Origin of the sequence: Ramlibacter pallidus (genome assembly GCF_015070875.1) — a bacterium.
Classification (GTDB): domain Bacteria; phylum Pseudomonadota; class Gammaproteobacteria; order Burkholderiales; family Burkholderiaceae_C; genus Ramlibacter; species Ramlibacter pallidus.
In genome coordinates this window covers 108180-331705 of sequence record NZ_JADDIV010000004.1, presented here as the reverse complement: position 1 = coordinate 331705, position 223526 = coordinate 108180, and the positions used below count along the sequence as shown (strand labels likewise).

At 69.8% G+C, this 223526-nt stretch carries 224 protein-coding genes and 1 tRNA gene (2 of these 225 cut by a window edge); 98 read left to right on the top strand and 127 right to left on the bottom strand.

The window, feature by feature from the left end:
• The 9 genes from IM787_RS14810 to IM787_RS14770 form a co-directional block, all read left to right on the top strand.
• On the top strand, window positions 1-617 hold the 3' portion of the coding sequence (locus tag IM787_RS14810) for a Bug family tripartite tricarboxylate transporter substrate binding protein (RefSeq protein WP_193677449.1). Its footprint begins 373 nt before the window's first position; the window shows 617 of its 990 coding nt (coding positions 374-990); the start codon falls outside the window, past its left edge; it ends in the stop codon at window positions 615-617.
• A gap of 47 nt (window positions 618-664) precedes the next feature.
• A complete protein-coding gene (locus tag IM787_RS14805; protein ID WP_193677448.1) occupies window positions 665-1162 on the top strand; it encodes a MarR family winged helix-turn-helix transcriptional regulator in 498 nt (165 codons plus the stop codon).
• Between the two features lie 92 nt (window positions 1163-1254).
• On the top strand, window positions 1255-1572 hold the full coding sequence (locus IM787_RS14800; protein WP_193677447.1) for a winged helix-turn-helix transcriptional regulator: 318 nt from the start codon (window positions 1255-1257) through the stop codon (window positions 1570-1572).
• Window positions 1569-2738 (top strand): fumarylacetoacetate hydrolase family protein, encoded by a 1170-nt coding sequence (locus IM787_RS14795; protein ID WP_193677446.1) that lies wholly within the window; start codon window positions 1569-1571, stop codon window positions 2736-2738. The genes IM787_RS14800 and IM787_RS14795 overlap by 4 nt, the downstream gene beginning before the upstream one ends.
• Window positions 2739-2755: 17 nt before the next feature.
• Window positions 2756-3106 carry an FKBP-type peptidyl-prolyl cis-trans isomerase gene (locus IM787_RS14790; RefSeq protein WP_193677445.1) on the top strand — a complete coding sequence of 117 codons (351 nt, stop codon included), beginning with the start codon at window positions 2756-2758 and terminating at the stop codon, window positions 3104-3106.
• Between the two features lie 128 nt (window positions 3107-3234).
• Window positions 3235-3795, top strand: coding sequence for a nucleotide exchange factor GrpE (grpE, locus tag IM787_RS14785; protein ID WP_193677444.1), 561 nt, complete (start codon window positions 3235-3237; stop codon window positions 3793-3795).
• Between the two features lie 101 nt (window positions 3796-3896).
• The gene (gene dnaK / locus IM787_RS14780; protein WP_193677443.1) at window positions 3897-5831 is read left to right on the top strand and encodes a molecular chaperone DnaK; all 1935 of its coding nucleotides are present in this window, start codon (window positions 3897-3899) and stop codon (window positions 5829-5831) included.
• Between the two features lie 97 nt (window positions 5832-5928).
• Window positions 5929-7077, top strand: coding sequence for a molecular chaperone DnaJ (gene dnaJ / locus IM787_RS14775; protein WP_193677442.1), 1149 nt, complete (start codon window positions 5929-5931; stop codon window positions 7075-7077).
• Window positions 7078-7205: 128 nt separating this feature from the next.
• On the top strand, window positions 7206-7754 hold the full coding sequence (locus IM787_RS14770; RefSeq protein ID WP_193677441.1) for a hypothetical protein: 549 nt from the start codon (window positions 7206-7208) through the stop codon (window positions 7752-7754).
• On the opposite strand, the gene IM787_RS14765 is transcribed toward IM787_RS14770, so the two are convergent.
• Complete coding sequence (locus tag IM787_RS14765) at window positions 7751-8866, bottom strand: PA0069 family radical SAM protein (RefSeq protein WP_227494386.1); 1116 nt, start codon at window positions 8864-8866, stop codon at window positions 7751-7753. The genes IM787_RS14770 and IM787_RS14765 overlap by 4 nt on opposite strands.
• Before the next feature lie 101 nt (window positions 8867-8967).
• On the opposite strand from IM787_RS14765, the gene IM787_RS14760 reads away from it, so the two are divergent.
• The 3 genes from IM787_RS14760 to IM787_RS14750 are packed head-to-tail and all read left to right on the top strand — an operon-like array spanning window position 8968 to window position 11997.
• Complete coding sequence (locus tag IM787_RS14760; RefSeq protein ID WP_193677440.1) at window positions 8968-9549, top strand: GbsR/MarR family transcriptional regulator; 582 nt, start codon at window positions 8968-8970, stop codon at window positions 9547-9549.
• A gap of 4 nt (window positions 9550-9553) precedes the next feature.
• Entirely contained in the window at window positions 9554-10969 is a 1416-nt protein-coding gene (locus IM787_RS14755; protein WP_193677439.1) for a cytochrome ubiquinol oxidase subunit I, read from the top strand.
• Window positions 10969-11997: a cytochrome d ubiquinol oxidase subunit II gene (locus tag IM787_RS14750; protein ID WP_193677438.1), complete on the top strand. Its 1029-nt coding sequence runs from the start codon at window positions 10969-10971 to the stop codon at window positions 11995-11997. Before IM787_RS14755 ends, IM787_RS14750 begins: the two co-directional genes overlap by 1 nt.
• Window positions 11998-12009: 12 nt before the next feature.
• Here IM787_RS14750 and IM787_RS14745 read toward each other — a convergent pair whose 3' ends face one another.
• From IM787_RS14745 to IM787_RS14730, 4 genes are read right to left on the bottom strand one after another with little or no spacing between them, the layout of a single operon-like run.
• A complete protein-coding gene (locus IM787_RS14745; protein WP_193677437.1) occupies window positions 12010-12981 on the bottom strand; it encodes an NAD(P)H-dependent flavin oxidoreductase in 972 nt (323 codons plus the stop codon).
• Window positions 12982-13004: 23 nt separating this feature from the next.
• Window positions 13005-14795, bottom strand: a complete 1791-nt coding sequence (locus IM787_RS14740) for an acyl-CoA dehydrogenase (protein WP_193677436.1) — start codon at window positions 14793-14795, stop codon at window positions 13005-13007.
• A 59-nt stretch (window positions 14796-14854) separates the two neighbouring features.
• Entirely contained in the window at window positions 14855-15787 is a 933-nt protein-coding gene (locus IM787_RS14735; protein ID WP_193677435.1) for an electron transfer flavoprotein subunit alpha/FixB family protein, read from the bottom strand.
• Window positions 15788-15789: 2 nt separating this feature from the next.
• The gene (locus IM787_RS14730; protein WP_193677434.1) at window positions 15790-16539 is read right to left on the bottom strand and encodes an electron transfer flavoprotein subunit beta/FixA family protein; all 750 of its coding nucleotides are present in this window, start codon (window positions 16537-16539) and stop codon (window positions 15790-15792) included.
• Between the two features lie 293 nt (window positions 16540-16832).
• Between IM787_RS14730 and IM787_RS14725 the strand changes: the two genes are divergently transcribed.
• The 3 genes from IM787_RS14725 (at window position 16833) to IM787_RS14715 (ending at window position 19721) form a co-directional block, all read left to right on the top strand.
• Window positions 16833-17849: a TRAP transporter substrate-binding protein gene (locus tag IM787_RS14725; RefSeq protein WP_193677433.1), complete on the top strand. Its 1017-nt coding sequence runs from the start codon at window positions 16833-16835 to the stop codon at window positions 17847-17849.
• A gap of 88 nt (window positions 17850-17937) precedes the next feature.
• Complete coding sequence (locus IM787_RS14720) at window positions 17938-18432, top strand: TRAP transporter small permease (RefSeq protein ID WP_227494385.1); 495 nt, start codon at window positions 17938-17940, stop codon at window positions 18430-18432.
• A complete protein-coding gene (locus IM787_RS14715) occupies window positions 18429-19721 on the top strand; it encodes a TRAP transporter large permease (protein WP_193677432.1) in 1293 nt (430 codons plus the stop codon). The genes IM787_RS14720 and IM787_RS14715 overlap by 4 nt, the downstream gene beginning before the upstream one ends.
• Here the strand turns inward: IM787_RS14715 and IM787_RS14710 are convergent.
• From IM787_RS14710 to IM787_RS14700, 3 genes are read right to left on the bottom strand one after another with little or no spacing between them, the layout of a single operon-like run.
• Window positions 19690-20970: a mechanosensitive ion channel family protein gene (locus tag IM787_RS14710; protein WP_193677431.1), complete on the bottom strand. Its 1281-nt coding sequence runs from the start codon at window positions 20968-20970 to the stop codon at window positions 19690-19692. The genes IM787_RS14715 and IM787_RS14710 overlap by 32 nt on opposite strands.
• Window positions 20967-21767: an enoyl-CoA hydratase gene (locus IM787_RS14705; protein ID WP_193677872.1), complete on the bottom strand. Its 801-nt coding sequence runs from the start codon at window positions 21765-21767 to the stop codon at window positions 20967-20969. Before IM787_RS14705 ends, IM787_RS14710 begins: the two co-directional genes overlap by 4 nt.
• Window positions 21764-22717: a histone deacetylase family protein gene (locus IM787_RS14700; protein WP_193677430.1), complete on the bottom strand. Its 954-nt coding sequence runs from the start codon at window positions 22715-22717 to the stop codon at window positions 21764-21766. Before IM787_RS14700 ends, IM787_RS14705 begins: the two co-directional genes overlap by 4 nt.
• A gap of 44 nt (window positions 22718-22761) precedes the next feature.
• On the opposite strand from IM787_RS14700, the gene IM787_RS14695 reads away from it, so the two are divergent.
• The 6 genes from IM787_RS14695 to IM787_RS14670 all read left to right on the top strand — a co-directional run bounded on the left by IM787_RS14695 (window position 22762) and on the right by IM787_RS14670 (window position 29028).
• The gene (locus IM787_RS14695; protein ID WP_193677429.1) at window positions 22762-23682 is read left to right on the top strand and encodes an AAA family ATPase; all 921 of its coding nucleotides are present in this window, start codon (window positions 22762-22764) and stop codon (window positions 23680-23682) included.
• Complete coding sequence (locus IM787_RS14690) at window positions 23679-24662, top strand: DUF58 domain-containing protein (protein WP_193677428.1); 984 nt, start codon at window positions 23679-23681, stop codon at window positions 24660-24662. Before IM787_RS14695 ends, IM787_RS14690 begins: the two co-directional genes overlap by 4 nt.
• Entirely contained in the window at window positions 24656-26662 is a 2007-nt protein-coding gene (locus IM787_RS14685) for a transglutaminase TgpA family protein (RefSeq protein ID WP_354004418.1), read from the top strand. The genes IM787_RS14690 and IM787_RS14685 overlap by 7 nt, the downstream gene beginning before the upstream one ends.
• The gene (gene mltB, locus IM787_RS14680) at window positions 26662-27900 is read left to right on the top strand and encodes a lytic murein transglycosylase B (protein WP_193677427.1); all 1239 of its coding nucleotides are present in this window, start codon (window positions 26662-26664) and stop codon (window positions 27898-27900) included. Before IM787_RS14685 ends, mltB begins: the two co-directional genes overlap by 1 nt.
• Window positions 27897-28538, top strand: coding sequence for an HD domain-containing protein (locus tag IM787_RS14675; protein WP_193677426.1), 642 nt, complete (start codon window positions 27897-27899; stop codon window positions 28536-28538). The genes mltB and IM787_RS14675 overlap by 4 nt, the downstream gene beginning before the upstream one ends.
• 115 nt (window positions 28539-28653) lie before the next feature.
• Window positions 28654-29028 carry a SpoIIAA family protein gene (locus IM787_RS14670; protein ID WP_193677425.1) on the top strand — a complete coding sequence of 125 codons (375 nt, stop codon included), beginning with the start codon at window positions 28654-28656 and terminating at the stop codon, window positions 29026-29028.
• A 7-nt stretch (window positions 29029-29035) separates the two neighbouring features.
• Here IM787_RS14670 and IM787_RS14665 read toward each other — a convergent pair whose 3' ends face one another.
• The 16 genes from IM787_RS14665 to IM787_RS14590 all read right to left on the bottom strand — a co-directional run bounded on the left by IM787_RS14665 (window position 29036) and on the right by IM787_RS14590 (window position 49187).
• A complete protein-coding gene (locus tag IM787_RS14665; protein WP_193677424.1) occupies window positions 29036-30295 on the bottom strand; it encodes a glycosyltransferase family 9 protein in 1260 nt (419 codons plus the stop codon).
• Window positions 30295-31248 (bottom strand): alpha-E domain-containing protein, encoded by a 954-nt coding sequence (locus IM787_RS14660; protein WP_193677423.1) that lies wholly within the window; start codon window positions 31246-31248, stop codon window positions 30295-30297. Before IM787_RS14660 ends, IM787_RS14665 begins: the two co-directional genes overlap by 1 nt.
• A gap of 17 nt (window positions 31249-31265) precedes the next feature.
• Window positions 31266-32765: a circularly permuted type 2 ATP-grasp protein gene (locus IM787_RS14655; RefSeq protein WP_193677422.1), complete on the bottom strand. Its 1500-nt coding sequence runs from the start codon at window positions 32763-32765 to the stop codon at window positions 31266-31268.
• A 64-nt stretch (window positions 32766-32829) separates the two neighbouring features.
• Window positions 32830-35250, bottom strand: a complete 2421-nt coding sequence (locus tag IM787_RS14650; RefSeq protein ID WP_354004417.1) for a DNA internalization-related competence protein ComEC/Rec2 — start codon at window positions 35248-35250, stop codon at window positions 32830-32832.
• A 56-nt stretch (window positions 35251-35306) separates the two neighbouring features.
• Complete coding sequence (locus IM787_RS14645) at window positions 35307-36356, bottom strand: protein-glutamate methylesterase/protein-glutamine glutaminase (RefSeq protein WP_193677421.1); 1050 nt, start codon at window positions 36354-36356, stop codon at window positions 35307-35309.
• On the bottom strand, window positions 36353-36955 hold the full coding sequence (gene cheD, locus IM787_RS14640; protein ID WP_193677420.1) for a chemoreceptor glutamine deamidase CheD: 603 nt from the start codon (window positions 36953-36955) through the stop codon (window positions 36353-36355). Before cheD ends, IM787_RS14645 begins: the two co-directional genes overlap by 4 nt.
• 10 nt (window positions 36956-36965) lie before the next feature.
• Entirely contained in the window at window positions 36966-37808 is an 843-nt protein-coding gene (locus tag IM787_RS14635) for a CheR family methyltransferase (protein ID WP_193677419.1), read from the bottom strand.
• 20 nt (window positions 37809-37828) lie between these two features.
• Complete coding sequence (locus IM787_RS21725; RefSeq protein WP_193677418.1) at window positions 37829-39532, bottom strand: methyl-accepting chemotaxis protein; 1704 nt, start codon at window positions 39530-39532, stop codon at window positions 37829-37831.
• Window positions 39533-39572: 40 nt separating this feature from the next.
• The gene (locus IM787_RS14625; RefSeq protein ID WP_193677417.1) at window positions 39573-40964 is read right to left on the bottom strand and encodes a methyl-accepting chemotaxis protein; all 1392 of its coding nucleotides are present in this window, start codon (window positions 40962-40964) and stop codon (window positions 39573-39575) included.
• A gap of 9 nt (window positions 40965-40973) precedes the next feature.
• A complete protein-coding gene (locus tag IM787_RS14620; protein ID WP_193677416.1) occupies window positions 40974-41480 on the bottom strand; it encodes a chemotaxis protein CheW in 507 nt (168 codons plus the stop codon).
• Window positions 41481-41566: 86 nt separating this feature from the next.
• The gene (locus IM787_RS21720; protein ID WP_193677415.1) at window positions 41567-43222 is read right to left on the bottom strand and encodes a methyl-accepting chemotaxis protein; all 1656 of its coding nucleotides are present in this window, start codon (window positions 43220-43222) and stop codon (window positions 41567-41569) included.
• Window positions 43223-43311: 89 nt separating this feature from the next.
• The gene (locus IM787_RS14610; RefSeq protein ID WP_354004416.1) at window positions 43312-45492 is read right to left on the bottom strand and encodes a chemotaxis protein CheA; all 2181 of its coding nucleotides are present in this window, start codon (window positions 45490-45492) and stop codon (window positions 43312-43314) included.
• A 17-nt stretch (window positions 45493-45509) separates the two neighbouring features.
• Window positions 45510-45872 carry a response regulator gene (locus IM787_RS14605; protein WP_193677414.1) on the bottom strand — a complete coding sequence of 121 codons (363 nt, stop codon included), beginning with the start codon at window positions 45870-45872 and terminating at the stop codon, window positions 45510-45512.
• Window positions 45869-46729, bottom strand: a complete 861-nt coding sequence (locus IM787_RS14600; RefSeq protein WP_193677413.1) for a response regulator — start codon at window positions 46727-46729, stop codon at window positions 45869-45871. Before IM787_RS14600 ends, IM787_RS14605 begins: the two co-directional genes overlap by 4 nt.
• Window positions 46726-47577 carry a serine/threonine-protein kinase gene (locus tag IM787_RS14595; RefSeq protein WP_193677412.1) on the bottom strand — a complete coding sequence of 284 codons (852 nt, stop codon included), beginning with the start codon at window positions 47575-47577 and terminating at the stop codon, window positions 46726-46728. The genes IM787_RS14600 and IM787_RS14595 overlap by 4 nt, the downstream gene beginning before the upstream one ends.
• Window positions 47577-49187: a protein kinase domain-containing protein gene (locus tag IM787_RS14590; protein ID WP_193677411.1), complete on the bottom strand. Its 1611-nt coding sequence runs from the start codon at window positions 49185-49187 to the stop codon at window positions 47577-47579. The genes IM787_RS14595 and IM787_RS14590 overlap by 1 nt, the downstream gene beginning before the upstream one ends.
• A 227-nt stretch (window positions 49188-49414) precedes the next feature.
• On the opposite strand from IM787_RS14590, the gene IM787_RS14585 reads away from it, so the two are divergent.
• Entirely contained in the window at window positions 49415-52912 is a 3498-nt protein-coding gene (locus IM787_RS14585) for a transglutaminase family protein (RefSeq protein WP_193677410.1), read from the top strand.
• A 12-nt stretch (window positions 52913-52924) separates the two neighbouring features.
• Here the strand turns inward: IM787_RS14585 and IM787_RS14580 are convergent, their stop codons facing one another.
• On the bottom strand, window positions 52925-53818 hold the full coding sequence (locus IM787_RS14580; protein ID WP_193677409.1) for a helix-turn-helix transcriptional regulator: 894 nt from the start codon (window positions 53816-53818) through the stop codon (window positions 52925-52927).
• A 200-nt stretch (window positions 53819-54018) separates the two neighbouring features.
• On the opposite strand from IM787_RS14580, the gene IM787_RS14575 reads away from it, so the two are divergent.
• From IM787_RS14575 to IM787_RS21715, 8 genes are all read left to right on the top strand, one after another.
• Complete coding sequence (locus tag IM787_RS14575; protein ID WP_193677408.1) at window positions 54019-56073, top strand: right-handed parallel beta-helix repeat-containing protein; 2055 nt, start codon at window positions 54019-54021, stop codon at window positions 56071-56073.
• Between the two features lie 23 nt (window positions 56074-56096).
• Complete coding sequence (locus IM787_RS14570; protein ID WP_193677407.1) at window positions 56097-56390, top strand: antibiotic biosynthesis monooxygenase; 294 nt, start codon at window positions 56097-56099, stop codon at window positions 56388-56390.
• 51 nt (window positions 56391-56441) lie between these two features.
• Window positions 56442-59063 carry a circularly permuted type 2 ATP-grasp protein gene (locus IM787_RS14565; RefSeq protein ID WP_193677406.1) on the top strand — a complete coding sequence of 874 codons (2622 nt, stop codon included), beginning with the start codon at window positions 56442-56444 and terminating at the stop codon, window positions 59061-59063.
• 4 nt (window positions 59064-59067) lie between these two features.
• On the top strand, window positions 59068-59979 hold the full coding sequence (locus IM787_RS14560) for a transglutaminase family protein (protein WP_193677405.1): 912 nt from the start codon (window positions 59068-59070) through the stop codon (window positions 59977-59979).
• A 24-nt stretch (window positions 59980-60003) separates the two neighbouring features.
• Complete coding sequence (locus IM787_RS14555; RefSeq protein ID WP_193677404.1) at window positions 60004-60456, top strand: RidA family protein; 453 nt, start codon at window positions 60004-60006, stop codon at window positions 60454-60456.
• Between the two features lie 181 nt (window positions 60457-60637).
• Window positions 60638-61876 carry a porin gene (locus tag IM787_RS14550; protein WP_193677403.1) on the top strand — a complete coding sequence of 413 codons (1239 nt, stop codon included), beginning with the start codon at window positions 60638-60640 and terminating at the stop codon, window positions 61874-61876.
• 11 nt (window positions 61877-61887) lie between these two features.
• Window positions 61888-62286: a hypothetical protein gene (locus IM787_RS14545; RefSeq protein WP_193677402.1), complete on the top strand. Its 399-nt coding sequence runs from the start codon at window positions 61888-61890 to the stop codon at window positions 62284-62286.
• 43 nt (window positions 62287-62329) lie between these two features.
• On the top strand, window positions 62330-63928 hold the full coding sequence (locus IM787_RS21715) for a methyl-accepting chemotaxis protein (RefSeq protein ID WP_354004415.1): 1599 nt from the start codon (window positions 62330-62332) through the stop codon (window positions 63926-63928).
• Between the two features lie 44 nt (window positions 63929-63972).
• Here the strand turns inward: IM787_RS21715 and IM787_RS14535 are convergent, their stop codons facing one another.
• The 8 genes from IM787_RS14535 to IM787_RS14500 all read right to left on the bottom strand — a co-directional run bounded on the left by IM787_RS14535 (window position 63973) and on the right by IM787_RS14500 (window position 72072).
• The gene (locus IM787_RS14535; RefSeq protein ID WP_193677401.1) at window positions 63973-64389 is read right to left on the bottom strand and encodes a GreA/GreB family elongation factor; all 417 of its coding nucleotides are present in this window, start codon (window positions 64387-64389) and stop codon (window positions 63973-63975) included.
• A gap of 304 nt (window positions 64390-64693) precedes the next feature.
• The gene (locus tag IM787_RS14530) at window positions 64694-64894 is read right to left on the bottom strand and encodes a hypothetical protein (RefSeq protein ID WP_193677400.1); all 201 of its coding nucleotides are present in this window, start codon (window positions 64892-64894) and stop codon (window positions 64694-64696) included.
• Window positions 64894-67227, bottom strand: coding sequence for a DNA topoisomerase IV subunit A (gene parC, locus IM787_RS14525; protein ID WP_193677399.1), 2334 nt, complete (start codon window positions 67225-67227; stop codon window positions 64894-64896). Before parC ends, IM787_RS14530 begins: the two co-directional genes overlap by 1 nt.
• Window positions 67228-67257: 30 nt before the next feature.
• The gene (locus IM787_RS14520) at window positions 67258-68394 is read right to left on the bottom strand and encodes a GGDEF domain-containing protein (protein ID WP_193677398.1); all 1137 of its coding nucleotides are present in this window, start codon (window positions 68392-68394) and stop codon (window positions 67258-67260) included.
• Window positions 68395-68442: 48 nt separating this feature from the next.
• Window positions 68443-69321, bottom strand: a complete 879-nt coding sequence (locus tag IM787_RS14515) for a lytic transglycosylase domain-containing protein (RefSeq protein ID WP_193677397.1) — start codon at window positions 69319-69321, stop codon at window positions 68443-68445.
• Entirely contained in the window at window positions 69318-69839 is a 522-nt protein-coding gene (locus tag IM787_RS14510) for a GNAT family N-acetyltransferase (protein WP_193677396.1), read from the bottom strand. The genes IM787_RS14515 and IM787_RS14510 overlap by 4 nt, the downstream gene beginning before the upstream one ends.
• Entirely contained in the window at window positions 69836-70108 is a 273-nt protein-coding gene (locus IM787_RS14505) for a hypothetical protein (RefSeq protein WP_193677395.1), read from the bottom strand. The genes IM787_RS14510 and IM787_RS14505 overlap by 4 nt, the downstream gene beginning before the upstream one ends.
• Entirely contained in the window at window positions 70108-72072 is a 1965-nt protein-coding gene (locus tag IM787_RS14500) for a DNA topoisomerase IV subunit B (protein ID WP_193677394.1), read from the bottom strand. Before IM787_RS14500 ends, IM787_RS14505 begins: the two co-directional genes overlap by 1 nt.
• A gap of 158 nt (window positions 72073-72230) precedes the next feature.
• On the opposite strand from IM787_RS14500, the gene IM787_RS14495 reads away from it, so the two are divergent.
• From IM787_RS14495 to IM787_RS14470, 7 genes are read left to right on the top strand one after another with little or no spacing between them, the layout of a single operon-like run.
• Window positions 72231-73451, top strand: coding sequence for an MFS transporter (locus tag IM787_RS14495; protein WP_193677393.1), 1221 nt, complete (start codon window positions 72231-72233; stop codon window positions 73449-73451).
• Between the two features lies 1 nt (window position 73452).
• The gene (locus IM787_RS21670; RefSeq protein WP_255528552.1) at window positions 73453-73584 is read left to right on the top strand and encodes a hypothetical protein; all 132 of its coding nucleotides are present in this window, start codon (window positions 73453-73455) and stop codon (window positions 73582-73584) included.
• A 40-nt stretch (window positions 73585-73624) separates the two neighbouring features.
• Complete coding sequence (locus tag IM787_RS14490; protein ID WP_193677392.1) at window positions 73625-74437, top strand: SDR family oxidoreductase; 813 nt, start codon at window positions 73625-73627, stop codon at window positions 74435-74437.
• A gap of 1 nt (window position 74438) precedes the next feature.
• The gene (locus IM787_RS14485) at window positions 74439-75011 is read left to right on the top strand and encodes a class I SAM-dependent methyltransferase (protein ID WP_193677391.1); all 573 of its coding nucleotides are present in this window, start codon (window positions 74439-74441) and stop codon (window positions 75009-75011) included.
• Window positions 75008-75895, top strand: a complete 888-nt coding sequence (dapA, locus tag IM787_RS14480) for a 4-hydroxy-tetrahydrodipicolinate synthase (protein WP_193677390.1) — start codon at window positions 75008-75010, stop codon at window positions 75893-75895. The genes IM787_RS14485 and dapA overlap by 4 nt, the downstream gene beginning before the upstream one ends.
• A gap of 32 nt (window positions 75896-75927) precedes the next feature.
• Complete coding sequence (gene bamC / locus IM787_RS14475) at window positions 75928-77004, top strand: NlpB/DapX family lipoprotein (protein WP_193677389.1); 1077 nt, start codon at window positions 75928-75930, stop codon at window positions 77002-77004.
• A 1-nt stretch (window position 77005) separates the two neighbouring features.
• On the top strand, window positions 77006-77782 hold the full coding sequence (locus IM787_RS14470) for an MBL fold metallo-hydrolase (RefSeq protein WP_193677388.1): 777 nt from the start codon (window positions 77006-77008) through the stop codon (window positions 77780-77782).
• Here IM787_RS14470 and IM787_RS14465 read toward each other — a convergent pair.
• The 4 genes from IM787_RS14465 to IM787_RS14450 all read right to left on the bottom strand — a co-directional run bounded on the left by IM787_RS14465 (window position 77772) and on the right by IM787_RS14450 (window position 81420).
• Window positions 77772-79217, bottom strand: a complete 1446-nt coding sequence (locus tag IM787_RS14465; RefSeq protein ID WP_193677387.1) for a two-partner secretion domain-containing protein — start codon at window positions 79215-79217, stop codon at window positions 77772-77774. The two genes, IM787_RS14470 and IM787_RS14465, sit on opposite strands and share 11 nt — an antisense overlap.
• A 144-nt stretch (window positions 79218-79361) precedes the next feature.
• Entirely contained in the window at window positions 79362-79613 is a 252-nt protein-coding gene (locus tag IM787_RS14460) for a hypothetical protein (RefSeq protein ID WP_193677386.1), read from the bottom strand.
• A 167-nt stretch (window positions 79614-79780) separates the two neighbouring features.
• The gene (locus IM787_RS14455) at window positions 79781-80293 is read right to left on the bottom strand and encodes a hypothetical protein (protein ID WP_193677385.1); all 513 of its coding nucleotides are present in this window, start codon (window positions 80291-80293) and stop codon (window positions 79781-79783) included.
• Complete coding sequence (locus IM787_RS14450) at window positions 80290-81420, bottom strand: cupin domain-containing protein (protein WP_193677384.1); 1131 nt, start codon at window positions 81418-81420, stop codon at window positions 80290-80292. Before IM787_RS14450 ends, IM787_RS14455 begins: the two co-directional genes overlap by 4 nt.
• Before the next feature lie 22 nt (window positions 81421-81442).
• Between IM787_RS14450 and IM787_RS14445 the strand changes: the two genes are divergently transcribed.
• Window positions 81443-81937 (top strand): FKBP-type peptidyl-prolyl cis-trans isomerase, encoded by a 495-nt coding sequence (locus tag IM787_RS14445; protein WP_193677383.1) that lies wholly within the window; start codon window positions 81443-81445, stop codon window positions 81935-81937.
• A gap of 53 nt (window positions 81938-81990) precedes the next feature.
• Here IM787_RS14445 and IM787_RS14440 read toward each other — a convergent pair whose 3' ends face one another.
• The 3 genes from IM787_RS14440 to coaBC all read right to left on the bottom strand — a co-directional run bounded on the left by IM787_RS14440 (window position 81991) and on the right by coaBC (window position 84336).
• Window positions 81991-82494: a glycine zipper 2TM domain-containing protein gene (locus IM787_RS14440; RefSeq protein WP_193677382.1), complete on the bottom strand. Its 504-nt coding sequence runs from the start codon at window positions 82492-82494 to the stop codon at window positions 81991-81993.
• 163 nt (window positions 82495-82657) lie between these two features.
• Window positions 82658-83104 carry a dUTP diphosphatase gene (gene dut / locus IM787_RS14435; protein WP_193677381.1) on the bottom strand — a complete coding sequence of 149 codons (447 nt, stop codon included), beginning with the start codon at window positions 83102-83104 and terminating at the stop codon, window positions 82658-82660.
• Between the two features lie 17 nt (window positions 83105-83121).
• A complete protein-coding gene (gene coaBC, locus IM787_RS14430; RefSeq protein WP_193677380.1) occupies window positions 83122-84336 on the bottom strand; it encodes a bifunctional phosphopantothenoylcysteine decarboxylase/phosphopantothenate--cysteine ligase CoaBC in 1215 nt (404 codons plus the stop codon).
• 152 nt (window positions 84337-84488) lie between these two features.
• Here coaBC and pyrG point away from each other — a divergent pair, with 152 nt between their 5' ends.
• Genes pyrG through IM787_RS14400 form a run of 6 tightly spaced genes read left to right on the top strand, consistent with a single transcriptional unit; the run spans window position 84489 to window position 89619 of the window.
• Window positions 84489-86171, top strand: a complete 1683-nt coding sequence (gene pyrG, locus IM787_RS14425) for a CTP synthase (protein ID WP_193677379.1) — start codon at window positions 84489-84491, stop codon at window positions 86169-86171.
• On the top strand, window positions 86172-87029 hold the full coding sequence (kdsA, locus tag IM787_RS14420; RefSeq protein WP_193677378.1) for a 3-deoxy-8-phosphooctulonate synthase: 858 nt from the start codon (window positions 86172-86174) through the stop codon (window positions 87027-87029).
• Between the two features lie 14 nt (window positions 87030-87043).
• A complete protein-coding gene (locus tag IM787_RS14415) occupies window positions 87044-87349 on the top strand; it encodes a DUF1330 domain-containing protein (RefSeq protein WP_193677377.1) in 306 nt (101 codons plus the stop codon).
• A gap of 33 nt (window positions 87350-87382) precedes the next feature.
• Window positions 87383-88672: a phosphopyruvate hydratase gene (gene eno, locus IM787_RS14410; protein WP_193677376.1), complete on the top strand. Its 1290-nt coding sequence runs from the start codon at window positions 87383-87385 to the stop codon at window positions 88670-88672.
• A 3-nt stretch (window positions 88673-88675) separates the two neighbouring features.
• Window positions 88676-88951 (top strand): septum formation initiator family protein, encoded by a 276-nt coding sequence (locus tag IM787_RS14405; RefSeq protein WP_227494384.1) that lies wholly within the window; start codon window positions 88676-88678, stop codon window positions 88949-88951.
• An 8-nt stretch (window positions 88952-88959) separates the two neighbouring features.
• A complete protein-coding gene (locus IM787_RS14400) occupies window positions 88960-89619 on the top strand; it encodes an AAA family ATPase (protein ID WP_193677375.1) in 660 nt (219 codons plus the stop codon).
• Window positions 89620-89634: 15 nt separating this feature from the next.
• On the opposite strand, the gene IM787_RS14395 is transcribed toward IM787_RS14400, so the two are convergent.
• Both IM787_RS14395 and IM787_RS14390 read right to left on the bottom strand, forming a co-directional pair.
• Window positions 89635-90792, bottom strand: coding sequence for an ABC transporter substrate-binding protein (locus tag IM787_RS14395; protein WP_193677374.1), 1158 nt, complete (start codon window positions 90790-90792; stop codon window positions 89635-89637).
• A 177-nt stretch (window positions 90793-90969) separates the two neighbouring features.
• On the bottom strand, window positions 90970-91905 hold the full coding sequence (locus tag IM787_RS14390) for a MerR family transcriptional regulator (protein WP_227494383.1): 936 nt from the start codon (window positions 91903-91905) through the stop codon (window positions 90970-90972).
• A gap of 33 nt (window positions 91906-91938) precedes the next feature.
• On the opposite strand from IM787_RS14390, the gene IM787_RS14385 reads away from it, so the two are divergent.
• Entirely contained in the window at window positions 91939-92811 is an 873-nt protein-coding gene (locus IM787_RS14385; RefSeq protein WP_354004414.1) for a DUF4399 domain-containing protein, read from the top strand.
• Here the strand turns inward: IM787_RS14385 and hslO are convergent.
• Together hslO and IM787_RS14375 are read right to left on the bottom strand one after the other, a co-directional pair.
• On the bottom strand, window positions 92765-93730 hold the full coding sequence (hslO, locus tag IM787_RS14380) for an Hsp33 family molecular chaperone HslO (protein WP_193677372.1): 966 nt from the start codon (window positions 93728-93730) through the stop codon (window positions 92765-92767). The genes IM787_RS14385 and hslO overlap by 47 nt on opposite strands.
• Complete coding sequence (locus IM787_RS14375; RefSeq protein ID WP_193677371.1) at window positions 93730-94251, bottom strand: gamma carbonic anhydrase family protein; 522 nt, start codon at window positions 94249-94251, stop codon at window positions 93730-93732. The genes hslO and IM787_RS14375 overlap by 1 nt, the downstream gene beginning before the upstream one ends.
• A gap of 34 nt (window positions 94252-94285) precedes the next feature.
• On the opposite strand from IM787_RS14375, the gene IM787_RS14370 reads away from it, so the two are divergent.
• Window positions 94286-95077 carry a ferritin-like domain-containing protein gene (locus IM787_RS14370; protein WP_193677370.1) on the top strand — a complete coding sequence of 264 codons (792 nt, stop codon included), beginning with the start codon at window positions 94286-94288 and terminating at the stop codon, window positions 95075-95077.
• Window positions 95078-95086: 9 nt separating this feature from the next.
• On the opposite strand, the gene IM787_RS14365 is transcribed toward IM787_RS14370, so the two are convergent.
• Window positions 95087-95803, bottom strand: coding sequence for a trypsin-like serine peptidase (locus IM787_RS14365; RefSeq protein ID WP_193677865.1), 717 nt, complete (start codon window positions 95801-95803; stop codon window positions 95087-95089).
• A gap of 30 nt (window positions 95804-95833) precedes the next feature.
• Entirely contained in the window at window positions 95834-96229 is a 396-nt protein-coding gene (locus tag IM787_RS14360; RefSeq protein ID WP_193677369.1) for a hypothetical protein, read from the bottom strand.
• Between the two features lie 310 nt (window positions 96230-96539).
• On the opposite strand from IM787_RS14360, the gene IM787_RS14355 reads away from it, so the two are divergent.
• Entirely contained in the window at window positions 96540-96755 is a 216-nt protein-coding gene (locus IM787_RS14355) for a cold-shock protein (RefSeq protein ID WP_227494382.1), read from the top strand.
• An 83-nt stretch (window positions 96756-96838) separates the two neighbouring features.
• Complete coding sequence (locus IM787_RS14350) at window positions 96839-96985, top strand: hypothetical protein (protein WP_193677368.1); 147 nt, start codon at window positions 96839-96841, stop codon at window positions 96983-96985.
• Between the two features lie 12 nt (window positions 96986-96997).
• Here IM787_RS14350 and IM787_RS14345 read toward each other — a convergent pair whose 3' ends face one another.
• From IM787_RS14345 to IM787_RS14325, 5 genes are all read right to left on the bottom strand, one after another.
• Window positions 96998-97897: a transglutaminase-like domain-containing protein gene (locus IM787_RS14345; RefSeq protein ID WP_227494381.1), complete on the bottom strand. Its 900-nt coding sequence runs from the start codon at window positions 97895-97897 to the stop codon at window positions 96998-97000.
• Between the two features lie 13 nt (window positions 97898-97910).
• Window positions 97911-98177, bottom strand: a complete 267-nt coding sequence (gene infA, locus IM787_RS14340; protein WP_193677367.1) for a translation initiation factor IF-1 — start codon at window positions 98175-98177, stop codon at window positions 97911-97913.
• A gap of 152 nt (window positions 98178-98329) precedes the next feature.
• The gene (locus IM787_RS14335; protein WP_193677366.1) at window positions 98330-98590 is read right to left on the bottom strand and encodes a hypothetical protein; all 261 of its coding nucleotides are present in this window, start codon (window positions 98588-98590) and stop codon (window positions 98330-98332) included.
• A gap of 167 nt (window positions 98591-98757) precedes the next feature.
• Complete coding sequence (xerD, locus tag IM787_RS14330) at window positions 98758-99639, bottom strand: site-specific tyrosine recombinase XerD (protein ID WP_193677365.1); 882 nt, start codon at window positions 99637-99639, stop codon at window positions 98758-98760.
• Complete coding sequence (locus tag IM787_RS14325; RefSeq protein ID WP_193677364.1) at window positions 99636-100607, bottom strand: tripartite tricarboxylate transporter substrate binding protein BugE; 972 nt, start codon at window positions 100605-100607, stop codon at window positions 99636-99638. The genes xerD and IM787_RS14325 overlap by 4 nt, the downstream gene beginning before the upstream one ends.
• 130 nt (window positions 100608-100737) lie before the next feature.
• Here IM787_RS14325 and IM787_RS14320 point away from each other — a divergent pair, with 130 nt between their 5' ends.
• Window positions 100738-101655, top strand: a complete 918-nt coding sequence (locus tag IM787_RS14320) for an AEC family transporter (RefSeq protein WP_354004413.1) — start codon at window positions 100738-100740, stop codon at window positions 101653-101655.
• Here IM787_RS14320 and queG read toward each other — a convergent pair.
• A complete protein-coding gene (gene queG / locus IM787_RS14315; RefSeq protein WP_354004434.1) occupies window positions 101626-102684 on the bottom strand; it encodes a tRNA epoxyqueuosine(34) reductase QueG in 1059 nt (352 codons plus the stop codon). The two genes, IM787_RS14320 and queG, sit on opposite strands and share 30 nt — an antisense overlap.
• 18 nt (window positions 102685-102702) lie before the next feature.
• Between queG and tsaE the strand changes: the two genes are divergently transcribed.
• The 3 genes from tsaE to IM787_RS14300 all read left to right on the top strand — a co-directional run bounded on the left by tsaE (window position 102703) and on the right by IM787_RS14300 (window position 105377).
• Window positions 102703-103200, top strand: a complete 498-nt coding sequence (gene tsaE / locus IM787_RS14310) for a tRNA (adenosine(37)-N6)-threonylcarbamoyltransferase complex ATPase subunit type 1 TsaE (RefSeq protein ID WP_435531167.1) — start codon at window positions 102703-102705, stop codon at window positions 103198-103200.
• The gene (locus tag IM787_RS14305) at window positions 103191-104501 is read left to right on the top strand and encodes an N-acetylmuramoyl-L-alanine amidase (protein WP_193677360.1); all 1311 of its coding nucleotides are present in this window, start codon (window positions 103191-103193) and stop codon (window positions 104499-104501) included. The genes tsaE and IM787_RS14305 overlap by 10 nt, the downstream gene beginning before the upstream one ends.
• A gap of 672 nt (window positions 104502-105173) precedes the next feature.
• On the top strand, window positions 105174-105377 hold the full coding sequence (locus IM787_RS14300; RefSeq protein WP_193677359.1) for a YMGG-like glycine zipper-containing protein: 204 nt from the start codon (window positions 105174-105176) through the stop codon (window positions 105375-105377).
• A gap of 38 nt (window positions 105378-105415) precedes the next feature.
• Here IM787_RS14300 and IM787_RS14295 read toward each other — a convergent pair whose 3' ends face one another.
• From IM787_RS14295 to IM787_RS14280, 4 genes are all read right to left on the bottom strand, one after another.
• A complete protein-coding gene (locus tag IM787_RS14295; RefSeq protein WP_193677358.1) occupies window positions 105416-105904 on the bottom strand; it encodes an aromatic-ring-hydroxylating dioxygenase subunit beta in 489 nt (162 codons plus the stop codon).
• The gene (locus IM787_RS14290) at window positions 105901-107226 is read right to left on the bottom strand and encodes an aromatic ring-hydroxylating dioxygenase subunit alpha (RefSeq protein ID WP_193677357.1); all 1326 of its coding nucleotides are present in this window, start codon (window positions 107224-107226) and stop codon (window positions 105901-105903) included. Before IM787_RS14290 ends, IM787_RS14295 begins: the two co-directional genes overlap by 4 nt.
• 81 nt (window positions 107227-107307) lie before the next feature.
• Window positions 107308-107493: a hypothetical protein gene (locus IM787_RS14285; protein ID WP_193677356.1), complete on the bottom strand. Its 186-nt coding sequence runs from the start codon at window positions 107491-107493 to the stop codon at window positions 107308-107310.
• Between the two features lie 72 nt (window positions 107494-107565).
• Window positions 107566-108219, bottom strand: a complete 654-nt coding sequence (locus IM787_RS14280; RefSeq protein ID WP_193677355.1) for a VTT domain-containing protein — start codon at window positions 108217-108219, stop codon at window positions 107566-107568.
• A gap of 43 nt (window positions 108220-108262) precedes the next feature.
• Between IM787_RS14280 and mutL the strand changes: the two genes are divergently transcribed.
• On the top strand, window positions 108263-110068 hold the full coding sequence (gene mutL, locus IM787_RS14275) for a DNA mismatch repair endonuclease MutL (protein ID WP_193677354.1): 1806 nt from the start codon (window positions 108263-108265) through the stop codon (window positions 110066-110068).
• A 79-nt stretch (window positions 110069-110147) separates the two neighbouring features.
• A complete protein-coding gene (locus IM787_RS14270; protein WP_193677353.1) occupies window positions 110148-110999 on the top strand; it encodes an alpha/beta hydrolase in 852 nt (283 codons plus the stop codon).
• Here the strand turns inward: IM787_RS14270 and aroD are convergent.
• The 3 genes from aroD to IM787_RS14255 all read right to left on the bottom strand — a co-directional run bounded on the left by aroD (window position 110986) and on the right by IM787_RS14255 (window position 112554).
• Window positions 110986-111762 (bottom strand): type I 3-dehydroquinate dehydratase, encoded by a 777-nt coding sequence (aroD, locus tag IM787_RS14265; protein WP_193677352.1) that lies wholly within the window; start codon window positions 111760-111762, stop codon window positions 110986-110988. The genes IM787_RS14270 and aroD overlap by 14 nt on opposite strands.
• 42 nt (window positions 111763-111804) lie before the next feature.
• Entirely contained in the window at window positions 111805-112044 is a 240-nt protein-coding gene (locus IM787_RS14260; RefSeq protein WP_193677351.1) for a hypothetical protein, read from the bottom strand.
• Window positions 112045-112149: 105 nt separating this feature from the next.
• Window positions 112150-112554 (bottom strand): response regulator, encoded by a 405-nt coding sequence (locus IM787_RS14255; protein ID WP_193677350.1) that lies wholly within the window; start codon window positions 112552-112554, stop codon window positions 112150-112152.
• Between the two features lie 109 nt (window positions 112555-112663).
• Between IM787_RS14255 and miaA the strand changes: the two genes are divergently transcribed.
• Together miaA and IM787_RS14245 are read left to right on the top strand one after the other, a co-directional pair.
• A complete protein-coding gene (gene miaA / locus IM787_RS14250; RefSeq protein ID WP_193677349.1) occupies window positions 112664-113602 on the top strand; it encodes a tRNA (adenosine(37)-N6)-dimethylallyltransferase MiaA in 939 nt (312 codons plus the stop codon).
• Entirely contained in the window at window positions 113602-114243 is a 642-nt protein-coding gene (locus tag IM787_RS14245; RefSeq protein WP_193677348.1) for an ABC transporter ATP-binding protein, read from the top strand. Before miaA ends, IM787_RS14245 begins: the two co-directional genes overlap by 1 nt.
• On the opposite strand, the gene IM787_RS14240 is transcribed toward IM787_RS14245, so the two are convergent.
• The 3 genes from IM787_RS14240 to IM787_RS14230 are packed head-to-tail and all read right to left on the bottom strand — an operon-like array spanning window position 114240 to window position 115520.
• Window positions 114240-114821, bottom strand: coding sequence for a thioredoxin domain-containing protein (locus IM787_RS14240; protein WP_193677347.1), 582 nt, complete (start codon window positions 114819-114821; stop codon window positions 114240-114242). The two genes, IM787_RS14245 and IM787_RS14240, sit on opposite strands and share 4 nt — an antisense overlap.
• Entirely contained in the window at window positions 114818-115213 is a 396-nt protein-coding gene (locus tag IM787_RS14235) for a response regulator (RefSeq protein ID WP_193677346.1), read from the bottom strand. The genes IM787_RS14240 and IM787_RS14235 overlap by 4 nt, the downstream gene beginning before the upstream one ends.
• Window positions 115214-115262: 49 nt before the next feature.
• The gene (locus tag IM787_RS14230) at window positions 115263-115520 is read right to left on the bottom strand and encodes a hypothetical protein (protein ID WP_193677345.1); all 258 of its coding nucleotides are present in this window, start codon (window positions 115518-115520) and stop codon (window positions 115263-115265) included.
• A gap of 234 nt (window positions 115521-115754) precedes the next feature.
• Between IM787_RS14230 and IM787_RS14225 the strand changes: the two genes are divergently transcribed.
• Genes IM787_RS14225 through IM787_RS14215 form a run of 3 tightly spaced genes read left to right on the top strand, consistent with a single transcriptional unit; the run spans window position 115755 to window position 119829 of the window.
• Window positions 115755-116228 (top strand): hemerythrin domain-containing protein, encoded by a 474-nt coding sequence (locus IM787_RS14225; RefSeq protein WP_193677344.1) that lies wholly within the window; start codon window positions 115755-115757, stop codon window positions 116226-116228.
• Window positions 116229-116263: 35 nt separating this feature from the next.
• Window positions 116264-118780 (top strand): FtsX-like permease family protein, encoded by a 2517-nt coding sequence (locus IM787_RS14220; RefSeq protein WP_193677343.1) that lies wholly within the window; start codon window positions 116264-116266, stop codon window positions 118778-118780.
• The gene (locus IM787_RS14215; RefSeq protein WP_193677342.1) at window positions 118780-119829 is read left to right on the top strand and encodes a lipocalin-like domain-containing protein; all 1050 of its coding nucleotides are present in this window, start codon (window positions 118780-118782) and stop codon (window positions 119827-119829) included. Before IM787_RS14220 ends, IM787_RS14215 begins: the two co-directional genes overlap by 1 nt.
• 10 nt (window positions 119830-119839) lie before the next feature.
• Here the strand turns inward: IM787_RS14215 and IM787_RS14210 are convergent, their stop codons facing one another.
• The gene (locus tag IM787_RS14210; RefSeq protein WP_227494379.1) at window positions 119840-120610 is read right to left on the bottom strand and encodes a glutathione S-transferase C-terminal domain-containing protein; all 771 of its coding nucleotides are present in this window, start codon (window positions 120608-120610) and stop codon (window positions 119840-119842) included.
• 128 nt (window positions 120611-120738) lie between these two features.
• On the opposite strand from IM787_RS14210, the gene IM787_RS14205 reads away from it, so the two are divergent.
• On the top strand, window positions 120739-121179 hold the full coding sequence (locus IM787_RS14205; RefSeq protein WP_193677340.1) for a hemerythrin domain-containing protein: 441 nt from the start codon (window positions 120739-120741) through the stop codon (window positions 121177-121179).
• Window positions 121180-121192: 13 nt separating this feature from the next.
• Here IM787_RS14205 and IM787_RS14200 read toward each other — a convergent pair whose 3' ends face one another.
• Together IM787_RS14200 and IM787_RS14195 are read right to left on the bottom strand one after the other, a co-directional pair.
• Complete coding sequence (locus tag IM787_RS14200) at window positions 121193-122416, bottom strand: CoA transferase (protein ID WP_193677339.1); 1224 nt, start codon at window positions 122414-122416, stop codon at window positions 121193-121195.
• Window positions 122413-124098, bottom strand: coding sequence for an acyl-CoA dehydrogenase family protein (locus IM787_RS14195; RefSeq protein ID WP_193677338.1), 1686 nt, complete (start codon window positions 124096-124098; stop codon window positions 122413-122415). Before IM787_RS14195 ends, IM787_RS14200 begins: the two co-directional genes overlap by 4 nt.
• Before the next feature lie 105 nt (window positions 124099-124203).
• Between IM787_RS14195 and IM787_RS14190 the strand changes: the two genes are divergently transcribed.
• The 6 genes from IM787_RS14190 to IM787_RS14165 all read left to right on the top strand — a co-directional run bounded on the left by IM787_RS14190 (window position 124204) and on the right by IM787_RS14165 (window position 128216).
• Window positions 124204-126231: a hybrid sensor histidine kinase/response regulator gene (locus tag IM787_RS14190; RefSeq protein ID WP_193677337.1), complete on the top strand. Its 2028-nt coding sequence runs from the start codon at window positions 124204-124206 to the stop codon at window positions 126229-126231.
• Window positions 126224-126715 (top strand): TspO/MBR family protein, encoded by a 492-nt coding sequence (locus IM787_RS14185; protein WP_193677336.1) that lies wholly within the window; start codon window positions 126224-126226, stop codon window positions 126713-126715. Before IM787_RS14190 ends, IM787_RS14185 begins: the two co-directional genes overlap by 8 nt.
• Before the next feature lie 84 nt (window positions 126716-126799).
• Window positions 126800-127063 carry a hypothetical protein gene (locus IM787_RS14180; protein WP_193677335.1) on the top strand — a complete coding sequence of 88 codons (264 nt, stop codon included), beginning with the start codon at window positions 126800-126802 and terminating at the stop codon, window positions 127061-127063.
• 27 nt (window positions 127064-127090) lie between these two features.
• Window positions 127091-127510: a VOC family protein gene (locus IM787_RS14175; RefSeq protein ID WP_193677334.1), complete on the top strand. Its 420-nt coding sequence runs from the start codon at window positions 127091-127093 to the stop codon at window positions 127508-127510.
• Window positions 127507-127740, top strand: a complete 234-nt coding sequence (locus tag IM787_RS14170; protein WP_193677333.1) for a DUF1653 domain-containing protein — start codon at window positions 127507-127509, stop codon at window positions 127738-127740. Before IM787_RS14175 ends, IM787_RS14170 begins: the two co-directional genes overlap by 4 nt.
• 101 nt (window positions 127741-127841) lie before the next feature.
• Window positions 127842-128216 (top strand): cupin domain-containing protein, encoded by a 375-nt coding sequence (locus IM787_RS14165; RefSeq protein ID WP_193677332.1) that lies wholly within the window; start codon window positions 127842-127844, stop codon window positions 128214-128216.
• Between the two features lie 71 nt (window positions 128217-128287).
• Here the strand turns inward: IM787_RS14165 and map are convergent, their stop codons facing one another.
• From map to IM787_RS14075, 18 genes are all read right to left on the bottom strand, one after another.
• Window positions 128288-129028 (bottom strand): type I methionyl aminopeptidase, encoded by a 741-nt coding sequence (gene map, locus IM787_RS14160; RefSeq protein ID WP_193677331.1) that lies wholly within the window; start codon window positions 129026-129028, stop codon window positions 128288-128290.
• A 19-nt stretch (window positions 129029-129047) separates the two neighbouring features.
• Entirely contained in the window at window positions 129048-129404 is a 357-nt protein-coding gene (locus IM787_RS14155; protein ID WP_193677330.1) for a Rid family hydrolase, read from the bottom strand.
• Between the two features lie 14 nt (window positions 129405-129418).
• Window positions 129419-129808, bottom strand: a complete 390-nt coding sequence (locus tag IM787_RS14150; protein WP_193677329.1) for a hypothetical protein — start codon at window positions 129806-129808, stop codon at window positions 129419-129421.
• 179 nt (window positions 129809-129987) lie between these two features.
• The gene (locus tag IM787_RS14145) at window positions 129988-130368 is read right to left on the bottom strand and encodes a hypothetical protein (protein ID WP_193677328.1); all 381 of its coding nucleotides are present in this window, start codon (window positions 130366-130368) and stop codon (window positions 129988-129990) included.
• A gap of 216 nt (window positions 130369-130584) precedes the next feature.
• Complete coding sequence (locus tag IM787_RS14140) at window positions 130585-130845, bottom strand: hypothetical protein (RefSeq protein ID WP_193677327.1); 261 nt, start codon at window positions 130843-130845, stop codon at window positions 130585-130587.
• A gap of 5 nt (window positions 130846-130850) precedes the next feature.
• Window positions 130851-131450 carry a YdcF family protein gene (locus IM787_RS14135; RefSeq protein WP_193677326.1) on the bottom strand — a complete coding sequence of 200 codons (600 nt, stop codon included), beginning with the start codon at window positions 131448-131450 and terminating at the stop codon, window positions 130851-130853.
• A 166-nt stretch (window positions 131451-131616) separates the two neighbouring features.
• Window positions 131617-132087, bottom strand: a complete 471-nt coding sequence (locus tag IM787_RS14130) for a hypothetical protein (protein WP_193677325.1) — start codon at window positions 132085-132087, stop codon at window positions 131617-131619.
• A 102-nt stretch (window positions 132088-132189) separates the two neighbouring features.
• Complete coding sequence (locus IM787_RS14125; RefSeq protein WP_193677324.1) at window positions 132190-132780, bottom strand: hypothetical protein; 591 nt, start codon at window positions 132778-132780, stop codon at window positions 132190-132192.
• Window positions 132781-132913: 133 nt separating this feature from the next.
• Window positions 132914-133324: a hypothetical protein gene (locus IM787_RS14120; protein ID WP_193677323.1), complete on the bottom strand. Its 411-nt coding sequence runs from the start codon at window positions 133322-133324 to the stop codon at window positions 132914-132916.
• A 123-nt stretch (window positions 133325-133447) separates the two neighbouring features.
• Window positions 133448-134413: a hypothetical protein gene (locus tag IM787_RS14115; RefSeq protein WP_193677322.1), complete on the bottom strand. Its 966-nt coding sequence runs from the start codon at window positions 134411-134413 to the stop codon at window positions 133448-133450.
• Window positions 134414-134419: 6 nt separating this feature from the next.
• Entirely contained in the window at window positions 134420-135073 is a 654-nt protein-coding gene (locus IM787_RS14110) for a hypothetical protein (protein WP_193677321.1), read from the bottom strand.
• A 141-nt stretch (window positions 135074-135214) separates the two neighbouring features.
• Window positions 135215-135493 carry a hypothetical protein gene (locus IM787_RS14105; RefSeq protein WP_193677320.1) on the bottom strand — a complete coding sequence of 93 codons (279 nt, stop codon included), beginning with the start codon at window positions 135491-135493 and terminating at the stop codon, window positions 135215-135217.
• Window positions 135494-136484: 991 nt separating this feature from the next.
• On the bottom strand, window positions 136485-137153 hold the full coding sequence (locus tag IM787_RS14100; protein WP_193677319.1) for a hypothetical protein: 669 nt from the start codon (window positions 137151-137153) through the stop codon (window positions 136485-136487).
• Window positions 137154-137287: 134 nt separating this feature from the next.
• Window positions 137288-137611: a hypothetical protein gene (locus tag IM787_RS14095; protein WP_193677318.1), complete on the bottom strand. Its 324-nt coding sequence runs from the start codon at window positions 137609-137611 to the stop codon at window positions 137288-137290.
• A 2829-nt stretch (window positions 137612-140440) separates the two neighbouring features.
• Window positions 140441-140824 carry a hypothetical protein gene (locus IM787_RS14090; RefSeq protein WP_193677317.1) on the bottom strand — a complete coding sequence of 128 codons (384 nt, stop codon included), beginning with the start codon at window positions 140822-140824 and terminating at the stop codon, window positions 140441-140443.
• A 48-nt stretch (window positions 140825-140872) separates the two neighbouring features.
• Window positions 140873-141145: a hypothetical protein gene (locus tag IM787_RS14085; protein ID WP_193677316.1), complete on the bottom strand. Its 273-nt coding sequence runs from the start codon at window positions 141143-141145 to the stop codon at window positions 140873-140875.
• A gap of 113 nt (window positions 141146-141258) precedes the next feature.
• Window positions 141259-141639 (bottom strand): hypothetical protein, encoded by a 381-nt coding sequence (locus IM787_RS14080; RefSeq protein WP_193677315.1) that lies wholly within the window; start codon window positions 141637-141639, stop codon window positions 141259-141261.
• Between the two features lie 130 nt (window positions 141640-141769).
• Window positions 141770-142114, bottom strand: coding sequence for a hypothetical protein (locus IM787_RS14075; RefSeq protein ID WP_193677314.1), 345 nt, complete (start codon window positions 142112-142114; stop codon window positions 141770-141772).
• A 1180-nt stretch (window positions 142115-143294) separates the two neighbouring features.
• Between IM787_RS14075 and IM787_RS14070 the strand changes: the two genes are divergently transcribed.
• From IM787_RS14070 to IM787_RS14060, 3 genes are all read left to right on the top strand, one after another.
• Complete coding sequence (locus IM787_RS14070) at window positions 143295-144302, top strand: integron integrase (protein ID WP_193677313.1); 1008 nt, start codon at window positions 143295-143297, stop codon at window positions 144300-144302.
• A 100-nt stretch (window positions 144303-144402) separates the two neighbouring features.
• Complete coding sequence (locus tag IM787_RS14065; protein ID WP_193677312.1) at window positions 144403-144603, top strand: hypothetical protein; 201 nt, start codon at window positions 144403-144405, stop codon at window positions 144601-144603.
• A 170-nt stretch (window positions 144604-144773) separates the two neighbouring features.
• Entirely contained in the window at window positions 144774-145082 is a 309-nt protein-coding gene (locus IM787_RS14060) for a GNAT family N-acetyltransferase (protein WP_193677311.1), read from the top strand.
• 97 nt (window positions 145083-145179) lie between these two features.
• Here IM787_RS14060 and IM787_RS14055 read toward each other — a convergent pair whose 3' ends face one another.
• The 3 genes from IM787_RS14055 to IM787_RS14045 all read right to left on the bottom strand — a co-directional run bounded on the left by IM787_RS14055 (window position 145180) and on the right by IM787_RS14045 (window position 147278).
• Window positions 145180-146619: an NAD-dependent succinate-semialdehyde dehydrogenase gene (locus tag IM787_RS14055; protein ID WP_193677310.1), complete on the bottom strand. Its 1440-nt coding sequence runs from the start codon at window positions 146617-146619 to the stop codon at window positions 145180-145182.
• Between the two features lie 72 nt (window positions 146620-146691).
• The gene (locus IM787_RS14050) at window positions 146692-146994 is read right to left on the bottom strand and encodes a hypothetical protein (protein ID WP_193677309.1); all 303 of its coding nucleotides are present in this window, start codon (window positions 146992-146994) and stop codon (window positions 146692-146694) included.
• A gap of 101 nt (window positions 146995-147095) precedes the next feature.
• A complete protein-coding gene (locus tag IM787_RS14045) occupies window positions 147096-147278 on the bottom strand; it encodes a hypothetical protein (RefSeq protein WP_193677308.1) in 183 nt (60 codons plus the stop codon).
• A 103-nt stretch (window positions 147279-147381) separates the two neighbouring features.
• On the opposite strand from IM787_RS14045, the gene IM787_RS14040 reads away from it, so the two are divergent.
• Entirely contained in the window at window positions 147382-147573 is a 192-nt protein-coding gene (locus tag IM787_RS14040) for a hypothetical protein (protein ID WP_193677307.1), read from the top strand.
• On the opposite strand, the gene pbpC is transcribed toward IM787_RS14040, so the two are convergent.
• Together pbpC and IM787_RS14030 are read right to left on the bottom strand one after the other, a co-directional pair.
• On the bottom strand, window positions 147570-149696 hold the full coding sequence (gene pbpC, locus IM787_RS14035; RefSeq protein ID WP_435531160.1) for a penicillin-binding protein 1C: 2127 nt from the start codon (window positions 149694-149696) through the stop codon (window positions 147570-147572). The two genes, IM787_RS14040 and pbpC, sit on opposite strands and share 4 nt — an antisense overlap.
• The gene (locus IM787_RS14030) at window positions 149693-155659 is read right to left on the bottom strand and encodes an alpha-2-macroglobulin family protein (RefSeq protein WP_193677306.1); all 5967 of its coding nucleotides are present in this window, start codon (window positions 155657-155659) and stop codon (window positions 149693-149695) included. Before IM787_RS14030 ends, pbpC begins: the two co-directional genes overlap by 4 nt.
• A gap of 128 nt (window positions 155660-155787) precedes the next feature.
• Here IM787_RS14030 and IM787_RS14025 point away from each other — a divergent pair, with 128 nt between their 5' ends.
• From IM787_RS14025 to IM787_RS14015, 3 genes are all read left to right on the top strand, one after another.
• Window positions 155788-156159, top strand: coding sequence for a DUF305 domain-containing protein (locus IM787_RS14025; RefSeq protein ID WP_227494378.1), 372 nt, complete (start codon window positions 155788-155790; stop codon window positions 156157-156159).
• Window positions 156160-156219: 60 nt separating this feature from the next.
• Window positions 156220-157242, top strand: coding sequence for an LLM class flavin-dependent oxidoreductase (locus IM787_RS14020; RefSeq protein WP_193677305.1), 1023 nt, complete (start codon window positions 156220-156222; stop codon window positions 157240-157242).
• An 85-nt stretch (window positions 157243-157327) separates the two neighbouring features.
• Entirely contained in the window at window positions 157328-158116 is a 789-nt protein-coding gene (locus IM787_RS14015; protein ID WP_227494377.1) for a helix-turn-helix transcriptional regulator, read from the top strand.
• Window positions 158117-158172: 56 nt separating this feature from the next.
• On the opposite strand, the gene IM787_RS14010 is transcribed toward IM787_RS14015, so the two are convergent.
• Window positions 158173-159873: a tannase/feruloyl esterase family alpha/beta hydrolase gene (locus IM787_RS14010; protein ID WP_193677304.1), complete on the bottom strand. Its 1701-nt coding sequence runs from the start codon at window positions 159871-159873 to the stop codon at window positions 158173-158175.
• 179 nt (window positions 159874-160052) lie between these two features.
• Here IM787_RS14010 and IM787_RS14005 point away from each other — a divergent pair, with 179 nt between their 5' ends.
• Genes IM787_RS14005 through IM787_RS13990 form a run of 4 tightly spaced genes read left to right on the top strand, consistent with a single transcriptional unit; the run spans window position 160053 to window position 164540 of the window.
• A complete protein-coding gene (locus IM787_RS14005; protein WP_193677303.1) occupies window positions 160053-161750 on the top strand; it encodes an AMP-binding protein in 1698 nt (565 codons plus the stop codon).
• Window positions 161747-162565 carry an enoyl-CoA hydratase/isomerase family protein gene (locus IM787_RS14000; RefSeq protein ID WP_193677302.1) on the top strand — a complete coding sequence of 273 codons (819 nt, stop codon included), beginning with the start codon at window positions 161747-161749 and terminating at the stop codon, window positions 162563-162565. Before IM787_RS14005 ends, IM787_RS14000 begins: the two co-directional genes overlap by 4 nt.
• 13 nt (window positions 162566-162578) lie before the next feature.
• Complete coding sequence (locus IM787_RS13995) at window positions 162579-163496, top strand: SDR family NAD(P)-dependent oxidoreductase (RefSeq protein WP_193677301.1); 918 nt, start codon at window positions 162579-162581, stop codon at window positions 163494-163496.
• 42 nt (window positions 163497-163538) lie between these two features.
• Window positions 163539-164540: a Bug family tripartite tricarboxylate transporter substrate binding protein gene (locus tag IM787_RS13990; protein ID WP_193677300.1), complete on the top strand. Its 1002-nt coding sequence runs from the start codon at window positions 163539-163541 to the stop codon at window positions 164538-164540.
• Window positions 164541-164574: 34 nt separating this feature from the next.
• Here the strand turns inward: IM787_RS13990 and IM787_RS13985 are convergent, their stop codons facing one another.
• The 4 genes from IM787_RS13985 to IM787_RS13970 all read right to left on the bottom strand — a co-directional run bounded on the left by IM787_RS13985 (window position 164575) and on the right by IM787_RS13970 (window position 168213).
• On the bottom strand, window positions 164575-165306 hold the full coding sequence (locus IM787_RS13985) for an ABC transporter substrate-binding protein (protein WP_193677299.1): 732 nt from the start codon (window positions 165304-165306) through the stop codon (window positions 164575-164577).
• A 28-nt stretch (window positions 165307-165334) separates the two neighbouring features.
• Complete coding sequence (locus IM787_RS13980) at window positions 165335-165889, bottom strand: class I SAM-dependent methyltransferase (RefSeq protein ID WP_193677298.1); 555 nt, start codon at window positions 165887-165889, stop codon at window positions 165335-165337.
• A gap of 14 nt (window positions 165890-165903) precedes the next feature.
• A complete protein-coding gene (locus IM787_RS13975; RefSeq protein ID WP_435531159.1) occupies window positions 165904-167301 on the bottom strand; it encodes an APC family permease in 1398 nt (465 codons plus the stop codon).
• A 156-nt stretch (window positions 167302-167457) separates the two neighbouring features.
• Window positions 167458-168213: a metallophosphoesterase family protein gene (locus IM787_RS13970; RefSeq protein WP_193677296.1), complete on the bottom strand. Its 756-nt coding sequence runs from the start codon at window positions 168211-168213 to the stop codon at window positions 167458-167460.
• 155 nt (window positions 168214-168368) lie between these two features.
• On the opposite strand from IM787_RS13970, the gene IM787_RS13965 reads away from it, so the two are divergent.
• On the top strand, window positions 168369-169286 hold the full coding sequence (locus IM787_RS13965) for a nucleotidyltransferase (protein ID WP_193677295.1): 918 nt from the start codon (window positions 168369-168371) through the stop codon (window positions 169284-169286).
• Between the two features lie 143 nt (window positions 169287-169429).
• Here IM787_RS13965 and IM787_RS13960 read toward each other — a convergent pair whose 3' ends face one another.
• Window positions 169430-170398 (bottom strand): Bug family tripartite tricarboxylate transporter substrate binding protein, encoded by a 969-nt coding sequence (locus tag IM787_RS13960; RefSeq protein WP_193677294.1) that lies wholly within the window; start codon window positions 170396-170398, stop codon window positions 169430-169432.
• A 160-nt stretch (window positions 170399-170558) separates the two neighbouring features.
• On the opposite strand from IM787_RS13960, the gene IM787_RS13955 reads away from it, so the two are divergent.
• The 4 genes from IM787_RS13955 (at window position 170559) to IM787_RS13940 (ending at window position 175422) form a co-directional block, all read left to right on the top strand.
• On the top strand, window positions 170559-171041 hold the full coding sequence (locus IM787_RS13955; protein ID WP_193677293.1) for a DUF456 domain-containing protein: 483 nt from the start codon (window positions 170559-170561) through the stop codon (window positions 171039-171041).
• 48 nt (window positions 171042-171089) lie between these two features.
• A complete protein-coding gene (garD, locus tag IM787_RS13950; protein ID WP_193677292.1) occupies window positions 171090-172643 on the top strand; it encodes a galactarate dehydratase in 1554 nt (517 codons plus the stop codon).
• Between the two features lie 76 nt (window positions 172644-172719).
• Window positions 172720-173691, top strand: a complete 972-nt coding sequence (locus tag IM787_RS13945) for a Bug family tripartite tricarboxylate transporter substrate binding protein (RefSeq protein WP_193677291.1) — start codon at window positions 172720-172722, stop codon at window positions 173689-173691.
• Window positions 173692-173727: 36 nt separating this feature from the next.
• Complete coding sequence (locus IM787_RS13940; protein ID WP_193677290.1) at window positions 173728-175422, top strand: sensor histidine kinase; 1695 nt, start codon at window positions 173728-173730, stop codon at window positions 175420-175422.
• 9 nt (window positions 175423-175431) lie between these two features.
• Here IM787_RS13940 and IM787_RS13935 read toward each other — a convergent pair whose 3' ends face one another.
• Genes IM787_RS13935 through IM787_RS13925 form a run of 3 tightly spaced genes read right to left on the bottom strand, consistent with a single transcriptional unit; the run spans window position 175432 to window position 178292 of the window.
• A complete protein-coding gene (locus IM787_RS13935) occupies window positions 175432-176406 on the bottom strand; it encodes a Bug family tripartite tricarboxylate transporter substrate binding protein (protein ID WP_193677289.1) in 975 nt (324 codons plus the stop codon).
• 22 nt (window positions 176407-176428) lie between these two features.
• Entirely contained in the window at window positions 176429-177646 is a 1218-nt protein-coding gene (locus IM787_RS13930; RefSeq protein WP_193677288.1) for a CaiB/BaiF CoA transferase family protein, read from the bottom strand.
• A 34-nt stretch (window positions 177647-177680) separates the two neighbouring features.
• Complete coding sequence (locus IM787_RS13925) at window positions 177681-178292, bottom strand: hypothetical protein (RefSeq protein ID WP_193677287.1); 612 nt, start codon at window positions 178290-178292, stop codon at window positions 177681-177683.
• Window positions 178293-178364: 72 nt separating this feature from the next.
• Between IM787_RS13925 and IM787_RS13920 the strand changes: the two genes are divergently transcribed.
• On the top strand, window positions 178365-180134 hold the full coding sequence (locus tag IM787_RS13920; protein ID WP_193677286.1) for an ABC transporter transmembrane domain-containing protein: 1770 nt from the start codon (window positions 178365-178367) through the stop codon (window positions 180132-180134).
• A gap of 6 nt (window positions 180135-180140) precedes the next feature.
• On the opposite strand, the gene IM787_RS13915 is transcribed toward IM787_RS13920, so the two are convergent.
• The 25 genes from IM787_RS13915 to IM787_RS13795 form a co-directional block, all read right to left on the bottom strand.
• A complete protein-coding gene (locus tag IM787_RS13915) occupies window positions 180141-180590 on the bottom strand; it encodes a DUF1178 family protein (RefSeq protein WP_193677285.1) in 450 nt (149 codons plus the stop codon).
• Window positions 180587-181177 (bottom strand): NUDIX domain-containing protein, encoded by a 591-nt coding sequence (locus IM787_RS13910; RefSeq protein WP_193677284.1) that lies wholly within the window; start codon window positions 181175-181177, stop codon window positions 180587-180589. Before IM787_RS13910 ends, IM787_RS13915 begins: the two co-directional genes overlap by 4 nt.
• 1 nt (window position 181178) lies before the next feature.
• Window positions 181179-181481 carry a DUF2818 family protein gene (locus tag IM787_RS13905; protein ID WP_193677283.1) on the bottom strand — a complete coding sequence of 101 codons (303 nt, stop codon included), beginning with the start codon at window positions 181479-181481 and terminating at the stop codon, window positions 181179-181181.
• A gap of 2 nt (window positions 181482-181483) precedes the next feature.
• Window positions 181484-182971, bottom strand: coding sequence for an NADH-quinone oxidoreductase subunit NuoN (gene nuoN / locus IM787_RS13900; RefSeq protein WP_193677282.1), 1488 nt, complete (start codon window positions 182969-182971; stop codon window positions 181484-181486).
• Window positions 182972-182993: 22 nt separating this feature from the next.
• Entirely contained in the window at window positions 182994-184472 is a 1479-nt protein-coding gene (locus IM787_RS13895; protein ID WP_193677281.1) for an NADH-quinone oxidoreductase subunit M, read from the bottom strand.
• 13 nt (window positions 184473-184485) lie between these two features.
• Complete coding sequence (nuoL, locus tag IM787_RS13890) at window positions 184486-186588, bottom strand: NADH-quinone oxidoreductase subunit L (RefSeq protein ID WP_193677280.1); 2103 nt, start codon at window positions 186586-186588, stop codon at window positions 184486-184488.
• Window positions 186589-186610: 22 nt separating this feature from the next.
• Entirely contained in the window at window positions 186611-186919 is a 309-nt protein-coding gene (nuoK, locus tag IM787_RS13885; protein WP_193677279.1) for an NADH-quinone oxidoreductase subunit NuoK, read from the bottom strand.
• A complete protein-coding gene (locus tag IM787_RS13880; protein ID WP_193677278.1) occupies window positions 186916-187581 on the bottom strand; it encodes an NADH-quinone oxidoreductase subunit J in 666 nt (221 codons plus the stop codon). Before IM787_RS13880 ends, nuoK begins: the two co-directional genes overlap by 4 nt.
• A gap of 21 nt (window positions 187582-187602) precedes the next feature.
• Complete coding sequence (nuoI, locus tag IM787_RS13875) at window positions 187603-188127, bottom strand: NADH-quinone oxidoreductase subunit NuoI (RefSeq protein WP_193677277.1); 525 nt, start codon at window positions 188125-188127, stop codon at window positions 187603-187605.
• A gap of 3 nt (window positions 188128-188130) precedes the next feature.
• Entirely contained in the window at window positions 188131-189213 is a 1083-nt protein-coding gene (nuoH, locus tag IM787_RS13870; protein ID WP_193677276.1) for an NADH-quinone oxidoreductase subunit NuoH, read from the bottom strand.
• Window positions 189210-191348, bottom strand: coding sequence for an NADH-quinone oxidoreductase subunit NuoG (nuoG, locus tag IM787_RS13865; protein ID WP_193677275.1), 2139 nt, complete (start codon window positions 191346-191348; stop codon window positions 189210-189212). The genes nuoH and nuoG overlap by 4 nt, the downstream gene beginning before the upstream one ends.
• Window positions 191345-192712, bottom strand: coding sequence for an NADH-quinone oxidoreductase subunit NuoF (gene nuoF, locus IM787_RS13860; RefSeq protein WP_193677274.1), 1368 nt, complete (start codon window positions 192710-192712; stop codon window positions 191345-191347). Before nuoF ends, nuoG begins: the two co-directional genes overlap by 4 nt.
• On the bottom strand, window positions 192709-193194 hold the full coding sequence (gene nuoE / locus IM787_RS13855) for an NADH-quinone oxidoreductase subunit NuoE (protein ID WP_193677273.1): 486 nt from the start codon (window positions 193192-193194) through the stop codon (window positions 192709-192711). Before nuoE ends, nuoF begins: the two co-directional genes overlap by 4 nt.
• Window positions 193191-194444 (bottom strand): NADH-quinone oxidoreductase subunit D, encoded by a 1254-nt coding sequence (locus IM787_RS13850; protein ID WP_193677272.1) that lies wholly within the window; start codon window positions 194442-194444, stop codon window positions 193191-193193. The genes nuoE and IM787_RS13850 overlap by 4 nt, the downstream gene beginning before the upstream one ends.
• 2 nt (window positions 194445-194446) lie before the next feature.
• Window positions 194447-195067 carry an NADH-quinone oxidoreductase subunit C gene (locus tag IM787_RS13845; protein WP_193677859.1) on the bottom strand — a complete coding sequence of 207 codons (621 nt, stop codon included), beginning with the start codon at window positions 195065-195067 and terminating at the stop codon, window positions 194447-194449.
• Window positions 195068-195069: 2 nt separating this feature from the next.
• Window positions 195070-195549, bottom strand: coding sequence for a NuoB/complex I 20 kDa subunit family protein (locus tag IM787_RS13840; protein ID WP_169420697.1), 480 nt, complete (start codon window positions 195547-195549; stop codon window positions 195070-195072).
• Window positions 195550-195582: 33 nt separating this feature from the next.
• Entirely contained in the window at window positions 195583-195954 is a 372-nt protein-coding gene (locus IM787_RS13835; RefSeq protein ID WP_193677271.1) for an NADH-quinone oxidoreductase subunit A, read from the bottom strand.
• Window positions 195955-196015: 61 nt separating this feature from the next.
• Window positions 196016-196100 (bottom strand) — tRNA-Leu (locus tag IM787_RS13830).
• A 131-nt stretch (window positions 196101-196231) separates the two neighbouring features.
• On the bottom strand, window positions 196232-196654 hold the full coding sequence (secG, locus tag IM787_RS13825) for a preprotein translocase subunit SecG (RefSeq protein ID WP_193677270.1): 423 nt from the start codon (window positions 196652-196654) through the stop codon (window positions 196232-196234).
• Window positions 196655-196697: 43 nt separating this feature from the next.
• Window positions 196698-197447, bottom strand: a complete 750-nt coding sequence (gene tpiA / locus IM787_RS13820; RefSeq protein ID WP_193677269.1) for a triose-phosphate isomerase — start codon at window positions 197445-197447, stop codon at window positions 196698-196700.
• Window positions 197448-197451: 4 nt separating this feature from the next.
• Window positions 197452-198441 (bottom strand): NAD(P)H-quinone oxidoreductase, encoded by a 990-nt coding sequence (locus IM787_RS13815; protein WP_193677268.1) that lies wholly within the window; start codon window positions 198439-198441, stop codon window positions 197452-197454.
• Between the two features lie 11 nt (window positions 198442-198452).
• Window positions 198453-200807 (bottom strand): polyribonucleotide nucleotidyltransferase, encoded by a 2355-nt coding sequence (pnp, locus tag IM787_RS13810; RefSeq protein ID WP_193677267.1) that lies wholly within the window; start codon window positions 200805-200807, stop codon window positions 198453-198455.
• 186 nt (window positions 200808-200993) lie between these two features.
• The gene (gene rpsO, locus IM787_RS13805) at window positions 200994-201257 is read right to left on the bottom strand and encodes a 30S ribosomal protein S15 (protein ID WP_193677266.1); all 264 of its coding nucleotides are present in this window, start codon (window positions 201255-201257) and stop codon (window positions 200994-200996) included.
• Between the two features lie 121 nt (window positions 201258-201378).
• A complete protein-coding gene (locus tag IM787_RS13800) occupies window positions 201379-202533 on the bottom strand; it encodes a pyridoxal phosphate-dependent aminotransferase (RefSeq protein ID WP_193677265.1) in 1155 nt (384 codons plus the stop codon).
• A gap of 6 nt (window positions 202534-202539) precedes the next feature.
• The gene (locus IM787_RS13795) at window positions 202540-203814 is read right to left on the bottom strand and encodes a branched-chain amino acid ABC transporter substrate-binding protein (RefSeq protein ID WP_193677264.1); all 1275 of its coding nucleotides are present in this window, start codon (window positions 203812-203814) and stop codon (window positions 202540-202542) included.
• A 139-nt stretch (window positions 203815-203953) separates the two neighbouring features.
• On the opposite strand from IM787_RS13795, the gene IM787_RS13790 reads away from it, so the two are divergent.
• The gene (locus tag IM787_RS13790) at window positions 203954-204328 is read left to right on the top strand and encodes an Hsp20/alpha crystallin family protein (protein WP_193677263.1); all 375 of its coding nucleotides are present in this window, start codon (window positions 203954-203956) and stop codon (window positions 204326-204328) included.
• A 31-nt stretch (window positions 204329-204359) separates the two neighbouring features.
• On the opposite strand, the gene IM787_RS13785 is transcribed toward IM787_RS13790, so the two are convergent.
• Together IM787_RS13785 and IM787_RS13780 are read right to left on the bottom strand one after the other, a co-directional pair.
• Window positions 204360-204755: a tautomerase family protein gene (locus tag IM787_RS13785; protein ID WP_193677262.1), complete on the bottom strand. Its 396-nt coding sequence runs from the start codon at window positions 204753-204755 to the stop codon at window positions 204360-204362.
• Between the two features lie 2 nt (window positions 204756-204757).
• Window positions 204758-204907: a hypothetical protein gene (locus IM787_RS13780; protein ID WP_193677261.1), complete on the bottom strand. Its 150-nt coding sequence runs from the start codon at window positions 204905-204907 to the stop codon at window positions 204758-204760.
• Between the two features lie 124 nt (window positions 204908-205031).
• Between IM787_RS13780 and IM787_RS13775 the strand changes: the two genes are divergently transcribed.
• Window positions 205032-205937: a LysR family transcriptional regulator gene (locus IM787_RS13775; RefSeq protein ID WP_193677260.1), complete on the top strand. Its 906-nt coding sequence runs from the start codon at window positions 205032-205034 to the stop codon at window positions 205935-205937.
• Here IM787_RS13775 and IM787_RS13770 read toward each other — a convergent pair.
• Together IM787_RS13770 and tsaD are read right to left on the bottom strand one after the other, a co-directional pair.
• Window positions 205934-206578 carry a class I SAM-dependent methyltransferase gene (locus IM787_RS13770; RefSeq protein WP_227494376.1) on the bottom strand — a complete coding sequence of 215 codons (645 nt, stop codon included), beginning with the start codon at window positions 206576-206578 and terminating at the stop codon, window positions 205934-205936. The two genes, IM787_RS13775 and IM787_RS13770, sit on opposite strands and share 4 nt — an antisense overlap.
• A 97-nt stretch (window positions 206579-206675) precedes the next feature.
• Complete coding sequence (tsaD, locus tag IM787_RS13765; RefSeq protein WP_193677259.1) at window positions 206676-207713, bottom strand: tRNA (adenosine(37)-N6)-threonylcarbamoyltransferase complex transferase subunit TsaD; 1038 nt, start codon at window positions 207711-207713, stop codon at window positions 206676-206678.
• Window positions 207714-207778: 65 nt separating this feature from the next.
• On the opposite strand from tsaD, the gene IM787_RS13760 reads away from it, so the two are divergent.
• The 4 genes from IM787_RS13760 (at window position 207779) to IM787_RS13745 (ending at window position 212189) form a co-directional block, all read left to right on the top strand.
• Entirely contained in the window at window positions 207779-208996 is a 1218-nt protein-coding gene (locus IM787_RS13760) for a nitrate regulatory protein (RefSeq protein ID WP_193677258.1), read from the top strand.
• 177 nt (window positions 208997-209173) lie between these two features.
• The gene (locus IM787_RS13755) at window positions 209174-210466 is read left to right on the top strand and encodes a CmpA/NrtA family ABC transporter substrate-binding protein (protein WP_193677257.1); all 1293 of its coding nucleotides are present in this window, start codon (window positions 209174-209176) and stop codon (window positions 210464-210466) included.
• A gap of 8 nt (window positions 210467-210474) precedes the next feature.
• Window positions 210475-211338, top strand: a complete 864-nt coding sequence (gene ntrB, locus IM787_RS13750; protein ID WP_193677256.1) for a nitrate ABC transporter permease — start codon at window positions 210475-210477, stop codon at window positions 211336-211338.
• A gap of 8 nt (window positions 211339-211346) precedes the next feature.
• Window positions 211347-212189: an ABC transporter ATP-binding protein gene (locus tag IM787_RS13745; protein WP_193677255.1), complete on the top strand. Its 843-nt coding sequence runs from the start codon at window positions 211347-211349 to the stop codon at window positions 212187-212189.
• An 11-nt stretch (window positions 212190-212200) separates the two neighbouring features.
• On the opposite strand, the gene IM787_RS13740 is transcribed toward IM787_RS13745, so the two are convergent.
• The gene (locus IM787_RS13740) at window positions 212201-213469 is read right to left on the bottom strand and encodes a type IV pili methyl-accepting chemotaxis transducer N-terminal domain-containing protein (protein WP_193677254.1); all 1269 of its coding nucleotides are present in this window, start codon (window positions 213467-213469) and stop codon (window positions 212201-212203) included.
• 200 nt (window positions 213470-213669) lie between these two features.
• On the opposite strand from IM787_RS13740, the gene IM787_RS13735 reads away from it, so the two are divergent.
• The 9 genes from IM787_RS13735 to flhC all read left to right on the top strand — a co-directional run.
• A complete protein-coding gene (locus IM787_RS13735) occupies window positions 213670-214902 on the top strand; it encodes an MFS transporter (RefSeq protein WP_193677253.1) in 1233 nt (410 codons plus the stop codon).
• 26 nt (window positions 214903-214928) lie between these two features.
• Complete coding sequence (gene nirB, locus IM787_RS13730) at window positions 214929-217376, top strand: nitrite reductase large subunit NirB (RefSeq protein WP_193677252.1); 2448 nt, start codon at window positions 214929-214931, stop codon at window positions 217374-217376.
• Window positions 217377-217378: 2 nt separating this feature from the next.
• Window positions 217379-217801 carry a nitrite reductase small subunit NirD gene (gene nirD, locus IM787_RS13725; protein ID WP_193677857.1) on the top strand — a complete coding sequence of 141 codons (423 nt, stop codon included), beginning with the start codon at window positions 217379-217381 and terminating at the stop codon, window positions 217799-217801.
• Between the two features lie 13 nt (window positions 217802-217814).
• Window positions 217815-220613 carry a nitrate reductase gene (locus tag IM787_RS13720; protein WP_193677251.1) on the top strand — a complete coding sequence of 933 codons (2799 nt, stop codon included), beginning with the start codon at window positions 217815-217817 and terminating at the stop codon, window positions 220611-220613.
• 48 nt (window positions 220614-220661) lie between these two features.
• On the top strand, window positions 220662-221567 hold the full coding sequence (gene ybiB / locus IM787_RS13715; RefSeq protein WP_193677250.1) for a DNA-binding protein YbiB: 906 nt from the start codon (window positions 220662-220664) through the stop codon (window positions 221565-221567).
• A complete protein-coding gene (gene cobA, locus IM787_RS13710; protein ID WP_193677249.1) occupies window positions 221564-222325 on the top strand; it encodes a uroporphyrinogen-III C-methyltransferase in 762 nt (253 codons plus the stop codon). The genes ybiB and cobA overlap by 4 nt, the downstream gene beginning before the upstream one ends.
• Before the next feature lie 113 nt (window positions 222326-222438).
• Window positions 222439-222909, top strand: a complete 471-nt coding sequence (locus tag IM787_RS13705) for a cache domain-containing protein (RefSeq protein WP_193677248.1) — start codon at window positions 222439-222441, stop codon at window positions 222907-222909.
• 11 nt (window positions 222910-222920) lie between these two features.
• The gene (locus IM787_RS13700; protein WP_193677247.1) at window positions 222921-223229 is read left to right on the top strand and encodes a flagellar protein FliT; all 309 of its coding nucleotides are present in this window, start codon (window positions 222921-222923) and stop codon (window positions 223227-223229) included.
• An 86-nt stretch (window positions 223230-223315) separates the two neighbouring features.
• On the top strand, window positions 223316-223526 hold the 5' portion of the coding sequence (flhC, locus tag IM787_RS13695; protein WP_193677246.1) for a flagellar transcriptional regulator FlhC. Its footprint extends 323 nt past the window's final position; the window shows 211 of its 534 coding nt (coding positions 1-211); it begins with the start codon at window positions 223316-223318; its stop codon lies beyond the right edge, outside the window.

Below are 223526 nucleotides of genomic sequence, written 5' to 3'. Positions count from 1 at the left end.
CGGTGATGACGCACGCCCTGACCGTCGGCCCGATGGTTCCGGCCAGCGTGAAGACCGTGCGCGAGTACCTGGCCTGGGCCAAGGCCAACCCGGACAAGGCCAGCTACGGCTCGCCCGCGGCGGGCTCCACGCCGCACTTCATCGGCGCGCTGCTCGGACTGAACCACAACGTGGAACTCAAGCACGTGCCCTACCGCGGCTCCGCGCCCGCGGTGGCCGACCTGATCGGGGGCAACCTCGCCTCCACCTCCACGCCCACCGGCGACGCACTGGCCAACCACCGCGCCGGCAAGGTGCGCATCCTCGCGACCTCCGGCGCGCAGCGCACGCCGTTCACGCCCGACGTGCCCACCTATGCGGAACAGGGCTTCCCGGAGCTGACCACCGAGGAATGGTTCGGCTTCTACGCGCCGGCCGGCACGCCCGCCAACGTGATCGCCAATGCGAACGCCGCGATCGGGCAAGCACTGAAGGAGAAGTCGGTGGTCGATGCGCTGGCGCTCATGGGACTGGTCGCGCAGGGCTCGACGCCCGCGGCGATGGAAAAGAGCCAGCGCGACGAGTTCACCCGCTGGGGGCCGTTGGTCAAGCGCATCGGCTTCACCGCCGAATCCTGACGCCACCCGCGACCGCGACCACCGACCACCCCTCCGCGCCACGACCGATGCCGCAACTGCGCATGCCCCGCCAGGCGCCCGCCCGCAGCGCCGCCACGCCGGCCGTGGCGCCGGACGCGATCGACACCAGCTTCCTGGAATCGCTCCTGGGCTACAACGCGCGGCGCGCGGCGCTGGCGGTCATCGAGGTGTTCCTGGAACGGATGGCGCCATTCGCATTGAAGCCGGTGGATTTCTCCGTGATGTCGCTGGTCACCCACAACCCCGGCATCACCTCGCGCCAGCTGTGCACCGCCCTCGGCATCCTGCCGCCCAACCTGGTGGGCATGGTCAACGCGCTGGAGAGGCGCGACCTGATCGTGCGCAAGCCGCACCCGCGCGACGGGCGGGCGATGGGACTGCACCTCACGCCGGCCGGCGAGAAGCTGATGCGCCATGCGGAGAAGACGGCCGCGGCGCTCGAGGCCGAAGTGTCGCGCGGCCTCAGCGCCGGCGAGCTGAAGACGCTGATCGCGCTGCTGAAAAAGGTTTACCAGCCCGCCTGAGCGCGGCCGTTGCGGCCGCGTCACGCCTGCTATTGTTTGTGTAGCAGGAAGCCCGTACACTCCGTTCCCCGCCCGCGAGGAGTGCCGCGCGAATGAGTTCCAAGGAGAATGCCGCCACCCACCAGCTGCTCGCGCTGCTGGAGGCGCGGTATGCCATGCGCGTGCTCTGGGCGCTGCGGGACGGCCACCCCCAGACCTTCCGGCTGCTGCAGGACAGCGTGGGCGGCATCACGCCGAACACGCTGAACACCCGCATCAAGGAACTGCGCGAGGCGGGCCTGATGCAGCACAACGGCGACGGCTACAACGTCACCCCGGCGGGCGCGGACCTCCTCAAGCGCTTGGCCGACCTCCAACCTTTCGCCGCCCGCTGGGTCGCCAGCCAGGCGAAGAAGAAGCAACAGACATGATCCAGAACTTCCTGAAGTCGACCCTGCCGGCCGACGCGCAACAAGCCACCCTCGTGGGCCGTGTGTGGATCGAGGGCCAGGGCCCGGTGCTGGTGCGGGCCGACCACGAAGCGGTGTACGACCTCTCGGGCCTCGCCCCGACCTGCAGCGCGCTGCTGGAGCGTCCCAATGCCGCCGCCGCCGTCCGGGCGCATGCGGCGCCGCGCATTGCTTCCGTGCAGGAGGTGATCGCGAACAGCCCCGAGGACGTCCGCGCCGACGGCACGCCGTGGCTGCTCGCGCCCTGCGACCTGCAGGCGGTGAAGGCCTCGGGCGTGACCTTCGTGGCGTCGATGCTGGAGCGCGTGATCGAGGAACAGGCCCGCGGCAACCCCGCGCTGGCCGAGTCCGTGCGCAAGGAAGTCGTAGCGGTGATCGGCGACGACCTCTCCAAGGTGAAGCCCGGCTCGCCCGAGGCGGCGCGGCTGAAGGAAGTGCTGCTGGCCAAGAACATGTGGTCGCAGTACCTCGAAGTCGGCATCGGGCCGGACGCGGAGATCTTCACCAAGTCGCAGCCGATGAGCGCCGTGGGCACCGGCGCCGAGATCGGCATCCACCCGAAGAGCGAGTGGAACAACCCGGAACCGGAGATCGTGCTGGTGGTCAACAGCCGGGGCGAGACGGTCGGCGCGACGCTGGGCAACGACGTCAACCTGCGCGACTTCGAGGGCCGCAGCGCCCTGCTGCTCGGCAAGGCCAAGGACAATAACGCCAGCTGCGCGATCGGTCCCTTCATCCGGCTGTTCGACGACGGCTTCGGCATCGCCGACGTCCGCCGGGTCGAGCTGGCGATGAAGGTGACCGGCCCGGAAGGCTTCGTCATGGACGGTTCCAGCAAGCTGTCGCTCATCAGCCGCGACCCGCTGGACCTCGTGACGCACGCGATCGGGCCGAACCACCAGTACCCGGACGGCCTGGTGCTCTTCCTCGGCACCATGTTCGCCCCGACGCAGGACCGCTTCGGCCCGGGCCAGGGCTTCACGCATTCGGTCGGGGACATCGTGGCCATCTCCACCCCGCGCCTCGGTACACTGGCCAACCGCGTCAACACCAGCGACCGGATCGCCCCGTGGCGCTATGGCGTGTCCGCGCTGATGCGCGACCTCTCACGCCGCGGCCTGCTCTGAAACCGAGAAAGAACAACATGATCACCACCCCCAGCGGCCTGCAGTACGAAGACGAACTCGTGGGCAGCGGCCCCGAGGCCAAGCCGGGCCAGGACGTGCAGGTGCACTACACCGGCTGGCTGTACAACAACGGCGTGCAGGGCGCCAAGTTCGACTCCAGCCGCGACCGCAACGACCCCTTCGGCTTCTCGCTGGGCGCCGGCATGGTGATCCGCGGCTGGGACGAAGGCGTGGCCGGCATGAAGGTGGGCGGCAAGCGCACCCTGGTCATCCCGCCCCAGCTTGGCTACGGCGCCCGCGGCGCCGGCGGCGTGATCCCGCCCAACGCCACGCTCAAGTTCGACGTCGAGCTGCTGTCCACCCGCTGACCGGCAGCCTTCCGGCCGAGGGGCGGCACACGGCCGCCAACCTCGGCTTTTTCCCTCTGGAATGCCTTGAAATAGGGCCCCCTGCCCCAAGCTCCTCCGCGTCCCGAGCAAGAACAACCCGTAGACCCATGTCCGAGAACGCCCAGAACCAGAGCGACCCGACCCTGGACGCCGCCGCCGCGGAGCAGCCGGCGCCCGAATCGGCCACCAGCCAGCCCCCCGGCAGCGCCGCCGACTGGCAGGCCCAGGTCGCCACGCTCAGCGCCAAGAACGCCGAGCTGGTCGACCAGTACCTTCGCGCGCAGGCCGAGATGCAGAACGTGCGCCGCCGCTCCGAGGAAGAAGTGACGAAGGCCCGCAAGTACGCGCTGGACAGCTTCGCCGAAAGCCTGCTGCCGGTGTGCGACAGCCTGGAGGCCGGGTTGCACCACCCGGACCAGACCGTGGAGCAGATCCGCGCCGGCGCCGAGGCCACGCTGCGCCAGCTGAAGCAGGCGCTGGAGCGCAACCGCATCGTCGAGATCAACCCGGCCGCCGGCACGAAGTTCGATCCGCACCAGCACCAGGCCATCTCCGTGGTGCCCGCCGAACAGGACCCCAACACCGTCGTCACCGTGCTGCAAAAGGGCTACGTGATCGCCGACCGCGTGCTGCGTCCCGCCCTGGTGACCGTGACCGCGCCCAAGTAGCGCGCAGTTCCTGTCCCGGCCTTGAATCCGTAACAGTTATCCACAAGTACCCCACACACTGATTCACACCCCCCGAGGGCGAGCAGACAAGGAGAGAAGAAATGGGAAAGATCATCGGCATCGACCTGGGCACGACCAATTCGTGCGTTGCCATCATGGAGGGCAACAACGTCAAGGTCATCGAGAACTCCGAAGGCGCGCGCACCACGCCGTCGATCGTGGCCTACCAGGAAGACGGTGAAGTGCTGGTCGGCGCCTCGGCCAAGCGCCAGGCCGTCACCAACCCCAAGAACACGCTCTATGCGGTGAAGCGCCTGATCGGCCGCAAGTTCACCGAGAAGGAAGTGCAGAAGGACATCGACCTGATGCCCTACAGCATCGTGGCGGCCGACAACGGCGACGCCTGGGTGGAATCGCGCGGCAAGAAGCTGGCGCCGCCGCAGGTCTCCGCCGAAGTGCTGCGCAAGATGAAGAAGACGGCCGAGGACTACCTCGGCGAGGAAGTGACGGAAGCCGTGATCACGGTGCCCGCGTACTTCAACGACTCGCAGCGCCAGGCCACCAAGGACGCCGGCCGCATCGCGGGCCTGGACGTCAAGCGCATCATCAACGAGCCCACCGCCGCGGCCCTGGCCTTCGGCCTGGACAAGCACGGCAAGGGCGACCGCAAGATCGCCGTGTACGACCTGGGCGGCGGCACGTTCGACATCTCGATCATCGAGATCGCGGACGTCGACGGCGAGAAGCAGTTCGAAGTGCTCTCCACGAACGGCGACACGTTCCTGGGCGGCGAGGACTTCGACCAGCGCATCATCGACTACATCATCGCCGAGTTCAAGAAGGAGCAGGGTGTCGACCTGTCGAAGGACGTGCTCGCGCTGCAGCGCCTGAAGGAAGCGGCCGAGAAGGCCAAGATCGAGCTGTCCAACAGCACGCAGACCGACATCAACCTGCCGTACATCACGGCCGATGCGTCCGGTCCGAAGCACCTGAACATCAAGCTCACGCGCGCCAAGCTGGAGTCGCTGGTCGACGAGCTGATCGCGCGCACGATCGAGCCGTGCAAGGTGGCGATCAAGGACTCCGGCGTGTCCGTCAACGACATCCAGGACGTGATCCTGGTGGGCGGCATGTCGCGCATGCCCAAGGTGCAGGAGAAGGTCAAGGAGTTCTTCGGCAAGGAGCCGCGCAAGGACGTGAACCCCGACGAGGCCGTGGCCGTCGGCGCCGCCATCCAGGGCCAGGTGCTCTCGGGCGAGCGCAAGGACGTGCTGCTGCTGGACGTCACCCCGCTGTCGCTGGGCATCGAGACCCTGGGCGGCGTGATGACGAAGATGATCAAGAAGAACACGACGATCCCGACCAAGTTCGCGCAGACCTTCTCGACCGCCGACGACAACCAGCCGGCCGTGACGATCAAGGTCTACCAGGGCGAGCGCGACATCGCCACCGGCAACAAGCTGCTGGGCGAGTTCAACCTGGAAGGCATCCCGCCGGCACCGCGCGGCCTGCCCCAGATCGAGGTGAGCTTCGACATCGACGCGAACGGCATCCTGCACGTCGGCGCCAAGGACAAGGGCACCGGCAAGGAGAACAAGATCACCATCAAGGCGAACTCGGGCCTGTCGGAAGCCGAGATCGAGAAGATGGTGAAGGACGCCGAGGTCAACGCCGCCGAGGACAAGAAGAAGCTCGAGCTGGTGACGGCCCGCAACCAGGGCGAGGCGATGGTGCACAGCGTGCGCAAGAGCCTGGCGGAGTACGGCGACAAGATCGACGCGTCCGAGAAGGCGAAGATCGAGGCCGCGGCCAAGGAACTGGAAGAAGTGCTCAAGTCGGAAGACAAGGAGCAGATCGAGGCCAAGACCAACGCGCTGATGACGGCCAGCCAGAAGCTGGGCGAGCAGATGTACGCCGCGCAGCAGGCGGCGGGCGGCGCGGGTGCGGCCCCGGAAGGCGACGCGGGCGCGGGCTCCAAGCCGGCCAACGACGACAACGTGGTGGACGCCGAGGTCAAGGAAGTCAAGAAAGGTTGAACGCGCACGCCTGCGGCGCCGGTTTGACTCGCCGCGTTCGACACTGACGCACTCGCGCAGGTCAACGCGGCGTTCTTTCTGAAGTACCCAACGAACAATGGCCACGAAACGCGATTACTACGAAGTCCTCGGGGTTCCCAAGAACGCCTCGGACGAAGAGATCAAGAAGGCGTATCGCAAGCTGGCGATGAAGTTCCACCCTGACCGCAACCAGGGGGAGGACGCCGCCAAGGATGCGGAGGCGCGCTTCAAGGAGGCCAAGGAAGCTTACGAGATGCTCTCGGACGCCGAGAAGCGGGCCGCGTACGACCAGTACGGGCACGCCGGCGTCGACCCGAACATGCGCGGCGGCCCCGGGGCGGAAGGCTTCGGCGGATTCGCCGAGGCCTTCGGCGACATCTTCGGGGACATCTTCGGCCAGCAGCGCGGCGCCGGCGGCGCCCGTGGCGGCCGACAGGTCTACCGCGGCAGCGACCTGTCGTACGCGATGGAAGTGACGCTGGAGGAAGCCGCCAAGGGCAAGGACGCGCAGATCCGCATCCCGTCGTGGGACGAGTGCGACACCTGCCACGGCTCCGGTGCCAAGCCGGGCACGCAGGCCAAGACCTGCAGCACCTGCCACGGCCAGGGCGTCGTGCAGATGCGCCAGGGCTTCTTCAGCGTGCAGCAGACCTGCCCGCACTGCCGCGGCTCCGGCAAGATCATTCCCGAGCCGTGCCAGACCTGCCACGGCCAGGGCAAGGTCAAGCGCCAGAAGACGCTGGAAGTGCGCATCCCCCCGGGCATCGACGACGGCATGCGCATCCGCAGCGCCGGCAACGGCGAGCCCGGCACCAACGGCGGGCCGCCGGGCGACCTGTACATCGAGATCCGGCTGAAGAAGCACGCGATCTTCGAGCGCGACGGCGACGACCTGCACTGCGTGGTGCCGGTGAGCATCGCGCGGGCCGCCCTCGGCGGCGAGATCGAGGTGCCCACGCTCGACGGCAAGGCGGCCATCGACATCCCGGAAGGCACCCAGGCCGGCAAGCAGTTCCGCCTGCGCGGCAAGGGCATCAAGGGCGTGCGGTCCAGCGTGCCCGGCGACCTCTACTGCCACGTCGCGGTCGAGACCCCGGTGAAGTTGACCGAGCACCAGCGCAAGCTGCTGAAGGAACTGGACGAATCCCTGAAGAAGGGCGGCGCCAAGCATTCGCCCAACGAGGAGTCGTGGGCGGACAAGCTGAAGGGCTTCTTCTCGGCGTGACCCCACTGCCGTCCTTCCCGCGCACGCGGGGATGACGGTGGCGCGTTCTGTGGCGAAGCAGGCACACAGCCACAGGCGCCGATGCCGCCGCAAGTGCCATTTGTCACGCCCCCGGCGACAATCCGCCCATGGCCCTTCGCCTTTTCCGCACCACCGGCTACTCCACCCTGCTCATGCCGGGCGAGGCCCGCATCGCGCCGCACCCGGCGCGGCTGGTGCTGTTCGCGAGCCTGTGGCTGGGCGTCGTGGGCAACGTGGCCGTGTGGCGCGCCCTCGCCGGCGCCCTCGACTGGCGCACGGCGGTCGCGGTCGCCGCGCTGGTGGGCGGGGCCTGCGGCGTCACCTTCAGCATCCTGGGCTGGCGCCGCACGCTCAAGCCCGCGATCACGATCGCGCTGATCGCCGGGGCGCTGGTCGCCGCCGGCCTGTGGAACCAGCGCCTGCCGATCGAGACCCTGTGGCAGGGCCCGCCGCGCACGCTGCTGCCGCCGTGGACCAGCTTCATGCGCTGGGAAGTGCTGCTGATGGTGCTGCTGCTCGCCGTCGTGCCCATCGTGTGGCTGTGGAACCATGCGGTGCGGCGGCTGCCCGGCCAGGCGCAGATGCAATCCAACATCCTGGGCGCGGTCTTCGGCGCGGTCGTCTTCGCCGTCGGCCTCTTCCTGCTGCGCGCCTAGAACAGCGTGCCCTGCCCCGCCGGTGCCGGCGGGCGGAACAGGTGCGTGGGGAACTCCACCTTCTTGCGGTTGAAGCCGTGCCGCGCGGCCGCCTTGCGAAAGCGCTGGCCGACCAGCTCCGCCCAGGTCCCCGAACCCTTCATGCGGGTGGCGAAGTCGCTGTCGTAGTCCTTGCCCCCGCGCATCTCCTGGATGCGGTGCATCACGCGGTCCGCGCGCTGCGGGTAGTGCGTCTGCAGCCAGGTGCGGAACAGCGGCGCGACCTCCCAGGGCAGGCGCAGCACGTGATAGAAGGCTTCGCGCGCGCCCGCCTCCCAGGCGGCTTCCAGCACCTGCTCCATATCGTCGTTGAGGAAGGGGATCTGCGGCGCCAGGCTCACCCCGCACGGGATGCCCTGGTCCGCAAGCGTCTTCAGGATGCGCAGGCGCCGGTGCGGCGCGGCGGCGCGCGGCTCCAGCTTGCGGGCCAGGTCGGCGTCCAGCGTGGTGATCGTCACGTAGACTGCGGCCAGCCCCTTGGCGGCCATCGGCGCGATCAGGTCGATGTCGCGCTCGACACCGCTGGATTTGGTGACGAGCGCGAACGGGTGGTCGCATTCCTGCAGCACCTCGATCACCTGCCGGGTCAGCCGCAGTTCGCGTTCGACCGGCTGGTAGCAGTCGGTGGCCGTCCCGATGGCGATCAGCTCCGGCCGGTAAGACTTGCGCGCCAGTTCCAGCCGCAGCAGGTCGACCGCGTTGCGCTTGGCGATGATCTTCGTCTCGAAGTCCAGGCCGGGCGAAAGGTTGAGGTAGCTGTGCGTGGGCCGCGCGTAGCAATAGATGCAGCCGTGCTCGCAGCCGCGATAGGGATTGATGGACTTGCCGAAATGGATGTCCGGCGAGTCGTTGCTCGTGATCAGGCTGCGGGCGTTCTCCCAGATCACCTCGGTGCGGGGCGGGCCCGCGGCGTCCTCGCCCTCTTCCGCGTCCCAGCCGTCGTCGAAGCCTTCCCGCGCATCCGGCGCGAAGCGGTGCGGGAAACGGGTCGCGGTGCCGCGGCCCTTGAGCGCCTGGAGGGGAACGCGGACCTCGGCCACCCGCGTGTCGGTGCTGCGGTCGATACTGTTCATGCGTACAGTATGCCTTCGGGCGCATGGGAATACCCGCTCGTTTCAGTCTGAATTTTCAGTAATTCCTGAAAGTCCAAGACTTCGCGCATAAAGTTCGACGCATGTCATTGCAGGACCACCTCCCTCCCCTCAGCCGCCAGTTCGTCTCGCACTTCGGGGAGATGGGCAGCCGCTGGGGCATCAACCGCACCGTGGGCCAGATCTACGCGCTGCTGTTCGTCTCGCCGCGAGCGCTGAACGCCGACGAGATCGCGGAGACGCTGGAGTTCTCGCGCTCCAACGTCAGCATGGGACTGAAGGAACTGCAGTCGTGGCGGCTGGTGCGCATGAAGCACCTCAGCGGCGACCGGCGCGAGTACTTCGAATCGCCCGCGGACGTGTGGGAGATCTTCCGGCACCTGGCCGAGGAGCGCCGCCGGCGCGAGATCGAACCGACGCTTTCGATGCTGCGCATGGCCTTGCTGGAACAGCCTTCGACGGACGAGGAGCGCCACGCGCAGGAGCGCATGCGGCAGATGTACGATCTGATCGACCGGCTCATGACGTGGTTCGACGACGTCCAGAAGCTCGCGCCCGAGACCGCGATGCAGCTCATGGGCATGGGCAGCGCGGTGACGCGCGTGCTGGAACTCAAGGACCGCGTCACCGGACGCGCCGCCGCCCGCGCCGGCAAGGAGGCCTGAAGCGATGGAAGCCCTCGACACCCTCCTGCTCTCGCGCATCCAGTTCGGCACGAACATCGCGTTCCACATCCTCTTCCCCACGATCAACATTGCGCTGTGCTGGTTCCTGGTGTACTTCCGGCTGCGCCATGACGCCGCGCGGGGCACGCCCGCCGCGCGGGCCTGGGAAGAGGCGTACTACCTGTGGACCAAGGTGTTCGCCCTGAGCTTCGCGCTGGGCGTGGTGTCGGGCATCACCATGAGCTTCCAGTTCGGCACCAACTGGCCCGGCTACATGGAGCGCGTGGGCAACATCGCGGGACCGCTGCTCGGCTACGAGGTGCTCACCGCCTTCTTCCTTGAAGCGACCTTCCTGGGGATCATGCTGTTCGGCCGCGGGCGCGTGTCCGATCGCGTGCACCTGGTCGCCACGCTGATGGTGGCGGCGGGCACCACGCTGTCCGCCTTCTGGATCCTGAGCCTCAACTCGTGGATGCAGACACCCGCCGGCTTCACCGTGATCGACGGCCGCTACCACGCGCAGGACTGGTTCGCGATCGTCTTCAATCCCTCCTTCCCCTATCGCCTCGCGCACAAGCTGCTGGCTTCCACCCTCACGGCGGCCTTCCTGGTCGCGGGGCTGTCGGCCTACCAGCTGCTCCGCGGCACGGGCAATGCAGGCACGGGCCTGGCCTTGCGCACCGGCGTGATCGCCGCCGCCATCGCGGCGCCGCTCCAGATCTTCGCGGGCGACCTGCACGGGCTCAACACGCTGCAGCACCAGCCGGCGAAGATCGCCGCGATCGAAGGCATCTGGCACACCGAGCGGGGCGCGGCCCTGACGCTGTTCGGCATCCCGAACGAACGCGAACGCCGCACCGACTACGCGGTGCAGTTGCCGCGCATGGCCAGCCTGGTCCTGGCCCACGACCTGGATGCGGAACTGCAGGGACTGGACGCCTTCCCCGGCGCCCATCCACCGGTCGCACCGGTCTTCTGGGGCTTCCGCGTGATGGTGGGCATGGGGGTGCTGATGCTGGCGCTCTCCTGGGCGCTGGCCTGGCGGCTCTGGCGCCGGCGGGCACGGCCGGCAGCGGAAGGGCCTCCCTTCACGCGCCTGCAGCTTCGCCTGCTGGCGGCCATGACGTTCTCGGGCTGGATCGCGACGCTGGCCGGCTGGATCGTCACCGAGGTCGGCCGCCAACCTTTCATGATCTATGGCCAGCTGCGCACCGCCGACCTCGTGGCGCAGCACGCGCCCGGCACGGTGCTCGCCACCTTGCTGGTGTATCTCGCCGTCTACGCGTTCCTGCTCGTTTCCTACGTGCTCGTGCTGATGTACATGGCGCGGCACCCGGCGATGCCAACCCCGGAGGCGCCGCAAGGCGCGACCGCGGCGACGCCGATCGGCGGCCCCGGCTGGACCGGAAAGGAAGCCTGATGGACTGGCCCACCCTGCTGCCCCTGGTCTTCATGGCCGTCATGGGCCTCGCGCTGCTTGCGTACGTCGTGCTGGACGGCTACGACCTCGGCGTCGGCGTGCTGCTGCCGTTCGCCACCGAATCCGAGAAGGACCTGATGGTCGCCAGCATCGGCCCGTTCTGGGACGCCAACGAAACCTGGCTGGTGCTCGGCGTCGGCGTGCTGCTGGTGGCTTTCCCGCTCGCGCACGGCGTGGTGCTGTCGGCGCTGTACCTGCCGGTCGCGGTGATGCTGGTGGGCCTGATCCTGCGCGGCGTCTCCTTCGACTTCCGCGTCAAGGCGCGGGCGGCGCGCAAGGGCATGTGGAACGCGTTCTTCGCCGCCGGCTCCTTCATGGCCGCGGCGGCCCAGGGCTGGATGCTGGGACGCTACCTAACGGCCTTCGTGCACGGGACCTGGACCGACCTCTTCGCGCTGGGCATCGCGATCACGCTGCCGACCGCCTATGCCATGCTCGGCGCAGGGTGGCTGATCATGAAGACCGACGGCAGCCTGCAGGAAAAGGCCGTGCGCTGGGCCCGGACCCTGCTCTGGCCGATGGGCGCCGCGCTGGTCGCGATCTCGCTCGCCACGCCGCTGGTGAGCCCCACCGTCTTCGCCAAGTGGTTCGCCATGCCGCAGTTCCTCGGACTGCTTCCCATCCCGGTGGCGTGCATCGCGGCCTGGCTCGCGGCCTTCCACGTCACGCGCAGACCGAAGGTGGTGCAGGCGGGCTACGGCTGGGTGGTGTTCGGCAGCACCGTGCTGGTCTTCGTGCTGGCCTTCCTCGGCCTGGCCTACAGCATCTATCCCTACATCGTGATCGACAAGCTCACCGTGTGGCAGGCGGCGAGCGCGCACGAGTCGCTGGTGGTGATCTTCGCCGGCGTGGCGGTCACGCTGCCGGCGATCGTGGCGTACACGGTGTTCATGTACCGCGTGTTCTGGGGCAAGGCCTCGCCCCTGAGCTACACGGCACCGGCGGGGCCGCTCACGGAGGAAAGCTGAAGGGCCGCGCGCTCAGGCGGTGGCGAGCACGGGCAGGCCCAGCCGCTCCCGCGCCTGCGCGTACTCGCGCTTGAGCTGCGCCACGAAATCGGCCGTCGACCGCACGGCGGTGACGGCGCCGATGCCCTGCCCGCAGCCCCAGATGTCCTTCCAGGCCTTCTTCGCGTCGCCGCCGAAACTCATCTTGCTGGGGTCGCTCTCCGGCAGGTTGTCCGGGTCGAGGCCGGCCGCGCGGATGCTGGGCTTGAGGTAGTTGCCGTGCACGCCGGTGAACAGGCTGGAGTACACGATGTCGTCGGAGTTGCCGTCGACGATCGCCTGCTTGTACGCATCGCTCGCACGCGCTTCCTCGGTGGCGATGAACGCGGAACCGATGTAGCCGAAGTCGGCGCCCATCGCCTGCGCGGCGAGCACCGCGCCGCCGGTGGCGATGGCGCCGGACAACGCGACCGGCCCGTCGAACCACTGGCGGATCTCCTGCACCAGCGCGAACGGGCTCTTCACGCCTGCGTGGCCGCCGGCCCCGGCCGCCACCGCGATCAGGCCGTCGGCGCCCTTCTCGATGGCCTTGCGCGCGAACATGTTGTTGATGATGTCGTGCAGCACGACGCCGCCGTACGAATGGATCGCCTCGTTGACGTCGGGCCGCGCACCCAGCGACGTGATGATGATCGGCACCTTGCGCTTCACCACCGCTTCCATGTCGTGCTCGAGACGGTCGTTGCTCTTGTGCACGATCTGGTTGATGGCGTAGGGCGCGGCCGGGCGGTCCGGGTTCGCGCGGTTGTACGCGGCCAGCGTCTCCTCGATCTCGTGCAGCCACTCGTCGAGTTGCGAAGCCGGCCGGGCGTTGAGCGCCGGCATGGAGCCGACGATGCCCGCCTTGCATTGCGCGATCACCAGCTTGGGCGTGCTGACGATGAACATCGGCGAGGCAATCACCGGGAGCGCGAGGTTCTGCAGGACGGGCGGCAGTCGGGACATGGAAGCCTTTCGGGGATCGGGGTTCAGAACGCTTCGAGCGGCAGCGCGGTGACGCTGTCCGCGCCCTCCACGATGCTGTCGCGCAGGCCCGGCGCCTTGGCCAGGATGTGGTCGGCGTAGAAGCGCGCGGTGGCGATCTTCGCGCGCAGGAAGTCGGCGTCCTGTCCCTTGGGCAACAGGTCCTCGGCCGCCAGCAGCGCGCGGGCCATCTGCCAGCCGGCCACCAGGTTGCCCGCGAGCATCAGGTAAGGCACGGAGCCGGCGAACACCGCGTTCGGCGAAGCCTTGCCCTGCTGCACGACGAAGGCGACGGCGTCGAGGAAGGCCTGGCGGGCGGCGGCCAGGCGTTTCGCCACCGCCTTCGCGTCGGCGCTGCCACGTCGTGAGAGCTCGGCTTCCGTCTTCTCGATCTGCGCAGCGATGGCCTGCGCGGTCCGGCCGCCGTCACGCGCCGTCTTGCGGCCGACCAGGTCGTTGGCCTGGATGGCGGTGGTGCCTTCGTAGATGGTCAGGATCTTGGCGTCGCGGTAGTACTGGGCCGCACCCGTCTCCTCGATGAAGCCCATGCCGCCGTGCACCTGCACGCCGAGCGACGTCACCTCCAGGCTCATCTCGGTGCTGTAGCCCTTCACCAGCGGCACCAGGAACTCGTAGAAGGCCTGGTTCTGCTTGCGCACGGCCGCATCCGGGTGGTGGTGCGCGGCGTCGTAGGCCGCGGCGGCCACGCTGGCCATCGCGCGGCAGCCTTCGGTATACGCGCGCATCGTCATCAGCATGCGGCGCACGTCGGGGTGGTGGATGATCGGGGCCGGTCCGGCCACGGAGCCGTCGACGGGCCGCGACTGCACGCGGTCGCGCGCGTATTCCACGGCCTTCTGGTAGGCGCGTTCGGCCACCGCGATCCCCTGCACGCCGACCGCGTAGCGCGCGGCGTTCATCATGATGAACATGTACTCGAGGCCGCGGTTCTCCTCGCCGACGATGTAGCCCACGGCACCCTCATGGTCGCCGTACTGCAGGACCGCGGTCGGAGAAGCCTTGATGCCCAGCTTGTGCTCGATGCTGACGCAGTGCACGTCGTTGCGCGCGCCCTGCGAACCGTCCGGGTTCACCATGAACTTGGGCACCACGAACAGGCTGATGCCCTTGACGCCTTCCGGCGCGCCGGGGATGCGCGCGAGCACCAGGTGGACGATGTTGTCCGCCATGTCGTGCTCGCCGAAGGTGATGAAGATCTTGGTGCCGAAGACCTTGTAGGTGCCGTCAGGCTGCGGCTCGGCGCGGCTGCGCACCAGCGCGAGGTCGCTGCCGGCCTGCGGCTCGGTCAGGTTCATGGTGCCGGTCCACTCGCCGGTCACCAGCTTCTCCAGGTACACCGACTTGAGCTGGTCCGAGCCCGCGGTGAGCAGCGCCTCGATGGCGCCGTCGGTCAGCAGCGGGCACAACGCGAAGCTCAGGTTCGCGGAGTTCAGCATCTCGCCGCAGGCGGCGCCGATGGTCTTGGGCAGGCCCTGGCCGCCGAAGTCGACCGGGTGCTGCAGGCCCTGCCAGCCGCCCTCGGCGTACTGCTTGTACGCTTCCTTGAAGCCGGGCGTGGTGCGGACCTGGCCATCCTTCCAGCTCGAGGGATTGCGGTCGCCTTCCACGTTCAGCGGCGCGACGACGCCCTCGTTGAACTTCGCGCATTCCTCCAGCACCGCCTGCGCGGTCTCGAGGCCGGCTTCCTCGAAGCCGGGCATCTTCGCGATCTCCTCGATGCGCGCCAGATGCTCGATGGCGAACAGCATGTCCTTGACGGGGGCCTTGTAGCTCATGGGGGTCTCCGGTGTATAGCCCCCTCCCCCGGAGGGGGAGGGAGTCTTCTTCCTGGGCGTCAAAGCGCCTTGATCAGCTCCGGCACGGCGGTGAACAGGTCCGCCTCCAGCCCGTAGTCCGCCACGCTGAAGATCGGCGCCTCCGGGTCCTTGTTGATCGCGACGATCACCTTCGAATCCTTCATGCCGGCCAGGTGCTGGATCGCGCCGGAGATGCCGGCGGCGATGTACAGCTGGGGCGCGACGATCTTGCCGGTCTGGCCGACCTGCCAGTCGTTCGGCGCGTAGCCCGCGTCGACGGCGGCGCGCGAAGCGCCCAGCGCGGCACCGAGCTTGTCGGCCAGCGGCGTCAGCACTTCGTTGAACTTCTCGCTGGAACCGAGGGCGCGGCCGCCGGAGACGATGATCTTGGCGGCGGTGAGCTCGGGCCGGTCGCTCTTGGCGATCTCCTGGCCCAGGAAGCGGCTCTTGCCGGCGTCGCCGGCGGCACTGGCCTGTTCCACGGAGGCGCTGCCCCCGGTGGCCGCGGCCGGGTCGAAGGCCGTCGTGCGCACGGTGATCACCTTCACGCTGTCGGCGCTCTGCACCGTGGCGATGGCATTGCCGGCGTAGATCGGGCGCTCGAAGGTGTCCGGGCTGTCGACCTTGCTGATGTCGCTGATCTGCGCGACGTCCAGCTTGGCGGCGACGCGCGGGGCGATGTTCTTGCCGCCGGCGGTGGCGGCGAACAGGATGTGGCTGTAGTTGCCGGCGATCGCCAGCACCTGCGCCGCGACGTTCTCGGCCAGGCCGTGCTCGAACTGCGCGCCGTCGGCGTGGATCACCTTGGCCACGCCGGCGATCTGCGCGGCGGCCTTGGCGGCTTCGCCGGCGTTCGCGCCGGCCACCAGCACGTGGACGTCGCCACCGCAGGCGGCTGCGGCCGTCACCGTGTTGAGGGTCGCGGGCCGGATGGAGGCGTTGTCGTGTTCTGCGATTACGAGGGCGGTCATGTTCAGATCACCTTGGCTTCGGTCTTCAACTTCTGGACGAGGGTGGCCACGTCGGGCACCTTCACGCCGGCGCCGCGCTTGGGCGGCTCCGTGACCTTCAGGGTCTTCAGGCGCGGCTTGACGTCCACGCCCAGGTCCTCGGGCTTGACGGTGTCCAGCTGCTTCTTCTTGGCCTTCATGATGTTCGGCAGCGTCACGTAGCGCGGCTCGTTCAGTCGCAGGTCGGTGGTGATGACCGCGGGCAGCGTCACTTCCAGCGTCTCCAGGCCGCCGTCGACCTCGCGCGTGACCTTCGCCTTGCCGTCGGCCACTTCCACCTTGGAGGCGAACGTGGCCTGCGGCAGGTCGGCCAGCGCCGCCAGCATCTGGCCGGTCTGGTTGCAGTCGTCGTCGATCGCCTGCTTGCCCAGGATCACCAGGCCCGGCTGCTCCTTGTCGACCAGCGCCTTGAGGATCTTGGCGACGGCGAGGGGCTGCAGTTCCTCATCGGTCTGCACCAGGATGGCGCGGTCGGCGCCGATCGCCATGGCCGTGCGCAGCGTCTCCTGGCATTGCGCGACGCCGCAGGACACCGCGATCACCTCGGTCGCCACGCCCTTTTCCTTCAGGCGCACCGCCTCTTCCACCGCGATCTCGTCGAACGGGTTCATGCTCATCTTGACGTTCGCGATGTCCACTCCGCTCTGGTCCGACTTGACGCGGACCTTCACGTTGTAGTCCACCACCCGCTTGACCGGGACCAGGACCTTCATGCTGGGCACTCCTAGAGTTTGGAATTGACGTGTACGTAAACCGGAAATTCTATGCGGCGGGACCTCTCCACCCGGCGCGGCGGGAGGTCCGGCACAAAAAAGAACGATCGTTCGATTTTGGATTATAGGTGGGCGCGCGGCCTCCATGACGCGGCCGTACAAGGGAACTGTCACGACGCCGACATTCGAGGCGTCCGCGGGGGCGGATCGCGCGCGCCGATGCGGGTAAATCGGGACCGTCGCGCATGAGTCAGCGCCTTACAGTGCCTGCACCGAAAACAGGAGCCCGTTGGATGAAACGCTACCTTGTCTCCATCGCCGCGGCGGCCGCCGCGGTGGCCGCCGCCCCCGCCTCGGCGCAGACCGTGCTCACGACGTCCAGCTGGGTCCCGCCCGGCCACGCCATCACCCTCGCGCAGAAGGAGTGGTGCGAGCTGGTCGAGAAGAACAGCAACAACAAGATCCGCTGCAACCACCTGCCGCGCGCCGTGGCGGCGCCCCCCGGCAGCTTCGACGCGGTGAAGAACGGCCTGGCCGACGTGTCCTTCACGGTGCACGGCTACACCCCCGGCCGCTTCGTCCACACGCAGATGGCCGAGTTCCCCTTCCTCGGCGACTCCGCCGAAGCGGTCTCCGTGGCGTTCAACCGGATCGCCTTCCGGAACCCCGAGATCCTCAAGGAACACGAAGGCGTCAAGGTGCTGGCCTTCTTCACCCACGGCCCCGGCATCGTGTTCAACACCAAGCGCCCGGTCACCAAGCTGGAGGACCTGCAGGGCCTGAAGTGGCGCGTCGGCGGCGGCATGGTCAACGAGATCTCCAAGGTGCTGGGCATGAACGTCACGCTCAAGCCGGCGCCCGAGTCGTACGAGCTGCTGTCCGGCGGCGTCATGGACGGCACGCTGTTCCCGGCCGAATCCGTCGAGGCCTTCAAGCTCGACAAGCTGATCAAGCACGCCACGACCTTCCCCGGCGGCCTGTACAACACCAGCTTCGTCTTCATGATGAACCCGGCCAAGTACGACAAGATGAGCCCCGAGGAGAAGAAGGCCGTCGACGACGCTTCCGGCGAGGTCGCCGCCCGCATGATGGGCCGCTCCTGGGACAAGTTCGACCGCCGCGCCTACGCGATCATGCAGGCCAACAACGTGCAGGTCGTGAAGGCCGACGCGAAATTCGTGGCCGACATCAAGTCCAAGACCTCGCAGCTGGAAGCCAAGTGGGTGAAGGATGCCGAGGCCAAGGGCCTGAAGAACCCGGCCAAGCTGCTGGCGGACTTCCGCGGCGAGATCGCCAAGGCCTCGAAGTAGGCCTTCTCCTCTGGTACAAAGGCGGCAACCGGGGAGGTCCCCGGGTGCCGCCTTTTGCCGTGCACCCCAGAACAACGGACCCTGAAACTTGAACAAGCTGCTGGAGCTCCTCTGCGGGCTGCTCTCGGGCATGGCGCTCTTCGCGATCATGGCCCTGACCTTCTTCGACGTGCTCGGGCGCAAGTTCCTGTCGAACTCCATTCCCGGCTCGCTGGAGCTGACCGAGCTGCTGATGGTGGTGGTCATCTTCGCGGCGCTGCCGCTGGTGTCGCGCCGCGGCGAGCACGTGGAGTTCGACTCCCTCGATCCCTACCTGCCGATGGCGCTGCGCCGCCTGCAGCAGGTGGTGGTGCAGCTGGTCTGCGCCGCGGCCCTGCTCGGCCTCGGATGGCTGCTGTGGAAGACCGGCGGCGACTTCGCGCAGACCGGCGAGACGACCGCGCAGCTGAAGATCGCCAAGGCGCCCTTCATCTACGGCATGGGGCTCCTGTGCGCCGTCACCGGCGCCGTGCACCTGGCGTTGGCGTTCCAGAAGCCGCATGACCGGTTCGAGCCGGAGAACGGCGAAGGGGCCGCGCTGTGACGGAAGCGCTCCTCGGCTTCGGCGCCATCTTCCTGCTCGCGCTCATGCGCGTGCCGCTCGCGTTCGCCATGGGCATCGTCGGCTTCGCGGGCCTGTGGATCACGCGCGGCACGATGGCCGCGCTGGCCAGCACCGCGCAGGTCGTCCACGAAACGGGGTTCGCGTACACGCTGTCCGTCATCCCCCTGTTCATCCTGATGGGCAACTTCGTGGCGCGCGCGGGGCTCGCGCACGAGCTGTTCCAGGCGGCGTATGCCTTCATCGGCCACGTGCGCGGCGGCCTCGCCCACGCCACCATCGCGGCCTGCGCGGGCTTCGGCGCGATCTGCGGCTCGTCGATCGCCACCGCGGCCACCATGAGCAAGGTCGCCTACCCGTCCATGCGGAAGCTGGGCTACAGCGACTCGCTGTCCACCGGCGTGATGGCGGCCGGCGGCACGCTGGGCATCATGATCCCGCCGTCGACCATCATGGTGATCTACGGCATCGTCACGCAGACCAACATCGGCCACCTCTTCGCCGCCGGCGTCATCCCCGGCCTGCTGACGGCCGCCATGTTGATGCTGACGGTGATGGTCATGACTTCGCGCGACCCGGAACACGCTCCGCCCGGCGAGCGCTTCTCCTGGCCCGAGCGCTGGCGCGCGCTGCGCGGGATCTGGGGCGTGGTGGTGCTCGTCATCGTGGTGCTGGGCGGCATCTACGGCGGCTTCTTCACCGCCACCGAGGGCGCGGGCTTCGGCGCCTTCGGCGCCTTCCTGTTCGCGCTGCTGCGCCGCCGCCTCACGTGGCGCGTGCTGTTCGAGGTGCTGGTGGAATCCGCGCGCACCACGGCGATGCTGTTCACGCTGCTGATCGCCGCGACGCTGTTCGCGAACTTCGTGAACTTCACGACGCTGCCGATGGACCTGAAGGACGGCATCGAGCAACTCGGGCTGTCGCCCACGCTGGTCATCGTGGCGATGATGGCGATCTACGTGCTGCTCGGCACCGTGATGGAGGAGCTCACCATGGTGCTGCTCACCATCCCGCTGTTCTTCCCGATCGTGACCGGGCTCGGCTTCGACCCGGTCTGGTTCGGCGTGCTGATCGTGATGATCGTGCAGATCGGCCTGATCTCGCCGCCGGTGGGCATGAACCTGTTCGTGCTGAACGCGCTGCTGCCCAACGTGGGCCTGGGCCAGATCTTCCGTGGCTGCTGGCCGCTGGTGCTGACGATGGTGCTGGTGCTGGGCCTGCTGATCGCCTTCCCGCAGCTCAGCCTCTGGCTGCCGTCCCTGATGCGCTGAGCGCGCCGGCGCCAGGAGCCTGGCGCAAGTGCACCACCCGCTGCGGATAGGGGATGTCGATCCCCGCGGCCCGCAAGCGGCGCAGGATCTCCAGGTGGACGTCGGAGCGCGCGGGCGCCTGGGCGCCGAGCTCGTTCACCCAGAACAGCAGCTGGAACTCCAGCGCATCGGGCCCGAAGCGCATCAGCCGCGCCACCGGCGCCGGCTCGCGCAGCACCTTCTCCACCGCGAGCGCCGCCTCCACCACTTCCCGCTGCACGATGGATGCGTCGCTCTCGTAGCCCACGCCGATGTCGACCGTGATCAGCAGCCGCGGGTCGTCCAGCGACAGGTTCTCGATGCGCTGGGTGATCAGCATCTCGTTGGGCACGATCGATTCGCGGCCGCTCGCGTTGCGGATCAGCGTGTAGCGGGTCTTGATGTCCGCCACCACGCCCTCGAAGTTGTCCACGCGCACGGTGTCGCCGATGCGCAGGCTGCGCTCGAACAGGATCACGAAGCCGCTCACGTAGTTGGCCGCCAGCTTCTGCAGGCCGAAGCCGATGCCGACGCCGAGCGCGCCGCCCAGCACGGAGAAGGCCGTCAGGTCGACGCCCACGGCGGACAGCGCGAACAGCAGGCCCACCAGCAGCAGCACCGCCCGCGTCATGTTCGCCGCGACCTTGCGCAGCGACAGGTCGTTGATGTTCTCGCGCAGCAGCTTGCGCTCGATCGTGGCCGAGATCCACAGCGTCAGCACCAGCACGGCGCCGCAGGACAGCACGCCCTCGATGATGTCCAGCAGGCTCAGCTTGGACTTGCCGAAGGCGAACTGGATGCTTTCCAGCTCCGCCAGCACGGGCGGCAGCAGCCCGAGGATCCACAAGACCACGGCCAGCCACGCGAACCAGGAGAACACGCGCTCCACCACCCGCGCGAAGCCCGAGGTGGGAAACACCAGCGTGAACACGCGTGCCAGCAGGCGGATGCCCGCCAGCGACAGCAGCACCGGCACCGCGATGCGCAGCAGCGGCACGCGGTGGTAGTCGTCCAGCACGACCCGCGCCGTATAGGCCAGGCCCAGCGCGAGCAAGGGGAACAGCACGCCATCGACGAGCGCGCGGCCGAACCAGATGGATTCGCCCTGGAAGCGGCGGCCGACGAGCCAGCAGACCGCATAGGCCAGCAGGAGGCAGGTGGCCAGGGTGCCCAGGTCCCACGCCAGGTTGCCCTGCGCGAGGTTGCCGAGCAGGCGCTCGAGGGGTGTCATTCCTGCGACGGGTTCCAGTTCGGTTTCCTTTTTTCGGTGAACGCCGCGACGCCTTCGAGGGCGCAGCCGTCCATCATGTTGGCGGCCATGGTCTGCGCGGCCAGCTGGTAGGCCGCCTCCACGCCCATCTCGCGCTGGCGGTAGAACAGTTCCTTGCCCATCGCCAGCGCCAGCCGCGGCTTGGCCAGGATGCTGTCGACGAGGCGGGCGATCTCGGCGTCCACCGCCTCCGGCGGGACCGCGTGGTTCACGAGGCCGCGGTCGCGCGCCTGCGTGGCGGAAATGAACTCGCCCGTGACCAGCATTTCCATCGCCTGCTTCGGCGCGATGTTGCGCAGCAGCGGCACGCTGGGCGTGGAACAGAACAGGCCGAGGTTCACGCCGCTGACGGCGAAGCTTGCTTCGGTCGAAGCAACGGCCAGGTCGCACTGCGCCACCAGCTGGCACCCGGCCGCGGTGGCGAGGCCTTCGACCCGCGCGATGACCGGCACCGGCAGCTTCTGGATCGCCAGCATCATGCGGCTGCACCGCGCGAACAGCCCCTGGTAGTACGGCAGCTCCGGCCGGGCGATCATTTCCTTCAGGTGGTGGCCGGCGCAGAACGCCTTGCCCTCGGCCGCCAGGACCACGGCGCGCGCGGCTTCGTCGCCCCCGACCCGGTCGAGTGCCGCCTGCAGCGCGTCCAGCATTTCCTCGGACAGGGCGTTGAAGCTCCCGGGCCGGTTCAGCGTCAGCGTCACCACGCCGCGGGCGTCGCGGCTTTCCAGCACGGGCACGCCGGCAGCCGCCACGCTCAGACGTCCGCCAGCGCCCGCACGTGCGCTTCCACGCTGCGCCCCAGGGCGTCGAGGTTGTAGCCCCCTTCCAGGCAGGACACGATGCGGCCCTTGGCGTGGCGCTGCGCCACGTCGCGCAGCTGGCGCGTGATCCATGCGTAGTCCGCCTCCACCAGCCCCAGCTGGCCAAGGTCGTCCTCGCGGTGGGCGTCGAAGCCCGCGCTGATGAAGATCATCTCGGGCCGGAAGTCCTCCAGCCGCGGCAGCCAGTGCTTCTCGATCAGCGGCCGGATGGCGTCGCCCTTGGTGTACGCGGGCACCGGCAGGTTCACCATGTTGTCGGCGTGCGCGCCGAAACCGCTGTACGGGTAGAAGGGGTGCTGGAACAGGCCCACCATCAGCACGCGGTCGTCGCCCGCCAGGATGTCCTCGGTGCCGTTGCCGTGGTGCACGTCGAAGTCGACGATCGCCACGCGCTTGAGGCCGTGGCGCTCCAGCGCGTAGCGCGCGGCGACCGCCACGTTGTTGAAGATGCAGAAGCCCATCGCGCGGCTGCGGCAGGCGTGGTGGCCGGGCGGGCGCGTGGCGCAGAACGCGTTCTCGAGTTCGCCGGCGATCACCGCGTCGGTCGCCGCGATCGCGGCACCGGCGGCGCGCATCACCGCGTTCCAGGTGTGCCGGTTCATCGCGGTGTCCGGGTCGATGAAGACGAGGCCGTCGCCGCCCGCGTTCTCCTCGTCGGTCACTTCCTCGGCCAGGCCGCGCACCGCCGCGACGTGCATGCGGTCGTGCGCCAGTTCCAGGATCTCGGGGCTGGCGAGCGGGGCTTCGCGTCGCTCCACCACATCGAGCATGCGCGACGCGAGCAGCCGGTCCTCGATGGCATCGAGCCGCTCGGGGCATTCGGGGTGGCCCCGGCCCATGTCGTGCCGCCTGCAGTCCGGGTGCGTGAAATAGCCGGTTTTGTGCATTGCCTGCCTCGGCTTCGCTGAAATTTCGGATAACGTCGCGCTTCATGGAAGCACGACAAAAACTCAAAACGCTCCTCGACCAGCTTAACACGGTGATCGTCGGCAAGCCCAGCCAGGTGCGCGACTGCGTGGCCTGCCTGCTGGCGGGGGGACACCTGCTGATCGAGGACGTCCCGGGGGTGGGGAAGACCACGCTGGCGCACGCCCTGGCGCGCGCCTTCGGCCTGCAGTTCTCGCGGGTGCAGTTCACCGCGGACCTGATGCCCAGCGACCTGTCGGGCGTCTCGGTGTACGACCGCGGCAGGGAAGGCTTCGTCTTCCACCCCGGCCCGGTCTTCGCCCAGGTGCTGCTGGCCGACGAGATCAACCGCGCCAGCCCCAAGACGCAGAGCGCGCTGCTCGAAGCGATGGAGGAGAAGCAGGTCACGGTGGAAGGGGAGACGCGCGCCCTGCCCTCGCCCTTCTTCGTGATCGCGACGCAGAACCCGCACGACCAGCTGGGCACCTTCGCGCTGCCCGAATCGCAGCTGGACCGCTTCCTGATGCGCATCTCCCTCGGCTACCCGGACCGGGCCGCCGAGCGCGCGCTGTTCTCGGGCGCCGACCGCCGCGACATGGTGGAGCACCTGGGCAACACGCTCTCGCCCATCGAGCTGCAGGCGCTGCAGCAGCAGGTGCAGGCGATCCACGCGGCCGACCCGCTGCTCGATTACGTGCAGGACCTGATGGCGGCCACGCGCTCGGGCCGCTGGTTCCTGCAGGGGCTCAGCCCGCGCGCCGGCATCGCGGTGATCCGCGCGGCCAAGGCGCAGGCCCTGCTCTCCGGCCGCGACTACGTCGCCCCGGACGACGTGCAGGCGATCTTTCCCCAGAGCGTGGCGCACCGCCTGGTTCCCGTCGGGGACGCGGGCCGCGGCCCGGTCGAACAGGTCCGCGCGATGCTGGAGGCCGTGCCCCTGCCATGAGCACCGTCCCGCTCGCGCTGAACCCTGCCGCGCTCGCGCGCCAGAAGTTCCGCCAGTGGTGGCAGGCGCGGCTGCCGTTGACGGACACCCTGACGCTGACGCAGCGCAACGTCTACATCCTGCCCACCCGGCCGGGATTCATGCTGGGCGCCACGCTGCTGGTGCTGCTGATCGGCTCCATCAACTACCAGCTGAACCTGGGCTACCTGCTCACCTTCCTGCTGGCGGGCAGCGCGCTCGCGGGCATGCACGTGTGCCACGCCACGCTGCGCGGGTTGTCCCTGGCCCTGATGCAGCCGCCGCCGCAGTTCGCCGGCTCCAGCGCCACGCTGGCCGTCACCCTCGCCAATGCGCGCCGGACGATCCGGCACGGGATCGGACTCGCGGTGCTGGACGCGGGCGGCGGAGACCACTGGACGTGGACGGACGTCCCGGCGCAGGGGAGTTGCACCGTGCACGTGGCCTTCATGCCGGAACGGCGCGGCCTGCACCCGGTGCCGCCCCTCACCGCCGAAACGCGCTTCCCGCTGGGAACGTTCCGGGTCTGGACCGTCTGGCGGCCGGCGGCGCAGGTGCTGGTCTATCCGCGGCCGGAGTCCCATCCGCCGCCGCTGCCCGCCGGGGAACCGCGCGCCGGCGGCGCGGCCCGCGCGTCCGCGCAGAACTCCGGCGAGTTCGAAGGCGTGCGGGCGTACCGCCGCGGCGATCCGCTGAAGCTGGTGGTCTGGAAGAAGGCCGCCAAGACCGACGAACTGGTGAGCCGCGACACCCTGCAGTCGCAGCGCCACGAACTGTGGCTGGACTTCGCGCAGGTCGGCCTGGCCGACCGCGAAGCGCGCCTGGAGCGTCTTGCGGCCTGGGTGCTGCAGGCCGACAAGCTGGGACAGGATTACGGCCTGCGCCTGCCCGGCCAGCAGGTCGCGCCGGCGAGCGGCGAGGCGCACAAGCGCCGCTGCCTGGAGGCGCTCGCGCTGTGCTGACGCTGCCACGCCTCGCGTCGCTGCCGCGGGACAGCCGCGACACGCTGTTCCTGCTCCTCGTGATCGGCTGGGTCGTCCTGCCCCAGGTCACGAACCTCCCCTGGTGGTGCTCGCTGCTGGTCGCCGTCGTGCTCGCGTGGCGCGGCACCCTGGCGGTGCAGGCACGGCCGCTGCCCAGCCGCTGGTGGATCGCGGGATTGCTGGCGGTGACCTTGTCCGGCACGTGGATGACGCACGGCACGCTGCTCGGCCGCGATGCCGGCGTGACGCTGATCGTGGCGCTGATGGCGCTCAAGACGCTCGAACTGCGCGCCCGGCGCGATGCGTTCGTCGTCTTCTTCCTGGGCTTCTTCACGATGCTCACGAACTTCTTCTTCTCGCAATCGCTCGCCGTGGCCGCCGCCATGCTGCTCGGCCTGCTGGGCTTGCTGACCGCGCTCGTGAACGCGCACATGCCGGTCGGGAGGCCGCCGCTGCTGCAGGCGGCGAAGACCGCCGCGTGGATGGCGCTGCTGGGCGCACCGGTGATGGCCGTGCTGTTCGTCCTGTTCCCGCGCTTTGCGCCGCTGTGGGGCATCCCGGGCGACGCGATGAGCGGGCGCAGCGGCCTGTCCTCGCAGATGCAGGTGGGCAACATCGCGAACCTGGCGCTCGACGACAGCATTGCCTTCCGCGTCCGCTTCGAGGGTCCCCCGCCGGCGCAGGCGGACCTCTATTTCCGCGGCCCCGTGTTCAGCGATTTCGACGGGCGGGAGTGGCGGCCGCTGCTGCCGCGGCTGGCGAATCGCTTCCCGCCGCTGCGCCTGGCCGACCCGCAGCTCGTGGGCTTCGGTACGCCGGTGCGCTACGAGGTGACCCTCGAGCCGCACAACCGGCCCTGGCTGCTCACCCTGGACGCAGCCACCGAAGCCCCCCAGGTCTCGGGGATGCGCGCGGCGATGACCAGCGAACTCACCTGGGTCGGCTCCGCGCCCGTGGTCGACCTGCTGCGGTACACCGCGGCCAGCCACGTGAACTTCCGCCACGGGCCGCAGGGCCGCATCGCCGTGCTGCCCGAGTACAGCGCGCTGCCCCCGGGCTTCAATCCGCGCACGACCGAGCTTGCGCGGACGCTGCGGCGCGAGAACCCGGGCAGCGCGCCGCTGGTGCTTGTGCAGGCCGCGCTGCGGCACCTGCGCACGGGCGGCTACACGTACACGCTGGAGCCCGGGGTGTACGGCGAACACACGGCCGACGAATTCTGGTTCGACCGCAAGGAAGGCTTCTGCGAGCACATCGCCTCGGCCTTCGTCGTGCTGATGCGCGAGCTGGACATCCCCGCCCGCATCGTGACGGGCTACCAGGGAGGCGCGGTCAACCCCGTCGACGGATACTGGGCCGTGCGCCAGAGCGACGCCCACGCGTGGACGGAAGTCTGGCTGGAGAACCGTGGGTGGGTCCGGGTCGATCCGACCGCCGTCGTCGCCCCGGGGCGCACGGGAACGCTGCAGCGTCTGACGCCGCCGCGCGGCGTGGTGGCGTCGGCCATCGACAGCGTCAACCCCGACGTGTCGGCCTTCCTGCGCGCCAGCTGGGAGGCGATGAACAACCGCTGGAACCAGACGATCCTGAACTACACCCAGAGTCGCCAGCTGGACCTGCTGCGCAACCTCGGCTTCGACACCCCAAGCTGGATGGACCTCGCGCGCGTGCTGATCGCGGTGGTGGTGCTGGTCGCGCTGGGCGGGGCGGCGTGGAGCTGGTGGGACCGCCTGCAGCACGACCCCTGGCTGAGGCTGCTGGCACGGGTGCGAAAGCAGCTGAGACAGGCAGGCGTAGAAGTGGGCCCGGCCACGCCGCCCCGTGAAATTGCCCGCCTTGTCACCACACGTTTCGGCCCGGATGCGAGAGGATTGGCGGATTGGCTCCTGAAGCTGGAAGCCCAGCGGTACGCGCGCGTGCCCGGAGCCTCGCTCGCCGCGCTGCGGCGCGAATTCCAACAGCTGTCCTGGCCGCATTGATGTCTCCCCTGCACCTCCTCCTGTCGCTCGCGCTGGCCTTGCCGCTGCACGCCTCGGCGCAACCGGCCGAAGCGGGCGCCGCCGCCGAACCGGCCGCTCCCGCCGCGGTGCCGGCCGCGCCTGCCACCGCAACGCCCGCTCCCGACCCGGTTGCGCCTGCCGCCGCTGCTCCTGCTCCCGTTGCTGCGCCCGCCGCACCGGCGGCCCAACCGGCCAGCCCGGCGAGGCCCCGCGCCGCGAACCGCGCCCCTTCGCAGCGCCGGGGCACACCCTATGCGCAGCGCGAGGACGCGATGCTCTTCGCCGACGAGATCGCGGCCAGACGCGGCCTGGACGGCGCCTGGGTGCGCCGCATGGTCGGCGAGGCGCAGAACCTGCCGGTCGTCACGCGCCTGATGCAGCCGGCGCCGGCGGGCCAGCCGAAGAACTGGCGCGTGTACCGCAGCCGCTTCATCGACCCGATCCGCATCGCCGCCGGCGTGCGCTTCTGGCAGCAGAACCGGCGCACGCTGGAACGCGCCGAGCAGGAGTACGGCGTGCCGGCGGAGATGATCGTCGGCATCATCGGCGTGGAGACCATCTACGGGCAGCAGATGGGCGATTTCCGCGTGATCGACGCGCTCGCCACGCTCTCCTTCGACTTCCCGGCCAGCCACCCGCGCGCGGCCGAACGCACGCAGTATTTCCGTGGCGAGCTCGAGCAGTTCCTTGCCTGGCACCGGGCCAACCGCAGCGACCCCCTGCGTCCCCGCGGCAGCTACGCGGGCGCCTGGGGCATGCCGCAGTTCATGCCCACCAGCCTGGCGCGCTGGGGAGTGGACTACGACGGCGACAAGAGCATCGACCTGGCCGGCAGCACGGAGGACGTGATCGGCTCGGTGGCCAACTACTTCAAGGGCTATGGCTGGAAGCCGGGCATGCCGACCCACTACCCGGTGCGCTTCGACGCCGCGAAGCTGGACCTCGAAGGCCTGCTGGTGCCGGACATCCTGCCGACCTTCAGCGTGGCCAGCTTCCAGGCGCGGGGCGCCGTGCTCGAAGGCCCCGCGCTGGAGCACAAGGGGCCGCTGGCGCTGATCGAGCTGCAGAACGGGGGCGACCCGCCGAGCTACGTGGCCGGCACCGAGAATTTCTACGTGATCACCCGCTACAACTGGTCGAGCTACTACGCGATGTCCGTCATCGAGCTGGGCCGCGAAGTGCGCGAGGCGCTCGGCCGCGAAACCGCCAGCCGATGAACGTGACGCTGCAGTCCTGGCGCCGGCTGTGGGGCGAGCTCGGTGCGCAGCAGGCCGACGGCGGGCTCCTGAACCAGCTGGTGGCCGCGTACAGCGAGCAGCACCGCCGCTACCACACGCTGCAGCACCTGCGCGAATGCCTGGCGCACTTCGAGGCCGCGTCCATGCTGGCGCGGCGGCCCGCGGAGATCGAGCTGGCCCTGTGGTTCCACGATGCCGTGTACGACCCGCAACGCGGCGACAACGAGCAGCGCAGCGCCGACTGGGCGCACCGCAGCATCATCGCGGCTGGCTGCGGCGAAGCGCCGGCGCAGCGGGTGGCGGCCATGGTCCGGGCGACGCAGGGGCACGCAGCGTCCGCCGACCCCGACACGCAGCTGCTGCTCGACGTGGACCTGGCGGTCCTCGGTGCCGCACCGGCGCGGTTCTCGGAGTTCGAGGCGCAGGTGCGCGCCGAATACGCGCACGTGCCGGACGACGCCTTCCGCGCCGGCCGGGCACGCGTGCTCCAGGGCTTCCTGGAGCGCTCCAGGATCTACGGCACCGTGGCGTTCCACGACGCACTGGAGGGCCGGGCCCGCGCCAACCTCGGACAGGCGCTCTCGCGGCTGCAAGCCGGCTCCGACGCAGCCCGTTGATCCGTGGTGTTCCTCACGCGGGCGGCGTTACAGGCGTAAGCCGCCGCACGCAACCCGCGCTTGCGTGACATCCGCCGCGCGCGCGCGCGCGGGACTCTGGCACATTGAAGGTGCCATGAACGAGAGTGACCTCGGCTTCGATCTCGCGATCGACCCCGGACCGCACTTCATCCGCGTGACGGTGACCGGACAGCCGTCGCTCGGCCAGCTGCTGTCGCTGATCCACCTGCTCGGGGTGGAAAGCGAGACCTGGAAGGTGGACCGCGTCCTGGTCGACCTGCGCAGCGTCACCACCCCCTTCAGCCGCCAGGAGCAGTTCCGCATCGGCGAGGAGGCCGCGGCCAGCCTGTCCCACATGGAGAAGATCGCCTCGGTGGTGCCGCCGGAGCGCGTGACCCGCGTGAGCGAGAAGGCGGCGCGGCGCAATGGCGCCAACGTCAGCGTATTCGACGACGAACAGGCCGCCATGGCCTGGCTGCGCGAGGCGTGAGCCGGGGCTAGCGGGCGCAGTGCTCGCGCAGCGCCTGCGCCACGCGCGTGGCCTGCTCCTCCCGGCCGGCGACGAACCCGCGCCGGAACAGGCGGGCCGACGGATACCAGGGGGAATCCTCCCGCTCGAGCAGCCACCGCCAGTCCGCGTTCGGGGGCAACAGGATCCACACGGGCTTGCCCAGCGCTCCCGCGAGGTGGGCTACCGCGGTGTCCACGGTCACCACCAGGTCGAGTTGCTCGACGAAGCCGGCGGTGTCGCCGAAGTCCTGCCACTCGGCGCCGAAGTCCACCAGTTCGCCGGCGGCCGCCACGGTGTCGGTCCAGGTTCCCGCGCCCTCCTTCTGCAGACTGAAGCACTGCACGCCGCCGATCCGCGCCAGGGGCAGCAGCAGCGACAGCGGCATGGCCCGGTTGCGGTTGTTGGCCTGGCCCGCGGCGCCCGACCAGGCGATGCCGACCTTCAGGCGATCCTTCCAGCCGGCCAGCCGAGCGGTCCAGCGGGCGCGCGCCTCGTCCGGCGCGCGGAGGTAGGGCACGTGGGCGGGGATGCGCTCCAGCGCGATGCCGAACCGCGCGGGCAGGTCCATCAGCGCGGCATGCCACTGCACCTGCAGGCTGCTGCCCGGCCGCCAGCAGGCCACCCCGGGAAAGCTCGATTCCACGAGTGAGACGAGCTCGGGCCGCACCACGGCGACCACCCGGGCCCCCAGCGCCTGCAGCATGGGCACGTAGCGCAGGAACTGCAGCACGTCGCCCCGGCCCTGCTCGCCGTAGACGGCGATGGCCTGCCCGTGCAGGGGGACGCCCGGACCCGGCCACTCATGCGTGGGCCGGTAGAAAGCCGGGCGGGACAGGCCGCCCTCCCCCCAGCGGCGGCCGAACCACTCCCAGCCTTCGGCCAGGCGGCCCGCACCCAGCAGGGTGAAGGCGAGGTCCAGCTGCGCGGCCGGATACGCGGGCTGCAGCTGCAGGGCGCGGCGCAGGTGCCGTTCCGCCGCGTCCAGCCGGTTCAGGTTCATCAGCGCCGTCCCTGCGATGCGTTGCGCGTAGGGATGCTCCGGCGCGAGGGCCAGCGCCTCGTTCGCGTGCGCCAGGCTGCCGTCGAAATCCTCCAGCCGCCACAGCAGGCCGGCCAGGTTGACGTGCGCCTCCAGCATGCGCGGCTGCGCGGCCAGGGCCTGGCGGTACAGCGCCGCCGCGGTGTCCAGCGCTTCGCGGTGTTCCGCGTCGAAGCCGGCCCGCAGCAGCTGCGCCGCCGCCGTCATCAGGCCGGGATGAGGAAGTCGCGGCTGATGCGCCCGCCGATCTCGTTCACGCGGTCCAGGAACTGCGTCAGGAAGGCGTGCAGGCCGTTGGCCAGGATCTCGTCGATGTGGCCGTACTGCAGCTCCGCGCGCAGGCGGCCGGCGCGGCGCTGCGTCTCGGCCGACTGGTCGTTCGCCACCATCGCCAGGTTGGCGACCACCTCGTTCATGCTGGCATGCAGCGACCGCGGCATGTCGGGCCGCAGGATCAGCAGGTCGGCCACGCGCTCCGGCTTGATGACGTCGCGGTAGACCTTGCGGTAGATCTCGAAGCCGGAGACGCTGCGCAGGATCGCGCTCCAGTGGTAGAAGTCGTACTCCTGGTCCTTCTCGCTGGCCGCGCCGAAGAAGTCGCTCTGCACGGCGTGGAACTTCACGTCGACGAGGCGCGCGGTGTTGTCGGCGCGCTCGAGGAAGGTGCCCAGCCGCATGAAGTGCAGGGCCTCGTCCATCAGCATGGTGCCGACGGTCACGCCGCGCGACAGGTGGGAGCGGAACTTCACCCACTCGAAGAACTGGCCCGGGTCGCGCTCGAAGTCGCCGCCGCGCAGCATGCGGTTCAGTTCCAGCCAGGTCTGGTTCTGCGTCTCCCAGGCCTCGGTGGTGAGCGAGCCGCGCACGGCCCGCGCGTTCTCGCGCGCCGCGCGCAGGCAGGACAGGATGGACGAGGGATTGCTCTCGTCGCGCACCATGAACTGCATCACGCGCTGCGGCTCGACGTCGCCGTGCTTGGCGTTGTAGGCGGGCAGCAGCTCGCTGATGGACAGCATGCCCTGCCAGCCGACCTTGGACACCGCGGCCGACTGCGGCAGCAGCGAGGTCTGGTAGTTGACGTCCAGCATGCGCGCGGTGTTCTCGGCGCGCTCGGTGTAGCGGGACATCCAGAACAGGTGGTCGGCGGTCCTCGAAAGCATGTTCTTGTTCTCCGGGCTCAGACTTCGAGGATCCAGGTGTCCTTCGTGCCGCCACCTTGCGACGAGTTGACCACGAGGGAGCCTTCCTTCAGCGCCACGCGCGTCAGGCCGCCCGGCACCATCTGCACCTCCTTGCCGGAGAGCACGAAGGGACGCAGGTCGATGTGGCGCGGCGCGATGCCCTTCTCCACGAACGTGGGGCAGCTGGAAAGCGACAGCGTCGGCTGCGCGATGTAGCCCTCGGGCTTGGCCACCAGCACGCGGCGGAAGTCCTCGATCTCGGCCTGCGTCGCCGCCGGCCCCACCAGCATGCCGTAGCCGCCGGCGCCATGGACCTCCTTGACGACCAGGTCCTTCAGGTTCGCCAGGACGTACTTCAGGTCGTCCTCCTTGCGGCACATGAAGGTCGGCACGTTCGACAGGATGGGTTTCTCGCCGAGGTAGAACTCGATCATCTTCGGCACGTACGGATAGATCGACTTGTCGTCGGCCACCCCGGTGCCGATCGCATTGCAGACCGTGACGTTGCCGGCGCGGTAGGCGTTCAGCAGCCCGGCGCAGCCGAGCGTGGAGTTCGGGCGGAAGGCCAGCGGGTCCAGGAAGTCGTCGTCGACCCGGCGGTAGATGACGTCGACCCGCCGCGGGCCGCGCGTGGTGCGCATGTAGACGAAGCTGTCGCGCACGAACAGGTCCTGCCCCTCGACCAGCTCCACGCCCATCTGCTGGGCCAGGAAGGCGTGCTCGAAATAGGCGCTGTTGTACATGCCGGGCGTGAGGACCACGACCGTCGGGTCGTCGGTGGTCGACGGCGCCGACGCGCGCAGCGTCTCCAGCAGCAGGTCCGGGTAGTGCATGACCGGCGCCACCTGGTAGCTGCTGAACAGCTCGGGGAACAGCCGCATCATCATCTTGCGGTCTTCCAGCATGTAGCTGACGCCGCTGGGCACGCGCAGGTTGTCCTCCAGCACGTAGTACTCGGCGGCGCCGCCGCCCGGGTTGGGCGCCCGCACGATGTCGATGCCGGCGATGTTGGAGTAGATGTTGTTGGGGACGTTGACGCCCACCATCTCGGCGCGGAACTGCGCGTTGCCCGTGATCTGCTGCAGCGGCACGATGCCGGCCTTGACGATCTCCTGCTCGTGGTAGACGTCGTGGATGAACCGGTTGAGGGCCGTGACGCGCTGCACCAGTCCCTTTTCCATCTGGCGCCACTCGGCCGCCGGGATGATGCGCGGGATCAGGTCGAAGGGGATCAGGCGCTCGGTGCCCGCGCCGTCCTCGTCCTTGGCGCCGTACACGGCGAAGGTGATGCCGACCCGGCGGAAGATCATCTCCGCCTCGTCGCGCCGCGACCGCATCATCTCGTGCGGCTGCCGGGCGAGCCAGTCGGCGTAGGTGCGGTAATGGTCGCGCACCCCCTGTACCTGCGACTGCGACATGCCGCCCATGGATTGTCCCTGGAACTGCACGGGCCCATCCCCGGGCAACTGGGCGAACATCTCGTCGAATTTCTGCATGGTCGGTGGGCGGGTCTCCGGGTCACAGGATAGCAACTTCCCGGCCGCGCGAGGGCCGTTCGCGTCAGGGCGGGTCGCCCGGTCCGGCCGGCAGGGTGTGCCGCCAGTAGCGGGGCTGGCGCGCGCGTTCGCATTGCAGCCGGCGCGGCGCGCGCGAGTCCCAGGCGGCCGCACCGCAACGGGGCGAGGCGGCCACGGCGATGCCGCGTTCGCGATAGCGCTGCACCACCTCGGCCGCCGGATGCCCGAAACGGTTGCGGTACCCCGCCTGCACCACGGCCAGCGTGGGCCGCACCGCATCGAGCAACGCCCCGGTCGACGAAGTCCTGCTGCCATGGTGCGGGACCAGCAGCAGGTCGGCCGACAGGTCGGCGCCGGCCGCCGCCAGCCAGGCTTCCTGTGCTTTCTCGATGTCGCCGGCCAGCAGCACGTGCGCGCGCCCGTTGCCCACGCGCAGCACGCAGCTGGCGGCGTTCGGCTTGCGCGCCGGAGCGGCGTCCGCGGGCGGATGCAGGACTTCGAACCGCACGCCGTCCCACGTCCACCGCTGGCCCGCGGCGCAACGCTCGCCCGGTCGCGAGAGCGACAGGGGATGGCCGGCGTCCAGGGAACTGAGCAGCCCGGCCCGCGGCTGCATCCGCAGCACCGCGGCCGCGCCCCCGGTGTGGTCGCTGTCGCCGTGGCTCAGGACCAGCAGGCGCACCGGGTCGCCGCCGGCGCGCAGCAGCGGCACGAGGACGCGCTGGCCTGCATCGGTATCGCGGCTGTAGCCGGGGCCGGCGTCGTACACCAGCGTGTGCGATGCGGTGCGCACCAGGACCGCGTTGCCCTGCCCCACGTCCGCGGCCAGCAGCGCGAACTCGCCGGGCGGCGGCCGCGGGGCTTGCCAGAGCAGCACCGGCAGCAGCAGCGGCAGGCCGAACAGCCGCAGCGTGGCCGGCAGCCGCATGGCCAGCAGCAGGCCGCCCGCCAGTCCCGCGGCGGCGGCCCACAGCGGCGGAGCGGGGGCGGACCAGGTGGCCTGCGGCACCTCCGCCAGCGCCTGCAGCCATGCGGCCAGCAGTGCGATCGCCGCGGCCGCCGCATCCCAGGCCGGGGGAAACGGCACGCCGGCCAGGCCCAGGGGCGTCACCACCAGCGTGACCCAGGGAATGGCCAGCAAGTTGGCGGGCAGTCCGACCAGCGACACCTGGCCGAACAGCAGCAGCGACAGCGGCGTGAGGGCCACCGTCACGATCCACTGTTCCCGCACCAGCGCACGCAGCGCTGCCACGGCCCGCCCGCCGGCGTGCACGCCGGGTTCGGGCGCCGCCGGCCGGCCGCTTGCGAACAGCACGCCGACGGCGACGAAACTGAGCCAGAAGCCGGCTTGCGTCAGGGCCCACGGGTCGGCCACCACCACGGTGGCACAGGCCAGCAACCAGACCCACGGCCAGGGCCAATCCCGCGCGCCCAGGCGCAAGACCCCGACGGCCGCCAGCATCCACACGGTGCGCTGCGCGGGCACGCCCCACCCGCTGAACAGGGCATAGCCCGCGGCGCAGCCGATGCCGGCCACGAGGGCGGCGTGCTGCGCTGGCCAGGCCAGGCACAGGCGCGTGCTGCGCCGCCACAGCAAGCCGGCGACGGCCGCCGCGGCCCAGGCGAACATGGTGACGTGCAGCCCCGAGATGCTCATGAGGTGGGCCACGCCGGTCGCGCGGAACACGTCCCAGTCCGCGCGGTCGATCGCGCGCTGGTCGCCGACCACCAGCGCCGCGAGCACGCCCGCGAGCCGTGGGTCGGCCACGCGGGCGAAGATCGCATCGCGCACCTGGGCGCGGGCGCGCTCCACCGGGTGGCGCCAGGTGGAGGCCAGCCGCTGCGGGGGCGGGTCGCGCGGGCCGGCCCGCACGTAGCCCGTGGCCTGCAAGCCCTGCTCCCACAGCCACAGCTCGTAGTCGAAGCCGTGCGGGTTGACGTGCCCGTGCGGGGCTTTCAGGCGCACGGTCCACTGCCAGCGCTCCCCGGGCGAGACCGCGGGCACCGGTGCCTCCCGCGGGCCCGGATCGGCGCCGCCGTACCAACCGAGCAGGACGCGCCGCGGCAGCCGCAGTTCCTCGACGCCGTCGCGGGCCGCGTCGACGTCGAAGCGGAAGCGCACCCCGGCCTCGTTGCGCTGCGGCAGGCCGGACACCACGCCCGTCAGCACCAGGTCGCGGCCTTCGAGCTGCGGGTCCAGGCCCTGCGCGACGTACGCCGCGGCGCGCCAGCCGGTCGTGCCGGCCGACAGCAACGCGCAGGCGCAGGCGACGGCGATGGCGCGCAGCTGCGGGCGCCCGAGGCGCAGCGCCGCCCACAACAGCGCGGCACCCGCCGCCGCCGCGGCCGCATAGGCTGCCGCGGCCCACAGCTGCGGCTGCTGCAGCTGCGCTGCGGCACCGAGCACGAGGCCCAGCAGGAGGGGAGCGGCAAGGAAGGACGGTCGCGGGGTGGTGCGGGGCACCCCGCTTCAACGCGCGGGCGGCGCTTCGGCCCTCCTGCGATCGGAGGAGGACCGGTTCAGGTCCCCGCCAGGGCCTCGAGCCGGCCGGCAATGTCGGTGAGCGAGGCGATCTCGCGCACCCCGCCGCTGGCGATCGCCTGGCGCGGCATGCCGAACACCACGCAGCTCGCCTCGTCCTGCGCGATGGTGTAGGCGCCCTGCTGGCTCATCTCCAGCATCGCGTCGGCGCCGTCGCCCCCCATGCCGGTGAGCATGACGCCGATCGCCTGCGGACCCGCGGCGCGCGCGATCGAGCGGAACAGCGTGTCCACCGAGGGGCGGTGGCGGTTCACCGGCGGGTCCTCGGTCACGCGCAGGTAGTAGCCCGCGCCGCGGCGCATCAGCAGCAGGTGGCGGCCCCCCGGCGCGATGTAGGCCACGCCGGCGCGCACCACCTCGTTGTCGTCGGCCTGCTTGACGTGGATGCGGCACAGCGTGTCCAGCCGGCGGGCGAAGGTTTCGGTGAAGCCGGGCGGCATGTGCTGCGCGATCAGGATCGGCGGCATCCGCTCCGGCAGTTCCGTCAGCACCTCGCGCAGCGCCTCGACGCCGCCGGTGGAGGCGCCGATGCCGATCACCCGGTGCAGTGCCGCCGGTGCCGCGGGCTGACCCATGGGCGGCAGGGTGGCCTTCAGCGGCGCCGGCCCCGTGGTCACGTGCGGCCGGCGCCGTGCCACGCGCGCCCCCGCCGCTGCGCGGATCTTGTCCGCGATCTCCTGCGCGCCGCTCTCCAGCTGGTCGAAGCTGGCCGGCTTGGGGAAGAAGTCGACCGCGCCGAGCTCCAGCGCGCGCATCGTGGTCTCCGCGCCCTGGCGCGTGAGCGACGAGATCATGATCACCGGCAGCGGCCGCACCGCCATCAGGTTGCGCAGGAAGTCGAGCCCGTTCATGCGCGGCATCTCGACGTCGAGGGTGATCACGTCGGGCGCGTTGCGGCGGATGCGCTCGATGGCCAGCAGCGGGTCGGGCGAGGCGGCCAGCAGCTCCATGTCCGGCTGCGCGGCGATCACGCGCCCGAGGAAGGCGCGCATCACCGCGGAGTCGTCGACGACGAGGACGCGGATCATCCCGGCGCCCGGAAGATCTCGACGTCGCCGCCGCCCTTGCCCGCCAGGCGCGAGAGGTACTCGCGCTCGCGCTTCTGCACCGGGTCGCTGGGCGTGAGGCTCAGGCGCTTGACCTGCACCTTGCCGCTGTCGACGAAGAAGTGCACCTTGCGCGGGCACACGTCCATCAGGTCCTTGGCCACCACACGGATGCCTTCCACGCGCAGGAACTCCAGCACGAACTCGGAGTTCTTGGCGCCGACGTCGAGCCGGTCGAAACCGGCCAGCAGCTGCGCGCCGCCGAACACCTTGGCGACCATGCGCCGGCGGTCGGCGCCCATGCGCAGCATGTCGTTGATCAGCACTTCCATCGCGTAGACCCCGAAGCGCGCCGACTCGGCCCAGGGCGAGCCCGGGCTGGCCGTGTCGCCGGGCAGCATGAAGTGGTTCATGCCGCCGATGCGCTCCAGCGGGTCCCACAGGCAGGTGGAGACGCAGGAGCCCAGCACGGTCGTGATCGCGCCCTGGCGGGCCGCGTGGTACTGCCCGGGGAGGATCTTGATCGCATCGACCTGGAATTCCCGGTCGAAGTACTGCAGGGGAGCCGGGGTTCCGGTCAAGCGGGCACTCCTATCCCCCGACCCGTTCGTAGGCCGTGCGGCCGCAGGAGCGGAAGCCCGGGTGCGCGGCGGGGAAGCTCTCCGAGTGGCCCACCATCAGCAGGCCGCCGGGCACCAGCAGGCCGGCCAGGCGGTCCAGCAGCTTCTTCTGGAAATCGCGGTCGAAGTAGATGACGACGTTGCGGCAGAAGATGACGTCGAAGCGTTCCTGCGCCGGCCACACCGGCGACTGCAGGTTCAGCTGGCCGAAGCGCACCAGGGAGCGCAGCTCCGGCCGCACGCTGACCAGCCCGTCGTTGGCGCCCGCGCCCCGCAGGAAGTGCTTGCGCAGGCGCTCGATGGGCAGCGACGCGGCGCGTTCCATGCGGTAGACCCCGGCCCGCGCCGTGTTCAGCACGTCGGTGTCGATGTCGGTGCCCAGCACTTCGCCGGGGCAGTTCGCCTCGCGCAGCACCATGGCGATGGACCAGGCCTCCTCGCCGGTGGAACACGCGCTGCTCCAGCACCGCAGCGGCGGGCCGCGCCGGGCGGCGCGCTGCTGCGCATGCGCCAGCAGCAGCTCGAAGTGGTGCGGCTCGCGGAAGAAGGCCGTGAGGTTGGTGGTGAGCGCATTGACGAAGGCTTCGCGCTCGTCGCAGTCGTCCCGCACCACCAGCTCCAGGTACTCGGAGAAACTCGTGACGTTGCGCGCCCGCAGCCGCCGCAGCAGGCGGTTGTAGACCATGTTGCGCTTCTGCAGGCTCAGCTTGATGCCGGCGTACTGCGCGATCAGCTCGCGCACGGTCGCGAAGTCCCGGTCGTTCAGCAGCGCGGAGGCGCCGGGAAAGTCGAGGGCGTCGGGCAAGGCACTCATGCGGTGGCCTGCAGGGGCGTTCAGAACTCTTTCCATTCACCGCCCGCGGGTGCGGCGGCCGGCGCGGCGCGCAATGCCGGCGCGGCGGCCGGCGGCAGCTTGGCCGTCGGCTTGACGTGGATCGGCGCGATCTCCCGCCGCGGTTCCGGGCGCGGCGCAGGCTGGTACACGTCCGTGAACGCGCTCGCCTCCCCGATGTTGAAGCGCGAGACCATCCGCAGCAGCGAGGCGGCCTGGCCCTTCATCGATTCCGTGGCCGCGGCGGCCTCTTCCACCAGCGATGCGTTCTGCTGCACCACCTGGTCCATCTGCGTGACGGCGGTGTTCACCTGCTGGATGCCGGCGTCCTGCTCCTCGCTGGCCGCGGCGATCTCGGCGACCAGGTCGCTCACCTTCTTCACCGAGGCGACGATCTCGTCCATCGTGCGGCCGGCCGCATCGACCAGCTTCGCGCCCGTGTCGACCTTGTCGACCGACTCGCCGATCAGGCCCTTGATCTCCTTGGCGGCCGCGGCGCTGCGCTGCGCCAGGTTGCGCACCTCGGCGGCCACCACGGCGAAGCCGCGGCCCTGCTCGCCGGCGCGCGCCGCTTCCACGGCGGCATTGAGCGCCAGGATGTTGGTCTGGAAGGCGATGCCGTCGATCACGCCGATGATGTCGGAGATCTTGCGCGAGGATTCGGAAATGCCGGTCATGGTGGTCACCACCTGCCCGACGACCTGGCCGCCCTTGCGGGCGATGTCGGAGGCGCTCACCGACAGCTGGCTGGCCTGGCGCGCGTTCTGCGCGTTCAGCGACACGGTGGACGTGAGCTCCTCCATGGAGCTGGCGGTCTCCTCCAGCGTGCTGGCCTGTTCCTCGGTGCGCTGCGACAGGTCCTGGTTGCCCTGCGCGATCTGCGCGCTGGTGTCGGCCACCATGCGGGCGCCGCCGGACACCTCGCCGACCAGCTGGCGCAGGTTCTGCACCATCTCGTCCAGAGCGCGCAGCAGGTCGGCCGTCTCGTCGCGGCCGCGGACCGTGACCTCGGTCGTCAGGTCGCCCTTGGCGATGCGGGCGGCCACGCCAATGGCCTGGCGCAGCGGCGACACGATGGCGCGGCTCATGAGGAGCGCCGCCACCGCCGCGGCGAACACGGCCGCGAGCAGGATGCCGGACAGCAGCACGAGCGCCTGGCGCGACGTGGATGCGGCCTGCTCGTAGCTTTCCTGCGCGAGCTTCTTCTCCAGCGCGACGAAGCCGGCCAGGCGCTGCAGCGCCAGTTCGTACTGCTGGTCGGCGCCCTTCATCGTCATGGCGCCGACGGCCACTTCGACCGTGCTGATGTCGATGGCGTCGCCGGCGACCTTCTTGTACTTGGCCAGCAGCGGCAGCACCGCGTCGACGATCGCGCGTTCCTCGTCGACCACGTGCGCCTGCCCGCGGTACGCCGAGAGGCTCGCGGCCACGGCATCGATCTTCGCGTTCTGCTCCTCGATCGCCTTCTTCACCTGGCCTTCGTTCAGGTTCGCGATCCAGGTGAACAGGCGATAGGTGTTGGAGTGCACCTGGCCCAGGCTCTCGGCCGCGCCGCTGGCGACGATGACGCCGGCCAGGCGCTTCTGCGCCAGGTCCTCGATGGCCTGGTTCTGCTGCGAGACGACGCCGTAGGCGACGGCGCCGAAGCCCACCAGGCAGGCGATGGCGAGGCCGGGCGCGATCAGGATCTTGTGCCAGATTTTCATGGGGAACGTTGCTCTCTTCGCTGGGGTGGACTGACGTCCCTCAAAACTCGGTCCATTCCCCGCCGGCGGGCGCCGCGGCGCGGGCGGGCGCGGCAGGCGTGCCCGGCCGCGGCTGCGCGCGCGGGCGGAAGGGAATGGGGGTCACCCGCGGCTGCGGCGCGGGCGAAACGGCGGACACCGGTGCGGCGCCCGCGACGGCAGGCCGTGCGGCCTGCCCCTTCAACTGGAAGCGGGACGCCATGCGCAGCAGCGCCGCGGCATGGGCGTTCATGGATTCGGTGCCGCGGGTCGCCTGCTCCACCAGGGCGGCGTTCTGCTGGACCACCCGTTCCATCTGGCTGATGGCGGTGTTGACCTGGCCGATGCCGGCGCTCTGCTCCTGGCTCGCCTGGGCGATCTCGGCGATCAGCGCACTGACCTTCTCCACCGACAGGACCACCTCCACCATGGTGTGGCCGGCGGCGTCCACCAGGGCGGAGCCGGTGCGGACCTTGTCGGCCGAGGCGCCGATCAGCCCCTTGATCTCCTTGGCCGCGGCGGCGCTGCGCTGCGCCAGGTTGCGCACTTCCGCGGCGACGACCGCGAAGCCGCGCCCCTGCTCGCCGGCCCGGGCGGCTTCCACCGCGGCGTTGAGCGCGAGGATGTTGGTCTGGAAGGCGATGCCGTCGATGACGCTGATGATCTCGGTGATGCGGCGCGACGCGTCGGAAATCTCGTCCATGGTGCTGACGACCTGGTCCACCGCCTCGCCGCCGCGCCGCGCCACCGCGGAAGCGTCCAGGGCCAGCTGGCTGGCCTGCCGCGCGTGGTCGGCGTTCTGCGACACGGTGGCCGTGAGCTGCTCGATCGAGCTGGCCGTCTCCTCCAGCGTGCTGGCCTGCTCCTCGGTGCGCTGCGAGAGGTCGAGGTTGCCGCGCACGATCTGGCCGCTGGTGTCGTTGACGGTGTGCGCGCCCTGCACCACCTGGCCGAGGACGTCGCGCAGCCGGTCGGTCATCTCGGCGAGCGCCAGCATCAGCTGGGCCGCTTCGTCGCTGCCGCCGGTGCGCACCGTGACCGTGAGGTCCCCGGCGGCGACCTTGGTGGCGATGCGCGCGGCCGCGCGGATCGGCTTGACGATGCCGACCACCAGCGGATAGCAGACGCAGGAGAGCAGCACGACGACCGCGCAGGCGATCGCGAGCATCGTGAGCTGGCCGTGGCGGGTGGCCTGCTGCAGCGCGTCCCTGGAGGGTTGCGCCGCGGCGAAGTCGGACAGCTGCTGGAGTTCCCAGGCCCCCAGCGCGCCGAGGCCCCCGATGACGAAGGCCGGCAGCAGGAAGCCGATGGTCAGGCGGGTGCGGATCGTCGAGCGCCGGAAGAAGCCGAGCGCCGCACGGTCCACGTGCGGGCTGGAGGCCGGCTGCGTCGCGGCGGGCGCGCGCGGGTCCATGGAAGCTGCCTAGTGGACGGCGCCGTCGACGAGCGCCATGTCCGCGCCCGTCATCAGCTTCTCGATGTCGAGCAGGATGATCATCTGCTCCTCCACCGTGCCGAGGCCGGTGATGTACTTCGTGTCGAACGTGGCCGAGGCGAACTCGGGCGTCGGGCGGATGGCGTCGCCGGCGAGCGTCAGCACGTCGGACACCGAGTCGACCACCACGCCGACCACGCGGCCGGCGATGTTCAGGATGATGACGACGGTGAACTCGTCGTAGCGCGCCTGTGCCATCTGGAACTTGATGCGCAGGTCCAGGATCGGGACGATCACGCCGCGCAGGTTGATCACGCCCTTGATGAAGGCCGGGGCGTTCGCGATGGCGGTGGGCTGCTCGTAGCCGCGGATCTCCTGGACCTTCAGGATCTCGATCCCGTAGCTTTCCGCGCCCAGGCGGAAGGTCAGGAACTCGCTGGCCGCGCCATCGGCGGCGGACTTGGAGCTCGGGTCGGCGGTGGTCTGTGCTTGCATCGTTTCTCCTCTGGCTCCGGGCCCATCACTCGGTCATGCGTCCGAGGATGCCACCCGGCTTTCCCTGTTGCAATCGTTAAATCCGGTTACACGCGACGGGTCGTCAGTTCCATCGAAAAAGGCCGCGCGCCGCCGCCGTTCGTCCCCTGTGCCGCACCTTCCACCGCAAGGAGCTGTCGTCTTTTCTCGACAGGCTGGACGTGCAGCGCGCCGAGGTCGAAGCGCGAGACGGTGCGCAGCAGCGCACCGGCCTGTTCCTTCATCGATTCGGTGGCGGCGGAAGCCTCCTCCACCAGCGATGCGTTCTGCTGCACCACCTGGTCCATCTGCGTGATGGCGACGTTCACCTGCGCGATGCCGGAGCTCTGTTCCTGGCTCGCGGCCGCGATCTCCGAGATCAGGTCGCTGACCTTCTTCACCGAGGCCACGATCTCCTCCATGGTGCGGCCGGCATCGTCGACCAGCCGCGTGCCGGCCTCCACCTTGTCGACCGACTCGCCGATCAGGCCCTTGATCTCCCTGGCGGCGGCGGCGCTGCGCTGCGCCAGGTTGCGCACTTCCGCGGCGACGACCGCGAAGCCGCGGCCCTGTTCGCCGGCCCGTGCCGCTTCCACGGCGGCGTTCAGCGCCAGGATGTTGGTCTGGAAGGCGATGCCGTCGATGACGCCGATGATGTCCGCGATCCGCTTCGACGAATCGGAGATGCCGGTCATGGTGCTCACCACCTGCCCCACCACCGCGCCACCCTTGCGCGCGACTTCGGAGGCATCCACGGCCAGCTGGCTGGCCGCGCGCGCGTTCTCGGCGTTCTGGTGCACCGTGGACGTCAGCTCCTCCATCGAACTGGCGGTTTCCTCCAGCGTGCCGGCCTGCATCTCGGTGCGCTGCGACAGGTCGAGGTTGCCCTGCGCGATCTGCGCGCTCGTTTCGGCCACCGAACGCGCCCCGGCGACCACCTCGCCGACCAGCTGCCGCAGCTCCTGCTTCATCCGGCCCTGGGCACGCAGGAGTTCGGCCGTCTCGTCCCGCCCGCGCACTTCCAGGTCGCTCGCGAGATCGCCGCGCGCGATGGCGCCGGCGGCGTCCATCGCCGTGCGGATCGGCCGCGCCACCGCGCGGCCCATGAGGATGGCCACCAGCAGCGCGGTCGCCGCCGCAAACAGCGCGATGCCGACCAGCGACACCACCATGTTCCGGAAGTCCGCCGCGGCGGCGGTGGAACTGGCGTCGGCCAGCTTGCGCTGCACGTCGACCAGGGCGTTGAAGGTGGCGATGATGTCCTGGAAGCTGGCGTCGGCGGCCTTCATCGCGGCCTTGCCCGCTTCGGGATCCGCCAGGCTCGCGTCGACGGCAGCCTGCGTGGCCTGGCGCGACGCGGCGAGCTTGGGCAGGATCGCCTCGACCAGCGCGCGCTCCTCCGCCAGCAGCTGCGGCCGCGCGCCGAACTCCCGCACCTTGCGCGTGACCTCGTCCATCCGCTTGTTCTGCGCCGCCAGCATCTCCCGCGCCTTGTCCGGGCCGGCTTCCTGCAGGCCGGCCAGCAGGCGGTAGGTACCGGACTGCGCCTGGCTCACCTCCTGCGACGAGGTGAGCGCGAGCGTCATCGCGCCGCCGCGGTCCTGGATCAGCGTCTTCACCGCCAGGCCCTGGCGCGCCATCATGTAGATGGAGATGCCGCCCAGCGCCAGCAGGAACACGATGGCCACCACGGGGGCGACCAGCATCTTGTGCCAAACCTTCATCCCAAGCTCTCCTGTGTACTGCCGCCTGCGGCCCGCGCCAGCGAAAGACGGCCCCGAGGGCCGCCTGCGCCGGGATGCGAACTTCCCGCCTAGAGCTGCGACGTGCCCTCGCGTCCGCAGGCGCGCACGAGGTGCGCCACGTCGAGGATCAGCGCGACCGAACCGTCGCCCATCACGGTGGCGCCGGACAGGCCGGGCACCTTGCGGAAGTTGGTTTCCAGGCTCTTGACCACCACCTGCTGCTGGCCGACCAGTTCGTCCACCAGCAGCGCCGCCTTGGAGCCGTCGGTCTCGACGATCACGGCGATCCCGGCCGCGTGCTCGCGCGGGTTCTGCGGCGGGAACATCTTCGCCAGGTGCAGCACCGGCAGGTACTCCTCGCGCACGCGCAGCGTGTCGCCATGGCCCGGCAGGGTGTGCAGTTCGCCGGCGGCGACGCTCAGCGATTCGACGACGCAGGCAAGCGGCAGCACGTAGGTCTCTCCGCCGATCGCGATGGTCATCGCTTCCATGATCGCGAGCGTCAGCGGCACGCTCACCGTCACGCGGGTGCCCTGCCCCGGCCTGGAACTGAGGTCGACGGTGCCGCTGAGCGCCTGGATGTTGCGGCGGACCACGTCCATGCCGACCCCGCGGCCCGACACGTCGGTCACGCTCTCGGCGGTGGAGAAGCCGGCTTCGAACACCACCTGCCAGACCTCGTTGTCCGGCGCGTCGGCGGGGATGGCGATGCCGCGGCGGGCCGCGGCGGCCATGATCTTGGCGCGATCCAGGCCGCGGCCGTCGTCGCTGACCTCGATCACGATGTTGCCGCCGCGCTGGCTGGCCTTCAGGGTGACCGTGCCGCTGGCCGGCTTGCCGGCGGCGATGCGCACGTCCGGCGGCTCCAGGCCGTGGTCGATCGCGTTGCGCACGAGGTGCGTCAGCGGGTCCGAGATCTTCTCGATCAGGCCGCGGTCCAGCTCGGTCGTCTCACCGAACATCTTCAGCTCCACCCGCTTGCCCAGGCGCGCGGAGAGCTCGTGCACCACGCGCGGGAAGCGCTGGAACACGTTGGAGATCGGCAGCATGCGGATGGCGAGCACCGCCTCCTGCAGGTTGCGGGTGTGCCGCGACAGGTCGGCCAGGCCGGCGTTCGCGCTGTACTGGCCTTCGTTGGCGCCCTCGGCCAGCGCGCCGGTGCGGGCCAGCATGGCTTCGGTGATCACGAGCTCGCCCACCAGGTTCACCAGCAGGTCGATCTTCTCGGTCGACACCCGGATGAAGGTGGTCTCGTGCGAGGACGGCAGCAGGTCGTGCAGCACGTCGACCATCGGCGCGGCCGCGGCCTTGGCGCTGCGCTGCCGCTTGAGGTCTTCGGGCGAGATGAACAGGTCGATCGAACCGTCGGCGGCGTGCTCCTGCGCGGCGAAGTCGGCGGGACGCGGTTCCGGCGTCGCTTCCGTGTCGCGCTTGCGGCGGAACTCGGCCGGGTCGACGAAGAACTCGTCCAGGCCGTTGTCGAGCGGTGCCGGCGCGGCGGGCGCGACGGCTTCGAGCTTGGGCGCGCCCGGCAGTGTGGTCTGCAGCTGCGCTTGTTCCTGCACGCCGACGACGCCGAGCGTCTCGACGTGGATCTGCTCCGGCGCGACCACCAGCGACAGCACGCTCTGCAAGTCCGCCGCGGCGCCCTGCAGCAGCACGTCGAAGCTCACGCCGCCGCCGGCAGTGTTGTCCACCACGGTGTTGCTCACGGCGCCCATCTCGGACAGGCCGGACAGCATCATGTCCAGCTCCACTTCCTCGATGGCCGCAGCCAGCGGGCCCAGCGTCACGCGGAAGCTGCGGGTGACCGGGCCGCTGTGGCCCTCCACGGCGTCGGCCGACGGCTGCGCCACGCGCTCGCGCAGCAGCGCCTCGACCTCGCCCGCATCCGGCGCTTCCGCGACGCTGCCGCGGCGGTGCAGCACCTGCAGGCGCAGCACGTCGCCGGCCTTCAGCATGGCATTCACGTCTTCCGCGTCGATCGGCCGCTCGCCCTTGCGCAGCAGGTCCAGCAGGTTCTCCTGCAGGTGCGTCAGCGCCGCGATCTCGGTGCAGCCCAGCATCGCCGCGCTGCCCTTGATCGAATGCACGGCGCGGAAGATCGCGTTGAGGTCGTCGGGGTGCGGCGCGTCGGTGTCCATGCGCAGCAGGATCGCCTCGACGTTGGCCAGGTGTTCCTGCGCCTCTTCGAAGAAGATGGTCCGGAAAGCGACCGGGTCGCCGAAGCTGTTGGATGGCTGGAACACGGCGCGACTCCCTTGCCTCAGATGAACTTGCCGACGATGTCGAGCATGCGCTGGGGGTCGAACGGCTTGGCCATCCAGCCCGTGGCGCCGGCCTCGCGGCCCTTCTGCTTCAGCTCCGGGCTGGCTTCGGTGGACAGCACGATCAGCGCCACCGGGTCGTAGTTCGGCAGCTTGCGCAGTTCGCGCACCAGCGTCACGCCGTCCATGCGCGGCATGTTGTGGTCGGTGACCACCATGTCGAACACGCGCTGCCGCGCGAGCTCCAGCGCCTCCACGCCGTCGCCCGCTTCCGCCACTTCGTAGCCGGCGCCCTGCAGCACGGCCGCCACCATGGCGCGCATCGAGCGGGTGTCGTCCACCACCAGGATTGATTTGGTCATTTCTTCTCTTTCTTGCGGCTGCTGGGGAGGAACTGCGCGATCACCTCCAGCAGGCGATCCTCGTCCAGGGGCTTGGTCAGGTACTCGTCGCAGCCCGCGAGCGAGCCGCGCAGCTTGTCGAACGGCGAGCTGCGGCTGGTGAGCATCACCACCGCGGTCTTCTTGATGGCCTGCTTGTTGGCCTTGATCAGCTTGCAGACCTGGTAGCCGTCGATGCCGGGCAGCACCACGTCCAGGAACACGCAGGTGTACTCGCGCGTGCCGGTCAGGCCGACGGCTTCCTCGCCGGTCTCGGCGAAGTCGACCTCGAAGTTGAACGGCGCCAGCTTGGCTTTCATGAACATGCGCACCGAGGCGTTGTCGTCCACCACCAGCACGGTGTCGCCGAGGGCGCGCTTCTTGGCCGAGGCGGAGTCCAGCGCGGGCGGCGTGGCGCCGGGGCTGGAGCGGCCGGCCTGGCTGGCCGACAGCGTCTTGCCCAGGGGCAGCGTGCCTTCGTCGTCGTGGTCGGCCTTGCCCGCCCCGCCGGCCGTCACCGTTTCTTCCAGCATCTGCAGCAGGCGGGCCCACTGCAGGGGCCGCGGCAGCTTCGGGAAGCCGAGGTCCTGGTTGCCGCCGCCGACCATCACGGCCGGCAGGTTGGAGCGCTTGGCGAGCGTGCGGAACTCGTTGAGCGCCGTGGCGTCGTCCGCGTCGACGAGGTAGATGTCCGCGCTGCCGCTCACCGTGCCGTTGGGGTCGTACTGCACGAAGGCAGGGTCACGGCGGGCCGCCAGTGCGAAGATGCTCGCGAGCATCGATCGCTCCACCGGGTTGAAGCCGATCACGTCGACCAGGTACTGTTCGTTCAGGGTCACTTCATACACCTCTGGCCCAGCAGGCCGAGTACGGCTTCCGCGTTCGGAAGCCGGCGTTCCACCTCTTTGGCAAGCATCCGGTCCACCAGCGGCTGCAGCGGCGCGCAGGCGTCGGGCAGTCGTGGCGGGGTGGCGACCAGGTGCTGGGAAAGGATCTCCAGGAGCGTCTCGCCCGCGAACGGCGGGCGGCCGGCGAGCATCTCGTGCAGCAGCACGCCGAGCGCGTAGACATCGGCGGCGGGCGAGGCGGGCGCGCCCTGCAGCTGCTCGGGCGCGACGTAGCGCGGCGTGCCGGTGACGCTGCCTTCGCGCCGTCCCGTTGCGGTGCCGGCGGGCACCGCCAGACCGAGATCGGCGAGCAGCAGCGCGCCGTCGGCGCGAAGAAGGAAGTTCGCCGGCTTGACGTCGCGGTGGACGTAGCCGGCGCGATGCAGTTGCGCCAGGCCTTGCGCGGCCTGGGCGAGGAAGGTCAGCGCCTCGGCCGGCGTCACACCGGCGCGCAGGCGCGTCGCGAGATCGCCGCCGGGCAGGTGGTCCATCGCGAGCCAGGCCCAGTCGCCGCAGCGGCCGTGGTCGTGCATGCGCACGATCGCGCCGCCCCGCACGCGGTCGGCGACTTCCCACTCGCGATGCAGCGTCGAGGCCGCCGCCGGCTGGAGCTTGAGCACGCATTCGGCGCCCTGCGCATCCTGCGCCAGCCACGCGCTGCTGCGCCGCCCGGTGCCGACTTCGCGCAGCACGCGGTACCCGGGGACGCGCGGTGCCGGATCCACGCGCGAGAGCCCGCGTGGCGGCGTGCCGAGCACGCGCCAGGCCAGCGATGCGGGGTGGCGGAGGACGGCGTCCATCACAGGCCCATCTGCTCGAGGTCGGCCAGCAGCGTCTGCGCCGAGGGGTAGCGCTGCTCGCGGTCCTTGGCCATCATGCTTTCCATCACCGCCTGCAGGTGCGCGTGCTGCGGCGGGAGCATGGGCACGGCGCCGTGCACGTGCAGGTTCAGGAGCTCCTGCGCGGAACTCGCCTGGTAGGGCTTGCGGCCGGTCAGCAGCTCGAAGGCGAGCACGCCCAGGCTGTAGATGTCGCAGCGCGCGTCCACCTGCAGGCCGAGCGCCTGCTCCGGGCTGAGGTAGTACGGGGTGCCGACGATGTCGCCGTCGCCGGTGTCGGTGATCTTCATCGACACCTGCTTGGCGACGCCGAAGTCGGCCAGGGCCAGCGTGCCGTCCTGGCGCAGCATCAGGTTGTCGGGCTTCAGGTCGCGGTGCACGATCCCCACCGCGTGGATCGCCGCCAGGCCGGCGGCGGTCTGCTTGATGTAGGCGATGGCCGTGGCCGCATCGATGGGGCCGGCCTTCATGCGCGCGCGCAGGTCGCCCTGCGGGAAGTACTCCATCGCGATGTAGGCATGCGCGACCGAGAAGTCCTGCCGGTGGATGCGCGCGACGTTCGGGTGCTGGATCTGTGCCAGCAGCGCGTATTCCTGGATGAAGCGCTGCAGGCCGTCGGCCTCCACCGCCTTGTCCAGGCGCATGACCTTGAGCACCTGCGGCGCCCCGCCCTCGGCGGACTGCGCCAGGAAGATCGAGGCCATCCCGCCTTCGCCGATCTTGCGCAGCACGCGGTAGCCTTCGATCAGGAAGTTGCCGGACTGGGGGGCGGCGTTCGGGGCCGGCGCGGAAGAGGCACGGCGGCGCGCCTGTTGGTTGGCGGCCAGCGATTCCCGCAGCATCTCGAACACGCGCATCGGCGTGCTGGAGCCCTTGCGCGGGACCAGCCCGGTGATCTCGACGACGTCGATGAAGCTGTTGTCGGGCAGTCCGACCGAGCCGATGCGGCCGCCGTCGGCACGGCCGGCGGACGCCAGCCGCGTGCCGGAGGAGGCCGCGATGCTCCAGTTCATGTCCATCGCCGTGACTTCGAGCAGGCGCGCGACCTCGACCGCGTCGCCCACCGCATGCACCTTGCCGGCGTTGCCCCGGCGGGACAGCTCGGCCTGGCCGAGGTGGACGCCGACCGCGAGGGTCAAGGGCGGGAGGTTGGCGAACTCCGGCCGCGCCGCCAGCAGCTGGGCGAGCTGCACCGCCTCGTGCACCGCCAGGATCGCGGCGTGCAGGCCGCGTTGCGCGTGGTTCGGCTTCTTGTCGTCGGGCTTGTTGCTGAAGACTGCGAGGATCGAGTCCGGGCGGCGCTGGGCGATCTCGCCGCCGAGCTTCTGCACGCCCTCGGTGAGCATCCGACGGACTTCGTTGACGAACGACGCGGCCTCGTCCGGCCCCATCGCATTGCAGGCCGCGCTGAAGTTGTGCAGCCGCGCATACAGGAAGGTCGCGACCGTGGTCATCGTGCCCGCTTCGCTCAGGTCGAGCGCGGAGCTCAGCTGCATCGAGGGCGCGAAGTCGCCCTGCCGCTGCGCGAGCGGCGCTTCTGCGGGAGAACGGGCTTCCAGTGGTTGTCGCATTTCGTTACATGCTAACAGCCGAGAACATTTCGACACAATGCGCGCTGCTACTTTGTCACGACAGGCATGTAACAGCCACGGTTCAGCGGCGTCCGAGCAACAGCTCCTGCCGCACTGTTACAGATGAGGTGCCCCCCTGGCACCACCCGGCCGCCAGCCGGCATGCACCACCGACGGGCGGGCTTGCATGGCCATCGAATGGCGTGGCGACGCTACGATGGCCGGCTATGTCCATCCACGCCGCGCTGAACCACGTCACCCACTACAAATACGATCGGCCGGTGAACCTGGGGCCCCAGGTGGTGCGGCTGCGGCCCGCCCCCCACTGCCGCAGCAAGATCGTCTCGTATGCCCTGCGCGTCGAGCCGACGAAGCACTTCATCAACTGGCAGCAGGACCCGTTCGCCAACTTCCAGGCCCGGCTGGTGTTCCCGGAGCCGACCACGGCGTTCAAGGTCACCGTCGACCTCGTGGTGGAGATGGCGGTCTACAACCCGTTCGACTTCTTCCTGGAGCCGGGCGCCGAGAAGTTCCCCTTCAAGTACGAGCCCGAGCTCGCCGAGGAGCTGGTGCCCTACCTGGCGTGCGAGCCGCTGACGCCGCGCGTGCAGGCTTACCTGGAGAAGATCGACCGCGCGCCGCGCACGACGATCGACTTCCTCGTGGACCTGAACCAGCAGGTGCAGCGCGACGTGCGCTACCTGATCCGCATGGAGCCCGGCGTGCAGACGCCGGAACAGACGCTGGAGCTGGCGAGCGGCTCCTGCCGTGATTCCGGCTGGCTGCTGGTGCAGTTGCTGCGGCGGCTGGGGCTGGCCGCGCGCTTCGTCTCCGGTTACCTGATCCAGCTGAAGTCGGACGTGAAGGCGCTGGACGGTCCCAGCGGCACGGAAGTCGACTTCACCGACCTGCACGCCTGGTGCGAGGTGTACCTGCCGGGTGCCGGGTGGATCGGCCTCGATCCCACCAGCGGCCTGCTGGCCGGCGAAGGCCACATCCCGCTCGCCTGCACGCCGCAGCCCTCCGGCGCCGCCCCGATCGAAGGCCTCGTCGACGAAGCCGAGGTGGAATTCAGCCACCACATGCAGGTCACGCGCATCTACGAATCGCCGCGCGTCACCAAGCCGTACACCGAGGAGCAGTGGGGCGAGGTCCTGGCGCTCGGCCAGGCGGTGGACCGGCAGCTCCAGGCCGGCGACGTGCGCCTCACCATGGGCGGCGAGCCGACCTTCGTCGCGGTGGAGAACCGGGATGCGGGCGAGTGGAACACCGATGCGCTGGGCCCCACCAAGCGCGGCTACGCCACGGAGCTGGTGCACCGGCTGCGCGCGGAGTACGGCGAGGGCGGCTTCCTGCATTTCGGCCAGGGCAAGTGGTATCCCGGGGAGCAGCTCCCGCGCTGGGCGCTGTCCATCTACTGGCGGGCCGACGGCCAGCCCTCCTGGCGCAACCCGGCCCTCTTCGCCGACGAACGCGACACCCTGAACTACACCACCGCGGATGCCGAACGCTTCATCCGCCGCCTCAGCGGCAAGCTGGGCATCACCGACGACTACGTGGCGCCCGGCTACGAGGACGTCTTCTACTATCTCTGGCGCGAGCGCCGCCTGCCGGTCAACGTGGACCCGTTCGATGCCCGCCTCGACGACGAACTGGAACGCGCCCGCCTGCGCCGGGTGTTCGAGCAGAAGCTCGACGCCGTGGTCGGCTACGCCCTGCCGCTGGAGCCGGCCAGCAGCGCGAACCCCTCGCTCGCCGGCGCCGCGTGGACGACGGGGCCCTGGTTCCTGCGCGAAGAGCGCATGTACCTGATCCCCGGCGACTCGCCGATGGGGTACCGGCTGCCGCTGGACAGCCTGCCCTGGGTCGGCAAGGCCGACTATCCCTACCTCGTGGAACGCGACCCGATGGCGCCGGCCGCGCCCCTGCCCGCGTTCGACCAGCTGCGCGGCCGCTACGTGCAGGGACCGGTGGACGCGCGCGGCGAGGCGCCGCGGCACTTCCAGGATCCCTTGCGCCTGCGGGACGCGGCGGGAACGGGCAGCGGGCGCGACGGCGCCGGCCGCGGACCCGGCGGGCCGCAGGCCGAACCCGCCGACTTCGTGCGCAGCCCGGCGCGCTTCGAGTCGGCGCACTGGATCACCCGCACCGCGCTGTGCGTGGAGGTGCGCGATCCGCAGCGCGCCAACGGCCCGAAGGCCGAACGCGAGCATGGCGGCAAGAGCGGCGTGCTCTATGTCTTCATGCCCCCGCTGGCGGAGGCCGGGGACTACCTCGAGCTGCTGACCGCCGTCGAGGCGACGGCGGAGGAACTGGGCGTGAAGATCGTGCTGGAAGGCTACCCGCCGCCGCGCGACCCGCGCCTGAAGGTGCTGCAGGTCACCCCCGACCCCGGCGTGATCGAGGTGAACATCCACCCGGCGCACGACTGGGACGAGCTGGTCCACAACACCGAATTCCTCTACGACGCGGCCTTCCAGTGCCGGCTCTCGGCCGAGAAGTTCATGACCGATGGCCGCCACACCGGCACCGGCGGCGGCAACCACTTCGTGATGGGCGGCGCCACGCCGGCCGACTCGCCGTTCCTGCGCCGCCCCGAGCTGCTCGCCAGCCTGCTGCTGTACTGGCACAACCACCCCAGCCTCAGCTACCTGTTCAGCGGCCTGTTCATCGGGCCCACCAGCCAGGCGCCGCGCGTCGACGAAGCGCGCAACGACCAGCTGTACGAACTGGAGATCGCGCTCAAGGAGATCGAGCGCAACCGGCAGGTGCACGGCCAGGCGATGCCGCCCTGGCTGGTGGACCGCACGCTGCGCAACATCCTGGTCGACGTCACCGGCAACACGCACCGCAGCGAGTTCAGCATCGACAAGATGTACTCGCCCGACTCGGCGACGGGCCGCCTCGGCCTGCTGGAACTGCGCGGCTTCGAGATGCCGCCGCACGCGCGCATGAGCGTGGTGCAGCAGCTCCTGATCCGCGCGCTGGTCGCCCGCTTCTGGCGCGAGCCCTATCGGGCGCCCGTCACGCGCTGGGGCACCGAGCTGCACGACCGCTGGCTGCTGCCCACCTTCATCTGGATGGACCTGCAGGACGTGCTGGCGGAGATGCGGCAGGCGGGCTTCGCCTTCGACCCCGCCTGGTTCGCGCCGCACTTCGAGTTCCGCTTCCCCATGGCCGGCGACCTGCAGGCGATGGGCATGGAGCTGACGCTGCGCAATGCGCTGGAGCCCTGGCACGTCATGGGCGAGGAAGGCGCGATCGGCGGCACGGTGCGCTACGTCGACTCGTCGCTGGAGCGCATCGAGGTGAAGGTCACCGGCATGAACGAGAGCCGCTACGTGGTGACCGTCAACGGCCGCGCCCTGCCGATGCAGTCGACCGGCACCACCGGCGAATTCGTGGCCGGCGTGCGTTACCGCGCCTGGGCGCCGCCGTCGGCGCTGCACCCGACCATCCCCGCGCACGCGCCGCTCACCTTCGACCTGGTCGACACCTGGATGAACCGCTCGGTCGCGGGCTGCCAGTACCACGTCGCCCATCCGGGCGGCCGCAACTACGTGACCTTCCCCGTCAATGCGTACGAAGCGGAAAGCCGGCGGCTGGCGCGCTTCTTCCGCATGGGGCATTCGCCGGGACGGCTGCAGGTGCCGGCCGCGACGATCCACGTGCCGGGCAGCCGCGAGTTCCCGTTCACGCTGGACCTGCGGCGGCCGCAGGCCTAGGGCGCGCGGAACTCAGAGGTAGACCAGGCCGCCGCCGGTGGCGGCGCGCAGCGCCGAACTCAACTCGGTGCGGGCCGAGCGCACCATCTGCCCCGGGGTGACCCCGGCGACGCGGCGCACCACGTGCGTCATGTGGGCCTGGTCGACGAATCCCAGCCGGTAGGCGATGTCGGCCAGGGCGTGTCCCTGCAGGCCGAGCCGCGCGGCCGCCTGCACGCGCCCGATCAGGCTGGCCTGCTTCGGCGTGGTGTCGAACCAGCGGCGCAGGTCGCGTTCCAGCTGGCGCCGGCTCACCGCCTCGACGCGCGCCACTTCCTCGATGTCGGCCTGCCCGGATTGCAGGACCGACGCCAGCACGCGGCCGGCGCGGCGCGCCTGCCACGGCACGACGGCCTGCCGCGTCAGGCGGCCCTCCAGCCATTCGCCGAACAGGCGCAACTGGGCGCCGCGATCGCGTTCGAGCGCGAGCCCGTCGACGAGCGAACGCAGCGGGGCGGCCGGCAGCCAGTGCGCGAGCGGCTGCCGCGGCACCGCTCCCGGCAGCATGGCCTGTCCCCCCAGCAACTGCAGGGCCCCTTCCGGGGTGAGCAGGGCGAAGAAGCTGCGGCAGTCGCCCGCCGGCTGGTAGGTGTGGGCTTCGCCGCGCCACCCGCAGCCGTGCGGCATCATCTCGGGCGCCACGCCGCGCGCGAGCGGGTCCGGTCCCGCCGCGAGCTGCAGCGAAACCACGTACGACTCGTGCGGCACGATCGTCAGGTCCAGGGGCGGACGCGGCGCCACGTCCACGACGAGCAGCGCGCGGCAGTACTGCGCCAGCGCCCCTTCGCAGGCGAGCCAGCCGCAGTCGAACAACCCCGCCTGCCCGAAGGTGGCGAACGGCGCGTTCCGGGTCCCGTCCTTGTCCATCCGGCGATGGTGCCGCAGGCGCGGCGGCATGGCCTTGCAGATTTGCGTCACGGCTGCGACCGGATGTCGCGCAGCCGCGGCAGTGCGGCCAAAAGTCACACTGGCTGCGCAGCAACTGGTTACGCCTGCGTCGCACACCTGCAAGACCCGGCGGCGCCCCGTCGCGACGATCGCCCCGTTCCAACAAAGAGGAGTCGGACTTGCGCGCAGCGAAGATCCTGGGTGTGCTGTTTTGCGTGGCGGCCATGGCCGGTTGCGGGGGCGGCGGTGGCGGCGGAAGCAACGTCGGCGGAGTGGGCGGCGGTGGCGGTGGCGGCGGTGCCGGAACCGGCGGCGGCGGTGCCTTCCCCTTTCCCGATGCGCCGGTCCCCGCGCTGGCCGATCCGCTGGCCGGCGTGGTGCCTGCGCCCTTCCCGCCCGAAGCCAGGGCGCCCGCGGCCGCCGCGTGCGTCCATGCGGGCAACGGCGTCGAATACAACGTCGGCGGCCCGGCCGGCAGTCCGAACCGCCAGGAGGAGATCACCGACATCCCCTGGGAGAACCTCGGCCCGGGCGACACCGTCCGCGTCCACTGGCGCGCTGCGCCCTATGCCGCGCGCATCGCGCTGTTCCGCAGCGGCACGGCGGACCAGCCGGTGCGCGTGTGCGGCGTCCGCGGCGGCCCCGACAACGCGCGGCCCTTCATCACCGGCGTGGACGCGAAGACGCGGCTGGGCCCGGCCTTCGGCTCCGGCACGCCCGGCGCCCTGCAGGAATACGGCATCGTCACGATCAGCGGTCGCAACTTCGAGTCGCGGGTGGAGCACGTGGTCGTCGAAGGCCTGCGCATCGGGGACACGAAGGACGGTCCGGGCCGGGCGAACGTGCCGGACGACGACGCCCGCTTCTTCGACGCCGCCGGCAACGCACGCCAGTACGTCATGGCCGCCGCCTGCATCCGCATGCGCCAGGCACACCACATCACGCTGCGCGACAACGAGATCACGAACTGCGGCGACGGCCTCTTCGCCGGCAGCGTGCCCGACAGCGACAACCACGTCATCCGCGATCTGCTCGTGGAGGGCAACCACATCCACGACAACGCCATCATCGGCGACGAGTCGCGGCACCAGGCGTACCTGCAGGGCATCGACATCACCGTGCAGTTCAACTATTTCGGGCCGGTGCGCACCCGGGGCAACGATGTCGCCAGCGGCAACCAGCTGAAGATGCGGGCGGCCGGGCTGGTGGTCCGCTACAACTACCTGCGCAACGGCGCGCGCGCCCTCGACCTGGTGGAGGCGGAGGAACACATCCCGTACATCGCGCCGTGGCAATACCAGCGGCTGCGCAGCCAGTACCTCGCGTGCCAGACGGACGGCTGCCTGAAGCTCACGAGCGCGCAACTCGCGCAGTACGACGCCCGCCAGCGTGCCGACTGGGCGAAGTACCAGGCGGCCTATGTCTACGGCAACCTGATCCACGTCATGGGCAATGGACAGGGGACCCTCCTGCCCTCGAACCTCGTGCACTACGGCTTCGACAACTCGCAGCACGACCGCCAGCCGGGCACGCTCTGGTTCTTCCACAACACGGTGCTCTGGCAGACCGACCGCGACAAGCTTCGCGTGGCGCGCCTGTTCGACTACGGATCGGACTTCGGCGACGCGGGCTACTACAACTACGCACCGGACCTGCTGAACCTGGACGGCGGCCTGCACTACATCACCAAGACCAACGACGACACGACCTGCCAGCAACCCGGCGCGGGGTGCAAGGTCTGGGGCCCGATGCTGCAGCGGCGCGTGGAGCACTTCGGCCGCATGCGCGGCTTCCACAATGCGCTGGTGCGCGTGCCGTTCACCGTCGGCAGTCCCCCGTCGGACTTCGAGCTGACGCGCAACCGCTGGGATCAGATGGAGCTGCTCGGCCCCACCTGGCTCACCCAGGGCTGGAACGTGGACAGCAACGGCGACACGCTGGGCGGCGGCTTCGGGCAGCGGGTGCTGCCGGCCGCGCACGTCTACAAGGGCGGCAACGACACGCACCACGTGACGGGCCTGCAGCACGTCCGCACCGGCGCCACCGTGCCGCTGTCGCTCGACACGCTGGCGCCCACCGGCGGCAGCGCGCTGCGCGGGAGCGCGGGTCCGTGGCCCTCGGCCCTACCCGAAGGCCTGCGTCCCGCCTTCAGCATCTCCATCGATCCCGCCCAGCCCGGGCGCGTGATCACGGCGCCGCGCGCGCAGTGGTCCACCATTGGGGCATCCCAATGAGCGCCCGATCCCCCCGCACCGACATGCCTATCCTCGTCACTTCCGAAGTCCCGGGGCAGACCGCCCAGGGCTACGACAGCGTGCTCGCGCAGGTGCGCGACGCGGTCGCCAACGCACCCGGCTTCGTGCTGCACGTCGCGCATCCCGACGACGGCTGCTGGCGCCTCCTCGAGGTGTGGCGCAGCAAGGCCGAGGCCGACGCGTTCTTCACGCGCCACGTCGTGCCCCACCTGCCGCCGGGCATCCGGCCGAAGCGCCACTACCGCCTGCTCCACAGCCTGGTGCTGCCGCCGCCGGTGCGGGCCGAGTCGCCCTGAAGCAACAGGCGAGGCTGCAGCGCCCCGGGGGACGGCGACAATAGCCGCAGATTGGACCCCACCATCGATTCGCTGTTCGGCCCGCAGGCCGGTGAAGACCCGGCCGCGCTCGCGGCCGCGCTCGCTCCCCCGGCCGCCCCGGGGCACTTCGACGAGCTGCGCGGCGGCGTTTCCACGCCCTCGGCGGAAGGCCTGGCCGCGCACGTCAAGGTGGTCCCGCCGCACGGCCAGCCCACGCCGCCATGGGCCCGCTTCTTCGACCACCTGGGCCCCGAAGGTTTCGCCGACCTGAACCGCCGCACCGTCAACCTGCAGCGGCAGGTGCGCGACAACGGCATCACCTACAACGTCTACGCCGATGCCGGCGGGCCGCAGCGGCCGTGGTCGCTCGACCTGTTCCCGCTGATCGTCACGCCGCAAAGCTGGCAACGGATCGAAGCCGGCGTGCTGCAGCGCGTGCGACTGCTCGAGAAGATCCTCGACGACGTCTATGGCCCCCAGCAGCTGCTGGCCGCCAACCTCCTTCCGCCGGCCCTGGTGCAGGGCCATCCCGGCTACCTGCGGGCCATGCACGGCGTCGAGGTGGCGGGCGGGCGGCGGCTGCACATCGCGGCCTTCGACCTCGCGCGCGACGAGTCCGGCGCCTGGTGGGTGATGGCGCAGCGCACGGAGGCGCCGTCGGGGCTCGGCTACCTGCTCGAGAACCGGCTGATCATCTCGCGCCTCTTCCCGGAAGCCTTCCGCGAGCTGCGCGTGCAGAGGCTCGCGGCGACCTATCGCGCATTGCTCGAAAGCCTGGTGGCGCGCTGCCCGGCCAAGGGCGAACCGCGGATCGTGCTGCTCACGCCCGGGCCGTACAACGAGACCTACTTCGAGCACGCGTACATCGCGCGCTACCTGGGCCTGACGCTGGTGGAAGGCAGCGACCTCACCGTGCGCGACGAGCGCCTCTACCTCAAGACGCTCAAGGGGCTGGAGCCGGTGCACGGCGTGCTCAAGCGGCTGGACGACGAATTCCTCGACCCGCTGGAGCTGCGCGCCGATTCGCACCTGGGCGTGCCCGGCCTGCTGCAGGCGATCCGCGCGGGCAACGTGCTGGTGGCCAACGCGCCCGGCTCCGGCTTCCTGGAAGGCGCCGCCCTGCTCGGGTTCCTGCCCGCGCTCAGCCGGCACCTGCTCGGCGAGGAACTGCAGCTGCCCGCGCTGCCCACCTGGTGGTGCGGCGAGCAGGCGGCGATGCTGTCGGTGCTGCCGCAGCTGCCGGACAGCGTGGTGAAGTCCACCTACGGCGGCCCGGGTGCCGGCGCCGTGCTGGGACGCAAGCTGTCGCGCCGGCAGCTGGACGAATGGACCGGGCGCATCCTGCGCGAACCGGAGCGCTACACGGTGCAGACCTACCAGCCGCTGTCGCAGATGCCGACCTGGAAGAGCAGCGCCGCGGGCGACCGCATCGTGCCCCGTTCGCTGCTGCTGCGGGTGTTCGCCGTTTCCGACGGCGCCCACGGCGGCTGGCGCGTGCTGCCGGGCGGCCTCACCCGGCTGGCCTCGGGCGACAACGAGATCGCCTCGATGCAGCGCGGCGGCAGCAGCGCCGACACCTGGGTGCTCACCGACGGCGAGGTGGACGCCACCAGCCTGCTGCACCACGAACACCCCGCGGTGGACACGCGCCATCGCAGCCGCACGGTGACCAGCCGCGCGGCCGAGAACCTGTTCTGGCTGGGACGCTACACGGAGCGCACCGAGAACACCGCGCGCCTGGCGCGGCGTGCGCTCGAAGGCCTCAACGGCGAGGACCAGAGTTCGGCGCCGCTGATGGCCTGGATCAGCGAAAGCTGCGCCGCCAACGGGCTGGTGCTCGCCGCCGTGCCGCCGGCGACGCAGGCGCGGCGCGTGTTCGAGCGTTCGCTCATCGCCGGCCTCGCCGACCGCAAGGCCGCCAAGAGCGTCGGCTTCAACCTGGCGGCGCTGCGTTCCGCGGCCGCCGGCGTGCGCGAACGCCTGTCGCAGGAACAGTGGAACCTGATCGTGCGCGCGGAACAGGCGTTCGCCCGCGGCTGCGCGCTGTGCGCCGCCGAAGGCGACTACTCCTCCGTCGAGGCGCTGCGCGTGCTGGAAGGGCTGTCCGAACACACGGCCGCCATGACCGGCGCGCAGACCGACCGCATGATGCGCGACGACGGCTGGCGGCTGCTCTCCACCGGCCGCCACCTGGAGCGCATGGGCTTCCTCGCGCAGGCGCTCGCCAGTGCCTTCGACAATGGAGCGGTGCACGACGAGGGCGGCTTCGAAGCCGTGGTGGCGCTGTTCGACAGCACCATCACCTTCCACGCGCAGTACCAGCAGCGGCACGACATCCCCGCCCTGCTCGACCTGCTGGTGCTGGACCGCGACAACCCGCGTTCGCTCGGCTGGGTGGCACAGACGCTGCGGGGCCGCCTCGCGCGGCTGGCGGGGTCGCCGCCCGGCGTGATGCCCGTCATGGCGATGCCGGTGCCGGACCCGCAGTACTGGACGCTGGAGGCCCTGTGCGAACGCGATGCGGAAGGCCGGCACGCCGCGCTGCTGGAGCTGCTGCAGCAATGCGTGGACGCCTCCTACCGCCTCTCCGACGACCTCACGGCGCGCTACTTCGCCCATTCGGGCGACAGCCGCTTCTCGCTGGGGGCGTGACCCGATGCTGCTGCACGTCCTGCACGAGACGGCCTACGACTATTCGCCCATGGTGCGCACCGCGCAGCACATGGCGCACCTGAAGCCGGCCAATACCCCCTGGCAGCAGCTCCTGAGCCACCGGCTGACGGTGGACCCGAAGCCCGCGCGCCAGACCGAATCGGTGGACGTGTACGGCAACACGCGCAGCTTCTTCGGCCTGCAATACGTCCACGACGGCCTGCGCGTGCAGGCGGAAAGCCTCGTCTCCACATCCCCGCGTCCCGAGCCCGCCGACAGCCTGCCCTGGGACGCGGCGGTGGAGCGCATGCGCTACCACCGCGCCGCGCGCTACGACCCGGCCGCCGAATTCGCTTTCGCCTCGCCCTACGTGCCGCGCGACACGGCCTTTGCCGGCTACGCGCAACCCAGCTTCCCCGAAGGACGCCCGCTGCTGGAGGCGGCCCGCGACCTGATGCGCCGCATCCATGCCGACTTCGAGTACGAGACGACCGCGACCGACGTGAACACGCCGGCGCTGGAAGCGCTCGCGCTGCGCAAGGGCGTGTGCCAGGACCTCGCGCACGTCATGCTCGGCTGCCTGCGCAGCCTTCGGCTGCCCGCGCGCTACGTCAGCGGCTACCTGCTGACCGAGCCGCCGCCGGGGCAGCCGCGCCTGGTGGGCTGCGACGCCTCGCACGCCTGGGTGTCGGTGTACCTGCCCGTGGCCGAAGGCACCGGCAGCTGGTTCGACCTCGACCCGACCAACGACCGCGCCGCGGGCGAGGACTACGTGACGCTGGCGATCGGCCGCGACTACTCCGATGTCTCCCCGATGCGAGGCGTGATCCACGGCGGCACCAACCACGCCTTGCGCGTGGCCGTCACCGTCACGCCGGCCGAAAGCGCCGCGCCCGCCGAAGCGGCGACTCCCTAGAATCCGCGCATCCAAGGAGTCCCCATGAGCGTCTACGACAAGCTGAAGGAACTGAACATCACGCTGCCGCCGGTGGCCGCGCCCGCCGCCGCCTACGTGCCGTTCGTGCGCACGGGCAACCTGGTCTACCTCTCCGGCCACATCGCCCGCAAGGACGGCAAGCCCTGGGTGGGCCAGCTCGGGAAGACGATGCAGACGGAAGAAGGCAAGCAGGCGGCGCGCGCCATCGCCATCGAGTTGATGGGCACCCTGCACGCGGCGGTCGGTGACCTCAACCAGGTCAAGCGCATCGTGAAGCTCATGAGCCTGGTGAACTCCACGCCCGACTTCACGGAGCAGCACCTCGTGACCAACGGCGCCAGCGAACTGATCGGGCAGGTCTTCGGCGAAAAAGGCCTCCACGCCCGCAGCGCCTTCGGCGTGGCGCAGGTGCCGCTCGGTGCCTGCGTCGAGATCGAGCTGATCGCCGAAGTCTGACCGGCGGGCGGTGTCGCGCCGCCCCCACTGCCCGGACGTGCATTCCTGCACGCCCGGCGCCACCTGGGCACGTCCGGGCCCCTTCCACGCCCCCTCCCCGACCTGCGGCGCCTTGGCGCATTGCCCCGAGCCCGCGCAAGTCGTATCTTCTGGTTACAAAAGTAACCGTTGAGGGGATTCCATGGGAAAGACTTTCCGGCCGCTCTGCGCGGCCCTGATGCTCGCCGGGCTCGCGACCGGCACCGCCCACGCGCAGTGGCTCCCGGAACTGAAGCTGAGCGGCTTCGGCACGCTCGGCGCCGTGCATTCGGACGAGGAGAACGCGGACTTCGTCGGCACGATCTTCCAGCCCAATGGCGCCGGCTTCACCCGCCGCACGGCCATCACGCCGGACAGCAAGCTGGGCGTGCAGGTGGACGCGATCTTCAACGACCGCTTCTCCGCCGTGCTGCAGGTGGTCTCGCAGCACCGCCACGACAACAGCTTCAAGCCCCAGGTGGAATGGGCGAACCTGAAGTTCCAGGCGACGCCTGACCTGTCGGTCCGCGCCGGCCGCATCGCCGCGCCGACGTTCCTGTACTCGGACACGCGCATGGTCGGCTACACGCAACCCTGGGTGCGACCGCCGATCGAGGTGTACGGCGTCCTGCCGATCACCAGCAACGACGGCCTGGACGTGAGCTACCGCAAGCAGTTCGGCAGCACCACGCACACGCTGCAGGCCTACTGGGGCCGCAGCAAGGCCCGCCTGCGCACGGGCGAAGTCGAATCCGCGCCGGGCTGGGGCATCAACGACACGATGCAGTGGAACGACTGGACCTTCCGCGCCGGCTACACCGCCAACGAGATCGACCTCGGCCTGCCGACGATCCGGGCGCTGGTGGGCGGCTTCAACGCGTTCAGCGCGGTCCCGGGCCCGATCGGCGCGCAGGCGGCCACGCTGGCGCAGCGCTACCGCACCAACGACCTGCAGCTGAGCGCGTTCTCGCTGTCGGCCAGCTACGACCCGGGCAAGTGGTTCGTGATGTCGGAGTTCGTGCAGTTCCGCGGCGAAGGCATCCTGGCCGACAGCCGCTCCTGGTACGTGGCCGGCGGCTACCGCTTCGGCACGCTGACGCCGTATGCGGTGCACGCGCGCACGCGTTCCGACGTGGCCGCCGAGCCGGGGCTCCCCGTGCCCGCCGCCGCCGCCCTGAACGCCGGCATCAACGCCGCCCTCAACAGCCAGTTCAACGGCTCGCAGGCGACGACGTCGGTCGGCTTGCGCTGGGACGCGATGAAGAACACCGCGCTGAAGGTGCAGTTCGACCACACCAGCCTCGGCTCCGGCTCCGCCGGCCGCTACGCCAACGTGCGGCCCGCCTTCCAGCGCGGCGGCAGCGTCAACATGTTCAGCGTCGCGCTGGACTTCGTGTTCTGAAGGAGGCTGCCATGGCCAAGCGCATCGCACTCCTCGCCACGCTCCTCGTGGGCGCCCAGGCGGCCCTCGCCGCGGATCTCGTGGTCGTCGCCCACCCGTCGGCCGCGCCCGTGACGAAGGAACAGGTCGCCGACCTGTTCCTCGGCAAGGGCCAGTCGCTCACGCCGGTGGACCAGGCCGAAGGCTCGCCGCTGTACGCCGAGTTCTACCGCAAGGCCACGGGCCGCGACGTCGCGCAGGTCAAGGCGACGTGGGCGCGGCTCGTCTTCAGCGGCAAGGCGCAGGCGCCGCGCCAGCTGCCGGACTCGGCGGCCGTGAAGAAGGCGGTCGCCGCCGACCCGAAGGCGATCGGCTACATCGAGAAATCCGCGGTGGACAGCTCCGTGAAGGTCGTCCTGTCCCTGGATTGAGGCCGCGGCGGCCCGTGCGCGGCGCCGCCGCAAGGAGCGTGGAGTGAAGTTTCGTACCAAGATCTGGATGCTGCCGCTGGGCGCGGCGCTCGTCTTCCTGGTCGGCGTGGCCCTGAGCTACCTGGTCGGCGCGCGCACGCTCGCCGCGCTCAACGCGCTGAACCACGTCGAGGCGCCCGCGCTGCAGCAGCTGCGGCAAGTCCAGCAGGGCGTGGAGCAGTTCCGGCTGCTGCTGCAGTCGGCCGCCGTGGAGGGCGACGCCGACAAGCTGAAGGAAGTGGAAGCCTCGGTCGCGCGCACGAAAGGCGTCATCGACGCGCTGGGCGCGATCGAGGGCAAGTCCGCCCTCGCGCGCGAGCTGCAGTCCGTCTTCCAGGAGTACCAGGGCGCGGCGGTGCGGGCTGCGCAGGCGATGCTCGCACGCACCGATGCGAGCGGCGACGTGAAGGGCATGCAGTCCGCCCAGGCGCGGCTCGACGACCTGCTCAAGCGCACGCTCGACGCGGCCGTGGCCCGCAACGACGGCCTGCAGGTGCAGGCCGTGCAAGGCGTGGGCAACGCGCTGTGGCTCACGCTGGGCATCGGCGTCGCCGTGCTGCTGGTGCTGGGCATCGCTTCGGCGGTCGTGATCCGCTCGGTCTGGCACGACCTCGGCGAGGAACCCGCCACCCTCAAGCTGCTGACCCGGCGCATCGCCGACGGCGACCTGCAAGTGGACGACACGGCCGGCGACGGCAGCTCGCTGCACGCCGCGATCGCGGTGATGGCCCGCCGCCTGCGGGAGACGGTGGGCACGATCCGGGACGCCAGCGAATCGATCGCCACCGCCTCCAGCGAGATCGCGGCCGGAAACGCGGAGCTCAGCGCGCGCACCGACGCCTCCGCCACCAACCTGCAGCACACCGCCTCCTCGATCGCGCAGCTCACGGTGAGCGTGCAGCAGAGCGCGGAGACGGCGCGCGACGCCAGCCGCCTGGCCGGCAGCGCCGCGCAGGCGGCGCAGCGCGGCGGCGCCATCGTCTCGCAGGTGGTCGCGAACATGGACGAGATCAGCGACGCCTCGCGCCGCATCAGCGACATCATCGGCGTGATCGACGGCATCGCCTTCCAGACGAACATCCTGGCGCTGAATGCCGCGGTGGAAGCGGCCCGCGCCGGCGAACAGGGCCGCGGCTTCGCGGTGGTGGCGGGCGAAGTGCGGACGCTGGCGCAGCGTTCCGCCGAAGCAGCACGCGAGATCAAGGCGCTGATCACCACCTCGAGCGGCAAGGTCGAAGGGGGCGCCCGCCTGGTGCGCGACGCCGGCCAGGCGATGGACGAGATCGTGCAGGGCGTGCAGAGCGTCGACGCGATGATCGCGCAGATCAGCACCGCCGCTTCGGCGCAGTCGGCCGGCATCGGCGACGTGCACCGCTCGGCGACGCACCTCGACGAAATGACGCAGCAGAACTCCGCGCTGGTCGAGGAGGCCGCCGCGGCCGCCGGCAGCATGCGCGAACTCGCCGGCAGGCTGAAGACCGTCGTCGACGCCTTCCGTGTCGGCGACGCCCACGTGGCGCGGGAGGCGCAAGCGCAAGCAGCGCCGCAGACCTTCACCCGGCCCGCCCTGCCTCCCGGCTTGCCCCTTCCGTCGGCGCGCTGAGCGCCGGCGATGCGGCGCCGGCACGGCGCGGCGTGGCATCCGCGTCAGGCGGCGCCCTCCCCTCCGTTCTCGGGCTGGAACAGCACGGACAGGATGCGGGCGGCGCCTTCCCCACCCGGGGTGCTCCAGCGCGCGGTCTCCCCGACGCACAGTCCGAGAAGCGCGGCGCCGACGGGCGACAGCACGGAGATGGCGCCCGCCGCGGGATCCGCTTCCTCGGGATAGCAGACCGTCAGCTGGAAAGGCATGCCGCCGCGCACCGGGTCCTCCAGCAGCACGCGGCTGTGCATGGTGACCACGCTGGAAGGAACGGCGCGCGAAGCCACCACGTCGCTGGTGTCCAGCATGTCCCGCAGGGCTTCCACGCCCGGCAGCTGGTGGCGCTGCTGCGCCAGCAGCCGGGTGAGGCGCAGGTGGTCGGATTGCGTGAGCGTGCGCTCGACGGGCGTGATGGTTTCCATGAAGTCTCTCCTCGCAAGGCAGGGCCGCGCGCACGCATGCAGCGGCGCGGCCGGGGTTGGCGTTGTGGAGGGGCCCGGCGGTCCGGGGCGCTAGGGGTGGAGGTGGACCGTCGGGCTCAGGAAAGTGCCTGCGATTGCGCGCGCTGGGCAGCGGCCGTCGCATTCCTGGCAGGCCTTCGCGCGCACCCGCGCAAGGCGCGCGTGGCGCATGCGTTGGTGGGGTGCGTCGGTCGGGTCATGGGGACAGTCTAGGCCATCCCGGCCCCGCGCAACCCAATGCCCTTGCGGTCCTTGCCGGATTGGCTCACTCGTCCAGCAGGCCGCCGCGATAGAAGCTGTAAGCCGTGCCGTCATGCAGGTAGAAGAACCCGTCCGCGCACCCGTCCTTGCCGGGAAAGAACTCGCGGTAGCGTTTGGGCACCAGCCGCTCGAGGTCCTCGTCGGAGAGTTCGTCGAACTCCTGGGGCGTGATGGGCTGGCCCGCCCGCAGGCGGCGGCGCTCCATCACTCCACCCGCGTCACGGACAGCGGCTTGAAGCCCAGGTCGGCCTGCTTGCCCTTGCGGCCGCGGCTGCCCTTCGCGTTGTTGAGGGAGCGGATCTCCAGCACCTCCTCGCGCTCCTTGTCGCCCCGGCCGAGGCCGGTGATGCGCACCGACCGCGTGTACGCCGCCGCGCCCGCCAGTTCTTCCTTGGGCTCCAGGTCCATCAGCATCAGGCCGCGGCCGCCGTTGGCCATCGGCTTGAGCTCCTTGATCTCGAAGGTCAGGATGCGCTTGCCGGTCGACGCGCAGCACACGTGCGTGGCGAAGGCATCGCCGCCCGCGACGCCCACGAGCGACGGCCGGCAGACGGTTTCGCCGGCGCCGAGCGAGACGAACGACTTGCCGCCCTTCTGCCGCGACACCATGTTCTCGACCGCGGCGACGAAGCCGTAGCCGCCGGAGTTGGACAGCAGCAGGAAGACGTTGCCCGCGCCCGCGAAGTAGTGCACCAGCTGCGTGCCGCTCTCGAGTTCGACGAAGGTGGTCAGCGGCTGGCCGTCGCCGCGCGCGCCCGGCAGCACCGCCACGGGGACCGAATAGATGCGACCGTTGCTGCCGAACGCCAGCAGCGTGTCCACGGTGCGGCATTCGAAGGTGCCGTAGAGGCCGTCGCCGGCCTTGAACGCGAAGCTTCCCGCCTCGTGCCCGTGGCCCTGGCGCGCCCGCACCCAGCCTTTCTGCGACACGACCACGGTCACCGGTTCGTCGATCACCTTCACTTCGGCGATCGCCTTCTTCTCCGCCTGGATCAGCGTGCGCCGCGCATCGCCGAACTGCTTCGTGTCCGCCTCGATCTCCTTGACCATGAGCCGCTTGAGCGCGGCGGGGGAACCGAGGATCTCCTCGAGCTTCTCGCGCTCGGTGCGCAGTTCCTTCAGCTCCTGCTCGATGCGCAGCGCTTCCAGCCGCGCCAGCTGGCGCAGCCGGATCTCGAGGATGTCCTCGGCCTGGCGTTCCGACAGCTTGAAGCGCGCCATCAGCGCCTGCTTCGGGTCCTCCGCCGCGCGGATGATCGCGATCACCTCGTCGATGTTCAGCAGCACCAGTTGCCGGCCCTCGAGGATGTGGATGCGGTCCAGCACCTTGTCGAGGCGGTGCCGCGAGCGGCGTTCGATGGTGCGCTGGCGGAACTCGATCCACTCCGCCAGCATCTGGCGCAGCGACTTCTGCACCGGCCGGCCGTCGAGGCCGACCATGGTCAGGTTGATCGGGGCGGAGGTCTCCAGGCTGGTGTGCGCGAGCAGCGTGGTGATCAGCTCCTGCTGTCCGATGCGGCTGGTCTTGGGCTCGAACACCAGGCGCACGGGGGCGTCCTTGCTCGACTCGTCGCGCACGGTGTCCAGCACCGACAGAACGGTCTGCTTCAGCTGCACCTGGTCCTGCGACAGCGCCTTCTTGCCGGCCTTCACCTTCGGATTGGTGAGCTCCTCGATCTCCTCCAGCACCTTCTGCGAGCTCACGCCGGGCGGCAACTCGTTCACCACCAGCTGCCACTGGCCGCGCGCCAGGTCCTCGATCTTCCAGCGCGCGCGCACCTTCAGCGAGCCGCGGCCGCTGCCGTACGCCTCCGCGATGTCGGCGGCGCTGCTGATCACCTGCCCGCCGCCCGGGTAGTCGGGCCCGGGCACCAGCGTGAACAGGTCCTCGTCCGACAGCTTCGGGTTCTTCACCAGCGCCACGCAGGCTTCGGCGATCTCGCGCAGGTTGTGGCTGGGGATCTCGGTGGCGAGGCCGACCGCGATGCCGCTGGCGCCATTGAGCAGCGCGAACGGCAGGCGGGCGGGCAGCACCACGGGTTCCTGCGTGCTGCCGTCGTAGTTGAGGACGAACTCCACCGTGCCTTCGTCGATCTCGTCGAGCAGCAGGTTGGAGATGCGCGACAGCCGCGCCTCGGTGTAGCGCATGGCCGCGGCGCCGTCGCCGTCGCGGCTGCCGAAGTTGCCCTGCCCGTCGATCAGCGGGTAGCGCTGCGCGAAGTCCTGCGCCATGCGCACCAGCGCGTCGTAGGCCGCCTGGTCGCCGTGCGGATGGAAGCGGCCCAGCACGTCGCCGACCACGCGCGCGCTCTTCACCGGCTTGGCGCCGGCGCCGCCGCCGAAGCCCAGGCCCATGCGCCACATCGAATAGAGGATGCGCCGCTGCACCGGCTTCTGGCCGTCCGCGACGTCGGGCAGCGCACGTCCCTTGACGACGCTCAGCGCGTATTCCAGGTAGGCCCGCTGCGCGTAGGTGGCGAGGTCCAGCCCGTCGTCGTCGCCACCGCCGTTCGCCAGGGTGATGAGGTCTTGCTCCATGTCTTGTTCTTCCGTCTGTTCTCGTGCCGGTCAGGCCAGCAGTTCTTCCTGGGTCAGCGTCACGATGCGGCGCTCGGACGACGACTGCACTTCCTGGTCCAGGCGCGCGTTCAGCCGCTGCAGCAGCTGCCGCGGCGTCATGTCGGTCGTCGGGACCCCCGTCATCACGATCCGGAAATGCAGGAACTCGGACTTGGCTTCCGGCAGCGGGTCCTTCAGGCCCGCCACCAGGATGCGGCCCGCGACCGTTGCCGCGGCCTGCGCGGTGCCCACGCCCTCGGCCAGGATGCCGATGCGCGCGTGCGCCAGCCGGGCGGCCACGTCGCCGTCGCGCAGCAGCGCCTCGCGCACGCGGTTGGCCGCCACCAGCACCGCCGACTCCGCGACCTCCGGCCCGAACTCCTCGCCCAGCGCCCCGAGGTTGTCGATGTTCACCACCATCAGCACGCTCGGATGCCCGTAGCGCCGCGTGAGGTGGCGCGCCGCCTGCACACGCTCGGCCAGCACCAGGGGCGTCGCCAGGCCGGTCAGCGGGTCGGTGGTGTTCCGCGCCAGGACGCGGGCGCGGGTCTCGCGGTAGATGCGGCCTCGCCACCCGGTGGCGAGATAGGTGCAGGCGGACCACACCGCCAGCAGCCCGCTGACCCAGATCGCGTCTTCCATGGTGAAGGGCTGCAGGTCGGCCGCGACATGGAGGCTGGCCGCCGCCAGTGCGGCCAGGCCGGGCAGGACCCACCACACCCAGGGGCGGCTTTGCCGCCACGCGGGCCACAGCACCAGCGAGGCGATTGCCAGCCAGAGCACGAGCCCCACGGCCATCGCCCAGACGTTGAAGAACGAGGCCACCGCGAGCGCCGGCAGCGCGATGGCGCTGGTCCCCAGCAGCCAGCGGCGCGCCTGGCGCAGGCCGCCGGCGTGGCTCATGAGGTCCAGCAGCTGCAGGCCCGCCATCGCGGGGACCAGCAGCAGCACCGCCGCCGGCACGAGGGCGTGCGGCGCAAGCAGCGCCTGCACGGCGATGACGGCCATCAGCGTGGCGGCGGCATGCAGCAGGTACGCGCGCTCCCGATAGGCATTCGCCTTGATGACGCAAAGGAAGACCAGCAGCACCTGGGCGCCCACGAAGGCGCCCAGCCACAGGGCGGCGGGATCGACCTTTCCGATCATGATGGCTGTCGCCGGAAGCCGTCGTGGCGGGATGGCAGGGGCATGTCCTCAGTTGTCCGGGCTGACGCCGTCCGGAAGGCCGTCGGGGAAGGGATGGGCCGGCGGCGCGGCGGGTGCCTGCGTCGCCGGCACGGCGACGGTCCCCGCCGGCACGGCGACGGTCCCCGCCGGCATGTTGCGGCGGGCCACGGCGCCGGGCAGTTCCATGCGCACGCGCCGCGGCGCCTCGCCGCCCACCGGGGCCATCGAGGGCGGCTTGAGCATGCCGTACAGCTGCATCACCGTCTTCACGTAGTTCTGCGTCTCGCGGTAGTTGGGGATGCGGTTGCCGGCACGCTGCACGGCGCCTTCGCCGGCGTTGTACGCGGCCAGCGCGAGCTCGATGCGGCCCGGGAACATCCGGATCAGGTCGCGCAGGTAACGCGCGCCCGTGCGGATGTTCACCCGCGGGTCGAACAGCTTCGTGGTGACGGGCGTCTTGCGGTCGGCCCGGACGCCGTAGCGCTCCGCGGTCGCCGGCATGATCTGCATCAGGCCCACGGCGCCCTTGGGCGAGACCGCCGTGGGGTCGAAGCCCGACTCCGTGGCGATCAGCGCCTGCAGCAGTTCGTACTCGACGCCGTGCTCGCGCGAAGCTTCGCGCAGGTGGTGCTTGACCTGCTTGTAGCTCGGGGAGATGTCGAAATAGGCGATCAGCTTGCTCGCCGACGCGCTCGGCACGGCCACGGCACGCGGCGTGGCGACGCCGCGGCTCGTGTCGAAGCTCTCGCCGCCGCGGAAGAAGAGTTCGTAGCGCTCGTCCACCTTCTCGGCGGCGAAATGGGCGACGCCGCGCTCGTCGACATAGCCCCAGACCTCGGCGCGCGCGGGCGTGGCGGCCAGCAGCGCGGCGAGCAGGCAAGCGACGAGCAAGGGTCGCAGCCTCATGCCGTCAGCTCCCGCGCTTGGCGCCGGCGGTCGGTGAACTCCGGCGCCAGCATCGACATCACCACCAGCGAGTCGAAGCCGTCGGGCACCTTCACGGCCTCGCGCAGCTCGCCTTCGTACGCGAAGCCTTCGCTTTCGTAGAGTCCCTTGGCACGCGTGTTCCGCTTCTTGATGTCCAGCCAGAAGCGGTGGGCGCCGAGGTCGTCGAAGGCGATCTTCTTCACCACGCGCAGCGCCGCGCGGCCGTACCCCAGGTGCTTGTCCCTGACGACCATGCGCTTGAGTTCGATCGACTGGTGCGGATTGCGGCAGCCGATCAGGATCAGGAACCCGCCGGCCTCGAGGTCGGGGCCCGTCTCGATGATGAAATGCCGGAAGTCCGGGAAGCGGATCGCCGCCTCGTGCTGGATGCGCTCCCAGGGCGTGATGTACGGCAGGTTGTCGGGGTCGCGCTCGAGCGACAGCACGAACGCGAGGTCGCTCTGCATGGTCGGGCGGAGGCGGACGCGGGCGCTCATCGTGCCAGCAGCGTGTACATGAGCCAGCCGTACAGGCCCGCGGCGAGCGCTGCACCGGCCCCGAAGATCCACTTGACCTTGCGGATCTCGCCATCGAGATGCGCGGTGCGCTGCTTGAAGATCTCCAGCTGTTCGCCCACCCGCTGCAGGTGGCGGTCAGCGTCGGCGAGGTCCCGCCGCTCTTCGGCGACGAGCTCGGCCTGCTCCCGCGCGGAGAACTTCCGGCGCGGATTCCGCAAGGCGGCGTGCAGGTGCCGGCCGGGTTCCATCAGATGTCCACCTCGACTTCGTCGCCGTGGATCTCCATCAGCTCGCGCCGCGCCGCGGCTTCGCCCTTGCCCATGAGCTTGGTGATCAGGCTTTCGGTGCCGGCGAAGTCGAACTTGCCCAGCTGCACCGGCAGCAGGCGGCGGGTGTCCGGGTTGAGGGTGGTTTCCCAGAGTTGTTCCGCGCTCATCTCGCCCAGGCCCTTGAAGCGGCTGATGGTCCACTTGCCCTCGGCCACGCCTTCCTTGCGCAGCTTGTCGAGGATGGCGGTGAGTTCGCCCTCGTCCAGCGCGTACTGCTTGCCGGCCGGCTTCTTGCCGCGCGCCGGCGTGTCCACGCGGAACAGCGGCGGGCGTGCCACGTACACGTTCCCCGTCTCGATGAGCTTGGGGAAGTGGCGGAAGAAAAGGGTCAGCAACAGCACCTGGATGTGCGAGCCGTCGACGTCGGCGTCGGACAGGATGCAGATCTTGCCGTAACGCAGCCCGCCGAGGTCGGGACTGTCGTTCGGCCCGTGCGGATCGACACCGATCGCCACCGCGATGTCGTGGATCTCGTTGTTGGCGAACAGGCGGTCGCGCTCGACCTCCCAGGTGTTGAGCACCTTGCCGCGCAGCGGCAGGATGGCCTGGCACTCCTTGTCGCGGCCCATCTTGGCGCTGCCGCCGGCGGAATCGCCTTCGACCAGGAAGATCTCGTTGTGCGAGAGGTCCTTGCTTTCACAGTCGGTCAGTTTGCCGGGCAGCACGGCGACGCCGGAGCCCTTGCGCTTCTCGACCTTCTGGCCGGCCTTCTGGCGCGACTGGGCGGCGCGGATCGCCAATTCCGCCAGCTTCTTGCCGTAGTCGACGTGCTGGTTCAGCCACAGTTCCAGCGCCGGGCGCACGAAGCTGGAGACCAGGCGCACGGCATCGCGCGAATTCAGGCGCTCCTTGATCTGGCCCTGGAACTGCGGGTCGAGCACCTTGGCCGACAGCACGTAGGAAGCGCGGGCGAACACGTCCTCGGGCAGCAGCTTCACGCCTTTGGGCTGCAGGTTGTGCAGCTCGATGAAGCTCTTGACCGCATTGAACAGGCCGTCGCGCAGCCCGCTGTCGTGCGTGCCGCCGGCCGTGGTCGGGATCAGGTTGACGTAGCTCTCGCGCACCGGCTGGCCTTCCTCGGTGAAGGCCACGCACCAGGCCGCGCCCTCGCCTTCGGCGAAGTTCTCGTTGCTGTCGGCGAAGCCCTCGCCCTCGAACAACGGGATCACCGGGTCGGCGGTCAGCGTCTGCATCAGGTAGTCGCGCAGGCCGCCCTTGTATTGCCAGGTCTGGGTGTCCTTCTTCTTCTCGTCGGTCAGCTGCACGGTCACGCCGGGCATCAGCACCGCCTTGCTGCGCAGCAGGTGGGCGAGTTCCGCCATCGGCACCTGGGTCGTCTCGAAGTACTTGGCGTCGGGCCAGACACGCACCGTGGTGCCCTGCTTGCGGTCGTCCGGGCCGGCCTTGCGCACCTTGAGCTTCTCGACCACGTCGCCGCCGGAGAACACGATGGCCGCCACCTGCGCTTCGCGGTAGGTGGTGACTTCCAGGCGCTTGGCGAGCGCGTTGGTCACGGACACGCCCACGCCGTGCAGGCCGCCGGAGAAGCTGTAGGCGCCGCCCTTGCCCTTGTCGAACTTGCCGCCGGCGTGCAGGCGCGTGTACACCAGCTCGATCACCGGCGCCTTTTCTTCCGGGTGCAGCCCGAAGGGGATGCCGCGGCCGTCGTCCTCGATGCTGGTGGAGCCGTCGGCGTGCAGGACGACGCGGATCCGCTTGCCGTGGCCGGCGAGCGCCTCGTCGGCGGCGTTGTCCAGCACCTCCTGCAGCACGTGCAGGGGGTTGTCGGTCCGGGTGTACATGCCCGGGCGCTGCTTGACCGGCTCCAGCCCCTTGAGGACGCGGATGGAGCCTTCGGAATACTCGGACGGTTTGGTGGCCATGGGTGGGGGATTGTAGTGGTCGCCTGCGGGTTCACTGGATGCGCATACAGCCCAGCCTACATTGATGCGGCTTCTTCATCAATCCCCGCCCAAGATTTCAACAGGGTTGTCAGGCCCGCGCCACGCGGCGGCGGGGCCTTCTCGCTACAGTCGCGGCCATGCTCACCGCCGACCGCAAGCTTTCGATGGCGCAGGTTCTCGCCTGCGGCGCCCTGATCGTCACCCTGTCCATGGGCGTGCGCCACGGCTTCGGCCTGTGGCTGCAGCCGATCACGCAGGCGCAGGACTGGAGCCGCCAGACCTTTTCGTTCGCCATCGCCATCCAGAACCTTTCCTGGGGCTTCTTCGGCATCTTCGCGGGCATGCTGGCCGACCGCTTCGGCGCCTTCCGCGTCATCGTCGGCGGCGCGGTCCTGTATGCGCTCGGCTTGGCCGGCATGGCGCTGTCGCCGAACCCGCTGGTGTTCGCGCTCACGGCCGGCGTGCTGATCGGCGCGGCGCAGGCCGGCACCACCTACGCGGTGATCTACGGCGTGATCGGCCGGCAGATCGACCCGGCCAAGCGTTCCTGGGCGATGGGGGTCGCCGCCGCGGCGGGCTCCTTCGGCCAGTTCCTCATGGTGCCGGTCGAAGGCTTCCTGATCTCCGGCCTCGGCTGGCAGCAGGCGCTGCTGGCGCTCGCGGTCGGCGTGCTGCTGATCGCGCCGCTGGCGTTCGGCCTGCGCGAGCCGGGCTTCGCCGGCTCGGCCCCGCCGAAGCGCGAGCAGACCATCGCCCAGGCCCTGGGCGAGGCCTTCAAGTACCCCAGCTTCCAGCTGTTGATGGCCGGCTACTTCGTCTGCGGCTTCCAGGTTGTCTTCATCGGCGTGCACATGCCCAGCTACCTGAAGGACAACGGGCTCTCGCCGCAGGTGGCGAGCTACGCGCTGGCGTTGATCGGCCTGTTCAACGTGTTCGGCACCTACATCGCCGGCACCCTGGGCCAGCGCATCGCGCGCCGCAAGATCCTGGCCGGCATCTACATCGGGCGCTCGGTCGCGATCACGCTGTTCCTGTGGGCGCCGTTGTCGCCGATGTCCGTCTACATCTTCTCCGCCGTGATCGGCCTGCTGTGGCTGTCGACCGTGCCGCCGACCAACGCCACCATCGCGCAGATCTTCGGCGTGGCCCACCTGTCCATGCTGGGCGGCTTCGTGTTCTTCAGCCACCAGATCGGCTCCTTCATGGGCGTCTGGCTGGGCGGCCTGCTGTACGACCGCACCGGCAGCTACGACGTGGTCTGGTACCTGGCGATCGCTCTCGGCGTGTTCGCCGCCCTGGTGAACCTGCCGGTGCGCGAAGCGCCCATTGCCCGCGGCCCCGTGCCGCAGGCCGCCTGAGATGACGCTGCGCGCGAAGAAGCTCGCCGCCTATGGCGCCGCCGTCATCGCGCTGCTGGCGGTCTTCGCGCTTTACACGCGGCCCGGCATGATGGTCGCCGTCGGCGACATGATCTGGGCCTGCTTCCAATAGCCGAGGCCGCAAGCCTCGCAAATGGCGATACTTGCGGCCCATGAACGTCACCATCCTCACCGGCGGCTCCGACGGCATCGGCGCCGAAATGGCACGGCAGCTCGCCGCGCGGCACCAGGGCGACCTGGCCCTCGTGCTCGCCGCGCGCAGCGCCGACAAGCTCGAAGCCGTCGCCGCCCAGTGCCGGGCCCATGGCACCCGCGTGCTCTGCGTCCCCTTCGACGTCGCCGACGAGGCGCAATGCCGGGCGATGGTTGCGCGCACGCTGCGGGAATTCGGCCGGATCGACACGCTGGTGAACAACGCCGGGATGTCGGCGCAGGCCCTGTTCGAGGACGTGCGGGCCGAGGACCTGCATTGGTACGAGACCCTCATGAAGATCAACCTGTGGGGCGCCGTCTGGTGCACCCACGCCGCCCTGCCCCACCTGAAGGAAAGCCGCGGCCGCATCGTCGCGGTCAGTTCGCTCTCCGGCCTGGTGGGCGTGCCCGGGCGCAGCGCCTACGCCGCGACCAAGTTCGCCATGAGCGGCTTCTTCGAGTCGCTGCGGGCCGAGCTCAAGCAGCGCGGCGTCAGCGTCACCACCGCCTACCCCGGCGTGGTCACGACGCAGATCCGGCACCGTGGCTTCAACGCCGCGGGCCGGCCCCTGGGCAGCAGCGGCCTGAAGGAGGACGACGCCATGTCCGTCGAGGAATGCGCCCGCCTCATCATCGACGGGATGGAACGCCGCCAGCGGGAGGTCGTGATGACGGCCAAGGGCAAGCTGGGCCGCTTCCTCAAGCTGCTCGCGCCGGGCGTGGTGGAGAACATGGCGCTGAAGGTCCTGAAGGACGAGGCGCGGCCGCACTGACATGCACGGCACCGAAGCGCCCTCGCCCTGGATCGTCCGCTGGAGCCACCTGGTGCCGCCGGGCGGGGCCGTGCTCGACCTCGCCTGCGGGCGCGGCCGCCACCTGCGCTGGTTCGCGGCGCGCGGGCACCCGGTGCTCGGCGTCGACCGCGACGGCGACGCGCTCGCCACCCTGGCGGGCCTCGGCGCAACCCTGCGGGCCGACATCGAGGACGGTCCCTGGCCGCTGGCCGGCCGGCAGTTCGACGCCGTGGTCGTCACCAACTACCTCTGGCGCCCGCTCTTCCCGCGCATCCTCGCATGCGTCGCGCCGGGCGGCCTGCTCCTGCACGAGACCTTCGCCCAGGGCAACGAAACGGTGGGAAAACCCTCGCGGCCCGACTTCCTGCTGGCGCCGGGTGAACTCCTGCAGGCCTACGCGGGTCTGAAGGTGGTGGCGTTCGAGGACGGCTTCCTGCCGGACCCCGACCGCTTCGTGCAGAGGATCGCCTGCGTGAGACCGGCCCCCGGAGTGACTCCGGGCCGGTATCCGCTCTCGTTAGAATCTCGTATTCCCCGGGAAGAAGCCCCATGACACCGATTACTGGCAGCATCGTCGCCCTCGTGACGCCGATGCACGACGACGGCAGCGTCGACTACCCGACGCTGCGCAAGCTCGTCGACTGGCACATCGCCGAAGGCACCGACTGCCTCGGCGTGGTCGGCACCACGGGCGAATCGCCCACCGTGGACGTCGAGGAGCACCGCGAGATCATCCGCGTCACGGTCGAACAGGCGAACGGGCGCGTGCCGGTCATGGCCGGCTGCGGCGCCAATTCCACGCTGGAAGCCATCGAGCTGGCGAAGTACGCGCAGAAGGTCGGCGCCGACTGCCAGCTGCAGGTCGTGCCCTATTACAACAAGCCGACGCAGGAAGGCCTGTACCGCCACTTCAAGGCGATCGCCGAGGCCACGGGCGACCTGCCGACCATTCTTTACAACGTGCCCGGCCGCAGCGTGGCGGACATGCAGCACGAGACCGTGCTGCGCCTGGCCGAAGTGCCCGGCATCGTCGGCATCAAGGAAGCGACGGGCAACATCGAACGCGCCCAATGGCTGATCCGCGACGTGCCCGCCGGCTTCGCGGTGTACTCGGGCGACGACCCGACCGCCGTGGCGCTCATGCTGTGCGGCGGCCAGGGCAACATCAGCGTCACCGCCAACGTGGCGCCGCGCCTGATGCACGAGCTGTGCGTGGCCGCCGTGGCCGGCGACGCGAGGAAGGCGATGGAGATCCAGCGCCGCCTGATGCCGCTGCACAAGCACCTGTTCGTCGAGGCCAACCCGATCCCGGTGAAGTGGGCGATGGCGCGCATGGGCCTGATGGGCGGCACGCTGCGCCTGCCGATGACGCCGCTGTCGAAGCCGTACGAAGCCGTGGTCGAAACCGCATTGAAGGCCGCCGGCCTGCTGGGCTGAGCGTGCATACCGTGAGTGACAGAGGGGATTCCATGAAGTTGAAGACGAAGATCGGCCTGCTGGCCGCAGCCTGCGCGCTGTCCGCGTGCTCGGTGCTGGAAGGCGACCGCATCGACTACAAGAGCGCCAGCAAGGGCCAGACGCTGGAGGTCCCGCCGGACCTGACGCAGCTGTCGCGCGACACGCGCTACGCGCTGCCGGGCGGCTCCGTGTCCGCCAACGCGTACCAGGTCGGCCAGTCCGTGCCCAACCTGCCCACGGCGGCCACCGCCGTCGGCGACGTGCGCATCGAACGCGCGGGCAACCAGCGCTGGATCGTGGTGAACCGCCCGGCCGACCAGCTGTGGGGCCCCGTGCGCGACTTCTGGCAGGAAAGCGGCTTCCTGCTGGCGATGGACCAGCCCAACCTGGGCATCATGGAAACGGATTGGGCCGAGAACCGCGCCAAGATCCCGCAGGACTTCCTGCGCAACACGCTGGGCAAGCTGATCGACTCCGTGTATTCCACGGCCGAACGCGACCGCTTCCGCACGCGCATGGAGCGCTCGCCCACCGGCGCCACCGAGATCTACATCAGCCACCGCGGCATGATCGAGGTCTACAGCAACACGCAGAAGGACCAGACGGTGTGGCAGCCCCGCCCCACCGACCCGGAACTCGAAGCCGAATTCCTGCGCCGCCTGATGGTGCGCCTGGGCGCGCCCCAGGCCCAGGCCGCCGCCGACGCCACCGCGCCGCAGCAGGCCAGCAGCCGCATCAGCAGCGTGAACAACCAGCCGGTGCTGCTGGTCAACGAGCCCTTCGACCGCGCCTGGCGCCGCGTCGGCCTGGCGCTCGACCGCACCGGCTTCACCGTCGAGGACCGCGACCGCAGCCAGGGCACTTACTTCGTGCGCTACGTGCCGCCGAACCCGGACAAGAAGGAGCCCGGCTTCCTGGGCAAGATCTTCAGCCGCGCCGCGCCCGCCGAGGCCCCGCTCAAGTTCCGCATCAACCTCAAGACCGAGGGCCCGACCACCACGGTGTCGGTGCAGAACGCCAGCGGCGCGCCGGAGACTTCCGCCAATGCGCAGCGCATCGTGCAGGTGATCGCGGACGACCTGAAATAAGGTGATCCGTTTCAAGAGCCTGGGCAGTGGCAGTTCCGGGAACGCCACGGTGGTCCAGGCGCGCGGTGCCGCGGGCCTGACCCACCTGCTGGTCGACTGCGGCCTGGGCATCCGCGAACTGGACAAGCGCCTGGGCGCGGCCGGCATGATGGCCGACCAGATCGACGCCATCTTCATCACGCACGAGCACGGCGACCACATCGGCAGCGCGCGGCAGCTCGCGCTGCGCGAGCGGATCCCGGTCTACATGAGCGAGGGCACCTACGCCGCGATCGGGCAGCCGGACTTCGGCGGCCTGCTGCGGCTGGCTTGCGACGGCTGCACCTTCGACGTCGGCGACCTGCAGGTGCGGCCCTTCACCGTGCCGCACGACGCGCGGGAGCCGCTGCAGCTGACGTGCACCGACGGCGACGTACGCTTCGGCATCCTCACCGACCTGGGGCACATCACCTCCCACGTGGCGCAGGAGCTCTCGGGCTGCGCCACGCTGCTGCTGGAGTGCAACCACGACGAGGAGATGCTGCAGGCCTCGACCTATCCGCCGTTCCTGAAGCGGCGGGTGGGCGGCGCCTACGGGCATCTCGCCAACAGCGCTGCCGCATCGCTCGCGCAAGGACTGCTGGCCGCCGGCCGGCTGCGGCAGGTGATCGCGGCCCACCTGAGCGAGCAGAACAACAAGCCGGAACTCGCGCGCGGCGCCCTCGAAGCGGCACTGGGCAACGCCGCCGAAGTCCACGTCGCGGACGGGCCGAGCGGCAGCGGCTGGCTCAGCGCGTGACGCAGCGCACGCCGTCGTCCGCGATCTCGCGGTGCCTGCCGGCGTCGCGGCGATCGTGCCGCGCCAGGTAGCTCACGGTCTCCCCTTCCGACGCGGCCATCGCGGCCTGGACCTCCAGCGGCTGGCCCTGGCGCGGCACGTAGGGCAGCGGTTGCGGCGCGCCCTTGCCCTGTACCTTGTCCCCACCCTGGCTGGGGCCCTGCCCGCCCGTGGCGTCGTCCGCCCTCCGGGGCGAGGCGCCATCCGAGGCCACGTCCACCTTCCCGCGAAAACGCACGCTGCCGGCGGCATCGACCTCCACCCGCCCCCGCGCACCACCGCCGGCGCCTCGCGCGAGGATGGTTCCGGCGAAGTCGAGGCGGTCATCGCTCCACACGATGACGGTGCCGCCCGGACCGGACGCGGTCGCATCGGCCTTCAGGACCGCGTCGGCGTCCACGTCGACGCGCCGCGCGTTGGGCAGGCGGACGTCCTGTCCGCGGGAGCCCCCGCCGACGAGGATCTCGCCCCCGCCGTTGGCATGGCTCGCGTCGACGACCGCGGAGCCCTTGAGCGTGACCCTGTCGCCCGTGATGTGCACGGTGCCGCCGCGCTCCGAAGTGGCCGCTGTCACGCGGCCGCGCACGTCGGCATCGTCGGCGGCAAGCAGCAGCACCCGGCCGCCGGACACCGTGGCGCTGGCGGCCTCGATGAGGCCACTGTGCCGCAGGCTGCCGGCGAAGATGGCGACGGAGTCGCCGCGCAGGGTGCCCAGGTTCACCGCCCGGTCCTGCGGCGCGCGCACCTGCAGGTGGATGCCCTCCAGACCCCGGCCCGTGACTTCCACGGCCCGGCCCGCGGCCAGCACGAGGTCGCCGCCGCGCGCCTCGAGCACCCCGCCGGAGCCGGCCTCGACGTCGGTGCCGATCAGGACGACATCCCCCTGTCGCGCCAGCACGCTGCCCTGCACCTGCAGCCGGCCGGCCTTGCCCTCGCCGTCGCTGGAAAAGCGCAGCCGGCCGGCGATGGCATCCGCGCGCGACATGCCCAGCGTGGACGCGGTGAAGCCCGCGGTGTCGATGACCGCGCCCGGCGCGACCGCGATGCCCGCCGGATTGACGAGCACCAGCCGGCCGTTGGAGCTCAGGGTGCCCGCGATCCGGCTGGGATCGTTGCCGGTGACCCGGTTGATGGACAAGCTGAGCGCGTCCGGCTGCGCGAAATGCACCGTCTGGCCGCTGCCCACGCCGAAGCTGCGCCAGTCCAGCGCGGAATGGCGGCTGCCGGCCCCGTTGACGGTGGTGACCGTGGTCGTGCTGCCGGAGACGGCGACGGAGGCGGACCCGTGCAACGCGCTCAGCCCTGCGGGCTGCGCCAGCGCGCTGCCCGCGGCCAGGCCCAGGGCCGCGGCGAGCGCGCGGCGCGCAAGGAGGCGGGAAGGCGTGTGTGGTGGCACTTTGCGGCGGCTTCGTGGATGCAAAGGCGCAGTGTTGAGCCAGGCAGCCTCTGCCGGTGAGGAACGCGCCGCGAGCCGGTGTCGGACGGCGCCGACAGGCAAAAAAAAAGCCGCCCGGAGGCGGCCTTTTGGCGTGCGTGCGGCTTACTGCGAAGCGGCGGGAGCAGCCGGCGCAGCGGTGCCGGCGGCAGCAGAAGCGGCACCAGCGGCAGCGGAGGCGGCGGCGGTGGAAGCATCGGCAGCCGGGGCGGCGGCAGGGGCCGGAGCCGGGGCGGGTGCGGGCGCCGGGGCGGGAGCGGCGGCAGGCGCCGGAGCCGGTGCCGGCTCTTCCTGCTTGGAACAGGCGGCCAGGGCGGCGGCGGCGACCAGGGTGGCCAGAACGAGCGATTTTTTCATTTCAACGATTCCTTCTTGGGATGAAAGCAACTTCGGAAAACCTGTCCTGGCGGTGCGGCACCGCAAGCGACCGAGACGAAAGCGCGCAAGGTGCGTCGCCCGCTCAGCCAAAGATTATAGCCATTCCGTGAATTTTCTCGGGGATAACCACTAGCCCGGCCGCACGGTCAGAGGCCGAGCGTGGTCGCCGGGAAGGCCGGCGTGGCCTTGAGCAGCCACTCGTTGAGCGACTCGCGCAGCAAGACGCGGCGCTCGGGCTCGCTGCCGCAATAGCCGTTGCAATGCACCGGGTCGCGCCGCTCGAGCACCCACGCCGGGCTCCAGATCGCGCTCGGGATCTCCTGCGCGTCCGCGCTCGGGCAGCCGACCGCCGTCACGATGTGGGACCACGTGGTGCGCCAGCGCACGAAGCGCGCGTGCAGCCGCACCACCTCGTCGTAACGGCGCGCCAGCAGCGTCAACTTGCGGCCGCCGTTCGCCCACGCCTGCAGCGAGTCGGCGACGGCACGCTCGCCGAGCGGCCAGTCCTCGAAGCTCGCGTCGCTGAGGATGATCTCGCGCCAGCCGTCGCGGGCGGCCGTCGCCAGCGCATCGCGCACCAGCTGGCGGAACTCGTTGCGGCCTTCGAAGCGCTTCGAAGGCAGGTCGGGAAGCTCCCGCGGACCGGTGGGTTCGGTCATGCATGGCCTCCATTGGCGTGCGCCCAGCCCGCCTCGCACCACTGCAGCAGCAGGGTGCGTGCATCGGCGCTGGCGGCGGCGAGCTCGCGTTCGTCGAGCCGGCGGCGGTCCGCCAGGCGGCGCATCAGGGTGGCGTCGCGTCCGGCCGCACGCCAGGCTTCGCCGTTGATGAAGACGTGGCGGCCATCGTGCAGCATGCGGGTGCGCGGGTCGAGCGCCAGCGCCTGCAGGCGCCGCGGCGCGCGCTGCGGCTCGAACCAGACGTTGGCCTTCGGCTCCGTCAGGTACTCGCCGAGCGCACGGTCCAGCGCCATCGGGTCCTTCAAGGCCTCGTGCAGCGCCTCGCGCGCGAAGCGTGCCAGCCCTTCGGGAATGGCGCCGGGCGTGTCCGTCGCGCCCTGCCGCGGGTCGCGGTAGATGCGTTCGGTGGGGTCGTCGCCGGCCTCGTCGGCGATCCGCTGCAGCAGTTCGCGCGCCAGTTCCGCCTGCGCCGGCGCGCGGAATCCGATCGAATAGGTCTGGCACTCGCCGACCGCGATGCCGTCGTGCGCGTAGCGCGGCGGCAGGTAGAGCATGTCGCCGGGGTCGAGCACGTACTCCTCCTCCGCGCGGAAGTCGGCGAGGATCTTGAGCGGCACGCCCTCCTGCAAGCGCAGGTCCTGCTGCCGGCCGATGCGCCAGCGGCGCTGCCCCTGCGCCTGCAGCAGGAACACGTCGTAGCTGTCGAAGTGCGGGCCGACCCCGCCGGTGTCGGTGGCGAAGCTGATCATCAGGTCGTCCAGGCGGGCGGCCGGCAGGAAGGAGAAGCCGTGCAGCAGGGCGTGGGCGCGCGCATCGTGCAGGTCCACGCCCTGCACCAGCAGCGTCCAGGCGGGCTGTTTCAGCGCCGGGAGGGCGCGGCGCGCGAAGGGGCCGCGCTGCAGGCGCCACGACCTGGCTTCGCGCACCACGAGCCGCGATTCGACCTCCTGCCGCGCGGCCAGCGCGAACAGTTCGCGCGGGGGCATCAGCGGCTGGAAGCCGGGGAACGCATTGCGCACCAGCAGCGGCTTCTTCTGCCAGTGGCGCCGCATGAATTGCTCCGGCGAGAGTCCGCCGAGCATGGCGAGGGGGCGTGTGATGTGCATGGGGAGCTGCGACAATTCTCCTATGGAAATCACATCGAACTGCGTGGTCGCGCTGACCTGGACCCTGAAGGACACGCTGGGGGAGGAGCTCGATCGCCTGGAGGAGCCGGTGGAGTTCCTGGTCGGCGGCAAGGACCTGCTCGCCAAGATCGAGGAGGCCCTGCAGGGCCACGAGCCCGGCGACCGGGTCGACCTGCACCTGGAGCCGGAGGACGCGTTCGGCGACTACGACGAGGAACGCGTGTTCCTGGAGCCGCGCACCCTCTTCCCGCCGGAGCTGGAAGAAGGCATGACGTTCGAGGGCCTGCCCGTCGGCGCCACCAGCCAGGACGCGCCGCGCGACCTGCTCTACACCGTCACCGAGATCTATCCCGAACACGTGGTGCTGGACGGCAACCACCCGCTCGCGGGCATCGCGCTGCGCCTGCACCTGAAGGTGGAAAGCGTGCGCGAGGCGACCGAGGACGAAGTCGGCCAGGGCACGCTCGGCACCGGCTTCTTCCGCATCGGCGACTGACGCCGCCACGAAAAACGCCCGGCGAACCGGGCGGTTTCCTTCGGCACGAGGCCTTAGCCGCGGTAGATCACGCCGCCGTCGACGCGCACGCGGTCACCCACGCGCAGGTCGCCGGTCGCCGGCACTTCGTACGTGCGCACGATGCCGGAGTCCGATTGCATCGTGATGCGGTAGCCCGGGGCCGTGGTCACGCCCGCCTGGTTGCGCGCGATCGAGTTGCCGACCGCTGCACCGGCCACGCCGCCCAGCACGGTGGCCGCGGTGCGGCCCGAGCCGCCGCCGATGGTGCTGCCCAGCAGCGCGCCGGCCACGCCGCCGACCACGGCACCCAGGATGCCCTGGCTTTGCGGAGCCGCGGTGCCCACGGGCATGTACTCGATGTTCAGGATGCGGCCGTATTCGACGCCGGCGACCGGGGCGGAGCTGACCGGGTAGGTCGTCGTGGGGTACGAAGACGTCGGGTAGGTCGGGCCATAGGGCGTGCTGGCGCAGGCGGCGAGCATCGCGGCGGCGGCGCCGGCGGCGACGACCTTGGTCAGGCGGGTGAGGTTGCGCATGGAAATTCTCCTTGTTCGATGAACTGGTCACATGGCGCCCACTGCCGAGCGCCCTGTGCAGCCATTGAAGCCATCCGCCGGGCCAGGTGGGCGCAGGGTTTCGCGCAGCTTCCTGTAGGCTTTCGATGGACAGTGTGTCAGCGGCGGCCCACGCAGCTGACCATCAGCTCTTCCCTGTCGAGCCGTAGCCGCCCGCCCCGCGCTGCGTCGCCGGGAACTCCTGCACGACGCGGAAGGAAGCCTGCACCACGGGCACGACCACGAGCTGCGCGAGCCGCTCCATCGGCTGCAGGGTGAAGGCGGTGTCGCTGCGGTTCCACGCGCTCACCATCAATTGCCCCTGGTAGTCGCTGTCGATCAGGCCGACCAGGTTGCCCAGCACGATGCCGTGCTTGTGGCCCAGCCCCGAGCGCGGGAGGATCAGCGCCGCGTAGCCGGGATCCTTGAGCCACATCGCGATGCCCGTGGGCACCAGCTGCCAGGCGTTCGGCTCCAGCGTGAGGGGCGCATCCAGGCAGGCCCGCAGGTCGAGCCCCGCGCTGCCGGGCGTGGCGTAGGTGGGGAGCTGGTCCGCCATCCGCGGATCGAGGATCTTGACGTCGACTTGCATGGGTCCTTCGGGAGAATTCAGGGCTTCAGCCGACGCGCGATCTCGGCGACCAGCTGCCGTGCGAGCACCAGCTTGGAAGCACGCGGCAGTTCCACGACACCGTCGGCATCCACCAGCAGCATCTGGTTGTCGTCCTGCCCGAAGGTGAGCGGCCCGATGTTGCCCACCAGCAGCGGGATGCCCTTGCGTTCGCGCTTGGCCTTCGCGTGCTTGACGAGGTCGTGGCTCTCGGCGGCGAAGCCGACGCAGAAGAGGTCGCCGCTGCGGGCGCGCTCGGTCTTCGCGACCGTCGCCAGGATGTCGGGGTTCTCGGTGAAGGCGACGGTCGGCGCCTCGCCGCTGCCGTCCTTCTTGATCTTCTGGTCCGCCCGCGTGGCCGGGCGCCAGTCGGCGACCGCCGCGGTGGCCACGAACACGTCCGCCTGCGGTGTCTCCGCCTGCGTGGCCGCCAGCATGTCGCGGGCCGATTTCACGTCGATCCGCAGCACGCCGCGTGGCGTGCGCAGGCTGACCGGCCCGGCGACCAGCGTCACCTCGGCGCCGGCTTCGCGCGCCGCCCGCGCGATCGCGAATCCCATCTTCCCGGACGAGTGGTTGGTGATGCCGCGGATCGGGTCCAGCGCTTCGAAGGTCGGCCCGGCGGTGACCACGACGCGCTTGCCGGCCAGTGCCTTGGGCTGGAAGAACGCGACCACGTCCTCCAGCAGTTCCTGCGGCTCCAGCATGCGGCCGTCGCCCGTTTCGCCGCAAGCCTGGAAGCCGCTGCCCACGCCGAGGATGGTGGCGCCGTCGGCCGCGAGCTGCGCCATGTTGCGCTGGGTGGCTGGGTGGCTCCACATCTCCCGGTTCATGGCGGGCGCGATCAGCAAGGGGACGCTGGCGATCGGCCGTGCCAGGCACATCAGGCTCAGGAGCTCGTCGGCGCGGCCCTGCACCAGCTTGGCCATGAAATCCGCACTGCACGGCGCGATGAGGATCGCGTCCGCCTGCCGCGACAGGTTGATGTGCGGCATGTTGTTCGGCTCGCGGGCATCCCATTGCGAGGTGAACACCGGCCGGTTGGACAGCGCCTGCATGGTCACGGGCGTGATGAACTGCTCGCTCGCCGAAGTCATCACCACCTGCACGGTGGCGCCCTCCTTCACCAGGGCGCGGCACAGTTCCGCGGCCTTGTAGCACGCGATGCCGCCGGTGAGCCCGAGGACGATGTGCTTGCCTGCGAGGTCGTTCATGGGCGGAGTGTAGAACGGCGGGCGGCGGTGCCGCCGGCGGGCGCGGTGTCTCCCGCCGCCGACGGGCCAAATCCGTTCTTTGCGGGGCGGATGTGGCCTTTCCCTATAATCTCGCTTTACCACCTCCCCGGGAGCCGCACTCCCGACCTGACATGACCAAATTCGTCTTCGTCACCGGCGGTGTGGTGTCCTCCCTCGGCAAGGGAATCGCCTCAGCCTCCCTCGCAGCGATCCTGGAGTCGCGGGGCCTCAAAGTCACCCTGATCAAGCTCGACCCGTACATCAACGTCGACCCGGGCACGATGTCGCCCTTCCAGCACGGCGAAGTGTTCGTGACGGACGACGGCGCGGAGACCGACCTCGACTTGGGCCACTACGAGCGCTTCGTCACCACGCGGATGCGCAAGTCGAACAACTTCACCACCGGCCAGATCTACAAGTCCGTGCTGGAAAAGGAACGCCGCGGCGACTACCTGGGCAAGACCGTGCAGGTCATCCCGCACGTCACCAACGAGATCCAGGAATTCATCCGCCGCGGCGCCGGCGCCGGGACGTCCAGCGAAGTGGACGTGGCGATCGTCGAGATCGGCGGCACGGTCGGCGACATCGAGTCGCTGCCCTTCCTCGAGGCGGTGCGCCAGATGGCGCTGAAGAACGGCCCGAACAATTCGGCCTTCGTCCACCTCACCTACGTGCCCTTCATCCAGGCGGCCGGCGAGCTCAAGACCAAGCCGACCCAGCACACGGTGCAGAAGATGCGCGAGATCGGCATCCAGCCGGACGCCCTGCTGTGCCGGGCCGACCGCAACATCCCCGAGGACGAGGCCGAGAAGATCAGCCTGTTCACCAACGTGCCGCGCTGGGGCGTGATCTCCATGCCGGACGTCGACACCATCTACAAGGTGCCGCGCGTGCTGCACGAGCAGGGGCTGGACGGCCTCATCTGCGACAAGCTGCGCCTGAACACGCCGCCCGCCAACCTGAAGCGCTGGGACGACCTGGTGCACGAGGTGGAGCATCCGCGCGGCGAAGTGCAGATCGCCATGGTGGGCAAGTACGTCGACCTGTCCGACAGCTACAAGTCGCTCAATGAAGCCCTGCGCCACGCCGGCCTCAAGAACCACGTGCGCGTGAAGGTCGACTACCTCGATTCCGAGACGATCACGGCCGACACCGTCCACCAGCTGGGCAAGTACGACGCCATCCTGGTCCCCGGCGGCTTCGGCAAGCGCGGCATCGAGGGCAAGATCTCGGCGGCCCGTTTCGCCCGCGAGAACAAGGTGCCCTACCTGGGCATCTGCCTGGGCATGCAGGTGGCCACCATCGAATACGCCCGCGACGTGGCGGGACTGGCCGGCGCCAACAGCACCGAGTTCGACCCGCACACGCAGCACCCGGTGATCGCGCTGATCACGGAGTGGCAGGACGCCGACGGCACCATCAAGACGCGCACCGAGCAGTCCGACCTCGGCGGCACCATGCGCCTGGGCGCCCAGAGTTCCGACGTGGCCAAGGGCACGCTGGCGCACCGGATCTACGGCGACGTGGTGACCGAGCGCCACCGCCACCGCTACGAGGCCAACGTCAAGTACCTGGACCAGCTGCGGTCCTCCGGACTGGTGATCTCCGCGCTGACCCAGCGCGAGCACCTGACCGAGATCGTCGAACTGCCTCAGGACGTGCACCCCTGGTTCATGGGCGTGCAGTTCCACCCGGAGTTCAAGTCCACGCCCTGGGACGGCCACCCGCTGTTCAATTCCTTCATCCACGCCGCGGTCGAACACCAGGGCGCCCACCAGGGCACCGGCGGCAAGTCCCTGAAAGCAGTCGCCTAAATGAAGCTTTGTGGTTTCGACGTCGGGCTCGAGCAGCCCTTCTTCCTGATCTCCGGTCCCTGCGTCGTCGAATCCGAACAGCTGCAGATGGACGTGGCCGGCCAGCTGAAGGAGATCACCTCCGCGCTGGGCATCCCGTTCATCTTCAAGAGCAGCTACGACAAGGCCAACCGCTCCTCTGGCACCAGCTTCCGCGGGCCGGGCATGACGCGCGGCCTCGAGATCCTGGCCAAGGTGAAGAAGGAACTGCAGGTCCCGATCCTCACCGACGTGCACACCGAAGCCGAGATCCCCACGGTGGCCGGCGTGGTCGACGTGCTGCAGACGCCGGCCTTCCTGTGCCGCCAGACCGACTTCATCCGCGCGGTGGCGCAGTCGGGCAAGCCGGTCAACATCAAGAAGGGCCAGTTCCTCGCCCCGGGCGACATGAAGAACGTGATCCAGAAGGCCCGCGACGCCGCGCGCGAGAAGGGCCTGCCGGAGGACAGCTTCATGGCCTGCGAGCGCGGCGCCAGCTTCGGCTACAACAACCTGGTCTCGGACATGCGCTCGCTGGCGATCATGCGCGAGACCGGCGCGCCGGTGGTGTTCGACGCCACCCACTCCGTGCAGCTGCCGGGCGGCCAGGGCACCAGCTCGGGCGGCCAGCGCGAGCACGTGCCGGTGCTGTCGCGCGCGGCGGTCGCCGTGGGCGTGGCGGGGCTGTTCATGGAAACGCACCCGGACCCGGCCCAGGCCCTGTCCGATGGCCCCAACGCCGTGCCGCTGAAGCACATGCGCGCCCTGCTCGAGACGCTGGTGGAACTCGATCGCATCACCAAGAAGAACGGGTTCCTGGAGAACCGCTTCACCGCCTGAACCGGAGACACGCCATGCCTGCCGCCTACCTGATCGTCGAAATGAACATCTCCGACCCGGACCGCTACAAGGAATACATGGCGCGCGCACCGGAGGCCGTGAAGGCCGCGGGCGGCGAGTACCTGGTGCGCGGCGGCCGCCACGAAACCCTGGAAGGCGACTGGCAGCCGCACCGCGTGGCCATGCTGCGCTTCCCCAGCTACGAGAAGGCCAAGGCCTTCTACGACGGCGAGATGTACACCCAGGCGCGCGGCTTCCGCAACGGCACGACCGAGTACTTCAACATGGTTCTCGTCGAAGGTGTCCCCGCGCCGATCTGAATCCACCACAAAAGAAACGAAGAGAAAACCTGAATGAGCGCCATCGTTGACATCGTCGGCCGCGAGATCCTGGACTCGCGCGGCAACCCCACCGTGGAATGCGACGTCCTGCTGGAGTCGGGCACCATGGGCCGCGCGGCCGTGCCCTCCGGCGCCTCCACGGGATCGCGCGAGGCCATCGAGCTGCGCGACGGCGATCCGGCCCGCTACCTCGGCAAGGGCGTGCTCAAGGCGGTGGAACACATCAACACCGACATCTCCGAGGCCGTGCTGGGCCTCGACGCGTCCGAGCAGAACTTCCTGGACAAGACGCTGCTGGACCTGGACGGCACCGAAAACAAGAGCAAGCTGGGCGCCAACGCGATGCTGGCCGTGTCGATGGCCGTCGCCCGTGCCGCCGCCGAGGAATCGGGCCTGCCGCTGTACCGCTACTTCGGCGGCATGAACGGCTGCCAGTTGCCCGTGCCGATGATGAACGTCGTCAACGGCGGCGCGCACGCGAACAACAACCTCGACCTGCAGGAGCTGATGATCATCCCGGTGGGCGCGCCCACCTTCCGCGAGGCGATGCGCTACGGCGCGGAGGTGTTCCACGCCCTCAAGAAGATCATCCACGACAAGGGCATGAGCGTGGCGGTCGGCGACGAAGGCGGCTTCGCCCCGAACGTCGAGAACCACGAAGCGGCCATCCAGATGATCCTGCAGGCCATCGAGAAGGCCGGCTACAAGCCGGGCGAGCAGATCGCCCTGGGCCTGGATTGCGCCTCCAGCGAGTTCTACAAGGACGGCATCTACGACGTCACGGCGGAAGGCGAGCGCCTGTCCTCCACCGACTGGGCGGCCATGCTGGAGACCTGGGTCGGCCGCTACCCGATCATCAGCATCGAGGACGGCATGGCCGAGGGCGACTGGGACGGGTGGAAGCACCTGACCGAGCGCCTGGGCAAGCGCGTGCAGCTGGTGGGCGACGACCTCTTCGTCACCAACACGAAGATCCTGAAGGAAGGCATCGAGAAGAACATCGCCAACTCGATCCTGATCAAGATCAACCAGATCGGCACGCTGACCGAGACCTTCGCGGCGATCGAGATGGCCAAGCGCGCGAACTACACCTCGGTGATCAGCCACCGCTCGGGCGAGACGGAGGACTCCACGATCTCCGACATCGCCGTGGGCACCAACGCCGGCCAGATCAAGACCGGTTCGCTCTCGCGCTCGGACCGCATGGCCAAGTACAACCAGCTGCTGCGCATCGAGGAAGACCTCGGCGAGATCGCCCAGTACCCCGGGCGCTCCGCCTTCTACAACCTGAGGAACGCGTAAGTCTTGGACAGCCGCTTCGCCGCCGCCCTGCTGATCGGCCTGCTGGCCGTGGTGCAGGCCCAGCTCTGGCTGGGCCGCGGCAGCGTCGGCGAAGTGGCCGCCATGCAGCAGAAGCTCGACGAGCAGAAGGCCCGCAACGCCATCGCGCAGCAGGCCAACGAGCAGCTCGCCGCCGAGGTGCGCGACCTGCGCGAGGGCCTGGAGATGGTGGAAGAGAAGGCGCGCGCCGAACTGGGCATGGTCAAGCCCAACGAGATCTACATCCAGGTCGCCAAGTAGGCGCGCCGATGGCCGCCCGCCGCATCGCCCTGCTGGGCGCCGAAAGCACCGGCAAGAGCCGGCTCGCCGGCGAGCTCGAACAGCACCTGCGGGCCTGCGGCCTGCGCGCCGCCGCCGTGCCCGAAGTGCTGCGCGAATGGTGCGCCCGCGAGGGACGCACGCCGCGGCCCGAGGAACAGCTCGCGATCGCCGAGGAGCAGGAGCGCCGCGTCGATGCCGTCGCCGCCGGCGCCGAAGTCGTGATCGCCGACACCACGCCGCTGATGGTGGCGATCTATGCCGGCATGCTGTTTCCCGACGGCGACCTCCTGCGCTTCGCATTCGCACGGCAGCATGGCTACGACGTCACGCTGGTCACCGGGCTGGACCTTCCCTGGACACCGGACGGCCTGCACCGCGATGCGAGCCAGCCCCGCGAGGAGGTGGACGCCCTGGTGCGATCGCTGCTGCAGCAGGCCGGGGTCGCGTTCCAGGTCGTGTACGGCAGCGGGCCGCGGCGCCTGGAGTCGGCGCTGCACGCGCTGGTGTCCGCCCGCGTGCTGCCGGAGTCCGTGGCGCAGCGCGCGCCCGCGGGCGACGCCCGGGCCTGGAACTGGATGTGCGAGAAGTGCAGCGACCCCGCTTGCGAACACCGCCTGTTCACGCGGCTGCGCGAACCCCCGGGCTAGACCCCGTGGGGAGAGCTACGTCCGCAGGATGCCGTCGGGCGAGAACACGCCCAGGCTCACCTGCTTCATCCCGACGTAAGGCGCCTTGTCGGGGAAGCTGACCAGCAATTCGTCCATGCCGAAGTCGCGCATCCCGACCAGCCCCGCGCGGAACCTCTCGCGCGTGAGGTCGCGGCCCGCGCGCCGCAGGCCCTGGGCGAGCACCTGCGCGTTCCACCAGCTCTCGATCGCGGAATTGGCCTGGCTGGTCTGCTTGGCCGCATGCATCGAGGCCCAGAAGCGGCGGATGATGGCGTACTTGTCGCTCTTGAAAGGCGGGAAGACGAGCGTGGAGGCGAGTCCGGCCGTGTTCTTGCCGAGGCGCTGGCCGTCGTTGAAGGTGAGCGACAGTCCCACCATCGGCAGCGACGACCCGCGGCTGCGGACGGCCAGCACGAAGTCCGTATTGGCCGCACCCGTCGTCGCCAGGATCACGGCGCCGGCCTTGCTGCGCAGCACCTGGTCGGCGCAGTCCGCGGCGTTCTTGCCGTCGCCGGCGAGGGAGACTTCCGCGAGGGCGCGCACCTTGGCTTCGGCGAACGCCCGCTTGGTGTAGCCCAGGATCTCCTTGCCGAACGCGTTGTCCAGGAAGACGACCGCCAGGTCGCGATGGCCCATCTGCACGAACTGCGTCACCATGTACGCCACTTCGTCGTAGTAGCTCGGGCGCACGTGGAAGGTGAAGCGCTGGTCCGCGCGGCGCAGCGATTCGGCCCCGGTGATCGGCCCGACCACCGGCACGCCGGCCGCTTCCGTCATCGGGTTGGTGGCCAGGTTGCTCCCGGTGCCGACCATCGACATCAGCGCGAACACGCTGCCGCTTTCGACCATGGCGGTGACGTTCTGCAGGGAGCGCTTGGGGTCGTAGGCATCGTCGCGGGCGTCCAGGCGCAGCATCCGCCCGTGGATGCCGCCGGCGCGGTTGATCTCGTCGAAGGCGGCACGGATGCCGGCGACATGTCCCTGCCCGCCCACCGCCGTGGCGCCGGTCAGGCCCACCGATGCACCGATGGTGACGGCGTCTGCGCTCACGCCCGGCGTGGCGGCGGACCAGGCGCGGCCCGCACTGGCGGTGGCGACCCCGGCGGCCGCGGCGCGGCCCAGCTGGATCAGGAACGGACGTCTGGCGATCACGGCAGCCTCCTCCCCGTGCGGTGCACGGACTCTCACGACGGCTGGCCTCCGGGGCCAGCTCAGCAGGAAGATAGCGTGGGGGGTGATCGCGGGATACTCAAATATCCGGATCAGGCGATCACGTCCGGTGATCGCGGCGCGGCGACGGGCGCCGGAACGCCAGCGGACAGAGGAAATTCAGGAGGCCGAGCGGAGCTCGCGGCCGGCCCGCCAATGCGCCACCGCAGGCAGCACGTCGCGGATGTGCGGCATCACCTGCACGCCGGCGATGCGGTGCCTTGCCAGCACCGGCGAACTCCCGCCGGCCCACACCGCCACCTGCGGCGCCAGTTCCCCGCGCAGCTGCTCCAGGCCGCGCAGCACGTGCGAGGGGTTGGTGCTGGCGCTGAAGCTCAGTCCGACGACGTCCGCACCGAAGGCGCCTGCCGCCTTGACCAGCTGCTGCACCGGCACGCGCGCGCCGAGGGAGGTGCAGGGACAGCCTTCCAGGGCGAGCAGCGCCTGCACCATCAGCAGGCCGAGCGTGTGCACCTCCTCGGGCAAGGTCGCCAGCAGGACGCGGGGACCGTGGCCGAGCGGCTGCAGCCGCCCCATCTCGCGGCGCAGCAGGTCCTGCACCGTCTCGGTGTAGAGATGCTCTTCGAACACCTCGATGTCGCCCCGCGCCCACGCGAGACCGACGTTGGCGTTCATCTGCGGCATCCGCTCGCAGATGAATCCGGCAAGCCCCAGGGTGCGTATGGAGGACTCGATGTAGCTGATTAAGCTGAAGGTATCATGTTCACGCAAGGGCGCCAGCACGGGGTCATCGATCAGCGGAGCCGCCGCACGCGCGGAGCCGTTGGCCGCGCCCGGGCCCGCAAGGGCCGCCAGCTGCCCTGGATCGAGACCGACCAGCCGCCCGGGCCGGTGCCCGCGCGCCATCAGTCCGGCGATCAGCCGCAGCTTCTCCACCTGCTCGCCCGGATAGCTGCGTTCGCCGCGGAGGTCGCGACCCGGTCGCGGGAAGCCGTAGCGACGTTCCCAGATGCGCAGGGTGGCGCGCGCGATGCCGGTGGATTGCTCCACGGCCGCGATCGGCATCCCATCCTGCTCCACCGGCATTGCACGCATGCCGCCATTGTCCCCCAACGGAAAGTAAAGATCGTGAACTTCCTGCCTGCCGCCCTCGCCTTCCTCGCGTGCGCCGTGCTTTTGGCCGGCGCACCGGCGGCCCGCGCCGCCGCACCCGAGATCCTCACGCACCCCTGGGTGGTGCCGCCGCCGAACCGGCAGCCGGAGGCCTACTTCACCAACGCGAAGGACGGCGACGTCCGCGAGTCACCCTTCGTGCTGCGCTTCGGGCTCGCGATGCGCGGGCTGGTCCCGGCGGGCAAGACCGCCGGCCGCGCCGGGCACCACCACCTGCTCGTGAACCAGGGGCTGCCGCTCGACTTCAAGAAGCCGCTGCCCTTCACCGAGCAGTACATCCACTTCGGCAAGGGGCAGATGGAACACGTGGTGGACCTGCCGCCCGGCACCTACACCTTCAACCTGCTGCTGGCCGACCAGGGGCACATCCCGTACTTCGTCTACGGCAAGCCGATCCGCGTGACGATCGCGAAGCGCCGGATGCCGGCGCCGGGCGAGAACGTCGCCGGGGCGCCCCGCGTCGAGATCCTGCAGCCGGCGCCCGGCGAGACCCTGCGCGGCCCGCTGCGCGTGCAGTTCCACGCCAGCGGCTTCCAGATCGCACACCCCGACGCGCAGGTGGCCGGCACCGGCCGCTTCCGCCTCACGGTGACGCCCACGGGAAAGCCGGCGGAGGTGCTCGACTTCCGCGGCGGCCAGACGGAGGTCTGGCTGAACCCGCCGCGCGGCGAATACCAGCTGAAACTGGACCTGGTGGGCAACGACGGCGCGGGCGCGGTGCTGGCCACGACGGCCCCGCAGCGCCTGCTGGTCGACGCCGCCGCGCCCTTGCAGGCGGGAGCTACTGCACCGTCGACGGCCCCGGCGGCCGGTCGCCCGGCGCCGTGAAGACCTGGGCCGCATCGACCGCGTCGAAGCGGTAGTGCTGCCCGCAGAAGTCGCAGCTCACGTCGATCTCGCCGCGCTCGGCGAGGATGCTGTCGGCCTCCTCCTGGCCGAGCCCGCGGATCATGCCGGCCACGCGCTCGCGGCTGCAGGTGCAGGCGAAGCGCGGCGTCTGCGGGTCGAAGCGCAGGATCTTCTCCTGCCAGAACAGCCGGCGCAGGATGGTCTCGACGTCCAGCTGCAAGAGCTCGTCGCCGGTCAGGCTCGCGGTGAGCGTCGCGATCCGGTTGAAGTGCTCCATCTGTTCGGCCGGGTCCATCGGCTTGCCCCCGGCGATGTTGCCCTCCCCTTCGGCCGGCAGCTTCTGGATCAACAGGCCCGCGGCCACCGTCTCGTTGGCGGCGAGGACCAGCTTGGTGTCCAGCTGTTCGGACTGGCGCATGTAGTGCTCCAGCACGTCCGCCAGGTTGGGCTGCCCCGCGCCCTGCGTCGCGTTCAGCGGCACCACGCCCTGGTACGCCTGCTGGCCCGGCTTGCGGTCCTTCGGGTCGAGCGTGATCGCGCAACGGCCGCGGCCGTTGACGTTCACCAGGTCCTGCAGGTGCGCGCCCGACAGCACTTCGCCCACGACCTTCGCCGTGACGCGCAGGCTCAGGTCCTGCTGGACTTCGGCGACGGCCACCTTCACCGGTCCTTCCCCGAAGATCTGCATGACCAGCGCGCCGTTGAACTTGATGTTGGACTGCATCAGCACGCCGGCCGCCGCCATCTCGCCCAGCATTTCCGCCACCGGCCAGGGCCAGGTGGAGGCCGCATCGTCGGTGCGGCGGCGCGCGAGGATCTCGGTCCAGGCATCGGTCAGTCGCACGATCTGGCCGCGCACCGGCAGGCCGTCGAAGAGGAACTTGTGCAATTCGGACATCAGCCGATCTTCTTGCGGCGGGCGTGGCGCTGCGCGTTCTCGACGTAGTGCTGCGGGATCGCCTGGAACTGCGCGATCTGCGCGGCGTCCAGCGTGCGGATCGCCTTGGCGGGCGCGCCGACGATCAGCGAGTTGTCCGGGAACTCCTTGCCTTCGGTCACCACGCTGCCGGCGCCGACGATGGAGTTGCGGCCGATGCGCGCGTTGTTCAGGACCACGGCCTGGATGCCGACCAGCGAGCCGTCGCCGATCGTGCAGCCATGCAGCATGACCTGGTGGCCCACGGTCACGTTGTCGCCCACGGTGAGCGGCACGCCGGCGTCCGCGTGCAGCACCGAGCCGTCCTGGATGTTGCTGTTCTTCCCGACACGGATCTTCTCGGTGTCGCCGCGCAGCACGCAGCCGTACCAGACGCTGGCGTTCTCGCCGAGTTCCACCTGCCCGATCACCTCGGCGTTGTCGGCGACCCAGGCGCCCTGGTCCAGTTTCGGCGCCATGCCGTCGAGTTCGTAGATTGCCATGAGCACATCCTAGTGAATCCCTAGAATTGTAGGGATGGAGCTTCGACAGCAGGCTCTGCGGGCCCTTTGCGCGCCGGATCCGCGCGAGAAGGCCGCGCTGGCCGCGGCGCTGTTCGGGCAGGCGCAGCAGCTTTCCCTTGCCCCGCAGGCGCCCCCGCCACCGCCTGGCGTGCCCGGCCGCCCTGCGCAGCCGGCGCTGGTGCATCCGGCCCGCGTGCCGCGCCGCTCGCCGGCCCGGCCGGAAGGGCTGGCGGCGCTGCTGCACGCCATCGCCCACATCGAGTTCAACGCGATCAACCTGGCTCTGGACGCCGCCTGGCGGTTCGAGGGCCTCCCCCTCGCCTTCCACCACGACTGGCTGCGCGTGGCGGCGGAGGAGGCGTACCACTTCGCCCTGCTCGCCGGCCACCTCGCTTCGCTGGGACACGCCTACGGCGACTTCGATGCGCACGACGGCCTGTGGGCCATGTGCGAGAAGACGGCCGGCGACGTCACTGCGCGCATGGCCCTCGTCCCGCGCACGCTGGAAGCGCGCGGACTGGACGCCACGCCGCAGATCCAGCAGAAGCTGCGGCAGGTCGGCACGCCCGCGGCCCTGCGTGCGGTGGAGATCCTGGACGTCATCCTGCGCGACGAGGTCGGGCACGTGGCGATCGGCAACCACTGGTACCGCTTCCTGTGCGACCGCGAGGGACTCGACCCCGTGGCGCACTACGCGGTGCTGGCGGAGCGCTACGCCGCGCCGAAGCTGTATCCGCCCTTCAACGAGGAAGCCCGCCGGCGCGCCGGCTTCTCCCCGGAAGAACTCGCCGCGCTGCTGCGCTGACCTGTCGCGTCACTTCGTCAGCGTGCGCAGGATGTCGGCGTACCACGCGGAGTTGAGGCCCAGCGTGTCGTCCACGCCCTGCTCGCGCGTGCGCATGTCCAGGCGGGCCGAGTGGATGCCCAGCAGCTTCCACGGCAGGGCGCCGCCGCGCGGGTCGCGCAGCACCACCGGCGCGCCGCTGGCGCCCCGGTGCATGCGGGCATCGGTGAGGAAGTAGCCCTGCCCCTGGAAGCGCACGCCGAAGGCGGACGCGACCGCGGCATGGCGCGCGACCGGCAGGTGGTGCAGGGTGTCGTAGAAGCCGAGCGGGAAACCGACCACCAGCATGGCGGTGCCGAGGGCGATCTCCTCCAGCGGGCCCTGCAGGTGCTGCAACGTGAAGGGGCGCAGCACGGTGCCCTCCGGCAGCGCGGCGCGATCGAGCTCCACCACGGCCACGTCGATCTCGCCGCCCGAGTCCTTGCCTTGCCGCCACACGCTGGTGCCCTCGCGGTACAGCGGCAGCGACAGCGCCGTGAACCGCGTCAGGTCCACCTCGTCGGTGTGCAGCACGATCTCGATGCGGTCGGGATGGTGGCCGCTCGGCGCGTCGACCAGCACGTGCCGGCTGGTCACGAGGAACAGGCGCGCGTCACGTTCGAAGAAGAAGCCGCTGGCGGCGGTCAGGACCCGCTCGCCCACGAAGGTCGAGACGCGCGTCACGGCCAGCAGCAGGGGCTCGATCATCGCCATGCCGCAGTGTCGCCGATGCGGCGCTCAGGCGGGGCGGTGGTAGCGGCGGCCCATCGCGATCGTGCGCAGCGCGCCGACCAGTTCCGCCGGCACCCGCTCTTCCTCCATGCACGCCGCGCCCGGGGGCACCAGGTCCGGCGGCAGGGCTTCCGCATCCTGTGCCATCAGCACGACCACCCCGGCGCCGGGCAACAGCGCGCGCGCCGAACCGATCTGCTCCACCGCCCGGTCGGCGTCCGCGGCATGGTGGACCACGACCACGTGCACCGGTGAGGCACGCTGGACCCCTTCGAACTGCGGCGCCAGGGCCGCGCCGGCCACCACGCGGAAGCCGACCTGGTCGGCGATGAAGTCGCAAAGGGATTCGCGGCCCGCCGCATCGGCATGGAGGACCGCGATGTTGATGGTGCTGGGGCTCATGCGCACTCCTGCTTCGGTGCGCTGACACACTGACCGAGCGCGGGCTCCCGGCTCGGAGGCACTGTTCGGAGCCGATGGGTCAGACCTGCGGCACTGTAGCACCGAAGGGCACGCGCGAGCGTGCCGCCCGCCTCCCGGGCGATGGGTTACCATGCCCTCGCCCGACGTGCTCGAGACGTCACTCCTTAGGTCTCTCTTCCCCGCTCGCCGCCGCACGGCGCGACGCGTCGAACGAATCCCCCGATGATGGTCTTCTTGGCGTTTTGCACCGCGCGCGCGTGTTGCCGCGCGGGACCCCAGGAGAGATCGAATGACAGTGCAGACCGGTACCGTGAAGTGGTTCAACGACAGCAAGGGCTACGGCTTCATCACGCCCGACGGCGGCGGCAAGGACCTGTTCGCCCATTTCCGCGAGATCCAGGGCACGGGATTCAAGAAGCTGATGGAGAATGACCGCGTGCAGTTCAGCGTCACGCAGGGCCCCAAGGGCGACCAGGCGTCGAACATCACCCCCGTGGCGGCCTGAGGCAGGCCGGCGGGGCGCAGGTCCCGCCCGTGTGGAGAATGGGCCGCGCGCCGGGCGTGCGGTCCCCTTGAAGTGGAGACCCCATGCCAAAGCCGAACTACTCTTTCGAGAAACGCCAGCGCGAACTGGAAAAGAAGCGCAAGAAGGAAGAGAAGGCGCAACGCAAGAACGCGCCGCAGCCGGCCAGCCCCGCGCTGGAGCCGGGCCAGCCCGAGCCGGAACCGAAGTAGGGGCCGCCGGGCTCAGCCGGCGGCGGGCTGCACGGCGCTGTCGGTCGACAGCGCCTGCCAGGTGCGCACGGGCTCTCGCAGCACGCCGTCGCTGCCCGGCACGGCCGTGATCGACAGGCGCTGCGTCATCGCCTGCACGGCACCGAAGATCGAAGCGAAGGCGGAATCCGCCGCGTCGCGGCCCGACGTCAGCCGCACGAAGCCCATCGGGATCGCCGTCCCGGACGGATCGAACATGTACCAGCGGCCGCCGACGAAGGCCTCCACGTAGGCGTGGAAGTCGGGCGGACCGAGCGCGGGGTCGGCGCCGTAGTCCAGCCCCGTCGTGAAGCGCGCCGGGATGTTCACCGCGCGGCACAGCGCGATCATCAGGTGGGCGAAGTCGCGGCAGACCCCCTGGCGGCTCTGCAGCGTGTGGGTCGCGCTGGTGGTCCCCCACGAACTCCCCGACACGAAGGACACGTGGCGCTGCACCCACTCGCAGATGGCCTGCACGCGGCCGTAGCCCTGCCAGAGCGTGCCGAACTGGGTCATCGCGAAGGAATTCAGCACGTCCGACTCGCAGTAGCGGCTGGGGTACAGGTACGGCAGCACGGCGCCCGGCAGGTCCCGCACCCAGGTCTCGGCGATCATCTGCGGGTCGTCCAGGCGATGCACGATGTCGACCGTGGCCTGGTACCGCACCGTCAGTTCGCCGTCGAACGCCCGCAGTCGCAGGAAGCGGCCGCCGCTGGCCGGGTCCGTGTACTCCTGCAGGGGAACCTGCTGGCTGACGAACAGGTTCTCCTCCACCACCATCTGCTGCGGCGTGCGGGCCGCCTGGATGTTGAAGATGAAGTCCGCGCCGGTGACCTGCACCTGGTAGGGCAGCTCCACCTCGTAGCGCAGCCGCATGGGCGCTACTGCGTTCATGGCCTGGACCCCATCAGCGCCGGCGCACCGCCGGGCGGGCCGGCGCCGGGCCCCTGCGCTCGGGCAGGTGGCGGAACATGATGCGTCCCTTGTTCAGGTCGTAGGGCGAGAGCTCCAGCGTCACGTCGTCGCCGGCGATCACGCGGATGCGGTGCTTGCGCATCTTGCCGCCGCTGTAAGCGACGAGCGAGTGCCCGTTCTCGAGCACCACCTTGAAGCGCGAGTCGGGCAGCACTTCCTCGACGCGGCCGCGCATTTCGATCAGTTCTTCCTTGGCCATGGGTCCATCCTTTCAACGGGGTCCGGCCACGCCGGACAATGGGAAACGGGCGTGCCGCGGCGCGGGGGCCGCGCAGCACGCGAAGGGGAGCCGGGCGGCGCCCGGGTCACGCCGGCGCCTGGGAGCGCCGCGGGGAGAGCGGGTGGCGCCGCTCAGGAAGCACGCACCCCGGGCGGGGATTCGGGGCGCGGCGCGTTGTGCAGCTGGGCTTCGGCACGGATGCCGGCCAGCATCTCCGTCATGAGCTCCGAAGCGCGCTCCCGCAGGCTGCGCACGCGCTCCACGTCCTGGCGGCCGGCGGGCCGGCCTTCCTGCGTCAGGATCAGCTCGTACAGCTGGCGCTCCGCCTCCCGGGCCTGGCGCTCGGCCTCGGACCAGGCCGCGAACAGGGAGTTGTTGTCTTCCGAATGCATGCGCGCCTCCGCGGGGATGGTGCGCTTGCAGGCTGACGGAGCTGGACTCGCCGCCCCCGGGCACGAAGGGGGGACGGAATCAGAGGGAGCGCCAGTGTACCGCGTTCGCCGTTTCCGGGCTCCGGCGCCCTCGGAACACCCCCGCGGGCGGACGCTCTTTCCCGCGCTCAGCCCCGCGGATGGTGCTGCGCGTGCAGCAGCTTGAGCCTCTCGCGCGCGACGTGGGTGTAGATCGTGGTGGTGGAGATGTCCGCGTGGCCCAGCAGCATCTGCACCGCCCGCAGGTCCGCCCCATGGTTGAGCAGGTGGGTGGCGAAGGCATGCCGCAGCGTGTGCGGCGACAGCGGAGCCGTGATGCCGGCGGCCCGCGCGTGCTTCTTGACCAGCACCCAGAACATGGCGCGAGTCATGCCGTGGCCGCGGGCGGTGACGAACAGGTCGTCGGTCTGCTGTCCCGCCAGGATCGCCGCGCGCGCTTCGGCCAGGTAGCGCAGGATCCAGTCCCGCGCCACCTGCCCGAACGGGACCAGGCGTTCCTTGCTGCCCTTTCCCATCACGCGCAGCACGCCTTCGTTCATGCCGACCTGGAAGGTCTTGAGGGTGACCAGCTCGCTCACGCGCAGCCCGCTGGCGTACATCAGCTCCAGCATCGTGCGGTCGCGCAGGCCGAGCGGCGTGTCCACGTCGGGCGCGTCCAGCAGCGCCTCGACCTGCGTCTCGGTGAGCGTCTTGGGCACGCGCAGCGGCTGCCGGGCGGATTGCAGGCGCAGCGTCGGGTCGGCATCGACCAGGCGCTCGCGCAGTGCCCAGCGGAAGTAGCGCTTGAAGACGGTGAGGCGGCGATTGGCCGAGGTCGCCTTGCTGTCGGCGTGCCGGGCCGCGAAGTAGCCGTGCAGGTCGGCCTCGGTGGTGGCCGGCAGGCGGCTGCCGCGCTGCGACAGCCACCTTTCGTACAGCTCCAGGTCGCGCCGGTACGCGGCCAGCGTGTTGCGCGACAAGCCCTCCTCGAGCCAGAGCGCGTCGATGAAGGTGTCGACCGCCTCGCTCAATCCAGCTTCAGCTTGGACGTTTCGACGACCTTCTTGTACACGTCGAACTCGGCGCGGATCTGCTGCGCGAACTGGTCCGGCGTGTTGCCGATGATGATCGAGCCGGTGTCCTCGATGCGCTTGCGCACGGCCGGCTCCTGCAGCGCCTTGACGGTGGCGGCGTGCACCTTGTCGACGACTTCCTTCGGCAGGCCCTTGGGGCCGAGGATGCCGTAGTAGGCCATGCGGTTCACCGGCTCCAGCCCCACTTCCTTGAAGGTCGGCACGTTCGGCAGTTCCTTCAGGCGCTGCGGGGCGGCGACGACGATCGGCACCAGGCGGCCGTCCTTGATGAAGGGCAGCGCCGAGGGCAGGTTGTCGAAGATCATCGGCACCTGGCCGGCGACGGTGTCGTTCAGCGCCGGGCCGGCGCCGCGGTACGGGATGTGCGTGACGAAGGTGCCCGACAGGCTCTTGTACAGCTCCATCTGCAGGTGGCCGATGCCGCCCGTGCCCGAGGAGGAATAGGAGTACTTGCCCGGGTTGCGCTTCAGTTCGGCGACGAAGCCCTTGTAGTCCTTGGCGGGGAAGCTGGGATGCACCGCGATGATGTTCGGCGTCGCGGCGATGTTGATGATCGGCGTGAAGTCGGTCGTCGGGTTGTACGGGATCTTCGGGTTGATCGCCGGGTTGGCCGCGGTGGTCGAAACGGTCGCCACGCCCAGCGAATAGCCGTCCGGTGCCGCGCGCACGGTCTCGGTCGCGCCCACCACGCCGCCGCCGCCCGCCTTGTTCTCCACGATCACGTTCTGGCCCAGGGCCTTGCCGAGCGGCTCGCTGATCACGCGCGCGATGATGTCCGTGGTGCCACCCGGCGCGAACGGCACCTGCAGCTTCACCACCTTGTTGGGGTAGCCCTGCGCCAGCACGGGGGCGGCCACGGCAGCGGCGGCAGTGGCGGCGAGGGCGATCCACACACGACGTTTCATTCGAGTCACTCCTTGTTCGTAGGCATGCGAAACCGGAATGGTAAGTGCGAAACATGAAGGGCACCTTGCAGGGCCTTGCAGTCAGGGTAAGCCCCGATCCGTGCACCAACCCTGGGCTATCCTCGCGCCGGTGAATTTCCTGCAGCTGCTGCTCCCCGACTTCGCGCTGATCCTCCTGGGCTACCTGGTCTGCCGCTACACCGCGCTGGGACGCCCCGTCTGGGAGCAGGTCGAGAGCCTGGTGTACTTCTTCCTGTTCCCGGTGCTGCTGTTCCAGTCGATCGTGCGCAGCCCGCTGGACCTCGGTGCCGCCTCCAGCCTGATCGCGGCGGGCCTGCTGCTCGGGATCGCCGGCATCGCGCTGGCCTACGCGGTGCCGCACCTGCCGGGGCTGCGCGGCCGCATCGATGCCCGCGAGCACGCCGGCGCCGCGCAGGTGGCCTTCCGCTTCAATTCCTACATCGCCCTGGCCCTGTCCGAGCGGCTGGCCGGCCCTGAGGGCCTGCTGCTGATCGCGGTGCTGATCGGCGTCTGCGTGCCGCTGTTCAACGTGGGCGCGGTGTGGCCGATGGCCCGCCACTCCAACACCGGCTTCGTGCGGGCGCTGGTGCGCAACCCGCTGATCATCGCCACGGCGCTGGGGCTCGCCGCCAACTTCGCCGGCTTCCGCATCCCGCCCTGGCTGGAGACGACCGTCTCGCGCGTGGGCGGCGCCTCGCTGCCGCTCGGGCTGATGGCGGCCGGCGCCGGCATGCAGCTGGCACACCTCGCCCAGCAGAAGGCGCTGACCGTCTCGCTGCTCACGATCCGCCACCTCCTGCTGCCGCTCGTGGCGCTGGGGCTGGCCTGGGCGCTGCGGCTGCCACCGGCGCAGGCCGCGGTGCTGCTCGCGTTCTCCGCCCTGCCCACCGCGTCCAGCTGCTACGTGCTGGCCGCGCGCATGGGCTACAACGGCCCGTACGTCGCCGGCCTCGTCACGCTGTCCACCCTGCTCGGCCTGGCCAGCCTGCCGTTCGCGCTAGGCGTGCTGCGCGCCGTCCTGGGCTAGCGCCCATTCGACGTGCTCGCGGACGAGCGCGCTCGGATGGTCCCGGCGCGCCGCGAGCGCGTCGCGGATGCCGTCGTCGACCCCACGCCGCAGCGCGTTGCCCATGGCCACCGCGATATTGCGCAGCCAGCGCTCGTGGCCGATGCGCCGGATCGGGCTGCCCTCGGTGCGGCGCAGGAACTCCTCCTCGGTCCAGGAGAACAGCGCCACGAGGGGCTGCCCGACGAGGAAAGGGCGCGGCGCGAAGTCCGCCACCAGCGCCGGCTGCGCGAACTTGTTCCAGGGGCACACCAGCTGGCAGTCGTCGCAGCCGTAGATGCGGTTGCCCATGAGGGGCCGCAGTTCGACCGGGATCGGGCCGGCGTGCTCGATCGTGAGGTACGAGATGCAGCGGCGCGCATCCAGCCGGTACGGCGCCACGATCGCGCCGGTCGGGCAGACGTCCAGGCAGGCGCTGCAACTGCCGCAATGGTCGCCGACCGGCGCGGTCGGCGGCAGCGCGAGGTCGACGTAGATCTCGCCCAGGAAGAACATGGAGCCGCCTTCGCGGTGGAGCACCAGCGTGTGCCGACCGCGCCACCCCTGGCCGCTGCGCGCGGCGAGTTCCACCTCCAGCACCGGCGCGGAGTCGGTGAAGACGCGGTGCCCGAAAGGGCCCACCGCGGCGGCCACGCGGTCGGCCAGCTTCTGCAGCCGCGCGCGCATCACCTTGTGGTAATCGCGGCCCCGCGCGTAGAGCGACACGATGGCTTCACCGGAACTTTGCAATCGCGCGAACTCGATCGCCTGCCAGCCCTCCGGTGTCGCCGGCAGGTAATCCATGCGTGCGGTAATCACGCTTGTCGTGCCCGGCACCAGTTCCGCCGGGCGTGCACGGCGCACGCCATGGTTTTCCATGTACGCCATCGAGCCATGGAAACCGTTGGCAAGCCACGCAAGCAAACCGGGTTCCGCGCTCGAAAGGTCGACGCCGGCCACGCCGATTTGGGAGAATCCGAGCTCGCGCGCCCACCCGCGGACCTGCGCCACATCGAAAGGAACCTCGCCCTGACCGCCGTCGAACTGCACCCGCAGATTGTAGGAAGCGCCCCGCGGCCCATGCTGTGGAAGGGCGAAGAGGACACGCGCGCCTTCGCGCAGCGCCTCGCCGGACATCCTGCGGTGAAGGACGCGTTCATCGCGCTGCATGGCGACCTGGGCGCGGGCAAGACCACGCTGGTGCGCCACCTGCTGCGCGCGCTGGGCGCCGAAGGCCGCATCAAGTCGCCGACGTACGCCGTGGTAGAGCCCTATGCGCTGCCCGGCCTGGACGCGTGGCACTTCGACTTCTACCGCTTCGACGACCCGCGCGAGTGGGAGGACGCCGGCTTTCGCGACATCTTCGCCGGCCCCGGACTGAAGCTGGCGGAGTGGCCCGGCAACGCAGGTGCGCTGCTGCCCGTGGCCGACCTCGACATCCACCTGGCGGTGGGCGACGGCGACGCGCGCGAAGTCGGCGTGCAGGCCCGCACGCCGCGCGGGCAGGAGCTGCTGGCATGCGTCTGAAGCGGCGCGGGCTCCTGCAGGCCGGCAGCATCGTGCTGCTGCTGGGCGCGCACCAGATCGTGCGCGGCGCCACCGTGGTCGCCGTGCGCCTGTGGCCGGCGCCGGAATACACCCGCCTGACCATCGAATCCGACGGCCTGCTCACCAGCCGCATGGCCAGCTCGCCGCGGCAGGTGGCGCTGGACATCGACGGCCTGACGCTCGACCCCGGCCTGCGCGAGCTGGTGGCGAAGGTGCATGCCGACGACCCCTACATCGCGGGGATCAAGCTGCTGCAGCCGCTGCCGGGCACCGTGCGGCTGCAGGTCGAACTGAAGCAGCCCACGCTGCCGCAGCTGTTCCAGCTGCCGCCGGTCGCCGCCTACAAGCACCGGCTGGTGGTCGACTTCTTCCCGCCCAAGGCGGTCGACCCGCTCGAAGCCCTGATCGCCGAGCGGCTGAAGGAGAAGAACGCCGCGCCGGCCCTGCCCTCGGTGCCGGAGCCGGACCCCCTGGGCGACCTGATCGCGCAGACGCAACGGCCGGGCCGCGGCGCGCACGCCGCGGAGGTCGCGCGCCCGGCGGCCCCCGCCAAGACCGACCGGCTCATCATCGTGGCGCTGGACCCCGGCCACGGGGGCGAAGACCCCGGCGCCGTTGGTCCGAACGGCACGCGCGAGAAGGACGTCGTGCTGCGCATCGCCCACCTGCTGCGCGACCGCATCAACGGGATGACGATCAAGGGCAACCCGATGCGCGCCTTCCTCACGCGCGACGCGGACTTCTTCGTGCCGCTGCACGTCCGGGTGGAGAAGGCGCGGCGCGTGCAGGCCGACCTGTTCGTCAGCATCCATGCGGACGCCTTCATCACGCCGACGGCGCGCGGCGCCAGCGTCTTCGCGCTGTCGCAGAACGGCGCATCGAGCACCGCGGCGCGCTGGATGGCGGAGAAGGAGAACCGGGCGGACCTGATCGGCGGCATCAACATCAAGACGCAGGACCAGCACGTGATGCGCGCGATGCTGGACATGAGCACCACCGCCCAGATCAACGACAGCCTCAAGCTCGGGAACGCACTGCTCGGCGAGATCGGCGGCGTCGGCCGGCTGCACAAGGCGCAGGTGGAGCAGGCCGGCTTCGCCGTGCTCAAGGCACCCGACATTCCGAGCGTGCTGGTTGAGACGGCCTTCATCAGCAACCCCGAGGAAGAGATGAAGCTGCGCAGCGCGGAGTACCAGGAGCAGCTGGCCCACGCCCTGGTGCGCGGCATCGAGCGCTACTTCGCGCGCAATCCCCCGCTGGCACGCAGCCGGCCGCTCTGACGCCGGCGTGCGTCATCGCGGTGACCGCCGCTCTCTTGAGCGTCATTCCCGCGAAGCGGGAATCCAAGGCATCCGCATTCGGGGGCGTCGCGCCAGGCGGCGGGCGGTGCCGTCCCGCGGTGCCTCGCCCTGCACTCGCTGTCGCTCATTCCGGGTGCGCTGGAAAGCTGTCCCCGGCGACGATCCGGCCTAACTCACTTCCGAGTTTGCCGCGCGCGGCAAACTCTCCGTTCAAACAGAAGCCCGGAAATCAGTGCACAGTCGCAGCGCTCGATACGCGCTACGCGCTCTCGTAGCACTGCTTCGCCGCCGGGAACAGCCTTCCAGCCGAGGCCCCTGACTGCGGGCCGGCACCGCCCGCCGCCTGGCGCGACGCGGTGCGGCTGGAGCGCTTCGCGCCTGGTGCGGGCCCCTGGATTCCCGCCTGCGGGGGAAGGACGCACGCGTGCCCTGAATGCCCAGCACGGTGAGGTGCAACGGCTCTGCGGGCCATCCGGCACGCTCCCCATGCCTCAGCCGCCCTCCATCCACCTGCAAGGAGTCCTGCGACCCGACGACAGTCCCAGTCAAGTTGTTCCTACAGTTCCGAAAAGCCCCGCTGCCTACAGTCGTCTTCACAGGTTGGCCGCGCCTCCAGCGGCTGCGAAATGAATCGATTTGGAAGGTGATCCCATGAAGAAGTATCTCGCTGCGGCCGTGGCCGCCGTTTCCCTCCTGGGCCTGGGTGGCTGCGCCACGATGGACCGTACGACCGTCGGCACCGTGGGTGGCGCCGTGGTGGGTGGCGTCATCGGTGACGCCGTGCTGGGCACCCCGGGTGCCATCGCCGGTGCCATCGGCGGCGGCTACCTCGGCAACAAGGCTGCCAAGAAGTAACCTGGCCTGGAGCGCGTGATCGCCCCGGCGGTCACCTTCTAGATCGGGTAGATCAGCGAGTTGAGCACCATCTCGCTGTCGTACACGCAACGCCGGCTGGCCAGCTTCAGGCCAGCCGGCGTTCGTTCGAAGGCGTCGATGTAGCGGCCCACGTTGTAGACCTCGCTCGCATCGCCGGGCCGGGTGCGGAACACCGCATAGTTCGCCTGCGCGCGGATGCGGCCGTCTTCCTCGCCGAGCAGCAGCGCGGGTCCGACCACGTGCCGCGTGTAGTAAGGCCCGTGGTAGATGGTCTGCGTGATGCCGTACACGCGGTCCTTCATCATTCCCTGGCTCTCCAGCGCGATCAGCGCCAGCGGCAGCCCGCGGTCGAAGTTCTCCCGCGCCTGCACCACGTACTCCCCTTGCGCCAGGAAGAACTGCGGCCAGTCGTCGAAGCGGCGCTCGTCCAGCGCCGCGGCGTAGCGTGCATTGAAGCCGTCGATCTCCAGCTGCAGCAGCAGCGCGTCGCGGTCCGCGGCGCTCATTCGCCCATCACCTTGCGCCAGTAGGCGTACATGCTGCGGATCAGCGTTTCGGTCACCATGTGCTCGGTGCCGCCGGTGCCGGTGCCGCCGAGCTCGCAAAGCGTCTCGCCGTCCTCGCCCCATTGGCGGAAACCCGCCTGGCTGAATTCGATCACCTCGCCATCGTCGGCGCTCACGAACCCGGCGGGGCCGAACAGGTTGGCCTGGCGCAGCCGCCGCCGCGTCATCTCCTCGCCGTCGTCGGCGAAGCCGAAATGCGTCCAGATGAAGTCGAAGCCGCCTTCGCCCCGCGGCACGATGTGGCGCGTGGACAGCGAGTTCACCTGCTGCTGGATGATCACGCTGGGGAACAGCGTGATCATGGTGACGGTCGGCATGATTTCCGTCCCGGGGTTCGACGGGTCGTCCACCTTCCACCAGGGCTCGGGCACCACGTCGAGGATGCGCGGGTCCTGCAGCGCCATGTCGGCCTTGAAGCTGGTCACGCCCTGGGTCACCGCCTTGTTCTCGCCGCCGTCGTTGCGGCGCGAGATCATCACCGCGTGGCGGCCGTGTTCGTCCATCACCATCCGGCTCTTCTGGTCGGCGCGCCACAGCCCGAAGGTCACGAACCACGTGTGGAGCAGTCCCGGGTGGTACGGGTCCTTGATGTTCTCCATCATCAGCTTCCAGTTGCCGGGGATGCGCTGGCGGTTGTAGCCCAGCAGCGTGAGCTGCCGCCCGCGGAAGATGCGGTCCAGCCAGGGCATGACCTGCGGGCCGAGGTACTGCTCCAGCGGCTCGGCCTCCTCGCTGAAAGTCGCGAACACCAGCCCGTGCAGCACCGCCACCCGCAGCCGCGTCAGCCCGTGCTGCTTCAGGTCGAAGCCCTCCGGCATGCCGCCGTTGACGCAGGGCTGGCCGGCGGCGTCGGTCGCCTGCACGCCGTCCTTGAACGGCAGGCCGGCGAGTTCGCCGTTGAGCTTGTACGTCCACTGGTGGTAGGGGCAGACGAAGCTGCGGGCATTGCCCTGCGGCTGCTGGCAGAAGCGCACGCCGCGGTGCGCGCAGCGGTTCTCCACCACGCGGAGGCCGTGGTCGGTGGCGCGGTCCCTGGGCGCCACGCGGTCGCGCACCAGGATCACCTGGCGCTCGCCGACCCACGTGAGGCGGTAGTCGCCCACGTTGGGCACTTCGATGGCGAGGCCCACGTACGACCAGTGCGGGCCGTAGAAGATCTTCTCCAGCTCGCGTCGGTACAGCTGGGCGTCGGTATAGGCCCAGAACGGCACGCGGCTGGAGCCGGTGCCCGGCCAGCGGGACAGGGGTGGGGGCGCGTTCATGGACGGGGTCTCCTGGACCCGATCATATGCATGCATAGCAATCGGGTCCAGCCGGGCTCGCCCGGCCGCGCCATCCGGGACTCAGCGGCTCGCCGGATCGCCCGAGTCGCGCGTGTCGCCGTAGCTGTCGCTGGTCTCGGCGTCCTTGTCCTTCAGGCCCGCGGGCGGATCGCCCGGGACCTTCGGCTGCGGCTTGCCACCGCTGGCTTCACCGCCCTGGCGCTCGCCGGGTGGGTTGTTCGAGACGTCCTTGTTCTGCTCGGGCATGGGGTTCTCCTGGAGGGGTGGCACGCATGCCACCCTACGACGGGAGCGGCCGGCGGCGTGTAGGAGAGGCCCTCAGCCGCGCGCGACGCTGGCGTCGCGCTTCGCCTTCCAGGCACCCGCGATCACCAGCAGGCCGGGCACCAGGATCGTCGCCCAGATGATCTTGTCCAGGTTCTCCTTGACCCACGGGATGCTGCCCAGGAAGAAGCCCGCCGTGACGAGCCCGACCACCCAGATGCCGCCGCCGATCACGTTGTAGGCGGTGAACTTTCCGCGCGTCATCTGCGCGATGCCGGCGACGAAGGGAATGAAGGTGCGCATGAAGGGGAAGAAGCGCGCCAGGATCACCGTGATGCCGCCGTACCTCTCGTAGAACGCATGGGCGCGGTCGAAGGCATCGCGGTTGAAGAATCGCGAGTCCTCCCACTGGAACACCCGCGGCCCGAGCCAGCGCCCGATGGTGTAGTTGCACTGGTCGCCCAGCACGGCGGCAGCCCACAGCAGCCCGATGGCGACCGGGTAGCTCATGAGCCCCACGCCGCACAGCGCGCCCACCACGAACAGCAGCGAGTCGCCGGGCAGGAAAGGCATGACCACGACGCCCGTTTCCACGAAGATGACCAGGAACAACAGCGCGTAGACCCAGGCGCCGTAATTCGTCACGAACGCCTCCAGGTAGCGGTCGACGTGCAGGATGAAGTCGATGAGGAAGGAGACGAGTTCCATCGCCGGGATTATCGTTGCGGCCACCGCCTAGAATCGCCCGCAGATGAGCGCCGTCCTCTCCCCCGCCCCCCGCCGGCCGATCCGCGAGCTGCCCGACGAACTGGTCAGCCAGATCGCCGCGGGCGAAGTGGTGGAACGCCCCGCCTCGGTGGTGCGCGAACTGGTGGACAACGCGCTCGATGCCGGTGCGACGCAGGTTGCCGTCCGCCTGCTGGCCGGCGGCGTGCGGCTGATCTGCATCGAGGACGACGGCGCCGGCATCGCCCGCGAGGAACTGCCGCTGGCGCTCAAGCGCCATGCCACCAGCAAGATCGGCTCGCTGTCCGACCTGGAATCCGTCGCCACCATGGGCTTCCGCGGCGAGGCGCTGGCCGCCGTGGCGTCGGTGTCCGAACTGCACCTGCTCTCGCGCACCGCCGGCCAGGCCAGCGCGTTCCTGCTGGACGCGAGCAGCGGCGAGCTCCGCCCGGCGGCCCGCGCCACCGGCACGACGGTGGAAGTGAAGGAACTGTTCTTCAGCACCCCCGCGCGCCGCAAGTTCCTGAAGACCGACGCCACCGAGTTCGCCCACTGCCTGGAAGCGGTGCGCCGCCATGCGCTGGCCCGGCCGGACGTGGGCTTCACCGTCTGGCACGACGGCAAGCTGTGCGAGCAATGGCGCGCCGGCACGCGCGACCAGCGCCTGGCCGACGTGCTGGGCGAGGATTTCCTGGCGGAGAGCGTGGCCGTGGAGCACGCCGCCGGCCCCGTGCGCATCACCGGACGCGCCGGCATCCCCGACGCGGCGCGCGCCCGCGCGGACTGGCAGTACGCCTACGTCAACGGCCGCTACGTGCGCGACAAGGTGATCACGCACGCGGCGCGCAGCGCTTACGAGGACCTGCTGCACGGCCACAGGCAGCCCGTCTACGTGCTGCAGGTGTCGATCGACCCCGCGCGCGTCGACGTCAACGTGCACCCGACCAAGATCGAGGTGCGCTTTCGCGACAGCCGCGAAGTGCACCAGGCGGTGCGCCACGCGGTGGAGGCGGCGCTGTCGGCGCCACGCGCCGGGCGCGCGAACGAACCGGCGCAGCACGCGCTCCCGCCCGCCGGCGAGGCGTCCCCTCTCCCGGGCGCTCGCTTCGAAGGCTGGAAGCAGCCGGCGATCCCGTTCGTGCCGCGCAGCGGCGAGCCGGTGCGGGACCTCGCCGCCCTCTGGTCGCCCGCTGCTCCAACGCCCCGGACGGAAGAGAGCCCCGCCCCCGCCCGGCTGCCGCAGGGCGAATGGCCGCTGGGCCGGGCCATCGCCCAGCTGCAGGGCATCTACATCCTGGCCGAGAACGCCCATGGCCTGGTGGTCGTGGACATGCACGCGGCGCACGAGCGCATCGTCTACGAGCGCCTGAAGACGCAGATGGACGCGCAGGCGCTGCGCAGCCAGCCACTGCTGATCCCCGCCACCTTCCCGGCCACGCCGGCGGAGGTCGCCACGGCCGAAGCTGCGCAGGAGGCGCTCGAGGCGCTCGGCCTGCAGATCACCCCCTTCACGCCGAAGACCCTGGCCGTGCGCGCCGTGCCGACCACGCTGGCGCAAGGCGACCCGGTGGAGCTGGCGCGCAGCGTCCTGGCCGAGCTGGCGCAGCACGAAGGCAGCAGCGTGGTGGAACGCGCCCGCAACGAGCTGCTGGCCACCATGGCCTGCCACGGCGCCGTCCGCGCCAACCGCAAGCTGACCCTGGAGGAAATGAACGCCCTGCTGCGGCAGATGGAGGAGACCGAGCGCTCCGACCAGTGCAACCACGGCCGCCCGACCTGGCGCCAGCTCACGCTGCGCGAGCTCGACGGGCTGTTCCTGCGGGGCCGATAGGGGCGTGCGCCCAGGCTGCTCGTCCTTTACCGGGCGCAACAGCTGAACTTTCCGGGCCGTGGCAGACTCTGACCCGCCCATGCGCACCCGCCGTTTCCTCCTCTCGGCCACCGGCCTTGCCCTCACCGCCCTGCTGTCCGTCGGCTGCGCGACGCTCGACGAGCGGCAACGGGAATGGATCTTCCAGCCGGGCGATCGCGCCTGGGGCGGCAGCGCCCATTACGCCGAAGGCATGCAGGAGGTCTGGATCCCCTTCGAGTCGAAGGTGACCGGCAAGTCCTCGCGGCTGCACGGCCTGTGGCTGCCCGCCGAGGGGCAGCCCGCCACGGCCCCGGTCCTGCTGTACCTGCACGGCGCCAAGTGGAACGTCTCGGGCTCCGCGCCGCGCATCCGCCGCATGCAGGAACTGGGCTTCTCGGTGCTGGCCATCGACTACCGCGGCTTCGGCAAATCCACGCGCGAACTGCCTTCAGAAGACATGGCGTACGAAGACGCCCGCGCCGCCTGGGAATGGCTGGCGCAGGAACATCCCGGGCGCCGCCGCTTCGTGTTCGGCCATTCCCTGGGCGGCGCCATCGCGATCGACCTCGCCTCCAAGGTGGCCGACGAACAGGGCGTGATCGTCGAAGGCACCTTCACCTCGATCCCGGACGTGGCCAGCTCGATGAAGTGGGGCTGGCTGCCGATCGGCCCGCTGATCACGCAGCGCTTCGAGTCGGTCCGCAAGGTCGCGAAGGTCGACTCGCCGCTGCTGGTGGTGCACGGCGACAACGACCGGCTGATCGATTCCTCGCTGGGAAAGCGCCTCTACGAGGCCGCCACCGGGCGGAAGCACTTCGTGCTGGTCGAAGGCGGCTCGCACTTCAGCACCATGTCGGTCGGGCAGGCCCAGTACCGCCAGGCGCTGGCCCAGTTCTTCAGCCTGAACTAGCGCGCTGCAGCGCCGCGACCGCCGCGCGCACGTCGGCGATCGGCATCTGGCCGGGCGCCGAGGCCGCCCCGCCGACGGCGAACGTGAGCGCCGAACCGAACACGCCGCCGCAGACGCGGCTCACGGCACCGAGCTCGCCCATCGCCATGCTGATCACCGGGATGGGCAGCTCGCGGCTGGCCCGCAGGGTCGCGCCGAGCAGCCGGTGCACGTCCTCCAGCGACTGCGGCATGACCGCGACCTTGGCGACATCGGCGCCCAGGGCGTGGGCATGGGCGAAGCGCTCGCGCAGCGCCGCGTCGTCGGGCGTGCGGTGGAAATCGTGGAAAGACAGCACCAGAGGCAGCCCGCGGGCTCGCGCCAGCGCGCGAACACGCGCGAGCTCGGCCTCCGGCCCGGACATCTCCCAGTCCAGCAGGTCCACCAGGCCCTGGCTCGCGAGCGCCTCGTAGAGCCCGGCGACCTCCGCCTCGCCGATGGGAATGGACTGGCCCCCCTCGCGATGCGAGCGCCGCGTGAACAGGATCGGCAGGCCCTGCGCCGCCGCGCGCACGCGACGGCCGGCGGCCACCACTGCCTGCGCATCGGCAAGGCCCGTGAAGAAATCGACGCGCCACTCCAGCAGGTCGGGCTGCAGGGCCGCGACGGTCCGCGCCTCCGCCTCCAGCGCATCGGCATCGCGCGCCACCAGCGGGGCGCAGACGGCAGGCAGCCGCCCACCTGCAAGGGGGTGTCCGCGGACGACGATGGGTGATGGCTGCATTCCCGCTCCTGCGCATGGCGCGCGGGGCGGATTGTACGGAGCCTAGTTCGAGTGGTTGCCGCCGTCCGCGTCGGCTTGCGGGTGGGCGGACTGCGCGGCCTGGGGCTGCTGTTGCTGCTGCACGGAGCCGCCGCCCTGCGGCGACCCGCCGGCTTCCGTCCTGCGGAAGCCGAGTTTCTTCAGTTCGCGTTCGAGAAGCTCGCGGCGCACCGACATGGGCAGCGTTTCGCTGGTCCAGGTGTCGTCGCGATCGTTCGATCCGCCGGATCCATGGGCACTCATGCATGCATGTTGGAGGCGCGGCGTGGGACTTTACAGTCGAACGGGGCCGAGTTGCATGTGCGAATCGTCCGACAAGGACGTCAGCGGCTCGCCTGCGCAAACCGCCTACGGACCGGAGTTCTCGCGCGCCGTGAGGTCGCCGAACCAGGCGATGAATTCGGCGGTCTGGCCCTTGTCGAAGACGGCGTCGGCACCGAGGTCCAGGCAATGCTGGCGCACCCCGGGGGTGGCGTAGCTGCTGAACACGACGATGCGCCCGCCCTGCGGGTCGGCCTTGCAGCGCCGGATGACGTGCATGCCCGCGCCCTGCTCCAGCACCAGGTCGACGATGGCCACGTCCCAGCCTCCGGGATGCTCGTCCAGCCAGAGGTTGGCCTCGGCTTCGGTGCTGGTCGCCGCGACGATGGTGAACCCGCCGATGGAGGCGAGCATGTCGCCCAGCAAGCCGCGCATGCGATGCACGTCCTCCACCAGGAACACCCTCAGGTCCACTTCGACACTCCAAGCCAACGGGGCCCGATTGTCCCGCGCTGCGCGACGGCGCGGTGACCAGTGAAACCATTTGCATACACCCGCTGGCCCGGGGCCGCCCCGGGGCGTTCTGCTAACCTCGGCCGGGATGACCACCGCCGCGCCGCCTGCCGTGGTGGCGCTCGCCGGCCCCACGGCCTCCGGCAAGAGCGCCGCCGCCCTCGAACTCGCGCGGCGGCTGGACGCGGAAATCGTCAGCGTCGATTCCGCGCTCGTGTACCGCGGCATGGACATCGGCACGGCCAAGCCCACCGCCGCCGAACGGGCCGCCGTTGCGCACCACCTGATCGACATCCGCGACCCCACGCAGGCCTACAGCGCCGCCGAATTCGCGGCCGACGCGGCCCGGGCCGTGGCGGAGATCCGCGGGCGCGGGCGCCGCGTGGTGCTCGCCGGCGGCACCATGCTGTACTTCAAGGCGCTGTTCGAAGGCCTGGACGCGATGCCGCCGGCGGACCCCGCATTGCGCGCGGCCCTCGAGGCCGAAGCCGCGGCGCGGGGCTGGCCGGACCTGCACGCGGAACTGGCCCGGATCGATGCGCCCACGGCCGCCCGCCTGGCCCCCAACGACGCGCAACGCATCCAGCGCGCCCTCGAGGTGTACCGCGGCACCGGCACGCCGCTGTCCGCTTTCCACCAGGGCGCGGGGCGTTCCGGCGGACTGCGGCCCGACCTGTTTCTGTCGCTCGAGCCCACCGACCGCGCCTGGCTGCACGAACGCATCGCGGCGCGCTTCGACGCCATGCTGGCGGCGGGCTTCCTGGACGAAGTGCGGGCGCTGCGCGCGCGGGGTGACCTGCACGCGGACCTGCCCAGCATGCGTTGCGTGGGCTACCGGCAAGCCTGGGAGGCACTCGAGGGGCGATGGCCGCTGGACAGCGTGCGCGAGCGCGGCATCGCGGCCACGCGCCAGCTCGCCAAGCGGCAGGTGACCTGGCTGCGCGGCATGGCGGACCGGCAGGTGGTCCCGTGCGACGCGCCGGACGCGATGGCGCGGGTCCTGCGCGCCGCGGGGGTGCCCGCCTGATGCTGGAAGTGCAATCCCTCGCCAAGCGCTACGGCGACACGACGGTGTTCCGCGATGTCTCGCTCGCGGTGGCGCCAGGCGAGTTCGTCGCGATCGTGGGCGAATCGGGCGTGGGCAAGTCGACGCTGCTCAACTGCATGGCGGGACTGGACAGCTGGGACGCCGGCCGCGTCCTGGTCGACGGGCAGGACCTGTCCACGCTGGACGACGAGGCACGGGCCATCCTGCGCCGCCGGAAACTCGGTTTCGTGTTCCAGGCCTTCCACGTGCTGCCGCACCTGGACGTGGCGCAGAACGTGGGCCTGCCCTTGCTGCTGCTGCAGCGGCCGGACGCCCGCCGGGTCGAGGCGATGCTGGCCGCGGTCGGGCTCGAGGGGCTGGGCGGCCGGCTGCCGCAGGAGCTCAGCGGCGGGCAACTGCAACGCGTCGCCATCGCGCGGGCACTGGTGCATGCGCCGCGCCTGCTGCTGGCCGACGAGCCCACCGGCAACCTCGATCCGGCCACGGCCACGCGCGTGCTGGACGTGCTGCGGGCGCAGGCGCGCGAAAGCGGCGCCGCGCTGGTGCTGGTGACGCATTCGGAGGCTGCGGCCGGGCGGGCCGACCGCGTGCTGCACCTGCGCAGCGACGGGATCGCCTAGGCAGGCGGGTTCAGGCCCAGGCGCGAGGCGAGCACGCCGGTGGCGACGGAACCTTCGATGGTGACCAGGTCCCCGCTCTGCGCGTGCTTGGCGACCACCGTGGGCACGCTGGCGAACCCGAAGCGGTTGAAGAGCTCGGTGTTCTTGCGCACCGCTTCCTTCTGCGCGTCGGGGGCCCCCATCGCCGCGATGCCGCCCTGCTGGCCGCGCAAGGACTTCTCGTGCTCGTCCATCGCGGCGACCGGGTCGGGCGCGCCCAGGATCGCGGCCCCCTGCGGCGCGCTCTTGTCGTTCAGGAGCGAAACCGGGATCCAGACGAAGCGCGCCTGCGATCGCAGCGGACGCGCGGCCTCCCACAGGGCCGCGCAATGCGGGCACTGCGGGTCGAAGAAGACGTAGGCCACGCGCGTGCTCATCGTCGAGCCGACGTTGAAGCCCCTGGCTTCGGCGGCCACGACGTCGAGCGAGACCGGGGCGGCGGCAGCGGCCGGCTTGCCGGCCTCGCGGCTGCCTTCCCTTCCGCACGCCGCCAGGACGAACGCGCCGGCCAGGCCGGCGGCGAGCGTGCGGCGCTTCATGCCGGGAGGGCGGCGCGGCCGCCCAGCTGGGAGCAGTACTGCATGAGGTCGTTCACCTGGGATTTCAGGAAGACGGCGTCGGCCCCGAGCTTGCGGCAATGGGTGTGGATGCCGTCGCTCGCATAGTCGCTGAACACGACGACGTTGCCGTTGCCGCGCGCATCCGCGTACTCGCGGGCCTTGGGGATCACCGCCATGCCCGTGCCCTGTTCGAGCACGAGGTCGACGATCGCCAGGTCCCATTCCCCATGGTTCTCCGACAGCCACAGCTTGGCCTCGGCCTCGGTCGCGGTGGCGTTCACCAGCCGGAAGTCGCCGACGCTCGCGAGCAGGTCGCTCACGATGGCGTGGACGGGCTTCATGTCCTCGACCAGGAATACGCGGATGGTCACGGGGGTCCTTCGAATGCGATGTGATTCTAGTGTGTCTCCAGCCCGACCGTCACTGCGCGGCCTTGGCCTGCTCCAGCAGCTCCGTGACTTCCTCGAGTTCCTCCGCCGCCTGCTGCACCTTGCGTTCGAGTTCCGCGTTCTGGCGGATCGCCCATGCGACGTCATCGCAGCGGTCTTCCGGCGGCAGGTGCCGGTCGAGGGCGCCGTGGGTCAGGCCCAGTTCGGCGCTGGCGACTTCCAGGTCTCGCTGCACCTGGTCGGTCTTGGACTTCGCGGCTTCGATATGCGGGTTGGGCACCTGCGACATGCTGTTCCTTTTCTGGCCTTGGTGAGCGTGAAGGCTAGGGGCGGGCCGACGGCTCAGCCGTCAGGCGGCGGCCCGCGCGGGCGCCGGAACTCTCCGCCTCGCGACGGCGTACGAGCCCGCACGCGCGTCGGCAACGCGCAGGCACAGCTACCGCCGTTCTCCTACAAACCCGGACACGCAAGCTCACCATCATCGGGACACCCAGCAAGGGCCAACCAGCAAGGAGAACGATCCATGGCGACACGCGAGAAAGATGCCTGCGACCTGCTCGATGCAGACCACCGCGCGGTGAAGAAGATGTTCAAGGAATACGAGGACCTGACCAACTCCCGCGGCCGCACCGTCGCGCAGAAGAAGATGGACCTCGCCCGCCAGATCTGCCACGAGCTCACCGTGCACGCGCAGATCGAGGAAGAGATCTTCTACCCGGCCCTGCGCGCCGTCATGAAGGACACCGACCTCATCGCCGAAGCCGAGGTCGAGCACCAGTCCGCCAAGGACCTGATCGCGCAGATCGAAGGCATGGCCGAAGCCGACGAGATGTTCGACGCCAAGGTCACCGTGCTGGGCGAGTACATCGACCACCACGTGAAGGAAGAGCGCAACGAGATCTTCCCGAAGGCGCGTGCGGCCCGCAAGCTGGACCTCGTGTCCATGCGCGACGAGCTGATGGCGCGCAAGGAAGAACTGATGGGAGAGATGGCCTAAGGCCTGCTCCCCGCGCGGGCGCTGCACAATGGTGCATGCTCGCGCTGCTTGCGACCTATTCCTGGCAGGAAGTCCGGCACCACGCGTGGCGCAGCGCGGCCGCCGTGGTGGCCGTCATGCTGGGCGTGGCCCTCGCCTTCTCCGTCCACCTGATCAACGCATCGGCGCTGGACGAGTTCTCCAGCGCCGCGCGCTCCGCCGGCGGCCAGCCCGATCTCGAACTGCGCGCGATGCAAGGTGCGATGGACGAGGCGCTCTATGCGCGTGTCGCCGCCGATCCGGCCGTGGCGGTCGCCAGCCCCGTCCTCGAACTCCAGACCCTCGCCCTCACCCCGGATGGACGGCGCAGCACCGTGCGCGTGCTGGGGGTCGATGCGCTGGTGGTGGCGCAGATCGCACCCACGCTGGTGGCCATGCCGCGCGACGGCGCGGACCGGCTCGCGATCCTGGCCGCCGACACCGTCTTCCTGAACCCTGCGGCCCAGCGCCTCTTCGGCAACGCGGCACTGCGCGTGCAGGCGGGCCTGGCGCTGCGCGAGGTGAAGGTGGCGGGCACCACCAACGCCGGTGGCGGGCCGCTGCTGCTGATGGACATCGCCGCGGCGCAGGACCTGTTCGGCCGCAGCGGCCAGCTGACGCGCATCGACCTGCGCCTGCGGCCCGGCGTGGTGCAAGCCGCATGGTTGCGGTCGCTGCAGCTGCCGGCCGGTGTGCAGGCCGCCGATCCTGGTGACGCCGGCCAGCGCGTGAGCCAGCTGTCGCGCGCGTACCGCGTCAACCTCACGGTGCTGGCGCTGGTCGCGCTCTTCACCGGTGCCTTCCTCGTGTTCTCGGTGCTGGCCCTCAGCGTCGCGCGCCGCGCGCAGCAGCTGGCGCTGCTCGGCGTGCTGGGCCTGACCGCCCGCCAACGGCTGCGGCTGGTGCTCGCCGAGTCGGCGCTGCTCGGCACGCTGGGCAGCATCGCCGGCGTCGCCCTCGGCGCCGCGCTGGCCGCCGCGGCGCTGTCGCTGCTGGGCGGCGACCTCGGTGGCGGCTACTTCCCCGGCGTGCAGCCGCAGCTGCAATGGAGCACGCCGGCCGCGATCGCCTACGGCTGCCTGGGCGTGCTGGCCGCGGTCGTCGGCGGCTGGTTGCCGGCGCGCAGCGCGGCGCGCCTGCCGCTGGCGCAGACGCTCAAGGGGCTGGGCACCGCCCTGCCCCGCGGACGCCGCCACGGTCTCGGCTGGCTGGCGCTGGCGGGCGCCGGCGGCCTGGCGCTGCTGCCGCCGGTGGCCGGCATCCCGCTCGCCGCCTACCTCTCCGTGGGATTGCTGCTGGTGGGCGGCATCGCGGTCCTGCCCGGGCTGGTGGGCGCCCTCTACGACCGCATCGCGCCGCGGGTCGCGCAGCGGCTGCTGCCCATGCTCGCGGTCGAACGCGCGCGCCGGGTGCGCGAAAGCGCGGCGGTCGCGGTCAGCGGCGTGGTCGCCGCCCTCAGCCTCGCCGTCGCGCTGACCGTCATGGTGGCGAGCTTCCGCCAGTCGGTGGCGGACTGGCTCGACGTGCTGCTGCCCGCCGACCTGTACGTGCGCACGAGCAGCAGCACGGCCAGCGGCGACACGGCCTACCTGACGCCGCCGCTGGTGCAGGCGCTGGCCGACCTGCCGGGCGTGGAGCGCGTGGCCACGCAGCGCGTGCGCAACCTGCTGCTGGACCCGGAACGTCCGCCCGTGACGCTGCTCGCGCGCCCGATCGGCGCCGCCCACCGCGCGCTGCCGCTGGTGGGCGAGACCGCCAGCGTGCCGAACGACGCCGTGCCGGTCTACGTGAGCGAGGCGATGGTCGACCTCTACGGCGCCCGCCGCGGCGAAGCCCTGCCCCAGCTGGCGCCGGCAATGGGCGGCGGCCCCTTCGTGGTGGCGGGCGTCTGGCGCGACTACGTGCGGCAGACCGGCGCCATCGTGATCGACCAGGCCGACTACCTGCGGCTTACCGGCGACACGCGCATCAACGACGTGCAGCTGTGGCTGGCCGAAGGCGCTTCGGCCGACGACGTGCAGCGCCAGGCGCGTGCGCTGGTGGCGCGCGAGGCCGGCAACCCCGACCTGGTGGAGCTGGCCTCAGCCGCGGAGGTGCGCAGCATCTCCCTGCGCATCTTCGACCGCAGCTTCGCGGTCACCTACTGGCTGCAGGCCGTGGCCATCGCCATCGGCCTCTTCGGCGTGGCGGCCAGCTTCAGCGCGCAGGTGCTGGCGCGGCGCAAGGAGTTCGGCCTGCTCGCCCACCTCGGGCTCACGCGACGGCAGATCCTCGCGGTGGTCGCCGGCGAAGGCGCCGCCTGGACGCTGATCGGCGCGCTGGCCGGCCTCGGCCTGGGCATCGCCGTCGCCGTCGTGCTGGTGCACGTGGTCAACCCGCAAAGCTTCCACTGGACGATGGACCTGCTGCTGCCCTGGGCACGGCTGCTCGCGCTGTGCGCCGCCGTCGTCGTGGCCGGCACCGTGACCGCCTGGCTGGCGGGCCGCGCCGCGGCCGGCCGCGACGCCATCCTGGCCGTCAAGGAGGACTGGTGATGCGCCGCCGACCCTTGCTCGCCGCGCTGCCGGCGCTCGCCTTCGCCCGCCCGGCGCTCGGCCTGCCGCCGCGCCGCCTGGCCTTCCCGGCCGACCATGGCGCGCACCCCGACCTACGCACCGAGTGGTGGTACATCACCGGCCATGCGCAGGACGGCGACCGCATCTTCGGCTTCCAGGTCACCTTCTTCCGCTCGCGGGTGGATGCGGCGCAGCAGCTGCAGTCGCGCTTCGCCGCGAAGCAGCTGGTGTTCGCGCACGCGGCCGTCACCGACGTCCAGGGCGGCAAGCTGTGGCACGACCAGCGGATCGCACGCCAGGGCTTCGGCATCGCCGAAGCCGCCGAGGGCGAGGCGAAGCTGCGCCTGCGCGACTGGTCGCTGGCGCGCGAAGGCAATGCCTGGCATGCGGTGCTGGCGGCGCAGGGCTTCGCCCTCGACGTGCGCTGCACCGCCACGCAACCCGTGCTGCTGCAGGGCCGGCAGGGGCTTTCGCGCAAGGGACCGGACCCGTCGCAGGCCAGCTACTACTACAGCGAGCCGCAACTTGCCGTGACCGGCAAGCTGTCGCTGCAAGGACGCACGTTCCAGGTGACCGGCAAGGCCTGGATGGACCACGAGTGGAGCGAAGCGCTGATGCATCCGGACGCGGTGGGCTGGGACTGGATCGGCATGAACCTGCACGACGGCAGCGCCCTCACCGCCTTCCGCCTGCGCCGCAAGGACGGCGGCACGCTGTGGGACGGCGGGTCCATCCGCGGGCCCGCGGGTGCCGTGTCGGTCGCCGGCCGCGGCGAGACCGAGTTCATCCCGGGCAAGCGTTGGACCAGCCCGGCGTCGAACGCGAGCTATCCGGTGGAGTGGACGGTCCGCACGTCGGCGGGCATCTACGAAGTGCGCGCGCTGCTTCCCAACCAGGAGCTGGACAGCCGCGCGTCGACCGGTGCGATCTACTGGGAGGGCCTGTCCGACCTCGTCGACAGCCAGGGGCGGCCGGTGGGGCGTGGCTACCTCGAGATGACCGGCTATGCCGGACGGCTGCGCTTGTGACGCGCGGCGCTCAGAGCGACAGCGGCAAGGCCAGGTGGCGCTCGTACATCCTGTCGCGGTGCTCCAGCAGCACGTCGTCCAGCGCGGCATCCGTCGCCGGCTCGCGGAACGAGAACGCGGCGCGGGCGCCGGCGTCCATCGCGCACACCTCGTGCGGCAAGGGCCGCAGCATCGCGAGCACCGCCGCGGCGTAGATGTCCACCGCCGTGAGCGCCGCCCCCAGGAAGTAGTCGCTGCCGGCCGCCCGTTGCGCCTTCAGGCGGGCGGCGAACATCGCCAGCAGCCCCGCGACGCGCTGCGCCGCCTGTGCCCCGGCTTGCGGGCTGTAGCCGTACTTGCGGCCGATGTACGCGGCGACGTCCGGCTGGAACCCGCCTGCGCCCTGCAGCCCGGCGTGCACCAGTTGCAGCCGGCGTGACCAGGCGAGCCCCTGCTCCCCGACCAGTTCGTGCGCCAGGCCGAAGGCGAGCGCGCGGTCGGCCGGGTCGGCGGGAAGCAGCGGCGGCGCCGGCGCAATGCGTTCGGCCAGCAGCAGGATCTCGGCCCATCCCGAGCGCGGTGGCTCGTCGCCGTACACCGCAACCGGTGCATTGCGCTGGCCCGCCCATTCCTTCAGCGGCTTGCTGTCGTAGGCCAGGCGCACGGCGGTCCAAGGGATCCCCTTGACGCGGAAGATGCCCTTGGCGGCCTCGGACCAGGGGCTGGGGATGCCGCCCACCACGACCATCCGCAGGCCGGGTGCGGTGATCGCTTCTTCGACGCTGGCGTAAGCGATGTGCATGACCGCCATGCTAGCCGAGCCATTCCCGCGGCCGGCCGTAGGCACGCAACTACATGGATCGCCGCCACGGGCGGATGGGCGCCGCGACGACGCACGCTACCTTGGCGGGAAGACCCAAGGAGTTTCGAATGGCCCAACAGGACGCATGCACCCTGCTCGACGACGAGCACAACGAAGCGATCGCGATGTTCGAGCAGTACAAGGCGGCACACGACGCGCGCCGCCGACAGGTGATCGCCTCGGAAATCCGCCAGGCGCTCCTCGTGCACATGCAGATCGAGGAAGAGATCTTCTACCCCGCGTTCCAGCGCGCCACCGGCGACCAGGAGTTGCTCCAGGACGCGAACAAGGAGCACGCGGAGGCGCGCGAACTGCTCGCGAAGATCGAAGGCGACCGGCAGGACGCGCGGCTGATGCTGGAGCTGGAGGACGCCATCCTGCACCACGTGAACGACGAGCGCGAGAAGATGTTCCCGAAAGCGCGCGCGACGAAAAACCTCGACCTGATGGGCCTGGCGGACCAGTTGCAGGCCCGCAAGGCGGAGCTGCTGGGAACGGTGGCCGCTTAGGCAGCGCCCGACGTCACCCGCCGCGCTGGGCGACCACGCCCTGGTCGTGCAGCCTGCCGAAAGCCGCGGCGTCGATGCCCAGCAGCTCGTGCAGCACCTCCTCGGTGTGCTGCCCCAGCCGCGGTGCCGGTGCCGCCGGCAGGCGAGCGCGCGCCGAGAAGTCCAGCGGAAGGCCCGCCGCCAGCATCGGCCCGACACCCGCCTGCTCGATGGTGGAGAACATCGGGTTGGCGGGCGAGCATTCGGGGTCGTCGCGCACCAGCTGCGCGACGTCCTGGTAGCGGCCCCAGCAGACGCCCAGGCGATCGAACGTCGCCGCCAGGTCGGCCAGCGTGCGCCCGGCGATACGTGGCGCCACCAGTGCCGCCAGTTCGCGGCGGGCGCGGAAGCGGTGGCCTTCCTGCCCGAGGTCCAGCCCCAGTTCGGCGCCGAGGGCATCGACCTGCGCCTGGATGCCGAGCGCCTCGCAGAGCGTGCGCCACATCTTGGCGGTCAGCCCCACCACCATCACGCGCTCGCCGTCGGCGGTCGTGAAGTCTCGGCCGAAGGCGCCGAACAGCTCGTTGCCGTGGCGCTCGCGCGGCCGTCCCCGGCGCGCTTCCTCCAGGAAGCCCAGGTGGTTCATCACGGCCAGGCCCACGTCCTGCAACGCGAGCTTCACGTGCTGGCCCTCGCCGGTCAGCCGACGGTGGCGCTCCGCGGCCAGCAGTCCGACCGCGACCATCTGCCCCGTGACGAGGTCCCACGCCGGCAGGACGTGGTTGACCGCGCCTTCGATCCCCGGCTCGCCGGTGAAGTACGGCACGCCCAGGCGCGCGTTCACGGTGTAGTCGACCGCGGAGCCGCCGTGGCGGTCGCCCTGAAGCGTCAGCTGGATCAGGTCGGGTCGCCGCGCGCGCAGCTTGTCCGGGTCCAGCCAGCCACGCGGCGGGAAGTTGGTGAGGAACAGGCCGGCGTTCTCCCCGGGCGCGCAGGCCAGCGCCATCGCGATCTCGCGGCCTTGCGGCGACTGGAGGTCCAGCGCCACCGAGCGCTTGGACTTGTTGAGGCCGCACCAGAACAGGCTGGTGCCCTCTTCCGTCACCGGCCAACGGTGGTGGTCCAGCCCGCCCGCGAGCGGGTCGATGCGGATCACGTCGGCGCCCATCTGCGCCAGCGTCATGCCGCCCAGGGGCGCGGCGACGAAGGCCGCGGCCTCGACCACCCGCATGCCCGAGAGGATGCCGGGCGGCGTCATGCGGCCGCCGGCGCGAGGCCGAGCGCGCGTTCCATCAGGCTGCGCGCCACCACCTTGAGCGCCAGCGTCTCCTCGGCGCCTTCGAAGATCGACAGCACGCGCGCATCGACGAAGTAGCGGCTGACCGCCGTCTCCTCGGCATAGCCCATGCCGCCATGCAGCTGCAGCGCCTCGCGCGTGACCGTTTCGGCGGAACGGCAGGCCAGCAGCTTGACCAGGCTCGCTTCCATGCGGCCGTCGCCCCGGTCGACGCGGCGCGCGACTTCGCAGGCCAGCTGGCGGCAGGCCGCGAGTCGCGCGCCCATGCGCGCCAGCTTGGCCAGGGTCAGCGGGTACTCGACCAGCGCCTGCCCGAACACCTTGCGGTCCTCGCCGTACCGGATGGCCGCCTTGAGCGCCGCGCGCATGACACCGCAGGCGCGCGCCGCCGTCTGCATGCGGCCGCCCACCATGCCCGCCATCGTGAAATAGAAGCCCTGGCCGAGGCCCGCCCCGCCGCCGACCACGTTGGCGTCGGGCACGAAGAAGTCCTCGAACGACAGGTCGAAGGAATGCATGCCGCGGTAGCCGATGGTGGGAATGGCGCGGCCGCTGAGCGTGCCGCCGGTCTCCTGCCGGAAGACGAAGTCGTGGCCGTCGAAGGACGGCTTCTCCACCAGCAGCAGGCTCAGGCCCTTGTGGCCCAGCGAGCGGTCCGGGTCGGTGCGCGCCACCACCATCAGGACGCCCGCCTTGCCGGCGAAGGTGCACCAGGTCTTGGCACCGCGCAGCCGCCAGCCGCCCGGCACCCGGGTGCCGCGCAGCGTGAGGCCGGCGACGTCCGAACCGTGGTCCGGCTCGGTGATCGCGATCGCGCACAGCGGCTCGCCCCGGGCCAGGCCCGGCAGCCAGCGGGCCTGCTGTTCCGGCGTGCCGCCGGTCATCAGGGCACGCGCCAGGATCTCCGGCCGCGTGATCAGGCTGCCGGCGGCGGCCAGCGAGCCCTCCGACAGGGCCTCGGTCACCAGCACCATCAGCAGCGAATCCTCCCCGTCGTCGGGGGCGCTGCCGCCGAAGCGCCCCGGCACCGACAGGCCGAACACGCCCATCTCGCGCAGCGGCTGCAGCAATTGCTCCGGGATGGTCAGGTTGCCGCGATGGATCGCCTCGGCCTGCGGCGCCACCACCTCCGTGGAGAAGCGGCGGAAGCTGTCCTGCGCCATCGCGTGCGCTTCATCGAGCGGATAGCTGCCGACCTCGCCGTCGGCCGCAGCGACAGCGCGCCCCGTGGCGGCCAATGCTTCGGCGCCGCTCGCCGCCAGGCGCAACGCATCCCAGCGGGGATCGTCCCGCACGGCCCGCAAAGGCGCAAGTTCGAGGCCGAGGTCCAGGAAGATCGCGTCGAGCCGCGCGAGCACGGCAGCGGCGGCGTCGCTGGCGAACAGGAGGGCCAGGCGGACGTCCAGCCCGCTGGACTCCTCGTGCAGCAGCGCCAGGCCGGTCTCGGCGGCGAGCAGCTCCGCGCCGGCCCAGGCCAGCTCGAACGAAGCGACCTGGTGCGCGTCCAGCCGCTCGCCGGAAAGGCGGCCGCCCGGGCCGCTGCAGCGTCCGGCCAACGCGACCGTGGCAACGTCGAACGCGCTCCGCAGCGCTCCGAGGACATGGCGCGCGGCGGCGGCGTGGGAAAGGGGTGCGTCTTGCATCGGGGGCCTGTCGCCCGATTCTGCACCGGCCGCGGCGACCGCCGCCTACGCCACGGTGCGTGGCAGGCGCCCCCCGGCTGCTCGGCCGGATGGCATCATCAAACGATGCTTCTCTTCCAGTCCGCCAAGCACGAGCTGAAGGCGGGCCAGGACCGCCTGCGCGCCCTGGCCGCCAACACTTCCGCCGTCGTCTGGCACACGGCGGCGGACGGCGCCGTCGCCCAGCGCAACCCCTCCTGGGAAGCGTTCACCGGCCAGTCCGCGCAGGAAAGCATGGGCTGGGGCTGGACCGATGCGGTCCACCCCGACGACCGCGAGCTGCTCATGGAAGAGTGGCGGACGGCCGTCGAAGGCAGCCACGGGTTCGAGACGATGTACCGCTTGCGGCGCCACGACGGCGAGCACCGGTACATGCTGGCGCAGGGCACGCCCGTCACGCAGGACGGCAAGGTGCGCGAATGGGTCGGCGTGTGCGTCGACGTGACGGAAAGCCGCAAGGCCGAACTGGCGCTGCGCGAGAGCGAGGAACGCTTCCGCTTCCTCGACCGGCTGGGCCAGGCCACGCGGGCGCAGACCGATGCCACCGACGTCATGGCGACCAGTGCCCGGCTGCTCGGCGAGTACCTCGGGGCCACTCGCTGCGCCTATGCGGACGTCGAGGCCGACAGCAACCGCTTCACCATCCGCAACGACTGGACGGCCGAAGGCGTTGCGTCCAGCGCCGGCGCCTATTCGCTGGACCTGTTCGGGCCGCAGGCGACGTCCAACCTGCGCCAGGGACGCCACCTCGTCGTGCGCGACGTGGACCGCGAGCTGGGCGACGAAGGCGGCGGGCGCATGTTCAATGCGATCGGCATCAAGGCCGTCATCTGCGCCGGCCTGGTCAAGGGTGACCGGCTTGTCGCGATGATGGCGGTGCACCAGGCGACACCGCGCGACTGGACGCAGCAGGAGATCAGCCTGATCACCGAGGTCGTGGAACGCTGCTGGGCCCACATCGAACGCGTCCGCGACAACGCCATCCTGCGGGAGCAGGACCGCCGCAAGGACGAATTCCTCGCCACGCTCGCCCACGAGCTGCGCAACCCGCTGGCGCCCATCAAGTACGCCCTGGCCATGATGCGGCGCGCGCGCGATGCGTCGCAGGTGGAGAAGGCACAGGACGTGATCGATCGGCAGGTGTCGCAGATGGCGCGGCTGATCGACGACCTGCTGGACCTGTCGCGCATCAACCGGGGGCTGGTGGAGCTCAAGCGCGAGCGGGTGGGCGTGCTGCAGCTGGTGCAGTCGGCGCTGGAAGTCGCGCGGCCCGGCATCGAAGCGGCGGGCCACGCGCTGCAGGTCGAGCTGCCGGCGGAGGACCTCTTCGTCGACGCCGATCCCACGCGCATCGTGCAGGTGATCAGCAACCTGCTGGGCAATGCGGCCAAGTACACGCCCGACGGCGGGAACATCCGGCTGTCGGCGGCACAGCGCGACGGCCACGTGGTGATCGAGGTCCGCGACAATGGGATCGGCATCCCGCCGGAGCAGCAGGGGCAGCTGTTCCAGATGTTCACGCAACTGCAGCACAGCACCGCGCGTGCCAAGGGCGGCCTGGGCATCGGGCTGTCGCTCGTGAAGACGCTGGTGCAGATGCATGGCGGCAACGTGTCCTCGTCCAGCGCGGGGCTGGATGCCGGCAGCACCTTCACCGTGGAACTCCCGCTGGCCGCCACCGCCGGCGCGACGGCGCCCGCGGACATGCGCCCTCCCGAACCCCGGGCCACGGGCGGCATGCGCATCCTGGTGGTGGAGGACAACGAAGACGGCCGCCAGATGCTGGTGGCCCTGCTGCAGATCCTCGGTTACGAGGTCGATTCGGCACCGGACGGCGCGCACGCGCTCGAGGTCGCCGGCCGCTTCCAGCCGCGCATCGTGCTGCTGGACCTGGGACTGCCCGTCATGGACGGCTACGAGGTCTGCCGCCGGTTGCGCGAGATGCCCGAGATGCGGGGCGCGGCGATCGTGGCGCTCACCGGCTGGGGCGCCGAGAAGGACCGTGCCCGCACGGCGCAGGCTGGCTTCGATGCGCACCTGACCAAGCCGGTCGAGCCGCAGACCCTGCAGCAAACCCTGGACGGCTATGCATGATCGCGCGCGCCACCAGTGGCTCGGGCTGGCCGGATGGCTGGCGCTGTGCTTCGTCGCCGCCGGCCTCGGCGCGATCGCCTCGGCCCAGGCCGGCAGCTTCTACGGCCAGCTCGCCAAGCCGGCCTGGGCCCCGCCGGCGGGCGTCTTCGGTCCCGTGTGGACGACGCTCTACGCCCTGATGGGCATCGCGGCCTGGCTGGTCTGGCGGGAACAAGGCAAGCCCCGCGCCGCGGCGCTGGGGCTGTTCGTCGTGCAGCTGGCCGTCAATGCGCTCTGGTCCTGGCTGTTCTTCCGGTGGCAGATGGGCGCCGCCGCCTTCGCCGATGTGGTGCTGCTGCTGGTGCTGATCGTCGCCACCGTGGTGGCGTTCTGGCGCCTGCGCCGGCTGGCCGCGCTGCTCCTGGCTCCCTACCTCGCATGGGTCGCGTTCGCCACCGCCCTCACCTGGTCGGTCTGGCAGCGCAATCCCGCCATCCTGGGCTGACGCTGTTGGCATCAGGCGACGCCGGCCGCGGCGCCGCCCGAGTTTGCCGGGACAATGGATGAGCCACATCCCCGGAGACGTCCCATGTCCAAGGCCCTCACCCGCGCGGTCGTCATCGCCGCCGTCGCGGTCGCGCTGGCGGCCCTGCTGAACCCTTCGCCCGAACGCCATCGCGACAAGATCCGCGAGGCGACCGGCGAGCGCAGCCAGGTGGCGCGGGTGCTCGGCCTGGGCTCGCTGAAGGCTTTCGCGTCCTCCTATCACTCGCTGGGCGTCGCTTCGTACACGACCGCGGGCGAGAAGACGCTTTCGGTGGGCGCGTTCGGCCTCGTGTTCGTGCGCGACTGAACAGGCGCGCGCGCGTACGATGTCGGCATGCAGCCGCGCATCACCCTGATCACCCTGGCCGTCGACGACCTGGAACGCTCGGTCGCCTTCTATCGCGACGGCCTCGGCCTGCGCACCGACGGCATCGTCGGCCGCGAGTTCGAACACGGCGCCGTCGCCTTCTTCGAACTGGCCCACGGCCTGCGACTGGCCCTGTGGCCCCGCACCAGCCTCTGCCACGACAGCGGCTTGCCGGCCGGCCCGCACGGCACGACCGACTTCGCGCTGGCGCACAACGTGGCCGTGCGCGACGAGGTCGATGCCGTCATGGCGGAAGCCGCCCGCGCCGGCGCGCGCATCGTGAAGCCCGCCGTCGACACCTTCTACGGCGGCTATGCCGGCTACTTCCAGGATCCCGACGGCCACCTCTGGGAGGTCGCGTGGAACCCGGCCCTGCTCCCGGCATGAACGACGACCTCCCGCCGCTGCCCGACACGCCCGCGGGCCGCTACCGCCACTACAAGGGCGGCGAGTACGAGGTGATCGGCGTCGCGCGCCACAGCGAAACCCTGGAGCCGCTGGTGGTGTACCGCCCGCTCTACAACGCCTCCGGCCTGTGGGTCCGTCCGCACGCCATGTTCTTCGGCGAGGTCGAAGCCGGAGGCCAGCGCCGCGCGCGCTTCACCCTGCTGGATTGAGCGCGGCGGCGGAGCCGTCCTACAAGCCGTGCGCCTGCGCGCGCCGAAGATCAGGGCACAACGACGAGAGGTAACCGATGGCGCTGCCGCATGCGCAACACATGGACATCATCAACGTCGCGCCGCTCGGCGAGCAGCTGCACGGCACGGTGAGCACCAGCCTGATCAAGACGAACCGCATCCAGCTGCTGCACCTGGTGCTGGGACCGCACCAGGATCTGCCGATGCACCACGTGGACGACGAGTGCACGATCCATTGCCTCGAAGGCGACGTCGAAGTCGTCACGGGCTCCGGCGTGCGCCGCCTCAAGGGCGGCAACGTGGTGGTGCTGGAGGCCCGGCAGCAGCATGCGCTGCGGGCGCGCGCCGAATCGGCCGTGCTGGTGACGCTGCTGCTGCACGGCGGCGATGCCGGAGACCAGGGCGGCGCGGGGCACCGGCGCGATCCGGACAAGGACACGCCGACGAAGGCCTAGGACGGCTGCGCCTCGTGCACCTCGAGGTCCAGCTCGCCGGAACGCAGCTGCAGCCGCTCCGTCATGGCCCCTCAGGTGACGACGATGGGGTCGCTGCGCGTGATGATCATGGTGTGTTCGTACTGCGCCGAGAGGTTGCCGTGCGCGCCCACCAGCGTCCAGCCGTCGGCGGTCTCCTGCACCACGCGGCTGCGCGTCGAGAGGAAGGGCTCGATCGTGATGACCATGCCCTCTTCCAGGAGGCGCCGGTCCGCCGGGTCGAAGTAACCGGGGATGTGCTCCGGCGCTTCGTGCAGGGCGCGGCCCACGCCATGGCTGCCGAGGTTTTCGATGATCCGGAAGCCGTACGTCCTCGCCGTGCGCTCGATGGCGGCGCCGATGCCGCGGATGGGCCGGCCCGCCCGCGCCTGCTTCATCGCGTTCTGGAGGGCGGTGCGGGTGGCGTGGCAAAGGCGCGTCTTCTGCGGCGTGGTCGGTGGCACGACGCGCGTGCCCCCGGTGTCGGCGAAGTAGCCACCCAGCTCCGCGGACACGTCGACGTTGAGGACGTCGCCAGGCTGGATCACCCGGTCGCCGGGGACCCCGTGCGCGGCCTCCTCGTTGATGCTGATGCACGTGGCCCCCGGGAATTCGTAGGTGAGCCGGGGCGCGGACCGCGCGCCGTGTTCCGCGAGCAGCTTTTCGCCCAGGGCATCCAGCTCGCGCGTGGTCATGCCGGGTTCGGCGGCATCGAGCATCTCGTGCAGCACGTGGGAGACGATCCGGCCGATGCGCTTGAGCGCAACGACGTCGTTTTCGGTTTCGATGGTCATCCGTGTTCCTTAAGGAAAGTCAACGCACCCGCGCCGCGACGGCCACGAGTTCGAGCTGCAGGCCAGCCGCCAGGCCTGCCTGGAAGCACGCCCGCTGCGGCCAGTGCTCGGGGTTGGGGCCGATCCATTCCACCCAGCGCCGGTCGAAGGCGTCGCGTTGGCCGATGTCGGCGAGCAGGACCTGCAGCGACAGCAGGTGCGTCCGTGCGGAACCCGCTTCGCGCAGGTGCGCATCGAGGAGCTGGAGGCTCTGGGTGACCTGGGCGTCGAACGGGGCGGTCGCATCGGTGGCGTTGGCCACCGTCCAGACCCGATCCCCGTGCGCGACGATGCGGCTGCGGCCCTTGCCGCTGCTTGGCCAGCGTTCGATGTCCATGTCCTGCTCCTAGTTCACCGTGGCTCACGGTCGGTGGATCGTGTTGCATAGGCCGCCCTGACCTTCCTGAGAGCGAACAACATCATCGCGCCCCCGACGACCGCCCAGACCACCACGAGGATGGCGAACAGCATCGGATCCGCGTCCAGGCTGACGGAGATCCGCGATCGGCGGCTGAACATCGGGACCTTCTGCGTGACGAGGGCGCTGCCGGCGAGGAAGATGCCGAAGGCTCCCAGCGGAGCCACGACGAGGCTCCACAAGGTGATCTTCAGGCGATGGGCCCACGTTGCCGCCCTGCGCGAGCGTTCCGCATAGCGGCTGAACGTGCCCTGCACGAGGAAGCCCAGCATTCCCAGGAGCGCCGTACCCAGGCAGAGCGGCAGCCCGATCAGCAGGAACATGCCGGGGAAGGTGCCGATCAGGTGGGCCCGGAAAATCCACACCAGCGTGAGCGGAGGCGCAAGGCACATCGCCCAGACGGCGCAATAGCCTGCATATCGGAACCGGTACGAACTGAGCGCTTCGGAGCGACGACGAATCGGTCCCATGTCAGCGGCGGTGCATGGCGCCGACGGACTTGTCAGCGCCCTGCGTCTGGCCAGTGATCACCTGCCTCGAAGGGGAAATAGAGCTCGCCGGACGCCTGCGCATGGCAGTAGTTTAGGCCCAGCCCCGACATGATGGATCGCACAGCCGGCGGGCCGGCGTACACGACGACGTCCAGCAGGACGTCGTCCGGTCGGCCGAAGAGCGTGATCTCGCATGCTTGCTCCTCGCCGTTGAACGGACCGGAGGCGAACACCAATCCGTCCGACTCGGTCCAGCGGAGTCCCCGCAGCACCCGGTCGAGTGCGGCTTTCACCTCGTCGCGGCGCCCGAGCGGCTGACGGTGCTCGTGGGCCCACCCGGTCAACGGGCCGAGTCCTTCGGCGGCCCGGAACAGGCTGAGGGTGAACGGCATGTCATGTCCCCAGGAAACGGGTGCGGGCGCTCAGTGGCACGGTTGCTCCCAAAACGCGAACAGGCCATCCCGCCCGGACGAGTACGGCGCCAATGGCGATGACGATCCAGGGCATCATGGTCCACCTGTGCGCGAACATGGGTGAAGCCTACCGCATGGGCGCCGCAACACCAGCCTCTTGAAATGCGAGCCTCGTGGCGGCGTGAAGCTCGGGCGTCATCTCCGCGGCAGGAAGGTACGGACCAGGGCAGCGAGTCCGATCACGGCGAGCGCAGGGTAGACCACAAGAAGGTCGATGCGGATGTTGCATTCGCCGCTGCACAGGACCCGCGTCAGCATCAGGTGCTCATACGCACCATAGGCAAGCCAGAGTGCCGCCGCAGTTGCGGCGAGCGATTGTCTTCGCCATGCCCAAAGCCCCGCGAATCCCGCCGCCACCGGCAGGACGGCCCATGGATGCGAGACGAAGATCGCCACAATGTTCATCTCTCTTGCACCGCGGCGTGCAAGCTCCGGCGTGGGAGCAGTACCGCCATCGCCACGACCTCCCTGGCCAGGGAATAGGCGTCGCGAAGCTCGAAATACTCCGCGTGGGCGGTCCCCGGAACCTCTACCCCGTGCCGTTGCAGCAGCAGGCGCAGCCTGGGCACGTGGAAGAACTGCGACGCCGCGAGCGCGGTACGGAACCCGCGCTGCTGCATCATCGCCGCGGCATTCCGGGCCGTCGCCTCCGTGTTGAAGCCACGTCCGTCCTGCAGGATCCGGTCCGCCGGAACACCCTGCCGAACCAGGTAGTCGCGCATGGCGACGGACTCGTCCACGCCCTCGGCCCCCACCGCACCGCTGACGAGCACAGCCTGGCAATCCCCGGCACGATAGATGTCGACGGCCACGTCGAGCCGCGCCTGGAGCCGGTTCGACAGCGTTCCATCCGGGTACACCGTGTTGCCCGGGACCACGACCACGTCGACCTTGGCCGCGCGGTCCGCCATGCCGCAGGCGGAGATGGCCGCCGCAGCAGACAGGAAGCAGGCTCCGAGGAGCAGGACGAACCACGTGAGGGAGCGAGCGGTACGGGACATGGGGCGGCTGTCAACGTGGGAGCGCGCAAGCCGGCACGAAACCTCCGGACGGCAGGATGGCCATCGTCGCACCGCCCTCGACGCGGACATGCCATTCCATTGCGTCCAACCATGCGTCGTACTGGCCGAGGCTCATAAGGGATGTCTGACGCCAGAATGGACCGCTTCACTCCGCAGGTCGATGGGACCTGCCACTCCGCCGAAGTACAAGAGTCCGAGCTTCGCTCGCCAGCTCAGAAAGGCTCCCACGATAGAGCCAGATGATGCCGCACATTCCGTACAGAGACAAAGACGCCGGAAAGTTGGCCGAGCGCATCAGGTCGAGTGCAACGGGGTTCACGAAATGCCAGTAGATGGCGTAGCAGCCATCCACACTGAACCACGTGGCAAGAAGCATGGCGGGCCACATCCTCCATCGGCGCTCGAGGAGCACACGCATGCTCCACGGGGCGGAGACGTAGGCGAAGAATGCCATGATGAAGCTGATCGGAACGTCCCAGTCCGGAGCATTCTCATGGTACGAGCCAGCAATGAGGAGCGCAATTCCGGCCGACAGGGAGGCCAGCTTCCATGGCCGGAGGTACTCGGACACGTTCAACTTGTCGCGGAGTGTCGTTCGCAGGGCAACCGGGTTCATGCGGCGGAAGGTGAAGGTGACCGGCGACCGACAGAACCGACCGGAGGCGTACGCCGTTGCGCATCCGCGTCGATCGACAAGTTGGGGCGCAACTCCACCGTATTAGCGATTGGGAGAGCGCGACTCGTAGCCGGTCTTCAGTCGATTGTCGAACGTGGGGTCGCCGCTCGGCTCGTGAATGTAGATGGTTCCCGCTTCAGCCTGAAGTATGGCACCCACAATCGCTCCTCCAATGACAGAGCCTGTTACGGAAGGACCTACAGGCTGGCCTGATGCGATCCGGTTCTGGCTATAGGCAAGTGAGTATTGATCGAGGTCGCTCGTCGTTCTGAGGACGTTATCTCGGATGATGTATAGACGGGGAACATCGGAGGCGTTCTTCGGAACCCAGATGCCACCAGCGAATAGTTGCGCCGGAGTCGTCCCACTTCGCGCCCAGATCGGCCGGCCGGCGCCACGGTAGAAGGTCCCAAGCGCATTCTCCTTCTCGGCTACGTATGACCCCGGCATCAGTCCATACTCCCAAGAGACGTTGAATGCTCCTTGCAGCCGCACAAAGGAAGCCCTTTCAGGCATCGAGATGACTTCAGATGCGATCGGAGCCAGAAGATTCTCGGCAGGCGGAGGATTCGTCGCACACGCTGAAAGCAGCATCGCGGCGGCGACAAGCGTGATGAAATTCAAGAACACCATTGCTCAGCCTTCTCAGTGCAAGTTGTCCGTCCCGCGTCGCCCGAACGTCGGAGTTGACCGGCGACCGGCGGCCGGGGAAAAGGACCGAAGTGAAGCGAAGGACCGTCGCCGGGCGCCCGCATCGACCGACCTGTTAGCCGTCACGGCGCACCTCAGGCTCAAACCAGAACGCAGGTAGCGCCAAGCCGCAGCGAGTGAGCCACGCATGAAAGTCCTGCTTGGTCACGAACTCCTCGAACAGGGCCTCTGCTTGAGGCGTCGCCGCGCGCTCCATGATGCTCCGAAGGTGCGCCAATGCACTGGCGCGAATGAACACGGGCAACATGCCTTCGCCGGCCACATAGCCTACCAAGGGAGCGCCACGGAGCTCGAACGTGCCCGGAGTCAGCCATTGCGGGTCGACGCTCTGAACACGCAGCCCGTCGCGAACAACAGCCTTCGCCAACACCCGCGCCACCACATGCTCGTGCTGGAGTCTCTCCTGCGCCCATTGGGTCACAACTTCCCAGAAGCGATAGCTTTCGATGTGCTGCGACAGAAGCATGGCCGTTCTTGTGAGGGCTAACGTGAAGGTGACCGGCACGTTGCAGCAAGGGGCCGCACGGTGCACGACCTCCAACGGCGCTGTGCGGCGCCTTGCCGCAACGTGTCCGCGTGGACCGACAAGCTAGATGTCATCGCCACGGACGTATAGTGCCTCGAACCCTCGCGGCAAGTTGGCAAGTTCATCACGCACAGAGGGGGCCTGATCAAATGACGTGAGCCAATCCAGGTACCTGTCGGGCGTGAAATACAGACGCACCCGCTCCAGAGCTTGCGCTGAGGCAGTTTCAGAGATGAAGCGCACGTGAGGGTCTTCGCGTGACCTTCCGTCGTCCAGAAGTTCCGCGCTGAGGCAATGCGACCACGCCCAGCCAACGGAAGGCGTCTGCCCGATGACGAACTCCGACGGCCACCTCTTCTCCCCGGTGAGGATGTCGCTAGCGCCTAGAACCCAGACGAGAACCTGAGCTCGCCAATGAGGAGACGGGATCGAGAGAACCGAGTCCAACCACCCAGCGATCAGGCTTTCAGGCAGATATTTCAGACAGAAGAACATCGAGGAGGAGAAGTCCCCGCTCGCATTCCACCAGCACCACACTCGATTCGGATTGTTGTTCGTGCGATGGAGCATCGCCCCAAGTTGGATCTCGCTTCCACTCCAACAGGCCTCGTCCATGATGCATCGACCAAGAGTATGCAAGGCATCCGCTTTGAACCCCTCGTAGGGCTCGTCTTCATTCCCCGTCGGGTAAAGGGCCATGAACCCGGTGACCAGGTACTCCAAGAGGCAATCGACAGACTCTTGGTGGCTCCTCGGGATGAGCTGGCCAAGCAGATAGTGGTACCAATCCGTCCACTCGTTCATTCGGCCGAACGAGCTAGTACCGATCGCGATCTCGGTTAGAGGCCGCTGAAGCTCGTATGAAGAGAGCTTTTGCAGGTCCCCTGCGAGTTCGGGATACATCTTCCTCTCGTTGCCCATGAACCACGCCTCGCCCATTGGCTCACAAGGGCGTGGAAACTTGCTGCGCAGCCGCTCGAGCGCGCCTCGGTCGTAACCGGCGCCAGGCGCCCACACGAACTGCTTCAACGACATCTAACGCTGGAGGTGAGCCGCGCACAACGGCAAGTCGCCGCAAGGCGTACGATCACCGACACGCTTCGCAGCGCCTTGCCGTTGTGTGTCGTTAACGGGCTGCCATTCACGTATGTGAAAGCCCAGACGAGATTCACTTCCGAGCAGGCGTACGGTGGCGCCCGATGGAAACTGACCAAACTGCTTCGGGGTCATACACACATTCACGCTGAACGGCGACGCCAACTCGGGAGTGAAATAGTAGTCGCAAGAGCGCCGGCTCGCGCTGTACCACTTCGAGGCGCGAACTTCAATCGCAGCATCCGTGCCTGCAAGTTTCGTGAAGAGCGCACCCACGCCAAACAAGACGCCGTGCAAAGTCAGTCCGAAGAGGATGGCCGGCAGGACTACCAGAGCGAGACCCTTCTTGATCTCAGAGACGTCTTCATTGTAGAAGCGATGTCCCTTGGCATTCGCGAGGAGCCCAAGTCCGAAAACCACTACAGTGAAGATCGCTGCCAGTATCGACCCGTCTCGATACCAGAGCGCACTGGGAGCGAAATCAGTCCAGAAGCTGTATCCAACCAAACCAAGGCCAACATAGCTCGCATGAACTGCGATCCGTCGAACGGTCGTCGGCGAGGAGGTGCCAAAGTAAATGCTGGATAAGGACATCGTCGGCTGCTACCCACTAACGTAAAGGTGACCGGCACGTTGCGGCAAGCGGCCGCACGGTGCACGATTTCCAACGGCGCCGTGTGGCCGCTTGCCGCAACGTGTCCGAGTCGACCGTTCTGTTAGACCGCACCTGCGTCCTCAGCAAATCTTTCCGCACTGCCAGCATTCGCCACTGCCCTCCGGATAGAGCCAGCTCCCGCAGTTGGAACACGCGGCCGGCTCACCCATAGGCCGGTACGGGCCCCAGCCCATTCGAAGACTGTAGATCGACATCGCCTCTTCGAATGTGCTCGCCTCAATCTGAAAGACGCGGCGCACGAGTGTCTGAGCGGGGTTCGCCCGCTGCTCCTCGAGCTTGGCGCTCTCAAAGAACGCGAAGCCGTCTTCTGTCTCCCACGCTTCAAACGTGCGCTGCATTTGGTGCGGTCTAACGTGAAGGTGACCGGCGAACCATAGGCGGGCGAACGCCCGCCGCGAGTACGTCCGTGTCGACCGGCCTGTTATGCCAAATGTTGGAGGCGTTCACCGCTCGCATGGTACTGGCGCTGGGCATTGAGGGGCAACTGTCTCCGCATTGGCTGTTGGATGTTTGCGGCGGCCGAACGATGGACAGTGCCAATCAGACGGCGAGTGCCTCTCAGCCTCCAACGGCACCCCTCGCAGAGGAACTTGCCTCCGGTGGTGCGCAGTGCGGGCACGAAAGACGGCGCTCACGCAACGGAACTACGGCGCCAAATCGACGGCTTCAGAAGTGGGGGCGCTCGCCAGGCGCATGGCCGCCGCAAAGGCGCGGCCAAAGAGGCACGAGGGGGAAGCGGACTCTTACGCTACGAGATCGGTGAAGGGGGAGACCGCAGCCACTGAGGCATAACGTCGAAGGTGAGCGGCACGCGCCGGCAGCGCGCCGCAAGGTGCACGATCATTCGCGCGCCTTGTGGCGCGCTGCCGGTGCGTGTCCGTCTCGACCGACCTGTTATGCATGTGCCTCCCCGGAATCTTTGGCTCAAGGATACCGGCACGGCCGCCTGAGGGGAAGCATCGGCGCCCACCAGGCTCAGAGCTTTTGCGCAAGCCTGCTTGAGACGGCCGCCGATTCAGTGCGATGACCAATCCGACTGCGATGGGGAGCATGACCACTGGGCGCGGCTACAGCGACTGCGCCGGCAAGGCCGCGACCGTCCTCTGACGGCGGCTCATGGCGCCAAAACTCGCGCGGCGCAAGTCCCGCGCGCCCCAGCCTCAAAGAAGGACGTGGCGCTCATCCCACCAAGGCGATGGGCAAGTGAACCGAATCACTTGCGGCTTGCGGCATAACGTCGGAGTTGACCGGCGTACAGTAGGCGGGCAAAGCCCGCCGATAGTACGTCCGTGTCGAACGACCTGTTATGCCGCATTCTGCTGCGGGTGATCATCGAGCGGACACTCCGTAGACTCTGAGCTTTTCTGCGGCAGCCTCTCTCCATTTCCCGAGATCCTCCCGACCCTTGGACGTTCGAAGAAGTGTGCTAAGTGTCACCAAGTCCGCCTTAGCGCTCTCCGCGTTGCCCATCCTCTCGTATGCCTGGGCGCGCAGCCAGTACACAGCGGAATAATCCGGCTGATAGGGAATTCCGCGTGTAAAGGCGGAGACCGCTTCCGCATGTCGCTCGAGTTCGAGAAGGCTCCACCCTAGGTGGTACTGAGTCTTCATGCTAGTACCTTCACCAGAAGCAGATTCAACGGCTTCCGCGATCCTTGCGAAAATCAGGCTCTCCTCACGTCGCAGGGCATGCCGGAGATAAAGCGAGTGGTTGATGAGAGAGCGATACGTTAGGCGTGGTAGGAGAGAGAAGCTCCTCTCCTGGTCGAGAGCCGCCTCTTTGAAGTTCGCTGCCTCGGCGTGAAGCCATGCTCGATACTCGAATGCCTGGCCTCGCACTTCGGTCGGTGCAGCGCTGCTGCTTAGGCAGTCTCCAAGGAGTTGCATGGCAGAGGCCTTGCCCTGCCGTGTTGCATCGAAGGCCTCCTCGCAAGAGGCCTGCGCTTGCCCGGTGAGTGGGAAGCCGAAGACCGCAAGCGCGAGCAGGAGGTGACGCACGAATGTCAGTCCCCCTGCGGCATAACGTCCGAGTTGACCGGCACGCACCGGCAGGGCGCCGCGAGGCCTACGCTCACCAGCAGGCTTCGCGGCGCCTTGCCGGTGCGTGTCCGTGTCGAACGACCTGTTAGACCTCATGCGCTCTGCCCTTTGATGTCGTACTTATCGAAAAACAGGCCGCAAGTTTGTTCCAGAAATCGCGCACAGTCTCGCGCCTCCTCGCGCGACCAGCACACGATGCCATCCAGAACAACGAGAGGCACGCCTTCTACAGCACCAATGCTCGCGACCAGGCTCTGCTCAGATGACAGGTACTGCGGCTTCGCTTGAACCCACGCTTGCGGCCACGGGAAGGAGGAGTCCTGATTGGGGAGTGTCGCCACGTTGACCAACCCCGACGCACTTCCGAACGCCTCAGAGGGTGACGAGAAGACCGGCACGTTGAGGTGGACTCGCATGAGGTCTAACGTCGAAGTTGACCGGCGCGCACCGGCATTGCGCCGCGAGGCGTAGGCTTACCAGCACGCCTCGCGGCGCAATGCCGGTGCGTGTCCGAGTCGAACGACCTGTTAGCCATCGCCCCCATCCTGCAAAGGTCCCTTGAAAACGGAGCGACGCGGTCGAACGGTCTTCTTCGCCCTCTTCAGAAGTGAGCTGGTCTTCGAATCGGAGTTCATCTGATTCGCGGCACGCCTTTCAAGCGTCCGATCTACATACTCGGCGAGAGGTGCGTCGGGGATCTTGCGCCAAGAACGCCGACCCGTTCGAGTCACTTCGCCTCCGACCTCCTCCAAGGTGCCAACGAGCTTGACAGTGGCCACGGCCTCGGCGCGCCGCAGCGCACGGCCGGCACTCGCCTTCCGTTTGGCGATGGCCGCACGGCTCTTGCTGCGGGATTCGGCCACTGTGTTGCGGCCATCCTTCGCGTAGCTCAGGGCCTTCTTGTCCTGGGGTGATCGACGGACCTTCATTGCGACGGCTAACGTCGGAGTTGACCGGCGCGCAGCGGCATTGCGCCGCCGGGCGTATGCTCCCACGCACGCCTGGCGGCGCAATGCCGCTGCGTGTCCGCGTCGAACGACCTGTTAGACCGCTTGCTCACGAGTGCGCCTTTGGTCGGAGGAGAAGTGACGCGCTGATCCTGGCAGCAATCCAGGTGACCGCTGCCCCAAAGACGCCCAGCCCCACCGCCATGGTGAGGCCCATCGCAAGGTGATTCCCAGCACCAGGGCGGACGGTCATGTTCATCAGAATCATCGAACCGATGAACCCCAGAAACAGCGCGGGCCCGAACGCCACTACCCCAACGCCCCACACCACCAACTTTCCCTTAGGCGATAGGACTGAAAAGTTGCGCGAGCGCAAGAGCCTTCGAATGCCTACTGCCGCCCATATTGCAGCTGCGATTGCTCCCACAGGGACCGAAGTGACGGCGTTAAGTTCGAACATGGCATCCTAGCGGTCTAACGTTGGAGTTGACCGGCACGCACCGGCAAGGCGCCGCAAGACGCATGCTCCCGCGGACGGCTTGCGGCGCCTTGCCGGTGCGTGTCCGCGTCGAACGACCTGTTATATGGCAGCGTGCTCAACGGCGAGCCCCTTCTCGGTAAGTGAGATCAAGAACTTGCCTGGCGCCTCCTCGGCCCTCTTGTCGCGATAGACAGCAACTCCGTCAATGCGAGGCAACTGCTCTGGATCTGGATCGGAGACATTCTCATACCAGTCTGAGATGAACGCATGCCATGCAGGGGGTTCGACCATGCGCCAGCTGGTACCGCCTTCGGCATTCCGCGAATTTTCCGCGGCTCCTTTCCCCCACACTAGAGAAACCACTGGCTGGACCCAGGGCAACGTAGCGGACATAGCCCGAATGTGTAGCAACGCGGTGTCGGAGAACACGACTTCAGCCATGGATCGAGCACGCGGCGGCTTCTGCCATATAACGTCGGAGTTGACCGGCGACCGAGAGGCGCGGGCGCGAAGCGCACGGCAGCACTTGGGCGTCCGCGTCGAACGACCTGTTATGCGAGTGCCTGCTGGGAGTCATGTGCGCAAAAATACCGGCGCGAGCGGCCAAGGGAAAGCATCGGCGTTGCATCGGGGCAGTGCCGCCGGTGAAGCCAGCTTGCGACGGCCTACAAGTCGAAGCGGCGCCAACCGGACTGCGCTGGGGAGCCTGACCACCAGGCGCAGTGCGGGCGACCAGGTCTGATGACGCCACGAAGCTGACCGAGCGGCGATTCACGGCTTCAAAGCACCCCAGGATCTGTCTCGCCCGCCACGGCTTTCACGAAGGGCGTGGCGGTCAGAGCGGCGCGGCGATCGAGAGGAAAGCCGCATCAACTACGGCTTGCGGCATAACGTCGGAGTTGACCGGCGACCGAGAGGCGCGGGCGCGAAGCGCACGGCAGCACTTGGGCGTCCGCGTCGAACGACCTGTTATGCGAGTGCCTGCTGGGAGTCATGTGCGCAAAAATACCGGCGCGAGCGGCCAAGGGAAAGCATCGGCGTTGCATCGGGGCAGTGCCGCCGGTGAAGCCAGCTTGCGACGGCCTACAAGTCGAAGCGGCGCCAACCGGACTGCGCTGGGGAGCCTGACCACCAGGCGCAGTGCGGGCGACCAGGTCTGATGACGCCACGAAGCTGACCGAGCGGCGATTCACGGCTTCAAAGCACCCCAGGATCTGTCTCGCCCGCCACGGCTTTCACGAAGGGCGTGGCGGTCAGAGCGGCGCGGCGATCGAGAGGAAAGCCGCATCAACTACGGCTTGCGGCATAACGTCGGAGTTGACCGGCGGACAGTAGGCGGGCAACGCCCGCCGATAGGACGTCCGCGTCGAACGACCTGTTATGCGAGTGCCTGCTCAGAGTCATGGGTGCAAGGATACCGGCGTGACCGGCGAAGGGGAAGCATCGGCGTGGCCTCGGAGCACAGCCGGCGATAAGGCCAGCTTGAGACAGCCAACGACTCGAAGCGATGCCAAACCGACGGCGTTGGAGAGCCGGACCACAGGGCGCACTGCCAGCGACCAGGCCCAAGGATGCCCTGGCGCTGGCCAAGCGGCGGTTCACGGCTTCAAGTCACCCGCGGCATCTGTCGCGCGCGCCACGGCCTCCACGGAGGACAGAACGCTCAAAACGAGTGCGGCGATTGAGAGGCAAACCGCATCAACTACGGCTTGCGGCATAACGTCGAAGTTGACCGGCGACCTGCGGGGAGGACCGGAGCGAAGCGAAGGACCGCCGCTGGGCGTCCGTGTCGAACAACCTGTTAGGCCGCAAGCGCCTCACTCCCGCTTCCCTCCAGCGCCTCGGTTGTAGTACAGCATCGCCTCCCACGTCACCTCCTCGACGTTCAGCGCAAGTCCATTCTCCGAATTCACAAGTCGCACGAACTTCTGAACAATGTAGTCGGGGCGAATTGCCTCAGGTTTGATGCAAGCTTCAAGCGCGCGTGCGTACATCACTACGGAGTCCCCGTTCTTCAGCAGCTGAAGAGGCGCCCGAAAGGGCTCAGCAAGATCGCAAACGATGCTGCTGCCTTCAACACGAAGTCGTGCCTCCTGTTCGTCAAGCTGAGATTCGTATTTATGAAGGGGGTTCATTCTGCGGTCTAACGTAAAGGTGACCGGCACGTTGCGGCAAGGGGCCGCACGGTGCATGATTTCCAACGGCACTGTGCGGCCCCTTGCCGCAACGTGTCCGAGTCGACCGACCTGTTAGACCGCAACGTCACTTCCATGTCCCCACATGAACCAAGTGATGATCCACACCACGAGAATCCAATTGCCGATCTTGCAGAGGCGCTTGCCTTCATCGGTGTATTCGTCACCTGTGCCCACTGACCAGGCCACGCTGGTGAGGAGGAACCGCTCAGACGGCGACTTGCGCTTCTCGACGTCATTCAAGTGCGCGCCCACTCGCAGGCCAAGATAGCCATACGCACCTCCCAAGAGGCAGACAACAACAAGCAATGCGTCGCGCGTGCTCATTTGCGGTCTAACGTCGGAGTTGACCGGCACGCTGCGGCAAGGCGCCGCGAGACGTAAGCTCACCTGCACGGCTTGCGGCGCCTTGCCGCAGCGTGTCCGTGTCGAACGACCTGTTAGACCGCATGCTCCTTCCCGCCGCCATTCCATTCCTTTGACCACCACCTACCTTCCGGAACAAAGACTCGTAGGGGAGCCGCGGCCAGCAAGGCTACAAGCACAGCGAGATCTTCAGGCAACCGCTCCGAACCCTTTCGATAGGTGGGCGTCTCAAACGCCACACCATACGGGTAGCCCTCTTTGACGTCGTCCATGTCAAAGACCTCGACCACTGCATTCTCAGCGTACCCGACATAGTAGTGCTCGTCAGGAGGATAGTTCGAGCTCAATCGCTCCTCGTGCTCCGCCAATCCGAGGGCTCTGAACACCTCGAGAGCCGCCTTTTCCAACGTACCCGGTGCGTAAGCGGTCCGAACAAAGACTGTGAGGCCGTTCATGCGGTCTAACGTTGGAGGTGACCGGCACGCACCGGCAGCGCGCCGCGAGGTGCACGATCACCCGCGCGCCTTGCGGCGCGCTGCCGGTGCGTGTCCGTGTCGACCGACCTGTTAGACCGCAGCGTCGCCTTCACTTGAACTCCTGGACGACTTCGATGAGGCCAACAATGTTGTCATTCAGTTGTTCCAGGTCTTCAGCCGGCACCCACCACTCTGTATGCGCGGCACCGCCAACCTTCTCAACTTTATAGCGTGACATGAAGGCGGCTCTGACTTGAAACCTCGTCACGAACCCAGAGCCACTGGCCTTGACGTTCCAGTCACGCGCGATTTGCGCTGCGTAGGCCTCATTAGTAACCGGATAGAAGATCGGCTGGTCGGGCAGCCTCGGCGGCCAGCGCTTGAATCCACTGGCGCGCACCAGTTCTAGTTCCGCCGGGCCGGTGGGGCGATAGAGCGTTACGGTTTCGGTCATGCGTGGGCGGTCCCTCTGCGGTCTAACGTTGGAGGTGACCGGCACGCACCGGCAGCGCGCCGCGAGGTGCACAATCACCCGCGCGCCTTGCGGCGCGCTGCCGGTGCGTGTCCGTGTCGACCGACCTGTTAGAGCTCATCGCCCACTTTCGGACGAAAGACACTCAAGAGCCCGCACAACGCCAGGAGTAGGGTTCCGAACCCTGCCAGCCACCCGGCATATGGCAAGAGGAAGTCTGCCGCTGCGAGCGCGCGAAACGCACTCGACCAAGATTCAGGATTGCCCACACTGTTTGTGACCGCGAGCAAGGCCAGCCCCAGGGCAAAGACTCCCAAGATCCCTAGCCAAAGACGGGCATGCCTGAGAGCGTCGATCAGGTGAATTTGGAGCAGTTGTCGCTGAGAGGGCTGCATCGTGAGCTCTAACGTGAAGGTGACCGGCGGACCATAGGCGGGCGAAGGCCCGCCGCGAGTACGTCCGTGTCGACCGGTCTGTTATGCGCGAGCGCCGAGGAGTTCACCGAACTCATGATACTGACGCGCCCTTTAAGAGGGAAGCGTCGGGGTTGTTAGTGACCCGAACTCGTGCGTGCCAAGAGTCTTTTGAGGCTTTCCCAGGGGTCGCGGCGTACTGATCCAACGGCGTTGGAAACGACGGCGACCGAAGGTGAGGCGCTCACACGATTGAGTTGGATGGCCGTGCGCTTGAAGGGAGGCGCGGCGGCTGGCACGGACCGCGGCTGCCTAAGAAGGGGCCGCCGAAGGGCCAGCTTATGCCAGGCTCGCAGCTCGCGCCACACCGCAGCAAGAGAGCTTCGCTGGGGACGAGGCGTGGTGCATCTAGCTGCGCGTGCAGAGGGATCCCAACATCAACGGGGTTGCGGCATAACGTAATTTAGACCGCATCCGCCCCACCCCAAACCCCGCACCTGCCGGATAAAACAGGGCACTTGCGCGTTGCAAGTCGATGATTCGACTGGCCATTTTGGCTTTCCTCCCTTTGCACAGGGCCAAATAAAAGAGCCCTGGAACCCCGCACGAATCCAGCTTGGCCCGTACGGGATAAAACCACCGGATAAGAAGCGTCGCGGCATCTGCTCATCCGCTCGCAGGAGTCTTGCTGGCCTTTCCGGAGAACGCAAGCGCTTGCAAGCTGTTTTTTCATACAGTATAAAGGGGCGATGATTGCCGCAGCGTCCACCGACGTGCCGCCGCAGGCACCGCGCCTGCTCGTGCAGCTGCGGGAACGCCTGCGCTATCTGCACTACAGCCTCCGCACGGAGAAGGCTTATGTGTACTGGGTGCGCTTCTTCATCCGGTGGCACGGCATGCGGCATCCGCGCGACATGGGAGCACCGGAGGTCGAGGCGTTCCTGACCATGCTGGCCACCCAGCGACACGTCTCCGCGGCCACGCACGGCCAAGCCCTCAGCGCCATCCTGTTCCTCTACAAGGAGGTCCTCGGGATGGAACTTCCTTGGATGACGGCATTGCAGCGTCCCGCACCGGCGCGGCGCATTCCCGCTGTCCTCGCGCATGGCGAGGTCGCGGCATTGCTGGCGGCGTTCGATCCCGAAATGGGACTGGTCGCGCGGCTCCTCTACGGCACGGGCATGCGCCTGATGGAGGCGATGCGCCTGCGCGTGAAGGACGTCGACTTCGACCGCAACGTGGTCGTCGTTCGCGAAGCCAAGGGGCGGAAGGACCGCGTGGTGATGCTTCCGCGCTCGCTCGCCGCGGCGCTCGGGGCGCAAGTCGCCGCCGCCCGCCGCGTCTGGGAGACCGACCGACTGCGCGAACAGGGCGGCGTGCAGGTGCCGCACGCGCTGGAACTCAAGTACCCGAAGGTCGGGCAGAGCTGGGGTTGGTTCTGGGTCTTTCCCTCGCCCGCGATGTCGACCGACCCCGCCACTGGCGAGGTGCGCCGGCACCACCTGCACGAAGAGCGCCTGCAGCGCGCCATCAAGGCCGCCGCGGCGCGCGCCGGCCTCCAGAAGAAGGTCTCCGCCCACACCCTGCGACACAGCTTCGCCACGCACCTGCTCCAGGCCGGGACGGACATCCGCACCGTGCAGGAGCTCCTCGGCCACAGCGACGTGAGCACCACGATGATCTACACGCACGTCCTCAAGGTCGCCGCGGGCGGCACCGCCAGCCCGCTCGACGCACTGCCCGCGCCCACCCCGTAGTCCGGCGTCACAGTCTTCACTGCAGCTTTGCAGCGCGGCGTCGCCCGCCTTCCCGCCTGCCGCGTTGAAGGTGGAAGAGCCCCAGGACGCAGGAGGTGACATGTCCCAGGCAACGACGACCGCATTCCAGCTGTGCTTCCGCTCCCTGTTCGACGGCAGGGGGTTCGCCTTTCCCTGCGACCGCCATGGCCGCGTCGACCTCGACGGGCTCAGCGAGCAGGCGCGCCTGAACTACCTGTACGCCCGTGCGATGGTCGGGCGGGAGCTGTCCGTGCCGGCGATCGAGCCCGTGCCGCACTGAGGCCGGCGGCTACATCGGCTCGGGCATCGGCTTCGGGCCGCCGGGCGGGTTGGTCGGCGGAGACAGGGGCGGCAGCGGCTCGGGCGGGGGTTGGGTGGCCATGCGCCGATGCTAGCCACAAGCCGCCTGGGCGGGGCCACGGCGCGCCGGGTTTGCGGCAACATGGCGGCATGAAGCAGCAACAGCAAGCCACGGGCGCCACGCCGGAGTTCAAGCACAACAGCGGGGCCGCGCAGTACGAGCTGCGCATCGACGGCGAACTCGCCGCCATCGCCGCCTACCGGCTGGAAGGCAACGCGGTGCGGTTCACGCACACGGAGGTGCAGCCGCAGTTCGAAGGCCAGGGCCTGGGCTCCAAACTCGCGGCGCTGGCCCTCGACGACGTCAGGAGCAGCGGCCGCAAGGCCGTGCCGCAGTGCCCCTTCATCGCGAAGTTCATCGAGAAGCACCAGAAGGACTACGGGGAGCTGGTGGCATAAGCCGCTGCAACGGAAAAGGCCGCCTCGCGGCGGCCTTCCTGATGCCCCGTGATTCCCGCCTGCGCGGGAATCACGGGGCGTTGCGCGACGGGGCGCGTCAGACGTTCATCACCGCGACCGAGCGCACGTTCAGGTACGCCTCCAGCGACTCGGGGCCGCCTTCGGAGCCGTAGCCCGAATCCTTGATGCCGCCGAAGGGCATCTCGGCGCTGGGCATGGCGGGCATGTTGATCCACAGCATGCCCACTTCCACGCGGCGCGTCAGCAGGTCGGCATTCTTCAGCGACTTCGTGAAGCCGTAGCCGGCCAGGCCGAACGAGAGGCGGTTGGCTTCGGCGATGGCTTCTTCCAGCTTGTTGAAGCTGCGGATGCCGGCCACCGGGCCGAAGGGCTCGTCGTTGAACATCTTCGCTTCCAGCGGCACGTCGACCAGCACGGTCGGCTCCCAGAAGTTGCCCGCGTCACCGATGCGCTTGCCACCCGTGAGCACCTGCGCGCCGTGCTTCACGGCATCCTCGTGCAGCTCCGCCATCGCCGTCACGCGGCGCGGGTTGGCCAGCGGGCCCATCTGCGTGCCTTCGGCCAGGCCGTCGCCGACCTTGATGCCCTTGGCGTAGTCGGCCAGGGCCTTCGCGAAGTCGTTCTTGATGCTTTCGTGCACCAGGAAGCGCGTGGGCGAGATGCACACCTGGCCCGCGTTGCGGAACTTGGCGGCACCGGCCGACTTGACCGCCAGGGCGATGTCGGCGTCCTCGCAGACGATCACCGGGGCGTGGCCGCCCAGTTCCATCGTCACGCGCTTCATGTGCTGGCCGGCCATGGCCGCCAGCTGCTTGCCGACCGGCGTCGAGCCGGTGAAGGTCACCTTGCGGATCACCGGGTGCGGGATGAGGTAGCCGGAGATCTCGGCCGGGTTGCCGTACACCAGCTGCAGCACGCCCGCGGGGATGCCCGCATCGGCGAAGGCCTTGATGAAAGCAGCGGGGCCGGCGGGCGTTTCCTCCGCTGCCTTCACCAGCATGGAGCAGCCGGCGGCCAGTGCCGGGCCGACCTTGCGCACCACCTGGTTGATGGGGAAGTTCCAGGGCGTGAAGGCCGCGACCGGGCCGACCGGGTCCTTCACCACCATCTGGCGCATCTCGGGCTTGAAGCGCGAGGGCACCAGGCGGCCGTAGACGCGCAGGCCTTCGTCGGCATACCACTCGATCATGTCGGCGGCGGCCAGGGTCTCGCCCTTGGCTTCCACCAGCGGCTTGCCCTGCTCCTGCGTGATCAGGGGCGCAATCTCGGCCGCGCGCTCGCGGATCAGCCCGGCGGCCTTGCGCATGACCTTCGCGCGTTCCGCCGGCGGCATGTCGCGCCAGGTCTCGAAGCCTTTCTGGGCGGCTGCCAGCGCACGGTCGAGGTCGGCCTTGGAGGCCTGCGCCACGCGGCCGATCTCCTTGCCGGTGGACGGGTTGAAGACGGCGAGCGAACGGCCGTCGGCAGCGTCCTGCCATTCGCCGTTGATGAAGAGCTGGGTGTTGGGGTAGGTCATGGCGGTCCCTTGGGTGAACCCGGGATTATGCGTCGCCGCCATTCGCCCCACCCGGGGCGGGAATCGCCCCGCTCAGCGCGTCAGGCGCGCCAGCACGAAGCCGAGCAGGAAGGCCCCGCCCAGCGCGGCCAAGGGCTGCGCCTCCACCTGCGCCTGCGCGTCGGCCAGGTAGCCGCGGTAGGTCGACTGGGCACGCTGCATGCGCGATTCGCCCTCCGGCACGCCGCTGGCGGAGGGATGGAACACGGCCGCTTCCGACTGCGCGCTGGTGATGTCGAGTTCGGCCGCGACGTCGTCGTCGGCGCCCAGGTCATAGCCCACGTCGTTCAGGCGTGTGTCGCCGGTCTGCTTGATGCGGTTGTTGGGATTGGGCATGTCTGCTTCCTTGTGGTCGACGCCCAATCTAGGCCGGCGCGTCGCACGCCTGCGTAGGAGGATGGCCCACCGGGCACTGCGCGTGCGCCCGCAGCGCGCATTCAGCAGGTGCGCACGCGGCCTTCCGCCGTGTACTGCACGGTCACCCCGCTGGCGAACTGCAGGTAGCGCACGCCGTCGATGCACGACACGGAGTGACCGGTGAGGTTGGCGGTGACCTTGCGGTCGAACCAGCCGCAACCGGACAGGCCGGCCACCAGGGCGATGAGGAGGAGCGTTTTCATCCGGCCATTCTGCGGTCGGGCCGGCCGGCCGGGGCGCCTCGGGTCCACCCGCGGCGTGGACAAGTCTGGCCCGGTGTCGGTACCATAGGGGCTGGACGCCGTCATGCCCGAACGCATCGCCTACCTGGACCCCGAGGTCAAGCCGCCCGAATACCGCGTGCCGCGCGGCCGCAGCGGCGTGGGCGCCCAGTCCGCGCTCGAAACGCTGATCAAGGACCTGGAGCGCATCCGCCGCGCCAAGGAAGCCTACGGCGACGTGCAGCGGCGCCCCGAATACCTGCAGTTCCGCTTCTAGTTCTTGCGGGCGGCCTTCACGCCCGCCCCGCGCACTTCCACGCGCACCTCGTCCAGCACCCTCCCCCGCGCGTCCACCAGCTGCAGCACGTGCCGCCCCGGCCACGGCATCCAGCCGGCCTGCGCGCCGCGCGCGAACTCCTTGCCGTCCACGCGCCAGCGCAGGGCATCGCCGCCGACGGCGCGCAGCTGCAGCCGCTGGTGCCGCGGCGGGATGTCGGGGTCCAGCGCGACGATCGTCCCGTCCACCGGCGCCGCGATGCGCACCGCCGCTTGGGCGGCTGGAGGCCGGTCCAGGGCCATGCGCTCCTGCTGGGTCCCGGCGAGGAACCACTCCGCCCGTTCCGCTTCCAGTGCGTCGCCGAAGCGCACCTTCTGCTGCACCAGGCCGGCGGGCGGCCGGGGCGCCTGCGACGGCGTGCCGGCGTGCAGGTGGCGCATCACGGCCGCCCACACCGGCGCGGCACCGCTCGTGCCGCTGACGGCATGCATGGCCGCCCCGCTGGCATTGCCGACCCAGACGCCCACGGTGTAGCGCTGCGAAAAACCCACGGCCCAGTTGTCGCGCATGTCCTTGCTGGTGCCGGTCTTCACCGCCGTCCAGAAGCGCGTGGCCAGCAGGCTGTCGGTGCCGAAGGTGCGGGCGCGGGCGTTCGGGTCGGAAAGGATGTCGGCGACGATGAAGGCCGCGCCGGCGTCCATGGCCTGCACGGGCTTGGCGGGTGCGCGCGGCGTCGTGCGCGGCTCCGAGAACCGCCCCTGGTTGGCCAGCGTGCGGTACGCGTTCGCCAGCCCCAGCAGCGGGACCTCGGCGCTGCCCAGGGCCAGGCTGTAGCCGTAGTAGCCGCCGCCTTCGCGCAGCGGCAGGCCGGCCGCGCCCAACGTGCGGTGGAAAGCTTCGGGCGACACCATCACCAGCGTGCGCACCGCCGGCACGTTGAGCGAGGCGCCGAGCGCCGTGCGCGCCGAGACCCAGCCCTTGAAGGCATGGTCGTAGTTCTGCGGGATGTAGAGGCCGGCCGCCGTCGGGATGTGCGCGGGCGAATCGTCCAGCAAAGAAGCGGCCGTGATGCGGCGTTCGGCGATCGCCTGCGCATAGAGGAAGGGCTTCAACGTCGATCCGGCCTGGCGCAGGGCGGTGACGCCATCCACCTCCGCCGCCCGGCTCAGGTCGCCCGACGACCCCACCCAGGCCAGCACCTCGCCGGTGGCGTTGTCCAGCACGACGACGGCGCCGTCCTCGACGTTGCGGCCCTTCAGCTCCCGCAGGTGCTGGCGCAGCGAGGCCAGCGCGACGCGCTGCACGTCGGCGCGCAAGGTGGTCGCGATGCGCGCCTGGCCTGGCGACTGCCGCAGCAGTTGGCGCGCCAGGTGCGGCGCCATGCCCTCGCTGGCGGCGAAGGCGCGGCGGCCCAGCGCCGCCTCCACCGCCATGTCCAGCGCCTCGCAGTCGGCGCGGCCTTCCATGGCCTTGAGCACGCCGCAGGCGCGCCGCGCCACCTGCCGCGGGGCGGCATTCGGCGCCCGGACCAGGGCTGCGGCGATGGCCGACTCCTGCGCGTCCAGGCCATGCGGGGCCTTGCCGAAGAGGTTGCGCGACAACGCGTCGATGCCCACCATCTCTCCGCGGAAAGGCACGAGGTTCAGGTAGCCCTCCAGGATCTGGTCCTTGCGCCAGCGCGCTTCGAGCACCCTGGCCGCCACCGCCTGCCCCAGCTTCTGCGGCACGTTGCGCCCGCCCGGCCGCTGGCGCCAGTCGCCGTCCACCAGGCCGGCCAGCTGCATGGTGATGGTCGAAGCACCGCGGGTGCGCTGGTTCCACAACGTGCCCCATGCGGCCGCGGAGGCCGCGCGCCAGTCGACGCCGCTGTGCTGCCAGAAGCGCTGGTCCTCCGACAGCACGATGGCCGTGCGGAAGGCGGGGGAGACGTCTTCCAGCGTGACCCACTGCCCGCGCCGCACGCTGTCGTCGCTGCGCAGGCGGTGCAGCAGCTCGCCCTGGCGGTCGACCACCAGCGCGTCGGAAGGACGGTGCTCGCGCCGCACCTCGTCGAAGGACGGCAGCGCCTGTGCCGCCGGCGCGGCGCACAGGCAGGCGGCGAGCACCAGGGGCCGCAGGGTCACCGGCCGGCCTCCACCTTGATGCGCGCGTTGGGCACTTCGCCGAACATCTCCGGCGCGTACATCGCCTCGGCCCGCGTGGGCGGCAGCGCGAACTCGCCGACGTTGTTCAGGCGCACCGTGTACTCCACCTTGAACACGCCCTTGGGCACGTACTCGTAGTACGCGCGGAAGGACTCGAAGCTGCGCTCCTCGAACGCGGCCCAGGCGCCGCCCGCGCGCTTCTCGCCCTGCGTGGCGATCTGCGAGTCGCGGCCGAGTCCCCCGCCGAGGATGGTGGAGCCGCCCGGGATCGGGTCGGTCAGCACGACCCAGGTCATGTCGGAGGCCGCGTTGACTTCCAGCGCCACGCGCAGCACGTCGCCGCGGCTGTACTTCCCGGCCACCGCCTGCTCCACCGGCGTGATGGTCTTCTTCACCTGGAAGCCGGCGGCGAACGGCTCCTTCAGGTCGACCGCGGCCAGCGACTGCACGGTGAGCCACGGCCGGCCACTGCCCTGGTGCGCCACGTTCAGGGCGCCGCCGCCGCTGCCCCAGGGCAGCAGCATCGTGTTGTTGCGCAGCATGCCGGCCGCGGCGGGCGCACCGAACAGCGTGGCCTGGTGCATGGCGCCCTGCGCGTCCGAGGGCTTCGCGCGGTCGACCCGCGCCCAGTCCACGGCGCCCGTGGCCGCGCCGAGCGTCGCGCGCGTGGCGCCGGCCACCGGCGTGCTCTCGAACTTCAGCGAGAACTTCTCCAGGGCGAGGCCGCCCCACAGGTTGGCCGTGGTCGTGAGCCAGGCGCCGCGCTGCTGGCGTGCGATGAAGCCGGCCGCCAGCCGCCCCATGTCGTCCTTCCAGGCCGGGTCCTCCATCACGGCCAGCAGCAGGCGCGCCGTGTTCAGGTCGCCGCTGGCCATCAGCCACCACCAGTAGTCGTCACGCTCGGTGCTGAAGACCAGCTTGGTGCCGATGTAGTTGAGGCGGGCGCGCAGCACCTGCTGCGCTTCGGCCAGGCGCTGTTCGCGCTGCGGCACGTCCTGCACTCGCTTGAGGATGTTCAGCCAGTCGATCACCGCATGCGTCGGCCACTGGTTCGGCGCGATGGTGATGCTGGCCAGCATGCGTCCCTGCGCCTTTCCGTAGCGCGAGAGCGCCTCCAGCGCGGCGAGCTTGCGCACGTCGAGGTCCTTGCGCGGGCTCCAGAACTCGCGCTGGATGCGGCCTTCGACGAAGGCGACCAGGCCGCGCTCCATCGGCGCGCGGGCATCGTCGGGCAGCGCGAAGCCCGGGTTCAGCGCCGCTGCCTCGTGCGAGGCCGCGAGCAGGTACGCCGTCAGCGCATCGCTGCCGCGGTTGCCCTCGCCATCGCGCGGCGGGAAGTAGTTCGCCAGCCCGTCGGCGTCCAGGTAGGTCGGCAGCTGCGCCACCACCCCCTGCCACAGCTTGTCGTCGCGCAGGCCGATCGAGCGGCTGGCCTTCTGCTCCAGGCAGGTGAACGGGTAGCGGGCGAACCAGTCGCGCACGCCCGGCAGGCCTTCGGACAGGCGCGGCTGCAGGGCGAGCTGCACGCCGCCGCGCTTGTCGCCGGTCGCCGGCAGCGCGCCGGCCGGCGGCGCGACGTCCAGCGCGTAGGGCGCGTCCAGCTGCACCAGCGTCGCCTGCTGCACGGTGAGCGGCACGGCCGGCACGATGCGCTGGCGCGCCTTGAGCGCGTCGCGGGCGCCGCCGAGCGTGTCGCGCGCCTCGATCTCCCACAGGATGGCCTCGGTGCGCGCCTGCCCCAGCGGCGCGGGCGCGCTCACCATCCAGGCCACTTCGCGCGCCTCGCCGGCGGGAATGTCCACGGTCTGCGGCTGCAGCGTCAGCAGCGTCGCGCGCGGCGCCACTTCCACCTTCATCGCCTTCGTCGTGGTGTTGCGCAGGGTGAGCTGCGCGCGGAACTGGTCCTCCTCGCGCACCAGCGGCGGCAGGCCGCTGATGATCTGCAGGTCCTGCGTCGCCCGGATGGTCGCCTGCCCGGTGCCGAACAGGCCGGTCCCCATGTCGGCGACCGCGACGATGCGGAAGCTGGTGAGCGCGTCGTTCAGCGGCACGGTGACCTTCGCCTGCCCTTGCGCATCCAGCACCACCTTCGGGTTCCACAGCAGCAGGGTGTCGAGCAGCTCGCGCTGCGGGCTCTTGCCACCGCCGCCGCCGGCAGGCACCGCCTTGCGGCCGTAGTGGCGCCGGCCGATGATCTCCATCTGCGCCGTCGCGGTCTGCACGCCCCAGGAACGCCGCTGCAGCATCGCCTCCAGCAGCTTCCAGCTGTCGTTGGGCATCAGTTCCAGCAAGGCCTGGTCGACGGCCGCCAGCGCCACTTCCGCGTTGGCCGCCGGCTGGCCGTTGGGCTGCTTCACCTGGATCGTCACCTGCGCCTGCCCGCGGACCGGATAGCTTTCGCGGTCGGCCTTGACGTCGACGGCGAGTTCGTGCGCCTTCGTGCCGACGCGGAACTCCGCGACGCCCAGCCGGTACGACGGCTTGGACAGGTCGACCAGCGCGGTCGGCGCCACGTACTCGCGGCCCTCGAACCAGAAGGCCGTCCACCACTCGCGCGGCGCCTTGTAGCCCCAGGTGAAGAAGCTGTACCAGGGCACCTCGCGCAGCCGCCCGCGCAGGGCCAGCACGCTCACGTACACGTTGGGCCCCCAGCCCTCCTCCACCTTCACGCTGACCGTCGGGTCGTCGCCGCGCAGCTCCATCACGCGCGACTGGATCACGCCTTCGCGCTCCACCGTCACCAGCGCCGTCGCGTGGCGGAAGGGCATGCGCACCTGCAGGCGCGCCGTCTCGCCCGGCTGGTAGGCCTTCTTCTCGGGCAGCACGTCGATGCGGTCGTGGTTCTCGCCGCCGAACCACAGCTCGCCCTGGCGCGTGACCCACACGGAGGCGCCGGACTGGATGGTGTGGCCTTGCGCGTCGGTGGCCGTGACCACCAGTTCGACCTCGCCGGGCTCGCCGATCTTCGTCTCGCACAGCAGCAGTCCGCGCGCATCGCTCTTGCCGCTGCAGACCGAGCCCAGCTCCTTGAGCTCGGTCTTGTTGTCGTAGGTGTAGAAGCCTCCCACCATCCGCTTGCGGCTGGTGGTGGTGACGCGCGCGGTCGCCTTCACGTCCAGCGCCACGCCGGCGGCCGGCTGGCCGTCGAGCGACAGCGCCAGCGCCTGGAAGCGCACCTTCTGGCTGGACGAAGCCCAGCCTTCCGTCTTGATGCCGGCCACGACCGCCGCCGGCCACAGCGAGGCGACGTGCCGCAGCGTCTGCACCTCGCCGTTCGGGTCGGCGTAGCTCGCCTCCAGCACCAGCTCCTGCGGCTGTTTCGACTTCGGGACTTCGGGGAGGGTCAACTTGCCGGCCCCGTTGCGGTCCAGCGTGAGCGGCAGCTTGTCGGCGATCACGCGCTGGTCGGTCCCGTTGCCTTCCTCGTCGCCGCCCTCGGCGTCCTCGTCGCGCCGCTGCGCCTGGCCGCGCGGCGGCTGGAAGCTGAATTCATCGTAGTTCGCGAACGCGACGCCCTTGCGCCGCACCATCGCCGAGACGCGCACCGGAAGGTTCACGGCCGCGCCGCCGGACACGTAGTTCACCTGCACGTCGGCCGGCACCGTGGCCACGTCCACCAGCGGGCCCTTGCCGGCGGGGGCGATGCGCCCCTCCAGCACCGGCAGGCGGAACTCCTCGACGCGGAAGCCGCCGCTGCTGCCGCCCTCGTCGTTGCCGCGCAGGGAGATGTCGTACTGTCCCAGCTTGGCGGCGGGCGGCACCTGGAAGCGGCTCTCCGCGCTGAGGCCGCCGGTCGCCGTCTTGCGCCACACCAGCGGCTGCGTGAACTCCTGGCCGCTGCCGACGTGCGTGACCACCAGTTCGCTGGGCGTGCGCGCCGGCACGCCGAAACCTTGCCGCGTCTCGGTGCGCACCAGGTGCTTCATCGACACCGTCTCGCCGGCGCGCAGCAGCGGCCGGTCGAGGACGGTGTGGTAGCGACGGTCCGGCTGCGGCGCGCTGCTGGTCGGCACGTTGAAGCGCCAGGGCTCGATGCCGCGCTGCGAATCGCTGAAGGTGAAGGCGAGGTCCTCCACGCCCTTCGCATCCTTGGCCCGCGCGCTCACGAAGTAGGCGCGGCGGTAGGCGTCGTCGCCCGTGCCGCAGAGTGTCGGTTCCGGGCTCAGGTCCTTGAATTCCGCGATGCCCTGCGCGTTGGTGACGCCGGTGGCCAGCTCCCGGCCGTCGCAGCTGGAGACGCGAACGGCGGCGCCCGGGACGACCGCTCCCTTGTCCAGCGTCGTCACCCAGGCGAGCGCGTTCTCGCGTCCCAGCTTGAAGTGCACGGCGAGATTGGTCACGAGGGCCGTCGTCCGCACGTACATCGTGCGCTGACCGCCGTGGCGGTCGTCCAGCAGCGCCAGGCCGAGCGCCGGCGAGGCGATCTCCACGACGTGGAAGCCGGGGGTGAGCGGGATGCCCACCACCTCGAAGGGACGCGGCTCGTTGCCGGCCGGCTTCGGCAGGTCCAGCATGCGAACGCCGGGCTGCCCCGCCAGCAGCGAGAGCATCCGCGCCTGCACCCTGTCCTTGTCCTCCGTCGCGAGCGCGCGCGGCAGCGGCTGCCGCACGTCGCGGGCCGCCTCGCTGCGCGGCACGAACCAGGTCTCGTAGCGCTCCACCTTGTGCAGCCAGCGCAGGATCTCGGCGTCGGTGCGCGGCGAGAGCTCGCCGACCTTGCCGGGCGACAGCGCCTGCGTGCGCAGGGCCGGTTCCACGTTGCGCAGCGTGACCGGCAGCAAGGGCCCGCTGTCCGGCTCGGCGAAGCGTTCCACGATGCCGAAGGGCGCCGCCGCGAACTTCGCCAGCGGCGGCATGGGGCCGGTGGCGACTTGCAGGGGGAAGCTGGCCGCGTTGTCCAGGGGCCGGCCGGAAGCGTCCTGGAAGCCGCCGGGCAGCACCAGCCGGAACGGCGTGCGCTCCGGGAACACGGTGCGGAACGTGACCGCGTTGACCACGCCGTCGCCATCCCCTTCGCCTTCGGTGAAGGTGGGCGCCAGGTCCAGCTTGTCCGACTTCAGCCGCACCTGCGCGGCCAGCTTGCGCGGCACCGGCGCGTTGAAGGCCAGCGTCATCGGCCGGATCGGCAGGCAGGCGGCCTGCGCGTTCTCGCGCTCGCAGGTGAAGCTGGCGGCGAAGGGCTCGCGCACCTGGAAGTTGAAGCGGCGCTCCACGCTGTTGGCGATGCCCGAGGGCGTCGCCACGCCACGGCCGTAGACCAGCTGCACGCGCGCGTTCGGCGGCAAGCGGCGGTTGCAGGTGAGCGTGGCGTAGCGCAGCGGCTCCTTGGCGGCAACCTTGTCCAGGTGCATGGCCTTGAGCATCTCGTCGCGCTGCTTGCCTTCGATGAGGCGCACCGGAACGCGCTCGCCCAGGCCTTCGACGCTGCAGCTCACGCCGGCACGCACGCTGTCCAGCGTGGCCGGTCCATTGAGCTGGAGGACGAAGAACTGTTCTTCGTCGATGCGGCCGCCCGAGGGACGCAGCTGCTGGACGAAGGGACCGCCCGTGTGGAAGCGCCAGCTGCCGGCGGCGAGGTCGCTGCCCGACGGCGACCGGAAGCCCGCCTTCGCCTGCAGCGTGCAGCTCACGCCCGGGGGCAGGTCGTTGTCGAACTGCATGACCCATTCGCGGTCGTTGTTCCAGCGCCCGGTGCCGCGCGTGGCCTGCGCATCGCTGCACGACAGCGTGAGCGGCGCCTGCGCGCGCGCGTCGCCGAAGGTCACGGCAGCCTGGTCGAACCGGGCCACGACCTGGCGGACCTGGGCGATCTCGCCTTGCGGCGTGACGCTGGTGACCTGCAGGGCGCTCGCCGCGCCGGCCAGGCAGAACAGGATGGGCGCAAGCGCCAGGCGGATCTTCTCGTGGGTCACGGTGCCTCCTCGGGGCGAAGCGTAGCCCATGCGCAACCGGGCGGCCGCGCAACTTCGCACGCTCGGCGGGGCGGCAAGAACCCGTTACCGCGGCCCGCTACCCCACACGGGGGACGCCGGCGGGCGTACGATGTGGCGCACCTTCCAGGGAGGCTGTCATGAGGATGCTCGTTCCCCTCGCCGCGGCTACGGCGGTCCTGCTGTCCGGATGCGCCCACCATGCGCAGGGCATGCACGGCGGCGGCATGCATGGCGGCATGCATGGCTCCATGGCCGGCACGCCGTCCTACCAGATGCACCAGCACATGATGGGCGGCATGCAGCAGATGCAGTCCATGCCGCTCTCCGGCAACGTCGACAAGGACTTCGTGCGCATGATGCGCATGCACCACCTGCAGGGCATCCAGATGTCGCAGATGGAACTGCAGCGCGGCAGCTCGCCCGAGGTGCGGCAGATGGCGCAGAAGATCATCGAGCAGCAGCAGGCGGAGGTCCGGCAGTTCGACGAGTGGCTGCGCCGCAACCCCTGACCCCGCCCCCTCATTGACCCTGCTCCGGCAGGCTTGCGCCCGGCGCGGCAAGATGCGCGCATGACAGAAGCAGACAAGCAAGGGGCCGTGCCCCTGTCGGTGCTGGACCTCGCGCCCATCGTGCAGGGCGGCGACGCGGGCCAGTCCTTCCGCAACACGGTGGCACTGGCGCAGCAGGCCGAGCGCCTGGGCTACCACCGCTACTGGCTGGCCGAGCACCACGGCATGCCGGGCATCGCCAGCGCGGCCACCGCCGTGCTCATCGCCCACGTGGCGGCCGCCACCCGAACCATCCGCGTGGGCGCCGGCGGCGTCATGCTGCCCAACCATTCACCGCTGGTGATCGCCGAGCAATTCGGCACCCTGGAAGCGCTGTTCCCGGGCCGCATCGACCTGGGCCTGGGCCGCGCGCCCGGTTCCGACCAGGCCACCGCCCGTGCGCTGCGCCGCAACCTGCAGAGCGATCCGGACGAATTCCCGCGGGACGTGCTGGAGCTGATCGACTTCATGTCCGACGAGCCGCGGCAATCGGTGCGTGCGGTCCCCGGCCAGGGCGCGAAGGTGCCGGTGTGGATCCTGGGCTCCAGCCTGTTCGGCGCCCAGCTCGCGGCGATGCTGGGCCTGCCCTACGCTTTCGCCTCCCACTTCGCGCCGCAGCAGATGATGGATGCGATCGAGATCTACCGCGCGAGCTACAAGCCTTCGGCCCGATGGCCGAAGCCGTACGTGATGCTCGGCTTCAACGTGGTCGCCGCCGAGACCGACGAAGAGGCGCAGCTGCTCGCGACGTCGCAGCAGCAGGCGTTCGTGAACCTGCGCAGCGGCCGGCCCGGGAAACTGCCGCCGCCGCTGCCCGGGTACCGCCAGTCCCTGGGAGCGGCCGAGAAGGCCCTGCTCGAGAGCGTGCTGTCCTGCGCCGCGATCGGATCGGCCGAGACGGTGCGGGCCGGGCTCCGAGCCTTCGTCGCGCGCACCGGCGCCGACGAGCTCATGATCGCGTCCCAGGTCTACGACCACGAGGCGCGCATGCGCTCGTACGCCATCGCCATGGAAGCCTGGCAGGTCCGCACGCTGCACGACTGACGCACGGCGCGCGGGTCGCCATGCGCCTGCGGGATGAGGGAAAGCGCCGAGCCTGCGCGGCCGCCGGATGCCCGATGATGTCGGCATGAGGAAATGGACCGCGTCCGCTCCCGGCCTGCCGGCGGCGCCCGGGCAGGCGCTGGCCTGCATGATCGACGAACTCGGGCAGCCCGGCTTCGCCAGCGTGCTGCTGGGCCAGGTGCATCCGCTGGTGCCCGCCGCCTCCTTTTCGGTGTACCAGATCGGCAGCCGCGAACCCCGCCTGTTCATGTCGGCCACGCGCGGCGTGCCGGACCGCACGCGGGAATGCTGGCGCGCCTACCTGTCCGGGCCGCACCGGCAGGACCAGAGCCTGGAGGGAGCCGCCGGCGACCAGGACATCGTGCTTTGCCATGTCGACGCCGGTGAAGTGCCGGTGGAACACCGCGTGCGGGTGTACGAAGCCCACGGCATGGCCGAGCGCATCTCCGCGGTGCGACGCGAGCCCGACGGCGCCTTGTTCGCGCTGAACCTCTACCGCCACCTGCACCAGCACCCGTTCACCGACGCGCAGGTGTGTGCCTTCGAGTCGGTCGCACCCGCGCTCGTGGCGCTTGCGCGCAAGCACGTCGCGCTCACTCCGGTGCCGCGCGAGGAACGGACGGTCGAGGGCGCGCGCCAGCGGCTGGCGCTGCTCGAAGCCGGCCTGACGGCCCGCGAGCTCGACGTCTGCGCGCGCCTGCTGCGCGGCATGACGCACGAAGGCATCGCCTCCGACCTTCGCCTGTCGCTGACCACGGTGAAAACCTACCGCAACCGGGCCTTCGACCGGCTCGGCATCCACTTCCGCAGCGAGCTGTTCGCCCTGGTGGCCGGATTGCCCGACCTGCACTGAGCGTCCCGTGAAAAAAGGCCGCTCCCGGAGCGGCCTCTTTCATTCACCGTGCGGGCTCACTCGGAACAGGTGAAGTTCTCGGCGTCCTCGATGCTGCCCGAACCCTTGTACTTGGCGAACTGCGGATAGGGACACAGCGGCCGCGTGCGGCTGGGGAACCAGGCGTTGTTCGGCAGGGCCTTGGCCAGGATCCGGTCGGGCGCGGCGCCCTTCTCCACCCAGTCCACCATCGCCTGGATCGCGTCGTAGCTGTCCGTGGCCGGCCCGCCGGCGCAATGGTTCATGCCGGGGACGTAGAAGGCGCGCGCGAACTGCTTCGTCGCGGCCAGCCCGCCGTTGTTCACCACCAGCTGGTCGTAGTAGCGCTGTGACTCGGTCGCCGAGAAGATCGGGTCTGCCATGCCATGCACGATCATCAGCTTGCCGCCGCTGCCGCGGTAGGCCGCCAGCGTGGTGTCCCGGTAGGTGTCGTACACCTGCGAGAACGCCTCCATGCGCAGCGGGTCGAGGTCGAAGTTGAACGCCAGGATGTCGAAGCCGGGGTCCGGCGGCGTGAAGAACTCGTGGCGCAGCGCATCGGCCATCAGCGTGACGTAGGCGGAGTTCGGGGTGGCGGTGGTCGAGGACCCGAGCGTCCATGCACGCCAGCCGGGGGCGCGTACCCCGTTGTCCCAGGGCTGGCCCGTGTACAAGGCGATGCCGAAGGAGTTGCGCGGTCCGCCGAACACGTCCTTCACCGCCCCCACCTGGTTCGCGGTCAGGCAGGTGGCGGTCTTGGCGCCGGCGCACTGCAGCACCACCGGGTCGAAGCTGCAGCTGGTGGTGTTGCCGACCATCCCGTCGGCGACGCCGTCGGCGGCATCGCATTGCTGAAGGATGGCGTCGCCGAGCAGATTCATGTCGGCGCTCGAGAGCGCCTGGGACAGCACGGGTGCGCCGTTGCCATCCAGGGGCGCGGCCGCAGTGAGCTTGATGTGGTTCCACATCGCCGCGACGGTGGCGCCGCTGGACACGCGCATGGCCGGCGCGCCGGCGATGATCCCGTCGAAGTAGTCGGGGAAGCGCTGCGAGAACATCATGCCCTGCCGGCCCCCGCCCGAACAACCGGCGAAATAGGAATACGACGCCGGCTTGCTGTAGCGGCTGGCGATCAGCGCCTTCGCGGCCCGGGCAGTCTTGTCGTGCGCGGCATAGGCATGGTCGATCCTGGCCTGCGCCTCGGCGCCGAACGACGCCGCGGTACCGCCCTGGTGGCCGGCATCGGTGGAGACCACCGCGAAGCCCTGTCCCAGCGGCGAAGGCGTGGCACCGGAGATGCCCGCGGTGCGGGAGGTGTCCGCCAGGGAACCGTCGTTGCCGCCGCCACCGAGGTACAGGAAGCGGCCGTTGAAGTTGTCCGGCAGGCTCAGGCGGAAACCGGTGTGGTAGTTCTTGCCGTCGGCGCCGACGCGCGCGTCGATCTTGCCTTCGATGACGCAGTGGCCCGGCAGGAGGTCGCCCGCGGGCACGTTGCCGACGCGGCGCGTGCCATCGGGGTGGTAGACGGTCGTGACGGTGGTGTTCGCCAGTCCGGGCGCCGCCGGCAGCGCCTCGCACCAGGCCTGCGACTGCGCCGCGGTGAGCACCGGGATATCGGGCGGCGGCGTGCCGGGGTCGGCGGGCGGGGCGACGACCAGGTCGCTGCCGCCGCCGCAGGCCGTGAGCAGCCCCGCGAGCACGAGCAGGCTCGCGTTCGTGGACAAGTGGGATGCGCGCATTCGTGTCTCCTGTTCTGGGTGATGCGCGGCCAATGTAGATCGCCGTTCGCGGCGCGACTGTCCTCCCAGAAGACGACAACCCGCGCGGCTGTCCTCCTCTGGGAGGACAAGGCGGCGGGGTCCCCGACAGTACAGTCGCCGTCGCGCCGCAGGACCCTGCGCGCCCGAACAGGACCGGCATGGCAGTACGAAAGGATGCATCCTTCTGGGATGCGGAGACCGAGGGGCACGCGTTGCTCGACATCACGGTCGGCGAGTTGCTCGACCGGCAGGCGGACCGTTTCGGCGATCAGGACGCGGTGGTCTACCGCTATCCGGAACACGGACTCGACCTGCGGCTGAGCTTCCGTGCATTGCGCGACCGGGTCGATGCGCTGGCGCGCGGGCTGCTGGCGCTCGGCGTGCAGGCGGGCGACAAGGTCGCCGTGCTGGCCACGAACGTGCCCGAATGGCTGCTGCTCGAGCTGGCCGTCCCGCGCGTCGGCGCGGTCCTCGTCACCGTCAACACCAACTCCCGGCGCGAGGAGCTCGGCTACCTGCTGCGGCAGGCCGAAGTCCACACGCTGTTCCTGCAGGCCGAACACCGCGGCAACGCCTACCTGGAGACGCTGCGCGGACTGGTTCCGGAACTCGCGGGAGCCGATGCGCAGTCGCTGCTGCCGGTGGCCAGCAAGGACTTCCCCGCGCTGCGCCATACCGTCCTGCTCGGCGCCGGCGGCGGCCTCCCTGGCTTCGATGCCGTGGTGCGTGCTGGCGACGGCGTGCCGGAAAGCACCTTGCGCGCCCGGCAAGCCGCGGTGCGACCGGACGACGTCTCGCAGATCCAGTTCACCAGCGGCACCACCGGCGCTCCCAAAGGCGCCATGATCACGCACCGTGGCAGCCTCAACAACGCGCGGCTTTTCGGATTCCGTGCCGGCTTCCGCGCCGGCGACCGCATGGTCACCGCCATGCCCTTCTTCCACACGGCGGGCAACGTGCTCGACGTGCTGGGCCTGCTCGCGCACGGCGGCACGCTGGTCAAGGCGATCCAGTTTGAGCCGCTGAAGCTGCTGGAGCTGGTGCAGGCGGAGCGCGCCACCATCCTGCACGGCGTCCCCACGATGCTGATTGCGATGCTGCAGCACCCGCGCGCGGCGGAGTTCGACACCGCCAGCCTGCGGCTCGTGCTCTCCGGCGGCACGCCGATCCCGGTGCCGGTGCTGGAACAGGTCAAGGCACGCTTCGGCGCCGACCCGGTCATCGGCTTCGGCATGACCGAGGCCAGCCCGATGGTGACGGGCACGCCCTCCTCCGACAGCTTCGAGCTGAAGTCCGCCACCGTGGGCAAGCCGCTGCCGCACGTGGAGGTGAAAATCGTCGACGCCGCGGGCGTGGCCGTCCCGCACGGGCAGCCGGGCGAGCTGCTGGTGCGCGGCTTCGGCGTGATGAAGGGCTACTACCGCATGCCGGAGAAGACCGCCGAAGCGATCGACGCGCAGGGCTGGCTGCACAGCGGCGACCTCGCCACCATGGACGCCGGGGGCTACATCCGCATCGTCGGCCGCATCAAGGACATGATCATCCGCGGCGGCGAGAACGTCTACCCGGCGGAAGTGGAGAGCTTCCTCATGCGGCATCCCGCCATCCAGCAGGCGCAGGTGGTGGGCATCCCCGACGCCTACATGGGCGAGGAGTCGGCGGCCTTCATCCAGTGCCGCGAAGGCCACGCGCTGGACGCCGCCACGGTGGAATCGTATTGCCGCGCCCACATGGCCCGCCACAAGCTGCCGAAGTACGTCCGCTTCGTCACGGACTATCCGCTCACGCCGAGCGGGAAGGTCCGCAAATTCGAGCTGCGCGACCGGCTGCTGGCCGAACTGAAGGAACGGGCATGAACGACGGCGCGCTTCCGCTGCTCTACACGAAGGACGGGCCGATCGCCACCTTCACGCTCAACCGGCCCGCGGCCCGCAACGCGCTGACGCCGGAACTCGTCTGCCGCCTGGCCGACGCCGTGCGCGATTTCGTCGAGGATCCCGCGCTGCGCGTGGGCATCGTCACGGGTGCGGGTGAGAAGGCGTTCTGCGCCGGCGGCGACCTGGGCACCATGCTGCCGCTCCTGAGCGGCGACCGCGCCCCGGCCGACGCCTGGGACCGCCGCGTGCTGGACGAACCCTTCGTGATGGCGGCCTCCTCGCTGCGCGAGTTCCCCATCGACAAGCCGCTGGTTGCCGCCATCAACGGCGCCTGCCTGGCGGGTGGCATGGAGATGGCGCTGGGCACGGACATCCGCGTCGCGGCCGACACCGCCATCTTCGGCTGGCCGGAAGTGCGGCGCGCCGTGATCCCGTTCGCCGGATCCCTGGTGCGGCTGCCGCGGCAGGTGCCGCATGCGCTGGCGATGGAGCTGCTTCTCGTCGGCGAGCCGATCGGCGCGGCGGAGGCCCACCGCATCGGCCTGGTGAACCACGTGGTGGCGGCATCCGACGTGATGGCCAAGGCGCTGGACCTGGCGCGGCGCATCGCCGCCAACGGCCCGGTCGCGGTCCAGGCCGTCAAGCGCACGGTACGGACCACCAGCGGCGTGCCGCTGGAACAGGGCTTCGTCCTCGAGGACGGGGCCAAGCGCATCGTGATGGCTTCCGAAGATGCGCGCGAAGGCCCGCGCGCCTTCATGGAAAAGCGCGAGCCGCGCTACACCGGCCGCTGATGGAGGAACAGGCATGAACGAAGACCGCATCGACCTCTCCGGCCAGGTCGCGATCGTCACCGGCAGCGGACGGGGGCTGGGCCTCGCCTTTGCCCGGGCGCTCGCCGGCGCCGGCGCCGCGGTGGTCGTCAACGACGTGGATGCCGACGCTGCGCAACGCGCCGCCGAAGGCATCGTCTCGGAAGGCGGGCGCGCGGTGGCGGAAGCCGTCGCGGTCGGAACCGCCCAGGCCGCGGACCGCCTGGTGGCACGCGCCGTGGACAGCTTCGGGCGGCTCGACCTGATGTGCACCAATGCAGGCATCCTGCGCGACCGCGTGCTGTGGAACATGTCGGACGAGGAGTTCGACGCCGTCGTGCAGACGCACCTGCGCGGCACCTTCACCTGCGCCCGCGCCGCCGTGCGGCAGATGCGCGCACAGGCCCAGGGTGGCCGGGTCGTGCTGGTCAGCTCCATTTCCGGCCAGCGCGGCAAGTTCGGCCAGGGCAACTACGCCGCGGCCAAGGCCGGCATCGCGGCCATGGCGCGCACCTGGGCGCTGGAGTGCGCGCGCTCGAACATCACCGTCAATGCGATCGTCCCGGTGGCGATGACGCCCATGGTCGCGAGCATCCCCGCGCTGGCGCCGCTGGCCGACGCCGTCGCCCGCGGCGAGCCCCTGCCCGCCAAGGTGCGTCAAGGCCTCGGGCTGGGCACGCCCGAGGACGTGGCGCCGCTGCTGGTGTTCCTCGCCTCCCGCCACGCGGCCGACGTCAGCGGCCAGTGCATCGGCATCGGCGGCGACAAGCTCTCGCTCTGGTCGCACCCGGCCGAGGCGCGCATCGCGCTGCGCGAAGGCGGCTGGGACGCGGCGGCGATCGCCCGCGCCTGGACCACCGGCGTGGGCCAGAGCCTCGAGCCCTACGGCGACGACATCCAGGTGCCGGACTGAATCCCTTCCAGAAACCCGAACCGAGACAAAGGAACCCTCTCCATGAACCGCTCCCGCCCGTCCCTCCGCATCGTGCGCCGCACGCTGATCGCCGGCCTGTGCGCCGCCGCGCTCGCGCCGCAGGCCTGGTCGCAGACCGGCGCCTACCCGAACCGCCCGGTGCGCCTGATCGTCGGCTTCCCGGCCGGCACCGGCCCCGACATCGTCGCCCGCCTGCTGGCCCAGAAGCTGTCCGAAGGCTGGGGCAACGTCGGCGTCGTCGTCGACAACAAGCCGGGTGCCGGCGGGCTCATCGCGGCGAGCGAAGCCGCGCGCGCGGCTGCCGACGGCTACACGCTGATGCTGGGCGAGACCGGCCAGCTGAGCATCGCGCCCAGCAGCTACAACAAGCTGCCCTACGACCCCGCGCGCGATTTCGCGCCGGTGTCGCAGGTGGTCAGCGCCGATTTCGCGCTGCTGGTGAATCCGCAAAAGGTGCCGGCCCGCAACGTCAAGGACTTCGTGGCATGGTCGAAGCAGCAGAAGGGGCTCTTCGTGGCCACCTTCGGCGCGGGCACGCCGGGGCACTTCGGCGCCTACATGTTCGGCGAAGCGGTCGGCCTCCAGCCCGAGCCCGTGCACTTCAAGAGCACCGGCGACGCGCTCGCCGGCATGTTCAGCGGCGACACCCATGCCGTGTTCGCCAGCGTGGGCCTGGCGGCGCCCAACGTGAAGGGCGGCAAGCTGGTGGCCCTGGGCACGACCGGCCCGGTGCGCGCCGGCGCCCTCCCCGAAGTCCCGACGATGAAGGAACAGGGCTACAACACGCTGGAGTTCAGCTCCTGGTTCGGCGTCGTCGCGCCCGCGAAGACCCCGCCGGAGGTGCTGGCGCGCCTGCAGGCCGACATCCTGAAGGCGGTGCGTTCGGCCGATGGGCGCCAGAAGCTGGAGGAAGCGGGCTTCCGCGTGACCGGCACCACGCGCGAGGAGTTCACGCGCATCATCGCCGCCGACACGGCCACCTGGGGCAAGGCCGTGAAGGCGACCGGGTTCAAGGCGGACTGACGGGCCTCCCGGCGCGGGCGACCCGTCGTCCGCCTCAGGGCGTGGCGGGCGCCACGCCCGCGCCGGCGATCCCGTGCCGCGCCAGCGCCTGCGCGACGAAGCCGGTGCGCTTCATCTCCTCGACGTAGGCCCGCAGCGCGGCCGCGGCGGCGTCGCCGCGGCTGCGCGGGCAGCCCATCGCCTGCTGGATCACCATGAAGCGCCCGGGCAGGAGGCGCAGGCCCCGCCCGGCCGCGTCGGCCTCCAGTTGCTGCTTCACCCCCGCGGCCACGTCGGCGTCCTGCGCCAGGAAGAACTCCACCACCTCCGGTGAACTGGGCGCGCGCAGGATCGTCGCCTGCTTCAGCTCGCGCGACAGGTACAGGTCGTAGGCGCTGCCCTGGCCGACCACGACCTTCGTCCCGGCGCGGTCCACTTCCTCGTTCGCTCGCAGCGGCGAGCCGTCGCGCACGGCGTAGCAGCCTTCGATGAGCACGTACGGACCGGTGAAGCGGATGCCCTCCCCGCGCTTCGGGTCGATCGCGAAGAAGCCGATGTCCGCCTGTTCGTTCGTGACGGCGTCCACGGACTTGCCGGCGGTGTCGAAGACGACGAGCTCCAGGGGCACGCCCAGCCGCTCGGCCCAGCCGCGCGCCAGGTCGACGGACACGCCGCGTGCGCCGCCGGCGCCGTCGGGCGCGGCGAGGATCGGGTTGCCGGTGTTGATGGAGGCGCGCAGGCGGCCGGTGGGGGCGAAGGCGCGGGCGAGGTCGGCGTTCGGGCTCATGCCTGCATTCTCGCCCGGCCGCGCGCGCTCAGGCCTGCTTGTGCTCCGGCTTGATGGTCCAGGAGAGGATGCGGCGGTTGTCCACCTTCTCGACGCGCTCCGGCGGCCACTCGTCGCCCATGTCGAACTCGTGCGACACGACGCGCGTGCCCACCTTCAGCTGGCGCCACAGCTGCGGCCGCAGCTTCTGGTTGATCACCGGCAGCAGGTACAGCGTGACGACCGTCGCCCTGGAGAAGTCGCTCTTGAACAGGTCGCCCACGCGGAACTGCACCTGCTTCGTCACGCCCTCCTTGCGGGCGTTCTCGCGGGCTTCCTTGATGCGCTCCGGGTCGATGTCGATGCCGACGCCGCGCGCGCCGTGCTGCTTGGCCGCCGTGATGACGATGCGGCCGTCGCCGCAGCCCAGGTCGTACAGCACGTCGCCCTTGGCGACCGCGCCCATCTCGAGCATCTTGGCCACCACCTCCGGCGGGGTGGGCACGTAGGGCACGTCGAGCGCGGGGCGCTTCGTCTGGGCCGCCGCGTACGGCAGCAGCAAGAGGGATCCGCTCCAGGCCAGGAGCTCGCGTCGGTTCTGCATGGAGGACCTTCCTTTCAGAGCGCAGCGGGAGAGACGGCGGGGGCCGCGGAGCGCGCGCGCACCACGGCCAGCAGGACGAAGCCCAGCGCCAGCACCGCCACCCCGATCCAGGCCGCGTTGAAGCCCCCGAGCGACTGGCTGTAGACGTAGGAGAGGCTGGACCAGAGCATGTATGCGCAGGTGGCGCAGAAGACCAGCGGCAGCAGCGGGTAGAGCGGCACGCGGAACGGCCGCTCGCGGTCCGGCTCGCGCCGGCGCAGCACGATGAGCGCCACGCCGGTGAGCAGGAAGAACAGCCAGAACACGGGCGCGGTGAACTCCACCATCGCGCGGAAGCCGCCGCCGGTCGCGGCGCCGAGCGCCACCAGCAGCAGCGCCGTGACGTTCTGCAGCCGCATGCCGTGCACCGGCGTGCCCCGCTGCCCGTCCCAAAGCGCCAGCGTCCGCAGCGCCGGCCAGTCGCGGCCGACGGCGTAGTGGGTGCGCGCGCCGACGATCATCGTCGCGTTCATGGACGTGATCGCCGCGACGGCCACCAGCACCGAGATCAGCTTGTCGCCCGTGTTGCCGAAGGCCGCGCGCATCAGGTCGGCCGCCACGGCCTCCGACCTGGCCATGCCGGCGAAGCCCAGGCCGCGCAGGTAGGCCCAGTTCACCAGCAGGTACAGGGCGGTGATGAGCAAGATCGACCAGACCAGCGCGCGCACGATGTCGCGTTGCGTGCGCATCTCGGAGCTGATGTACGCGGCCTCGTTCCAGCCGCCGTAGGTGAGGAGGACGAACACCATCGCCAGGCCGAAGGCGCCCAGGCTGGGCGTCGCCGCCGGCGGTGCGGCCACCGGCGCGGCCGGCGTGCTCGCGCCCAGCAGCCACAGCGCCGCCGCGACCAGCAACACCAGGCCGCCCACCTCCAGCGTCGTCAACCAGCTCTGGGTGGAGGTCCCGGCGAGGATGCCGCGCGCGTTCACCCCCCAGAGCGCCAGCACGGCGATCGCCGCCCACAGCGACGGTCCCCACGTGCCGAGCGGCAGCACCTGCTGCATGTAGTCGCCGAACACGAAGGCCAGGAGCGCGATGGAGCCGGTGGCGATGACCGAGAAGCGGGCCCAGGCGAACAGGAAGGACACCGTGGGGCCGTAGGCGCGCCGCAGGAAGTGGTAGTCGCCGCCCGCGTGCGGCCAGGTCGTGGTGAGCTCGGCGTAGCAAAGGGCGCCGATGAGCGAGATCACGCCGCCGAGCACCCAGGCCCCGAACATCCACTCGACGCTTCCCGTCATGCCGGCCACCATCGAGGGCGCCTTGAAGATCCCCGCGCCGACGACGACGCCGATGATCAGCATCACGGCCGAGCCGGTGCCCAGGACGGCGGCCGGCCCAGCCGGGCCGCGTGCGCGAACCTCCGTTGCGGACACCTGCGAACCTGGAGAGGACGGCTGTGTCATGGCACCGCGGCTTGCGCCGCCCCGTGATGGGAAGGGGCGCATGCTAACGCCAACCACACCGTCCGTGCATGGTCGAGCGGGATACGGAATGTGCGCGTCGCCGGGGACGACGGCCAGGCCGCTGCGCTAGACCCCGGCGGTCACCTCGCGCGGCACTTCGTACAGGTGGAAAGGCGGCTGGTCCGGCCGGCTGCGCTGCAGCAGCGGCTTGGCCACGTTGAAGACCGGCACCCCGTTGATCGTCTTGCCTTCCAGCGTCCCGCGGTGCGCATGTCCGTGGAAGATCGCATCGACGGGATAGCGCAGCAGCGGCTCCTCCAGCCGGCTGCTGCCGAGGAAGGGGAAGATCTCGCGCGGCTCGCCCTCGATCGTCCCGGCGATCGGCGAATAGTGCAGCAGGGCGATGCGATGCGGCGTGCGCAGCTTGGCCAGCGCCGCCTCCAGCTTCATGGCCTCGTGCAGCGCCTCCTGGACGAACTGCTTGATGACGGCTTCGCCCCAGGCGCCCAGCGACCCGCGGCCGAAGCCGCCGGCGAAGCCCTTGGCGCCCGCGATGCCGACGCCCTCGATCTCGCAGGCCTCGCCGTCGAGCACGCGCACGCCGGCGCGGGTGAGCGTCTCCACCACGACTTCCGGCGTGCCCGACTCGTAGTCGTGGTTGCCCAGCACGGCGACGATGGGCACCGAGACGGACGCCAGTTCGTCGGCCAGCACGTGCGCCTCTTCGGCCGTGCCGTAGTCGGTGAGGTCGCCGCACAGCAGCAGCGCGTCGGCGGCCTCGGACGCCTGCGCGAAGAACGGGCGCAGCCGGCCGGCGGCGTCCTTGGTGACGTGGATGTCGCCGACGACGGCGAAGCGGACGGTACTCGCGGATTTGGCCATGGCTGCCGATGGTGCACGCGAACGCGGCCGTCCGTATCGTCCAGCCAGCACCGGCGGGTGTAGTCCCGCGCTGACGCCGGGCGAGGCGCCGTCTCCTCTTCTTTAGGCATCCCGGGCGACGCGCGGGCCGGGTGGCGCTCCGTAACCTGCAACGCATGTCATCCTCCGCCCATCTCGCCCCGTCCCTCGAGGACGAAGTCGCGCCGGACACCGCGGCGTTCTACCGCCGCGCGCTGCAGGTGCTGACCGATGCCGGCGTGCCCTTCCTGGTGGGCGGCGCGTTCGCGCATGCCTGCTACACGGGCATCCGCCGTTCGACCAAGGACCTGGACCTCTTCATCCGCCGCGAGGACTACGAGCGCATCGTGGCCCTGACGGACGCGGAGGGGTGGCGTTCCGAGATGCCGTACCCGCACTGGCTGGCCAAGGTCTATGCCGGCGAGGACTTCATCGACCTGATCTTCAACTCGGGCAACGGCCTCACGCCGGTGGACGGGCGCTGGTTCGAGGACAACGCGCAGGCCGAGATCCTGGGCGTGCCGGTGTGCATCGCCAACATGGAAGACGGGCTGGTGTCCAAGGCCTTCATCATGGAACGCGAGCGCTACGACGGCGCCGACGTCGCGCACCTGATCCAGGCCAATGCCGAGCGCATCGACTGGAAGAAGCTGGTGGAGCGCTTCGGGCCGCACTGGCGCGTGCTGCTCGCGCACCTGTCGCTGTTCGGCTTCATCTACCCCGGCGAACGGCACCGCATCCCGCAATGGGTGATGGACCGCCTGCTGCTGAAGCTGGCCGACGAGAACCGCGAGCCTCCGGCGATCGACGCGCACATCTGCGCCGGCACGCTGCTGTCGCGCGAACAGTACCTGCACGACGTCGAACGCCTGGGCTACGTCGATGGACGCCTCACCCCGGCCAGCACGATGACGCCCGAGGACGTGCAGACCTGGACCGAGGCCATCCCGAGCCGCCAACCTGCGGAAGCGGAGCCGGAAGCCGAGCCGGAACTGCCGGCCGTGCCGGTCAAGCTGGACGGCGAAGGCAACGCGTCCCCGCGGTGGATGGTGTGATGCCCCGCGGCAACGGGCGGCTACGTAAGCCACCCGGATGAGCACCGCACTCGCCTAGATTCGCTCCTGCACGCTTGGCAACCCTGAAGCGTGCCGCTAGCGACAAAGTTTGAGCCCGCCTCGCGCGGGCTCCTTTCTTGGCGTCACTCCACCTTGATGTTGCCGGCCTTGATCACGCGGGCCCACTTGTCGAGCTCTTCCTTCTGGAAGGCGGCGAGTTCCGCCGGGCTCATGCCGCCGGGTTCGATGCCCTGCGCCACCAGCTTGCCCTTGACCTCGGGGTCGTTCACCGCCTTGATCATCTCCGCCGAGAGGCGGTCGACGATGGGCTTGGGCACGCCGGCGGGCGCGAAGATGGCCTGCCAGGACACCACGTCGAAGCCGGGCAGCGTTTCGGCGATCGCCGGCACCTCGGGCACGGCGGAGGAGCGCCTGGCGGAGGTGACGCCCAGCGCCCGCAGCTTGCCGGCCTTGATGTGCGGCATGGCGGGCGCGAGGTTCTCGAAGATGATGTCGGCGCCCTGCCCCGACAGCAGGGCCTGCAGCGACTCGGCGCTGCTCTTGTACGGCACGTGGACCATCTTGCCGCCGGTCATCTGCTCGAAGAACACGCCGGACAGGTGCTGCGAGGTGCCGTTGCCGGAGGACGCGTAGTTCACGGAACCCGGCTTCGCCTTGGCGGCGGCGATCACGTCCTGCACCGTCTTGTACGGGCTCTCCGCCCGCACCACCAGGATGTTGGGCATGGACCCGATCATGGTGATCGGCTGGAAGTTCTTGATGGGGTCGTACGGCAGCTTGGCATAGAGGCTCGCGTTGATCGCATGCGAGCTGATCGTGCCGCCCTGGATCGTGTACCCGTCCGGCGCGGCCTTGGCCGTGAAGTCCGAACCCATGCTGCCGCCGGCGCCCGGCTTGTTCTCGATCACGAAGGTGGTGCCCAGCGCGGGGCCGGCCTTCTGCGTCACCAGCCGGGCCAGCACGTCGGTGGTGCCGCCGGCGCCGAACGGCACGACGTAGGTGATGGGCTTGGCGGGCCACGGGGCCTGCGCCAGCACGGAGCCGGCGGCGAGGACGGCGGCCACGCCGGCGAGGATGCTGCGACGATGCATGGGATGTCTCCTGGAAAGGTCGGTGCCTGCGGCCATCGCGGCCGTGCGGGGCATGCTAGCCGCAGCCGGCCGCGGCGCGCCTCGGGTGCGACCCTGCCCGGGGCCGCGCACGGCGCCGACTGGGTCCGCTATCCTGAGCCGCCCTGCGCGAAAGGACACCGTGACCGATTCCCTGCTCTGGCTCCTCAGCATCGCCCTCATCCTGGTCGGCCTGGCCGGCATCGTGCTGCCCGCGCTGCCCGGGACCATCCTGGTGCTGGCCGGCATCGTCCTCGGCGCCTGGATCGACGATTTCACGCGGGTCGGCTGGTTCGCCGTGGCCGCCGTCACGGTGCTGGCGGTGATCGCCTGGGCGATGGACTACGTCGCCGCGATGCTCGGCGCAAAGCGCGCCGGCGCCAGCCGGCAGGCGATCATCGGCGCCGCCATCGGCACGGTCGCGGGCATCTTCATGGGCATCGTCGGCGTGCTGTTCATGCCGCTGGTGGGCGCCGCGGCCGGCGAGTACCTGGCGCGGCGCGACCAGAACAAGGCGGTGCGCGTGGGCATCGCCACCTGGCTCGGCCTCATGGCGGGCATGCTCGCCAAGTTCGTGCTGGCCTTCATGATGATCGGGATCTTCGGGGTGGCCCTGCTCGTGTGAGGCATGCCGGGGGCGCGGGATAATCGGGGCCGACCTTCCCCGCCCGCCATGACCGAACCCCTCACCATCCTCATGCACCCGGCCGACAACGTGGCCATCGTCGCCAACGACGGCGGACTGCCCGCCGGCACGCGCCTGCCGTCCGGCCTGGTGCTGCGCGACAAGGTGCCGCAGGGACACAAGGTCGCCCTCGCCGACCTGCCCGCGGGCAGCGCCGTGCGGCGCTACGACGTGACGATCGGCTATGCCGTGAACGACATCCCGGCCGGCAGCTGGGTGCACGAGCGCCTGCTGCGCATGCCCGATGCGCGCGGGCTGGACAACCTGCCGATCGCCAATGCGCCACGGCGCGCGCTGCCGCCGCTGGAGGGCTACACCTTCGAGGGCTACCGCAACGCCGACGGCTCGGTCGGCACGCGCAACATCCTGGCCATCACGCAGACCGTGCAGTGCGTGGCCGGCGTGACCGAGTTCGCCGTGCAGCGGATCAAGTCCGAGCTGCTGCCCCGCTACCCCAACGTCGACGACGTGGTCGCGCTGGAGCACGGCTACGGCTGCGGCGTGGCGATCGACGCGCCGGACGCCGCGATCCCGATCCGCACGCTGCGCAACCTGAGCCTCAACCCCAACTTCGGCGGCGAGCTGATGATGGTGAGCCTGGGGTGCGAGAAGCTGCAGCCGGAAAGGCTGATGCCGCCCGGCACCATCCCGGTGGTGGACGAACGCGGCGCCGAGGCGCAGCTGGACGTGGTGTGCCTGCAGGACGACGCGCACGTCGGCTTCATGTCGATGGTCGACTCGATCATGCGGCAGGCCGACCAGCACCTGAAGCGGCTGGACGCGCGCCGGCGCGAGACGGTGCCGGCCAGCGAACTGGTGGTGGGCGTGCAGTGCGGCGGCAGCGATGCCTTCTCCGGCGTCACGGCCAATCCGGCGGTGGGCTTCTGCGCCGACCTGCTGGTGCGCGCCGGCGCCAGCGTGATGTTCTCCGAGACGACCGAGGTGCGCGACGGCGTGGACCAGCTCACCTCGCGCGCGGCCTCGCCCGAGATCGCCGAAGCGATGATCCGCGAGATGGCCTGGTACGACGCGTACCTCAAGCGCGGCGCCGTGGACCGCAGCGCCAACACCAGCCCCGGCAACAAGAAGGGCGGCTTGTCCAACATCGTCGAGAAGGCCATGGGCTCCATCGTCAAGTCCGGCTCCGCGCCCATCACGGGCGTGCTGGCGCCCGGCGAGAAGCTGCGCCAGAAAGGCCTGACCTACGCGGCGACGCCGGCCAGCGACTTCATCTGCGGCACGCTGCAGCTGGCGGCCGGCATGAACCTGCACGTGTTCACCACCGGACGCGGCACGCCCTACGGGCTGGCCGAAGTGCCGGTGATCAAGGTGGCGACGCGCAGCGACCTGGCGCGCCGCTGGCACGACCTGATGGACGTCAACGCCGGCAAGATCGCCGACGGCCAGGCCACCATCGAGGACGTGGGCTGGGAGCTGTTCCACCTGATGCTCGACGTGGCCAGCGGCCGCAGGAAGACCTGGGCGGAGAAATGGAAGCTGCACAACGCCCTGGTGCTCTTCAATCCGGCGCCGGTGACCTGAAGCTACCGGAATACCCTATGGGAGGCGGCGGGCGGCGCCTGTAACGTGGCCGGGGACAGCCACCACAGGAGCCACCATGCGTCTGCTGCCAACGTTCGTCTCCGGACTCGTCCTGCTTGCCAGCTTCCTCGCCGTGCCGGCCTCCGCGCAGCCGGACTACCCGAACCGGCCGATCCGCTGGATCGTGCCCTACCCGCCGGGCGGCACCACGGACCTGCTGGCGCGCCTGATGGCCACGTGGCTGTCGCAGCGCCTGGGCCAGCAGGTGGTGGTGGACAACAAGCCCGGCGGCGGCAACAACATCGGCACCGAGATGGCCGCCAAGGCGCCACCCGACGGCTACACCATCCACCTGGTCAACCCCGCCAACGCGATCAACGCGACGCTGTACCCGAAGCTGCCCTTCAACTTCCTGGAAGACCTGGTGCCGGTCGGCGGCATCATCCGCGTGCCGAACGTGATGACGGTGACGAAGAACTTCCCGGCGAAGAACGTCGCCGAGTTCATCGAGTACGGCAAGAAGAACCCGGGCAAGATCAACATGGCCTCCTCGGGCTCGGGCACGTCGGTGCACCTGTCGGGCGAGCTGTTCAAGTTCATGACCGGCGTGGACATGAAGCACATCCCGTACAAGGGCGCCGGCCCGGCGATCGTCGACCTGATCCCCGGCCAGGTCGACGTGCTGTTCGACAACATGCCCTCGATCATCGGGCACATCCGCGGCGGCAACCTGCGCGCGCTGGCGGTCACGAGCGCGCAGCGTTCACCCGCGCTGCCCGACACGCCCACCGTCGCCGAGACGGTGCCCGGCTACGAGGCCAGCGCGTGGTTCGGCGCAGCCGCGCCCAAGGGCACGCCGCCGGCCGTCGTCGCGCGGCTGAACCGCGAGATCAACGCCGCGCTGGCGGACCCCGCCATGAAGGCCAAGCTGGCCGACCTCGGCGGGGTGCCGATCGGCGGGACGCCCGAACAGTTCTGGGCGCTGCACCGGGCCGAGACGGAGAAGTGGGAGAAGATCGTGAAGTTCTCCGGCGCCAAGGTGGAATAGGAACGGCCATGCCGGCGCCGCAGCAGGCCGGGCGCCATGGAACCTGACGCCGACGAGAGCCGGCTGCGCCGCGGCGCGCGCCAGTGGCGGCTGGCCCTGCGCATCGTGTTCCTGCTGCTCGCCGTGCTCGGATGGGCCGCGTTCGCGGAACACACCGCCCACGAGCGCCGGCTGGCGCTGGGGACCGTGGCCCAGCGCGACGCCAACCTGGCGATCGCGGTCGAACACTACGTGCGCAGGGTGCTGCGCAACGCGCTCGCCGTGCACCGGCTGCTGGGCGACCAGCTCGCCGCCGGGGCCAGCCGCGACATGCTGCAGCAACGCCTGGCCGACCGGCTGCAGGCGAACGACGCGTTCTCGGGGCTTGGCCTGTGCCTGCCCGACGGGTCCGTCCTCGACGCACCCGCCTCCATCGCTCGGCTGTCGCCCACCACCTGCGCCGCGCTCGGCGCGGCCACGCCGCCCGGCGGCCAGCTGGCCGTGCTGCGCCCGCTGCCCGCGGCCGGTGCGCTGCACGTGCCCCTGGCACTGCCGCTGGAGAACGACGCGCGCGAGCGGCTGGCGCTGGCGGTGGCCTTCACGCCGGTGCGCACGCTGCTCGGCATCATGCAGTCGGTGGAACTCACCGACGACACGGCGGTCCTGCTCGCCGGCAGCGACGGGCAGGCCCGCGCGGCCTGGCGCTCCGGCGCAGGCGCCGTGGAGGCGGAGGGCGGCTTCGCGGCGCTCGCGGGATTGCTGCGGCCCGCCGGCGACACCGTGCTCGTGGACGGGCAGCCGCACCTGGTCGCCGCGCGCACGCTGGCGGACGCCGGCCTCGGCGTGCGGGTCGCGACTTCGCGGCACGACGCGCTGGCGGCCTTCCGCGACCGGCGCCTGCGCCTGCTGAGCGTGTTCGCCCTCGGGACGGGCGCCCTGCTCGCCGCCTACCTGCTGCTGTCACGCCTGCATGCCGACAGCGTGCGCGGCGCGATCGCCCTCAGCCAGTCGCGCCGCGAAGTGGAGGCGCTGAACGCCGGACTGGAGCAGCAGGTGCGCGAGCGCACGACGCAGCTGCAGCAGGCCTACCAGGACCTGGAGACCTTCTCGTATGCCGTCGCCCACGACGTGCGGGCGCCGCTCGCGGCGATCGAGGGGTTCGCGGATGCGCTGGAACCCGCCGTGCGCGGCGGCGGCGAAGGCAGGCCGCTGCACTACCTGCAGCGCATCCAGGCCAACGCGCGCCGCATGCAGCAGATCACCACGTCGCTGCTCGACCTGGGGCGGCTCACGCGCGTGCCGCTGCGCAAGGAAGCGCTGGACCTGAGCGCGATCGCGCAGGACGTGCTGGCGCAACTGCGGGAAGCGGACCCGGCGAGGCAGGTGGAATCGGCGGTCGAGCCCGGCCTCACCGCCACCGGCGATCCGGCGCTCCTGCGGCAGGTGCTGGAGAACCTGCTCGGCAACGCGTGGAAGTTCACTTCGCGCCGGCCGCTCGCGCACATCCGCTTCGGGCGCGAAACCCCCGAGCGCGGCGGCGGCTTCTTCGTGGCGGACGACGGGGACGGCTTCGACGCCGGCCTGGCCGAGGGCCTGTTCCAGCCCTTCCGGCGCATGCACGACGCGACGGACTTCCCCGGCACCGGCGTGGGGCTCGCCGCGGTGCACCGCATCGTGACGCTGCACGGCGGCCGCATCTCCGCCGAGGCGCGTCCCGGCGAAGGGGCGCGCTTTTCCTTCACGCTGCCGTGAGCGGGGCGCTCAGTCGGCGGTGATGCCGGCGGCCTTGATCGTCCTGGCCCAGAACTCGGTCTCGCGCTTGACCATGGCGTCCAGCGCGGCGGGCGGCAGGTAGCGGATCTCGATGCCGGCGCCGTCGGCGCGCGCCTTCGCTTCCGGCGTTTCCAGGCCCTGCTTGATGCCGGCCGCGAGGCGGTTCACGACCTCGGGCGGCGTGCCGGCGGGCGCGAAGATCGCCACCCACGACTCCAGCTCGAAGCCCTTGAGTCCTGCTTCCGCCGTGGTCGGCACGTTCGGCAGGCCCGGGTGGCGCTGCGCGCCGGTGACCGCGAAGGCCTTGAGCTTGCCCTGCTGCACGTGACCCATCACCGAAGGCGGCGTCGTCATGAACACCTGGACCTGGCCGCTCAGCACGTCCTGCATCGCCGGGCCGGAGCCGCGATAGGGGATGTGGACCATGCGGGTGCCGGTCTGCGCCTTGAACATCTCGGTGCCGATGTGCGAGACGGAGCCGTTGCCCTGCGATGCGTAGCTGAGGCGGCCGGGGTTCTTCTTCAGGTGCGCGATGAATTCCTGCAGCGTGCCGGCGGGCACGGAAGGATGCGCGGCGATGACGTTGGTCGCGACCGTGACGAGCGCGATGGGCGTGAAGTCCTTCTGCGCCCAGGGCAGCTTCGGCATCAGGGCGGGGTTGCCCACGTGGTACGCGGAGTAGGAGGTCAGCAGCGTGTAGCCGTCGGCCGGCGCGCGCGCGACGAAGCCATAGGCCACGTTGCCGCTGCCGCCGCCGCGGTTGTCCACCACGACGTTCTGCCCCAGCACCTTGCCGAGCGAATCCGCGACGATGCGCGCCGAGGTGTCCACCAGCCCGCCGGGCGGGTTGGGCACGATCAGGTTGATCGGCTTGTTCGGGTAAGCCTGCGCGACCGCCAGCGACGCGGCCAGGCCGGCAAGCGCGGCGAGCAGCGTGCCGCGCAGGAAGGGACGACGGTTCATGGGGGCTCCTCGAGGTGGGGGGTCAACGCGGGGTTTCGATGATGCCGCGCTCGCGCAGCGCGGCAACCTGCCCCGGCGTCAGGCCGATCTCGCGCAGCACCGCATCGGTGTCCTGCCCGAGGGCGGGCGCATTGCGGCGGTGCGCTCCCGGGGTGCGCGAGAGCTTGGGCACGACGCCGGGCACCAGCAGCGGATCGCCGTCGTCCAGCCGGATCTCCTGCAGCATGCCGCGCGCGGCGTAGTGCGGGTCGGCGGCGATGTCGGCCACGGTGTAGATGCGGCCCGCGGGCACGGCGGCGGCCTCCAGCGCCTGCAGCACCTCGGCGACGCTGCGCGTCCGTGTCCAGGCACCGATCGCGCCATCGATCTCCTCGACGCGCCGCACGCGGCCGGCGTTGTCGGCCAGCCCGGGATCGCGGCCGAGGTCGTCGCGGCCGATCGCCGCCATCAGCCGCTTGAAGATGCTGTCGCCGTTGCCGGCGATCAGCGCATAGCCGCCGTCCGCGCACAGGTACGCGTTGCTCGGCGCGATGCCCGGCAAGGCGCTTCCCCCGGGGCCGCGCACGGCGCCGAATGCGCTGTACTCGGGCAGCAGGCTTTCCATGCAGTTGAACACGGCCTCGTACAGTGCGACGTCGATCACCTGCCCGCGGCCCGAACGCTGCCGCTCGTGCAGCGCCACCAGGATGCCGATCACGCCATGCAGCGCGGCGAGCGTGTCCCCGATGCTGACGCCCACCCGCACCGGGACGCGGCCCGGCTCCGCCGTGAGGTGGCGCAGGCCTCCCATCGCTTCACCCACGACACCGAAGCCGGGGCGGTCGCGGTAGGGGCCGGTCTGGCCATAGCCGCTGATGCGCAGCACGACGAGCTTCGGGTTGGCCTCCACCAGGCGCTCGGGCGCGAGCCCCCAGCCTTCCAGCGCGCCCGGGCGGAAGTTCTCCACCAGCACGTCGGCCTCGGCCGCGAGCTTGCGCACGATCTCCTGCGCTTCGGGTTGCCGCAGGTCGAGCGCCAGCGATCGCTTGTTGCGCGACTGGACCTGCCACCACACGGAGGTGCCGTCCTTCAGCATGCGCCAGTTGCGCAAGGGGTCGCCGGCGCCGGGGGGCTCCACCTTCACCACGTCGGCGCCGAAGTCCGCCAGCGTCTTGGCGGCGAAGGGGCCGGCGATCAGTTGCCCGAGCTCGAGGACCTTGAGGCCCTGCAGGGGGCCGGCGGCATTGGCTTGCGTCTCCATGCGGCCGAGTGTGCCGCATGCCACGGACGGATGCCTATTCTTCGCCCATGTGGAGCCACTCGTCTTCCTTCAGGCGCTGCATGAAGGCCATGACGGTTTCGAGGACGCCCTCGCGCTCCGCCCATTCGATCTGCTCGCGGAAGCACAGGCGCTTGGTCAGCGCCGGGGTGACGGCCCAGGCCTCCCCGGTCGCCGGCGCGGGCGGCTGCTGGGTGCCGCGCGGGGTCTTGCGCTCGGGCAGGAGGGCCGTGAGCGCGTTCCACTGGTCGGGGCGCGGGCAGACGCGGTTGTTGCGGCGGGCGACCAGCATGGCGCCTTCCAGCGTGAACAGCGGCTGCTCGCGCCGGCGCACCGGCGGCAGCCTGACCTGGCTGCCCGCGGCCTCCGTCTTGGCCCAGCCGCGTTCCTGCGTGTTCTGGAAGTTCGGCGGCGAGGTCATGGGCGCGGTTTCGGCGAACCGCACTTCCTCCTGGTTCGCCACCTCGTTCCACAGCGCCCAGGCGGTGTCGCCGTCCCCTTCGATCGCCTCGGGCGCGGGGATCGAATCACCCGCCTCCCAGGCACGGTCGAGCCCGCGGGCGGGGGGCGCAGCGGAGGGCGCAGGCGCCGGTGCGGGCGGGGTCTTCTTCTTGCCGGTGAAAGCCATGGAGGGACTGTAGCGCGGAAGCGCGCCGCCGCGTCCGGGGAAAGGCGCAAGCCCCCTTACTACACTCCCCGGATGACCACCGCCGAGCCGCCGCGCAACCCGCAGTCCCTGTCGGGCCTGCGTCCCTTCCTGCGGCCCTACCGCGGCCACGTGGCCTTGGCCGCCATCTTCCTGCTGCTGGCGGCCGTGGCCATGCTCGTCTTCCCGGTCGCGCTGCGCGGCATGATCGACGGCGGCCTGGCCGCGCCGCCCGGGGAACGGCTGGTTGCGCTGCGCGGCCACTTCCTGGCCCTGTTCGGCGTCGCGGTCGCGCTGGGCCTGTTCTCCGCCGCCCGCTTCTACCTCGTCAGCTGGCTGGGCGAACGGGTCAGCGCCGACCTGCGCAGCGCCGTCTACGCCCACGTGCTGCGCCAGAGCCCGGCGTTCTTCGAGAGCACCCAGACCGGGGAAGTCCTGTCGCGCCTGACGACCGACACGACGCTGGTGCAGACGGTGGTCGGCTCCTCCTTTTCGATGGGCCTGCGCAACCTGGTGATGGGCGCGGGTGCATTGGTGATGCTCGTCATCACGCACCCCTACGTGATGACCCTGGTGCTGGCCGCGGTGCTGCTGGTGGTGCTGCCGGCCATGTTCTTCGGCCGCCGCGTGCGCAAGCTCTCGCGCGCCAGCCAGGACCGCGTGGCCGATTCCAGCGCCATCGCCGCCGAAGTGCTGAACGCCATCCCGGTCGTGCAGAGCCATGCGGCCGAGGCCCGCGAAGCCGACCGCTTCCGCGAGGCGACGGAGAACGCGTTCCGCACCGGCGTGCGGCGCACGCGCGCCCGGGCCGTGCTGGTGGCCTTCGTCATCATCGCCAACGCGGGGCTGATGCTGTGGGGCCTGTACCAGGGCGCCGAGGGCGTGGTGCGGGGATCCATCACGGCCGGACAGCTCGGCCAGGCCGCGTTCTACGTCGCCATCTTCGCCGGTGCCGTCGCGGTGCTCGGCGAGGTCTACGGCGACCTGCTGCGCGCCGCGGGTGCCACCGAGCGGCTGATGGAGCTGCTGGCCAGCCGCTCGCCCGTCGCCTCGCCCGAGCGGCCCGTGCCGCTGCCCCCGCCGCGCGCCGGCAGCAGCGTGCGCTTCGACGCCGTGCGCTTCCACTATCCCTCGCGGCCGCTGGCGCCGGCGCTCGCGTCCTTCAGCCTCGACGTGGCCGCCGGCGAGACGGTGGCGCTGGTCGGCCCGAGCGGCGCCGGCAAGACCACGGTGTTCCAGCTGCTGCTGCGCTTCTACGATCCGCAGCAGGGCGCGATCGTCCTCGACGGCGTGCGGATCGACCAGCTGCGGCTGCAGGAACTGCGCGGGCGCATCGGCTTGGTGCCGCAGGAGCCGGTCGTCTTCTCCTCCAGCGCGCTGGAGAACATCCGCTACGGGCGGCCGGAAGCGAGCGACGAGGAGGTGAAGGCGGCGGCGCGCGGCGCCTTCGCGCACGACTTCATCGAGGCGCTGCCGGAAGGCTATGCCACCTTCCTGGGCGAGCGCGGCGTGCGGCTGTCGGGCGGGCAGCGCCAGCGCATCGCGATCGCGCGGGCGATGCTGAAGAACCCGCCGCTGCTGCTGCTCGACGAAGCGACCAGCGCGCTGGACGCGGAAAGCGAGCGGATGGTGCAGGCGGCGCTGGAAAGTGCCATGCGGGACCGCACGACGCTGGTCATCGCGCACCGGCTGGCGACGGTCCAGAAGGCGGACCGCATCGTGGTGCTGGACCACGGGCAGATCGTCGAATCGGGGCGGCACGAGGAGCTGCTCGCCCGCGACGGCGTCTATGCGCGCCTGGCGGCGCTGCAGTTCATGGCGTGACCGCCGCTACTGCAGCGGGCCCTTGAGGCCCTTGGGCAGCGGCAGCGGCAACACGCCGATGCCCTCTTCCAGCAGCGCCCGGGTCTCCTCCACCGAAGCCTGCCCGCGGATGCCGCGTTCCTCGGTCTCGCCATAGTGGATCCGGCGCGCCTCCTCGGCGAACTTCTCGCCGACGTCCTCGGTGTTCGCCATCACCTGCTTCACCAGCTGCATCCACGCGGCCTGGACCTGCGCGTTCGGCGTCGCGACCAGGTCCTGCTTCGGCGCCGGCGCGGCCGCCGGTTCGGTGGCGCCCAGGTTCAGGCGCGGCGCGCTGGGCATCTTGGTGACCCGCGCGTCGCCGCACAGCGGGCATTCGACCAGCCCGCGCGCGAGCTGGCCCTGGAAATCGTCTTCGGACGCGAACCAGCCCTCGAAGGCATGGGCGTGCGCGCACTGGAGGTTGAGGACCTTCATGGCTGCGAAGGTGGAGGCTGCCAGTCGAGTTTCCAAGCCCCCGAGACGACGTTCTGGATCCACGCGGCGGCCGCCAGCGTCTTGGAGTCCTGCACCTGGCCGTCGCGGCACCAGCCGAGGAACTCCTCGGGCGTCGCCGTGAACACGTCGAGGAACTCGCCCTCGTCCAGGCGTGCGCCGCGCTGCTCCAGCCCACGCGCGAACCAGATATGGATGGCCTCGTCGGAATAAGCCACGGTGGGGTACATCGTGAAGGCGAAGGCCCATTCGCGGGCGACGTAGCCGGTCTCCTCCAGCAGCTCGCGCTGGCCGCACGCCAGCACGCCTTCGCCGGCATCCAGCTTGCCCGCCGGGATCTCGACGTGCACCTTGCGGGTGGCGTGGCGGTACTGGCGTTCCAGCACGATGCGCCCGTCGTCCGTGAAGGGGACGATGGCGACCGCCCCCGGGTGCAGCACGTACTCGCGGGTCGCGCTGCCGGCGTCCGGCATGCGGACGGTGTCGCGCACGATGTGCAGGAAGCGGCCCTTGAACACCTCCTCCCGGGAAACGAAGTGCTCGATCAGGTGGCGGTCGTCGGTGGCCATGTCAGTGCCGCGGTCGGTACAGGTAGCGCCAGACGAAACCCGGGAAGGCGAAAGTCAGGAACAGCGTCCCCGTGATGGCGTAGAACTCCCAGCGTTGCGGCGCGATCTGGCCGGCATGGTTCTCCAGCGCCAGCCCGATGCCGCCCACCACGAAATACAGCGCCACCAGCTCGGCCAGCCGCACCGGCAGGCTCTTGCCGCGCGCGAGCCGCAGCACGCCGAACAGGCGCTGCGAGAGGAACGGCAGGTTGGCGGCCAGGAAGGCCAGCACCAGCACCAGCCAGGTCGAGGCCGTTTGCGACATGGCTAGGACGAGAGCATGCGCACGATGGCCTGGGCGCACAGCGTCATCAGCCCGCCGGGCAGGATGCCCAGCAGCAGGATCAGCGCGCCGTTGATCGTCAGCACGACGCGGACTTCGGCCGGCGCGGCGACGGTGGTGGCCGTGATCGGGGCGTCGAAGTACATCACCTTCACCACGCGGATGTAGTAGAAGGCGGCGACCAGCGACATGACCACGGCGAACACCGCCAGGCCGATGTAGAACGGGCTGCCCGACACCACCAGCGCCTGCAGCACCGCCAGCTTGGCGTAGAAGCCCACCAGCGGCGGGATGCCGGCCAGCGAGAACAGCGTGACGGCCATGACGCCGGCGTACAGCGGGCTGCGCTGGTTCAGGCCGGCCAGGTCGGCGATCTCCTCGCTCTCGAAGCCCTCGCGCGCCAGCAGCAGGATGACGCCGAAGCTCGCCAGCGTGGTCAGCACGTAGGTCACGATGTAGAACATCGCGGAGCTGTAGGCGTTGCGGGCGAACACCGGGTCGCCGTTCACCACGCCGGACAGCAGGCCCAGCATCACGAAGCCCATCTGGCCGATGGTCGAATAGGCCAGCATGCGCTTGAGGTTGGTCTGCGCGATGGCCGCCAGGTTGCCGACGAACAGGGACGAGACGGCCAGCACCACCAGCATCTGCTGCCAGTCGATCGCCAGCGGCAGCATGCCCTCCACCAGCAGGCGGATGGCGATGGCGAAGGCCGCGAGTTCCGGCGCGGTGCCCAGCATGATCGTGACGGCCGTCGGCGCGCCCTGGTACACGTCCGGGATCCACATGTGGAAGGGCGCGGCGCCCAGCTTGAAGGCCAGGCCGGCGACGATGAAGACCAGGCCGAACACCAGCACGGTGTGCTTCACCTGGCCGCCGGCGATCACCTTGAACACCGTGGCAATGTCCAGCGAGCCGGTCGCGCCGTAGATCATGGACAGCCCGTACAGCAGGAAGCCCGAAGCCATCGCGCCCAGCACGAAGTACTTCATGGCCGCTTCGGTGGCCTGCGTGTGGTCGCGGCGCAGCGCCACCAGCGCGTAGCTGCACAGCGTGAGCAGTTCCAGGCCCAGGTAGATGACCAGGAAGTTGTGGCCGCCGATCATCACGAAGATGCCCAGCAGCGACAGCATGGCCAGGGTGAAGAGCTCGCCGCCGCGCAGCATGTCGCGGTCGCCCGCGTACGGACGGCCGTACACCAGGCAGACCATCATCGCGATGGTGGAGAAGCACTTGAGCCAGTTGCCCATGGAATCGCTGACCACCATGCGGCCGAAGCCGTAGGCCGTCTCGCCGGTGGCGGCCTCGCTGCCGGTCAGGAAGGCGACCGCGGCCAGCGAGGCGAGCGTCAGCCCGTAGGTGAGGTTGCGCAGGCGGCTCTTCACGCCGAGGTCCACCAGGGCGATGACGCAGGCCATCACCAGCAGCAGGATCTCGGGGGCGACGACCGCCAGGCTCGTGTTGTCGATCATTGTGTGGTTCTCCCGCTTCCCGTCAGAGCTTGGACGCCGAGACGTGCTTCAGGAAGCCGGCGACGGACGCGTTCATCACGTCGGTGAAGGGTTTCGGGTGGATGCCCATGTACAGCACGGCGACCGCCAGGATGCCCAGCATCACGAATTCGCGGGCATTGATGTCGGTGAGCGCGCGCACGTTGTCGTTCGCGATCGGCCCGAAGTAGACGCGCTTGACCATCCACAGGGTGTACGACGCGCCGAGGATCAGCGCGGTGGCGGCGAGCAGGCCGATCCAGAAGTTGTACTTCACGGCGGCCAGGATCACCATCCACTCGCCGACGAAGCCGGCGGTGGCGGGCAGGCCCGCGTTGGCCATGGAGAACAGCACCGCGAAGGCGGCGAAGGTCGGCATGGTGTTGACGACACCGCCGTAATCGGCGATCTGGCGCGAATGCACGCGGTCGTACAGCACGCCGATGCACAGGAACATCGCGCCCGAGACGAAGCCGTGCGCGATCATCTGCACCAGCCCGCCGGAGACGCCGAGGTCGTTGAAGATGAAGAAGCCGAGCGTGACGAAGCCCATGTGGGCGACGGACGAATACGCCACCAGCTTCTTCATGTCCTGCTGCACCATCGCGACCAGGCCGACGTAGATCACGGCGATGAGCGACAGCGCGATCATCAGCCAGGCCCATTCGCGCGAGGCGTCCGGCGCGATCGGCATCGAGAAGCGCAGGAAGCCGTAGGCGCCCAGCTTCAGCATGATGGCCGCCAGCACGGCGGAGCCGCCGGTGGGCGCCTCGACGTGCACGTCGGGCAGCCAGGTGTGCACCGGGAACATCGGCACCTTCACCGCGAAGGCGGCGAAGAACCCGAAGAACAGCAGCGTCTGCGCCAGCGAGGACAGCGGCAGGCGGTGCCAGGTCAGGATGTCGAAGCTGCCGCCGGACTTGGTGTACAGGTAGACCAGCGCCACCAGCATCAGCAGCGAGCCGAGCAGCGTGTACAGGAAGAACTTGAAGGCCGCGTAGATCTTGTTGGGGCCGCCCCAGATGCCGATGATCAGGTACATCGGGATCAGCGTGGCCTCGAAGAACACGTAGAACAGCACGGCATCGAGCGCCGTGAACACGCCGATCATCAGGCCCGAGAGGATCAGGAACGCGCCCATGTACTGGTTGACGCGCTCCGTGATCACCTCCCACGCGGAGATGACGACCACCACCGTGATGAAGGCCGTCAGCAGCACGAACCAGAACGAGATGCCGTCGATGCCCAGGTGGTAGAAGACGTTGAAGCGGTCGATCCAGGGCTGGCGCTCGACGAACTGCATGGCGGCCGTGCTGCGGTCGAAGCGCGCGTACAGCGGCAGGGTGACCAGGAAGCTGATGACCGAGCCGATCAGCGCGATCCAGCGCACCGTGCGGGCCTGGTCGTCGCGGCCGAGGGCCAGCAGGATGGCGCCGAACGCGATCGGCGTCCAGATGGCGAGGCTGAGGAGTCCCGTCTGCATTCTTTTTCTTCTCCTACTTCTTCAGCCAGTCCTGGACCATCGGCCAGCTGACGAAGTACGTCATGAGCACGACGACGCCCAGGAGCATCGCGAAGGCATAGTGGTAGATGTAGCCGGACTGGATCCAGCGGATCACGCCGGCGAACCGGCCCACCGCGCGCGCGCTGCCGTTGACGAAGACGCGTTCGATGATGCCCTGGTCGCCGCCCTTCCACAGGCCGCGGCCGAGGCCGCGCGCGGCGCGGGCCAGCACCTGCTCGTTGAACCAGTCCATGTAGTACTTGTTGTCCAGCAGCGTGTACAGCGGCATGGCACGGCGCTTGATGGCGGCGGGCAGCGCCGGGTTCACCAGGTACATGTACCAGGCGAGCGCCACGCCGGCGACGGCGAGGTACAGCACGGGGGTGCTGAAGGCATGGCCGACCATGGCCAGCGGGCCGTGCCAGAGCTTCGCCAGTTCCGCCATCGCGGGGTGGCGCGCGGCGTCGACGAAGATCGCGTCCTTGAAGAAGTCGCCGAACAGCATCGGGCCCATGGTGAGGAAGCCGATGACGACCGAGGGGAAGGCCAGCAGGATCAGCGGCGCGGTCACCACCCAGGGCGACTCGTGCGGCTCGTGCGCCCCGTGGCCGTGCCCATGGTCGTCCTTCGCATGGGCGTCGTGCACGGCGTGGCCCTGCACGTCGGGCTCCTCGTCGGAGGGGTGGTGGCCATGCGCGTCCGGGTTCTGGTCGAAGCGTTCCTTGCCGTGGAACACCAGGAAGTACATGCGGAACGAGTAGAAGGCCGTGACGAACACGCCCGCCAGCACCGCGAAGTAAGCGAAGCCGGCGCCGGGCAGCTTGCTGAAGTGCACCGCCTCGATGATGCTGTCCTTGGAGTAGAAGCCCGCGAACAGCGGCGTGCCGATCAGTGCCAGCGAACCGAGCAGCGACGTGATCCAGGTGATGGGCATGTACTTCTTCAGGTTGCCCATCCAGCGGATGTCCTGGTTGTGGTGCATCCCGATGATCACGGAGCCGGCGGCCAGGAACAGCAGCGCCTTGAAGAACGCGTGCGTCATCAGGTGGAACACGGCCACCGAGTAGGCGGAGGCGCCCAGCGCCACCGTCATGTACCCGAGCTGCGACAGCGTGGAGTACGCCACCACGCGCTTGATGTCGTTCTGGATGATGCCCAGGAAGCCCATGAACAGCGCCGTGATCGCGCCGATCACCAGGATGAAGGACAGCGCGGTGTCGGACAGCTCGAACAGCGGCGACATGCGCGCCACCATGAAGATGCCGGCCGTGACCATGGTCGCCGCGTGGATCAATGCGGAGATCGGCGTCGGGCCCTCCATCGAGTCCGGCAGCCACACGTGCAGCGGGAACTGGGCGCTCTTGCCCATGGCGCCGATGAACAGGCAGATGCAGATGACCGTGATCAGGCGCCAGTCGGTGCCCAGTCCGAACGGCAGGCCGCCGAGGTCGCCGGCCTTGGCGAAGGTCTCGGCGTAGCTCAGGGTGCCGGCATAGGCGGCGATCAGGCCGATGCCCAGGATGAAGCCGAAGTCGCCGACCCGGTTGACCAGGAAGGCCTTCATGTTGGCGAAGATGGCGGTGGGCTTGGTGTACCAGAAGCCGATGAGCAGGTACGACACCAGGCCCACGGCTTCCCAGCCGAAGAACAGCTGCAGGAAGTTGTTGCTCATGACGAGCATGAGCATCGAGAACGTGAACAGCGAGATGTAGGCGAAGAAGCGGTTGTAGCCTTCGTCCTCCTCCATGTAGCCGATGGTGTAGATGTGCACCATCAGCGAAACGAAGGTCACGACGCACATCATCATGGCGGTCAGCCCGTCGACCAGGAAGCCGACCTCCATCTTCAGCCCGCCGATGACCATCCATTCGTAGAGGGTCTCGTTGAAGCGCGCGCCGTCGACCGCCACGCTCTTGAGCGTCATCACCGAGATGACGAAGGCGATGAACACGCCCAGGATGGTCAGCGTGTGCGACAGGCGCCGGCCGATCCAGTTGCCGCCGAAGGTCGTGCCGAAGATGCCGGCCAGCACGGCGCCGGCGAGCGGCGCGAGCGGGACGGCGAGCAGCGTAGCTGCGTTCAGGGTGGTAGCCATGTTTCTTGTGCGCCCCGGGGCGTCAGCCCTTCAGGGTGTTCAGTTCTTCGACGTTGATGTTGTCCTTGTTGCGGAACAGCAGCACGAGGATGGCGAGGCCGATCGCGGACTCCGCCGCGGCGACCGTGAGGATGAAGAACACGAACACCTGGCCGTGCATGTCGCCCAGGTAGTAGGAGAACGCCACGAAGTTCATGTTGACCGCCAGCAGCATCAGCTCGATGGCCATCAGCAGCACGATCAGGTTGCGGCGGTTCAGGAAGATGCCGACGACCGACAGCGCGAACAGGATCGCGCCCAGCGTCAGGAAGTGTCCCAGGGTGAGCGTCATGCCTTGGTCTCCCCGGTCGCGGCGGCCGCGGCCGCCGGCTCGGCCGGCCGCGTCGGCGGCACCTTGATGACCTGCAGGCGGTCGCTGGCGCGCACGCGCACGGCCAGCGCCGGGTCGAAGTGCTTGCTGTCCTTGCGGTGGCGCAGCGTGAGCGCGATGGCGGCGATGATGCCCACCAGCAGGATCACGGCGGCGATCTCCAGCGGGAACAGGTACTCGGAGTACAGCAGCTTGCCCAGTTCCTTGGTGTTGGAGTACTGCACGCCGGCCTGCGCGGCAGCGGCCGCGCCCGGCAAGGCGCGCGGCTCCTCGGTCGGGCGGAAGCCGCCCATCAGCACCGCGGCCATCTCCAGCGCGATCAGCGCGCCGATCGTGGCGGCCAGCGGGAAGTGCTTCCAGAAGCCGGCCCGCAGCGCGTCGACGTTGATGTCCAGCATCATCACGACGAACAGGAACAGCACCATCACGGCGCCCACGTACACCAGCACCAGCGAGATCGCCAGGAACTCGGCGCGCAGCAGCATCCAGATGCCGGCGGCCTGGAAGAAGGTGAGCACCAGGAACAGCGCCGCATACACGGGGTTGCGCGCGGTGATGACCCGGAAGGCCGCGAACAGCAGCACCACCGAGAACAGGTAGAAGAGGAAGGTCCGGACGTCCATCGTTCTTTTCTTTCGCCGGCTTCAGCGGTACTTGGCGTCGGCCGCGCGGTTGGCCGCGATCTCGGCTTCGTAGCGGTCGCCCACGGCCAGCAGCATGTCCTTGGTGAAGTACAGGTCGCCGCGCTTCTCGCCGTGGTACTCCAGCACGTGGGTCTCGACGATCGAGTCGACCGGGCAGCTTTCCTCGCAGAAGCCACAGAAGATGCACTTGGTCAGGTCGATGTCGTAGCGGGTGGTGCGGCGGGTGCCGTCGGCGCGCTGCTCGCTCTCGATGGTGATGGCGAGCGCGGGGCACACGGCCTCGCACAGCTTGCAGGCGATGCAGCGTTCCTCGCCGTTCTCGTAGCGGCGCAGCGCGTGCAGGCCGCGGAAGCGCGGCGACAGCGGCGTCTTCTCTTCCGGGAACTGCACCGTGATCTTGCGGGCGAAGAAGTACTTGCCCGTGATGCGCAGGCCCTTGAACAGCTCCAGCAGCATGAAGCTGGAGAGGAAGTCCCGCAGCGAAAAGCCGGTGGAACGGGTCGCCAGGGTGTTGGAGGACAGCATGGCTTACTTGAAGATGTTGTAGGGCGTCTGCATCCAGGCGCCGATGACGACCAGCCAGACCAGCGTGACCGGGATGAAGATCTTCCAGCCCAGGCGCATGATCTGGTCGTAGCGGTAGCGCGGGAAGGTCGACCGGATCCAGAGGAACATGGTGACCATGACGAAGGTCTTGCCGAACAGCCAGATCCAGCCCGGGATCCAGTTCAGCACCGGCGCGTCGATGGGGGGCAGCCAGCCGCCCAGGAACATGACGACCGCGAGGATCGACACGAGCCACATGTTGGCGTACTCCGCCAGGAAGAACATGGCGAAGGACATGCCCGAGTACTCGATCATGTGGCCGGCGACGATCTCGGACTCGCCTTCCACCACGTCGAAGGGGTGGCGGTTCGTCTCGGCCAGGCCGGAGATGAAGTACACGAAGAAGATCGGCAGCAGCGGCAGCCAGTTCCACGAAAGGAAGTTGATGCCCAGGCCCGCGAAATAGCCGCGGTCCTGCTGCAGCACGATCTCGGTCATGTTCAGCGAACCGGCGACCATCAGCACCACCACCAGGCAGAAGCCCATGGCGATCTCGTAGCTGACCATCTGGGCCGAAGCCCGCAGCGCCCCCAGGAAGGCGTACTTCGAGTTGGATGCCCAGCCGGCGATGATCACGCCGTAGACCTCCAGCGAGGTGATCGCCATCAGGAACAGCAGGCCGGCGTTGATGTTCGCCAGCGCCGCTTCCGGCCCGAAGGGGATCACCACCCAGGCGACCAGCGCCGGCATGATGGTCATGATGGGGCCGAGCAGGAACAGGCCCTTGTTGGCGACCGTCGGGAGGATGATCTCCTTGGTCAGCAGCTTCAGCGCGTCCGCGATCGGCGTCAGCAGCCCGAACGGGCCGACGCGGTTGGGGCCGGGGCGGATCTGCGTGAAGCCGATCGCCTTGCGTTCCCACAGCGTCAGGTAGGCCACCGCGCCCATCAGGGGCAGCACCACCGCGACGATCTTGATCAGCGTCCAGAGCACCGGCCAGCCGGCACCCGTCCACCACGGCGCGGCGATCAGGCCGTTGCCGAAGCCGTAGATCGCATCGATCATGCCGCCACCTCCTGCGCCTGCCGCAGCGCCACCTGCGCGTCGGCGGTGAGCTGCAGCGACGGGGCGCGGCGCACCACGCCATCGAGCTGGTAGATCGAAGCCGTCACCGGGCGCGCGCTGGTGTCGCCCAGCCACACCGCCTTGGCCGTGCGGTTGGAGAGCTTGTCGCGCTGCGCCAGCGGCTGCTGCGCATCGGCTGCGCCGCGGGCGGCGACCAGGACCTCCTGCGCGGACTCCCAGGTGAAGCCCTGCAGGCCCAGCATGTTGCCCAGCACGCGCAGCACCTTCCAGGCCGGGCGCGTCTCGGCCAGCGGCTTGACGACGGCATGGAAGCTCTGCACGCGGCCTTCGGCGTTGACGAAGGTGCCGGGCGTCTCGGTCCAGGGCGCGATCGGCAGCAGCACGTCGCTGAATTCGAGGTTGGCCTGGAACGGGCTGAGCGTCACGACCATGTCGGCCTGGCCCAGCGCTTCGCCGGCGCGGGCGCCGGCGGCGGAATCGAACTCGGGTTCGGTGTTCAGCAGGAATACGGCCTTCAGGCCGCCCGCCAGCATCTGGCCGGCGTTCAGTCCGCCCTCGCCCGGCAACGCGTGGACGAGTTGCGCGCCCACCGTGTTGGCGGCCTCCGTGAGGTAGCCGACGCTGGCGCCGGTCTGCTCGCCGATCCACTGCGCCAGCGCCAGCAGCGAGGTGGCGGAGGGGTGGTGGGCCGCGGCGTTGCCGAGGAAGATCGCCTTGCGTTCGCCGGACAGCAGCGAGGCGGCGATCGCCTTGGCGGCGTCGGTCGCGGTGCCCTGCAGCGGCGACTTCTCGCCGTTGCTGTCGCCGATCGCGGTGGCCACGTCGGCCAGGGCCTGCAGCCATTGGCCGGCGGGCGCGATCAGCTTGCCGGCCATGCTCATGGCCCAGTCGTTGTCGCGGTCGTGCACCACCGACACCTGCGCGCCAGTGCGCACGGCCGCGCGGACGCGCAGGGCGAACAGCGGATGGTCCTTGCGCAGGTTGGAGCCGATGACCAGCACGCGCTGCAGCGTGGAGAGCGACGCGATCGGCGTGCCCAGCCAGCGCACGCCCTCGAACGCGGGGAACTCGGCGTTGCGAAGGCGATGGTCGATGTTGGGCGAGCCCAGGCCCTGCATCAGTTCACGGGCGAGGAACAGTTCCTCCACCGTGCTGTGCGGGCTGGCCAGCGTGCCGATGGCCTTGGCGCCATGCTGCTCGCGCACCTGCCGCACACCGTTGGCGACGTACTCCAGGGCCGTCTGCCAGTCGACGGGACGCCATTCGCCGCCCTGCTTGAGCATGGGCGTGGTGAGGCGCTCGGGACCGTTGAGAGCTTCGTACGAGAAGCGGTCGCGGTCGGCGATCCAGCACTCGTTGACGTCGTTGTTCTCCAGCGGCAGCACGCGCATGACGCGGTTGTTCTTCACCTGCACCAGCAGGTTGGCGCCGGTGGAGTCGTGCGGGCTGACGGACTTGCGGCGCGAGAGCTCCCAGTTGCGGGCGCTGTAGCGGAACGGCTTGCTGGTGAGCGCGCCGACCGGGCACAGGTCGATCATGTTGCCCGACACTTCGGAGTCGACCGTGTCGCCGAGCACCGTGGTGATCTCGCTGTGCTCGCCGCGGTGGATCATGCCCAGCTCCATCACGCCGGCGATCTCCTGGCCGAAGCGCACGCAGCGGGTGCAGTGGATGCAGCGGCTCATCTCCTCCATGGAGATCAGCGGGCCGACGTCCTTGTGCAGCACGACGCGCTTTTCTTCCTCGTAGCGCGAGGCCGAGCCACCGTAGCCGACGGCGAGGTCCTGCAGCTGGCATTCGCCGCCCTGGTCGCAGATGGGGCAATCCAGCGGATGGTTGATGAGGAGGAACTCCATCACCGACTGCTGCGCCTTGATGGCCTTCTCGCTGCGCGTGCGCACGATCATGCCGTTGGTGACGGGCGTGGCGCAGGCCGGCATCGGCTTGGGCGCCTTCTCCACGTCGACCAGGCACATCCGGCAGTTGGCCGCGATGGACAGCTTCTTGTGGTAGCAGAAGTGCGGAATGTAGGTGCCGGCCTTCTCGGCCGCATGCATCACCATGCTGCCCTCGGGCACGGACACCTGCTGCCCGTCCAGGTTGATCTCGATCATGCTGTTTCCTCCCTCCCCCTCTGGGGGAGGGTTGGGGTGGGGGCGCTCGCCACGGCGGCGATCTTGGCCTCGAACTCGTGGCGGAAGTGCTTGATCATGGCGCGCACCGGCATCGCGGCCGCGTCGCCCAGCGCGCAGATGGTGCGGCCCTGGATGTTGTCGGCCACCGAGTTCAGCAGGTCGATGTCGCTCGTCTTGCCGTGCCCGTGGTGGATGCGGTCGACCACGCGCCACAGCCAGCCCGTGCCTTCGCGGCAGGGCGTGCACTGGCCGCAGGACTCGTGCATGTAGAAGTAGGACAGGCGCAGCAGCGACTCCACCATGTCGCGCGTCTCGTCCATCACGATGACCGCGCCCGAGCCCAGCATCGAGCCGGCCTTGGCGATGGAGTCGTAGTCCATCGTGCAGTCCATCATGATGTTCGCGGGCAGCACCGGGGCGGAGGAGCCGCCGGGAATCACCGCCTTGAGCTTGCGGCCGCCGCGCACGCCGCCGCACAGTTCCAGCAGCTTGCTGAAGGGCGTGCCCAGCGGGATCTCGTAGTTGCCGGGCAGTTCGACGTCGCCGGAGACCGAGAAGATCTTGGTGCCGCCATTGTTCGGCTTGCCGCATTCGAGGTAGGCCTGGCCGCCGTTGCGGATGATCCAGGGCACCGCCGCGAAGGTCTCGGTGTTGTTGATCGTGGTGGGCTTGCCGTACAGGCCGAAGCTGGCCGGGAACGGCGGCTTGAAGCGCGGCTGGCCCTTCTTGCCCTCGAGCGACTCGAGCAGCGCCGTCTCTTCGCCGCAGATGTAGGCGCCGAAGCCATGGAAGGCGTGCAGCTGGAAGCTGAAGTTGCTGCCCAGGATGTTGTTGCCCAGGAAGCCGGCCGCCCTCGCCTCTTCGAGCGCTTCCTCGAAGCGATCGTAGGTCTGGAAGATCTCGCCGTGGATGTAGTTGTAGCCGACGTTGATGCCCATCGCGTAGGCCGCGATGATCATCCCCTCGATCACGATGTGGGGGTTGTAGTGCAGGATGTCGCGGTCCTTGCACGTGCCCGGCTCGCCCTCGTCCGAGTTGCACACCAGGTACTTCTGGCCGGGGAACTGGCGGGGCATGAAGCTCCACTTCAGGCCGGTCGGGAAGCCCGCGCCGCCGCGGCCGCGCAGGGCCGATTCCTTGACGGTGGCGATCACCTGGTCCTGCGTCAGGCCTTCGGCGAGGATCTTGCGCAGCGCCTTGTAGCCGTCGCGCGCCTCGTAGTCCTTCAGGCGCCAGTTGGTGCCGTCCAGGCCCGCATAGATCTGCGGGTTGATGTGGCGGTCGTGGAAGCAGGTCTGGACGCCGGTGGCCTGGAACTGCGCAAGCACTTGCTGGGCATTCATCCCTGTGCTCCCTTCAGGCCGTCGACCAGCTGGTCCAGCTTGTCGTTGCTCATGAAGCTGCACATGGTGCGGTCGTTCACCAGCATCACCGGCGAATCGGCGCACGCGCCCAGGCACTCGCTCTGCTGCAGCGTGAACAGGCCGTCCGGCGTGGTCTCGCCCATCGTGATGCCCAGCTTGCGTTCCAGGTGCTGCAGCGCCTTCTGGCCGTCGCGCAGCTGGCACGGCAGGTTGGTGCACACGTTCAGCTTGTACTTGCCGACCGGGCGCTGGTTGTACATGTTGTAGAAGGTCGTGACCTCGTGCACGGCGATCGTCGGCATGCCGAGGTACTGCGCGATCTCTTCCTCGCTCTGCTTCGTGACGAAGCCCTGCTCCTGCTGCACGATGGCCAGCAGCGCCATCACGGCGGACTGCTTCTGGTCGGGCGGGTACTTCGCGACTTCGCGGTCGAAGCGCGCGCGGGTGCTGTCCGAAATCATCGGTCGATTTCTCCGAAGACGATGTCCATGGTGCCGATGATCGCGACGGCGTCGGCGATCATGTGGCCGCGCGCCATCTCGTCGAGCGACGCCAGGTGGGCGAAGCCGGGGGCGCGGATCTTCAGGCGGTAGGGCTTGTTGGCGCCGTCGCTCACGATGTAGATGCCGAACTCGCCCTTGGGGTGTTCCACCGCGGCATAGGCTTCGCCCTCGGGAACGCGCATGCCTTCCGAGAAGAGCTTGAAGTGGTGGATCAGCTCCTCCATGTTGGACTTCATGCTCTCGCGGTCGGGCGGCGCCACCTTGTGGTTGTCGGTGATAACGGGGCCCGGGTTCGCGCGCAGCCAGGCCACGCACTGCTGGATGATGCGGTTGGACTCGCGCAGCTCGTGCACGCGCACCAGGTAGCGGTCGTACGAATCGCCGGTCTTGCCGATCGGGATGTCGAAGTCCATCCGGTCGTAGACCTCGTAGGGCTGCGTCTTGCGCAGGTCCCACAGCACACCGGAACCGCGCAGCATGGGGCCGGTGAAGCCCAGGTTGAGCGCGCGCTCGGGCGTGACCACGCCGATGCCGACGGTGCGCTGCTTCCAGATGCGGTTGTCGGTGAGCAGCGTCTCGTACTCGTCGACGTACTTGGGGAAGCGCTGGGTGAAGGCGTCGATGAAGTCGAGCAGCGAACCCTGGCGGTCCTCGTTCATGCGCTCGATCTCGCGCTGGTTGCGCACCTTGCTCGCGCGGTACTGCGGCATCGCGTCCGGCAGGTCGCGGTAGACGCCGCCCGGGCGGAAGTACGCCGCGTGCATGCGCGCGCCGGACACCGCCTCGTACATGTCGAACAGGTCTTCCCGCTCGCGGAAGCAGTAGATCAGCATGTTCATCGCGCCGCAGTCCAGCCCGTGCGCGCCGAGCCACAGCAGGTGGTTCAGCAGGCGGGTGATCTCGGAGAACATGACGCGGATGTACTGCGCGCGCACCGGCACCTCGATGCCCAGCAGCTTCTCGACGGCCAGGCAGTAGGCGTGCTCGTTGGACATCATCGACACGTAGTCCAGCCGGTCCATGTACGGCAGCGTCTGGATGTAGGTGCGGGTCTCGGCAAGCTTCTCGGTGGCGCGGTGCAGCAGGCCGATGTGCGGGTCGGCGCGCTGGATCACCTCGCCGTCGAGTTCCAGCACCAGGCGCAGCACGCCGTGCGCGGCCGGGTGCTGCGGGCCGAAGTTCAGGGTGTAGTTCTTGATCTCGGCCATGGTTACTGGAGACCGTATTTCTCTTCGCGGATGATCCGCGGCGTGATCTCGCGCGGCTCGATGGAGACCGGCTGGTAGATCACCCGCTTCTTCTCGGCGTCGTAGATCATCTCGACGTGGCCGGAGACCGGGAAGTCCTTGCGGAAGGGATGGCCGATGAAGCCGTAGTCGGTGAGGATGCGGCGCAGGTCGGCGTGGCCCTCGAAGACGATGCCGTACAGGTCGAACGCCTCGCGCTCGAACCAGTTGGCGGCGCTCCAGACGCTGGTGAGGGAGTCGATCGCCGGCAGGTCGTCGTCACCGCAGAACACGCGCACGCGCACGCGCTGGTTGAGGCTGACGGACAGCAGGTGCACGACGACGGCGTAGCGCGGGCCGTCCCAGTCGCCCATCTTGTACTCGGAGTAGTCGACGCCGCACAGGTCGATCAGCTGCTCGAACTGGCAGCCCGGCGCTTCGCGCAGGATGCGGCAGGCTTCGAGGTAGTTCGCCGCGCCGACCGTGACCGTCACTTCGTCCAGGCGGTTCTCGACGCCCCTGGCCTTGTCGCCCAGCGCCGCGGTCACGGCCTGCAGGGTCGCTTCGGTGCCCGGCGCCACCGCCGCGAGGTTGGCTTGCTGCATGCTCATGCCCTCGCGATGGTCTGGGTGCGGCGGATCTTCTGCTGCAGCTGGATGATGCCGTACAGCAGCGCCTCGGCCGTCGGCGGGCAGCCGGGCACGTAGACGTCGACCGGCACGATGCGGTCGCAGCCGCGCACCACCGAGTAGCTGTAGTGGTAGTAGCCGCCGCCGTTGGCGCAGGTGCCCATCGACAGCACCCAGCGCGGCTCGGCCATCTGGTCGTAGACCTTGCGCAGCGCCGGCGCCATCTTGTTGCACAGCGTGCCGGCCACGATCATCAGGTCGGACTGGCGCGGGCTCGGGCGGAACAGCATGCCGAAGCGGTCGATGTCGTAGCGGGCGGCGCCCGCGTGCATCATCTCCACGGCGCAGCACGCCAGGCCGAAGGTCATGGGCCACAGCGAGCCGGTCTTGGCCCAGTTGATGACCGTGTCCACGGTCGTGGTCACGACACCTTTTTCAAGAATGCCTTGGTTTGCCATCGCGATGTATTCCAGGTGAGGCGCGGCGCGGGATCACTCCCAGTCCAGCGCGCCCTTCTTCCACTCGTAGACGAAGCCGACGACCAGGATGGCCAGGAAGATCATCATGGCCCAGAAGCCCACGGGGCCGATCTCCTTCAGCGCGACCGCCCAGGGGAAGAGGAAGGCGATCTCGAGGTCGAACAGGATGAACAGGATGGCCACGAGGTAGTAGCGCACGTCGAACTTCATGCGCGCGTCCTCGAAGGCCTCGAAGCCGCATTCGTACGGGGAGTTCTTGGCCGCATCGGGCTTCTGCACGCCCATGCCCTTGGCGAAGACCCAGCCGAGGGCCTGGGGCGCGACGCCGACACCGATGCCGACGAGGATGAACAGGAGGACAGGGAGGTACTGGTCGAGGTTCATCTGGGCAGCGGTCCGCGGACTCAGGTTGCCGGCCGGTGCAGTGCCCGGCCGGCTGTTGTCTTGGTGCCGACGGCGAGACTCGAACTCGCACAGCTTTCGCCACTACCCCCTCAAGATAGCGTGTCTACCAATTTCACCACGTCGGCTATTCGTGAACGCGCCCGGACGGCAGCTATGAGGGCTTGCGCGAAGCATGTTCACGCGCGCCATCCGGACAACCACTAAGTGTACTCCGAATCGGATGCCCTACTGCCGTGCAGAGGGCCCCGCGGACACACTACTTGGTCGGGTTCTGCGCCGCGCCGGAAGCCGGCGTGGCGGGCACCGGCGCGGTGGTCGCCGGGGTCGTGGCCGGGCCTTGCTGCGCCGGCACGGTCGTGGACGGGATCTGGGCGGCGCCGGACGCGGGCACCGTGGCCGGGACCGCGCTTTCCAGCACGCTGCCGGCACCGGCCGGACGCGCCGCATGGCTGAAGTACGCCAGCAACAGCGTGCAGGCGAAGAACACCGCGGCCAGCACGGCGGTCGTGCGCGAGAGGAAGTTGGCGCTGCCGGTGGCGCCGAACAGGCTGCCGGAGGCCCCGCCGCCGAAGGCGGCGCCCATGTCCGCGCCCTTGCCGTGCTGCAGCAGGATGAGGCCGATCATGGCCAGCGCCGTCAGGATCTGCACGACGAGCACGATGGTCAGCAATGCATTCATTTTCTAGTTCACTCCAGTTTTCGTTGTGGCCTGCGCGCCGCGCTCATGCGCTGGCGGCGGCGATGATCTGCAGGAAGTCCGGGGCCTTCAGGGAAGCGCCGCCGATCAGCCCGCCGTCGATGTCCGGCTGGGCCAGCAGGCTCGCCGCGTTGGCGGCATTCATGCTGCCGCCGTAGAGGATGTGCACGCGCTCCGCCTGCGCCGTCGCGGCCGCCAGCTGCTTGCGCAGCAACGCATGCACCTGCTGGGCCTGCTCCGGGCTGGCCGTCTTGCCGGTGCCGATCGCCCAGACGGGTTCGTAGGCGACGACGATCTCGCTGATGCAGTGGCCGTTGACGTGGATGACGGCGGCCAGCTGGCGCTTCACCACCTCCTCGGTCTTCCCCGCTTCGCGTTCGGCCAGCGTCTCGCCGACGCAGACGATCGGCGTGATGCCGTGCGCCAGCGCCGTCTTCGCCTTCTCGGCGACCAGTCCGTCGGTTTCACCGTGGTACTGGCGCCGCTCCGAATGGCCGACGATGCAAAAGCGCACGCCGAACTCGCGCAGCATGGCGGCCGACACCTCTCCGGTGTACGCGCCCTGCGCATGCTGCGAGACGTCCTGCGCGCCCAGGTCCAGCTTCGCCCCGTGGCGCAGCATCTGCACCTGGGCCAGGTAGGGTGCCGGCACGCAGACGGCGACGTCGCAACGCGCGTCCCGCATCCCGGCAACCAGCGCGCGCACCAGCGCATCGTTGGCCTCCAGGCTGCCGTTCATCTTCCAGTTGCCGGCGATGAGTTTCTTCTCGGGCATCGGATCACCAGGTCAGCACGATCTTGCCGATGTGCTGGTTGGATTCCATCAGCGCGTGCGCCTTGGCGGCTTCCGCGGCCGGGAACGTGCTGTGGATGACGGGCTTGATCCTGCCGCCCTCGACGAGCGGCCAGACGTGCTTCCTCAGCGCAGCCGCGATGTCGGCCTTGAAGGCGACCGGCCGTGGCCGCAGCGTGGAGCCGGTGACCGTGATCCGGCGGCGCAGCACCAGGCCCGCGTTGAATTCGCTCTTGGTTCCGCCCTGCACCGCGATGATCACGATGCGGCCGTCCTCGTTGACGCACTTGACCTCGCGGTCGACGTACGCGCCCGCGACCATGTCGAGGATCACGTCCACGCCCTTGCCGCCGGTGAGCTTCTTCGCCTCTTCGGCGAAGTCCTGCGTCCTGTAGTTGATCGCATGGTCCGCGCCCAGGTGCACGCAGGCCTGGCACTTCTCGTCGCTACCCGCGGTCGCGATCACCGTGCGCGCGCCCATGGCCTTGGCCATCTGGATCGCCGTCACGCCGATGCCGCTGGTCCCACCCTGCACCATGAAGCTTTCGCCCGGCTGGAGGCGGCCGCGATCGAACACGTTGCTCCAGACCGTGAAGAAGGTCTCCGGCAGGGAAGCCGCCTCGACGTCGCTCAGCCCCTTCGGCACGGGCAGGCACTGGCCGACCGGCGCCACGCAGAGCTCCGCATAGCCGCCGCCGGCCACCAGCGCGCACACCCGGTCGCCCACCTGGAAACCGGCGGCGGCCATCGCCTGGGCGTCGCCGCCCGCGATGGTGCCCGCCACTTCCAGGCCGGGGATGTCGGAGGCGCCCGGCGGGACCGGGTAGTTCCCGGTGCGCTGCAGGACGTCGGGCCGGTTCACGCCGCTGGCGGCAACGCGGATCAGCACCTCGCCGGCGCCGGGCACCGGGTCGGGACGCTCACCCGCGCGCAGGACCTCCGGCGCGCCGTACTGCGTGATCTCGATGGCCTTCATGCCGGCGGCGCTCAGGACTGCGGGTCGTTGCCGCCGTTGCCGCCGCCGAAGTTGCCGGTGTTGCCGTTGCCGGCGTTCTCCTGCACCGGGGCCGGGTCGCGCTGCTCGCGCGGCTCGCGGAATTCGCGCGGCTGGCGGTCGCCACGGTCGCCACGGTCACCGCCACGGTCGCCACGGTCGCCGCGATCGCCCCGGCCTTCGCCGCGGTAGCCGCCTTCACGCGGTTCGCGCGGGGGACGGTCGCCGCGCGGCTCGCGCTCGGGCATGCCTTCCGGACGCTCGGTCAGCGCCTTCATGGACAGCTTCACGCGGCCCTTCTCGTCGGTCTCCAGCACCTTCACGCGCACCACCTGGCCTTCGGACAGGTAGTCGGTGACCTTCTCCACGCGCTCGTGGGCGATCTGGCTGATGTGCAGCAGGCCGTCCTTGCCGGGCAGCAGGTTGACCAGCGCGCCGAAGTCCAGGATCTTGGTGATCGGGCCTTCGTAGACCTTGCCGACCTCGACTTCCGCCGTGATCTGCTCGATGCGCTTCTTCGCCTCGTCGGCCTTGCCGGAATCGGTGGAGGCGATGGTGATCGTGCCGTCTTCCGCGATGTCGATCTGCGTGCCGGTCTCTTCGGTCAGCGCGCGGATGACGGCGCCGCCCTTGCCGATCACGTCGCGGATCTTCTCGGGGTTGATCTTCATCGTGTACAGGCGCGGCGCGAAGTCGGAGACCTCGGTCTTCGCCTCGCCCAGCGCTTCCTGCATCTTGCCCAGGATGTGCATGCGCGCTTCCTTGGCCTGCGCCAGGGCGACCTGCATGATCTCCTTGGTGATGCCCTGGATCTTGATGTCCATCTGCAGGGCGGTCACGCCGTTGACCGTGCCGGCCACCTTGAAGTCCATGTCGCCGAGGTGGTCCTCGTCGCCCAGGATGTCGGTCAGCACGGCGAAGCGGTTGCCTTCCTTGATCAGGCCCATGGCGATGCCGGCCACGTGGGCCTTCATCGGCACGCCGGCGTCCATCAGCGACAGGCAGCCGCCGCAGACGGAGGCCATCGACGAGGAGCCGTTGGACTCGGTGATCTCGGAGACCACGCGCATCACGTACGGGAACTCTTCCTTCGACGGCAGCAGCGGGATCAGCGCGCGCTTGGCCAGGCGGCCGTGGCCCACTTCGCGGCGCTTGGTGGAGCCCATGCGGCCGGTCTCGCCGGTGGCGAAGGGAGGCATGTTGTAGTGGAACAGGAAGCGGTCCTGGTACTCGCCGGCCAGCGCGTCGATGCGCTGGGCGTCCTGCTCGGTGCCCAGGGTGGACACCACCAGGGCCTGCGTCTCGCCGCGGGTGAACAGCGCCGAACCGTGGGTGCGGGGCAGCACGCCGGTGCGGATCTCGATCGGGCGGACGGTGCGCGTGTCGCGGCCGTCGATGCGCGGCTCGCCGGACAGGATCTGGCTGCGCACGATGCGCGACTCGATCTCGAACAGCAGGTTGTCGACCTTGATCGCGTCGAAGGCGGTGCCCTCTTCCTTCAGGGCCGCGTGCACGGAGGCGGTGGCGTCGCGCAGGGCCTGGGTGCGGGCCTGCTTGCTGCGGATGCCGTAGGCGGCGCGGATCTTCTCTTCGGCCAGGCCCTTGACCTTGGCGACGAAGGCTTCGTCTTCGGCCGGCGCCTGCCAGTCCCACACCGGCTTGCCGGCTTCGCGGACCAGCTCATGGATGGCGTTGATGGCGACCTTGCCCTGGTCGTGGCCGAACACCACGGCGCCCAGCATCACTTCCTCGGACAGCTGCTGCGCCTCGGACTCGACCATCAGCACGGCAGCCTCGGTGCCGGCGACCACCAGGTCCAGGTCGGACATCTTGCGGGCCGTCGGGCCCGGGTTCAGCACGTACTCGCCGTTGACGTAGCCCACGCGGGCGGCGCCGATCGGGCCGTTGAAGGGGATGCCGGAGATCGACAGCGCGGCGGACACGCCGATCATGGCGGCGATGTCGGCGTCGACTTCGGGGTTCAGCGACACGGTGTGGATCACCACGTGCACTTCGTTGAAGAAGCCTTCGGGGAACAGCGGGCGGATCGGGCGGTCGATCAGGCGGCTGGTCAGCGTCTCCAGCTCGGAGGGCTTGGCTTCGCGCTTGAAGAACGAGCCGGGGATCTTGCCGGCGGCGTAGGTCTTCTCGATGTAGTCGACGGTCAGCGGGAAGAAGTCCTGGCCCGGCTTGGCGGTCTTGGAGCCCACCACGGTGGCCAGCACCACGGTGCCCTCGATGTCCACCAGCACGGCGCCGGAGGCCTGGCGCGCGATCTCGCCGGTCTCCATCGTGACGGTGTGGTTGCCCCACTGGAACGTCTTGGTGACCTTGTTGAAGATGCTCATGTTCTTGCTCTCTTTCTCTCGGTTGGCGGAGCTTGGGGTGCCGAACACGATGCCATTCCTGCGGGGCTCGGGAGGCCCGAACCCCCCAGGAATGACACAGCGCGTATCCGGTCCGGCCGCTCCGAAGTGAAAAACGCCTGAGCAGTCGTCAGAACTGTCTCAGGCGTCTCGTGGCGGAACCGGCGCTTACTTGCGCAGGCCCAGCTTGGTGATCAGCGAGGTGTAGCGCTCGGCGTCCTTGTTCTTCAGGTACGCGAGCAGGCTCTTGCGGCGGTTCACCATGCGCAGCAGGCCGCGGCGGCCGTGGTGGTCCTTGGCGTGCGTCTTGAAGTGCGGGGTGAGTTCGTTGATGCGGGCGGTCAGCAGCGCGACTTGCACTTCTGGGCTGCCGGTGTCGTTGGCGCCGCGCGCATGCGCGGAAACGACCTCTGCCTTGTTGATGGCGGTCATGGTGTGTCCTTGAAAGTTGTTGACTTGCGCAGGGCTGCCGGAACTGCGGCCCTGCGTGCGCTCTGCTGGAAAGCAGAACCCGCGGATTATAGCGGACCGGGCTGGCCCGCCCGCCGGGGGGCTATTTGGCCTGCCAGGTGGCCAGCCGGTCCACGCCCTGGCGCAGCCGCGCCAGGTCCTTCGAAGCGAAGCACCAGCGCAGCCAGCCCTGTGCCTCCGGCGCGAAGGCATTGCCCGGCGCCAGGCCGATCCCCGCCTCGGCGACCAGCCGCTTGGCGAGCGCCAGCGAATCGTCGTAGCCGTCGAGCTTGAAGAAGGCGTACATGCCGCCCTTCGCAGGGCTGAGCTCGACCCCCGGCAACGCCTGCAGCAGCGGCACCAGGGTGTCGCGGCAGGCCTTCAGGTGCGCCACCACCCGCGGCGTCACTTCGTCGGTGCGGCGGATCGCCTCGATGGCCGCGCGTTGCGTGAACACGCTGGCGCAGGAGGTGTTGAACTCGATCAGCTTGCCCATGTGGTGGGTCATGTCCGGCGGCATCACCAGCCAGCCCAGGCGCCACCCGGTCATGAGGAAGCTCTTGGAGAAGCTGTGCGCCACGACCAGCCGGTCGTCCGGCCGGGCCACGTCCAGGAAACTGGGGGCGCAGCCGTTCGGCGTGGCTTCGTAGTACAGGCGCTCGTACACCTCGTCGGCCAGGATCCAGGTGCCGGTGCGGCGGCAGTGGGCCAGGATCGCCTCCTGCTCCGCCCGGGTGAGCGTCCAGCCGGTGGGATTGTTGGGCGCGTTGACGATCAGCAGCCGGGTGGCGGGCGTGACGGCGTCCAGCAGCGCCTGCAGGTCCAGCGTCCAGGCGCCGTCCCGCGGCTGCAGCGACACGCGCTTGAGCCTGGCGCCCATGATCACCGCCTGCGCCGTGAGGTTCGGCCAGACCGGCGTGACCGCCACGACCTCGTCGCCGGCGTCCACCACGGCCTGGCAGGCCAGCATCAGCGCGTTGACGCCGCCGGAGGTGACGCCGATGCGGTCGGCGGCGACGTGGCCATGCAGCCGGGAAGCATAGGCAGCGATCGCCTCGCGCAACTCCGGCAAGCCGAGGTTGTGGGCATAGAAAGTTTCACCCGCGCGCAGCGAGGCGATGGCGGCCTCGCGGATGAAGTCGGGGGTGACCTCGTCGCTTTCGCCGAACCAGAACGCCAGCACGTCGCTGCGCCCCATGCCGGCATTGGCGACTTCGCGGATCTTGGATTCTTCGAGGTTCTGGACGGTCTGGCGCATGGGGCCTCAGTATCCCGCCGGACGGGCCATCCTGCACGCGTGGGGCATTTCCGCCTGCATCGGCGCCAGGGTGCGGACCACCCTGAAGCCGTAGCCGGAGCCTTCCACGTCGAACTTCACGCCGGGCGTGCCCTGGCGGTCCATGACGCCCACCACCAGCGGCTGCTGGAACTGGTGGTCGGCGGCGCGCATGTGGCCGGACTGCCCCGCGAAGGTGACGCGCACCTGCTCCAGCGCGGAAGCGATGGCCAGGGCGTCGGCGCTGCCGGCCTTGTCGATCGCCTGCGCCAGCGCCTCGACCATCATCTGCATGCGCATGTGCACGTAGTCGTCGGCGGGGCTGGGGTAGCGGCGGCGGAAGGCCTGATAGAAGGCTTCGCTTTCGCGCGTGGGCAGGTTGGGCAGCCAGTCGGCCACCGCCAGCACCTTGCCGATGCCGGCCTCGCCCAGGGCGGCGGGCGCTCCGAGCGCATTGCCGTAGAAGGTGTAGAAGCGGCCCTCGAACCCGGCTTCGCGTGCCGCCTTGACCAGCAGCGTCAGGTCGGCGCTGAAATTTCCGGTGATCACGGCGTCGGCGCCGCTCGCGCGGATCTTGGCCGCGTAGGGCGCGAAATCCTTCACGCGCAGCAGCGGGTGCAGTTCGTCCCCGACCACCTGCACGTCGGGGCGCTGCGCGGCGAGCTGCCGGCGCGCCTCGCGCAGCACGGCCTGCCCGAAGCTGTAGTCCTGCCCGATCAGGTAGGCCGACTTCACGGCGCGGTCCTCGCGGAGCACCGACATCAGGGCCGCCATGCGCATGTCGGCGTGCGCATCGAACCGGAAGTGCCAGAAGCTGCACTTCTCGTTGGTGAGGATCGGGTCGACCGCGGAGTAGTTCAGGAACACCACGCGCCGCTGCGGGTCGCGTTCGTTGTGGCGGTTCACGGCCTCGATCAGCGCCGCGGCCACCGCCGACGAATTGCCCTGCAGGATCACGCGCGCGCCCTCGTCGACGGCGGAGCGGAAGGCGGTGAGCGCTTCCTCGATCTGCCCCTTGCTGTCGTAGCGCGCCAGCTGCAGCGGCCGCGCGCCTTCGCGGGTGCGCACCCCGCCGCGCTCGTTGACGCGCTCCACGGCCCACACCAGGTTGCGGAACACCGCCTCGCCGCCGTTGGCGTTGCCGCCGGAGAGTCCTTCGATCATCGCCAGCCGCACCGGCGCGGCCGGCTGCGCACGGGCGAAGGCGGGCAGAAATGCCGTCGCGGCGAGGGATTTCAAGACCGCGCGGCGCGGATATTTCATGCGTGCTGTTCCCTTGAAATGCGCGGCCCGGTGCGCAGATGGTGACCAGGCGGCGATCGAATGAAAGCCGCGCAGTGTAAGGGACGCACAGGCACCGATCGTGCCGAGTCCCACCCGATCACAGACAGGAGTTGGAACCATGTTTTTCGCCCCCGCCCTTCGCACCCGCGCCTACGTGCCCGCACGCGCCTTCGACCGCAGCTTCGAGCGCTTCCTGAACGAATCCTTCGCGCCCGCCGTGGCCGGCGTGAAGGTGGAGCAGTCCGAGGAAGCCTGGACCGTGTCGCTGGACGTGCCCGGTGTCGCGCGTGAGCAGCTCACCATCGACGTCGACGGCACCGTGGTCCGCGTGCAGACCGTCGCCGACGCCCCGCGCCAGTACAAGGCGGCCTACGAGCTGCCCGCCGAGATCGATGCCGAGGCGACCAGCGCGAAGCTCGAACACGGCGTGCTGACGCTCACCCTGGCCAAGAAGAAGCCGGTGGTGACGGCCCGCTCGATCGAAGTCAAGTAAGCCGCACCCGTCCGCCGCAGCGCCCGCGCCCTCAAAGCGCGGGCGTTCTGCTTTTCTTGCGCGCCTCCTGCGTCATGCCGCCGAAGCCCCAGTCGGTCGCCGGCACCTCCCGCACGATCACGTAGCTCGCCTCGGCCAGCGGCCCGAGCTGCTGCGCGAGCTCCTGCCAGGTGCGCTCGACGAACGCCTGCTTCTCGTCGTTGGTGTTGGTGCCCTGCGTGATGCTGATCTCCAGCCAGGCGGCGGCCTCGGGCGGCGGCTCGGCGCCGATGAACCAGCGGTCCTTCGGCAGGTCCTCGATGACCAGCGCCGTCACCGGCACGCGCTTGCCCAGGGTTTCGTGGGTCAGGGCCGTGATGCGCTGCGCGAGCAGCGTGCGGCGGCGGGCATCCTGCGGGGGCGAGACCTTCAGTTGCAGCATCGGCATGGTCAGCCCCTCGCCAGCGTGCGCCAGGCGCCGCGCAGGCGCCGCGCGACCTCGTCCCAGAACGCCTGGATCGCTTCGCGCCGCAGGCGGTGGGCGCGCAGTTGCGCCGCGGCCATCAGCCGGGCGTAGTCTTCGGTGTGCGGGTGGTGCATGGAAAGCTCCTGGGTTGGAAGGTGCCTCCACTCTAGGAATCCGCCCCCCTGCGGGAAACGCCGGCCGCCGCAAAGTGCTTTTGCACGCGCTGCAAGGCCCGCCGGGGCTGGCTACCATCCGCGCATGCGCAACCTGCAGCTGGACGAACTGGCCCTCTATGCCCGCGTGGCCGACCTGGGCTCGCTGTCCGCCGCGGCGCGCGAGCGCGACGTGCCCGTGAGCCAGGTCTCGCGCACGCTCGCGCGGCTGGAAAAGGCCTGCGGCGCGCGCCTCATGAACCGTTCGACGCATGGCCTCTCGCTCACCGACGAAGGCCGCACCTTCCTCGCGTACAGCCGCCGCGCGATCCTGACGCTGGAAGAACTCGAAGGCGAATTCGCCGAGCGTTCGGGCGAGCCGAGCGGACGCGTGCGCGTGGCGGCCAGCACGGTGGTCGCCCAGTACCAGCTGGTGCCCAGCCTGCCGGGCTTGGGCGCGCGGCATCCGCGCCTGCAGGTCGACCTGGACATCGGCGACCGCATGCTGGACATGGCCCGCGACGGCATCGACATCGCGATCCGCACGGCGACCAGCCTGCCGGACACCGTCGTCGCACGCCAGGTCGGGACGCTGGGGCGCGCGCTGTATGCGGCGCCCGCGTATGCGCAGGCGCACGCCCTGCCGCTGCAGCCGGCGGAACTGGCGCAACACGCGCTGGTGACCAACAGCGCCGTGCCCCTGCTCAACGAGTGGCCGTTCCGCGTCGGTGGCGAGCCCCTCACCTTCCACGCGCAGGGCCGCTGGAGCGCGAACGACACCAACATGGCGGCCACCATGGTGCTGCAAGGGCTCGGCATCGGCCGGCTCGCCACGCTGGTGGGTGACGTGCTGGTGCGCGAGGGGCGGCTGGTGCCCGTGCTGGCGGAGTTCGTCGACCTGCGCCCGGTGCCGGTCTACGCGGTCACCGCCGGCCTGCGCCACCGGCTGCCCAAGATCAAGGCCTGCCTGGACTACTGGAGCGAGTGGTTCGGGCGGGGCCAGGCGCGCTAGGCGAGCGGCTTGCGCGCCACCAGGCCGACCAGCGCGGAGTGGCCGCGGTGGGCGGAGCCCTCGGCCAGTTCGGCCTCGTACTCGCGCAGCTCCAGGATCTCGATGCCCGCGAAGGATTCGCGCAGCTGGCTCGCGGTGTACAGGTGCGATTCGATGCCGGGCCCGCCGGTACGGTAATCCAGCTGCTTCGGGGTGTAGCCCTGCAGCACCAGCAAGCCGCCCGGCTTGAGGCAGCGCACCATGCCGTGGAAGATGCGCCGGCGCAGCTCGGGGTCGGCGAACTGGATGAAGATGGCCACCACGCCGTCGTACAGGCTTTCGGGCCAGGACAGCCGCGCGACATCGGCAATGGCGAAATTGACCTTCACGCCGGTGATGCGGGCGAAATCGCGCGCCTTGCGCACGCCCACCTCCGAGATGTCGAAGGCGTCGACGATCAGGCCACGGTCGGCCAGGAACACGCTGTTGCGCCCTTCGCCGTCGGCCACGCACAGCACCCGCTGCCCGGCGTGCCAGAGGTCCGCATGGTCGCGCAGCCAGGCGTTGGGCTCGGTGCCGAACAGGTAGCCGGATTCGGAGAAGCGCCGGTCCCACATGGCAGCCGCATCGGTGAAGCCGGTCGATGGCGCGTGCGCGTTCATGGCTTCATCTTAGGGGGCCACGCGCGCGCGAGACTCCGGGTGAACCATGGGAGCCGCATCCCTACGACGCACGGTCCCGCTGGCCGGCACGGGGCGGTTACGCGGCGGCCAGCTCCTGCAGCGGCCAGCGCGGCTTGACGTCGAAGGCATACAACGGCTGCGCCTCCTGCACCCCGGCCTGCAACCGCATGGCGGCGGCCATCGCGATCATGGCGCCGTTGTCGGTGCACAGGGCCAGCTCGGGATAGTGGACGCGCACGCCGCGCCGGCCGCAGGCGGCGTCGAGCTGCGCGCGCAGCCGCCGGTTGGCGCCGACGCCGCCGGCGACCACGATGCGCTGCAGTCCGCTCGCATCCAGCGCGGCCAGCGACTTGCGCACCAGCACGTCGACGATGGCTGCCTCCGTCGCGGCCGCGAGGTCGGCCTTGCGCGCTTCCAGCCCGTCGCCGAGCTTCTTCGCCTGCGTGAGCACGGCCGTCTTCAGCCCGGCGAAGGAAAAGTCGAGGTCGCCGCTGTGCAGCAGCGGCCGCGGCAGCTTGAAGGCTTCGGGGTCGCCCTGCTCCGCCAGCCGCGACAGGGCCGGACCGCCCGGATAGCCGAGGCCCAGGAGCTTGGCCGACTTGTCGAAGGCTTCGCCGGCCGCGTCATCGATGGTTTCGCCCAGCAGCGCGTAGCGCCCGACGCCGTCGACCTGCATCAGCTGCGTGTGGCCGCCGGAGACCAGCAAGGCCACGAACGGGAACTCCGGCGGATCGCGGCTCAGGAAAGGCGACAGCAGGTGGCCCTCGAGGTGGTGCACGCCCAGCACCGGCTTGCCCAGGGCCGCGCCCAGGGCGCAGGCGACGCCCGCGCCGACCAGCAGCGCGCCCGCCAGTCCGGGGCCGCGGGTGTAGGCGACGACATCGATGTCCGGCAGGGCGCAGCCGGAGCGGGCCAGCACGTCCTGCGCCAGCGGCAGCACCCGGCGGATGTGGTCGCGGCTGGCCAGTTCCGGCACCACGCCGCCATACGCCTGGTGCATGTCGACCTGGCTGTGCAAGGCATGCGCGCGCAGCACGGGCACGCCGGGGCCGGTGGCCTCGACGACGGCCACCCCGGTCTCGTCGCACGAGGACTCGATTCCCAGCACCAGCATGCGTCCGAGTGTAGCGGCCGGGCCTTTTCCCCCGCCTCGGCATGCTTGTTGCTGCACCTGCCCGGATGACCTCCGGCACCCGCTTCCTGCTCGCCGCCCGCCAGTGCGAGATCGCGGAACTCGAGCAGCTGGCCCGCACCAGCGCGCTGGTGGGGGTGATCGGCCGATTCGTGCACGCGCTGCAGCGGGAACGCGGCATGGCCAACATCTTCCTCAGCTCGCGCGGCGCGCGTTTCGCCAGCCAGCGCACGCAGCAGGTGGCGGACGGCGCGGCGGCCGAGGCGGAGGTGCGGGCCGCCTTCGATGGCCTGGACACGGAAGATGCCCACGCCCGCAACGGCTCGCGCCTCTTCAGCCGGGTCGCGCTGGTGCTGCATGCACTGGACGGGCTGCCGCGGCTGCGCGAGCGCATCGCGGCGCAGGCGCTGCGCGCCGGCGAGGCGACCGCCGCCTACGACAAGCTGGTGGCGGCCCTGCTGGCGGTGGTGTTCGAGGCCGCCGATGCCGCCACGGACCCGGAGATCTCGCGCGCGCTGGTCGCGCTCTTCAACTTCATGCAGGGCAAGGAATTCGCCGGGCAGGAACGGGCCTTCGGCGCCCGGGCCTTCGCCGCCGGCACCATCGATGCCGCCGGGCAGGAGCATTGGCGGCACCTCGTCGCCGCGCAGGAGGGCTGCCTGCAGGTGTTCACCGACTTCTCGGACGCCGAGGTGCTGCAGGCCGAGCGCGCGGCGCAGGATCCGGAGGCCCTGGCGCAGCTGGAGCGGCTGCGCCGCCTCGGCTTCGGCACCCGGGGCGCGCTCGACGCCGAGCTCAGCGACGCGTGGTACGCCCAGTGCACCCGCCGCATCGACGGCATGCGGGCGCTGGAAGACCTGCTGGCGGCCCGGTTGCGCGGCCTGTGCGAACGGCGCATCGCGCAGGCCCGTACCGAACTGCGGGACCAGCGCACCATGCTGGAGGCCTTCGCCGCCCAGGCGCGCGCCGCCGACCCCGCCACCCTCGCGGCGTACGGCCCGCACCTCGAACGCTCGGTGCTCGCCCTGGTGCAGGAGCAGGCGCGCCGCCTGCAGGCGATGGGCGACGAGCTGGACGAAGTGCGCGCCAGCCTCAACGAACGCAAGGTCGTCGAGCGCGCCAAGGGCTTGCTGATGGCGCACCGGCACCTGAGCGAGGAGGACGCGTACAAGGCGCTGCGCCAGATGGCGATGAACCAGAACCGGCGCATCGTGGACGTCGCCCAGGCCGTGCTGTCGCTGGCGGAAGTGCTGCCGGGCGGCTGAGCACGCACTGCTGCGGTGCACCAACGCTGGCACGGTCCCTGCATATCTCCGCGTGAAGCAGGTGCCAACGGCGGTGCCCGCCCCTGATCCGGACAACGGCGTCCCTCCCCGCGCACCACCGTGCGCGGCGCGATGGACGCCGTTTCTTTTTTCTTCTCGCCCAACCTGGAGCAAACGATGCAAAGCAAATCCACCACGGTCTCCCGCCGATCCGTCCTGCAGGGCGCTGCGGCACTGGGCGGCGCCGGCCTCTTCCCCGGCATCGTGCGCGCGCAGGGCGCCGCGCTGGAGACCAAGGCCGCCAAGCTGGGGTTCATCGCGCTGACCGACGCCGCGCCCCTGTTCGTCGCCGACGAGAAAGGCTTCTTCAAGAAGCACGGCATGACCGAAGTCGAGGTGCTGAAGCAGTCGTCCTGGGGCACGACGCGCGACAACCTGGTGCTGGGCTCGAAGAGCAACGGCATCGACGGCGCGCACATCCTGACGCCCATGCCCTACCTGATCTCGACCGGCGCCGTCACGGCCAACAACGTGCAGGTGCCGATCCAGATCCTGGCCCGCCTGAACCTGGGCGGGCAGTGCATCTCGGTGGCCAACGAGTACAAGGACCTGAAGGTCGGCCTGGACAACAAGGACTTCAAGAAGGCCCTGCTCGCCAAGCGCGTGAAGACCGGCAAGCCGGTCAACGCCGCCATGACGTTCCCCGGCGGCACGCACGACATGTGGATGCGTTACTGGATGGCGGCAGGCGGCGTCGACCCCAACCGCGACATCAACACCATCACCGTGCCGCCGCCGCAGATGGTGGCCAACATGAAGGTGGGCAGCATGGACACCTTCTGCGTTTGCGAGCCCTGGAACCGGCAGCTGATCAACCAGAAGATCGGCTACACCGCCCTGACCACCAGCGAACTCTGGATGAACCATCCGGAAAAGGCCTTCGCGATGCGCGCAGACTACGTGCAGGCGAACCCGAACGCCACCAAGGCGCTGCTCAAGGCGGTGATGGAAGCCCAGATGTGGTGCGAGGACCCGAAGAACCGCACGGAGGTCGCCGAGATCTGCGCCCGCCGCCGCTGGATCAACGCGCCGGTCGAGGACGTGATCGACCGCGTCAAGGGCGACTTCGACTACGGCACCGGCCGGGTGGAGGCGAACAGCAAGTACCAGATGCGCTTCTGGAAGGACCACGCGAGCTACCCCTTCCAGAGCCACGACCTGTGGTTCCTGACCGAGAACCAGCGCTGGGGCTACCTGCCGGCGAACCTCGACACCAAGGCGCTGATCGCGAAGGTGAACCGCGAAGACCTCTGGCGAGCCGCCGCCAAGGAACTCGGCGTCGCCGCCAAGGACATCCCGGCCTCCACCTCGCGCGGCGTCGAGAAGTTCTTCGACGGCAAGGTGTTCGACCCCGCCAACCCGAAGAAGTACCTCGACTCGCTCGAGATCAAGAACATCAAGGCCGCCTGAGGACCGCCATGCACACGACCGACACCATCCAGCCCCTGCCGCTGGGCGCGCCGCGCAAGCCCGGCCCCGCCGTGGCGTTGCTGACCGACGCCGTCCGCGTGTTCATGACGCACGTGCTGCCGCCCCTCGTGATCATCGGCTTCCTCGTCCTGGTGTGGGAGGTGCTGGGCTCGCGCCCGGGCGCCGCCCTGCCCGCGCCCAGCAAGGTGGTGCAGGACACCTGGGAGTTGATCACCCAGCCCTTCTACGACCGCGGCGGCAACGATGTCGGCATCGCGTGGCAGCTGCTCGCCAGCCTGAAGCGCGTGGCCTACGGCTACTCGCTGGCGGTGCTGGCCGGCGTGAGCCTGGGCGTTCTGGTCGGGCAGTCGACCTGGGCGCTGCGCGGCCTCGACCCGCTGTTCCAGGTGCTGCGCACGGTGCCGCCCCTGGCCTGGCTGCCGATCTCGCTGGCGGGCTTCCGCGACGGCCACCCGTCCGCCATCTTCGTCATCTTCATCACCTCGATCTGGCCGATCATCATCAACACGTCCATCGGCATCCGGAACATCCCGGAGGACTACCGCAACGTCGCGAAGGTGATCCGGCTCAACGGCATCGAGTACTTCACGAAGATCATGCTGCCCGCCGCGGCGCCCTTCATCTTCTCGGGCCTGCGCATCGGCGTCGGCCTGTCGTGGCTGGCGATCATCGCCGCCGAGATGCTGATCGGCGGCGTGGGCATCGGCTTCTTCATCTGGGACGCCTGGAACTCATCGCGCATCAGCGACATCATCCTGGCGCTCGTCTACGTCGGCCTGGTCGGCTTCGCGCTGGACCGCATCGTCGCCTTCATCGGCAAGAAAGTCACCCGCGGCACCGCCGCGAGCTAGGGCACCCCATGAGCAACGGCTACCTCTCCCTCTCCCAAGTCGACATGACCTTCCCCGGCGCCAACGGCGGCAACCCGGTGCTGAAGAACATCAACCTGGACGTCAAGCGCGGCGAGTACCTCTCGCTGATCGGCCACTCCGGCTGCGGCAAATCCACGGTGCTCAACATCGTGGCCGGCCTGCTGAAGGCCACTTCGGGCGGCGTGATCGTCGACGGCCGCGAGGTGAACGCGCCAGGGCCGGACCGGGCGGTGGTGTTCCAGAACCACTCGCTGCTGCCCTGGCTCACGGTCTACCAGAACGTGGAAATCGCCGTGGACAAGATCTTCGGCGCCACGCGCACCAAGGCGGAGCGCAGGGACTGGATCCTGCACAACCTGGCGATGGTGAACATGTCGCACGCGCTCGATCGGCTGCCCTCGCAGATCTCCGGCGGGATGAAACAGCGGGTGGGCATCGCCCGCGCGCTGGCGATGGAGCCCAAGGTCCTGCTGCTTGACGAACCCTTCGGGGCCCTCGATGCGCTGACCCGCGCGCACCTGCAGGACGAGGTGATCCGCATCCAGTCCGAGCTGGGCAACACCGTCATGATGATCACGCACGACGTCGACGAGGCGGTGCTGATGTCCGATCGCGTGGTGATGATGACCAACGGCCCGGCCGCCACCATCGGCCAGATCCTCGCGGTGCCGCTCGAGCGGCCGCGCAACCGCATCGCGCTGGCCGAAGACCCCACGTACAACCACTGCCGCCAGGAGATCCTGAGCTTCCTCTACGAGAAGCAGCGCAAGGTGGAGCCGATCAGCGCCCGGGCCGGCGCCTTCTCGCGCAAGGAGAAGGCCGCCGCCTAGGAGACCGCCCCTCAGCCGATCAGCACCTGCAGGCTGTGCTGGTACGACGCGGTGAGGCGGTCGAAGACCTCCAGCAGTTCCTCGCTGGCGCCGGCGATCTCCACGCGGCCCGTGGCCTGCCGGGCCGGGGCGACCGCACCGCGCAGCCGCTCCCAGGCGGCGCGGCCCTGCGCCAGCATGGCGCGGATCTCCGGCGTGGACAGCGGCGCGCGTTCCAGAGCGGCCAGCCCCTGCTCGAAGGCCGCCGCGGTGTCCGCCAGCAGCGGCTCGAAGCGCGCCGGCTCTGCATCGCCGGCCTGCAGCAACGCCAGCTTGGCCATGCGCTGCGAGAGCATGCGCTGGCGGCCCGAGACGTTGATCACGCCGACCTGCGCCGCCACGCCGGAGGATTCGAGGGCCGAGACCAGCGCGTCCGCCTGCGACAGCACGGTGTCCGCCAGCCCGTCCAGCCGCTGCAGTTCCGACGCGCGCGGCGGCTGCACCAGCAGCGCCCGCAGGGCCTGCCAGCCTTCTCGCGCGGCCGCCACCAAGTCGCCGAAAGTGGCGGCGGACAGGTCCTGGCCCAGCGCGGAGAGGTTGTCGTCGACGCGCTGCAGGCTTTCGCGCATCAACAGGGCTGCCGCCGCGCCTTCCGTCCGGCTGCACGCCAGCGCATAGAGCTTCACCAGCCGCTGCGACAGCATGCGCTGCTGGCCGGCGCGGTTGATGGCCGCGGCGACGCCCGCCGCCGCGATCACCTGCCGCGACACCGCGCCGACCCGCTGGTTGCCCTGCATCGAAGCGGTGCGCAGCAGCTGGAAGGCGTGTTCCTCGCTCACGTCCGGCACCTGCATGAGGATGCCCTTGGCCTTGTCGACCCACTTGCGGTCTTCCAGCTTCTCCTCCAGCGCTGCCGCCTTCGCCACCAGCGAGCGCTCGCGCGCTTCCCGCGCGATGGCCAGGTGCACCAGCGGCCGCAGCCGCTGCGGCGCGTAACCCTGCACCACCCAGGCGTGCACGCCCGCCTCCAGTGCCTGCTGCAGCGCTTCGACGCCGGCGTCCTGCGTGAAGCACAGCACCGGCACGGCCTGCTGGGCCTGCAGGGTGGTGACCGCCTGCAACAGCTCCGTCGTGGGGCGCGGCGCCCAGCACACGAGCACCTCGGGCGCCGCGCGCAAGGTGTCGCGCACCAGGTGGGCGCAATCCCCCGTCCCGAGCACCTCGAATCCGGCCGCGGCGAAGTCGGCGGCGAGCGGCGGTGCACCGGGATCGGGCATGGAGAGCAGGAGGACGGAGGTCATGGGGGGTTCCAGGCGGATGCACGGGTTCAGTGCAAGCGCAATGCCAGCGTGCTGGCACGGTCCCTGCAAGGAGACGGCATCGGGTGTGACGACGCACCCGGGCCGGGCATCGTACCGCCGGCCGTGCGCACAACGTGGTGTGCTGACCTGTACCCAACACATGGGGGCGAGCCGCGGCTGCGCCCCGGTCCAGACACACGATGAGCGACACCAAACCCTTCCTGCAGTCCGGCCACCTGCCCACGCTGTTCGCGGCGTTCTTCTACTTCGCCTTCTCCTGCGCGATCTGGGTGCTCAATGGCGCCATGGCCCCCTTCATCAAGGAGGCCTACCGCCTGAGCGCCGCGGAGATGGGCCTGATGCTGTCGATCCCCATCGTCGCCGGTGCGCTGATGCGCTTTCCGCTGGGGTTGCTCGCGCAGTACATCGGCCGCAAGGCGGCCACGCTGGTGGAGATGGGCCTGATCGGCGTGGCCATGACCTACGGGCTGCTGTTCGTCGACACCTTCGGCGACCTGCTGGCGATGGGCGTGCTGCTGGGGATCGCCGGCGCCAGCTTCGGCGTGGCGCTCTCGCTCGGTTCCGGCAGCTTCCCGGCGCAGCACAAGGGCCTGGCCATGGGCATCGTGGGCGCCGGCAACGTGGGCACCGCGGTGTCGGTGCTGCTCGCGCCGCCCCTGGCCCAGTGGCTCGGCTGGCAGGCGGTGTACGGCCTGGCGGCGGTCGGCATCCTCGTGCCCGCGGTCGTCATGGTGGTCTGGGCCCGCGAGCCGGACGACGTCAACAAGCACGGCACCTTGCGCGAGCACGTGGCCTGCCTGTTCGAGCACGACGGCTGGGTGTTCAGCGTCATCTACTGCGTCACCTTCGGCGGCTTCATCGGCCTGACCAGCTTCCTGCCTTCCTACTACTTCGAGCAGTTCGGCGTGAGCAAGGTCGAAGCCGGGCAGCTGACGATGCTCGCGGCCTTCATGGGGGCCGCGCTGCGCATCGTGGGCGGCTGGATCTCGGACCGCTGGGGCGGCCTGAACACGCTGACGGTGGTGCTGGTGGCGGTGTGCGGTTCGCTGGTGCTGGTGGGCTTCAGCGGCCATTCGCTGGTGCTCACCACCGTCCTGCTGATGGTGTGCTTCGCCGCGCTGGGCGCGGGCAACGGCGCGCTGTTCCAGCTCGTGCCGCTGCGCTGGCCGGCGACGACCGCCGTCGCCGGCTCCATGATCGGCGAGGTCGGCGCGCTGGGCGGCGGCTTGGTGCCCAGCACGATGGGTCTGTCGTGCCAATACCTGGGCAGCTACGCCTGGGGCTTCTTCCTCTTCGCCGGCCTCGCCCTGGTGGTGCTCGTCGTCATGCGCCTGATGCAGACGCGCTGGACCCGCACCTGGGCCGAACGCGGCGGCCGCGCCCGCCGCCAGCCCGCCATGGCCGGCGCCTGAACCTTCACGCATTACAGGAGTCCCCGATGAAGAAATCCAGACTGGTGATGATCGGCAACGGCATGGCGGGCGTGCGCACGCTCGAGGAGCTGCTCAAGATCGCGCCCGACCTGTACGAGGTCACGGTCTTCGGCGCCGAGCCGCACCCGAACTACAACCGCATCCTGCTGTCGCCGGTGCTGGCGGGCGAGCAGACGCTCGACGAGATCGTGCTGAACTCCTGGGAGTGGTACGAGCAGAACCACATCCGGCTGCACGCCGGCAAGAAGGTGGTGGAGATCGACCGTGTCCACCGCGTCGTGCGGGCCGAGGACGGCACCGAGGAGCCCTACGACCGGCTGCTGCTGTGCACCGGCTCCAACCCCTTCATCCTGCCGGTGCCGGGCAAGGACCTGCCGGGCGTGATCGCCTATCGCGACATCGCCGACACCAACGCGATGATCGAGGCCGCGCAGAAGTACCGCAAGGCGGTGGTCATCGGCGGCGGCCTGCTGGGGCTGGAAGCCGCCAACGGCCTGATGAAGCGGGGCATGGACGTGAGCGTGGTCCACGTGATGCCGTGGCTCATGGAACGGCAGCTCGACGACGTGGCCGGCAAGCTGCTGCAGAAGTCGCTGGAGGACCGCGGCCTGAAGTTCCTGATCGGCGCGCAGACGCAGGAACTCGTCCCGGGCGACAGCGGCCGGGTGTCCGCGGTGAAGTTCAAGGACGGCACCCAGGTCGACGCCGACCTGGTGGTGATGGCGGTCGGCATCCGCCCCAACACCGAGCTCGCCGAGAAGGCCGGCCTGTTCTGCAGCCGCGGCGTCGTGGTGCACGACACCCTGCAGACGGTCACCGACGCGCGGATCTATTCGGTGGGCGAATGCGCGGCGCACCGCGGCATCGCCTACGGCCTGGTGGCGCCGCTGTTCGAACAGGCCAAGGTGGCCGCCAACCACCTGGCGCAGTTCGGCATCGGCCGCTACACCGGCTCGCTCACCTCGACCAAGCTGAAGGTGACCGGCATCGACCTGTTCTCGGCGGGCGACTTCATGGGCGGTGACGGCACCGAGGAGATCGTGATGAGCGATCCTTTCGCCGGCGTCTACAAGAAGCTGGTGATCAAGGACGACAAGCTGGTCGGCGCCTGCCTCTATGGCGACACCGTGGACGGCAGCTACTACTTCAAGCTGCTGCGCGAGGGCCGCAAGATCGGCGACATCCGCGACAAGCTGATGTTCGGCGAGTCCAACCTGGGCGACGCCGGCCACCAGGGCCAGAACAAGGCCGCGGCCATGGCCGACGGCGACGAGGTCTGCGGCTGCAACGGCGTCAGCAAGGGCAGCATCTGCAAAGCCATCAAGGAGAAAGGCCTCTTCACGCTCGACGAGGTGCGCAAGCACACCAAGGCCAGCGCCTCCTGCGGCTCCTGCACCGGGCTGGTGGAGCAGATCATCATGTTCACCGCCGGCGGCGACTACTCCGCGGCGCCCAAGAAGAAGGCCTTGTGCGGCTGCACCGACCACAGCCACCAGGACGTGCGCGACGCGGTGCGCGCCAACCGGCTGGTCACGATCGCCGACACCATGAAGTTCATGGAATGGCGCACGCCCAACGGCTGCGCCACCTGCCGCCCGGCGCTGAACTACTACCTGATCTCCACCTGGCCCAAGGAGGCCAAGGACGACCCGCAGTCGCGCTACATCAACGAACGCAGCCACGCCAACATCCAGAAGGACGGCACGTATTCGGTGATCCCGCGCATGTGGGGTGGCGAGACCACGGCGGCCGAACTGCGGCGCATCGCCGATGTCGTGGACAAGTACCAGATCCCCACGGTCAAGGTCACCGGCGGCCAGCGCATCGACCTGCTGGGCGTGAAGAAGGAAGACCTGCAGAACGTGTGGAAGGACATCGGCATGCCGTCCGGCCATGCCTATGCCAAGGCGCTGCGCACGGTGAAGACCTGTGTCGGCAGCGAGTGGTGCCGCTTCGGCACCCAGGACTCCACCCAGATGGGCAAGGACCTGGAACGCGCGCTCTGGCGCATGTACGCGCCGCACAAGGTGAAGCTGGCGGTGTCCGGCTGCCCGCGCAACTGCGCCGAATCGGGCATCAAGGACGTCGGCGTGATCGGCGTCGATTCCGGCTGGGAGCTCTACGTTGGCGGCAACGGCGGTATCAAGACCGAGGCCGGCCAGTTCTTCTGCAAGGTGAAGACCTCCGAGGAGGTGCTGGAGTACAGCGGCGCCTTCCTGCAGCTCTATCGCGAGGAAGGCTGGTACCTGGAGCGCACGGTGCACTACATCAACCGCGTCGGGCTGGACTACGTGAAGAAAAAGGTCCTGGAGGACCACGCCGGCCGCAAGGCGCTGTGGGAGCGGCTGCAGTTCGCCCTGGACGGCGAACCCGATCCGTGGTTCCAGCAGGAGCAGGCCGCCGTCGACACGCGGCAGTTCACGAAGTTGCAGGCCGAGGGGCAGGAAGCATGAAGATGAACGACTGGAAGGTGATCTGCCGCGTGGAAGACATTCCCGTCCTCGGTTCGCGCCGCGTCGCGCGGCCGCGCGGCATGGACGTGGCGGTGTTCCGCAACGGCGAGGACCAGGTGTTCGCCCTGCTCGATCGCTGCCCGCACAAGGGCGGCCCGCTGTCGCAGGGGATCGTGTTCGGCACCAGCGTGGCCTGCCCGCTGCACAACTGGACGATCGGCCTGGACGACGGCTGCGCCAAGGGCCCGGACGAAGGCTGCACGCAGCGCTTCTCCTGCCGCATCGAGGGCGGCCACGTGCTGCTCGACCCGGTGGAGCTGGCGACGCTGGCGCTCGACGTGGAAGCACCGAAGGCGGGCCCGTGCGCCTCGAAGGGCGCGCTCGGCGACGCCACCTTCGGCGTGCAGGCCCCGCACGGGGAGTGAAATGCCGCCGGGCGTGAAGGAAACGAAGTCCACCTGCCCGTACTGCGGCGTGGGCTGCGGCGTGGTCATCCAGTCCGAAGGCGGCCAGATCACCGGCGTGCGCGGCGACCCGGACCATCCGGCGAACTTCGGCCGGCTGTGCACCAAGGGATCGACGCTGCACCTGACGGCATCGGCGGAAGTGACGCGGCAGACCCGCCTGCTGCACCCGATGCTGCGCGAACGCCGCGACGAGAAGCCGCTGCGCGTGGATTGGCACGTCGCGCTGGAGGTCGCCGCCGACCGCTTCGCGCAGACGATCCGCGCGCATGGGCCGGATTCGGTGGGCTTCTACATCTCCGGCCAGCTGCTCACCGAGGACTACTACGTCTTCAACAAGCTGGCCAAGGGCCTGATCGGCACCAACAACGTCGACACCAACTCGCGCCTCTGCATGAGCAGCGCGGTGGCGGGCTACAAGCTCACGCTGGGGGCCGACGCGCCACCCAGCTGCTACGACGACGTGAACCACGCCGGCTGCATCTTCATCGTCGGCAGCAACACGGCGTTCGCGCACCCGATCCTGTTCCGCCGCATCGAGGACGCCAAGGCCGCCCGGCCGGACCTGAAGGTGATCTTCTGCGATCCGCGCCGCACCGACACCGCCGAGCTGGCCGACCTGTACCTGCCGGTCCAGCCCGGCACCGACGTGATGCTGTTCCACGGCCTGCTGCACATCATGCTGTGGGAAGGCTGGACCAAGCCGGACTACATCGCGAACCACACCAGCGGCTTCGAGGCGCTGAAGGCGGTGGTGCGCGACTGCACGCCCGACCTCGTGGCCCAGACCTGCGGCATCCGCAAGGAAGACCTGTTCACCGCGGCGCAGTGGTTCGCCACCTCGCCGGCCACGTTGAGCCTCTATTGCCAAGGCCTGAACCAGTCGAGCAGCGGCACCGCCAAGAACGCCGCGCTGGTCAACCTGCACCTGGCCACCGCGCAGATCGGCCGCGCCGGGGCGGGCCCGTTCTCGCTGACCGGCCAGCCCAACGCCATGGGCGGCCGCGAGGTCGGCGGCCTGGCCAACCTGCTGTCCGCGCACCGCGACCTCGCCGATCCGCGGCATCGCGCGGAAGTCGCGGCGTTGTGGGGCGTGCCCGCCGTGCCCGAGAAGCCGGGCAAGACCGCCGTGGAGATGTTCCAGGCGGCGGCCGACGGCGAGATCAAGGCGCTGTGGATCGCCTGCACCAACCCCGCGCAATCGATGCCGGACCAGAAGGTGGTGCGCCGCGCACTGGAGCGCGCCGAGTTCGTGGTGGTGCAGGAAGCCTTCGCGACCACGTCCACCTGCGACTACGCGGACCTGCTGCTGCCCGCCACCACCTGGGGCGAGAAGGAAGGCACCGTCACGAACAGCGAGCGCCGCATCAGCCGCGTGCGCGCGGCCGTGCCGGCGCCCGGCAGCACGCGGCACGACTGGGACATCGTGGTCGACTTCGGCCGGCGCCTCGAGAAACGGCTGCCGCCGCGCGCGGCTTCGCTGTTTCCGTACACGACACCCGAGGCGATCTGGCGCGAGCACCGCGAGTCGACACGTGGCCGCGACCTGGACATCACCGGGCTCAGCTACGCGCTGCTGGAGCAGTCGCCGCAGCAATGGCCCTTCCCCGCCGGCGCGACCGAGGGCCGCGCGCGGCTCTACGCCGACGGCGTATTCCCGACCCCGGACGGCAAGGCCCGCTTCGCCGCCGTCACCTACCAGCCGCTGGCGGAGCCGCGCGAATCGCGCTATCCCTTCTCGCTCACCACGGGCCGGCTGCGGGACCAGTGGCATGGCATGAGCCGCACCGGCACGCTGGGCCGGCTCTTCGGCCACGTGCCCGAGCCGGTGGTGCAGATGCACCCGCAGGACCTCGCGCGGCGCGGGCTGAAGGAGGGCGAGCTGGTGCACGTCACCTCCAAGCGTGGGTCGATCGTGCTGCCGGCGCAGGCCAGCACCGAACTGGGCCCCAGCCAAGCCTTCATCGCAATGCATTGGGGCAGCGAATACCTGGGCGGTCTCTCGAGCACGGGCGAACCGCTGGCCGGCGTGAACGCCATCACCACCTCGGCGTACTGCCCGACCTCGAAACAGCCGGAGCTGAAGCACGCGGCCGTGAAGATCCTGAAGGCCGAACTGCCGTGGACGCTGCTGGCGGTGGGCTGGCTGCCGGACGGCGCGCTGGCGGCGCGCGAACCGCTGAAGGGCCTGATGGCCGCCTTCCCGTTCGCCTCGTGCGTGCCCTTCGCCAACAACGTGCCGCTGGAACAGGCGGCGGCGCGCGAGCGCAGCGGGCTGCTGTTCCGCGCCGCCGCCTACGAGGCGCCGCCGGAGGAGCTGCTGCAGCGTCTGGAACAGGTGCTGGGACTCACCGGCGCCGAGACGCTGCGCTATGCGGACAAGCGCAAGGGCCAGCGGCGCAGCATCCGTGTGTGCCGCGACGGCGCGGACCTGCGCCTGGAAGCCGTGCTGCTGGCGGGCGACACCAGCGCCGAAGCTTGGCTCAAGGCCTTGCTGGTGCAGGAGCTGCCGGCCCAGGCCTATGGGCGGCTGCTGCTGTCGCCCGGCGCCAAGGCCCCGGTGGCCCTGCAGGCGAAAGGCAAGCAGGTCTGCAGCTGTTTCGGCGTGGAGGCGCCCGCCATCGAGCGCCACCTGTCGACCGCCGACGGGACGCCCGACGAGCGCCTGGCCTCGCTGCAGGCCGGCCTGCGCTGCGGCACCAACTGCGGCTCCTGCGTGCCCGAGCTCAAGCGCATGGTCCGTGCGCTGGTTCCCTTGCGGCAGGCGGCCTGATTCGCCTTATAGCCAGCGGTCATCAAGCCTCTGGGACAATCGCCGCAGATGGGCATCAGCCAGTACCTCAAGGAGATCGGCCGCGGCAAGCAGGGCGCGCGCCCGCTCGCCCGCGAGCAGGCGGCCGACCTGTTCGGGCAGATCCTCGACGGCCAGGTGAGCGACCTCGAGATCGGCGCCTTCTGCATCGCGATGCGTGTCAAGGGCGAGACGCCGGACGAGATGTGCGGCTTCCTCGATGCCACCGACGCGCGCCTGCGCAAGGTGTCCTCCGCCAGCGGTCGGGCCGTCGTCGTCCTGCCCAGCTACAACGGCGCGCGCCGCCTGCCGGTGCTGACGCCGCTGCTGGCCGCACTCGTCGCGCGCAGCGGCTTGCCGGTCGCCATCCACGGCGCCGCCACCGAATCCACCCGCGTGCTGGTGCGCGACGTGCTGGAGATGCTGGACGTGCAGCCTTCGGCCGAGGTGCCGGTGCTGCGCGACGGCCAGGTCGCCTTCCTGCCCACCGAGCTGCTGTGTCCCGGCCTCAAGCGCCTGCTGGACGCCCGCAAGGCGATCGGCCTGCGCAACAGCGCGCACAGCCTGGTCAAGCTGATGGACCCGTGCGAAGGCCCGTCGGTGGTCGTCAGCAGCTACACGCATCCGGAGTACGCGGTGTCCATGGGCGCCGTGTTCGAGCGCATGGGGACCACGGCCCTGCTGCTGCGCGGGACCGAGGGCGAAGTCGTCGCCGACGCGCGCCGCCTGCCGCAGATGGAAGGCTTCGTGCGCGGCGCGCGGCTGCCGCTGCAGGAAGGCCGCAGGGGCACCTTGACCGACCTGCCCGACCTGCCGAAGGAAGTGGACCCGCAAACCACGGCCGCCTACATCCGCGACGTGCTGGACGGCCGCAAGCCCGTGCCCGAGTCGATGGGACTGCAGGTGGAACACATCTTGCGAATGGCTGGCGCATGAACACTGGCAAGGTCACCCTCGTCGGCGCCGGCCCCGGCGATCCGGAACTCCTGACGCTGAAGGCGCTGAAGGCCATCCAGTCGGCTTCGCTGCTGCTGGTGGACGACCTCGTCAGCCGCGAGGTGGTGGACCACGCGCCGAAGACGGCGCGCGTGGTCTACGTCGGCAAACGCGGCGGCTGCAAGAGCACGCCGCAGGCGTTCATCGAGAAGCTGATGCTGATGGCGGCGCGCGAAGGCGAAAGCGTCGTGCGCCTCAAGGGCGGCGATCCCTTCATCTTCGGCCGCGGCGGCGAGGAGGTCGAACACCTGCGCGCCGCCGGCATCGAGGTGGAAGTCGTCAATGGCATCACGTCGGGACTGGCGGCGGTGACGTCGCTCGGCGTGCCGCTGACGCACCGCGACCACGCGCAGGGCGTCGTCTTCCTCACCGGCCATGCGCGCAGCGGCGCCGATGCGCCGGACTGGAAGGCGCTGGCCGCCGCGGCACGCGATGCGCACCTGACGCTGGTGATCTACATGGGCGTGCGCAGTGCCGGGCGCATCCAGCGTGAACTGCTGGCCGGGCTGCCGCCCCAGACCCCGGTCGCGATCGTCCAGCGCGCCTCGATGCCGGACCAGCGCCACGCGGTGACGACGCTCGGCCACCTGGCCGAGACGATCGCAAGCGAGGGCCTGGCCAGTCCTTCGGTGATCGTGGTCGGCGACGTGGTCCGCGGCGTGGCCGCGGCCGCCGCGGCGCGCGTGCGCGCCGCCTGAGCCCCCTCCGTTTGCGCGAGCTGGGGGCGAAAGGCCCCCTTGTTCGGCCGATCGGGCGGGCGGCCGGCACCCCAGAATCCCTGGTGACCAGTCCAACCCAGAGGAAGAGGGAAATGAACAAAACCGCACTGAAGATCGCCTTCGCGCTGTCGACCGCCGTCGCCGCCGCCGGCGCCACCTGGGCCGCCAACGAGCCCGCCGCGAACGCCAAGGAAGCCGAAGCCATGGTCAAGCGGGGCGTGGCCTACATCAAGGCCAACGGCCTGGAAAAGGGCCTGGCCGAGATCACCCGCCGGGACAGCAAGGAATTCCACGACCGCGACCTGTACCTGGCGGTGCACCGCATCGACGGCACCTGCGTGGCGCACGGCACCAACGAGAAGATGGTCGGCAAGAACTTCATCGACATCAAGGACATCGACGGCAAGGAATACATCAAGGAGCGCGTCGAGTTCGCCAAGTCCAAGGGCACGTTCTGGACGGACTACAAGTTCGTGAACCCGGTCAGCAAGAAGATCGAGCCGAAGACCGCCTACTGCGAGCGCCTGGACGACCACATCGTCTGCGGCGGCATCTACAAGTAATCGCCACCGGGGTGGGCACCAGCGAAGTCCTCGCGCGCTACGAGCAGCTCGCCGGCACGCTGGCGCACCTCGTCGCGCTGGCCCGCGACCGGCAATGGGAGCACCTGCCGGCCCTCGACGCGCGCTGCACCGAGCTGTACGAGCAGCTGCGGCGCGCGCCGCCCGAAGACCTCACGCCCGACGAGATGGCGCGCGTGGTGGTCCTGGCCAGCCGCATCCGCGGCGACCAAGACGCGCTGGTGCAGCTCCTCCGGCCGCAGTTCATGGCCTTGCTGGGCGGGCTGCGCCGCCAGGAGGAGTGGGCCTTCCCGCCGATCTGAGGCGCTGCGACAACGGCGCGGCGGCGGCTCCTTGCCGCCTTCCTTCCGTTACATAAGAATACAACTCATCCAACCAAGGAGCGGGGATGAGCCAGAAGAGCGTGCTGCAGGAGGCACGGCAGGTGCAGCTTGCCGTGACGCTGATCGGCCTGGGCGCGCGCCTGCAGTTCCTCGAGGCGGAGGTCGACCTGAGCCGCGAACGGCTGGTGCGCCTCTACAAGGAGATCAAGGGCGTCTCGCCGCCCAAGGGCCTGCTGCCCTTCTCGGTGGACTGGTACATGACCTGGATGGCCAACA

Coding starts and splice junctions, on each gene's coding strand:
- IM787_RS14030 (WP_193677306.1), bottom strand. CDS start 155,659: ATGGGCTACGCTTCGCCCCGAGGAGGCACCGTGACCCACGAGAAGATC.
- IM787_RS14660 (WP_193677423.1), bottom strand. CDS start 31,248: ATGCTTTCGAGGACCGCCGACCACCTGTTCTGGATGTCCCGCTACACC.
- IM787_RS14805 (WP_193677448.1), top strand. CDS start 665: ATGCCGCAACTGCGCATGCCCCGCCAGGCGCCCGCCCGCAGCGCCGCC.
- IM787_RS14755 (WP_193677439.1), top strand. CDS start 9,554: ATGGAAGCCCTCGACACCCTCCTGCTCTCGCGCATCCAGTTCGGCACG.
- IM787_RS14370 (WP_193677370.1), top strand. CDS start 94,286: ATGGAGCTTCGACAGCAGGCTCTGCGGGCCCTTTGCGCGCCGGATCCG.
- IM787_RS14040 (WP_193677307.1), top strand. CDS start 147,382: ATGCCCGAACGCATCGCCTACCTGGACCCCGAGGTCAAGCCGCCCGAA.
- IM787_RS14695 (WP_193677429.1), top strand. CDS start 22,762: ATGGAAGCACGACAAAAACTCAAAACGCTCCTCGACCAGCTTAACACG.
- IM787_RS14580 (WP_193677409.1), bottom strand. CDS start 53,818: ATGGACAAGGACGGGACCCGGAACGCGCCGTTCGCCACCTTCGGGCAG.
- IM787_RS14110 (WP_193677321.1), bottom strand. CDS start 135,073: ATGTCCTTATCCAGCATTTACTTTGGCACCTCCTCGCCGACGACCGTT.
- IM787_RS14045 (WP_193677308.1), bottom strand. CDS start 147,278: ATGAAAACGCTCCTCCTCATCGCCCTGGTGGCCGGCCTGTCCGGTTGC.
- IM787_RS14240 (WP_193677347.1), bottom strand. CDS start 114,821: ATGAAGCGCCGCACGCTCGCCGCCGGCCTGGCCGGCGCGTTCGTCCTG.
- IM787_RS14120 (WP_193677323.1), bottom strand. CDS start 133,324: ATGCTTCTGTCGCAGCACATCGAAAGCTATCGCTTCTGGGAAGTTGTG.
- IM787_RS14070 (WP_193677313.1), top strand. CDS start 143,295: ATGATTGCCGCAGCGTCCACCGACGTGCCGCCGCAGGCACCGCGCCTG.
- IM787_RS14095 (WP_193677318.1), bottom strand. CDS start 137,611: ATGCGAGTCCACCTCAACGTGCCGGTCTTCTCGTCACCCTCTGAGGCG.
- IM787_RS13970 (WP_193677296.1), bottom strand. CDS start 168,213: ATGGCCAAATCCGCGAGTACCGTCCGCTTCGCCGTCGTCGGCGACATC.
- IM787_RS13770 (WP_227494376.1), bottom strand. CDS start 206,578: ATGAACGCGCACGCGCCATCGACCGGCTTCACCGATGCGGCTGCCATG.
- nuoF (WP_193677274.1), bottom strand. CDS start 192,712: ATGAATGCCCAGCAAGTGCTTGCGCAGTTCCAGGCCACCGGCGTCCAG.
- IM787_RS14450 (WP_193677384.1), bottom strand. CDS start 81,420: ATGCACATCACACGCCCCCTCGCCATGCTCGGCGGACTCTCGCCGGAG.
- IM787_RS14210 (WP_227494379.1), bottom strand. CDS start 120,610: ATGCACATCGCTTACGCCAGCGTCGAAGAAGCGATCACCGCACCCGGC.
- IM787_RS13935 (WP_193677289.1), bottom strand. CDS start 176,406: ATGAACCGTCGTCCCTTCCTGCGCGGCACGCTGCTCGCCGCGCTTGCC.
- IM787_RS13945 (WP_193677291.1), top strand. CDS start 172,720: ATGCGTCTGCTGCCAACGTTCGTCTCCGGACTCGTCCTGCTTGCCAGC.
- IM787_RS14335 (WP_193677366.1), bottom strand. CDS start 98,590: ATGCATTCGGAAGACAACAACTCCCTGTTCGCGGCCTGGTCCGAGGCC.
- IM787_RS13760 (WP_193677258.1), top strand. CDS start 207,779: ATGACCTCCGGCACCCGCTTCCTGCTCGCCGCCCGCCAGTGCGAGATC.
- IM787_RS13920 (WP_193677286.1), top strand. CDS start 178,365: ATGACCACCGCCGAGCCGCCGCGCAACCCGCAGTCCCTGTCGGGCCTG.
- IM787_RS13780 (WP_193677261.1), bottom strand. CDS start 204,907: ATGCACCACCCGCACACCGAAGACTACGCCCGGCTGATGGCCGCGGCG.
- IM787_RS14005 (WP_193677303.1), top strand. CDS start 160,053: ATGGCAGTACGAAAGGATGCATCCTTCTGGGATGCGGAGACCGAGGGG.
- map (WP_193677331.1), bottom strand. CDS start 129,028: ATGACCATCGAAACCGAAAACGACGTCGTTGCGCTCAAGCGCATCGGC.
- IM787_RS14215 (WP_193677342.1), top strand. CDS start 118,780: ATGCGCCGCCGACCCTTGCTCGCCGCGCTGCCGGCGCTCGCCTTCGCC.
- nirD (WP_193677857.1), top strand. CDS start 217,379: ATGAACGACTGGAAGGTGATCTGCCGCGTGGAAGACATTCCCGTCCTC.
- IM787_RS14025 (WP_227494378.1), top strand. CDS start 155,788: ATGAGGATGCTCGTTCCCCTCGCCGCGGCTACGGCGGTCCTGCTGTCC.
- grpE (WP_193677444.1), top strand. CDS start 3,235: ATGTCCGAGAACGCCCAGAACCAGAGCGACCCGACCCTGGACGCCGCC.
- IM787_RS14545 (WP_193677402.1), top strand. CDS start 61,888: ATGGCCAAGCGCATCGCACTCCTCGCCACGCTCCTCGTGGGCGCCCAG.
- IM787_RS14015 (WP_227494377.1), top strand. CDS start 157,328: ATGAGGAAATGGACCGCGTCCGCTCCCGGCCTGCCGGCGGCGCCCGGG.
- bamC (WP_193677389.1), top strand. CDS start 75,928: ATGAAGTTGAAGACGAAGATCGGCCTGCTGGCCGCAGCCTGCGCGCTG.
- IM787_RS13895 (WP_193677281.1), bottom strand. CDS start 184,472: ATGCAGACGGGACTCCTCAGCCTCGCCATCTGGACGCCGATCGCGTTC.
- IM787_RS14165 (WP_193677332.1), top strand. CDS start 127,842: ATGGACATCATCAACGTCGCGCCGCTCGGCGAGCAGCTGCACGGCACG.
- IM787_RS14075 (WP_193677314.1), bottom strand. CDS start 142,114: ATGACCGAAACCGTAACGCTCTATCGCCCCACCGGCCCGGCGGAACTA.
- kdsA (WP_193677378.1), top strand. CDS start 86,172: ATGAAGCTTTGTGGTTTCGACGTCGGGCTCGAGCAGCCCTTCTTCCTG.
- IM787_RS14175 (WP_193677334.1), top strand. CDS start 127,091: ATGCAGCCGCGCATCACCCTGATCACCCTGGCCGTCGACGACCTGGAA.
- IM787_RS13850 (WP_193677272.1), bottom strand. CDS start 194,444: ATGGCCGAGATCAAGAACTACACCCTGAACTTCGGCCCGCAGCACCCG.
- IM787_RS13985 (WP_193677299.1), bottom strand. CDS start 165,306: ATGAGCCCGAACGCCGACCTCGCCCGCGCCTTCGCCCCCACCGGCCGC.
- IM787_RS13980 (WP_193677298.1), bottom strand. CDS start 165,889: ATGCAGAACCGACGCGAGCTCCTGGCCTGGAGCGGATCCCTCTTGCTG.
- aroD (WP_193677352.1), bottom strand. CDS start 111,762: ATGCAGCCATCACCCATCGTCGTCCGCGGACACCCCCTTGCAGGTGGG.
- IM787_RS14440 (WP_193677382.1), bottom strand. CDS start 82,494: ATGCGCAACCTCACCCGCCTGACCAAGGTCGTCGCCGCCGGCGCCGCC.
- IM787_RS14055 (WP_193677310.1), bottom strand. CDS start 146,619: ATGACCTACCCCAACACCCAGCTCTTCATCAACGGCGAATGGCAGGAC.
- IM787_RS14295 (WP_193677358.1), bottom strand. CDS start 105,904: ATGAGCGCCGCGGACCGCGACGCGCTGCTGCTGCAGCTGGAGATCGAC.
- IM787_RS14145 (WP_193677328.1), bottom strand. CDS start 130,368: ATGCCGTTCACCCTCAGCCTGTTCCGGGCCGCCGAAGGACTCGGCCCG.
- nuoK (WP_193677279.1), bottom strand. CDS start 186,919: ATGACGCTCACCCTGGGACACTTCCTGACGCTGGGCGCGATCCTGTTC.
- IM787_RS13835 (WP_193677271.1), bottom strand. CDS start 195,954: ATGAACCTCGACCAGTACCTCCCTGTCCTCCTGTTCATCCTCGTCGGC.
- IM787_RS13960 (WP_193677294.1), bottom strand. CDS start 170,398: ATGCATCGTCGCAGCATCCTCGCCGGCGTGGCCGCCGTCCTCGCCGCC.
- miaA (WP_193677349.1), top strand. CDS start 112,664: ATGACCACCGCCGCGCCGCCTGCCGTGGTGGCGCTCGCCGGCCCCACG.
- mltB (WP_193677427.1), top strand. CDS start 26,662: ATGTCTCCCCTGCACCTCCTCCTGTCGCTCGCGCTGGCCTTGCCGCTG.
- IM787_RS14230 (WP_193677345.1), bottom strand. CDS start 115,520: ATGTCGCAGGTGCCCAACCCGCATATCGAAGCCGCGAAGTCCAAGACC.
- IM787_RS13925 (WP_193677287.1), bottom strand. CDS start 178,292: ATGGCTTTCACCGGCAAGAAGAAGACCCCGCCCGCACCGGCGCCTGCG.
- IM787_RS14725 (WP_193677433.1), top strand. CDS start 16,833: ATGAAACGCTACCTTGTCTCCATCGCCGCGGCGGCCGCCGCGGTGGCC.
- IM787_RS14220 (WP_193677343.1), top strand. CDS start 116,264: ATGCTCGCGCTGCTTGCGACCTATTCCTGGCAGGAAGTCCGGCACCAC.
- IM787_RS14305 (WP_193677360.1), top strand. CDS start 103,191: ATGCGTCTGAAGCGGCGCGGGCTCCTGCAGGCCGGCAGCATCGTGCTG.
- IM787_RS14745 (WP_193677437.1), bottom strand. CDS start 12,981: ATGTCCCGACTGCCGCCCGTCCTGCAGAACCTCGCGCTCCCGGTGATT.
- IM787_RS13755 (WP_193677257.1), top strand. CDS start 209,174: ATGCAAAGCAAATCCACCACGGTCTCCCGCCGATCCGTCCTGCAGGGC.
- IM787_RS14590 (WP_193677411.1), bottom strand. CDS start 49,187: ATGCGACAACCACTGGAAGCCCGTTCTCCCGCAGAAGCGCCGCTCGCG.
- IM787_RS14605 (WP_193677414.1), bottom strand. CDS start 45,872: ATGACCAAATCAATCCTGGTGGTGGACGACACCCGCTCGATGCGCGCC.
- IM787_RS14625 (WP_193677417.1), bottom strand. CDS start 40,964: ATGGACCCGCGCGCGCCCGCCGCGACGCAGCCGGCCTCCAGCCCGCAC.
- IM787_RS14135 (WP_193677326.1), bottom strand. CDS start 131,450: ATGTCCCGTACCGCTCGCTCCCTCACGTGGTTCGTCCTGCTCCTCGGA.
- ntrB (WP_193677256.1), top strand. CDS start 210,475: ATGCACACGACCGACACCATCCAGCCCCTGCCGCTGGGCGCGCCGCGC.
- IM787_RS14445 (WP_193677383.1), top strand. CDS start 81,443: ATGGAAATCACATCGAACTGCGTGGTCGCGCTGACCTGGACCCTGAAG.
- IM787_RS14270 (WP_193677353.1), top strand. CDS start 110,148: ATGCGCACCCGCCGTTTCCTCCTCTCGGCCACCGGCCTTGCCCTCACC.
- IM787_RS14150 (WP_193677329.1), bottom strand. CDS start 129,808: ATGTTCCTGCTGATCGGGCTGCCGCTCTGCCTGGGTACGGCGCTCCTG.
- IM787_RS14535 (WP_193677401.1), bottom strand. CDS start 64,389: ATGGAAACCATCACGCCCGTCGAGCGCACGCTCACGCAATCCGACCAC.
- nuoL (WP_193677280.1), bottom strand. CDS start 186,588: ATGGCTACCACCCTGAACGCAGCTACGCTGCTCGCCGTCCCGCTCGCG.
- IM787_RS14085 (WP_193677316.1), bottom strand. CDS start 141,145: ATGAGCACGCGCGACGCATTGCTTGTTGTTGTCTGCCTCTTGGGAGGT.
- garD (WP_193677292.1), top strand. CDS start 171,090: ATGACCGAACCCCTCACCATCCTCATGCACCCGGCCGACAACGTGGCC.
- IM787_RS14500 (WP_193677394.1), bottom strand. CDS start 72,072: ATGGCCACCAAACCGTCCGAGTATTCCGAAGGCTCCATCCGCGTCCTC.
- IM787_RS14645 (WP_193677421.1), bottom strand. CDS start 36,356: ATGATCCGCGTCCTCGTCGTCGACGACTCCGCGGTGATGCGCGCCTTC.
- IM787_RS14350 (WP_193677368.1), top strand. CDS start 96,839: ATGCCAAAGCCGAACTACTCTTTCGAGAAACGCCAGCGCGAACTGGAA.
- IM787_RS14690 (WP_193677428.1), top strand. CDS start 23,679: ATGAGCACCGTCCCGCTCGCGCTGAACCCTGCCGCGCTCGCGCGCCAG.
- ybiB (WP_193677250.1), top strand. CDS start 220,662: ATGGGCATCAGCCAGTACCTCAAGGAGATCGGCCGCGGCAAGCAGGGC.
- hslO (WP_193677372.1), bottom strand. CDS start 93,730: ATGTCCGAATTGCACAAGTTCCTCTTCGACGGCCTGCCGGTGCGCGGC.
- IM787_RS14000 (WP_193677302.1), top strand. CDS start 161,747: ATGAACGACGGCGCGCTTCCGCTGCTCTACACGAAGGACGGGCCGATC.
- IM787_RS14060 (WP_193677311.1), top strand. CDS start 144,774: ATGAAGCAGCAACAGCAAGCCACGGGCGCCACGCCGGAGTTCAAGCAC.
- IM787_RS14555 (WP_193677404.1), top strand. CDS start 60,004: ATGAGCGTCTACGACAAGCTGAAGGAACTGAACATCACGCTGCCGCCG.
- IM787_RS14635 (WP_193677419.1), bottom strand. CDS start 37,808: ATGAGTGCCTTGCCCGACGCCCTCGACTTTCCCGGCGCCTCCGCGCTG.
- parC (WP_193677399.1), bottom strand. CDS start 67,227: ATGGAGCAAGACCTCATCACCCTGGCGAACGGCGGTGGCGACGACGAC.
- rpsO (WP_193677266.1), bottom strand. CDS start 201,257: ATGACCGCCATCAACAAGGCAGAGGTCGTTTCCGCGCATGCGCGCGGC.
- dapA (WP_193677390.1), top strand. CDS start 75,008: ATGACACCGATTACTGGCAGCATCGTCGCCCTCGTGACGCCGATGCAC.
- pnp (WP_193677267.1), bottom strand. CDS start 200,807: ATGAGCATCTTCAACAAGGTCACCAAGACGTTCCAGTGGGGCAACCAC.
- IM787_RS14325 (WP_193677364.1), bottom strand. CDS start 100,607: ATGAAACGTCGTGTGTGGATCGCCCTCGCCGCCACTGCCGCCGCTGCC.
- IM787_RS14670 (WP_193677425.1), top strand. CDS start 28,654: ATGAACGAGAGTGACCTCGGCTTCGATCTCGCGATCGACCCCGGACCG.
- infA (WP_193677367.1), bottom strand. CDS start 98,177: ATGGCCAAGGAAGAACTGATCGAAATGCGCGGCCGCGTCGAGGAAGTG.
- IM787_RS14185 (WP_193677336.1), top strand. CDS start 126,224: ATGCATGATCGCGCGCGCCACCAGTGGCTCGGGCTGGCCGGATGGCTG.
- IM787_RS14190 (WP_193677337.1), top strand. CDS start 124,204: ATGCTTCTCTTCCAGTCCGCCAAGCACGAGCTGAAGGCGGGCCAGGAC.
- IM787_RS14620 (WP_193677416.1), bottom strand. CDS start 41,480: ATGCAAGCACAGACCACCGCCGACCCGAGCTCCAAGTCCGCCGCCGAT.
- IM787_RS14010 (WP_193677304.1), bottom strand. CDS start 159,873: ATGCGCGCATCCCACTTGTCCACGAACGCGAGCCTGCTCGTGCTCGCG.
- IM787_RS14655 (WP_193677422.1), bottom strand. CDS start 32,765: ATGCAGAAATTCGACGAGATGTTCGCCCAGTTGCCCGGGGATGGGCCC.
- dut (WP_193677381.1), bottom strand. CDS start 83,104: ATGCAAGTCGACGTCAAGATCCTCGATCCGCGGATGGCGGACCAGCTC.
- IM787_RS14765 (WP_227494386.1), bottom strand. CDS start 8,866: ATGAACAGTATCGACCGCAGCACCGACACGCGGGTGGCCGAGGTCCGC.
- IM787_RS13815 (WP_193677268.1), bottom strand. CDS start 198,441: ATGAAGGCCATCGAGATCACGCAGTACGGCGCGCCGGAGGTCCTGCGC.
- dnaJ (WP_193677442.1), top strand. CDS start 5,929: ATGGCCACGAAACGCGATTACTACGAAGTCCTCGGGGTTCCCAAGAAC.
- IM787_RS14105 (WP_193677320.1), bottom strand. CDS start 135,493: ATGCAGCGCACGTTTGAAGCGTGGGAGACAGAAGACGGCTTCGCGTTC.
- IM787_RS14345 (WP_227494381.1), bottom strand. CDS start 97,897: ATGAACGCAGTAGCGCCCATGCGGCTGCGCTACGAGGTGGAGCTGCCC.
- IM787_RS14455 (WP_193677385.1), bottom strand. CDS start 80,293: ATGACCGAACCCACCGGTCCGCGGGAGCTTCCCGACCTGCCTTCGAAG.
- IM787_RS14510 (WP_193677396.1), bottom strand. CDS start 69,839: ATGAGCGCCCGCGTCCGCCTCCGCCCGACCATGCAGAGCGACCTCGCG.
- IM787_RS14530 (WP_193677400.1), bottom strand. CDS start 64,894: ATGGAGCGCCGCCGCCTGCGGGCGGGCCAGCCCATCACGCCCCAGGAG.
- IM787_RS14560 (WP_193677405.1), top strand. CDS start 59,068: ATGCTGCTGCACGTCCTGCACGAGACGGCCTACGACTATTCGCCCATG.
- IM787_RS13940 (WP_193677290.1), top strand. CDS start 173,728: ATGGAACCTGACGCCGACGAGAGCCGGCTGCGCCGCGGCGCGCGCCAG.
- IM787_RS13705 (WP_193677248.1), top strand. CDS start 222,439: ATGAACAAAACCGCACTGAAGATCGCCTTCGCGCTGTCGACCGCCGTC.
- nuoE (WP_193677273.1), bottom strand. CDS start 193,194: ATGATTTCGGACAGCACCCGCGCGCGCTTCGACCGCGAAGTCGCGAAG.
- IM787_RS13995 (WP_193677301.1), top strand. CDS start 162,579: ATGAACGAAGACCGCATCGACCTCTCCGGCCAGGTCGCGATCGTCACC.
- IM787_RS14460 (WP_193677386.1), bottom strand. CDS start 79,613: ATGAAAAAATCGCTCGTTCTGGCCACCCTGGTCGCCGCCGCCGCCCTG.
- IM787_RS14125 (WP_193677324.1), bottom strand. CDS start 132,780: ATGGTGTTCTTGAATTTCATCACGCTTGTCGCCGCCGCGATGCTGCTT.
- IM787_RS14355 (WP_227494382.1), top strand. CDS start 96,540: ATGACAGTGCAGACCGGTACCGTGAAGTGGTTCAACGACAGCAAGGGC.
- IM787_RS14180 (WP_193677335.1), top strand. CDS start 126,800: ATGTCCAAGGCCCTCACCCGCGCGGTCGTCATCGCCGCCGTCGCGGTC.
- dnaK (WP_193677443.1), top strand. CDS start 3,897: ATGGGAAAGATCATCGGCATCGACCTGGGCACGACCAATTCGTGCGTT.
- IM787_RS13785 (WP_193677262.1), bottom strand. CDS start 204,755: ATGCCGATGCTGCAACTGAAGGTCTCGCCCCCGCAGGATGCCCGCCGC.
- IM787_RS21720 (WP_193677415.1), bottom strand. CDS start 43,222: ATGAAGGTTTGGCACAAGATGCTGGTCGCCCCCGTGGTGGCCATCGTG.
- IM787_RS14550 (WP_193677403.1), top strand. CDS start 60,638: ATGGGAAAGACTTTCCGGCCGCTCTGCGCGGCCCTGATGCTCGCCGGG.
- tsaD (WP_193677259.1), bottom strand. CDS start 207,713: ATGCTGGTGCTGGGAATCGAGTCCTCGTGCGACGAGACCGGGGTGGCC.
- IM787_RS14595 (WP_193677412.1), bottom strand. CDS start 47,577: ATGGACGCCGTCCTCCGCCACCCCGCATCGCTGGCCTGGCGCGTGCTC.
- IM787_RS13735 (WP_193677253.1), top strand. CDS start 213,670: ATGAGCGACACCAAACCCTTCCTGCAGTCCGGCCACCTGCCCACGCTG.
- IM787_RS13930 (WP_193677288.1), bottom strand. CDS start 177,646: ATGGAGACGCAAGCCAATGCCGCCGGCCCCCTGCAGGGCCTCAAGGTC.
- IM787_RS13905 (WP_193677283.1), bottom strand. CDS start 181,481: ATGTCGCAAACGGCCTCGACCTGGCTGGTGCTGGTGCTGGCCTTCCTG.
- tpiA (WP_193677269.1), bottom strand. CDS start 197,447: ATGCCCGAGAAGAAACTCATCGCCGGCAACTGGAAGATGAACGGCAGC.
- IM787_RS14225 (WP_193677344.1), top strand. CDS start 115,755: ATGGCGACACGCGAGAAAGATGCCTGCGACCTGCTCGATGCAGACCAC.
- IM787_RS14415 (WP_193677377.1), top strand. CDS start 87,044: ATGCCTGCCGCCTACCTGATCGTCGAAATGAACATCTCCGACCCGGAC.
- IM787_RS14490 (WP_193677392.1), top strand. CDS start 73,625: ATGAACGTCACCATCCTCACCGGCGGCTCCGACGGCATCGGCGCCGAA.
- nuoH (WP_193677276.1), bottom strand. CDS start 189,213: ATGATCGATGCGATCTACGGCTTCGGCAACGGCCTGATCGCCGCGCCG.
- nirB (WP_193677252.1), top strand. CDS start 214,929: ATGAAGAAATCCAGACTGGTGATGATCGGCAACGGCATGGCGGGCGTG.
- IM787_RS14020 (WP_193677305.1), top strand. CDS start 156,220: ATGACAGAAGCAGACAAGCAAGGGGCCGTGCCCCTGTCGGTGCTGGAC.
- IM787_RS13990 (WP_193677300.1), top strand. CDS start 163,539: ATGAACCGCTCCCGCCCGTCCCTCCGCATCGTGCGCCGCACGCTGATC.
- IM787_RS14800 (WP_193677447.1), top strand. CDS start 1,255: ATGAGTTCCAAGGAGAATGCCGCCACCCACCAGCTGCTCGCGCTGCTG.
- IM787_RS13915 (WP_193677285.1), bottom strand. CDS start 180,590: ATGAAGGTCCTCAACCTCCAGTGCGCGCACGCCCATGCCTTCGAGGGC.
- IM787_RS14290 (WP_193677357.1), bottom strand. CDS start 107,226: ATGAACGCGCCCCCACCCCTGTCCCGCTGGCCGGGCACCGGCTCCAGC.
- IM787_RS13880 (WP_193677278.1), bottom strand. CDS start 187,581: ATGGACGTCCGGACCTTCCTCTTCTACCTGTTCTCGGTGGTGCTGCTG.
- IM787_RS14740 (WP_193677436.1), bottom strand. CDS start 14,795: ATGAGCTACAAGGCCCCCGTCAAGGACATGCTGTTCGCCATCGAGCAT.
- IM787_RS14750 (WP_193677438.1), top strand. CDS start 10,969: ATGGACTGGCCCACCCTGCTGCCCCTGGTCTTCATGGCCGTCATGGGC.
- IM787_RS13790 (WP_193677263.1), top strand. CDS start 203,954: ATGTTTTTCGCCCCCGCCCTTCGCACCCGCGCCTACGTGCCCGCACGC.
- IM787_RS14700 (WP_193677430.1), bottom strand. CDS start 22,717: ATGCACAAAACCGGCTATTTCACGCACCCGGACTGCAGGCGGCACGAC.
- IM787_RS21725 (WP_193677418.1), bottom strand. CDS start 39,532: ATGAAAATCTGGCACAAGATCCTGATCGCGCCCGGCCTCGCCATCGCC.
- IM787_RS14195 (WP_193677338.1), bottom strand. CDS start 124,098: ATGCAAGACGCACCCCTTTCCCACGCCGCCGCCGCGCGCCATGTCCTC.
- coaBC (WP_193677380.1), bottom strand. CDS start 84,336: ATGAACGACCTCGCAGGCAAGCACATCGTCCTCGGGCTCACCGGCGGC.
- cobA (WP_193677249.1), top strand. CDS start 221,564: ATGAACACTGGCAAGGTCACCCTCGTCGGCGCCGGCCCCGGCGATCCG.
- IM787_RS14520 (WP_193677398.1), bottom strand. CDS start 68,394: ATGATCGGAAAGGTCGATCCCGCCGCCCTGTGGCTGGGCGCCTTCGTG.
- IM787_RS14170 (WP_193677333.1), top strand. CDS start 127,507: ATGAACGACGACCTCCCGCCGCTGCCCGACACGCCCGCGGGCCGCTAC.
- IM787_RS13775 (WP_193677260.1), top strand. CDS start 205,032: ATGCGCAACCTGCAGCTGGACGAACTGGCCCTCTATGCCCGCGTGGCC.
- IM787_RS14730 (WP_193677434.1), bottom strand. CDS start 16,539: ATGAAGGTCCTGGTCCCGGTCAAGCGGGTGGTGGACTACAACGTGAAG.
- secG (WP_193677270.1), bottom strand. CDS start 196,654: ATGAATGCATTGCTGACCATCGTGCTCGTCGTGCAGATCCTGACGGCG.
- IM787_RS14505 (WP_193677395.1), bottom strand. CDS start 70,108: ATGGAACCCGGCCGGCACCTGCACGCCGCCTTGCGGAATCCGCGCCGG.
- IM787_RS14205 (WP_193677340.1), top strand. CDS start 120,739: ATGGCCCAACAGGACGCATGCACCCTGCTCGACGACGAGCACAACGAA.
- IM787_RS14675 (WP_193677426.1), top strand. CDS start 27,897: ATGAACGTGACGCTGCAGTCCTGGCGCCGGCTGTGGGGCGAGCTCGGT.
- IM787_RS14585 (WP_193677410.1), top strand. CDS start 49,415: ATGTCCATCCACGCCGCGCTGAACCACGTCACCCACTACAAATACGAT.
- IM787_RS14360 (WP_193677369.1), bottom strand. CDS start 96,229: ATGAGCCCCAGCACCATCAACATCGCGGTCCTCCATGCCGATGCGGCG.
- IM787_RS14080 (WP_193677315.1), bottom strand. CDS start 141,639: ATGAACGGCCTCACAGTCTTTGTTCGGACCGCTTACGCACCGGGTACG.
- IM787_RS13740 (WP_193677254.1), bottom strand. CDS start 213,469: ATGACCTCCGTCCTCCTGCTCTCCATGCCCGATCCCGGTGCACCGCCG.
- IM787_RS14795 (WP_193677446.1), top strand. CDS start 1,569: ATGATCCAGAACTTCCTGAAGTCGACCCTGCCGGCCGACGCGCAACAA.
- nuoN (WP_193677282.1), bottom strand. CDS start 182,971: ATGATCGACAACACGAGCCTGGCGGTCGTCGCCCCCGAGATCCTGCTG.
- IM787_RS14245 (WP_193677348.1), top strand. CDS start 113,602: ATGCTGGAAGTGCAATCCCTCGCCAAGCGCTACGGCGACACGACGGTG.
- IM787_RS14065 (WP_193677312.1), top strand. CDS start 144,403: ATGTCCCAGGCAACGACGACCGCATTCCAGCTGTGCTTCCGCTCCCTG.
- IM787_RS14790 (WP_193677445.1), top strand. CDS start 2,756: ATGATCACCACCCCCAGCGGCCTGCAGTACGAAGACGAACTCGTGGGC.
- IM787_RS14050 (WP_193677309.1), bottom strand. CDS start 146,994: ATGCCCAATCCCAACAACCGCATCAAGCAGACCGGCGACACACGCCTG.
- IM787_RS14495 (WP_193677393.1), top strand. CDS start 72,231: ATGCTCACCGCCGACCGCAAGCTTTCGATGGCGCAGGTTCTCGCCTGC.
- IM787_RS14365 (WP_193677865.1), bottom strand. CDS start 95,803: ATGATCGAGCCCCTGCTGCTGGCCGTGACGCGCGTCTCGACCTTCGTG.
- IM787_RS14665 (WP_193677424.1), bottom strand. CDS start 30,295: ATGACGGCGGCGGCGCAGCTGCTGCGGGCCGGCTTCGACGCGGAACAC.
- IM787_RS14260 (WP_193677351.1), bottom strand. CDS start 112,044: ATGAGTGCCCATGGATCCGGCGGATCGAACGATCGCGACGACACCTGG.
- IM787_RS13910 (WP_193677284.1), bottom strand. CDS start 181,177: ATGGCCACCGACGACCGCCACCTGATCGAGCACTTCGTTTCCCGGGAG.
- IM787_RS21670 (WP_255528552.1), top strand. CDS start 73,453: ATGACGCTGCGCGCGAAGAAGCTCGCCGCCTATGGCGCCGCCGTCATC.
- IM787_RS14485 (WP_193677391.1), top strand. CDS start 74,439: ATGCACGGCACCGAAGCGCCCTCGCCCTGGATCGTCCGCTGGAGCCAC.
- mutL (WP_193677354.1), top strand. CDS start 108,263: ATGAGCGCCGTCCTCTCCCCCGCCCCCCGCCGGCCGATCCGCGAGCTG.
- IM787_RS14375 (WP_193677371.1), bottom strand. CDS start 94,251: ATGGCAATCTACGAACTCGACGGCATGGCGCCGAAACTGGACCAGGGC.
- IM787_RS13845 (WP_193677859.1), bottom strand. CDS start 195,067: ATGCAGCAAGCCAACCTCGCGGCGGTGGCGCCGGGCACCGAAGCGACC.
- IM787_RS14280 (WP_193677355.1), bottom strand. CDS start 108,219: ATGGAACTCGTCTCCTTCCTCATCGACTTCATCCTGCACGTCGACCGC.
- nuoI (WP_193677277.1), bottom strand. CDS start 188,127: ATGCTGTCCTCCAACACCCTGGCGACCCGTTCCACCGGCTTTTCGCTG.
- IM787_RS14130 (WP_193677325.1), bottom strand. CDS start 132,087: ATGAACCCGGTTGCCCTGCGAACGACACTCCGCGACAAGTTGAACGTG.
- IM787_RS13965 (WP_193677295.1), top strand. CDS start 168,369: ATGTCATCCTCCGCCCATCTCGCCCCGTCCCTCGAGGACGAAGTCGCG.
- IM787_RS14155 (WP_193677330.1), bottom strand. CDS start 129,404: ATGGACATCGAACGCTGGCCAAGCAGCGGCAAGGGCCGCAGCCGCATC.
- IM787_RS14770 (WP_193677441.1), top strand. CDS start 7,206: ATGGCCCTTCGCCTTTTCCGCACCACCGGCTACTCCACCCTGCTCATG.
- IM787_RS13795 (WP_193677264.1), bottom strand. CDS start 203,814: ATGAAATATCCGCGCCGCGCGGTCTTGAAATCCCTCGCCGCGACGGCA.
- pyrG (WP_193677379.1), top strand. CDS start 84,489: ATGACCAAATTCGTCTTCGTCACCGGCGGTGTGGTGTCCTCCCTCGGC.
- IM787_RS14400 (WP_193677375.1), top strand. CDS start 88,960: ATGGCCGCCCGCCGCATCGCCCTGCTGGGCGCCGAAAGCACCGGCAAG.
- IM787_RS14390 (WP_227494383.1), bottom strand. CDS start 91,905: ATGCGTGCAATGCCGGTGGAGCAGGATGGGATGCCGATCGCGGCCGTG.
- eno (WP_193677376.1), top strand. CDS start 87,383: ATGAGCGCCATCGTTGACATCGTCGGCCGCGAGATCCTGGACTCGCGC.
- IM787_RS14760 (WP_193677440.1), top strand. CDS start 8,968: ATGTCATTGCAGGACCACCTCCCTCCCCTCAGCCGCCAGTTCGTCTCG.
- IM787_RS14735 (WP_193677435.1), bottom strand. CDS start 15,787: ATGACCGCCCTCGTAATCGCAGAACACGACAACGCCTCCATCCGGCCC.
- nuoG (WP_193677275.1), bottom strand. CDS start 191,348: ATGATCGAGATCAACCTGGACGGGCAGCAGGTGTCCGTGCCCGAGGGC.
- IM787_RS14300 (WP_193677359.1), top strand. CDS start 105,174: ATGAAGAAGTATCTCGCTGCGGCCGTGGCCGCCGTTTCCCTCCTGGGC.
- IM787_RS14570 (WP_193677407.1), top strand. CDS start 56,097: ATGCCTATCCTCGTCACTTCCGAAGTCCCGGGGCAGACCGCCCAGGGC.
- IM787_RS13745 (WP_193677255.1), top strand. CDS start 211,347: ATGAGCAACGGCTACCTCTCCCTCTCCCAAGTCGACATGACCTTCCCC.
- IM787_RS13800 (WP_193677265.1), bottom strand. CDS start 202,533: ATGCGCCAGACCGTCCAGAACCTCGAAGAATCCAAGATCCGCGAAGTC.
- IM787_RS14515 (WP_193677397.1), bottom strand. CDS start 69,321: ATGAGGCTGCGACCCTTGCTCGTCGCTTGCCTGCTCGCCGCGCTGCTG.
- IM787_RS13840 (WP_169420697.1), bottom strand. CDS start 195,549: ATGGCAAACCAAGGCATTCTTGAAAAAGGTGTCGTGACCACGACCGTG.
- IM787_RS14200 (WP_193677339.1), bottom strand. CDS start 122,416: ATGACGCCGCCCGGCATCCTCTCGGGCATGCGGGTGGTCGAGGCCGCG.
- IM787_RS14285 (WP_193677356.1), bottom strand. CDS start 107,493: ATGCCCGAGCAGAACAAGGACGTCTCGAACAACCCACCCGGCGAGCGC.
- IM787_RS14710 (WP_193677431.1), bottom strand. CDS start 20,970: ATGACACCCCTCGAGCGCCTGCTCGGCAACCTCGCGCAGGGCAACCTG.